The sequence below is a fragment of the Streptomyces sp. NPDC096048 genome, from assembly GCF_044763415.1.
Lineage (GTDB): Bacteria > Actinomycetota > Actinomycetes > Streptomycetales > Streptomycetaceae > Streptomyces.
Window position 1 is genome coordinate 1 of record NZ_JBIWGG010000006.1, and the last position, 226,952, is coordinate 226,952.

At 71.6% G+C, this 226,952-nt stretch carries 211 protein-coding genes, 3 tRNA genes and 1 riboswitch (1 of these 215 running past the window's edge); of the genes, 111 read left to right on the forward strand and 103 right to left on the reverse strand.

Going from position 1 to position 226,952, the window contains the following annotated elements:
* Positions 1-415: 415 nt before the first annotated feature.
* Positions 416-1,423 carry a stage II sporulation protein M gene (locus ACIQ6R_RS17185; RefSeq protein WP_404222207.1) on the reverse strand — a complete coding sequence of 336 codons (1,008 nt, stop codon included), beginning with the start codon at positions 1,421-1,423 and terminating at the stop codon, positions 416-418.
* Between the two features lie 126 nt (positions 1,424-1,549).
* Here ACIQ6R_RS17185 and ACIQ6R_RS17190 point away from each other — a divergent pair, with 126 nt between their 5' ends.
* A complete protein-coding gene (locus ACIQ6R_RS17190) occupies positions 1,550-2,515 on the forward strand; it encodes an RDD family protein (RefSeq protein WP_404222209.1) in 966 nt (321 codons plus the stop codon).
* A 52-nt stretch (positions 2,516-2,567) separates the two neighbouring features.
* Here the strand turns inward: ACIQ6R_RS17190 and ACIQ6R_RS17195 are convergent, their stop codons facing one another.
* The 9 genes from ACIQ6R_RS17195 to ACIQ6R_RS17235 all read right to left on the reverse strand — a co-directional run bounded on the left by ACIQ6R_RS17195 (position 2,568) and on the right by ACIQ6R_RS17235 (position 12,752).
* The gene (locus ACIQ6R_RS17195) at positions 2,568-3,182 is read right to left on the reverse strand and encodes a hypothetical protein (protein ID WP_404222211.1); all 615 of its coding nucleotides are present in this window, start codon (positions 3,180-3,182) and stop codon (positions 2,568-2,570) included.
* A gap of 159 nt (positions 3,183-3,341) precedes the next feature.
* Positions 3,342-4,799: an adenosylhomocysteinase gene (gene ahcY, locus ACIQ6R_RS17200; protein WP_404175250.1), complete on the reverse strand. Its 1,458-nt coding sequence runs from the start codon at positions 4,797-4,799 to the stop codon at positions 3,342-3,344.
* A 339-nt stretch (positions 4,800-5,138) separates the two neighbouring features.
* Positions 5,139-6,119, reverse strand: coding sequence for a cation diffusion facilitator family transporter (locus ACIQ6R_RS17205; RefSeq protein WP_404175253.1), 981 nt, complete (start codon positions 6,117-6,119; stop codon positions 5,139-5,141).
* Between the two features lie 165 nt (positions 6,120-6,284).
* Positions 6,285-7,436 (reverse strand): mannose-6-phosphate isomerase, class I, encoded by a 1,152-nt coding sequence (gene manA, locus ACIQ6R_RS17210; RefSeq protein ID WP_404222214.1) that lies wholly within the window; start codon positions 7,434-7,436, stop codon positions 6,285-6,287.
* A 90-nt stretch (positions 7,437-7,526) separates the two neighbouring features.
* Positions 7,527-8,654 (reverse strand): SIS domain-containing protein, encoded by a 1,128-nt coding sequence (locus tag ACIQ6R_RS17215; RefSeq protein ID WP_404175259.1) that lies wholly within the window; start codon positions 8,652-8,654, stop codon positions 7,527-7,529.
* Between the two features lie 98 nt (positions 8,655-8,752).
* Entirely contained in the window at positions 8,753-8,923 is a 171-nt protein-coding gene (locus ACIQ6R_RS17220; RefSeq protein ID WP_404175262.1) for a Trm112 family protein, read from the reverse strand.
* A 191-nt stretch (positions 8,924-9,114) separates the two neighbouring features.
* The gene (locus tag ACIQ6R_RS17225; RefSeq protein ID WP_404222216.1) at positions 9,115-10,479 is read right to left on the reverse strand and encodes a phosphomannomutase/phosphoglucomutase; all 1,365 of its coding nucleotides are present in this window, start codon (positions 10,477-10,479) and stop codon (positions 9,115-9,117) included.
* A 90-nt stretch (positions 10,480-10,569) separates the two neighbouring features.
* The gene (locus tag ACIQ6R_RS17230; RefSeq protein ID WP_404222668.1) at positions 10,570-12,186 is read right to left on the reverse strand and encodes an L-lactate permease; all 1,617 of its coding nucleotides are present in this window, start codon (positions 12,184-12,186) and stop codon (positions 10,570-10,572) included.
* Positions 12,187-12,329: 143 nt separating this feature from the next.
* Positions 12,330-12,752, reverse strand: a complete 423-nt coding sequence (locus tag ACIQ6R_RS17235) for a DUF3499 domain-containing protein (protein ID WP_404222218.1) — start codon at positions 12,750-12,752, stop codon at positions 12,330-12,332.
* Between the two features lie 294 nt (positions 12,753-13,046).
* Between ACIQ6R_RS17235 and ACIQ6R_RS17240 the strand changes: the two genes are divergently transcribed.
* Complete coding sequence (locus ACIQ6R_RS17240; protein WP_404175271.1) at positions 13,047-13,502, forward strand: metallopeptidase family protein; 456 nt, start codon at positions 13,047-13,049, stop codon at positions 13,500-13,502.
* 159 nt (positions 13,503-13,661) lie between these two features.
* Here the strand turns inward: ACIQ6R_RS17240 and ACIQ6R_RS17245 are convergent, their stop codons facing one another.
* The 3 genes from ACIQ6R_RS17245 to ACIQ6R_RS17255 form a co-directional block, all read right to left on the reverse strand.
* Positions 13,662-15,131, reverse strand: a complete 1,470-nt coding sequence (locus tag ACIQ6R_RS17245; RefSeq protein WP_404222221.1) for a DUF5719 family protein — start codon at positions 15,129-15,131, stop codon at positions 13,662-13,664.
* Complete coding sequence (locus tag ACIQ6R_RS17250) at positions 15,128-18,862, reverse strand: glycosyltransferase family 2 protein (RefSeq protein WP_404222223.1); 3,735 nt, start codon at positions 18,860-18,862, stop codon at positions 15,128-15,130. Before ACIQ6R_RS17250 ends, ACIQ6R_RS17245 begins: the two co-directional genes overlap by 4 nt.
* Before the next feature lie 221 nt (positions 18,863-19,083).
* Positions 19,084-19,347: a WhiB family transcriptional regulator gene (locus ACIQ6R_RS17255; RefSeq protein WP_003975777.1), complete on the reverse strand. Its 264-nt coding sequence runs from the start codon at positions 19,345-19,347 to the stop codon at positions 19,084-19,086.
* 685 nt (positions 19,348-20,032) lie between these two features.
* Between ACIQ6R_RS17255 and ACIQ6R_RS17260 the strand changes: the two genes are divergently transcribed.
* The 4 genes from ACIQ6R_RS17260 (at position 20,033) to ACIQ6R_RS17275 (ending at position 23,999) form a co-directional block, all read left to right on the forward strand.
* Positions 20,033-20,542, forward strand: a complete 510-nt coding sequence (locus ACIQ6R_RS17260) for a cysteine dioxygenase (protein WP_404175280.1) — start codon at positions 20,033-20,035, stop codon at positions 20,540-20,542.
* Between the two features lie 33 nt (positions 20,543-20,575).
* Positions 20,576-21,535 (forward strand): 2-phospho-L-lactate transferase, encoded by a 960-nt coding sequence (cofD, locus tag ACIQ6R_RS17265; protein WP_404175283.1) that lies wholly within the window; start codon positions 20,576-20,578, stop codon positions 21,533-21,535.
* Positions 21,536-21,543: 8 nt separating this feature from the next.
* The gene (locus ACIQ6R_RS17270) at positions 21,544-22,863 is read left to right on the forward strand and encodes a coenzyme F420-0:L-glutamate ligase (protein WP_404222669.1); all 1,320 of its coding nucleotides are present in this window, start codon (positions 21,544-21,546) and stop codon (positions 22,861-22,863) included.
* A 125-nt stretch (positions 22,864-22,988) separates the two neighbouring features.
* Positions 22,989-23,999, forward strand: coding sequence for a DNA-3-methyladenine glycosylase family protein (locus ACIQ6R_RS17275; protein ID WP_404175286.1), 1,011 nt, complete (start codon positions 22,989-22,991; stop codon positions 23,997-23,999).
* Between the two features lie 238 nt (positions 24,000-24,237).
* Here ACIQ6R_RS17275 and ACIQ6R_RS17280 read toward each other — a convergent pair whose 3' ends face one another.
* Positions 24,238-25,320 (reverse strand): sugar phosphate nucleotidyltransferase, encoded by a 1,083-nt coding sequence (locus ACIQ6R_RS17280; RefSeq protein ID WP_404175289.1) that lies wholly within the window; start codon positions 25,318-25,320, stop codon positions 24,238-24,240.
* Positions 25,321-25,433: 113 nt separating this feature from the next.
* A complete protein-coding gene (locus tag ACIQ6R_RS17285) occupies positions 25,434-26,816 on the reverse strand; it encodes a peptidoglycan recognition protein (protein WP_404222225.1) in 1,383 nt (460 codons plus the stop codon).
* A gap of 139 nt (positions 26,817-26,955) precedes the next feature.
* On the opposite strand from ACIQ6R_RS17285, the gene ACIQ6R_RS17290 reads away from it, so the two are divergent.
* The 6 genes from ACIQ6R_RS17290 to ACIQ6R_RS17315 all read left to right on the forward strand — a co-directional run bounded on the left by ACIQ6R_RS17290 (position 26,956) and on the right by ACIQ6R_RS17315 (position 37,074).
* Positions 26,956-27,720, forward strand: coding sequence for a TIGR03089 family protein (locus ACIQ6R_RS17290; RefSeq protein WP_404175295.1), 765 nt, complete (start codon positions 26,956-26,958; stop codon positions 27,718-27,720).
* Positions 27,721-28,237: 517 nt separating this feature from the next.
* A complete protein-coding gene (locus ACIQ6R_RS17295) occupies positions 28,238-29,491 on the forward strand; it encodes an LCP family protein (RefSeq protein WP_404222227.1) in 1,254 nt (417 codons plus the stop codon).
* A 271-nt stretch (positions 29,492-29,762) separates the two neighbouring features.
* The gene (locus ACIQ6R_RS17300) at positions 29,763-31,550 is read left to right on the forward strand and encodes an LCP family protein (protein ID WP_404222229.1); all 1,788 of its coding nucleotides are present in this window, start codon (positions 29,763-29,765) and stop codon (positions 31,548-31,550) included.
* Between the two features lie 196 nt (positions 31,551-31,746).
* Positions 31,747-33,423 carry an LCP family protein gene (locus ACIQ6R_RS17305; protein ID WP_404222231.1) on the forward strand — a complete coding sequence of 559 codons (1,677 nt, stop codon included), beginning with the start codon at positions 31,747-31,749 and terminating at the stop codon, positions 33,421-33,423.
* A 205-nt stretch (positions 33,424-33,628) separates the two neighbouring features.
* Complete coding sequence (locus ACIQ6R_RS17310; RefSeq protein WP_404222670.1) at positions 33,629-35,371, forward strand: LCP family protein; 1,743 nt, start codon at positions 33,629-33,631, stop codon at positions 35,369-35,371.
* Between the two features lie 77 nt (positions 35,372-35,448).
* Positions 35,449-37,074 carry an LCP family protein gene (locus ACIQ6R_RS17315; protein ID WP_404175310.1) on the forward strand — a complete coding sequence of 542 codons (1,626 nt, stop codon included), beginning with the start codon at positions 35,449-35,451 and terminating at the stop codon, positions 37,072-37,074.
* 24 nt (positions 37,075-37,098) lie between these two features.
* On the opposite strand, the gene ACIQ6R_RS17320 is transcribed toward ACIQ6R_RS17315, so the two are convergent.
* The gene (locus ACIQ6R_RS17320) at positions 37,099-38,151 is read right to left on the reverse strand and encodes a glycosyltransferase family 2 protein (RefSeq protein ID WP_404175314.1); all 1,053 of its coding nucleotides are present in this window, start codon (positions 38,149-38,151) and stop codon (positions 37,099-37,101) included.
* Between the two features lie 273 nt (positions 38,152-38,424).
* Between ACIQ6R_RS17320 and ACIQ6R_RS17325 the strand changes: the two genes are divergently transcribed.
* The gene (locus tag ACIQ6R_RS17325) at positions 38,425-39,801 is read left to right on the forward strand and encodes an LCP family protein (RefSeq protein ID WP_404222233.1); all 1,377 of its coding nucleotides are present in this window, start codon (positions 38,425-38,427) and stop codon (positions 39,799-39,801) included.
* A 55-nt stretch (positions 39,802-39,856) separates the two neighbouring features.
* Here the strand turns inward: ACIQ6R_RS17325 and ACIQ6R_RS17330 are convergent, their stop codons facing one another.
* Complete coding sequence (locus ACIQ6R_RS17330) at positions 39,857-41,140, reverse strand: LCP family protein (protein WP_404175320.1); 1,284 nt, start codon at positions 41,138-41,140, stop codon at positions 39,857-39,859.
* 119 nt (positions 41,141-41,259) lie between these two features.
* On the opposite strand from ACIQ6R_RS17330, the gene ACIQ6R_RS17335 reads away from it, so the two are divergent.
* A complete protein-coding gene (locus ACIQ6R_RS17335; RefSeq protein WP_404175323.1) occupies positions 41,260-41,826 on the forward strand; it encodes an acyl-CoA thioesterase in 567 nt (188 codons plus the stop codon).
* Positions 41,827-41,831: 5 nt separating this feature from the next.
* Here ACIQ6R_RS17335 and ACIQ6R_RS17340 read toward each other — a convergent pair whose 3' ends face one another.
* A complete protein-coding gene (locus tag ACIQ6R_RS17340) occupies positions 41,832-42,989 on the reverse strand; it encodes an acyl-CoA dehydrogenase (protein WP_404222235.1) in 1,158 nt (385 codons plus the stop codon).
* A gap of 180 nt (positions 42,990-43,169) precedes the next feature.
* Here ACIQ6R_RS17340 and ACIQ6R_RS17345 point away from each other — a divergent pair, with 180 nt between their 5' ends.
* Positions 43,170-44,513, forward strand: a complete 1,344-nt coding sequence (locus ACIQ6R_RS17345) for a UDP-glucose dehydrogenase family protein (protein ID WP_404222237.1) — start codon at positions 43,170-43,172, stop codon at positions 44,511-44,513.
* 112 nt (positions 44,514-44,625) lie between these two features.
* On the opposite strand, the gene ACIQ6R_RS17350 is transcribed toward ACIQ6R_RS17345, so the two are convergent.
* A complete protein-coding gene (locus ACIQ6R_RS17350) occupies positions 44,626-45,132 on the reverse strand; it encodes a CGNR zinc finger domain-containing protein (RefSeq protein WP_404175332.1) in 507 nt (168 codons plus the stop codon).
* A gap of 100 nt (positions 45,133-45,232) precedes the next feature.
* On the opposite strand from ACIQ6R_RS17350, the gene ACIQ6R_RS17355 reads away from it, so the two are divergent.
* The gene (locus ACIQ6R_RS17355) at positions 45,233-45,604 is read left to right on the forward strand and encodes a VOC family protein (RefSeq protein ID WP_404175334.1); all 372 of its coding nucleotides are present in this window, start codon (positions 45,233-45,235) and stop codon (positions 45,602-45,604) included.
* Between the two features lie 34 nt (positions 45,605-45,638).
* Entirely contained in the window at positions 45,639-46,031 is a 393-nt protein-coding gene (locus ACIQ6R_RS17360; RefSeq protein WP_404222239.1) for a VOC family protein, read from the forward strand.
* A gap of 16 nt (positions 46,032-46,047) precedes the next feature.
* Here ACIQ6R_RS17360 and ACIQ6R_RS17365 read toward each other — a convergent pair whose 3' ends face one another.
* Positions 46,048-47,178, reverse strand: coding sequence for a dipeptidase (locus tag ACIQ6R_RS17365; RefSeq protein WP_404222242.1), 1,131 nt, complete (start codon positions 47,176-47,178; stop codon positions 46,048-46,050).
* A gap of 92 nt (positions 47,179-47,270) precedes the next feature.
* Positions 47,271-47,630, reverse strand: coding sequence for a MerR family transcriptional regulator (locus ACIQ6R_RS17370; protein ID WP_404175342.1), 360 nt, complete (start codon positions 47,628-47,630; stop codon positions 47,271-47,273).
* A gap of 221 nt (positions 47,631-47,851) precedes the next feature.
* Between ACIQ6R_RS17370 and ACIQ6R_RS17375 the strand changes: the two genes are divergently transcribed.
* On the forward strand, positions 47,852-48,871 hold the full coding sequence (locus ACIQ6R_RS17375) for an alkene reductase (protein WP_404222245.1): 1,020 nt from the start codon (positions 47,852-47,854) through the stop codon (positions 48,869-48,871).
* On the opposite strand, the gene ACIQ6R_RS17380 is transcribed toward ACIQ6R_RS17375, so the two are convergent.
* From ACIQ6R_RS17380 to ACIQ6R_RS17390, 3 genes are read right to left on the reverse strand one after another with little or no spacing between them, the layout of a single operon-like run.
* Entirely contained in the window at positions 48,820-49,998 is a 1,179-nt protein-coding gene (locus tag ACIQ6R_RS17380; RefSeq protein ID WP_404175347.1) for a dipeptidase, read from the reverse strand. The genes ACIQ6R_RS17375 and ACIQ6R_RS17380 overlap by 52 nt on opposite strands.
* 5 nt (positions 49,999-50,003) lie before the next feature.
* The gene (gene purE, locus ACIQ6R_RS17385; protein WP_404222247.1) at positions 50,004-50,543 is read right to left on the reverse strand and encodes a 5-(carboxyamino)imidazole ribonucleotide mutase; all 540 of its coding nucleotides are present in this window, start codon (positions 50,541-50,543) and stop codon (positions 50,004-50,006) included.
* The gene (locus tag ACIQ6R_RS17390) at positions 50,540-51,679 is read right to left on the reverse strand and encodes a 5-(carboxyamino)imidazole ribonucleotide synthase (protein WP_404222249.1); all 1,140 of its coding nucleotides are present in this window, start codon (positions 51,677-51,679) and stop codon (positions 50,540-50,542) included. The genes purE and ACIQ6R_RS17390 overlap by 4 nt, the downstream gene beginning before the upstream one ends.
* A gap of 166 nt (positions 51,680-51,845) precedes the next feature.
* On the opposite strand from ACIQ6R_RS17390, the gene ACIQ6R_RS17395 reads away from it, so the two are divergent.
* Complete coding sequence (locus tag ACIQ6R_RS17395) at positions 51,846-52,427, forward strand: GtrA family protein (RefSeq protein ID WP_404222251.1); 582 nt, start codon at positions 51,846-51,848, stop codon at positions 52,425-52,427.
* Positions 52,428-52,456: 29 nt separating this feature from the next.
* On the opposite strand, the gene draK is transcribed toward ACIQ6R_RS17395, so the two are convergent.
* Entirely contained in the window at positions 52,457-53,731 is a 1,275-nt protein-coding gene (gene draK / locus ACIQ6R_RS17400) for a two-component system sensor histidine kinase DraK (RefSeq protein ID WP_404175359.1), read from the reverse strand.
* Positions 53,732-53,771: 40 nt separating this feature from the next.
* Complete coding sequence (locus ACIQ6R_RS17405; RefSeq protein ID WP_121747436.1) at positions 53,772-54,449, reverse strand: response regulator transcription factor; 678 nt, start codon at positions 54,447-54,449, stop codon at positions 53,772-53,774.
* A 552-nt stretch (positions 54,450-55,001) separates the two neighbouring features.
* Between ACIQ6R_RS17405 and ACIQ6R_RS17410 the strand changes: the two genes are divergently transcribed.
* Positions 55,002-56,498, forward strand: a complete 1,497-nt coding sequence (locus ACIQ6R_RS17410; protein WP_404222253.1) for an MFS transporter — start codon at positions 55,002-55,004, stop codon at positions 56,496-56,498.
* Between the two features lie 410 nt (positions 56,499-56,908).
* Here ACIQ6R_RS17410 and ACIQ6R_RS17415 read toward each other — a convergent pair whose 3' ends face one another.
* Positions 56,909-57,577 (reverse strand): ATP-binding protein, encoded by a 669-nt coding sequence (locus ACIQ6R_RS17415; RefSeq protein WP_404222255.1) that lies wholly within the window; start codon positions 57,575-57,577, stop codon positions 56,909-56,911.
* A 189-nt stretch (positions 57,578-57,766) separates the two neighbouring features.
* On the reverse strand, positions 57,767-58,144 hold the full coding sequence (locus ACIQ6R_RS17420; RefSeq protein WP_404175368.1) for an STAS domain-containing protein: 378 nt from the start codon (positions 58,142-58,144) through the stop codon (positions 57,767-57,769).
* A gap of 252 nt (positions 58,145-58,396) precedes the next feature.
* Between ACIQ6R_RS17420 and ACIQ6R_RS17425 the strand changes: the two genes are divergently transcribed.
* Both ACIQ6R_RS17425 and ACIQ6R_RS17430 read left to right on the forward strand, forming a co-directional pair.
* Positions 58,397-59,311 (forward strand): RNA polymerase sigma factor SigF, encoded by a 915-nt coding sequence (locus ACIQ6R_RS17425; protein ID WP_404222257.1) that lies wholly within the window; start codon positions 58,397-58,399, stop codon positions 59,309-59,311.
* A 247-nt stretch (positions 59,312-59,558) separates the two neighbouring features.
* Positions 59,559-61,115, forward strand: a complete 1,557-nt coding sequence (locus ACIQ6R_RS17430) for an RICIN domain-containing protein (protein ID WP_404222259.1) — start codon at positions 59,559-59,561, stop codon at positions 61,113-61,115.
* 28 nt (positions 61,116-61,143) lie between these two features.
* On the opposite strand, the gene hutI is transcribed toward ACIQ6R_RS17430, so the two are convergent.
* From hutI to hutU, 4 genes are read right to left on the reverse strand one after another with little or no spacing between them, the layout of a single operon-like run.
* Positions 61,144-62,319, reverse strand: coding sequence for an imidazolonepropionase (gene hutI / locus ACIQ6R_RS17435; RefSeq protein ID WP_404175377.1), 1,176 nt, complete (start codon positions 62,317-62,319; stop codon positions 61,144-61,146).
* Between the two features lie 50 nt (positions 62,320-62,369).
* A complete protein-coding gene (locus tag ACIQ6R_RS17440; protein WP_404222261.1) occupies positions 62,370-63,713 on the reverse strand; it encodes a formimidoylglutamate deiminase in 1,344 nt (447 codons plus the stop codon).
* A complete protein-coding gene (locus ACIQ6R_RS17445; protein WP_404222263.1) occupies positions 63,710-64,927 on the reverse strand; it encodes an allantoate amidohydrolase in 1,218 nt (405 codons plus the stop codon). The genes ACIQ6R_RS17440 and ACIQ6R_RS17445 overlap by 4 nt, the downstream gene beginning before the upstream one ends.
* Positions 64,924-66,678, reverse strand: a complete 1,755-nt coding sequence (gene hutU / locus ACIQ6R_RS17450) for a urocanate hydratase (protein ID WP_404222265.1) — start codon at positions 66,676-66,678, stop codon at positions 64,924-64,926. Before hutU ends, ACIQ6R_RS17445 begins: the two co-directional genes overlap by 4 nt.
* Before the next feature lie 199 nt (positions 66,679-66,877).
* On the opposite strand from hutU, the gene ACIQ6R_RS17455 reads away from it, so the two are divergent.
* A complete protein-coding gene (locus ACIQ6R_RS17455) occupies positions 66,878-68,272 on the forward strand; it encodes a diaminopimelate decarboxylase (protein WP_404222671.1) in 1,395 nt (464 codons plus the stop codon).
* 199 nt (positions 68,273-68,471) lie between these two features.
* On the opposite strand, the gene ACIQ6R_RS17460 is transcribed toward ACIQ6R_RS17455, so the two are convergent.
* Positions 68,472-69,056, reverse strand: a complete 585-nt coding sequence (locus tag ACIQ6R_RS17460) for a hypothetical protein (protein ID WP_404222267.1) — start codon at positions 69,054-69,056, stop codon at positions 68,472-68,474.
* Positions 69,057-69,174: 118 nt separating this feature from the next.
* Positions 69,175-70,026, reverse strand: coding sequence for a MurR/RpiR family transcriptional regulator (locus tag ACIQ6R_RS17465; RefSeq protein WP_404175392.1), 852 nt, complete (start codon positions 70,024-70,026; stop codon positions 69,175-69,177).
* A 166-nt stretch (positions 70,027-70,192) separates the two neighbouring features.
* Here ACIQ6R_RS17465 and ACIQ6R_RS17470 point away from each other — a divergent pair, with 166 nt between their 5' ends.
* Entirely contained in the window at positions 70,193-70,630 is a 438-nt protein-coding gene (locus tag ACIQ6R_RS17470) for a hypothetical protein (protein ID WP_404175395.1), read from the forward strand.
* A 378-nt stretch (positions 70,631-71,008) separates the two neighbouring features.
* On the opposite strand, the gene ACIQ6R_RS17475 is transcribed toward ACIQ6R_RS17470, so the two are convergent.
* Entirely contained in the window at positions 71,009-72,397 is a 1,389-nt protein-coding gene (locus ACIQ6R_RS17475; RefSeq protein ID WP_404175398.1) for a cystathionine beta-synthase, read from the reverse strand.
* A gap of 159 nt (positions 72,398-72,556) precedes the next feature.
* On the opposite strand from ACIQ6R_RS17475, the gene ACIQ6R_RS17480 reads away from it, so the two are divergent.
* The 3 genes from ACIQ6R_RS17480 to ACIQ6R_RS17490 all read left to right on the forward strand — a co-directional run bounded on the left by ACIQ6R_RS17480 (position 72,557) and on the right by ACIQ6R_RS17490 (position 76,189).
* Positions 72,557-73,582, forward strand: a complete 1,026-nt coding sequence (locus ACIQ6R_RS17480) for an SGNH/GDSL hydrolase family protein (RefSeq protein ID WP_404222269.1) — start codon at positions 72,557-72,559, stop codon at positions 73,580-73,582.
* Positions 73,583-73,875: 293 nt separating this feature from the next.
* Positions 73,876-75,096 carry an acetyl-CoA C-acetyltransferase gene (locus ACIQ6R_RS17485; RefSeq protein ID WP_310873012.1) on the forward strand — a complete coding sequence of 407 codons (1,221 nt, stop codon included), beginning with the start codon at positions 73,876-73,878 and terminating at the stop codon, positions 75,094-75,096.
* Between the two features lie 292 nt (positions 75,097-75,388).
* Positions 75,389-76,189, forward strand: a complete 801-nt coding sequence (locus ACIQ6R_RS17490) for a hypothetical protein (protein ID WP_404222271.1) — start codon at positions 75,389-75,391, stop codon at positions 76,187-76,189.
* Between the two features lie 117 nt (positions 76,190-76,306).
* Here ACIQ6R_RS17490 and ACIQ6R_RS17495 read toward each other — a convergent pair whose 3' ends face one another.
* Entirely contained in the window at positions 76,307-76,588 is a 282-nt protein-coding gene (locus ACIQ6R_RS17495) for a hypothetical protein (RefSeq protein ID WP_404176651.1), read from the reverse strand.
* Positions 76,589-76,721: 133 nt separating this feature from the next.
* On the opposite strand from ACIQ6R_RS17495, the gene ACIQ6R_RS17500 reads away from it, so the two are divergent.
* The gene (locus ACIQ6R_RS17500) at positions 76,722-76,952 is read left to right on the forward strand and encodes a DUF4287 domain-containing protein (RefSeq protein ID WP_404175409.1); all 231 of its coding nucleotides are present in this window, start codon (positions 76,722-76,724) and stop codon (positions 76,950-76,952) included.
* Positions 76,953-77,057: 105 nt separating this feature from the next.
* Here ACIQ6R_RS17500 and ACIQ6R_RS17505 read toward each other — a convergent pair whose 3' ends face one another.
* From ACIQ6R_RS17505 to ACIQ6R_RS17515, 3 genes are all read right to left on the reverse strand, one after another.
* Entirely contained in the window at positions 77,058-77,993 is a 936-nt protein-coding gene (locus tag ACIQ6R_RS17505; RefSeq protein WP_404175410.1) for a Bax inhibitor-1/YccA family protein, read from the reverse strand.
* 166 nt (positions 77,994-78,159) lie between these two features.
* Positions 78,160-79,335: a 4-hydroxybenzoate 3-monooxygenase gene (locus ACIQ6R_RS17510; protein ID WP_404222273.1), complete on the reverse strand. Its 1,176-nt coding sequence runs from the start codon at positions 79,333-79,335 to the stop codon at positions 78,160-78,162.
* A gap of 173 nt (positions 79,336-79,508) precedes the next feature.
* Positions 79,509-79,592 (reverse strand) — tRNA-Leu (locus ACIQ6R_RS17515).
* A gap of 405 nt (positions 79,593-79,997) precedes the next feature.
* On the opposite strand from ACIQ6R_RS17515, the gene ACIQ6R_RS17520 reads away from it, so the two are divergent.
* The gene (locus ACIQ6R_RS17520; protein WP_404175416.1) at positions 79,998-80,768 is read left to right on the forward strand and encodes an ABC transporter ATP-binding protein; all 771 of its coding nucleotides are present in this window, start codon (positions 79,998-80,000) and stop codon (positions 80,766-80,768) included.
* Positions 80,769-80,812: 44 nt separating this feature from the next.
* Complete coding sequence (locus ACIQ6R_RS17525; RefSeq protein WP_404222275.1) at positions 80,813-83,341, forward strand: ABC transporter permease; 2,529 nt, start codon at positions 80,813-80,815, stop codon at positions 83,339-83,341.
* A 63-nt stretch (positions 83,342-83,404) separates the two neighbouring features.
* Here the strand turns inward: ACIQ6R_RS17525 and ACIQ6R_RS17530 are convergent, their stop codons facing one another.
* The 14 genes from ACIQ6R_RS17530 to ACIQ6R_RS17595 form a co-directional block, all read right to left on the reverse strand.
* Positions 83,405-84,706, reverse strand: coding sequence for a class I SAM-dependent methyltransferase (locus tag ACIQ6R_RS17530; protein WP_404222277.1), 1,302 nt, complete (start codon positions 84,704-84,706; stop codon positions 83,405-83,407).
* Positions 84,707-84,918: 212 nt separating this feature from the next.
* Positions 84,919-86,337, reverse strand: coding sequence for an NAD(P)/FAD-dependent oxidoreductase (locus ACIQ6R_RS17535; RefSeq protein WP_404175424.1), 1,419 nt, complete (start codon positions 86,335-86,337; stop codon positions 84,919-84,921).
* 419 nt (positions 86,338-86,756) lie between these two features.
* Entirely contained in the window at positions 86,757-87,698 is a 942-nt protein-coding gene (locus ACIQ6R_RS17540; RefSeq protein ID WP_404222279.1) for an exopolyphosphatase, read from the reverse strand.
* The gene (locus tag ACIQ6R_RS17545; RefSeq protein ID WP_404222281.1) at positions 87,695-88,228 is read right to left on the reverse strand and encodes a DUF501 domain-containing protein; all 534 of its coding nucleotides are present in this window, start codon (positions 88,226-88,228) and stop codon (positions 87,695-87,697) included. The genes ACIQ6R_RS17540 and ACIQ6R_RS17545 overlap by 4 nt, the downstream gene beginning before the upstream one ends.
* A gap of 49 nt (positions 88,229-88,277) precedes the next feature.
* Positions 88,278-88,760, reverse strand: a complete 483-nt coding sequence (locus ACIQ6R_RS17550; protein ID WP_404175432.1) for a septum formation initiator family protein — start codon at positions 88,758-88,760, stop codon at positions 88,278-88,280.
* 213 nt (positions 88,761-88,973) lie between these two features.
* Positions 88,974-90,263, reverse strand: coding sequence for a phosphopyruvate hydratase (eno, locus tag ACIQ6R_RS17555; RefSeq protein WP_404175435.1), 1,290 nt, complete (start codon positions 90,261-90,263; stop codon positions 88,974-88,976).
* Positions 90,264-90,522: 259 nt separating this feature from the next.
* Positions 90,523-91,263: a transglycosylase family protein gene (locus ACIQ6R_RS17560; protein ID WP_404222283.1), complete on the reverse strand. Its 741-nt coding sequence runs from the start codon at positions 91,261-91,263 to the stop codon at positions 90,523-90,525.
* 3 nt (positions 91,264-91,266) lie between these two features.
* A riboswitch (cyclic di-AMP (ydaO/yuaA leader) is annotated at positions 91,267-91,433 on the reverse strand.
* Positions 91,434-91,615: 182 nt separating this feature from the next.
* Positions 91,616-92,641, reverse strand: coding sequence for a transglycosylase family protein (locus ACIQ6R_RS17565; RefSeq protein WP_404222285.1), 1,026 nt, complete (start codon positions 92,639-92,641; stop codon positions 91,616-91,618).
* A 143-nt stretch (positions 92,642-92,784) separates the two neighbouring features.
* Positions 92,785-94,116, reverse strand: a complete 1,332-nt coding sequence (locus tag ACIQ6R_RS17570) for a cytochrome P450 (RefSeq protein ID WP_404222287.1) — start codon at positions 94,114-94,116, stop codon at positions 92,785-92,787.
* Between the two features lie 170 nt (positions 94,117-94,286).
* Positions 94,287-95,282 (reverse strand): nucleoside triphosphate pyrophosphohydrolase, encoded by a 996-nt coding sequence (locus ACIQ6R_RS17575; protein WP_404222290.1) that lies wholly within the window; start codon positions 95,280-95,282, stop codon positions 94,287-94,289.
* 75 nt (positions 95,283-95,357) lie between these two features.
* On the reverse strand, positions 95,358-96,005 hold the full coding sequence (locus ACIQ6R_RS17580) for a SurA N-terminal domain-containing protein (protein WP_404175449.1): 648 nt from the start codon (positions 96,003-96,005) through the stop codon (positions 95,358-95,360).
* Positions 96,006-96,150: 145 nt separating this feature from the next.
* Positions 96,151-97,641: a serine/threonine protein kinase PkaE gene (gene pkaE / locus ACIQ6R_RS17585; RefSeq protein WP_404176654.1), complete on the reverse strand. Its 1,491-nt coding sequence runs from the start codon at positions 97,639-97,641 to the stop codon at positions 96,151-96,153.
* A gap of 38 nt (positions 97,642-97,679) precedes the next feature.
* A complete protein-coding gene (locus ACIQ6R_RS17590; RefSeq protein WP_404222292.1) occupies positions 97,680-98,369 on the reverse strand; it encodes a hypothetical protein in 690 nt (229 codons plus the stop codon).
* 224 nt (positions 98,370-98,593) lie between these two features.
* The gene (locus ACIQ6R_RS17595) at positions 98,594-99,364 is read right to left on the reverse strand and encodes an HNH endonuclease family protein (RefSeq protein WP_404222294.1); all 771 of its coding nucleotides are present in this window, start codon (positions 99,362-99,364) and stop codon (positions 98,594-98,596) included.
* A 135-nt stretch (positions 99,365-99,499) separates the two neighbouring features.
* On the opposite strand from ACIQ6R_RS17595, the gene ACIQ6R_RS17600 reads away from it, so the two are divergent.
* Positions 99,500-99,694, forward strand: coding sequence for an antitoxin (locus ACIQ6R_RS17600; RefSeq protein ID WP_404222296.1), 195 nt, complete (start codon positions 99,500-99,502; stop codon positions 99,692-99,694).
* Positions 99,695-99,829: 135 nt separating this feature from the next.
* Here the strand turns inward: ACIQ6R_RS17600 and mfd are convergent, their stop codons facing one another.
* The 3 genes from mfd to ACIQ6R_RS17615 all read right to left on the reverse strand — a co-directional run bounded on the left by mfd (position 99,830) and on the right by ACIQ6R_RS17615 (position 107,299).
* The gene (gene mfd, locus ACIQ6R_RS17605; protein WP_404222299.1) at positions 99,830-103,363 is read right to left on the reverse strand and encodes a transcription-repair coupling factor; all 3,534 of its coding nucleotides are present in this window, start codon (positions 103,361-103,363) and stop codon (positions 99,830-99,832) included.
* Positions 103,364-103,949: 586 nt separating this feature from the next.
* Positions 103,950-106,514, reverse strand: coding sequence for an ABC transporter permease (locus ACIQ6R_RS17610; RefSeq protein WP_404222301.1), 2,565 nt, complete (start codon positions 106,512-106,514; stop codon positions 103,950-103,952).
* The gene (locus ACIQ6R_RS17615; protein WP_404175466.1) at positions 106,511-107,299 is read right to left on the reverse strand and encodes an ABC transporter ATP-binding protein; all 789 of its coding nucleotides are present in this window, start codon (positions 107,297-107,299) and stop codon (positions 106,511-106,513) included. The genes ACIQ6R_RS17610 and ACIQ6R_RS17615 overlap by 4 nt, the downstream gene beginning before the upstream one ends.
* A 461-nt stretch (positions 107,300-107,760) precedes the next feature.
* Here ACIQ6R_RS17615 and ACIQ6R_RS17620 point away from each other — a divergent pair, with 461 nt between their 5' ends.
* The 3 genes from ACIQ6R_RS17620 to ACIQ6R_RS17630 all read left to right on the forward strand — a co-directional run bounded on the left by ACIQ6R_RS17620 (position 107,761) and on the right by ACIQ6R_RS17630 (position 111,688).
* Positions 107,761-109,272 carry an MFS transporter gene (locus ACIQ6R_RS17620; RefSeq protein ID WP_404222303.1) on the forward strand — a complete coding sequence of 504 codons (1,512 nt, stop codon included), beginning with the start codon at positions 107,761-107,763 and terminating at the stop codon, positions 109,270-109,272.
* Positions 109,273-109,469: 197 nt separating this feature from the next.
* Positions 109,470-109,991, forward strand: coding sequence for a DUF485 domain-containing protein (locus tag ACIQ6R_RS17625; protein WP_404222305.1), 522 nt, complete (start codon positions 109,470-109,472; stop codon positions 109,989-109,991).
* Between the two features lie 71 nt (positions 109,992-110,062).
* A complete protein-coding gene (locus tag ACIQ6R_RS17630) occupies positions 110,063-111,688 on the forward strand; it encodes a cation acetate symporter (protein WP_404222672.1) in 1,626 nt (541 codons plus the stop codon).
* Positions 111,689-111,728: 40 nt separating this feature from the next.
* Here the strand turns inward: ACIQ6R_RS17630 and ACIQ6R_RS17635 are convergent, their stop codons facing one another.
* The 3 genes from ACIQ6R_RS17635 to ACIQ6R_RS17645 all read right to left on the reverse strand — a co-directional run bounded on the left by ACIQ6R_RS17635 (position 111,729) and on the right by ACIQ6R_RS17645 (position 116,620).
* Complete coding sequence (locus ACIQ6R_RS17635; protein WP_404175474.1) at positions 111,729-112,619, reverse strand: cellulose-binding protein; 891 nt, start codon at positions 112,617-112,619, stop codon at positions 111,729-111,731.
* A 178-nt stretch (positions 112,620-112,797) separates the two neighbouring features.
* Positions 112,798-115,587: an SUKH-4 family immunity protein gene (locus ACIQ6R_RS17640; protein ID WP_404222308.1), complete on the reverse strand. Its 2,790-nt coding sequence runs from the start codon at positions 115,585-115,587 to the stop codon at positions 112,798-112,800.
* Positions 115,588-115,594: 7 nt separating this feature from the next.
* Entirely contained in the window at positions 115,595-116,620 is a 1,026-nt protein-coding gene (locus ACIQ6R_RS17645; protein ID WP_404175480.1) for an SMI1/KNR4 family protein, read from the reverse strand.
* A gap of 289 nt (positions 116,621-116,909) precedes the next feature.
* Here ACIQ6R_RS17645 and ACIQ6R_RS17650 point away from each other — a divergent pair, with 289 nt between their 5' ends.
* Positions 116,910-117,440 (forward strand): YwqJ-related putative deaminase, encoded by a 531-nt coding sequence (locus tag ACIQ6R_RS17650; RefSeq protein WP_404175483.1) that lies wholly within the window; start codon positions 116,910-116,912, stop codon positions 117,438-117,440.
* Positions 117,441-117,506: 66 nt separating this feature from the next.
* On the forward strand, positions 117,507-118,001 hold the full coding sequence (locus tag ACIQ6R_RS17655) for an SUKH-3 domain-containing protein (RefSeq protein ID WP_375909650.1): 495 nt from the start codon (positions 117,507-117,509) through the stop codon (positions 117,999-118,001).
* A 237-nt stretch (positions 118,002-118,238) separates the two neighbouring features.
* Here ACIQ6R_RS17655 and ACIQ6R_RS17660 read toward each other — a convergent pair whose 3' ends face one another.
* Positions 118,239-119,558, reverse strand: coding sequence for a sensor histidine kinase (locus ACIQ6R_RS17660; RefSeq protein ID WP_404176659.1), 1,320 nt, complete (start codon positions 119,556-119,558; stop codon positions 118,239-118,241).
* A 439-nt stretch (positions 119,559-119,997) separates the two neighbouring features.
* Between ACIQ6R_RS17660 and ACIQ6R_RS17665 the strand changes: the two genes are divergently transcribed.
* The 6 genes from ACIQ6R_RS17665 to ACIQ6R_RS17690 all read left to right on the forward strand — a co-directional run bounded on the left by ACIQ6R_RS17665 (position 119,998) and on the right by ACIQ6R_RS17690 (position 124,857).
* A tRNA-Gln gene (locus ACIQ6R_RS17665) sits at positions 119,998-120,068 on the forward strand.
* 125 nt (positions 120,069-120,193) lie between these two features.
* A complete protein-coding gene (gene glmU / locus ACIQ6R_RS17670) occupies positions 120,194-121,642 on the forward strand; it encodes a bifunctional UDP-N-acetylglucosamine diphosphorylase/glucosamine-1-phosphate N-acetyltransferase GlmU (RefSeq protein WP_404175489.1) in 1,449 nt (482 codons plus the stop codon).
* A 134-nt stretch (positions 121,643-121,776) separates the two neighbouring features.
* Entirely contained in the window at positions 121,777-122,751 is a 975-nt protein-coding gene (locus ACIQ6R_RS17675; RefSeq protein WP_125494724.1) for a ribose-phosphate diphosphokinase, read from the forward strand.
* A 215-nt stretch (positions 122,752-122,966) separates the two neighbouring features.
* Entirely contained in the window at positions 122,967-123,557 is a 591-nt protein-coding gene (locus tag ACIQ6R_RS17680; RefSeq protein WP_404175493.1) for a 50S ribosomal protein L25/general stress protein Ctc, read from the forward strand.
* 109 nt (positions 123,558-123,666) lie between these two features.
* Entirely contained in the window at positions 123,667-124,263 is a 597-nt protein-coding gene (gene pth, locus ACIQ6R_RS17685; protein WP_404175496.1) for an aminoacyl-tRNA hydrolase, read from the forward strand.
* An 81-nt stretch (positions 124,264-124,344) separates the two neighbouring features.
* A complete protein-coding gene (locus ACIQ6R_RS17690) occupies positions 124,345-124,857 on the forward strand; it encodes a hypothetical protein (protein WP_404175499.1) in 513 nt (170 codons plus the stop codon).
* A gap of 92 nt (positions 124,858-124,949) precedes the next feature.
* On the opposite strand, the gene ppc is transcribed toward ACIQ6R_RS17690, so the two are convergent.
* Positions 124,950-127,685 carry a phosphoenolpyruvate carboxylase gene (gene ppc, locus ACIQ6R_RS17695; protein WP_404222311.1) on the reverse strand — a complete coding sequence of 912 codons (2,736 nt, stop codon included), beginning with the start codon at positions 127,683-127,685 and terminating at the stop codon, positions 124,950-124,952.
* A gap of 288 nt (positions 127,686-127,973) precedes the next feature.
* Between ppc and ACIQ6R_RS17700 the strand changes: the two genes are divergently transcribed.
* From ACIQ6R_RS17700 to ACIQ6R_RS17710, 3 genes are all read left to right on the forward strand, one after another.
* Positions 127,974-128,984, forward strand: a complete 1,011-nt coding sequence (locus ACIQ6R_RS17700; RefSeq protein WP_404175505.1) for an acyl-CoA desaturase — start codon at positions 127,974-127,976, stop codon at positions 128,982-128,984.
* A complete protein-coding gene (locus tag ACIQ6R_RS17705) occupies positions 128,981-129,658 on the forward strand; it encodes a TetR family transcriptional regulator (RefSeq protein WP_404222313.1) in 678 nt (225 codons plus the stop codon). The genes ACIQ6R_RS17700 and ACIQ6R_RS17705 overlap by 4 nt, the downstream gene beginning before the upstream one ends.
* 78 nt (positions 129,659-129,736) lie before the next feature.
* Complete coding sequence (locus ACIQ6R_RS17710) at positions 129,737-130,912, forward strand: CaiB/BaiF CoA transferase family protein (protein WP_404222315.1); 1,176 nt, start codon at positions 129,737-129,739, stop codon at positions 130,910-130,912.
* A gap of 25 nt (positions 130,913-130,937) precedes the next feature.
* On the opposite strand, the gene ACIQ6R_RS17715 is transcribed toward ACIQ6R_RS17710, so the two are convergent.
* On the reverse strand, positions 130,938-131,759 hold the full coding sequence (locus ACIQ6R_RS17715; protein ID WP_404222317.1) for a trans-aconitate 2-methyltransferase: 822 nt from the start codon (positions 131,757-131,759) through the stop codon (positions 130,938-130,940).
* 148 nt (positions 131,760-131,907) lie between these two features.
* On the opposite strand from ACIQ6R_RS17715, the gene tamR reads away from it, so the two are divergent.
* Positions 131,908-132,405, forward strand: a complete 498-nt coding sequence (tamR, locus tag ACIQ6R_RS17720; protein WP_210963411.1) for a MarR family transcriptional regulator TamR — start codon at positions 131,908-131,910, stop codon at positions 132,403-132,405.
* Here the strand turns inward: tamR and ACIQ6R_RS17725 are convergent.
* On the reverse strand, positions 132,364-133,131 hold the full coding sequence (locus tag ACIQ6R_RS17725; RefSeq protein WP_310872962.1) for a response regulator transcription factor: 768 nt from the start codon (positions 133,129-133,131) through the stop codon (positions 132,364-132,366). The genes tamR and ACIQ6R_RS17725 overlap by 42 nt on opposite strands.
* 312 nt (positions 133,132-133,443) lie before the next feature.
* Between ACIQ6R_RS17725 and ACIQ6R_RS17730 the strand changes: the two genes are divergently transcribed.
* Positions 133,444-133,899, forward strand: a complete 456-nt coding sequence (locus ACIQ6R_RS17730; protein ID WP_404222319.1) for a GNAT family N-acetyltransferase — start codon at positions 133,444-133,446, stop codon at positions 133,897-133,899.
* 276 nt (positions 133,900-134,175) lie between these two features.
* Here the strand turns inward: ACIQ6R_RS17730 and ACIQ6R_RS17735 are convergent, their stop codons facing one another.
* The 9 genes from ACIQ6R_RS17735 to galT all read right to left on the reverse strand — a co-directional run bounded on the left by ACIQ6R_RS17735 (position 134,176) and on the right by galT (position 142,299).
* Positions 134,176-134,835 (reverse strand): hypothetical protein, encoded by a 660-nt coding sequence (locus ACIQ6R_RS17735; RefSeq protein WP_404222320.1) that lies wholly within the window; start codon positions 134,833-134,835, stop codon positions 134,176-134,178.
* Positions 134,832-135,494: a hypothetical protein gene (locus ACIQ6R_RS17740; protein WP_404222322.1), complete on the reverse strand. Its 663-nt coding sequence runs from the start codon at positions 135,492-135,494 to the stop codon at positions 134,832-134,834. Before ACIQ6R_RS17740 ends, ACIQ6R_RS17735 begins: the two co-directional genes overlap by 4 nt.
* Positions 135,491-136,759 (reverse strand): putative T7SS-secreted protein, encoded by a 1,269-nt coding sequence (locus ACIQ6R_RS17745; RefSeq protein WP_404222323.1) that lies wholly within the window; start codon positions 136,757-136,759, stop codon positions 135,491-135,493. Before ACIQ6R_RS17745 ends, ACIQ6R_RS17740 begins: the two co-directional genes overlap by 4 nt.
* Positions 136,756-137,058 (reverse strand): hypothetical protein, encoded by a 303-nt coding sequence (locus ACIQ6R_RS17750; protein ID WP_404175527.1) that lies wholly within the window; start codon positions 137,056-137,058, stop codon positions 136,756-136,758. The genes ACIQ6R_RS17745 and ACIQ6R_RS17750 overlap by 4 nt, the downstream gene beginning before the upstream one ends.
* A 19-nt stretch (positions 137,059-137,077) precedes the next feature.
* Positions 137,078-138,139: a hypothetical protein gene (locus ACIQ6R_RS17755; RefSeq protein ID WP_404222324.1), complete on the reverse strand. Its 1,062-nt coding sequence runs from the start codon at positions 138,137-138,139 to the stop codon at positions 137,078-137,080.
* Complete coding sequence (locus tag ACIQ6R_RS17760) at positions 138,127-138,783, reverse strand: hypothetical protein (RefSeq protein ID WP_404222325.1); 657 nt, start codon at positions 138,781-138,783, stop codon at positions 138,127-138,129. The genes ACIQ6R_RS17755 and ACIQ6R_RS17760 overlap by 13 nt, the downstream gene beginning before the upstream one ends.
* 277 nt (positions 138,784-139,060) lie before the next feature.
* Positions 139,061-140,236: a galactokinase gene (gene galK / locus ACIQ6R_RS17765; RefSeq protein WP_404222326.1), complete on the reverse strand. Its 1,176-nt coding sequence runs from the start codon at positions 140,234-140,236 to the stop codon at positions 139,061-139,063.
* 42 nt (positions 140,237-140,278) lie between these two features.
* Positions 140,279-141,241 (reverse strand): UDP-glucose 4-epimerase GalE, encoded by a 963-nt coding sequence (galE, locus tag ACIQ6R_RS17770; RefSeq protein WP_404175536.1) that lies wholly within the window; start codon positions 141,239-141,241, stop codon positions 140,279-140,281.
* Positions 141,241-142,299 carry a galactose-1-phosphate uridylyltransferase gene (gene galT, locus ACIQ6R_RS17775; protein ID WP_404222328.1) on the reverse strand — a complete coding sequence of 353 codons (1,059 nt, stop codon included), beginning with the start codon at positions 142,297-142,299 and terminating at the stop codon, positions 141,241-141,243. Before galT ends, galE begins: the two co-directional genes overlap by 1 nt.
* A 216-nt stretch (positions 142,300-142,515) precedes the next feature.
* On the opposite strand from galT, the gene ACIQ6R_RS17780 reads away from it, so the two are divergent.
* Both ACIQ6R_RS17780 and ACIQ6R_RS17785 read left to right on the forward strand, forming a co-directional pair.
* Entirely contained in the window at positions 142,516-144,195 is a 1,680-nt protein-coding gene (locus ACIQ6R_RS17780; protein WP_404222329.1) for a sodium:solute symporter family protein, read from the forward strand.
* Between the two features lie 21 nt (positions 144,196-144,216).
* Positions 144,217-144,528 (forward strand): hypothetical protein, encoded by a 312-nt coding sequence (locus ACIQ6R_RS17785; RefSeq protein WP_404175545.1) that lies wholly within the window; start codon positions 144,217-144,219, stop codon positions 144,526-144,528.
* Between the two features lie 358 nt (positions 144,529-144,886).
* Here ACIQ6R_RS17785 and ACIQ6R_RS17790 read toward each other — a convergent pair whose 3' ends face one another.
* From ACIQ6R_RS17790 to rsmI, 10 genes are all read right to left on the reverse strand, one after another.
* Positions 144,887-145,561: a LuxR C-terminal-related transcriptional regulator gene (locus ACIQ6R_RS17790; protein WP_404222331.1), complete on the reverse strand. Its 675-nt coding sequence runs from the start codon at positions 145,559-145,561 to the stop codon at positions 144,887-144,889.
* A gap of 219 nt (positions 145,562-145,780) precedes the next feature.
* Positions 145,781-147,691: a PQQ-binding-like beta-propeller repeat protein gene (locus tag ACIQ6R_RS17795; RefSeq protein WP_404222332.1), complete on the reverse strand. Its 1,911-nt coding sequence runs from the start codon at positions 147,689-147,691 to the stop codon at positions 145,781-145,783.
* Between the two features lie 97 nt (positions 147,692-147,788).
* Positions 147,789-149,561, reverse strand: a complete 1,773-nt coding sequence (locus tag ACIQ6R_RS17800) for a PQQ-binding-like beta-propeller repeat protein (RefSeq protein ID WP_404222333.1) — start codon at positions 149,559-149,561, stop codon at positions 147,789-147,791.
* Between the two features lie 248 nt (positions 149,562-149,809).
* A complete protein-coding gene (locus tag ACIQ6R_RS17805) occupies positions 149,810-151,624 on the reverse strand; it encodes an ABC-F family ATP-binding cassette domain-containing protein (protein ID WP_404175557.1) in 1,815 nt (604 codons plus the stop codon).
* 351 nt (positions 151,625-151,975) lie between these two features.
* A complete protein-coding gene (locus ACIQ6R_RS17810) occupies positions 151,976-152,872 on the reverse strand; it encodes a 4-(cytidine 5'-diphospho)-2-C-methyl-D-erythritol kinase (protein WP_404222334.1) in 897 nt (298 codons plus the stop codon).
* 7 nt (positions 152,873-152,879) lie between these two features.
* Positions 152,880-153,740 (reverse strand): 16S rRNA (adenine(1518)-N(6)/adenine(1519)-N(6))-dimethyltransferase RsmA, encoded by an 861-nt coding sequence (gene rsmA, locus ACIQ6R_RS17815; protein ID WP_404222335.1) that lies wholly within the window; start codon positions 153,738-153,740, stop codon positions 152,880-152,882.
* A 366-nt stretch (positions 153,741-154,106) separates the two neighbouring features.
* Positions 154,107-155,423 (reverse strand): ubiquitin-like domain-containing protein, encoded by a 1,317-nt coding sequence (locus tag ACIQ6R_RS17820; RefSeq protein ID WP_404222337.1) that lies wholly within the window; start codon positions 155,421-155,423, stop codon positions 154,107-154,109.
* 107 nt (positions 155,424-155,530) lie between these two features.
* Positions 155,531-156,451: a TatD family hydrolase gene (locus ACIQ6R_RS17825; protein ID WP_404175566.1), complete on the reverse strand. Its 921-nt coding sequence runs from the start codon at positions 156,449-156,451 to the stop codon at positions 155,531-155,533.
* A 42-nt stretch (positions 156,452-156,493) separates the two neighbouring features.
* Positions 156,494-156,931, reverse strand: coding sequence for a hypothetical protein (locus tag ACIQ6R_RS17830; RefSeq protein ID WP_404222338.1), 438 nt, complete (start codon positions 156,929-156,931; stop codon positions 156,494-156,496).
* Positions 156,932-157,245: 314 nt separating this feature from the next.
* On the reverse strand, positions 157,246-158,094 hold the full coding sequence (rsmI, locus tag ACIQ6R_RS17835; protein ID WP_404175572.1) for a 16S rRNA (cytidine(1402)-2'-O)-methyltransferase: 849 nt from the start codon (positions 158,092-158,094) through the stop codon (positions 157,246-157,248).
* A gap of 109 nt (positions 158,095-158,203) precedes the next feature.
* On the opposite strand from rsmI, the gene ACIQ6R_RS17840 reads away from it, so the two are divergent.
* The 3 genes from ACIQ6R_RS17840 to ACIQ6R_RS17850 all read left to right on the forward strand — a co-directional run bounded on the left by ACIQ6R_RS17840 (position 158,204) and on the right by ACIQ6R_RS17850 (position 163,539).
* Entirely contained in the window at positions 158,204-159,949 is a 1,746-nt protein-coding gene (locus ACIQ6R_RS17840; RefSeq protein ID WP_404222339.1) for a dolichyl-phosphate-mannose--protein mannosyltransferase, read from the forward strand.
* Positions 159,950-160,103: 154 nt separating this feature from the next.
* On the forward strand, positions 160,104-161,735 hold the full coding sequence (locus tag ACIQ6R_RS17845) for a penicillin-binding transpeptidase domain-containing protein (protein WP_404222340.1): 1,632 nt from the start codon (positions 160,104-160,106) through the stop codon (positions 161,733-161,735).
* Positions 161,736-161,865: 130 nt separating this feature from the next.
* Entirely contained in the window at positions 161,866-163,539 is a 1,674-nt protein-coding gene (locus tag ACIQ6R_RS17850; RefSeq protein WP_404222341.1) for a penicillin-binding transpeptidase domain-containing protein, read from the forward strand.
* Positions 163,540-163,581: 42 nt separating this feature from the next.
* On the opposite strand, the gene ACIQ6R_RS17855 is transcribed toward ACIQ6R_RS17850, so the two are convergent.
* A complete protein-coding gene (locus ACIQ6R_RS17855) occupies positions 163,582-163,965 on the reverse strand; it encodes an SsgA family sporulation/cell division regulator (protein ID WP_404175583.1) in 384 nt (127 codons plus the stop codon).
* A 165-nt stretch (positions 163,966-164,130) separates the two neighbouring features.
* Between ACIQ6R_RS17855 and ACIQ6R_RS17860 the strand changes: the two genes are divergently transcribed.
* The 4 genes from ACIQ6R_RS17860 to ACIQ6R_RS17875 all read left to right on the forward strand — a co-directional run bounded on the left by ACIQ6R_RS17860 (position 164,131) and on the right by ACIQ6R_RS17875 (position 168,044).
* Positions 164,131-165,198, forward strand: a complete 1,068-nt coding sequence (locus tag ACIQ6R_RS17860; RefSeq protein ID WP_404222342.1) for an energy-coupling factor ABC transporter permease — start codon at positions 164,131-164,133, stop codon at positions 165,196-165,198.
* A 1-nt stretch (position 165,199) separates the two neighbouring features.
* Positions 165,200-165,961: a cobalt ECF transporter T component CbiQ gene (gene cbiQ, locus ACIQ6R_RS17865; protein WP_404222343.1), complete on the forward strand. Its 762-nt coding sequence runs from the start codon at positions 165,200-165,202 to the stop codon at positions 165,959-165,961.
* Positions 165,961-166,743, forward strand: a complete 783-nt coding sequence (locus ACIQ6R_RS17870) for an energy-coupling factor ABC transporter ATP-binding protein (protein WP_404222344.1) — start codon at positions 165,961-165,963, stop codon at positions 166,741-166,743. The genes cbiQ and ACIQ6R_RS17870 overlap by 1 nt, the downstream gene beginning before the upstream one ends.
* 83 nt (positions 166,744-166,826) lie before the next feature.
* A complete protein-coding gene (locus tag ACIQ6R_RS17875; protein ID WP_404222673.1) occupies positions 166,827-168,044 on the forward strand; it encodes a serine hydrolase domain-containing protein in 1,218 nt (405 codons plus the stop codon).
* Here the strand turns inward: ACIQ6R_RS17875 and ACIQ6R_RS17880 are convergent.
* The 5 genes from ACIQ6R_RS17880 to ACIQ6R_RS17900 all read right to left on the reverse strand — a co-directional run bounded on the left by ACIQ6R_RS17880 (position 168,024) and on the right by ACIQ6R_RS17900 (position 173,042).
* On the reverse strand, positions 168,024-168,299 hold the full coding sequence (locus ACIQ6R_RS17880) for a DUF1876 domain-containing protein (protein WP_375909726.1): 276 nt from the start codon (positions 168,297-168,299) through the stop codon (positions 168,024-168,026). The genes ACIQ6R_RS17875 and ACIQ6R_RS17880 overlap by 21 nt on opposite strands.
* 106 nt (positions 168,300-168,405) lie before the next feature.
* A complete protein-coding gene (locus ACIQ6R_RS17885) occupies positions 168,406-169,251 on the reverse strand; it encodes an EamA family transporter (RefSeq protein WP_404222345.1) in 846 nt (281 codons plus the stop codon).
* Positions 169,248-169,766 carry a YbaK/EbsC family protein gene (locus ACIQ6R_RS17890; protein WP_404175598.1) on the reverse strand — a complete coding sequence of 173 codons (519 nt, stop codon included), beginning with the start codon at positions 169,764-169,766 and terminating at the stop codon, positions 169,248-169,250. The genes ACIQ6R_RS17885 and ACIQ6R_RS17890 overlap by 4 nt, the downstream gene beginning before the upstream one ends.
* A gap of 311 nt (positions 169,767-170,077) precedes the next feature.
* On the reverse strand, positions 170,078-172,333 hold the full coding sequence (locus tag ACIQ6R_RS17895; RefSeq protein ID WP_404222346.1) for an MMPL family transporter: 2,256 nt from the start codon (positions 172,331-172,333) through the stop codon (positions 170,078-170,080).
* A gap of 109 nt (positions 172,334-172,442) precedes the next feature.
* A complete protein-coding gene (locus ACIQ6R_RS17900; protein ID WP_404175604.1) occupies positions 172,443-173,042 on the reverse strand; it encodes a TetR/AcrR family transcriptional regulator in 600 nt (199 codons plus the stop codon).
* Between the two features lie 184 nt (positions 173,043-173,226).
* Here ACIQ6R_RS17900 and ACIQ6R_RS17905 point away from each other — a divergent pair, with 184 nt between their 5' ends.
* Entirely contained in the window at positions 173,227-176,634 is a 3,408-nt protein-coding gene (locus ACIQ6R_RS17905) for a S41 family peptidase (protein WP_404222347.1), read from the forward strand.
* A gap of 54 nt (positions 176,635-176,688) precedes the next feature.
* Here the strand turns inward: ACIQ6R_RS17905 and ACIQ6R_RS17910 are convergent, their stop codons facing one another.
* The 4 genes from ACIQ6R_RS17910 to ACIQ6R_RS17925 form a co-directional block, all read right to left on the reverse strand.
* Positions 176,689-176,904 carry a hypothetical protein gene (locus tag ACIQ6R_RS17910; RefSeq protein WP_404175610.1) on the reverse strand — a complete coding sequence of 72 codons (216 nt, stop codon included), beginning with the start codon at positions 176,902-176,904 and terminating at the stop codon, positions 176,689-176,691.
* An 88-nt stretch (positions 176,905-176,992) separates the two neighbouring features.
* Positions 176,993-177,886 (reverse strand): SDR family oxidoreductase, encoded by an 894-nt coding sequence (locus tag ACIQ6R_RS17915; RefSeq protein WP_404175613.1) that lies wholly within the window; start codon positions 177,884-177,886, stop codon positions 176,993-176,995.
* Positions 177,883-178,827, reverse strand: a complete 945-nt coding sequence (locus ACIQ6R_RS17920; RefSeq protein ID WP_404222348.1) for an alpha/beta fold hydrolase — start codon at positions 178,825-178,827, stop codon at positions 177,883-177,885. Before ACIQ6R_RS17920 ends, ACIQ6R_RS17915 begins: the two co-directional genes overlap by 4 nt.
* Positions 178,824-180,395, reverse strand: coding sequence for a flavin-containing monooxygenase (locus tag ACIQ6R_RS17925; protein WP_404222349.1), 1,572 nt, complete (start codon positions 180,393-180,395; stop codon positions 178,824-178,826). Before ACIQ6R_RS17925 ends, ACIQ6R_RS17920 begins: the two co-directional genes overlap by 4 nt.
* Before the next feature lie 134 nt (positions 180,396-180,529).
* On the opposite strand from ACIQ6R_RS17925, the gene ACIQ6R_RS17930 reads away from it, so the two are divergent.
* Positions 180,530-181,183 (forward strand): MerR family transcriptional regulator, encoded by a 654-nt coding sequence (locus ACIQ6R_RS17930; protein ID WP_404175621.1) that lies wholly within the window; start codon positions 180,530-180,532, stop codon positions 181,181-181,183.
* Positions 181,184-181,190: 7 nt separating this feature from the next.
* Here ACIQ6R_RS17930 and ACIQ6R_RS17935 read toward each other — a convergent pair whose 3' ends face one another.
* From ACIQ6R_RS17935 to ACIQ6R_RS17950, 4 genes are all read right to left on the reverse strand, one after another.
* Complete coding sequence (locus ACIQ6R_RS17935) at positions 181,191-181,994, reverse strand: exodeoxyribonuclease III (protein ID WP_404222674.1); 804 nt, start codon at positions 181,992-181,994, stop codon at positions 181,191-181,193.
* A gap of 30 nt (positions 181,995-182,024) precedes the next feature.
* Positions 182,025-183,650 carry a recombinase family protein gene (locus ACIQ6R_RS17940; RefSeq protein WP_404222350.1) on the reverse strand — a complete coding sequence of 542 codons (1,626 nt, stop codon included), beginning with the start codon at positions 183,648-183,650 and terminating at the stop codon, positions 182,025-182,027.
* A gap of 80 nt (positions 183,651-183,730) precedes the next feature.
* On the reverse strand, positions 183,731-184,027 hold the full coding sequence (locus ACIQ6R_RS17945; RefSeq protein WP_404222351.1) for a hypothetical protein: 297 nt from the start codon (positions 184,025-184,027) through the stop codon (positions 183,731-183,733).
* 18 nt (positions 184,028-184,045) lie between these two features.
* On the reverse strand, positions 184,046-184,456 hold the full coding sequence (locus ACIQ6R_RS17950) for a helix-turn-helix domain-containing protein (RefSeq protein ID WP_404222352.1): 411 nt from the start codon (positions 184,454-184,456) through the stop codon (positions 184,046-184,048).
* A 329-nt stretch (positions 184,457-184,785) separates the two neighbouring features.
* On the opposite strand from ACIQ6R_RS17950, the gene ACIQ6R_RS17955 reads away from it, so the two are divergent.
* The 7 genes from ACIQ6R_RS17955 to ACIQ6R_RS17985 all read left to right on the forward strand — a co-directional run bounded on the left by ACIQ6R_RS17955 (position 184,786) and on the right by ACIQ6R_RS17985 (position 188,409).
* Positions 184,786-185,028, forward strand: coding sequence for a hypothetical protein (locus ACIQ6R_RS17955; RefSeq protein ID WP_404222354.1), 243 nt, complete (start codon positions 184,786-184,788; stop codon positions 185,026-185,028).
* Positions 185,025-185,207, forward strand: a complete 183-nt coding sequence (locus ACIQ6R_RS17960; RefSeq protein ID WP_404222355.1) for a hypothetical protein — start codon at positions 185,025-185,027, stop codon at positions 185,205-185,207. Before ACIQ6R_RS17955 ends, ACIQ6R_RS17960 begins: the two co-directional genes overlap by 4 nt.
* 68 nt (positions 185,208-185,275) lie before the next feature.
* Positions 185,276-185,662, forward strand: a complete 387-nt coding sequence (locus tag ACIQ6R_RS17965; RefSeq protein WP_404222356.1) for a hypothetical protein — start codon at positions 185,276-185,278, stop codon at positions 185,660-185,662.
* Positions 185,659-186,036 (forward strand): hypothetical protein, encoded by a 378-nt coding sequence (locus ACIQ6R_RS17970; RefSeq protein ID WP_404222358.1) that lies wholly within the window; start codon positions 185,659-185,661, stop codon positions 186,034-186,036. Before ACIQ6R_RS17965 ends, ACIQ6R_RS17970 begins: the two co-directional genes overlap by 4 nt.
* Positions 186,033-187,154, forward strand: a complete 1,122-nt coding sequence (locus ACIQ6R_RS17975; RefSeq protein ID WP_404222359.1) for a hypothetical protein — start codon at positions 186,033-186,035, stop codon at positions 187,152-187,154. The genes ACIQ6R_RS17970 and ACIQ6R_RS17975 overlap by 4 nt, the downstream gene beginning before the upstream one ends.
* Before the next feature lie 38 nt (positions 187,155-187,192).
* The gene (locus tag ACIQ6R_RS17980; RefSeq protein WP_404222360.1) at positions 187,193-187,765 is read left to right on the forward strand and encodes a hypothetical protein; all 573 of its coding nucleotides are present in this window, start codon (positions 187,193-187,195) and stop codon (positions 187,763-187,765) included.
* A 62-nt stretch (positions 187,766-187,827) separates the two neighbouring features.
* Positions 187,828-188,409, forward strand: coding sequence for a hypothetical protein (locus ACIQ6R_RS17985; protein WP_404222361.1), 582 nt, complete (start codon positions 187,828-187,830; stop codon positions 188,407-188,409).
* Between the two features lie 253 nt (positions 188,410-188,662).
* Here the strand turns inward: ACIQ6R_RS17985 and ACIQ6R_RS17990 are convergent, their stop codons facing one another.
* Positions 188,663-188,836, reverse strand: a complete 174-nt coding sequence (locus tag ACIQ6R_RS17990; protein ID WP_404222362.1) for a hypothetical protein — start codon at positions 188,834-188,836, stop codon at positions 188,663-188,665.
* Positions 188,837-189,244: 408 nt separating this feature from the next.
* Here ACIQ6R_RS17990 and ACIQ6R_RS17995 point away from each other — a divergent pair, with 408 nt between their 5' ends.
* From ACIQ6R_RS17995 to ACIQ6R_RS18205, 43 genes are all read left to right on the forward strand, one after another.
* Positions 189,245-189,586 (forward strand): hypothetical protein, encoded by a 342-nt coding sequence (locus ACIQ6R_RS17995; protein WP_404222363.1) that lies wholly within the window; start codon positions 189,245-189,247, stop codon positions 189,584-189,586.
* Entirely contained in the window at positions 189,583-190,275 is a 693-nt protein-coding gene (locus tag ACIQ6R_RS18000; RefSeq protein ID WP_404222364.1) for a cell surface glycoprotein, read from the forward strand. Before ACIQ6R_RS17995 ends, ACIQ6R_RS18000 begins: the two co-directional genes overlap by 4 nt.
* Positions 190,272-190,763 (forward strand): hypothetical protein, encoded by a 492-nt coding sequence (locus tag ACIQ6R_RS18005; protein WP_404222365.1) that lies wholly within the window; start codon positions 190,272-190,274, stop codon positions 190,761-190,763. The genes ACIQ6R_RS18000 and ACIQ6R_RS18005 overlap by 4 nt, the downstream gene beginning before the upstream one ends.
* Positions 190,760-190,936, forward strand: a complete 177-nt coding sequence (locus ACIQ6R_RS18010) for a hypothetical protein (RefSeq protein ID WP_404222366.1) — start codon at positions 190,760-190,762, stop codon at positions 190,934-190,936. Before ACIQ6R_RS18005 ends, ACIQ6R_RS18010 begins: the two co-directional genes overlap by 4 nt.
* 167 nt (positions 190,937-191,103) lie before the next feature.
* Complete coding sequence (locus tag ACIQ6R_RS18015) at positions 191,104-191,601, forward strand: HNH endonuclease (RefSeq protein ID WP_404222367.1); 498 nt, start codon at positions 191,104-191,106, stop codon at positions 191,599-191,601.
* 3 nt (positions 191,602-191,604) lie between these two features.
* On the forward strand, positions 191,605-192,129 hold the full coding sequence (locus tag ACIQ6R_RS18020) for a single-stranded DNA-binding protein (protein ID WP_404222368.1): 525 nt from the start codon (positions 191,605-191,607) through the stop codon (positions 192,127-192,129).
* 77 nt (positions 192,130-192,206) lie between these two features.
* Positions 192,207-193,208, forward strand: coding sequence for a hypothetical protein (locus ACIQ6R_RS18025; RefSeq protein WP_404222369.1), 1,002 nt, complete (start codon positions 192,207-192,209; stop codon positions 193,206-193,208).
* On the forward strand, positions 193,205-193,504 hold the full coding sequence (locus ACIQ6R_RS18030; RefSeq protein ID WP_404222370.1) for a hypothetical protein: 300 nt from the start codon (positions 193,205-193,207) through the stop codon (positions 193,502-193,504). The genes ACIQ6R_RS18025 and ACIQ6R_RS18030 overlap by 4 nt, the downstream gene beginning before the upstream one ends.
* Positions 193,505-193,574: 70 nt before the next feature.
* The gene (locus tag ACIQ6R_RS18035; protein ID WP_404222371.1) at positions 193,575-193,748 is read left to right on the forward strand and encodes a hypothetical protein; all 174 of its coding nucleotides are present in this window, start codon (positions 193,575-193,577) and stop codon (positions 193,746-193,748) included.
* Positions 193,748-194,104: a hypothetical protein gene (locus ACIQ6R_RS18040; protein WP_404222372.1), complete on the forward strand. Its 357-nt coding sequence runs from the start codon at positions 193,748-193,750 to the stop codon at positions 194,102-194,104. The genes ACIQ6R_RS18035 and ACIQ6R_RS18040 overlap by 1 nt, the downstream gene beginning before the upstream one ends.
* A gap of 11 nt (positions 194,105-194,115) precedes the next feature.
* Entirely contained in the window at positions 194,116-195,144 is a 1,029-nt protein-coding gene (locus ACIQ6R_RS18045; RefSeq protein WP_404222373.1) for a hypothetical protein, read from the forward strand.
* Positions 195,141-195,434, forward strand: a complete 294-nt coding sequence (locus ACIQ6R_RS18050; RefSeq protein WP_404222374.1) for a hypothetical protein — start codon at positions 195,141-195,143, stop codon at positions 195,432-195,434. The genes ACIQ6R_RS18045 and ACIQ6R_RS18050 overlap by 4 nt, the downstream gene beginning before the upstream one ends.
* On the forward strand, positions 195,431-196,333 hold the full coding sequence (locus ACIQ6R_RS18055) for a hypothetical protein (protein WP_404222375.1): 903 nt from the start codon (positions 195,431-195,433) through the stop codon (positions 196,331-196,333). The genes ACIQ6R_RS18050 and ACIQ6R_RS18055 overlap by 4 nt, the downstream gene beginning before the upstream one ends.
* A gap of 125 nt (positions 196,334-196,458) precedes the next feature.
* On the forward strand, positions 196,459-197,253 hold the full coding sequence (locus ACIQ6R_RS18060; RefSeq protein WP_404222376.1) for a hypothetical protein: 795 nt from the start codon (positions 196,459-196,461) through the stop codon (positions 197,251-197,253).
* A 55-nt stretch (positions 197,254-197,308) separates the two neighbouring features.
* Positions 197,309-197,767, forward strand: a complete 459-nt coding sequence (locus ACIQ6R_RS18065; RefSeq protein ID WP_404222377.1) for a hypothetical protein — start codon at positions 197,309-197,311, stop codon at positions 197,765-197,767.
* 77 nt (positions 197,768-197,844) lie between these two features.
* The gene (locus tag ACIQ6R_RS18070) at positions 197,845-198,261 is read left to right on the forward strand and encodes a hypothetical protein (protein WP_404222378.1); all 417 of its coding nucleotides are present in this window, start codon (positions 197,845-197,847) and stop codon (positions 198,259-198,261) included.
* A gap of 220 nt (positions 198,262-198,481) precedes the next feature.
* Entirely contained in the window at positions 198,482-198,949 is a 468-nt protein-coding gene (locus ACIQ6R_RS18075; RefSeq protein WP_404222379.1) for a hypothetical protein, read from the forward strand.
* Positions 198,950-199,024: 75 nt separating this feature from the next.
* On the forward strand, positions 199,025-199,216 hold the full coding sequence (locus ACIQ6R_RS18080; protein WP_404222381.1) for a hypothetical protein: 192 nt from the start codon (positions 199,025-199,027) through the stop codon (positions 199,214-199,216).
* Positions 199,217-199,236: 20 nt separating this feature from the next.
* The gene (locus ACIQ6R_RS18085; RefSeq protein ID WP_404222382.1) at positions 199,237-199,791 is read left to right on the forward strand and encodes a helix-turn-helix domain-containing protein; all 555 of its coding nucleotides are present in this window, start codon (positions 199,237-199,239) and stop codon (positions 199,789-199,791) included.
* Positions 199,778-201,046 carry a PBSX family phage terminase large subunit gene (locus tag ACIQ6R_RS18090; protein ID WP_404222383.1) on the forward strand — a complete coding sequence of 423 codons (1,269 nt, stop codon included), beginning with the start codon at positions 199,778-199,780 and terminating at the stop codon, positions 201,044-201,046. Before ACIQ6R_RS18085 ends, ACIQ6R_RS18090 begins: the two co-directional genes overlap by 14 nt.
* A gap of 11 nt (positions 201,047-201,057) precedes the next feature.
* A complete protein-coding gene (locus ACIQ6R_RS18095; protein ID WP_404222384.1) occupies positions 201,058-201,258 on the forward strand; it encodes a hypothetical protein in 201 nt (66 codons plus the stop codon).
* The gene (locus tag ACIQ6R_RS18100; protein WP_404222385.1) at positions 201,245-202,741 is read left to right on the forward strand and encodes a phage capsid protein; all 1,497 of its coding nucleotides are present in this window, start codon (positions 201,245-201,247) and stop codon (positions 202,739-202,741) included. Before ACIQ6R_RS18095 ends, ACIQ6R_RS18100 begins: the two co-directional genes overlap by 14 nt.
* A gap of 13 nt (positions 202,742-202,754) precedes the next feature.
* Positions 202,755-204,998: a phage minor capsid protein gene (locus ACIQ6R_RS18105; protein WP_404222387.1), complete on the forward strand. Its 2,244-nt coding sequence runs from the start codon at positions 202,755-202,757 to the stop codon at positions 204,996-204,998.
* A 1-nt stretch (position 204,999) separates the two neighbouring features.
* Positions 205,000-205,167 carry an Rmf/CrpP fold protein gene (locus tag ACIQ6R_RS18110; RefSeq protein ID WP_404222388.1) on the forward strand — a complete coding sequence of 56 codons (168 nt, stop codon included), beginning with the start codon at positions 205,000-205,002 and terminating at the stop codon, positions 205,165-205,167.
* A 126-nt stretch (positions 205,168-205,293) separates the two neighbouring features.
* On the forward strand, positions 205,294-205,983 hold the full coding sequence (locus ACIQ6R_RS18115) for a hypothetical protein (RefSeq protein ID WP_404222390.1): 690 nt from the start codon (positions 205,294-205,296) through the stop codon (positions 205,981-205,983).
* Positions 205,984-206,031: 48 nt separating this feature from the next.
* The gene (locus tag ACIQ6R_RS18120) at positions 206,032-207,039 is read left to right on the forward strand and encodes a major capsid protein (protein WP_404222391.1); all 1,008 of its coding nucleotides are present in this window, start codon (positions 206,032-206,034) and stop codon (positions 207,037-207,039) included.
* A 2-nt stretch (positions 207,040-207,041) separates the two neighbouring features.
* A complete protein-coding gene (locus ACIQ6R_RS18125) occupies positions 207,042-207,236 on the forward strand; it encodes a hypothetical protein (protein ID WP_404222393.1) in 195 nt (64 codons plus the stop codon).
* Between the two features lie 3 nt (positions 207,237-207,239).
* Complete coding sequence (locus tag ACIQ6R_RS18130) at positions 207,240-207,629, forward strand: hypothetical protein (protein ID WP_404222394.1); 390 nt, start codon at positions 207,240-207,242, stop codon at positions 207,627-207,629.
* Positions 207,626-207,949, forward strand: a complete 324-nt coding sequence (locus tag ACIQ6R_RS18135; protein ID WP_404222395.1) for a hypothetical protein — start codon at positions 207,626-207,628, stop codon at positions 207,947-207,949. Before ACIQ6R_RS18130 ends, ACIQ6R_RS18135 begins: the two co-directional genes overlap by 4 nt.
* Entirely contained in the window at positions 207,946-208,296 is a 351-nt protein-coding gene (locus ACIQ6R_RS18140) for a hypothetical protein (RefSeq protein WP_404222396.1), read from the forward strand. Before ACIQ6R_RS18135 ends, ACIQ6R_RS18140 begins: the two co-directional genes overlap by 4 nt.
* Complete coding sequence (locus ACIQ6R_RS18145; RefSeq protein WP_404222397.1) at positions 208,289-208,702, forward strand: minor capsid protein; 414 nt, start codon at positions 208,289-208,291, stop codon at positions 208,700-208,702. The genes ACIQ6R_RS18140 and ACIQ6R_RS18145 overlap by 8 nt, the downstream gene beginning before the upstream one ends.
* 12 nt (positions 208,703-208,714) lie before the next feature.
* Positions 208,715-209,191: a phage tail tube protein gene (locus tag ACIQ6R_RS18150; RefSeq protein WP_404222398.1), complete on the forward strand. Its 477-nt coding sequence runs from the start codon at positions 208,715-208,717 to the stop codon at positions 209,189-209,191.
* Positions 209,188-209,670: a hypothetical protein gene (locus tag ACIQ6R_RS18155; RefSeq protein ID WP_404222399.1), complete on the forward strand. Its 483-nt coding sequence runs from the start codon at positions 209,188-209,190 to the stop codon at positions 209,668-209,670. Before ACIQ6R_RS18150 ends, ACIQ6R_RS18155 begins: the two co-directional genes overlap by 4 nt.
* Complete coding sequence (locus tag ACIQ6R_RS18160; protein WP_404222400.1) at positions 209,667-209,879, forward strand: hypothetical protein; 213 nt, start codon at positions 209,667-209,669, stop codon at positions 209,877-209,879. The genes ACIQ6R_RS18155 and ACIQ6R_RS18160 overlap by 4 nt, the downstream gene beginning before the upstream one ends.
* 40 nt (positions 209,880-209,919) lie before the next feature.
* Positions 209,920-212,331 (forward strand): phage tail tape measure protein, encoded by a 2,412-nt coding sequence (locus tag ACIQ6R_RS18165; protein ID WP_404222402.1) that lies wholly within the window; start codon positions 209,920-209,922, stop codon positions 212,329-212,331.
* A gap of 2 nt (positions 212,332-212,333) precedes the next feature.
* Positions 212,334-213,266, forward strand: a complete 933-nt coding sequence (locus ACIQ6R_RS18170) for a hypothetical protein (RefSeq protein WP_404222403.1) — start codon at positions 212,334-212,336, stop codon at positions 213,264-213,266.
* 131 nt (positions 213,267-213,397) lie between these two features.
* Positions 213,398-214,282 carry a hypothetical protein gene (locus ACIQ6R_RS18175; RefSeq protein WP_404222404.1) on the forward strand — a complete coding sequence of 295 codons (885 nt, stop codon included), beginning with the start codon at positions 213,398-213,400 and terminating at the stop codon, positions 214,280-214,282.
* 12 nt (positions 214,283-214,294) lie between these two features.
* Positions 214,295-215,398 carry a hypothetical protein gene (locus ACIQ6R_RS18180; RefSeq protein WP_404222405.1) on the forward strand — a complete coding sequence of 368 codons (1,104 nt, stop codon included), beginning with the start codon at positions 214,295-214,297 and terminating at the stop codon, positions 215,396-215,398.
* A gap of 53 nt (positions 215,399-215,451) precedes the next feature.
* Positions 215,452-216,186, forward strand: a complete 735-nt coding sequence (locus ACIQ6R_RS18185; RefSeq protein WP_404222406.1) for a hypothetical protein — start codon at positions 215,452-215,454, stop codon at positions 216,184-216,186.
* Positions 216,176-217,975, forward strand: a complete 1,800-nt coding sequence (locus ACIQ6R_RS18190; RefSeq protein ID WP_404222407.1) for a GDSL-type esterase/lipase family protein — start codon at positions 216,176-216,178, stop codon at positions 217,973-217,975. The genes ACIQ6R_RS18185 and ACIQ6R_RS18190 overlap by 11 nt, the downstream gene beginning before the upstream one ends.
* 66 nt (positions 217,976-218,041) lie before the next feature.
* On the forward strand, positions 218,042-219,112 hold the full coding sequence (locus ACIQ6R_RS18195; RefSeq protein ID WP_404222408.1) for a peptidoglycan-binding protein: 1,071 nt from the start codon (positions 218,042-218,044) through the stop codon (positions 219,110-219,112).
* Between the two features lie 63 nt (positions 219,113-219,175).
* Complete coding sequence (locus ACIQ6R_RS18200; RefSeq protein WP_404222409.1) at positions 219,176-219,412, forward strand: hypothetical protein; 237 nt, start codon at positions 219,176-219,178, stop codon at positions 219,410-219,412.
* Positions 219,409-219,675, forward strand: coding sequence for a hypothetical protein (locus ACIQ6R_RS18205; RefSeq protein ID WP_404222411.1), 267 nt, complete (start codon positions 219,409-219,411; stop codon positions 219,673-219,675). Before ACIQ6R_RS18200 ends, ACIQ6R_RS18205 begins: the two co-directional genes overlap by 4 nt.
* A gap of 59 nt (positions 219,676-219,734) precedes the next feature.
* On the opposite strand, the gene ACIQ6R_RS18210 is transcribed toward ACIQ6R_RS18205, so the two are convergent.
* Positions 219,735-219,944, reverse strand: a complete 210-nt coding sequence (locus tag ACIQ6R_RS18210) for a DUF397 domain-containing protein (protein WP_404222412.1) — start codon at positions 219,942-219,944, stop codon at positions 219,735-219,737.
* A complete protein-coding gene (locus ACIQ6R_RS18215) occupies positions 219,941-220,801 on the reverse strand; it encodes a helix-turn-helix domain-containing protein (protein ID WP_404222413.1) in 861 nt (286 codons plus the stop codon). Before ACIQ6R_RS18215 ends, ACIQ6R_RS18210 begins: the two co-directional genes overlap by 4 nt.
* Positions 220,802-221,154: 353 nt before the next feature.
* On the opposite strand from ACIQ6R_RS18215, the gene ACIQ6R_RS18220 reads away from it, so the two are divergent.
* Positions 221,155-221,478 (forward strand): ATP-binding protein, encoded by a 324-nt coding sequence (locus tag ACIQ6R_RS18220; RefSeq protein WP_404222414.1) that lies wholly within the window; start codon positions 221,155-221,157, stop codon positions 221,476-221,478.
* On the forward strand, positions 221,475-221,939 hold the full coding sequence (locus tag ACIQ6R_RS18225) for a hypothetical protein (RefSeq protein WP_404222415.1): 465 nt from the start codon (positions 221,475-221,477) through the stop codon (positions 221,937-221,939). The genes ACIQ6R_RS18220 and ACIQ6R_RS18225 overlap by 4 nt, the downstream gene beginning before the upstream one ends.
* Positions 221,940-222,500: 561 nt before the next feature.
* Here ACIQ6R_RS18225 and ACIQ6R_RS18230 read toward each other — a convergent pair.
* Positions 222,501-222,740 (reverse strand): helix-turn-helix domain-containing protein, encoded by a 240-nt coding sequence (locus ACIQ6R_RS18230; RefSeq protein ID WP_404222417.1) that lies wholly within the window; start codon positions 222,738-222,740, stop codon positions 222,501-222,503.
* A 300-nt stretch (positions 222,741-223,040) separates the two neighbouring features.
* Between ACIQ6R_RS18230 and ACIQ6R_RS18235 the strand changes: the two genes are divergently transcribed.
* Positions 223,041-223,526, forward strand: a complete 486-nt coding sequence (locus ACIQ6R_RS18235; protein ID WP_404175627.1) for a GNAT family N-acetyltransferase — start codon at positions 223,041-223,043, stop codon at positions 223,524-223,526.
* An 82-nt stretch (positions 223,527-223,608) separates the two neighbouring features.
* Here ACIQ6R_RS18235 and ACIQ6R_RS18240 read toward each other — a convergent pair whose 3' ends face one another.
* The 3 genes from ACIQ6R_RS18240 to glpR all read right to left on the reverse strand — a co-directional run.
* The gene (locus ACIQ6R_RS18240; RefSeq protein WP_404222418.1) at positions 223,609-225,282 is read right to left on the reverse strand and encodes a hypothetical protein; all 1,674 of its coding nucleotides are present in this window, start codon (positions 225,280-225,282) and stop codon (positions 223,609-223,611) included.
* Between the two features lie 291 nt (positions 225,283-225,573).
* A tRNA-Ala gene (locus tag ACIQ6R_RS18245) sits at positions 225,574-225,647 on the reverse strand.
* Positions 225,648-225,730: 83 nt separating this feature from the next.
* Positions 225,731-226,952 carry the 3' portion of a gephyrin-like molybdotransferase receptor GlpR gene (glpR, locus tag ACIQ6R_RS18250; protein WP_404222420.1) on the reverse strand. It continues 38 nt past the right edge of the window, so only the last 1,222 of its 1,260 coding nucleotides appear in the window; the start codon falls outside the window, past its right edge; the stop codon is at positions 225,731-225,733.

The following is a 226,952-nucleotide window of genomic DNA, read 5'->3' on the forward strand; positions in this document are numbered from 1 at the left end:
TGGCACGCTGTTGAGTTCTCAAGGAACGGACGCTTCCTTTGTACTCACCCGAGAGACTCTCTCAGGCTTTCCTCCGGGCGCTTCCCTTCGGTCTTACGTTTCCGACTCTATCAGATCTTTGCGATCCGATTTCCTCGGTGCTTTCCAGGTTCTCGCTTTCGCGTTTCCCTTTCCGGCGGTTCCGACTTTATCAGAAGTTCCGAGCCGGTCTGACCGGCCGTTCATTTCCGATTCATCGGGAGAGTGCTTCGCCGAATTCAATGATCCGGGAGGAAGCAAATAGATACTATCGGCTGCCCTCTGGGGTGAACCCATCTCCAGGCAACTGTTCGAATCTACCTCCCCGCTCGCTCCGTGTCAACGGCTCTTGCGGGAACGAAGAGGACACTAGCAGCTCACTGGGGGCGGACGCACATCAGGCGGCCGTCGGCACGGTGGCGCTGCGCTCGGCCGCTTCGACGTCGCCCGTGTCGCCGGCGCGCACGGCACGTCCGCCCAGGACATAGACGTAGGCGAGGAAGGCCAGCTCGGCGACGACTCCGATGGTGATGCGGGCCCAGGTGGGCAGGCCGGACGGGGTGACGAAGCCTTCGATGGCGCCGGAGACGAACAGGACCAGGGCGAGGCCGATCGCCATGCCGATGGCGGCTCGGCCCTCTTCGGCGAGGGCGATGCGCCGGGTGCGCGGGCCCGGGTCGATGAGGGTCCACCCGAGACGCAGGCCGGTGCCCGCGGCCACGAAGACGGCGGTCAGTTCGAGCAGGCCGTGAGGCAGGACGAGACCGAGGAAGGTGTCGAGGCGGCCGGCCGACGACATCAGGCCGAAGCCGACTCCCAGGTTGAGCATGTTCTGGAACAGGATCCAGATGACCGGCAGACCCAGGAAGACGCCCAGGATCAGGCAGAGCGCGGCGGCCCAGGCGTTGTTCGTCCAGACCTGTGCGGCGAAGGAGGCCGCGGGGTGGCTGGAGTAGTACGTCTCGTACTGGCCGCCGGGGCGGGTGAGCTCCCGCAGTTCGCTGGGTGCCGCGATGGTGGCCTGGACTTCCGGGTGGGTGCCGATCCACCAGCCCAGGAGCGCCGCGACGGCCGTCGACAGGAGTGCGGTGGGGACCCACCAGTGGCGGGCCCGGTACACGGCGGCGGGGAAGCCGTGTGTCAGGAAACGGGTGACGTCGCGCCACGAGGCCCGGCGGGTTCCTGTCACGGCACTGCGCGCGCGTGCCACCAGTTGGCTGAGCCGTCCGGTCAACTGCGGGTCCGGTGCGCTGGACTGGATCAGGGAGAGGTGGGTGGCCGTGCGCTGGTAGAGGGTGACGAGTTCGTCGGTCTCGGCGCCGGTCAGTCGGCGCTGGCACCGGAGCAGGTCGTCGAGGCGGTCCCACTCCGCTCGGTGGGCGGAGACGAAGACGTCGAGGTCCATCGGTGTGCCTGCTCCTCGGCTATCGTCGGCGGCTCGTCGTGGATCAGCTTGTCGTACTGCGGCGCGGTGCGTCCTCAGCTTGGCAGACTGGCGGGGACGGGGGCAGTCAGGGGAAGGGCGGCAGGCGTGAGTGAGCTGGTGACGGGCGAGGCGGTGGCGTTGGAGCTGCGCCCCGCGAGGCTGCCCAGCAGGGCGCTGGCCGTCCTGCTCGATCTGGCGGTGGCCGTGGCCGTCTATGTGGCGGTGACCGTCGCGCTGGTGGCTTCCACGGCCTCCCTGGACATGGCGGCGCAGACCGCGCTGTCGATCGCGGCCTTCGTTCTCGTCCTGGTGGGCGGTCCTATCGCGGTGGAGACGCTCAGTCATGGGCGGTCGCTGGGGAAGATGGCGTGCGGTCTGCGGGTGGTGCGGGACGACGGCGGGCCGATCCGGTTCCGGCACTCGCTGGTGCGGGGCTTGATCGGGGTGATCGAGATCCTCATGACGTTCGGCGTCGTCGCCTGCATCGCCTCGCTGGTGTCGGCGCGGGGGCGGCGGCTCGGTGATGTGTTCGCGGGGACTCTGGTCGTGCGGGAACGGGTGCCGGTCTCGCCGGCGGGCTTCGTGCCGCCGCCACCGCCGTGGCTGGCGGGGCGGTTCTCGGGGCTCGACCTGTCCGCGGTACCCGATGATCTGTGGCTCGCCGTGCGTCAGTACCTGACGCGGATGGGGCAGCTGGATCCCCGGGTCGGCTGGGCCATGGCGGAACGGCTCGCCGTCGATGTGGCGGCTCGCACGGGCGCTCCCCGGCCGCAGGAGGTTCCGCCGGCCGCCTATCTGGCGGCGGTGATGCAGGAGCGGCAGGCCCGGGAGGCCCGGCGGGCGTTCGGAGGAACGTACGCGGCCGGGGGGCCGTACGCGGTCGGGGGGTCCGCGGTGGAAGCGCCCATGACTCCTCCCGCGCCGGGATCCTCAGTGACACCGCCGGTGCGGCCGCCGGAGGCGCGTCCCGCGGTGCCGCCGACCGCGCCCTCCCGTGGCGTCCGGCCCGAGGTGTCGCGGGAGGCGCCCTCGGACGGCCGCACCGGCACCGGCTTCGTACCACCGGCGTAGGCCGGGCGGACTGCGCCCGGGCGGTCCCGCGGCGCGTGTCGCCCGATGTCGCTCACGGGAACACGGACGGCGGTGACTCCAGGTCCTCCAGCTCGATGCCGGGGGCCGCGAGCACGACGTCGCCGGCGATGTGCACGGCGTGCTGCTCCCCCGTGTCCAGGGCTGTGACCTGGTACTCGTCCACGGTGAGCGGGCCGTTGTCAGTGGCGTGTGTTTGTCTGTCGAGCAAGGCCCAGGACTGGTCCACGGTGAGCGGGGCGAGGACCGGGTCCGTGAGGGCGACAAGGCGTACGCGGGTGGCCGATCCGGAGGGGGTGAGGCGCAGGAGACGGGTGGCGGCGACGAGGAAGGCCGGGGACGTGCCGGTGAAGGCGTGGGCGCGCGCATTGCCTTCGGTGGCGTGGTTCCCGGTGGGGTCGGTGCGGACCCAGGTGACGCCGTCGATGGCCGCACCGCGCACTTGCCAGCTTGCGGCATGGAGTTCGAGGCGGATGGGGCGGCCGAGTTCGTCGAGGGCGAGGTCGACGGAGCCCAGGTGGTCTCCGGTGGACGTGGTCAGCCGGGAGACGTAGCGCCAGCCGGAGGGGCCGGGGGCGCACTGGAAGTGTTCTTCCGCGAGGGGGGTGTGGTCGTGCGGATCGTGGAGCGAATAACGGCCGCGGGGCATGGTGGTCCTGGGTGGTGACGGGCTGCTGGTCCGGCCGCTGAGGCGCCGACGGGGCAGGCCCCCGGCACGGGGGTGCGGGGGCCTGTCTCGGAGGAGCCGGCAGCAGGCGGGGGGCGTCTGTGCACGGACGCACCCCCGTCGGCTGCGACGCGGGCTTGCTCAGTAGCGGTAGTGGTCCGCCTTGTACGGGCCCTCGACCTTGACGCCGATGTAGTCGGCCTGCTCCTGGCGGAGCGTGGTCAGCTTGACGCCGAGGGCGTCGAGGTGGAGCCGGGCGACCTTCTCGTCCAGGTGCTTGGGCAGCACGTAGACGTCGGTCGGGTACTCGTCGGGCTTGGTGAACAGCTCGATCTGGGCCAGGGTCTGGTCCGCGAAGGAGTTGGACATCACGAACGACGGGTGACCGGTGGCGTTGCCCAGGTTCAGCAGGCGGCCCTCGGACAGCACGATGAGGACCTTGCCGTCGGGGAAGGTCCAGGTGTGGACCTGCGGCTTGACTTCGTCCTTGACGACGCCGGGGATCTTGGCGAGGCCGGCCATGTCGATCTCGTTGTCGAAGTGGCCGATGTTGCCGATAATCGCCTGGTGCTTCATCTTGGCCATGTCCGCGGCCATGATGATGTCCTTGTTGCCCGTCGTGGTGACGAAGATGTCGGCCTTGTCGACGACCTCGTCCAGCGTCGTGACCTGGTAGCCGTCCATCGCCGCTTGGAGGGCGCAGATCGGGTCGATCTCGGTGATGATCACCCGGGCGCCCTGACCGCGCAGGGACTCCGCGCAGCCCTTGCCCACGTCGCCGTAGCCGCAGACGACGGCGGTCTTGCCGCCGATGAGGACGTCGGTGGCGCGGTTGATGCCGTCGATCAGGGAGTGGCGGCAGCCGTACTTGTTGTCGAACTTCGACTTGGTCACCGCGTCGTTGACGTTGATCGCCGGGAACAGCAGGGTGCCGTCGCGGTGCATCTCGTACAGGCGGTGGACGCCGGTCGTCGTCTCCTCGGTCACGCCGCGGATCTCGGACGCCAGCTGGGTCCACTTCTGCGGGCTCTCGCTCACCGTGCGGGTGAGGAGTTCGAGGATGACGCGGTGCTCGTCGGACTCGGCGGTGTCGACCGAGGGGACCTTGCCGTCCTTCTCGTACTCGACGCCCTTGTGGACGAGGAGGGTGGCGTCACCACCGTCGTCCAGGATCATGTTCGGGCCGCCGGTGGGGGTGTTCGGCCAGGTCAGCGCCTGCTCCGTGCACCACCAGTACTCCTCCAGCGTCTCGCCCTTCCAGGCGAAGACCGGGACGCCCTGCGGGTTGTCGGGCGTGCCGTTCGGACCGACGGCGATGGCGGCGGCCGCGTGGTCCTGGGTGGAGAAGATGTTGCAGGAGGCCCAGCGGACCTCGGCGCCCAGGGCGACCAGGGTCTCGATGAGTACGGCGGTCTGCACCGTCATGTGCAGGGAGCCGGTGACGCGGGCGCCGGCGAGGGGCTGGGCCTCGGCGTACTCCTTGCGGATCGCCATCAGGCCCGGCATCTCGTGCTCGGCGAGGGTGATCTCCTTGCGGCCGAACGCGGCCAGGGAGAGGTCGGCGACCTTGAAGTCCTGTCGGTTGTCGACAGTCGTCATTGCGAGCTGCTCCTCGGGTTGGGTCGAGGTGGGTACGGCTGACATCTGCGCGGCGGCGGACACAGGGGTGCCCCGAAGAGGACACAGGCATGCCCGCGTGCGCGCAGCGCAGTCCGTCGGAGGCCCTCTCTCCCTCGGCCGGTCCGTACCGGACCGCCCGACCGCCATCAGCAGCGACGTCTGGCTCCGTCCCAAGCTACACCGGTGGCGCCCGCCGTCCCCAGTCCGCCTCCGAACACTTCCGGACGTTCACGAAGCGTTACGGCTTCGACGGGGGCGGAAGCCGACGGGGCCCGCCGAGTGGATCGGCGGGCCCCGTGGGTGTGGCGGGTGCGGGTGTCAGTGGGCGGCGGGCGGCGTGCTCGGGCCGCCGGGGGTCGCCTCGCGGTCGGGGCCCTTGGTCGCCTCGGACTCGCTGTAGATGTCCGGTTCCAGGTAGATGACGCGGGCGATCGGAACGGCCTCGCGGATACGGGCCTCGGCGGCGTCGATGGCGGAGGCGACCTCGGTGGCCGTGCCGTCGTGGCGGACGGCGATCTTGGCGGCGACGAGGAGCTCCTCGGGGCCGATGTGGAGCGTGCGCATGTGGATCACGCCGGTGACCGTGTCGCCGGCGACGATCGCGGACTCGATCCGCTGGACCGCCTCGGTGCCGGCGGCCTCGCCGAGCAGCAGGGACTTGGTCTCGACGGCCAGCACCAGCGCGATCACGATGAGCAGCACGCCGATGCACAGGGTGCCGATGCCGTCCCAGACGCCGTCACCGGTGAGCAGGGCCATGCCGACTCCGCCGAGCGCGAGGATCAGGCCGACCAGGGCACCGAGGTCCTCCAGGAGGACGACCGGCAGTTCGGGGGCCTTGGAGTGGCGGACGAACTCCTTCCAGGACTTCTTCCCGCGCAGGACGTTGGACTCCTTGATGGCGGTCCGGAAGGAGAAGGTCTCGGCGATGATCGCGAAGACCAGGACGCCCACCGGCCAGTACCAGTGCTCGATCTCGTGCGGGTGCTTGATCTTCTCGTAGCCCTCGTAGAGGGCGAACATGCCGCCGACCGAGAAGAGCACGATGGAGACGAGGAAGGCGTAGATGTAGCGCTCGCGGCCGTAGCCGAACGGGTGTTGGGGGGTGGCCTCGCGCTGGGCGCGCTTGCCGCCGAGGAGCAGAAGTCCCTGGTTGCCGGAGTCGGCGAGGGAGTGCACGGACTCCGCGAGCATCGACGACGACCCGCTGAAGAGGAACGCCACGAATTTCGCCACCGCGATCGAGAGGTTGGCGAGCAGTGCCGCCACGATCGCCTTGGTCCCGCCTGACGCGCTCATGTGTCGCGTTGTCCCTTCGCCTTCGTCTACGTCCGTACGCCGGTGCGGGCTCGGCCGGTTGCCGGCTTCGCCCCTCCTTCGCGGTGCGCCATTGTTGCAGCCCTAGCGGGCCCCGAGGTGCCGGATGCCCCGTCGTACGCCCGTCAGACCTGCCTCAGGCCTGTGTCAGACGAGGACGGTGGCCCTGAAGAGCGTGCCGGCGCCGGACACTCCGGCCTTTTCGCCTGCCGGGACGAAGACGGACCGGCCGGGGGCCAGTTCGTGTTCGCCCGCCCGTACGGTGCCCGCCGTGCAGAGCAGGATCTGCGGGGTGGGCAGGGTGAGGTCGTGGACGCCGGAGCCCTCCGGGAGGACGTACCGGGACAGGCGGAACTCGTCGATCGGGGTGTCGTAGACCTCCTCGCCGTCGGGGGACGCCTCCGGGCGGAGGATGCCGGGGTCGCCGGCCTCGAAGCGGACGATGCGCAGGAGTTCGGGGACGTCGACGTGCTTGGGGGTCAGGCCGCAGCGCAGGACGTTGTCGGAGTTGGCCATGATCTCGACGCCGAGGCCGTCGAGGTAGGCGTGCGGGATGCCGGCGCCGAGGAACAGGGCCTCGCCGGGCTGGAGCCGGACGTGGTTGAGGAGCAGGGCGGCGAGGACGCCGGGGTCGCCCGGGTAGTGGTGGGCGATGCCGGCGTAGGGCGCGTAGGCGCCGCCGAGGCGGTCGCAGGCGGCCGCGGTCTCGGTGACCGTGCGGGACATCTCCTCGGGGTCGGCGGTGAGGATCGCGGTGAGGACCTCGCGCAGGGCGGCGTCCTCGGGATGCGCGCGCAACAGGTCGACGTAGGGCTTGAGGGAGGCGATGCCGAGGCCGTCGAGCAGGTCGGCCGTCTCGGCGGGGGCGCGGAAGCCGCACAGGCCGTCGAACTCGGTGAGGGCGCAGATCAGTTCGGGCTTGTGGTTGGCGTCCTTGTAGTTGCGGTGCGGGGCGTCCAGGGGGACGCCCCGGCGCTCCTCGTCCTCGTAGCCGGCCTTGGCCTGGGCGAGGTCGGGGTGGACCTGGAGGGAGAGCGGGGCGCCGGCGGCGAGGAGTTTGAGGAGGAAGGGCAGCCGGGGGCCGAACTTGGCCGCGGAGGCGGTGCCCAGTTCCTTCTCGGGGTCGGCGTCGATGACCTCGGCGAGGGTGCCCCGGCCGGTGCGGGAGGGTGCGCCGGGGTGGGCTCCCATCCACATCTCCGCCTGCGGTTCGCCGGTCGGCTCGGTCCCGAGCAGGGTCGGGATCGCGGTGGTGGAACCCCAGGCGTAGGGGCGGACGGTGTTGTCGAGGAGGTCCATGGGCTCTCTCTGCCGGTGCGTGCGCGGTGCGTTTCCTGGTACGTGGCGCCGGTGGGTGGCGCTGGTACGTACGAGATGGTGCGTACGGGATCAGGCGCGCGAGGCGAGCGCCAGGTAAACGGCGGCGAAATCCGTGATGGCGATCAGTTCCGCGAGGGTCTCCAGTTCGCCGCCCTCTTCGGGTTCCAGTTCGCTGATCGGCGTGTCGTGGCCGAGGGCCAGGTCGCGGGCGCCGGGGGCGGCGGTGAGGCCGCCGCTGGGGCGGTCGCGGAGGAGCACCACGCGCGCGTGCAGGGCGGGTGCCTCCTCGACGCGGTCGCGGAAGAAGTCGTCGGGGTCGGCTCCGGCGGCGAGTCGGCCGGCGAGCAGGGCGCTGTGCGCGGCGAGCGCCTCGGGCAGTTCGGCGACGACGGCCGGGGTGCCGGCCAGCTCGGCGAGCGCGGCGGCGAAGCGGCGGCCCGCCGGTCCGGCCGAGGTGCCCTCGGTCCAGACGACCGGCAGGGTGTCGGCCAGCTCGGACGCCAGGGTCTTGGCCGGGTTGCTGTAGGTCACGGTGGCGGGTCCGCAGCGTTCGGCGATGCGGTCGAGGCGGTCGGCGACCTTCTCGATGGCCTCGGGCGGCGCTTCGAGCAGGGCGGTGCGGTCCAGCAGCGCGAGGAGCGGGGTGAGCAGCGCCCACAGGACGCCGGGGGCGGCACCGGCGAGGGGCTCGTCGTGGTCGTAGGGGGCGGTCGCCATCGGGATGAACAGGCCGTGGGAGGCGTTCACCGACTCGCTGAGCGGGGAACGGGCGGGGGCTACGGCTACGACGGTGCATCCCCGGCGGTAAGCCTGTTCGGCGAGCAGGGACAGGCCCGGTTCGGTTCCGTCGGGGGTGGCGATCAGCAGGAGGTCCACGGAGCCGGCCCAGCCGGGCAGTTCCCAGCGCAGGGCGCCCGCAGCGGGGGCGACGCCGGTGGGGGCGAGGCGGGTGACGGGGCTGCCGGCGCCTGCGAGGGTGCCGAGGAGGTCGGCGGCCTGGGTCGCGGCGGCGCCGGGGCCGGCGATCAGGACGGCGCGGGGGCGCCCGTCCGGCTTGAGGTTGCCGACTCCGGCCTCGGCGGCGTGCCGGGCGGCGGTGCGCACACGGGCACCTGCCTCGGCGGCGCCGCGGAGCAGGCCGCGGCGGTCGGCCTCGGTGAGTCGCTCCGGGGCGTCGAGCAGCGATTCGTCGAGCATGGCGGCAGTCTCCGATCGCCGGATGCGTTTGTTCGGGTGCGTGCGCGAGGTGGCCCGGCCGCGGGGCGGCCGTCGGTCACTCGGGCGGCGGGCCTCGGTTATCCGGGGCGGCGGGCCTCGTCGACGAGGAGGACGGGGATGTCGTCGCGGACCGGGTACGCCAGGCCGCAGTCCTGGCCGGTGCAGATCAGCTCGGCGTCCTGCTCCTTGAGGGGGGCGTGGCAGGCCGGGCAGGCGAGGATCTCCAGGAGGCCGGCTTCGAGCGGCATGGGAATTCCCTTCGGGGCGGATCGGCTTGTGCGGATGTGCTGGTCAGGGTACCGCCGGACGAGGACGTGTGTCGGGCCGTACGACGGGCGGGCACCCGGCGTCGGTGCCAGGGGGTGGGTCGCGCGGACCGGCGGTCGCGGGGTGCGCCGCGCCCACCCGTGCCTCCCCCCTGCGACACGACTGCCCGCGGCTACGAGCGGATGATCGCCAGCGCCTCGTCCCGGATCTTCGTCATCGTCGCCTCGTCGCGGGCCTCCGCGTTCAGGCGCAGCAGGGGCTCCGTGTTGGAGGGGCGGACGTTGAACCACCAGTCGGCCGTCGTGACGGTGAGGCCGTCCAGGTCGTCCAGGGTGACGTCGTCACGGCCCTCGTACGCGGCCCTGATCGCGGCGAGGCGGGCCGCCTGGTCGGTGACGGTGGAGTTGATCTCGCCGGAGCCGGCGTAGCGGTCGTACTGGGCGACGAGGTCGGACAGTGTGCCCTGCTGGCCGCCGAGGGCGGCGAGGACGTGGAGGGCGGCCAGCATGCCGGTGTCGGCGTTCCAGAAGTCGCGGAAGTAGTAGTGCGCGGAGTGCTCGCCGCCGAAGATGGCGCCGGTCCTGGCCATCTCGGCCTTGATGAAGGAGTGGCCCACGCGCGTGCGTTCCGGTGTGCCGCCGTTCTCCTTCACGACCTCCGGCACGGACCAGGAGGTGATCAGGTTGTGGATGACCGTGCCCGTGCCGCCGTTGCGGGCGAGTTCGCGGGCGGCCACGAGAGCGGTCACCGCGGACGGGGAGACCGGGTCGCCGTTCTGGTCGACGACGAAGCAGCGGTCGGCGTCGCCGTCGAAGGCGATGCCGAGGTCGGCGCCCTCCTCTCGGACCCGCTTCCGCAGGTCGACGAGGTTGGCCGGGTCGAGCGGGTTGGCCTCGTGGTTGGGGAACGTGCCGTCGAGTTCGAAGTACATCGGCACGAGTTCGACGGGCAGGCCGGCGAAGACCGAGGGGACCGTGTGGCCGCCCATGCCGTTGCCCGCGTCGACGACGACCTTGAGGGGGCGGATGGCCGTGAGGTCGACGAGGGAGCGCAGGTGGGCCGCGTAATCGGCGAGCGTGTCGCGCCGGGTGACGGTGCCGGGGCGGGACGCGGGCTCCGGGGCGCCGGAGTCGCTCCAGCGCTCCACGAGGGCGCGGATCTCGGCGAGGCCGGTGTCCTGGCCGACCGGGGCGGCGCCCGCGCGGCACAGCTTGATGCCGTTGTAGCGGGCCGGGTTGTGCGAGGCCGTGAACATGGCGCCCGGCAGGTTCAGCGCGCCGGAGGCGTAGTACAGCTGGTCGGTGGAGCACAGGCCGATCTCGGTGACGTCGGCGCCGCGGGCCGCCGCCCCGCGCGCGAAGGCGCCGGACAGCCCGGGGGACGAGGGCCGCATGTCGTGGCCGACCACGATGGCGCGCGCGCCGGTCAGCTCGACGAACGCCGCGCCGAACAGCTCGGCCAGCGACTCGTCCCACTGGTCCGGCACCACACCGCGTACGTCGTACGCCTTCACGATCTGCGACAGATCAGCAGCCACGGCCAACCTTCCTGGAAGTCCTGTCGGAGCCCACAAACTACCCGCAACCACCGACCGGGCGTCGGGCGGTTCCCGAAGGTCAGGGCAGGGTCAGGGCAGCATCCAGCCCAGGACCGGCGTGGACTGCCCGACCACGATCAGGCACATCACCAGCAGCAGCCCCAGGCTCCAGGGCAGCACCTTGCGCAGCAGGTCGCCCTCGCGGCCCGCGAGGCCGACGGCCGCGCAGGCGATGGTGAGGTTCTGCGGGGAGATCATCTTGCCGAGGACCCCGCCCGAACTGTTGGCGGCGGCGAGCAGCTCGGGGGACAGGCCGGACTCCCGCGCGGCGGTCACCTGGAGGGCGCCGAAGAGCGCGTTGGCCGAGGTGTCGGAGCCGGAGACGGCGACGCCGAACCAGCCGAGCACCGGGGAGAGGAAGGCGAGTCCGGCGCCGGCCGCCGCGACGAAGTGGCCGATGGTGGCGGCCTGGCCGGAGAGGTTCATGACGTAGGCGAGGGCCAGCACGGAGGTCACGGTGAGGATCGCGAACCGCAGTTCGTGCACGGTCGCGAGCCACTCCTTGACCGCCGCGCGCGCGTGCACGCCGAGGACGACGGCCGTGGCCAGGCCGGCGAACAGGACGAGCGTGCCGCCGGTGGAGACGATCGGCCAGGAGAAGACGTTGCCGCCCACCGGAACGCCCTCGGGGCCGGCCACGTCCAGGAACGGCCAGTCGTACGTCCGGGTCGCCTGCGCCAGCCGGTCCTTGACCGCGGGGATCTGCGCCACGGAGAAGATCGCGACGATCAGCGCGTACGGCGCGTACGCCCGCACGACCTCGCGCCGGGGGTCCCGCTCGTCCAGTTCCTCGCTGCGTACGCCGGTCAGGACGGACGCCCGTACGGGCTCGGCGGCGGGCCTGCGGGCCTGGGGTACGGCGACCAGGGCGGCCGCGCCCAGCAGGGCGGCGCCGATGTCGGCGAGCTGGGCCGAGACGTAGTTGGCGGCGGCGAACTGGGCGACGGCGAAGGCGGCACCGCAGGCCATCGCGGGCACCCAGGTCTCGCGCAGCCCGCGCCGCCCGTCGACCAGGGCGACCAGCAGCAGCGGGACGACGAGGGCCAGCAGGGGCGTCTGGCGGCCCACCACGGAGGCGACGTCGTCCAGCGGAAGTCCGGTGACCTGGGCCAGCGTCACCACGGGGGTGCCCATCGCGCCGAAGGCGACCGGCGCGGTGTTGGCGACCAGGGAGACGACCGCCGCGCGCACGGGGTCGAAGCCGAGGGCCACGAGCATGACCGAGCAGATCGCGACGGGCGCCCCGAACCCGGCGAGGGCCTCCAGCAGGGCGCCGAAGCAGAAGGCGACGACCAGGGCCTGGATGCGCGGGTCGTCGGAGAGCCGTCCGAAGGAACGGCGCAGGATGTCGAAGTGCCGGGTGCGGACGGTCATCCGGTAGACCCACAGGGCGTTCACGACGATCCACAGGATGGGGAAGATCCCGAACACGGCGCCCTGGACGGCGCTGGAAGCCGTCTGGTCCAGCGGCATGCCGTAGGCCAGCCAGGCGACGAGTACGGCCGCCAGGAGGCCCGTGAGACCCGCCAGATGCGCCTTCATGCGGACGCCGCCCAGCAGGACGAGGACGATCACCAGGGGCAGGGCCGCCACCAGGGCGGACAGGCCCAGCGAACCGGCGACTGGTTCCAGTTCCTGGACATACACGGGCGCCTCCCGGGATTCCGCCATGCGAAAGCGGTTTCTCGCTGCTTCCGGAATGGTCGTGTCCGCGACAAGGAGGCGTCAATGGGTGTGCGGCGACGGATGACGGCGGAAGTGACTGACGTGGCGGGGGCGGTTGAGGTGACTCAGTTGTCCGGCGAGCGCAGGACGCGCAGGTGGCCGCGGCGCGCGACCTCCATCGGGTCGGCCGTCCGGGGGCCGCCGCCGGACCCGGTCGCGCGGTCCTGGGGGCGGGCCGCCTCGCGGACCGCGTTGGCGAGCGCTTCCAGGTCGTCGCCGCTGGGGCGGGCCGGGGCCGAGCCGTCGAGCAGGCGGACGACCTCCCAGCCGCGCGGGGCGGTGAGGCGCTCGGAGTGCTCGGCACACAGGTCGTAGCAGTGGGGTTCGGCGTAGGTGGCGAGCGGGCCGAGGACCGCGGTCGAGTCGGCGTAGACGTACGTCAGCGTCGCGACGGCGGGACGGCCGCAGGCGGTGCGCGAACAGCGACGTACAGGGCTCACGATGTTGGACGGTACCGCACTCTTGAGCGGGCCGCGAAGACTCTCCACCGGGTCACACCACCGTGTCGTGGTGTGAAACGCCCCACAGGGCCCTCTGAACGCACCTCGTTGACCTGCACGGATGTCCGTTTCCGGGAGGCCGGACGGCTCCGGTGGCGGTCGCGAACCGATACGAACAGCGACATTTGGCTTGAGTTCGACGGTCGCGGAGAGATACGGAATCGAGCCCAACCTTGGCTGGAATGGTCATCCGGCGACATGCCGTACGAGGTGTCCCGGCGCTGTCCGGTGTGCGTGTGCGGTCCGGCGCGGGGCACCGGCGGGGACTACCCTTCACCAGTGATGGACAACCCCCTGACACCCCGTGACGCAGGCCGCCCGGGGCCCCGCCGTCGTGATCGCCACGGTCGGGGCATGCGCGGCCCGGTCGCACCGCCGCAGGTACCGCTCGCCGCGAGCCGCGGTGAGGTGTTCGCGGACCTGGTGCAGGACTCCGTGGAGCGCCTGGAGCGGCGTTGGCCGCAGCTCGCCGACATCGACTTCCTCGTCCTGGACGTGCCGAGGCCGGACGCCGCCACCGGCGATGCCTGGAACGACGAGACGGTTCCGCTCGGGGGGACGGTGCCCTCGCAGGACGGGCGGCGCGGGCGCGTGGTCGTGTACCGGCGGCCGGTCGAGATCCGGACCAAGAGCCGGGACGAGCGGGCGGCACTCGTGCACGAGGTCGTCGTCGAGCAGGTCGCGGAGTTGCTGGGGCTGACGCCGGAGACCGTGGATCCCCGGTACGGGGAGGACTGAGCGGGCCTGCGGGGGCGTGGCGCAGTGGTCCGGTCCCTGCCCTGTGCCCGGCGCCGGTGCAGGGCGGGGCGCACGGCCCGGCGCCGCGGGGTGCCGCCGCGCCCACCCGTGCCGCCCCGGGCGGCACGTATGCCCGCGCTCTGGACCTTGTGATCGCCGCTACTGCTGGAGTACGGACAGGTCCTCGTCCGCGTTCGGAACCGAGACCGTTCCCCGGTCGTCGGGGAGGGTCTGGACGGTGAAGGACGCCACGTCGTCGTCCTCGCCGGTCAGGGTGCGGGACGCGTACACCGGGCCGCCCGAGACGGTCTCGACCGTCAGCGCGTAGGCGCCCTTGAGGCCGGCGGGGACGGGTGCCTCGACGTTCTGGGTCGTGCCGCCCTTGATCGTGTACGTCTTGGTCGCCGCCGTACCGCCCTCGGTGCCCGCCGAGGCCGTGACCCTGACCTTCGCGGCCTCTCCGGTGGCGGCCAGGGACAGCGTCGTGCGCTCGGCGCGGTTGTCCGCGGACGTCGCGCGCGCACCGACCGGGTCGGCGGCCGGAATGAACGCCGATTCCTGTTCGCCGCCCTTGCCCCGCACGACCCGGACCGCCGCCACGACCGGCACGGACCCGCCGGTCGGCGTCAGCACCAGTGATCCCGCCTCGCCGCGCGTGACGTCGCCGAGGTCGACGCCCGTCGTCATGCCCGCCTTGACGTGCACCGTCTCGTGCCCGGCGGGCGTGATCGACCCGGACGGCGAGGCGAGCCGCACCTTCAGGTCGGCGTCGGTGCCACCGGGCGTGAACAGCACCAGGCGTACGGCTGTGGCGTCCTTGGGGATGCCCGGCAGTACGAGGTCGCCCGCCGGGTCCGCGGCCGCGGTCAGCCAGTCGCCGCCGGTCTTGTCGTCCAGGGCCTGCACCGCGGCCCCGACGCGCCCGCTGCGCACGCCGACGTGCACGGTGACGTCGGTCTGCTCCACGTCGCTGAGGGTGGACAGCAGGAGGGACTCGCTGGCGTGCGGCGGCACGGTGATGCCCTCCCCCACCGTGGACTTCAGGGCTCCGTCCTTGCCGTAGAGCTCGATGTCGACGACGGCCGCCGAGTCGTCGGGGTTCGTCAGGTGCACGTAGTCGGTGCGGTCGGTCGCCGTGCTGGCGCCCGGGAACCAGAACTCCGTGTCCGGGGCGGTGCAGTTGACGCCCTGCAGTCCCCGGCCCGTCCCGGCGGCGACCTCGGTGGTCTGCTGGACCGTCCAGCCGGGCGCGTAACCGCCCTCGGCGGTGCCGATCAGCGCGGGTGTGTCCGCGCCGGAGGTGCTGCCGGTGACCGGCGTGCCGGGCGCCTTGGGCTGTACGACGGGCTTCTCGGTCTTCTTCCCGCCCTCGGGGGTCCCGGCGACGAGTGCGGCCTCGCCCTTCTCTTCGGCGCCCTCCGTGACGGGCGTGAAGGACGTGTACGACGTCTCGGCGAGATCGGAGGTGCTGGGCGCCGGGCACAGCAGGCTGGTGCGCTCCACGGGCAGCCGGGCGGCCGGCCGGGCGGTGTCCGCACCGGTGGCGTCCGGTGTGGACACCGCCGCGAATCCGGTGATCGCGGCGAGCGCGGTCGCGCCGGCGAACAGGGACAGGGTGGTGCGCTTCACTGCTGGCTCCCGTCGGGACGCTCACTGCCCGTGCCGTGGGGGTCGTGGGGCTGGGAAGGGTCGTACGGCGTGTCGTAGCCGGCCTGGCCGTACGCCTGGTCGTAGGCGGGGTCGTACGTGCCGGCCCGGGTCGGGTCGCCGTAGGCGTACGGGTCGTACTGACCCGCCTCGTACTGACCGGCCTGGTCGCCCTGGTAGCCGTCCGCCTGGTGCTGCTGCCCGTACGCGCCCGGGTCGTACTGCTGGGCGCCCTGGTACTGCTCGCCGCCGTACGTGCCGTAGGAGTTGTACTCGGCACCGGCGTACCCGGCCGAGTCCCACTGGCCGTACGCCGGCTGCCGCGGAACCGGCGCGGGTGCCTCCGCGGGCGAGGCGGGTGTTCCGGAGGCGTCCGCGGCCTCGGTCGCCGGCTCGCTTCCCGCCTCGGCCTCCGCCTCGGCCTGGGCCCGCAGTCGCCTGGCCCGGCGGCCTTCGCCCTCGACGGCCACCGCGGGGACGAGCGGCTCGTCGGGCAGGTCGTCGTCGACATCGCGGCGCCTGCCGGGCAGGGCGAGGACGACCAGGACGACGGCGAGGATGCCCTGGGCCCACAGCCAGACGGTGTGGGTGAGCGGGGCGTCGTAGGTGACGTCCAGCTTTCCGCCGGCGGCGGGGAGTTCGAAGCCCTGGGCCCAGCCGTCGACCGTGGTGCGGGTGAGCGGTTCGCCGTCCAGGGTGGCCGTCCAGCCCTCGGCGGCGGTGTCGGCGAGGCGCAGTACGCGGCCGTCGGAGCCGGCCGGGATCTCGGTGTGGATCTCCACGGGTCCGGCCGCGACGGGCCGCGGCTCCTCGGCGCCTGAGTCGGCGCCCGAGTTCTCGCCGGACACGATGGTCGCGCGCGCGACCTCCTGGTCCACCCGCCACAGTCCACTGCCGTCCTGCTGGCTCAGCCGGCTCAGACCGGGCGTGGCGTCCAGGACGCGGGTGACCTCGCGGGGCGCTCCCTTGTGCACGAGGACGTAGCGCACGGCGAAGCCGCCGAGCTGGTCGGCCTGGTCGGCGCCGGAACCGGCCACGAGGTTGGCGACGGTCTTGTCGAGTCCGCTGTTCCCGCCGTCTCCGGCGGCCAGTTCGCCGTCGCCGAGGCGGGCTCCGGACCCGCGCACCAGCATGTAGTTCACGTGGGCCGGGGAGTCGCTGTCGAGGACGAGGGTGCGGGCCTGGTCGCGGGTGCGGCTCTCCTCGGCGACGAACGCGGGCACCTGGACGGGATCGCGTCGCTCCAGGGGACCGTCGGCGCCCCCGATCATCCAGCCGGCGGCGGCGATCAGCGGGCCGACGGCCGAGGCGAGGGCGATCAGGGCGGCGACGGGCTGGCGCCAGCCGAAGCTCTGCTCGGCCACGCGCGAGCGTGCCCCGTCGGCGCCGAGGGTCGCGGCGGACAGCAGGGCGATGCCGTAGACGAGGGTGGCGGGCCCGGCCCAGGCGGAGCGGTTGGAGAGGACCGCGAAGACCAGCGCGACCAGGGCGACGGCCCAGGCCGTGCGGACGCCCAACTGCCGCTCCGAGCGCAGCAGTGCGGCCAGGGCGGCCAGCACGATGCCGATGAGGATCAGCCCGCCGACCGTGCCGGGGCCGCCGGGGCTCGCTCCGAGCAGGTCGAGGGCGGAGGCAGCCGAGGAGCCGTACTCCAGTCCGGCCTCGTCGAGGAAGCCGAACGGGAGCAGCGTCAGCGACCAGGGGGCGAGGAGCAGCAGGGGGGTGCCCAGCTGGGCGAGGAAGCGCGGTCCGTACGCCGTGATGTCGCCCCTGCGCAGGGCCAGGACGCCGACGCCGAGGAGCAGCGCGATGGGCCACACGACGGGTGTGAAGGCGGTGGTGATGGTCAGCAGCAGCGCGTACGCCCAAGTGGCGCGCCAGCTGCCACGGGTGCCGGACGAGCGCGTCAGGCCTGCCGCCGCGGCGCCCGCGCGCGCGATGAGCGGCAGCAGCACGGCGAGGACGGCGGTGCCGATGCGGCCGCCGGCGAGCGCGCCGGTGGCGGCGGGCAGGAAGGCGTAGGCGACGGCCGCCCACGCGCGCAGCAGCCGGGAGGTGACGAGCGGCCGGGAGGCGAAGTACGCGGTGACGCCGGCCAGGGGCACCGAGCAGACCAGCAGCAGGGTGACGGCCAGTCCGGTGGAGCCCAGCAGTACGGAGGCGAGCGTGGCGACGATCGCGAGGTAGGGCGGTGCGGAGGCGATGCCGCCGGTGCCCACGGTGTGCCAGGCGTCCGCGTACCGCGACCACAGCTCGCCGGCGCCGGCCGGGGCGGGCAGCAGCGCGCCGCCCGCCAGGGCGCCGCCGCCGAGCAGCGCGCGGCAGGCGGCCAGCGAGACGAACAGCAGCACCAGGAAGAGCACCGGCCCGGGCTTGCGGGCGATGCGCTTGAGGCGGGCGAACTGCTCGATCTCCAGGAAGTCGGCGTCGTCGCCGCCGGGTCCGGACTCGATGCCGCCGCCGTGCCGCCCGGCGCCGGTGGCCGTCTCGGCGTCGGAGCTGCCGACGAGGTTGCCCGCGACCTGTTCGACGGTCACGCGGATGGTCGCGCCCGGGGGCGGGAACAGGGGGCGCAGTTCGTCCTTCTCGACCTGCGGACGGCCGCGTTCGCGCCGGCCGGCGAGGATGCGCTCGGGGCGCAGCAGGACCCCGAGCAGGCCGCGGATCTCGTCGACGGCCTGTCCGGGGACCTTGCCGACGAGGTAGGCGAGGGTGCGCAGCAGGGTGCCCACGACGATGCGCAGGAGCACCCAGGGCAGGGCGGCCGTACGGACGTTGACGAGGAGGGTGTGGACGGCGCCGGCCTTGTCCACCTTGTGCGGGGACGCGGTGGTGCGGCCCGCGCAGTCGACCGCGCGGCGTTCGCGGGAGGCGGCCTCCGCGTGGCGTACGACCGCCTCGGGAGCGACGAGGACGCGGAGTCCGGCGGCGTGCGCGCGCCAGCACAGGTCGACGTCGTCGCGCATCAGGGGCAGCCTGCGGTCGAACCCGCCGAGCCGCTCGAAGACGTCGCGCCGGATCAGCATGCCCGCGGTGGACACCGACAGGACGGACCGGACGTGGTCGTGCTGGCCCTGGTCCTGTTCGCGACGGTCCAGGCCGGTCCAGCGGCGGCCGGAGTTGGCGATGGAGACGCCGACCTCCAGCAGTTGCCGGCGGTCGTACCAGCCGCGGAGCTTGGGGCCCACCACGGCGACGTCGTCGCGGCCGAGTTCGTACTCGTTGTCCACGACGCGCAGCAGCTGGGCGAGGGCGTCGGGTTCGGGGGCGCAGTCGTCGTGCAGCAGCCACAGCCACTGCACCGGCTCTCCGTGGGGAAGCTCCGGCAGGTCGTAGGTGTCGTCGCGCCAGGTGCGCGTGACGGGGTCCCAGCCGCTGGGCCGCCTCAGGTACGCCAGGTCGTCCGGGGTGAGGACGGGGGCGGTGCGGGCGGCCTCCTCGACGGCCTGGCCGAAGCCGGTGCGCCGGGCGAGGTGGAGCACGCGGTCGTCGCCGAGGGCGTCGGTGACCAGCCGGGCGGAGTCGTCGGCGCTGCCGGTGTCGGCGGCCACGGCGTACTGGACGGGGCGCTCCTGGCCGAGCAGCCCGGCGAGCGCGTCGGGCAGCCAGCGGGCTCCGTCGTGGGCGACGAGGACCGCCGTCACCACATGACGCGGGAACTCAGGTGTGGCAGCGAGGTCTTGCTGGGCTGCCGTGTGGCTGTGCACGGACATCGAGGTACGGGCCCCGGTTCGGTGGACTGCGGTGGACGCCCGTGCCTGTTGGGGGTGGCGGGGCGTCTCGGACGAGCGCCCACACTATCGGCTGGCAGGGCGACGGCCCGCCGCCTGTGGACAACCCACCCGCGAGGGGCCGTTCCCGCCGTTGTGTACGCGGGGTGGTGCTGTACGTGCGGAGCACGCGCCGTCCGTCGGACGGCGGGTCGGGCGGCGGGTCAGACGGCGGCCTTCTTCAGGCGGCGGCGCTCCCGCTCGGACAGGCCGCCCCAGATGCCGAAACGCTCGTCGTTGGCAAGGGCGTACTCGAGGCACTCGGAGCGGACCTCGCAGGCGAGGCAGACCTTCTTGGCCTCCCTGGTGGAGCCGCCCTTCTCGGGAAAGAAGGACTCGGGGTCGGTCTGGGCGCACAGTGCGCGCTCCTGCCAGCCGAGTTCCTCGTCCGCGTCGTCGACCAGCAGTTGCTGCACCAGCTCGGTCATGTGCGCCCCTCGTCTGTCTTTCGCGTCCCCGTGATCTAGCCGTTACCGATTCCGGCTGAACGACACGAGTGAAATTACAAGTGTGCTGCTCCGGGCGAGTCAAGCCGAGATCTGCTATTGGGCCCCTTATTCACTCTGCGGAACCAAGGCCAAGCGGAAAGTGTTCAAATCGGCCTAAACCTCGACATACCAATGAGGGACCCAAGGACACCCGACCCGCGTGGAGCCCGCACCAGGAAGGACGCCCGAGCGTTCGATCCCGTTCCGATACACACGCCGAAGCGAACCTGATCACATTCGGATCACGGGATCGCAACGGGGGTTGTGCGCCCGGCTTGTGCGCCATGTGTCCCGGAAGCCCCCTGAGCAAACCTTTCCCCTGCGAGGTGAACCGGATGAGGTGAAACATGTCCCACATAACGGGCACCGAGTTGACAGTGCTGGTGTGAACCGCTGTCCTTGTGGGCATGCTCGCGAACTTGGCGCTCACCTCGACCCGCACCGCCGGGTCCCACGGTGCTGCCCGCGCTCGCTGTAGCTGTTGTTGCTGTTCCAGCTGTTGAGCCAACCGCGTTCCGGCTGTCCGAGTCCACGCGACTCGTGTCTTCACTGCCCGCCCCACCAGGGCGTTCTCCCTCTTCCTTCTTCGCCTCCCGCACTCTTCCGCCGAGGACCCACCGCACCCATGAACAGCGACAGCGACCTCCAGATCGCCGGCGACATCCTCGAAGTCCCCCACCTCCTGCAGGCACCGCGCGAGCACCCGGCCACCGTCGCCGAGTTCGCCGGCCTCGCCCGGTCCATCGCCGCCGACCGGTCCGAGTGGGAGCACCTCGTCCGGTACGACGCGACGACACGCTGGTACCACCGGCTGCGCACCGGCCCCGGCTACGAGGTCTGGCTGCTGTCCTGGCTGCCCGGCCAGGGCAGCGGACGCCATGACCACGGCCCCTCCTCCGGCGTGCTGACCGTCCTGGACGGCACCCTGACCGAGCACACGGAGCGCGGCACGCGCGTGTTGCGGGCGGGAGCCCAGAGGGTGTTCGCGCCGGGGTACGTGCACGAGGTGGTCAACGACGCGCTGGAGCCGGCGGTCAGCCTGCACGTCTACTACCCGGGGCTGACGGACATGCCGATGCACTCCGCACAGTGCTCGGGTGCCGGCGCCGATCCCCGAGCCGTGACGACTGCCTGACACGGTGTCGTACCCGCCTGCGAGACTGGGGCCATGCGCATTGTGGTTCTGGCAGGCGGCATCGGCGGTGCCCGGTTCCTGCGTGGTCTGAAGCAGGCCGCGCCGGACGCGGACATCACGGTCATCGGCAACACCGGGGACGACATCCACCTCTTCGGGCTGAAGGTCTGCCCGGACCTCGACACGGTGATGTACACGCTCGGCGGCGGCATCAACGAGGAGCAGGGCTGGGGACGGGCCGACGAGACCTTCCATCTCAAGGAGGAACTCGCGGCGTACGGCGTCGGACCCGAGTGGTTCGGCCTCGGCGACCGCGACTTCGCCACGCACATCGTGCGGACGCAGATGATCACCGCCGGTTTCCCGCTCAGCGCGGTGACGCAGGCGCTGTGCGACCGCTGGAAGCCCGGCGTGCACCTCATTCCGATGACCGACGACCGCGTGGAGACGCACGTCGCCGTCGAGCTGGACGGGGAGCGCAAGGCGGTCCACTTCCAGGAGTACTGGGTACGGCTGCGGGCCTCGGTCCCGGCCGAGGCGGTCGTGCCGGTCGGCGCCGAACAGTCGAAGCCGGCGCCCGGTGTCCTGGAGGCCATCGCGGAGGCGGACGTGATCCTCTTCCCGCCCTCCAACCCGGTCGTCTCGGTCGGCACGATCCTCGCCGTGCCCGGCATCCGGGAGGCGATCGCCGACGCCGGGGTGCCGGTGGTGGGCCTGTCCCCGATCGTCGGGGACGCGCCCGTGCGCGGGATGGCCGACAAGGTGCTCGCGGCGGTCGGCGTGGAGTCCACGGCGGCCGCGGTCGCCGAGCACTACGGCTCGGGACTGCTCGACGGCTGGCTGGTCGACACGGTCGACGCGGAGTCCGTCACGCGCGTCAAGGCGGCCGGCATCCTCTGCCGCGCCGTACCGCTGATGATGACCGACCTCGACGCGACGGCGCAGATGGCCCGTGAGGCGCTGACGCTGGCCGAGGAGGTGCGGGAGGCGTGAGTGACGGCGTGCGTGACGGCGGGTCCGGCCCCGGGGAGGGTTACCGGGTGTGGGCCGTTCCCGGTCTGCCGGAGGTGCGGCCGGGTGACGACCTGGCCAAGCTGATCGCGGCGGCCGAGCCCGCCCTCGCCGACGGGGACGTGCTGCTCGTCACGTCCAAGATCGTGTCCAAGGCCGAGGGCCGTGTCGTGGCGGCCACCGACCGGGAGGCCGCGATCGACGCGGAGACCGTGCGGGTGGTGGCCCGGCGCGGCGCGCTGCGCATCGTCGAGAACCGCCAGGGCCTGGTCATGGCGGCGGCCGGGGTCGACGCCTCCAACACGCCCTCCGGGACGGTGCTGCTGCTCCCCGAAGACCCGGACGCCTCCGCGCGCGGCATCCGCGCCGGACTGCGCGACGCGCTGGGCGTGGACATCGGCGTGGTCGTCACCGACACCTTCGGGCGGCCCTGGCGGGCCGGACTCACGGACGTGGCCATCGGCGCCGCCGGCGTCCGTGTCCTCGACGACCTGCGCGGGGGCACGGACGAGCACGGCAATCCGCTGGGCTCCACCGTCGTCGCCACCGCCGACGAACTCGCCGCCGCGGGCGACCTGGTCAAGGGGAAGGCCGCCGGGCTGCCCGTCGCCGTCGTGCGCGGACTGCCGCGGGTGGTGGCCGACGACGACGGCGAGGGCGCCCGGGCGATGGTGCGCGGCGCGCGCGACGACATGTTCCGGCTGGGCACGTCGGAGGCGGTCCGGCAGGCGGTCACCCAGCGCCGTACGGTACGGGCCTTCACGGACGAGCCGGTCGACCCCGGTGCCGTGCGCCGGGCGGTGGCGGCCGCCGTGACCGCACCGGCGCCGCACCACACCACGCCGTGGCGGTTCGTGCTGCTGGAGTCGGCCGGGTCCCGGACCCGGCTGCTGGACGCGATGCGGGACGCCTGGATCGCGGACCTGCGGCGGGACGGCAAGAGCGAGGAGTCGATCGCCAAGCGAGTCCGGCGCGGTGACGTCCTGCGGAACGCGCCGTATCTGGTCGTCCCCTGCCTCGTGACGGACGGCTCGCACACGTATGGGGACGCACGGCGCGACGGGGCCGAGCGGGAGATGTTCGTGGTCGCCACCGGCGCCGGCGTGCAGAACCTGCTCGTCGCGCTCGCCGGGGAGCGGCTGGGTTCGGCGTGGGTGTCCTCGACGATGTTCTGCCGGGAGGTCGTACGCGAGGTGCTCGGACTGCCGGCGGACTGGGACCCGATGGGCGCGGTCGCGGTCGGTCACCCTGCCGAGGAGCCCCGGGCACGGCCCGCGAGGGACGCGGAGAGCTTCATCGAGGTGCGGTGAGCCGGACGGGCGAGCCTCTACCCTCGTAGGGACTCCCCCTTTCCTCGCCGTCTCCCTTCTCCTCCCGCCTTCCTCCCGTCCCTCTCCGTCCCTCTCCGTCCCTCTCCGTCTCGAGGACCGCACCCGTGGCAGGACGTTTCGCTCCCCGGCCCTCGCGTACGACTGTGCGCGGCGGGGAGACCGTCGTACCCGCGCACGGTGTGCCTCTCGCCCGGCAGGCCGCCGCGCCGGGGAAGGTACGGGTGCACGTGCCGGACGGGCCGCTGGAGCTGGGGCTGGTCCTCGGGCCGCTGCGGCGGGGGCCGGGCGACCCGACGTTCCGCACGATGCCGGACGGTTCGGTGTGGCGGGCCAGCCGGACACCCGCCGGGCCGGGCACGCTGCGGGTCACCGCGCGCGGCGGTGAGGCGCGGGGCGAGGCCTGGGGGCCGGGCGCGGAGTGGCTGCTGGAGCAGCTGCCGCGGATGCTGGGCGCCGACGACGATCCGTCCGCGTTCGTGCCGCGGCACCGGTTGCTGGCGCTGACACGGCACCGGCGGCCGGGGTTGCGGCTGACGCGGACCGGGCTGGTGCTGGAGTCGCTGATCCCGTCGATCCTGGAGCAGAAGGTCACGACGCTGGAGGCGTACCAGGCGTGGCGCCTGCTCGTACGGAAGTACGGGGAACCGGCGCCGGGGCCCGCGCCCGGGCGGATGTGTGTCATGCCGTCGGCGCGGACGTGGGCGCTGATCCCGTCCTGGGAGTGGCACCTGGCCGGGGTGGACAACAAGCGGGCGTCGACGATCCTGCGGGCCGTGCGGGTCGCGGCGCGGCTGGAGGAGGCGGCCGGGATGGAGCCGGCGGCGGCGCGGGAGCGGCTGGAGGTCGTGCCCGGGATCGGGCCGTGGACGTCAGCGGAGACCGTGCAGCGCAGTCATGGGGCGCCGGACGCGGTGACGGTGGGGGATCTGCATCTGCCGGGGATCGTGGGGTTCGCGCTGGGCGGGGACCGGCATGCGGACGACGCCGTGATGCTGCGACTGCTGGAGCCGTATGCCGGGCAGCGGCATCGGGCGGCTCGGCTGGTGTTGCTGAGTGGGCGGGTGCCGGGGCGGCGGGCGCCGCGGATGGCTCCGCGGGGGATTGAGCGGCTCTGACGCCGGTGCGCCGGGTTGCTGGTCCCCCGGTTCGCTGGCCCGACGGTTCGCTGGCCCGACGGTTCGTTGGTCTGCCGGTTCGTTGGTCCGGTGTTCCCGGTTGCGCGGCGTGGGTGTGGAGCGGGGGTGGGTGGCGCGGCCCGGCGCTGCGGGGTGCCTCCCCCACTCTCGGCTTCGCTCGAGCGGGGGCCCCACCGCCCACCCGTGCCGCCCCAGCGGCACGACTGCCCGCAGCTCGCTATGCGTCGGGTGAGAAGCGTAGGGCTGCCGGGGGGATGTGGGCGTCGCACCAGATTCGGGCGCCGGAGCGGAGTTCGTTGTCGGCACCGATGACGGCGCCGTCGCCGATGACCGTGTCGGTGAGGACCGAGCGGGTGCCGACGCGGGCGCGGGTGCCGATGAGGGAGTCGGTGATCACGGCGCCCGGTTCGATGACGGCGCCGGGCAGGATCGTGCTGCCGAAGACGCGCGCGCCCTCCGCCACGAAGGCGCCCTCGCCGACCACCGTGCCGCCGGCCAGTTTGGCGTCGGGCGCGACCCGCGCCGTGGGGAGGACGAGGCGGTCGCCGCAGCGGCCCGGTATCGCCGGGGACGGGGCGCGGCCCAGGACCAGGTCGGCAGAGCCGCGTACGAAGGCCGCCGGGGTGCCGAGGTCCAGCCAGTACGTGGAGTCGACCATGCCCTGGAGGTGGGCTCCGGTGGCGAGGAGTTCCGGGAAGGTCTCGCGTTCGACCGAGACCGGGCGGCCCGCCGGGATCGTGTCGATGACCGAGCGGCGGAAGACGTACGCCCCCGCGTTGATCTGGTCGGTGACGATCTCCTCCGGCGTCTGGGGCTTCTCCAGGAAGGCGAGCACCCTGCCCGTGTCGTCCGTGGGGACCAGGCCGTACGCCCTCGGGTCGGTCACCTTCGTCAGGTGCAGGGAGACGTCCGCGCCCGTCGTCCCGTGGGTGCGGACCAGCGCTCCGATGTCCAGGCCCGTCAGGATGTCCCCGTTGAAGATGAGGACCGGGTCGTCGGGGCCCGAGTGCAGCCGGGACGCCACGTTGCGGATCGCACCGCCGGTGCCGAGCGGCTCCTCCTCCGTGACGTACTCGAGGTGGAGACCGAGGGCCGAGCCGTCGCCGAAGTACGGTTCGAAGACCTCCGCCAGGTAGCTCGTCGCGAGCACGATGTGGTCGACGCCCGCCGCCTTCGCCCGCGCCAGCTGATGCGTGAGGAACGGCACCCCCGCCGCCCTGACCATGGGCTTGGGCGTGTTGACCGTGAGCGGCCGCAGCCGCGTGCCCTTGCCGCCGACCAGGAGGATCGCTTCTGTCACCGTCGTCTCTGCTTCCTGCCGGGACCGGCCGAACTGTCTTTCGGCCGGCCAGTGTATGCAGACCGTTCCATGGCGCCTTCGGTGGTCGTGCGAGGGGGCGTGCGGTGTCGCCCTCAGCGGCCCTGGTACTTGGCCGCCGTCGAGCGGGTCGAGCCGAGCTTGCCGTAGAGCTTGTTGCCGGGGCAGCTGGTGACGAAGCCGTCGCGGTGACCGGAGATGACGTTCAGTCGTACGTTCTTACCTTTTCGGTAGAGATTCCCACCACCGGACTTCAGGTATGTCTTCCCGCGCGGATTCATGCCGTGGAGACCTAGCTTCCACGCGGTGAGCCGGGCGATCGCCTTGACGGCGGCCGCCGACGGCTTCTTGGAGCTGTACGTGCCGATCACGGCGATGCCCATGCTGTTGGAGTTGAACCCCAGGGTGTGGGCACCCAGTACCGACTTCGCCACGCCCCCGGCACGTCCCTCGTAGATCTTTCCGCACTTGTCGACGAGGAAGTTGTAGCCGAGGTCACGCCAGCCCATGCTGTTGACGTGGTAGCGGTAGATACTGCGAATGACTGACGGCGCCTGCTTGCAGCTGTAGTTGTTGCCGGTGGCCGAGTGGTGCACGAAGGCCGCCTTGACCTTCTTCGTGTACACGAACTTCTTCTCGCGCAGCTTCTCGTTGGCGCCCCAGCCCCGGCGCGTGGTGATGCCCGGGCGGGGGCCGACGTAGGGCTTGGCCTGCTGCTGGGTGCCGAGTCCGGCTTGGGTCTGCGCCCGGCTCAGGGCCGGGATCTCGGTGGCGCCGAGCGGGGCGAGGTCGGCGTTCACGGCGGAGGCGGCGACGGACTCGGTGGTCATGCCGGTGGTGCGGGGGCCCTCCTCCGGCCCGGGGGCCGCCGCGGGCGGGACGCCCTCGCCGGGGTCGATGAGTTCGAGGCGCATGCCGGTGGGGAGGGGGGAGGCGGCGGCCGGGGCGGCTGTGGTGGCGCCGGTGGCTCTCGTGGCCGGGCTGGTGGCGTCCGGGACGCTCTCCGCTCGCACCCGGACCTCCACGCCGTCGGACTCGCCCACCCACAGCGGGGCGGTGGCGCCACGGACGCGGCCCGAGGTGCTCTCGGGGGTGCCGGGGTCGGCGGCGTGGTCGGCGTTGTGGGTCTCCAACTGCTGCCAGCCGGACCAGGCACCGGTGGCGGTGGCGCGGGTGCGGACCTGCACGTGGCCGTGCAGTTCGGTGGCCGGGTTGTCCCAGACGAGACCGACCATCGAGAAGTGCCGTACGTCCCGGCGGGGTACCCCCTGTTCGGCGGCGCCGGGGGCTCGGTCGCGGGTGAGGGGGGCGAGGGGCAGCGACTGGGTGCCGCCGGGGACGTACGCCTCGGACCGCGCCGTCCTTCCGCTCGTGGGCGGAGCCGCGGAGGGGTCTGCCGCCGCCGCGGGCGGGGCGAGCGGAAGGGCCAGGGCGGCCGCGCACGTGACACCGATCGAGGAAGCAAGGAATCCACGCATGCCCCTGATCGTGGACATCGTCGTACAAATCTGTCCATCCGTGATCTGACGGGGCGTAGGGCGTATTCGTCCGATCCGGTGGCGGTGCGGTACGCCGTACGCTCGGTGCGCGCCCGTGGGCCCGCGTACGCTTGCGCGGGTGAACGCGACCGACCGCACCCCTGCCGACCTGCTGAGTTCCGCGCTCGCCGCGGACCCGGGACGCCCCCTGGTGACCTTCTACGACGACGCCACCGGCGAACGCGTCGAACTCTCCGTGGCCACCTTCGCCAATTGGGTGGCCAAGACCGCGAATCTGCTCCAGGACGAACTGTCCGTCGAACCCGGCGACCGGGTCGCGCTGCTGCTGCCCGCGCACTGGCAGACGGCGGTGTGGCTGCTGGCGTGCGCGTCGGTGGGTGTCGTCGCCGACATGGCGGGTGATCCGGCTGCCGCCGACGTCGTCGTGAGCGGGCCGGAGCCTGAGTCGCTGGAGGCGGCACGGGCGTGCTCGGGCGCGCGGATCGCGCTGGCACTGCGGCCGCTCGGGGGGCGGTTCGTACCGGCGGCACCGGAGGGCTTCGCCGACTACGCGGTGGAGGTGCCGGGGCAGGGGGACCGGTTCGTGCCGTACGTGCCGGTGGACCCGGAGGAGCCCGCGCTGATCGTGGCCGGGCGGGAGTTCAGCGGGGCCGAGGTCGTGGAACGGGCCCGTGCGGAGGCGTCGGGGCTCGGGCTCACGGGGCCGGGGGCGCGGATTCTGTCGGGGTTGCCGTACGACACCTGGGCGGGGTTGAGCGCGGGGTTGTACGGGCCGTTGGCCAGTGGAGGCTCGGTGGTCTTGTGCCGGCATCTGGAGCGGGCGGCGGCGGGGGTCGTGGACCAGCGGATCGAGGCGGAGAAGGTCTCGGCGACGGCGCGGTGAGGTGCGCGCCGGGGGTGACTCGGCGTTGGGTGGGTGTCTGCCGGGGGTGGTGGCTCGGCGTCGAGTGGGTGTCTGCCGCGGGGCGCTGACTCGGCACCGGGTGAGGCGGCGGCGGATGTTCCCTCGGGTGACGATCGTCCGGCGTGAGTGTCGGCCGGGGTCGGGCCGGGGCCGGGGCCGGGGCTGCAACCGGCGTTGACACGACACGGCGCCGCCCCTCCTCGGCGTCGGTGTCCGGCGTGGGTGCGCGGACGGGCGATCGCACGGCGTGAGTGCGCACGGCCGCGCGGCCTGAGTGCGCACGGCCGCACGGCCTGAGTGCGCACGGCCGCACGGCCTGAGTGCGCACGGCCGCACGGCCGGGCGACGCCCCGCGCCACGGATCGGCGTGACCCGGCGCAGCGCGCCGCCGGAGTGCCCGTAGGCGTCAGGGCGGGCGCGCGCCCCGTCCGGCCCGGAAGCGCACCCGTGCCCCGTTCGGCTCAGCCCCGTTCCGTCTTCGGTGCTCGTGCGGGTCATGGTCGTAGGAGCGCACGTGTGCGGGACGGAGGGAGACGTGAGCCATGACGACGCAGGCGCGCCCCTCGACGGGGGCCGTGGCGAGGGGGACCCGGCGTCCGGGGCGGGGGCGTCCGCGATCGGGGACGGGCTGAGGCGGCGGCGTCGTAGGCGGCGGCTGGGGCGTGCCGGGATCGTGGTCGCCGTACTGGCCGTCGGCGCAGTGGGGGCCGGATGGGCGGTGTACGCCAAGCTCGACGGCAACATCACGTCGGACGAGGCGGCGGCGGCCGAACTGGCCCGGTACGAGAAGGAGCGGCCCACCTCGCTGGTCCGCGGCGCCCAGAACGTGCTGCTGATCGGGTCGGACTCGCGGTCCGGTGACGGCAACGCGCGCTACGGCCGGGACAGCGGTACCGAGCGGTCGGACACCACGATCCTGCTGCACCTGGCCGCGGGCCGGGACAGCGCCACCGCCGTCTCCCTCCCCCGCGACCTGATGGTGGACGTGCCCGACTGCCGCCGCCCCGACGGTTCCCGCACCCGGCCCGCCTTCGCACAGTTCAACCACGCCTACGAGGTGGGTGGTTCGGCGTGCTCGATCCGGACGGTCGAGAAGCTGACCGGCGTTCGGATCGACCACCACGTGGTCGTGGACTTCCAGGGCTTCAAGAAGCTGGTCGACGCGCTCGACGGCGTCGAGGTGTGCCTGCGGAAACCGGTCGACGACAAGGACGCCAAGCTGAAACTGCCCGCGGGCCGGGTCACGCTCGACGGGGAGCAGGCGCTCGGCTACGTCCGCGCCCGCAAGTCCCTCGGTGACGGCAGCGACACCGACCGGATGGACCGGCAGCAGCGCTTCCTGGGGGCGCTCGTCAGCAAGGTGCAGAGCAATGACGTACTGCTGAATCCGGTGAAGCTGTATCCCGTTCTGGACGCGGCCACGTCGTCCCTCACGACGGATCCGGACCTGGCGAGTCTGCGTGGTCTGTACGACCTCGTACGGGGGCTGCGCGGCATTCCCACCGAGCGCGTGCAATTCCTGACCGTTCCCCGGGAGTCGTATGCGGGGGACGCCAATCGCGACCAACTCGTGGAGCCCGACGCCGAGAAGCTGTTCACCCGCCTGCGGACGGACGAACCCGTGGCGATCGCGGCTACGGCCGAGCCGGACCCGCCGGCCGGTTCCGGGAACCCCCGCGAACCCGAGGACGGCGAGTCCCCGGCACCGACGTTCAGCGGGAACACCGCCGCAGAGGACGTCTGCGGGTAAAGCGCATTCCAAGGCGCCGCAAGATGGGCGCGAGGCGGGCACACAGCCGACACAAAAGGCGGACAATTGTCCAATAAATGCGCCGGATTGCCCAGTTGTAAGGTTCGTGGAATGTGTCACTGCCATCGCCCCGCACCGAACCGGGCGGTTAATGTGAGCGCTCCGGTGTGCCCGGCCACGAGGTTCTGCCCGGGGCCGGGCAACGAGTGAGCGAGACCTGGCGCCTGGAGGGGATGGCGCCGCGTGGCCCCGACGGAGGATTCGGACAACCGTGGACGCGCAAGGCCGTGGACGGGCGGAAGACATCGACCCCGCAGACCAGTGGGTACTCAATCCGGACACCGGCGAATACGAACTGCGACTGCCCGCTTCCGCACCGCAGTCGACGGTCCCGGGCCCCCGAACCGCCGTACCCGACGTAACCCGCGGTTCCCGCGGCCGCGGCGCACCCGGCGGGTCACGCGGCCGTGGCGCACAGACGTCGGCGTCGGCCCCCGCGACCGCCCCGGGCCGCGAGGTCCCTCCGCCCCGCAGGCGCCGTACGGCACCCGAGGAGCCGCCGCCCGGACGGCGCGGTCGTCGGCGGCCGGCGAAGACGAAGTCGAAGGGCAAGAAGGTCCTGCTGTGGACCGGCGGCACCATGGCGTTCGTCGTCCTCGCCGCCGGCACGGCCGGTTACCTCTATCTGGAGCACCTCAACGACAACATCAAGTCCGTCTCCGACGACGGCGCGAGCACCGGTGGGTTCCAGAAGGACAAGGCGATCAACATCCTGCTGATCGGCACCGACAAGCGCACCGGCGACGGCAACGAGGGCTACGGCGACACGGGCAGCGCGGGCCACGCCGACACCACGATCCTGCTGCACGTCGCCAAGGACCGCTCCAACGCGACCGCGCTCAGCATCCCCCGCGACCTGATCGTCGACATCCCCGACTGCCCGACCACGCAGGAGGACGGGACCAAGAAGGTCATCCCCGGCTCCACCGGCGTCCGTTTCAACACGAGCCTCGGCCAGAGCGGCCGTACACCCAGCTGCACCATGCGGACCGTCACCGAACTGACCGGGATCACACCCGACAACTTCATGGTGGCCGACTTCAACGCCGTCAAGACGCTCACCACCGCGGTCGACGGAGTCGAGGTGTGCCTGGCGAAGGACATCGACGACCCGGACTCGCACCTGGACCTGCCGGCGGGCGAGCACACGATCGAGGGCGAGGACGCCCTCGCCTTCGTGCGCACCCGGCACTCCGTGGGCTTCGGCGGTGACCTGAGCCGCATCGAGATCCAACAGCAGTTCCTCGGCGCGCTGATGCGCAAACTCAAGTCCAACGACACGCTCACCAGCCCGTCGAAGATGGTGAAACTCGCCGAGGCGGCGACCGAGGCGCTGACCGTCGACTCCAAGCTGGACAGCATCGGCAAACTGAAGGACCTCGGACTGGAGCTGGGCAAGCTCAACACCAAGAACCTGACCTTCGCCACGGTGCCGGTGCGCGACAACCCCGCCGAGAAGGTCAAGGCGACCGTCGTCCTCCAGGAGGAACCCGCCCAGCAGGTCTTCGACATGATCAGAAGCGACGTCTCCTTCACCGAGGTCAAGAAGAAGGAGAAGGAGGAGGACAAGAAGGAGGCCGCCGCCGTCGCCGCCCGGCTCGAGGGCGAGAAGTCCGAGCCCTCCGAGATCCGCGTCCGTGTCCTCAACGGCGGCGCACCCGACGGCAGCGCCCAGCGGGAGCTTCTGTACCTGCAGACCGAGGCCGGGGTCGACAAGTCCGAGAACGCGGGCGACGCCCCCGAGGACATCGCGAAGACCACCCTCGAATACGCCCCCGACCAGGCCGCCCAGGCCCGTGCCCTCGCCGAGATCCTCGGCCTGTCCGGCGCGGCCATGAAGCCGGGCGAGAGCGTCACCAACGCCCAGGGCCTGCCCACCATGACCCTCACCCTCGGCAAGGACTTCAAGGGCGCCGGAGTCAAGCTCGACGCCACCTCCGCGAAGACCCCCGAAGAGGCCCGGCAGAAGACGGCGGACAAGGTCGAGTGCGCGAAGTGACCTGACGGGCTGCACGTGCGTCTGACAGTACGACAGTCCATTGGTGCGCCCGGGAGACGGCTGGGACGGGAGTAGCCCTCCGGGACGCGAGCAATCCGTCGGGACCGCCGTACAGCCAACGAGGGAGCCCGTACGTCCAACTGTGCGAACAGGCGGCGCGCAGAGGGGCGTTCGCGGGTCCGGGGGTGGGAGAGGCATGACGCAGAGCAGTGTGCACGGGGAGGGGACGCGACCGGGCGCCGTCCGGCCCGACCGGGGCGGGGGCGGCGCGGGCACGGGCGGCCGGGGAGCCCCGGGGGACGGGAACGGCAGACGGCCCGGGCGGCGGCGGGCCGGACGCCGGCATCGCGCGCTCCGCTGGTCCGCGACGACCCTCGCGGTACTGATACTCGGGACTGCCGGCGCCGGATACCTCTATTACGAGCACCTGAACGGCAACATCGAGAAGGGCGAGCGCAGCAGCGGCGACTCCAAGGCGCACAAGGCCGAGCCGAACGCGGCCGGACAGACCCCGGTGAACATCCTGCTGGTCGGCTCCGACAGCCGCGCCTCCGACGCCAACGTGTCGCTGGGCGGCGGCCGGAACAACCGCGACAGCCCGCCGCTGGGCGACGTGCAGATGCTCATCCACCTGGCCGCGGACCGCAGGAGCGCCGCGGTCGTGAGCATCCCCCGCGACACCCGGGTCGACATCCCCGAGTGCACCGACCCGGACAGCGGCGAGAAGTACCCGGCGACCAACACGATCATCAACGAGTCGCTGGGCCGCGGCGGCGCCGGCTGCACCCTGGCCACCTGGGAGAACCTCACCGGCGTCTACATCGACCACTGGATGACGATCGACTTCGCGGGCGTGGTGTCGATGGCGGACGCCGTCGGCGGCGTCGAGGTCTGTGTGAACCAGAACGTGTGGGACCGCCCGCTGCCCGGCGTGCCCGGCGGCTCGGGACTGAAGCTGGAGGCCGGCCGGAAGAAGGTGCAGGGCGAACAGGCGCTGCAGTGGCTGCGCACCCGGCACGCCTGGGGCAGCGACCTGCTGCGGGCCCGGGCCCAGCACATGTACATGAACTCGATGATCCGCACCCTGAAGGGGCAGAACGTCTTCACCGACACGGGCAGGCTGATGAACCTGGCCGAGGCGGCCACGAAGTCGCTGACGGTGTCCGAGGAGATCGGCACGGTCAAGAAGCTCTACGACCTGGGCATGCAGCTCAAGACGGTGCCGACGGACCGCATCACCATGACGACGATGCCCACCGTCCAGGACTCGCAGAACGCGAACCACCTGCTCCCGGCCGGTGACGACGCGGAGCGGATGTGGGCGATGCTCCGCGACGACGTGTCCTTCGACGACAAAGGCGCCAAGGGCGACGGCACCACAGAGGAGGCGGGAAGGGACAGCGGGAAGGACAGCGGGAAGGACTCCGGCGAGAAGCCCTCCGGCGACACCACCGCCCCCGACTCCGAGATCGGCGTCGTCGTCCAGAACGCCACCCGCTCCGCCACCCTCGGTCCGGTCGGCGGCCGTGCGGGCGCGGTCGCCCAGGCCCTCGTACGGAAGGGCTTCGGCAAGGCGACCAAGGACACCTCGGCCGCGCTGTCCGAGGAAAGGACCGTGGTCCGTTACCCGAGCGCCGAGTTGGCGGGCGACGCCCGGCGCGTCGCCGAGGCACTGGGAATTCCGGCGAGCGCGGTGCGGAAGTCGGCCGACGTGTCCGGGATCACGCTCGTCGTGGGAGCGGACTGGCGCTCCGGCGCGTCATACCCGGAACAGAAGACGCCCGAGGCCGGAGACCTGCCGGACAACAGCGACGCCATCAACGGCTCGGACACCGGCAAGTGCATGGACGTGTACAAGCCGTACCGATGGTAGGTGTTCCGGAAAATAGGAGGGATTGCCCTGTTGTAGGGGTGTCGAATGTGGCACCGGTGTCGTTCGACGCTGAACTGGGCGGCTAGTGTGAGCGCTCCGGTGCCCCCGCCGCGAGGTCCGCCCTGGCGTCGTGCACATGTTGACCCTTTATCGTGCGCCTTCCGGCAGAAGGTGCCGCGTGGCCCCGACGGAGGATTGGGAGACCGTGGACGCGCAAGGACCTGGGCGGGCAGACGACGTCGATCCCGCAGATCAGTGGGTACTGAATCCGCGCACCGGTGAATACGAACTGCGACTGCCCCCTTCCGCACCGCAGTCGTCGGTGCCGGGCCCCCGCACACCCGCCCCCCGTGGCACCGGCGCCTCCTCCACCGCCGACGGCGGCACCGCCCGTTCGGCACGGCGTACGGCCGCGCCGGGCCGTGACGTCCCCTCCCAGCGGCGGCGCCGTCCGGCGCCCGAGGAGACGGCGCCGGGGCGGCGCGGACGCCGGCCGGCGAAGAAGTCGAAGGGCAAGAAGGCCCTGCTGTGGGTCGGTGGCTCCACCGCGTTCGTCGTCCTCGTGGCCGGCGTCGGCGGCTACGTCTACCTCAAGCACCTCGAGGGCAACGTCTCGACGACGGACGTCGGCAACGCCGGAAGCAGCAGTTTCAGCAAGGACGAGGCCTTCAACATCCTCATCATCGGCACCGACAAGCGCACCGGAGCCGGCAACGAGGGCTACGGCGACGCCGGCAGCGTCGGCCACGCGGACACCACGATCCTGCTGCACGTCGCCGAGGACCGCTCCAACGCGACCGCGCTCAGCATCCCCCGCGACCTGATCGTCGACATCCCCGACTGCGAGACCACGCAGGAGGACGGAACGGAGACGATCGTTCCCGGGGAGCAGGGCGTCCGCTTCAACCGGAGCCTCGGCGAGGGCGGCCGGAACGCGGGCTGCACCATGCGCACGGTCACGGAGGCGACCGGCATCAAGCCGGACCACTTCATGATGGCCGACTTCAACGCGGTCAAGACATTGACCACCGCCGTCGACGGCGTCGACGTCTGCGTGGAGAAGGCCGTCGACGACCCGAAGTCCCACCTCAAGCTGCCCGCGGGCGAGTCCAAGGTCGAGGGCGAGCAGGCCCTCGCCTTCGTCCGCACCCGGCACGCCTTCGGCAACGAGGGCGACCTGGACCGCATCAAGGTGCAGCAGCAGTTCCTGGGCTCGCTCATGCGGAAGATGTCCTCCAGCGACACCCTCACCAGCCCCACCAAGCTGGTGAAGCTGGCCGAGGCCGCCACCAAGGCGCTGACCGTGGACGAGCCCATCGGCAACGTCGGCACCCTCAAGGACATCGCCCTGGAGCTGAAGAAGGTGCCGACGAAGAACATCACGTTCCTGACGGTGCCGGTGATCGACAACCCCGCCGAGAAGGTCAAGGCGACGGTCGTTCCCAGTCCGTCCGAGGCGCCCCAGATCTTCGACATGATCAAGAACGACATCTCCTTCACCGAGGTCAAGAAGAAGGAGAAGAAGGAGGCGGCCGCCGTCGCCGCCCGGCTCGAGGGCGAGCAGTCCGACCCGTCCGAGGTGCGCGTCCGCGTCATGAACGGCGGCGCCCCGGCCGGCAGCGCCCAGCAGGAGCTTCTGTACCTCCAGACCGACGCCGGCGTCACCAAGTCCGAGAACGCGGGCAACGCCGACGCGGAGGTCGCGAGGACCACCCTCGAATACGCCCCCGACCAGGCCGCCCAGGCCCGCGCCCTCGCCGAGATCCTCGGTCTGTCCGGCGCGGCCATGAAGCCCGGCGAGAGCGTCACCAACGCCCAGGGCCTGCCCACCATGACCCTCACCCTCGGCAAGGACTTCAAGGGCGCCGGAGTCAAGCTCGACGCCGCCTCCATCAAGACGCCGGACGTGGAGAAGTCCACGGCCGACCAGAAGCAGTGCGCCAGTTGACCTGACGGGCCTGCCGTACGTCTCACAGGGCGGCGACGGGCCCGCGCGGTGGCGCGGAGGCGGGGAGGGACGCGGAGATGACGCGGAGCAGTGTGCAGGGGGAGGACACGCGGCGGGGCGCGGCGGACGCCCCCGAGCGTGCGGAGGCGGCCGGGCCTGCGGAGAGCGGCGACGGCGACAGCGGTTCGGAGGCCGGCAGACGCCGGGACCGTCCGCGCGGGGGCCGCCGTGCGCTCCGCTGGACCGCGGTGGTGCTCGCCGCGCTCGTGGCCGGCACGGCGGGCGCCGGCTACCTCTACTACGAGCACCTCAACGACAACATCAGGAAGGACGCCCTGAACCTGGGCGACAACAAGGTCGCGGCGCCGACACCGAACGCGGCCGGTCAGACCCCGCTGAACATCCTCGTCATCGGCTCGGACGCGCGGGACAGCGAGGCGAACCAGCAACTCGGCGGCGCCCGCGAGACGTTCGGCTCCACGCCGCTGGCGGACGTGCAGATGCTGGTGCACCTGTCCGCCGACCGCAGCAACATGTCGGTCGTCAGCATGCCGCGCGACACCCTCGTGAAGATCCCCAAGTGCACCGACCCGGACGACGGGAAGGTCTACCCGGCGAGCGAGGGCCGGGTGATGACCAACCAGAGCCTCGGCCACGGCGGCCCCGGCTGCGCGGTGGCCACCTGGCAGGAGCTGACCGGCATCCACATCGACCACTTCGTGATGGTCGACTTCGCGGGCGTGGTGTCGATGGCGGACGCAGTCGGCGGCGTCCCGGTCTGCGTGGACGCCAACATCCACTCGCGCGACGGTCAGGGCCACGGCTCCGGCCTGAAGCTGGAGAAGGGCACGCACCCGGTCAAGGGCGAGCAGGCCCTGCAGTGGCTGCGCACCCGCTACGGCTTCGAGGACGGCAGCGACCTCGCGCGGGCCAAGGCCCAGCACATGTACCTGAACTCGATGGTCCGGACGCTGCGCGAGAACGCGACCCTGAGCAGCCCGAACAGACTGCGCAGGCTGGCCGAGGAGGCCACCCGGGCGCTCACGGTCGACCCGGGCCTCGACACCGTCAAGAAGCTGTACGACCTCAGCGACGAGCTGCGCAGGGTGAAGCCGGAGCGCATCACCATGACCACGATGCCCAACCGGTACGTGGGCGCCCGCGTGGAGCCGACCGAGGACGCGGAGCAGCTGTTCCGGCTGGTGCGGGAGGACATAGCGCTGGACGGCGAGGACGCCGGGAAGAAGCCGGCCGCCGAGGAGACGAAGGTCTCGGACGACCCGGCCGCCGCCGACGACGAGATCGCGGTCCAGATACGCAACGGCACCCGCACGGACAGCCTCGGCGCGGCCCGCGGACGCGCGAACACGGTCACCGGGCTACTGGTGGAGCAGGGCTTCGCCAAGGCCGTGGCGGACCCCTCGGTGCTGCCGAGCGAGGACCGTACGGTCGTCCGCTACCCGAGCGCCGACCTGGAGGGCGACGCCCAGCGGGTCGCCGAGTCCCTGGGGATTCCGTTGAGTTCGGTGCAGCGGTCGACCGACGTCTCGGGTGTCACGCTCGTCGTGGGCGCCGACTGGCGCGAGGGGACGACGTACGAGGCGCCCGTGTCCGACGACCGGACCCCGGAGTCGGCCGAGGCCCTCAACGGCGCGGACGAGAGCGCCTGCATGCACGTGAACCCGGCGTTCACCTGGTCCTGAGGGAGCCGTCGGTGCTGACGGACGTCACCGCGTCCCGGCGGCGTCGGCCTCGGCGTCCGGCTGGACCGCCGGGCGCCGCGACGCGATGACCCGCTTGGCCAGCGACCGCGGGCTGGTCAGAAAGCCCCAGCCCCAGGACATGTGCATGGTCGCCAGCGCCACCGGGATCCGCGCCCGCGCCTTCGGCCCCAGCCCCTTGCCCGCCGGGAGCGAGCCGGCGACGATCGCGGCCAGGTAGCCGCCGGGCACCACGAAGCCCCACGGGGTCAGCGCCGCGCCCACCACGACGCCGGCCGCGATGGCGCACACGGCCGTCGGTGGGGCGAGGTAGCGCAGGTTGATGGAGCCGGAGTGGTAGCGGGCGACGACGTGCCGCCAGCGGCCGTAGTCCTTGTACTGCTTGGCCAGCGCCCGCACGCTCGGACGCGGGCGGTAGGAGACCCGCAGCTCGGGCGAGAACCAGATCAGGCCGCCGGCCTCGCGGATGCGGAAGTTCAGCTCCCAGTCCTGGGCGCGGATGAACTCCTCGTTGTAGCCGCCCTGCCGCTCCAGCGCCTCGCGGCGGAACACCCCGAGGAACACCGTCTCGGCCGGACCCGCCTCGCCGCCCGTGTGGAAGGCGGCGTTGCCGACGCCGATCCTCGACGTCATCGCGGCGGCGACGGCGTCCTCCCAGGCGTTCTCGCCCTCGGCGTGCATGATGCCGCCGACGTTCTGCGCGCCGGTCTCCTCCAGCAGCCGTACGGCCGTGGCGATGTAGTTCGGCGAGAGCATGCCGTGGCCGTCGACGCGGACGACGACCGGATGGCGGGAGGCCTTGATCGCGGCGTTCAGCGCGGCGGGCGTACGGCCGGTGGGATTCGGCACGGTGTGCACGCGCGGATCCTCGGCCACGAGCTCGGCGGCGATCTCGTCCGTACGGTCCGCGGAGGGACCGAGGGCGATCACGACCTCCATCTCGCCGGCGTACTCCTGGGCCAGGATGGCGCGGACGGAACCGCGCAGATGCCGTTCCTCGTTGAGGACGGGCATGATCACGGAAACGGCGGGCAGCCGCACGTCGGACTTGGCGTTCATCGGTGCTCACGTTACCGCGAACGGGGGACACGGGTGCGCGCCGCGGGGGTCACAGCCCCGGGCAGCAGATCGTATGGGCCTACGGTGCTCACGGATCCCACGTCCGGCCGCTCGGCCCGTCCCCGCGGAGGTGTCACCTTGCCCACGCCGCCCCGCTCCCCCCGGGTCCCGGCCTCGTCCCCCCGTGGCGGCCCTCCACCGCAGCGCGGCGGCCCGCGGCCGTCCCGCCGGCCGCCGAGGCCCCCCGTACGACGGAAGAGACCGCGCTGGGCCATGCGGGCGGTGACCGCTCTGTCCGTGGTGGTGCTCGCCTCCGCCGGGATCGGGCACGCGGTGCTCTCCGGTCTGGACTCGGACATCTCGCGGGTCGACGCCTTCAAGGACATGAAGAACCGGCCGCGGGCGGGCGACGGCATGAACGTGCTGCTGGTCGGCACCGACGGCCGCGACCGGATCAGCGAGGAGGAACGGCAGAAGTACCGGCTCGGCGGCGCGCCCTGCCACTGCACCGACACGATCATGATCGTGCACATCTCGGAGGACCGGGAGCGCGCGAGCGTGGTCAGCCTCCCGCGCGACTCCTACGCCGAGACGCCCGACCACACCGACCGCACCACCGGCGAGCAGCACAAGGGGCACCCCCTCAAGCTGAACGCGGCCTACGCGGAGGGCGGCCCGCAGCTGACCATCCGCACCGTCGAGAACATGACCCGCGTGAAGATCGACCACTACCTGGAGGTCGACTTCACCAGCTTCATGAAGACGGTCGACGTCCTCGGCGGTGTGCGGATCTGCACCGTCCAGCCGCTCAAGGACAGCTACACCGGGCTCGACCTGCCGGCCGGCACCCACGAGCTGACGGGCGGACAGGCGCTGCAGTACGTCCGCGCCCGCCATCTCGACGGGGCCTCGGACCTGAGCCGGATGAAGCGTCAGCAACGCTTCCTGGCCGCCCTGATCGACCGGGCGACCTCCTCGGGGCTCCTGCTGAACCCGCTGAAGTTCCGCGACGTCACCCAGGCGGTGCTGGGCTCGGTGAGGGCCGACGAGGGCTTCGGCACCGACGAACTGCTGGCGCTCGGGCGGGCGATGCGGAACTTCTCGCCGTCGTCGTCCGAGTTCACCACCGTGCCGATCGGGCAGATGGGCTACGCCGTCAAGGGCGTCGGATCGACCCTGAAGTGGGACCCGGTCAAGTCCGAGCGGATCTTCGACGCCCTGCGCGAGGACGAGCCGCTGGCCGCACCCGAGCCGAAGCCGAAGGGTCCGGCACCGGTCCGGGTCCCGGTGGACCCGAAGCAGATCCGGGTCCAGGTGGAGAACGGCACGCACACGCGGGGGCTCGGCAAGCGGGTGGACGACGCTCTGGCCGCGACCGGGTTCCGCACCACCCGGGCGCCCAGGAACGCCACCGACCGCGCGGTCGAACGGACGGTCGTCGCCTTCGACCCCCGCTGGGACCGCTCGGCGAAGTCGCTGGCCGCCGCCCTGCCCGGCAGCGAGCTGCGGCCGGTCAAGGGCCAGGGCCCGACGCTGAAGGTGGTGGCGGGCGCCGACTTCAAGGAGGTCGTGAAGGTGAAGCCGGCGGACCCGCCGCAGGAGTCGGGCACGGTGGTGCGGGGCGACGAGGTGGTGTGCGGGGAGAAGTGACCCGCCCCGGGGCCCTGCCGGGGCCCAGGCGGGGCCCAAGCGGGGCTCTTCGGCCTCAGTTGCCGGAGACGGTGACCTTCTCGTCGTTCTTCAGCTGCTCGACGAGCTGCTTCACCTTGGCGTCGTCCCACTTGAGGTTCCCGCCGACGCTGCCCGAGACCGGCATGTTCATCGAGGTGCCGTCGCCGCCGCTGACGCTCTTCATCGCCCAGAACATGCTGGCCAGGTCGAACAGGCCCATGTCCTTGTCGACGATGAGGGAGTCCAGGCCGGCGCCCATGGTCGGGTACAGCTTGAACGGGTTGAGGACGGTCGACGGGGTGGCCACCTGGCTCGCCAGCGCCGACAGGAACTTCTGCTGGTTCTTGGTGCGGTCCAGGTCGGAGCCGGCCAGCGCGTAGCGGGTGCGGACGAAGGCGAGGGCCTCCTCGCCGTTCAGGGTCTGCTTGCCCTTCTTCAGGTCGGCGCCGGACTTCGAGTCCTTGATGTCCTGCGGGATGTCCATCTCGACGCCGCCGACCGCGTCCACGATGTTCGCGAAGCCGGCGAAGCCGATCTCCACGTAGTGGTCCAGGCGCAGCCCGGTGTTGTGCTCGATGGTGCGCACCAGCAGCTCGGGGCCGTCCTCCGCGTACGCGGCGTTCAGCTTCACGTGCCGCCCCGTGCCCTTGTACGTCTTGCCGGACTCGGAGCCGACGAAGCTCGGGATCTCCACGTCCGAGTCACGGGGCAGCGAGATCAGCGTCGAGCCGTTGTCCCCGGTGTGCAGGATCATCATCGAGTCGGTGCGCTTGCCCTCGGCGGAGCCGGTGTGCAGGTCCTTCTTCTGCTCGTCGGTCATGCCCTCGCGGCTGTCGGAGCCGACGATCAGGTAGTTCGTGCCCTCGCCCGCCCCGGGCCGCTCGATGACCTTGGACAGGTCGACCTCGCGGTTGAGCTTGGAGTCGGCCCAGAAGTACGTGCCGACGGTGGTGACGACCAGCGCGGTCACCACGGTGATCGCGGTCCACTTGATCCGGCGGCGCCAGTCGGGCGCGGGCCGGCCCGGGCCGGGACCGCCGGGGCCTGGGCCCCGGCCGCCGGGGCCGCCGTAGACCTGGCCGGTGTTGTAGCCGCTGTCGTAGCCGTCGCCGCCGTGGCCCCGGCCGTCGACGTACGACGGCTGCTGCGGCACCCCGGCGCCGTACGGCGGGGCCGACGGGCCCGGGCCGGGCGGCGGCGCCTGGCCGCGGCGGACCTGCCGCATCACGCGCGCGCTCTCGGGCCGTGCGCTCGCGCTGCCGCGTCCGTACCGGTCGGCGCGGTTGTCACCGGACCATCCCTCGGGCCAATCATTCATGCGCACCAGTGTGCAGGTCCGCGCCGTGGGCCATACAAGGGTCGTCGGAAAATCAGGTCAGTGCTGTTGCGAAGCTGACACAAATTACCCGGATGTCGTCCCGGCATAAGGTGGAGGCCATGACAGACCAGGCAGAACAGGCCTCGGCCGCGCAGTCGGCGGCTCCGGAGATCCCGGGCAAGCCGACCTCGGCGTCCCGTACCACCCTCAGCCACATCATGACCCACAGCGACACCAACCTCCTGGGCACGGTGCACGGCGGAGTGATCATGAAGCTCGTCGACGACGCCGCGGGAGCCGTGGCCGGACGGCACTCCGGCGGCCCCGCCGTCACCGCGTCGATGGACGAGATGGCGTTCCTCGAACCGGTCCGCGTCGGCGACCTCGTCCATGTGAAGGCCCAGGTCAACTGGACCGGCCGCAGTTCCATGGAGGTCGGCGTCCGGGTCCTGGCCGAACGCTGGAACGAGTCCACCCCGGCCACCCAGGTCGGCTCGGCGTACCTGGTCTTCGCCGCGGTCGACGCGGACGGCAAGCCGCGCACGGTCCCGCCGGTCCTCCCCGAGACCGAGAAGGACAAGCGCCGCTACCAGGAGGCCCAGATCCGCCGCACCCACCGCCTGGCCCGCCGCCGCGCGATCATGGAGCTGCGGGAGCGGCGGGTGGCGGAGGGGTTCGACGACTGAGCCGGTTACGGCAGGTTGCGGGCCATGACGATGCGCTGGACCTGGTTGGTGCCCTCGTAGATCTGCGTGATCTTCGCGTCGCGCATCATGCGCTCCACCGGGTAGTCACGGGTGTAGCCGTAGCCGCCGAGGAGCTGGACCGCGTCGGTGGTGACCTCCATCGCCACGTCGGAGGCGAAGCACTTGGCGGCGGCGCCCTGGAAGGTGAGGTCGCCGTCGCCGCGCTGGGACTTGGCCGCGGCGGCGTACGTCAGCTGGCGGGCGGCCTCGATCTTCATGGCCATGTCGGCGAGCATGAACTGGATGCCCTGGAAGTCGGCGATCGGCTTGCCGAACTGCTTGCGCTCCTTGACGTAGCCCTTGGCGTAGTCGAGGGCGCCCTGGGCGATGCCGAGGGCCTGGGCGGCGATGGTGATGCGGGTGTGGTCCAGCGTCTTCATCGCGGTGGCGAAGCCGGTGCCCTCCGCGCCGATCATGCGGTCGGCGGGGATGCGGACGTTGTCGAGGTAGACCTCGCGGGTCGGGGAGCCCTTGATGCCGAGCTTCTTCTCCGGGGCGCCGAAGGAGACGCCCTCGTCGGACTTCTCGACGACGAAGGCGGAGATGCCCTTGGAGCGCTTGGTGGGGTCGGTGACGGCCATCACCGTGTAGTACTCCGACTCGCCCGCGTTGGTGATCCAGCGCTTGACGCCGTTGAGGACCCAGAAGTCGCCGTCGCGGACGGCCTTGGTCTTCATGCCGGCCGCGTCGGAGCCCGCGTCCGGCTCGGAGAGGCAGTAGGAGAACATGCCGTCGCCCTTGGCGAGCGGGGTCATGTAGCGCTTCTTCAGCTCCTCGGAGCCGGAGAGGATCACCGGCAGGGAACCGAGCTTGTTGACCGCCGGGATGAGGGACGAGGACGCGCAGACGCGCGCGACCTCCTCGATGACGATCACCGTGGCGAGGGCGTCGGCGCCCGCGCCGCCGTACTCCTCGGGGACGTGCACCGCGTGCAGGTCGTTCGCGGTCAGGGCGTCGAGGGCCTCGCGCGGGAAGCGGGCCTCCTCGTCCACCGCCGCGGCGTGCGGCGCGATCTTCGCCTCGGCCAGGGAGCGGACGGCGTCCCGGAGCATGTCGTGCTCCTCGGACGGGCGGTACAGGTCGAAGTCAGCCGATCCGGCCAAGGTCTCTCACGCTCCAAAACGCTGTGATGCTGGGCACGCTAACTACCGTTAAGTAACCCAAATTTTAGAGCCCCCTCCGCGCCCTGGATAGGTGAGCTTGACGACAGCCGCCCGAAGGGCTTTCGCCGCGTCCCGGATATGCTCGGGCGCGCACCTCAGCCGTACACCCCTGGAGCACCCATGGCCCTCAAGATCACCGTGATCGGCACCGGCTATCTCGGCGCGACCCATGCGGCGGCGATGGCCGAGCTGGGGTTCGAGGTGCTGGGCCTGGACGTGGTGCCCGAGAAGATCGAGATGCTCCAGCGGGGCCAGGTCCCGATGTACGAGCCGGGGCTGGAGGAGCTGCTGGGCCAGCACGTCGCCGGGATCGAGGGGTCCAGCGGGCGGCTGCGCTTCACCACCGACTTCGCCGAGGCCGCCGCCTTCGGCGACGTGCACTTCCTGTGCGTGAACACGCCGCAGAAGCACGGTGAGTACGCCTGTGACATGTCGTACGTCGAGTCGGCGCTGGCCTCGCTCGCGCCGCATCTGACCGGCCCCGCGCTCGTCGTCGGCAAGTCGACCGTGCCCGTGGGCTCCGCCGACCGGCTGGCCCGCTACCTCGCCGAGCACGCGCCGGCCGGTGACGACGCCGAGCTGGCCTGGAACCCGGAGTTCCTGCGCGAGGGCTTCGCCGTGAAGGACACGCTGCACCCCGACCGGATCGTGGTCGGCGTGCGCAGCGAGCGGGCCGCGAAGCTGCTGCGCGAGGTGTACGCGACGCCGGTGTCGGAGGGCTCGCCCTTCGTCGTCACCGACTTCCCGACGGCCGAACTGGTGAAGACCTCCGCGAACTCCTTCCTCGCCACCAAGATCTCCTTCATCAACGCGATGGCGGAGGTGTGCGAGGCGGCCGACGGCGACGTCGCCAAGCTGGCCGAGGCGATCGGGTACGACGACCGGATCGGGAAGAAGTTCCTGCGGGCCGGGATCGGGTTCGGCGGCGGCTGTCTGCCGAAGGACATCCGGGCGTTCATGGCGCGCGCCGGTGAGCTGGGCGCCGACCAGGCGCTCACCTTCCTGCGCGAGATCGACTCGATCAACATGCGCCAGCGCGGCCAGATGGTGGAGCTGACCCGGCAGGCGCTGGGCGGCGGCCCCTTCCTCGGCAAGCGGGTCGCGGTGCTCGGCGCCACCTTCAAGCCCGATTCGGACGACGTACGGGACTCCCCCGCGCTGAACGTCGCCGGGCAGGTCCACCTCCAGGGCGCCCAGGTGACGGTGTACGACCCCAAGGGCATGGAGAACGCCCGGCGGCTGTTCCCGACGCTCGGTTACGCCGACTCCGCGCTGGAGGCGGTGCGGGGCGCCGACGTCGTCCTGCACCTGACGGAGTGGCGGGAGTTCCGCGAGCTGGACCCGGAGGCGCTGGGCGAGGCCGTGACCGCCCGGGTGATCCTCGACGGACGCAACGCCCTGGACCCGCAGGCCTGGCGGAAGGCCGGCTGGACGTACCGGGCGATGGGCCGTCCGACGGCGTGACACCGGCCGACCGACGGGTGACGCCGGTTCGGCCGAGGCTCAGTCGGCCGAACCGGCGTCACCCGCATTCTGCCCCACGGGGCGGCCCGGCGGCCGGTGAAGTCCCTGTGGATCACGCCCCCTTGGCCCGGTACCGGCGCATCTTGGCGCGGGCCCCGCACACCTGCATCGAGCACCAGCGTCCGCGTCCGGCCGGGCTGCGGTCGTAGTACGCCCAGTGGCAGTCGGCGGCCTCGCAGGCCTTCAGCCGGTTCCAGGTGCCCGCGACCAGCGCCTCGGCGACGGCGGCGGCGACACGGGCGGGCAGGGAGTCGCCCCCGGCCGGGGCGAGGGCGGCGGACCCGTCGGCCGCGTGGACCGTCACCACCAGCGGGGCCCCGGCCAGCAGCTCGCCGAGCGGGGTCACCGCGCGGTGCGGCGGGTGGCCCGCGTGGGCGAGCAGGGTCGCGCGCAGCGACTCGCGCAGCTCGCGTGCCCCCGGGACGTCGGCCTCCGTCAGGCCGAACCGCGCCCGGCCCTCCGGTGTGTCCAGCGAGTCGGCGCCCGTCTCGATGTCCAGCGTGTTCACCAGGGTCTCGACCAGGTCCAGTCCTCCCGGCGCGGGCGATCTCTCACTCATGCTTGCGACGTTACCGCCCATAGGGCAGCATGCAGTAACCGTTACTGGTTACCCGTACTTTGCCGGTAACCGAAGAAACGCGGACCTCAAGGAGGAAGTCATGGCTGTCGCCGAACTGGGCGTCGTCGTCCTGGACTGTCCCGACCCCCACGCACTGGCCCGCTTCTACGCCGACGTCCTCGGCGGCACCGTCGAGGACAAGAGCGACGACCAGTACGAGTGGGTCGACCTGAACCTGCCCGGCGGGCAGACGCTGGCCTTCCAGGGCTCCCCCGGCCACGTACCGCCGAAGTGGCCCGGGCCCGACGGCGCGCAGCAGTTCCACCTCGACCTCCAGGTGAAAGACCTGGACGCGGCGGAGAAGGCCGTGCTGGAGCTGGGCGCGAGGCCGCTGGACGCGGAGGACCGGGCCCGGACCTTCCGGGTTTACGCGGACCCGGCCGGGCACCCGTTCTGCCTCTGCGCCTGCTGAGCGAGACCCAGACCGACAACACCGGAAGGTTCCCATGGCACCCGTGGCACGTTTGCGTTCCGTCGTCGTCGACTGTCCCGACCCCAGCGAGCTGGCCCGCTTCTACGCGCAGGTCGGCGGCGGCACCCCCGAGGAGCAGGATCCCGACTGGGTGGTGCTCCAGGTACCCGGCGGGCCGAGGCTGTCCTTCCAGCGGGCGCCGGGTCTGACCCCGCCCGAGTGGCCGCGTGCCGACCGCAACGCCCAGCAGTTCCACCTCGACTTCGACGGCGGGGCGACCTGGGAGGAGATGGACGCGGCGCACGAGAAGGTGCTCGCGCTGGGCGCCCGGCCGCTGGACCTGGAGGACCGGGAGAAGAAGGACTTCATGGTGTACGCCGACCCGGCGGGGCATCCGTTCTGCCTGTGCCGGATCGAACACGCGTGACGGTCACCCGTGTCCGTTACCCGTCGAGTTCGGCGATCGTCGCCGTCGAAGGCTCCCGACGCACCTGTGCCGCGCGGGCGGTGAAGGCCGCTCCCCGCAGTACGCGCTGGACGTTGCCCCAGGTCAACAGAGCCACGTCCGACTCGGCCCAGCCGCGTCGCAGCAGCTCGGCGATGAGCCGGGGGTAGCAGGAGGCGTCCCCGAGCTCCAGCGGGTGGGCGGTGCCCGCGTCGTAGGTGCCGGACAGGCCGACGCTCTGCGGGCCGGCCACCGTGCGGACGTGGTCGAGGTGGTCGGCGACGTCCCGGACGGTCGGGCCGGTCTGCTCGGCGGTCAGCGGCACCATGCACAGGCCCCCGGCCGCGCCCAGCTCGACGAGCAGGTCGTCGGGGAGGTTGGCGGGGTGCGGACGCAGGGCGCGGGCGGCGGAGCGGGTGCACAGCGCCGGCGCCTTGGAGACGGCGAAGGTACGGCGGATGGTCTCGGCGGAGGCGCCGGAGAGGTCGGTGACGACGCCGAGCCGGTTCATCTCGCGGACGACCTCCTCCCCGAAGCGGGTCAGCCCCGTCTCGCTCGCCCAGGTCGCCCCGGTCAGCGTGACCACGCGCAGGCCGAGGGCGTGCAGGGAGCGCAGGATGCCGAGGCGGTCCCCGAGGGCGGCGGCGCCGGCGGGGCCGGGCAGCACGGCGACCCGGCCGCAGTTGCGGGCGTCGATGACCTGCCCGGCGTCGTACGCCAGGCGCAGCCCCTCCTGATGGGCCCGGACGACCATCTTGACCAGGTCCAGCTGCTCCAGGGTGGTACCGACGGCCCGGTCCCCGTCGACGGCGTCGGGCAGGTGCAGCGACCAGAACAACGCCCCCACATGGCCCTCGCGGAGCCGGGGCACGTCGGTGTCGACGGCGCTCTCGCCGAGCTCCAGGTCGTACCAGGGCAGGTGCTTGAGCGCCCAGGGCAGGCCGCTGTAACCGTCGGCGACGGGGTGCGCGGCCAGCACCGCGTGCGCCCGGGTGAGCGGCTCGTCGTCGGGGTCGGACACGGGCGCGTAGGGCTCCGGCGGGAAGGCCTCCGCGGCAGGCGGCACGGACAGGTCGACGAGCCCGCCGGCCTCGGTGCTGGTGTGCAGGTCGTCCTGGAGGTCTGCCATGGCGGGCTCCGTACGGTCGTCGTGCGTTACCGTCACCGTCGCACGGGGCGGAAAGGCCTTCCTGGTGGGTGGGGCGTTCGGGGGTACGCCGCTCAGTTCCGGGCCGCCGCCTCGATGACCTCGTCCAGGGTGTCCCGGGAGCGGAGCAGGTCGGCGATCATCCGGTCGATGCGGGCACGCTCGGCGGTGAGGTCGGCGACCAGCTTCGGCGAGGCGGCGGCCGAGGGGCCGCCGTCCCCGTCCCGCATGCAGGGCAGGAGCTGCGCGATCTTGGCGCTGCACAGGCCGGCCGCGTACAGCTCCTGGATCCGGACGACCCGGTCGACGGCCGCCTCCGCGTACTCGCGGTGCCCGCCGGGCGTGCGCTCGGCCGCGAGCAGGCCCTGCTTCTCGTAGTACCGCAGCGAGCGCTCACTGACGTTCGTGCGCCGGGCGAGTTCACCGATCCGCATGCGTACGTCTCCTCACCGGGTCTCCGGAGCTTGATTCTGACATCAGTGTCAGGTTCTACCGTACGGGCATGTCGCACACAACAGAGCTCTTCGCGTCCGCTCCGCTCGGCCCGCTCACCCTCCCCAACCGTCTGGTGATGGCCCCTCTAACCCTCCCCCAGCTCTGAACGAGCCGGGGGGACCCCCATCGCGCGGAGGCCGACGGCACCCCGACCCCGCTCATGGCCACCTACTACGCCCAGCGCGCCTCCGCCGGACTGATCGTCGCCGAGGCGGCGACGCCGAACGCGGTCGGGCAGACCTACCCGAACATCACCGCCGTCCACAGCGCGCGGCACATGGCGGGCTGGCGGCAGGTCACCGACGCGGTACGGGAGACGGGCGGGCGGATGTTCCTCCAGCTCCAGCACGGCGGCCGGGTCGGGCATCCCGCGACCAGCGGGCTGACGCCCGTCGCGCCCTCGCCGGTGCCGCTCCCCGGGACGGTCTTCACGCCGGAAGGGCACCGTCCGGCCGTCGTCCCGAGGGAGATGGGCGAGGAGGACATCCGCACCACCGTCGCCGACTTCGCGCGGGCCGCCCGCAACGCGCTCGACGCCGGGTTCGAGGGCGTGGAGGTGCACTCCGCCAACGGCCACCTCCTGCACCAGTTCCTGGCCGCCAACACCAACCGCCGCACCGACGGCTACGGCGGACCGGTCGCCGCGCGGATCCGGTTCACGGCCGAGGTGGTCGAGGCCGTCGCCGCCGGGATCGGCGCCGAGCGGGTGGGCCTGCGGGTCTCCCCCGGCAACACCGTCAACGGCATCGCGGAGGGCGGGACCGAGGAGATCTACCCGGCGCTCACCGAGCGGCTCGGCGGGCTCGGGCTCGCGGATCTGCACCTGGTGTACGCCGACCCGGACGCCCCGGTGTTCCGGAAGATCCGCGCCGGGTGGCCCGGGGTGCTGATCGCCAACCCGGTGCTGGGCGAGGAGCTCTCCACGGACGCCGTGCGCCGCGCCTCCGAGCGGCTGCTGGCCGCCGGGGCCGACCTGATCGCCCTGGGCCGGCCGTTCCTCGCCAACCCCGACCTGGTGGAGCGGCTGCGGCTCGGCGCGCCGCTGAACCCGGTACGGGACCGGTACTTCATGTACGTGGGCGGGGCGACCGGCTACACCGACTACCCCGCCCTCGGTGACGGGACCGCTCAGCCGTCCAGTGCTTCGAGTGTGGCGTTGGACGGTCCCCGCGTCTCCTGAAGCCCCCGGGCCACGTCCTCCGCGGCGCCCAGCACCCGTACCGCGTTCTTCCAGGTCAGCTTGGCCAGGTCGGCCTGGGACCAGCCGCGGTCGAGCAGCTCGGCGATCAGGTTCGGGTAGCCGGACACGTCGTCCAGGCCGTCGGGTGTGAAGGCGGTGCCGTCGTAGTCGCCGCCGATGCCGAGGTGGTCGACGCCGGCGACCTCGCGCATGTGGTCGAGGTGGTCGGCGACCGTGGACACCGTGGCGACCGGGCGCGGGGTGCCCTCCTCGAAGGCACGGTGGATCTTCATCGCCTCGGCGCTGGTGTCCAGGGGGTGGAAGCCGTGCGCCCGCATGTTGTCGTCCGCGGCGGCCGTCCAGTCCACGGCCGCCTGGAGCACGAACTTCGGCACGAACGTCACCATCGCCATGCCGCCGCCCGCGGCCATCCGCTCCAGCACGTCGTCCGGGATGTTGCGCGGGTGGTCGCAGACCGCCCGCGCGGAGGAGTGGGAGAAGATCACCGGCGCGGTGGAGGTGTCCAGCGCGTCGCGCATCGTCGTCGCCGCCACGTGCGAGAGGTCGACCAGCATGCCCTCGCGGTTCATCTCCCGCACGACCTCGCGGCCGAAGGCCGACAGGCCGCCGACGGCGGGCTCGTCGGTCGCCGAGTCCGCCCACGCCACGTTGTCGTTGTGGGTGAGGGTCATGTAGCGCACGCCGAGCGCGTACAGCGCGCGGAGCGTGGCGAGCGAGTCGTCGATGGAGTGGCCGCCCTCGGCGCCCATCAGCGAGGCGATGCGGCCCTCGGCGCGCGCGGCCTCCATGTCGGCGGCGGTCAGCGCGGCCCGCAGCTCCCCGGGGTGGCGGTCGATCAGCCGCCGTACGCAGTCGATCTGCTCCAGCGTCGCGGTCACCGCGCCCGGCAGGTCCGAGCGGACGTACACCGACCAGTACTGCGCGCCGACGCCGCCGGAGCGCAGCCGGGCGAGGTCGGTGTGCAGGTGGGCGGACTGGTCGGCGGCGATGTCACGGGCGTCGAGGTCGTAGCGGACCTGCTCGCGCAGCGCCCAGGGCAGGTCGTTGTGGCCGTCGACGACGGGGAACTCGCGCAGCAGCTCCCGGGCCCGGTCGAGGGAGGTCACCGGCCTCACTTCCCGAAGCCGAAGGCCGCGGAGCCCTCGACCTTGCTACGCAGCCGCTTGCCCTTCTCGGTGGCCTGGTCGTTCAGCTCCTGCTGGAACTCGCGCATCCGGCCCAGCAGCTCCTCGTCGTGGGCGGCGAGCATCCGCGCGGCCAGGAGACCCGCGTTGCGGGCGCCGCCGACCGAGACGGTGGCGACGGGGACACCGGCCGGCATCTGCACGATGGACAGGAGGCTGTCCATGCCGTCCAGGTACTTCAGCGGCACCGGCACGCCGATGACGGGCAGCGGGGTGACCGAGGCGAGCATGCCGGGCAGGTGGGCGGCGCCCCCGGCCCCGGCGATGATCGCCTTCAGCCCGCGTCCGGCCGCCTGCTCGCCGTAGGCGATCATCTCGTGCGGCATGCGGTGCGCGGAGACGACGTCGACCTCGTAGGGGATCTCGAACTCGTCGAGCGCCTTGGCGGCGGCCTCCATCACGGGCCAGTCGGAGTCCGACCCCATGACGATGCCGACGACTGGACCGACCGGGCTGGCCTGGCTCATTCGGTGATCGTCCCTCTCAGGTATCCGGCAGCGTGACGGGCGCGCTCCAGCACGTCGTCCAGGTCGTCGCCGTAGGTGTTGACGTGACCCACCTTGCGGCCGGGCTTCACGTCCTTGCCATACATGTGGATCTTCAGCTGGGGGTCGCGGGCCATGCAGTGCAGGTACGCGGAGTACATGTCCGGGTAGTCGCCGCCGAGGACGTTGACCATGACCGTCCACTCGGCGCGCGGGCGCGGGTCGCCGAGGGGCAGGTCGAGGACCGCGCGGACGTGGTTGGCGAACTGCGACGTGATCGCGCCGTCCATCGTCCAGTGGCCGGAGTTGTGCGGGCGCATCGCCAGTTCGTTGACGAGGATGCGGCCGTCGCGGGTCTGGAACAGCTCGACGGCGAGGTGGCCGACGACGTCCAGTTCCTTGGCGATGCTGAGCGCCATCTCCTCGGCCCTGAGCGCCAGCGTCCCGTCCAGGCCGGGGGCGGGCGCGATCACCGTGTCGCAGACGCCCTTGACCTGCCGGGACTCGACGACGGGATACGCCACCGCCTGGCCGTGCGGGGAGCGGACCACGTTGGCGGCCAGCTCGCGGACGAAGTCGACCTTCTCCTCCGCCAGCACGGGCACACCGGCGCGGAAGGGCTCGGCGGCCTCCGCCACGGAGTCCACGACCCACACGCCCTTGCCGTCGTACCCGCCGCGCACGGTCTTGAGGACGACGGGGAAACCGTCCCCCTCGTCCGCGAAGGCGGCCACGTCGGCCGGATCGCTCACGATCCGGTGCCGTGGGCAGGGCACGCCGATCGCGTCGAGCTTCGCGCGCATCACGCCCTTGTCCTGGGCGTGCACGAGCGCGTCGGGGCCCGGGCGCACGGGGATGCCGTCCGCCTCCAGGGCCCTGAGGTGCTCGGTCGGCACGTGCTCGTGATCGAAGGTGATCACGTCACAGCCGCGCGCGAACTCGCGCAGCGTGTCCAGATCGCGATAGTCGCCGATGACGACTTCGTTCACGACCTGCGCCGCGGAGTCCTGAGGGGTGTCACTGAGGAGCTTGAACCTGATGCCCAGCGGGATGCCCGACTCGTGTGTCATACGAGCGAGCTGGCCACCGCCGACCATACCGACTACGGGGAACGTCACACCCCTAGCGTATCGGCCGCGCGAGGCCCACCTGTTTACCGGCCGTTTCCCCGGGGACACGGCCCCCCTTTCCCGTCGCCCCGCGTCCGTCCGCAGGAAGATCGCACGTCCGGGTGGTTAGCATGAACGGATTGACGCCAACCGATGGACGGGGGCCTGCACGACCATGGGACATGGTTCCTCGGGTGCTCATACGGCTCCCCCCACACCCCCGGCATCCCCGGCGCCCCGCGGCGCGGTCCGGGAGCGGATCGGCCGGCTGGCCCGTGAGGTCGTGAAGTTCGGCGCGGTGGGCGGCGCGGGGGTCCTGGTCAACCTGCTCGTCTTCAACCTGATGCGGCACGCGACCGACCTCGCGGTGGTGCGGGCGAGCATCATCGCGACCGTCTTCGCGATCGTCTTCAACTACCTGGGCTTCCGCTACTTCACCTACCGGGACCGCGACAAGGGCCGCCGGACCCGCGAGATGTCACTGTTCCTGCTGTTCAGCGCGGTCGGACTGGTGATCGAGAACGGCGTGCTCTACACGGCGACGTACGGCTTCGGCTGGGACAGCCCGTTGCAGAGCAACATCTTCAAGTTCCTCGGCATCGGCATCGGCACGCTGTTCCGCTTCTGGTCGTACCGCACCTGGGTCTTCCGGGCGCTGCCGGCCCGCGAGCCGGTGACGCGGGCGGAGACCTTCCTGGAGCACGAGCAGCCGACGGCGGTGCGCACCGCGGACGGCACCCCGGCCGCCCACCGCTGACGGCGGCCGGGCCCTGCCCGCGCGGGCGCCTAGCGCACCGTCTGCCCCGAGTCCCCGGACGACTTCTTCGACGGCGGTGTGCGCGACAGGAACAGGCCGAACACCGGAGGACGGCCCTGGAGCAGCTCCAGCCGGCCGCCGTCCGCCTCGGCCAGGTCGCGGGCGACGGCCAGGCCGATGCCCGTCGAGTTCCGCCCGCTGATCGCGCGCTCGAAGATCCGCGCCCCCAGGTCGCCCGGGACGCCGGCCCCCTCGTCGGTGACCTCGACCACCGCCTGGTTGCCGGTCACCCGGGTCCGCAGGGCCACCGTGCCGCCCCCGTGCATCAGCGAGTTCTCGATCAGCGCGGCCAGCACCTGCGCCACCGCGCCCGGGGTGCCCACGGCCGTCAGATGCCGTTTGCCGGAACTGACGATCGCCCGCCCCTCGCTGCGGTAGGCGGGACGCCACTCCGCGATCTGCTGCTGGATGACGTCGTCCAGCTCGAAGGTGACGGCGGAGCCGCTGCGCGGGTCGCGGGAGTTCGTCAGCAGCCGGTCCACGACGTCCGTCAGCCGCTCCACCTGCGACAGCGCGATCGCCGCCTCGTCCTTCACCGTCTCCAGTTCCTCGGTGAGGGTGATCTCCTCCAGCCGCATGGACAGCGCGGTCAGCGGTGTACGCAGCTGGTGGGAGGCGTCGGCGGCCAGGCGGCGCTCGGCGGTGAGCATCCGGGCGATGCGCTCGGCGGAGGAGTCCAGCACGTCCGCGACCCGGTCCAGCTCGGGGACGCCGTAGCGCTTGTGCCTCGGGCGCGGGTCGCCGGAGCCGAGGCGTTCGGCGGTCTCGGCGAGGTCGGTGAGCGGGGAGGCGAGGCGGTTGGCCTGCCGGATCGCCAGCAGCACCGCGGCGATCACCGCGAGCAGCGCCACCAGACCGATGATCAGCAGGGTCCGGCCGACCTCGCGGGTCACCGAGGAACTCGGCTCCTCGACGAGGACCGTCTCGCCCTCCTCGCCGGTGGCCCTGCCCCGGATGACCTCACCGGTCGGCCGGCTGCCGACCTCGATGACCGGCTTGCCGGGGATGCGGATCTCGGCGTACCGGGCGTCCCGGACCTGCTCCCGGAGGAACTTCGCGTCGACGGACCCCGCCCCGAGCAGCCGGCTGTCCACGATGCTGGCCAGCCGCACCGCCTCCAGGTCGACCCGTTCCTGGGCGGAGTTACTGATCGTCCGGGTTTCGACGATCACGAGGGAGACGCCGAAAACGGCGATCACGACGAGCACCACGGCGAGCGTGGACTGGATCAGTCGACGGCGCATGTCCTCTTACCCGGGCAGGCCCCGAGAGCTTCTCGGTGGCTCAGTTCTTCTCGAAACGGAAACCCACGCCGCGCACGGTGGCGATGTAGCGGGGGTTGGCCGCGTCGTCCCCCAGCTTCTTGCGCAGCCAGGAGATGTGCATGTCGAGGGTCTTGGTCGACGACCACCAGGTGGTGTCCCAGACCTCGCGCATCAGCTGGTCGCGGGTGACGACCCGGCCGGCGTCGCGCACCAGCACCCGCAGCAGGTCGAACTCCTTGGCGGTGAGCTGGAGCTCCTCCTCGCCCATCCAGGCCCGGTGCGACTCGACGTCGATACGCACACCGTGCGTGGCGGCCGGCTGCGGGGGCTCGACGGCACCGCGCCGCAGCAGGGCGCGGACCCGGGCGAGCAGCTCGGCGAGGCGGAACGGCTTGGTGACGTAGTCGTCGGCGCCCGCGTCCAGACCGACGACGGTGTCCACCTCGTCGGCGCGCGCGGTCAGGATCAGGATCGGCACGGCGTGGCCCTCGGACCGCAGCCGGCGGGCGACCTCCAGCCCGTCCATGCCCGGCAGGCCCAGGTCCAGCACGACCAGGTCGATGGCGCCCTGCAGCCCGGCGTCGAGTGCGGTGGGTCCGTCCTCACGCACCTCGACCTCGTACCCTTCCCGGCGCAGTGCGCGGGCCAGCGGCTCCGAGATGGACGCGTCGTCCTCGGCGAGCAGTACACGGGTCATGAGCTGATGGTAGTCCGCCCGGAGCAGCGCCCGGGGCGTGGTGGCCCCGAGGCTCTCTTACCTATGGACAAGCCGGGCACCCGCCGCGCGACCTGCCCGTCCGACCCCCCGCCGACCCCTCACCGACCCGCTGTGCGAACCTGCGGCAGTGGGGTGTCATTGTGTGATGGACCTTCGAAAGATCGTTCGCGGTTCCTTTATTACCTGTGATCCGCGTCTCAAGTCCTTCCATACCGGGCGGTGTCCTGCCGTATGGTGAATCAGCGCCTGTAGCACCCAGGGGACCTTTGGCGACAGTTCGATGCTGAAGGTCTCTTTTGTGTGCGGGTCGGCCCCCACGGCCGGCCTTGAAAGGAATGACCTGTGGCCGGGCCTCACCGCGTGCAGTGACGCGCGCAGAGGCGTGGATCCCGGTGGTCGCCGTCCACCGCTTCGCAATCCGGAGCGGAATCCCTCGGGCGTGGGGTGGGCGGACGAAGGCCGCCGGTGCCGGCTGCCCCCCACCGGGCGCGCATCGCCTCGTGAGCGCGTCCCGACCAGCAAGGATCGACCATGGCGTCCAGCCTGACGAAGGACTCGGTCTCTCCGGGCACCCCCGGTTCCGAGAAGACCTTCTTCGGCCACCCCCGCGGACTGGCCACTCTCTTCATGACCGAGATGTGGGAGCGTTTCTCCTACTACGGCATGAGGGCTCTGCTCCCGCTGTACCTGGTGGCCCCCGGCGGTCTCGGCATGAACGCCGGCACCGCGACCGCGATCTACTCGGTGTACCTCTCGCTGGTGTACTTGCTCACGATGCCGGGCGGCTGGTTCGGCGACCGTGTCTGGGGACCCCGCAAGACCGTCGCCGTCGCCGGTGGCATCATCATGCTCGGCCACCTCACGCTGGCGCTGCCCTCCTCGGGCACGTTCTTCGCGGGCCTCGGCCTGGTCGCCATCGGTTCCGGCCTGCTGAAGGCCAACATCTCGACGATGGTCGGCCAGCTCTACGACGGCCCCGACGACCCGCGCCGCGACGGTGGCTTCACCGTCTTCTACATGGGCATCAACCTCGGTGCCTTCGCGGCGCCGCTGATCATCGGCACCATCGGTGAGAACGTCAACTGGCACCTGGGCTTCGCACTCGCCGCGGTCGGCATGGGCCTGGGCGTGATCCAGTTCCTGCTCGGCAGCCGCCACCTGGCCCCGCACTCCAGCGTGGTCCCGAAGCCCCTGTCGGTGGAGGAGAAGACCTCCACCCTGCGCAAGGCCGCGTTCTGGGCCGCGCTCGCCCTGGTCTTCTACGCGATCGTCGGCTTCTCCGGGAACTACACCCTGAACTGGATCCTGGTCCCGCTGACCCTGCTCGGCGTGATCATCCCGGTGCTGGTCCTGACCCGCATCAAGCGCGACAAGGCCCTGGACCGCGCCGAGCAGTCCAAGATGTCGGCGTACATCTGGTTCTTCGTCGCCGCGGCCGTCTTCTGGATGATCTACGACCAGGGCGGCTCGACCCTGGCGATCTTCGCCGACTCCTCCACCGACACCAGCGTCCTCGGCTGGGAGTTCCCGGTCTCCTGGTTCCAGTCGGTCAACCCGGTCATCATCATGGCCCTGGCCCCGGTCTTCGCCACGGTGTGGCTGGCGCTCGCCCGCCGCGGCAAGGAGCCGAGCACGATCGTGAAGTTCTCGTTCGGCCTGGTGCTGGTCGGCGCGTCCTTCTTCCTCTTCCTGGCCCCGCTGGCCATCGCGGACGGCGGTCACAAGGCGGCCGCGCTGTGGCTGGTGGCGATCTACTTCGTCCAGACCTGCGGTGAGCTGATGCTCTCCCCGGTGGGCCTGTCGGTCACCACGAAGATGGCGCCCGTGAAGTACGCCTCGCAGATGATGGGCGTCTGGTTCCTGGCCGTCACCGCCGGTGACGCCACGACCGGCCTGCTCTCCATCGCCGGCGTCGACCTCAACAAGACGGGCATCGTCGCCGCGGAGGCCGCCCTGGCCGTCCTCGCCGGTGTCGCGATCTGGATGTACCGCAAGCGCGTGAAGGAACTCATGGGCGACGTCCGCTGAGGCCTGCCGGCCTGGCGGTTCCTGCCTGCGGAGGGTCATCGCATCCCGAGGGATGCGGTGGCCCTCCGGGCGTTTCGGGGGCGCGGGGCGAGGGCTGGGGGGACAGGCGGGGCACAGGGCGACGGGCGCGGCCTGGGACGGCACAGAGCGCGACGCAGGGCGGTGCAAGGGGGTGCAGGGGGTGCCAGGGGGGGTGAGGGCTGCACGGGCGCAGGAGGTCGGAGTTGCCGCGCGGTGCAGGGCTCAGGGCGGTGCAGAAGCCTTGAGGCTGCGGGGACGGGACGGCGCAGGGCCCAGTTCTCGCAGGGGTGCAGGGGACGCGGTCCCCGCCGGGGTCCGGGGCGGAGCCCCGGGGACGTCGGCCTCCCGGCCCACCGAGTCGGACGGGCGGGTGGGAAAGACCGCGAAGACTACGCCGGTGCCCCCAGTTCCGCCCATACCCGCTTGCCCGCGACCCCGGGCGTACGCACCACGCCCCAGTCCAGGCACAGCCGCTGCACGATGAACATGCCGTGACCACCGGGACGCCCCGCCCGGTGCGGGGTCCGCGGCGTCGGCTGACCCGTACCGCGGTCGGAGACCTCCAGCCGGATCACCTTCTTCTCGCAGGTGATCCACAGCTCGTCCGGCCCCTCGGCGTGCAGGCACGCGTTGGTGACCAGCTCGGAGACCACGAGCAGTACGTCCTCGGCGGCGGCCCGCTGGTCCGCGGTGGCGGAGGGCAACCAGCCCCAGGCGTACAGCGCCTGGCGGGTGAAGTCACGAGCGAGCGGGACCACCCCGCTCTGGTCGTCGAAGCTCAGCCTGCGCCCCTGCCGCCCACCGTCACCGGCGGCCGCGGCCTCGGACGGAGACGAGGAAGGAGCCGGGGACGAGGAAGAGACCGGGGACGAGGAAGAGGCCGGGGACGAGGAAGGGGCCGGGGACGGCGGCACGGCCGCCCCGATCACGGCGGCCTGCCCCGCGGGCACGCCCCCCTCGGGCTCCCCGGTCCCGGGCACGCCCCCCTCGGACGCCCCGGAAGCGCCGCTGGGCTCCGGACCGCGGTCGCCCGGCGAGTAGGGCCGGGTGGTGCTCATCAGCGCTTCACCTCACCGATTCACCAGTTCACGTTTTCAAAGTCGTACGTCGTACACAGTCAGCTCTGGGTGTCTCCTGCCCGACCGACCCGTCCGAACACCCCTGTATTCGGCACGAAACACGGGACGGGGCGAAAACGCCTGTCCCAGGCAGCACACGAGACCCTCCGTCGGCCGGACAAGGACGGCTCAGTCGGTCTCGTCGGCCAAGGCGGCCTCAAGGGTGTCATGGAGGGTGAAGACCGCTTCGGCCCCCGTGATCTCGAACACGCGAGCCACCACGGGCTGCATGGCCACCAGATGCACACCGCCCCCCGCGGCCTCCGCCTTCAACCGCGCGCCGAGCAGGACGTTGAGTCCCGTGGAGTCGCAGAACTCCAGACGCGAACAGTCGACGACAAGCCGGTTGAATCCCTTGGCGAGACAGTCCTCCAGCGGCTCGCGCAACAGCTCGGCGGTGTGGTGATCCAACTCACCCGCCGGTGTCACGACGGCACTGGGGCCCTCTTCCCGCACTTCCACCAGAAGCCGGCCCGACTGGGCACTACCGACCGTCCCGCGGTCCATGCCGTTTCTCTCTCCCGAGGTCGTGACTGCCTGCTGACGCCCCCGAACACTACGCCTTCCCACCGCACTCCGACACCCGAACAACCGCACACAAACGGACATACCCGCTCAGAACACACTTGCGGTGGGCTCGGTAAACCCGGTAGGGCTAGTAGGACACGTAAACCGACACGGCCGGCTTTGGAGGCGCCGCACACCGCAGTGCACGTATTTGGCTTCGGCAGCCGTATGCCGAGAACGATGGAGGACATCATGTCACCCCGGCTCGACGGATCGCGTACCCAAGAAGCGACGTCGACACTCCCTCCGGAACATCTGGATCCCATCGAGCATCACGACGCGGTCGTCGACCACGACGGCGTACTCGCCGGGCTTCCGGACATCCCCGCTTACGACGAGGTTGCTCCGGCGGACGCCCGGGCCCTGTCCAAGACCCTCTTCGAGCGGCTTGAGTCGCTGGAGGAAGGCACCCACGAGCACGCGTACGTACGCAACACGCTCGTCGAGCTCAACCTCGCCCTGGTCAAGTTCGCGGCCTCCCGCTTCCGCTCCCGCAGCGAGCCGATGGAGGACATCATCCAGGTCGGCACGATCGGCCTGATCAAGGCGATCGACCGCTTCGAGATGTCCCGCGGTGTGGAGTTCCCCACATTCGCGATGCCGACCATCATCGGCGAGATCAAGCGCTTCTTCCGCGACACCTCGTGGTCCGTGCGCGTCCCGCGCCGCCTCCAGGAGCTGCGGCTCGACCTGGCCAAGGCCGGCGACGAGCTGGCCCAGCGGCTGGACCGCGCGCCCACGGTGAGCGAACTGGCCGAGCACCTCGGCCTGACCAAGGACGAGGTCGTCGAGGGCATGGCGGCGTCCAACGCCTACACCGCCTCCTCGCTGGACGCCCAGCCGGAGGAGGACGACGCGGAGGGCGCGCTGGCCGACCGCATCGGCTACGAGGACCACGGGCTCGAGGGCATCGAGTACGTCGAGTCGCTGAAGCCGCTGATCGCCGAACTTCCGTCCCGGGACCGCAAGATCCTCTCGCTCCGCTTCGTCGCCGGCATGACCCAGTCGGAGATCGGCGAGGAACTCGGCATCTCCCAGATGCACGTCTCGCGCCTGCTGTCGCGGACACTCGTACGGCTGCGCAAGGGGCTCACGGTCGAGGAGTAGTCCTCGCCGGGTGACGCTTGCCCTCCAGGGGGGCGGTCCGAAGTCGGGCCGCCCCCCTTCGGGTTGTGCGCGCCGCTTCCGGTACGGACCATCGCCCTCGCCCGGAACAGCCCCCGGAACAGCCGCCGGTTACCCACGGAAACCTCTTTCCTCGCGGGCCCCGTTCCACCACTATGAGGCACCCCGCAAACTGGCCGGTACGTCAGGACCGGCACCGTGGAGTCGCGGGGTGCGAGGAGGCGGACGGATGGCTCGGGGCGACGGGACCGACGGTGGCGCCCAGGCCGGCGAGGAGATGTACGCCGGCGCGTCCGACGCGCGGCTGTCCGAACTGCTGCGCGCCGACACACCCACCGCCTATCCGGCGCTCCAGGAACTCCGCGCACGGCATCAGCCCTCGGTGCTCGCCTACGCCCGCCTGTGCGCGGCCGGCGAGTCCACGGCACGGCAACTGGCCGCGCGCGCCTTCGCACTGGCGGCCCGTCAGGCCGCCCGCGGCACCGACGCCGGTGGGCCGTGGCGGCACCGACTCCTGCTCCTGACCGGTGAGACCGCGGCCGAGTGGGCGGCCGACGAACGCTCCGCCGGACTCGACGCCGGACTGCTCCTCGTGCTGAACACGGCGGGCACCGGCTGCCCGGTCCCGCCCATGCTCGCGGCCTTCCGTTCCCTGCCGCCCCGCGCCCAGGGCATGATCTGGTACGGAGTGGTGGACCGGGAGCCCGCCGACCGGACGGCCGCACTGCTCGGCCTCGGCCGCCAGGACGTCACGTACGGCACACAGCCCGCGCTCCAGGCACTGGCGCAGGCCTGTCTGCGGTCCCGGCTGGCCGCCTCCGAGGACCCGCGCTGTGTGGGCTTCCGGCGCCTCATCGAGGAGTCGGTACGGCCCGACACGCCCCGGGACAGCGCCGACCTGCGCGCCCACATGACGCACTGCCCGCACTGCACGGCGGCGCACGAGGAGCTGTGCACCCTGCGGGACGCCCCGCGCACGGCCCTGGCCGAGGGCCTGCTGCCGTGGGCGGGCACGGCGTACGCGGCGCGGGGAGCGGACGAGCCGGGCGGCGTCGCCCCGCCGGCGATGTCCGGGCCCTGGCCGCCGTCACGCCGCTTCGCGCTGGCCTCGGCGGCCCTGGGCGTGGCCCTGGCGCCGCTGCTCCTCCTGGTGCTGTCGCCGGACGACCCGCCGTCCCGGCCGGCGGCGAACGCGTCGTCACGTCCCCCCGCCGGGCCACCGCCGGTGACGGTGACGGCGACCGTCCCGGCTACGCCGTCCTCCCCCACGCCGTCGCCGTCGCCCTCCGCGTCGTCGAAGGCCCCCGCGCCGAAGCCGAGTCCGACGCCCTCGCGCACCGCGCGGCCGTCGCCGACGCCGTCCACGCCGTCGTACCGGGCGCCGGGCGGGACGTACGCCCAGGTGGTGAACGTCGCCTCGGGCCGGTGCCTGGACATCGACGGCGGCATGGAGAAGGGCACGGACGTCGTCACGGCGCCCTGCACCTCGTCCCACACCCAGCTGTGGCGGGTCGACGCCGGGCGCGGGGTGGTCCAGTCGTACGCCGACGAGGACTACTGCCTGGACAGCCGCGGCTCCGTGGAGAAGGGCGTCGGCGTCTGGGAGTGCGACTCGGTCGACGGACGCAACGGCCGGAACCTCCGCTTCTCGGTGGACGCGCGGGGGGTGATCCGCCCCGGCATCGCCCCGGACCGCGCGGTGACGCCGGGCGGGGGCGACGCGGTGGTCCTCGTCGGGACGGGGTCGGGGCGGACGGACCAGCGGTGGCGCGCCGGGGCCTCCTGAGCGGTTCGGGCGGGAGTCCGGGCGGCGGTCAGACCACGCGTACGCCGCGCCGCCAGACCTCGCTGACCAGCGGGACGCCGGGCCGGTAGGCCAGGTGGACGTGGCTCGGGGCGTCGAGGAGGGTCAGGTCGGCGTACGCGCCCGGGGTGAGGCGGCCGATGTCGTCGCGGCGCAGGGCGGCCGCGCCGCCCGCGGTGGCCGACCAGACCGCCTCGTCGGGGGTCATCCCCATGTCCCGTACGGCGAGCGCGACGCAGAACGGCACGGAGGACGTGAAGGACGAGCCGGGGTTGCAGTCGGTGGACAGCGCGACCGTGGCACCGGCGTCGATGAGGCGCCGGGCGTCCGGCCACTCGGCGCGGGTGGAGAACTCGGCGCCGGGGAGCAGGGTGGCGACCGTGCGGCTGCCGGCGAGGGCGTCCACGTCGGCGTCGGTGAGATGGGTGCAGTGGTCGGCGCTGGCGGCGTCGAGTTCGACCGCCAGCTGGACGCCGGGGCCGTAGGAGAGCTGGTTGGCGTGGATGCGCGGGTGCAGGCCCTTGGCCCGGCCGGCGGTGAGGATCGCGCGGGCCTGGTCGCCGTCGAAGGCGCCCTTCTCGCAGAACACGTCGATCCAGCGGGCGTGCGGGGCGCAGGCGTCGAGCATCTCGCCGGTGACGAGGGCGACGTAGGCGGCCGGGTCGTCGGCGAGTTCGGGGGCGACGATGTGGGCGCCGAGGAAGGTGACCTCGTCGGTGTGGCGGGCGGCGACGCGCAGGGCGCGGGACTCGTCGGCGGTGGTCAGGCCGTAGCCGGACTTGGTCTCGAAGGTGGTGGTGCCCTGGCGCAGGGCCTCTTCGAGGTAACGGGTGAGGCCCGCCTCCAGTTCCGCGTCGCTCGCGGCGCGGGTGGCGGCGACGGTGGTGCGGATGCCGCCGGCGCTGTAGGGGCGGCCGGACATGCGGGCGTTGAACTCCTCGGTGCGGTCGCCGCCGAAGAGGAGGTGGGAGTGGGAGTCGACGAAGCCGGGGAGGACCGCCCGGCCGCCGGCGTCGACCCGGTTGTCAGTGGCGGGTGCTTTGCTTGATTCACCGGTCCACGCGACGCGGTCGCCGTCGATGACGACGGCCGCGTCCCGGACCAGTCCGAGGGGGGAGTTGTCACCGAGGGAGGGGTCGTTGGTGACCAGCGCGGCGATGTTGGTGATGACGGTGCTGCTGCTCATGGTGTCCGTGACGTCCTCGTGGGAGCGGGGGCGGGGGCGGGTGTTCGTCGCTATGCGCGCAGGGCTTCGACGGCCCGCGCCAGGGTCTGCGGCACATCGGGTACGAGGGTGTGCGCCCCGTCGCGTACGACGTGCCGGCCGCCCACGATCGTGTGCCGTACGTCCGCTGCCGTCGCGGCGAATACGGCCGTCTCGGCGCCGAGCCTGGGCAGCGGCCCCGCTGTTCTGACCGAGTCGAGGGCGACCGTGGTGAGGTCGGCGCGGGCCCCGGCCTCGATGGTCCCGACGTCGCCCCAGCCGAGGGCGGCGTGGCCGTCGGCGGTGGCGGCGCGCAGCAGGGCGGCGGCCGTCCAGTGGCCGCGGGTGCGGGTGCGCAGGCGCTCGTTCAGCTCCATGGCGCGCGCCTCCTCCAGCAGGTCGACGACGGCGTGGCTGTCGGAGCCGAGGGAGAGCGGGGAGCCCGCCCGCTGGAGGGCGGCCGCGGGGCCGATGCCGTCGGCGAGGTCGCGTTCCGTGGTGGGGCACATGCAGGTGCCGGTGCGGCTGCCGCCGAGCAGGGCGACGTCCTCGTCGGTGAGGTGGGTGTTGTGAACGCCGGTGGTGCGGGGTCCGAGCACGCCGTGGTCGGCGAGGAGCCGGGTGGGTGTGCGGCCGTGGGCGTCGCGGCAGGCGTCGTTCTCGGCGGTCTGCTCGGACAGGTGCACATGCAGCGGGGCCCGCCTCTCCTCGGCCCAGCGCGCCACGGTCGCCAACTGGCCGGCGGGCACGGCCCGTACGGAGTGGATCGCCGCCCCGATCCGTGCGTGATCCCGTTCCTTGAGGACTGAACAGCGTTCCGCCCAGGCGTCCGCCGTCCCGTCGGAGAAGCGGCGCTGGTGGGTGTTCGGGGGCTGCCCGAAGCCGGCGGACAGGTAACAGGTGTCGAGGAGGGTGATGCGGATGCCGGCTTCGGAGGCGGCCTCGATGAGGGCCTCGCCCATCGCGTTGGGGTCGGCGTAGGGGGTGCCGCCGGGGGCGTGGTGGACGTAGTGGAACTCGCCGACGGCGGTGATGCCGGCGAGCGCCATCTCGGCGTACACCGCGCGGGCGAGGTCGTGGTACGTCTCGGGGGTCAGCCGGTCGGCGACGGAGTACATGACCTCGCGCCAGGTCCAGAAGGTGCCGGAGCCGACCTGGACGGTGCCGCGCAGGGCGCGGTGGAAGGCGTGCGAGTGGGCGTTCGCCAGTCCCGGGAGGGTCAGTCCGCGCAGGACCTCGGTGCCGGGCGGCGGGGCGGGGGTGTCCTGGCGGACGGCGGTGATGCGGCCGTCGTGCACGTCGAGGGCGACGCCCGGCTCGACGTGGGTGCCGAGCCAGGCGTGCTCCAGCCAGTACGTCCGCTTGGTGGGGGTCACGTGCGGGCCAGCCCTTCCAATACGTCGGCGAGTGCGCTCACCCCGGCCACGCAGTCGTCCTCGGCGGCGTACTCGGCCGGGGAGTGCGAGACGCCGGTGGGGTTGCGCACGAACAGCATGGCGGTCGGGATGCGTCCGGAGAGGATTCCGGCGTCGTGTCCGGCGCCGGTGCCGAGGACGGGGACCGCGAGTTCCGTGGTGCTGCCGAGGATGCGGGCGAGTTCGTCGCGCAGGGCGTGGTCGAACTCGACGACGGGGGTGAAGGACTCGCGTACGACGTCGAGGTCGACGCCGTGGGCGGCGGCGTACTCACGGGCGGCCTTCTCCACCCCGCCGACCACGGTGTCCAGGCTTTCCTGGTCGGCGGCGCGGGAGTCGAGCCAGCCGCGCACGAGGGACGGGATGGCGTTGACGCCGTTGGGCTCGACGGTGATCTTGCCGAAGGTGGCGACGGCACCGGCGAGTTCCGCCTCGCGGCGGGCGGCGAGCACGGTCTCGGCGTAGGAGAGCATGGGGTCGCGCCGGTCGGCGAGGCGGGTGGTGCCGGCGTGGTTGGCCTCGCCCCGGAAGTCGAAGCGCCAGCGTCCGTGCGGCCAGATGGCGGACGCGATGCCGATCCGGTCGCCGGACAGGTCGAGGGCGCGGCCCTGTTCGACGTGGAGTTCCACGAAGGCGCCGATGCGGGCCAGCCGCTCGGGGTCGGGGCCGATGGTGTCCGGGTCGAACCCGGCGGCCTCCATGGCCCGCGGGAGCGTGATGCCGTCGCCGTCGGTGAGGCGGTGGGCCTGCTCGGCGGTGAGCGCGCCCGCGGTGAGCCGGGAGCCGACGCAGGCGAGGCCGAAGCGGGCGCCCTCCTCGTCGCCGAAGTTGACGATGCCCAGCGGCCGGGTGAGCCGCGCTCCCCTCCCGCGCAGTTCGTCCAGGGCCGCGAAGGCGGAGACGACACCGAGGGGCCCGTCGAAGGCGCCGCCGTCGGGCACGGAGTCGAGGTGGGATCCGGTGACGACGGCGTTCCCGGCGGCGGGGTCGCCGAGCCAGGCCCACTGGTTGCCGTTGCGGTCGGTCTCGTAGGTCAGCCCGCGGGCCTCGGCCTGCTCCCGGAACCAGGCCCGGCAGTCGGTGTCGGCGCCGGTCCAGGCGTAGCGGCGGTAGCCGCCGGAGGCGGAGCCGCGGCCGACCGGCAGCAGCTCCGCCCACATGCTGTGGAAGCTCACGCGTCGTCACCCTCGCGGGTCTCGGCGCCCTCGCGTGTCCCGTCACCCTCGCGCATCGGCACCCGCACGTCCCGTTCGGCGGCCACCGATTCCGCGATGTCGTACCCGGCGTCGACGTGCCGGATGACGCCCATGCCGGGGTCGTTGGTGAGCACCCGGCGGATCTTCTCGCCGGCCAGTGCGGTGCCGTCGGCGACCGTGACCTGCCCGGCGTGGATGGAGCGGCCCATGCCGACGCCACCGCCGTGGTGGAGGGAGACCCAGGAGGCGCCGGAGGCCACGTTGACCATGGCGTTGAGCAGGGGCCAGTCGGCGATGGCGTCGGAGCCGTCGAGCATGGCCTCGGTCTCGCGGTACGGGGAGGCGACGGAGCCGCAGTCGAGGTGGTCGCGGCCGATGACGATCGGGGCGGACAGCTCACCGCTCGCGACCATGTCGTTGAACCGCTCACCCGCCTTGTCGCGCTCGCCGTAGCCGAGCCAGCAGATGCGGGCGGGCAGGCCCTGGAAGTGGACCCGCTCCCCCGCCATCTTGATCCAGCGGGCCAGGGACTCGTTCTCCGGGAAGAGGTCGAGGATCGCCTTGTCGGTCCGGGCGATGTCGGCGGGGTCGCCGGACAGGGCGGCCCAGCGGAAGGGGCCCTTGCCCTCGCAGAACAGCGGGCGGATGTAAGCGGGGACGAAGCCGGGGAAGGCGAAGGCCCGGTCGTATCCGGCGAGCTGGGCCTCGCCGCGGATGGAGTTGCCGTAGTCGAAGACCTCGGCGCCGGCGTCCTGGAAGCCGACCATGGCCTCGACGTGCCGGGCCATGGACTCGCGGGCCCGGGTGGTGAAGCCGGCCGGGTCCTTGGCGGCGGCGTCGGCCATGTCCTCGAAGGCGATGCCGGTGGGCAGGTAGGCCAGGGGGTCGTGGGCCGAGGTCTGGTCGGTGACGATGTCGATGGGGGCGCCCATGGCGAGCAGCCGCGGGACGAGGTCGGCGGCGTTGCCGAGGACGCCGATGGACAGCGGCTCGCGCCGGTCCCGGGCCTCGGTGGCCAACTGGAGGGCGTGGTCGGGGGAGTCGGCCTTGACGTCGAGGTAGCGGTGCTCGATGCGGCGGTCGATGGCGCGCGGGTCGCAGTCGATACAGATGGCGACGCCGTCGTTCATGGTGACCGCGAGGGGCTGGGCGCCGCCCATGCCGCCGAGGCCGGCGGTGAGGGTGATGGTCCCGGCGAGGGTGCCGCCGAACTGCTTCGCGGCGACGGCGGCGAAGGTCTCGTAGGTGCCCTGGAGGATGCCCTGGGTGCCGATGTAGATCCAGGAGCCGGCCGTCATCTGCCCGTACATGGTGAGGCCGAGCTGCTCCAGGCGGCGGAACTCCTCCCAGTTCGCCCAGTCGCCGACGAGGTTGGAGTTGGCGATGAGGACGCGCGGGGCCCACTCGTGGGTCTGCATGACGCCGACCGGGCGGCCCGACTGGACGAGCATCGTCTCGTCCTGCTTGAGGGTCCTCAGGGTGCGGACCATGGCGTCGAAGGAGCGCCAGTCGCGGGCGGCCTTGCCGGTGCCGCCGTAGACGACGAGCTTGTCGGGGTGCTCGGCGACCTCGGGGTCGAGGTTGTTCTGCAGCATCCGCAGGGCGGCCTCCTGCTGCCAGCCCAGGGCACTCGGCGTCGTACCGCGTGGCGCTCGGACAGGACGAGGGGGCGGACCGGAGGGCCTCGGTTGAGGGCTGTGGCGGGAGACGGGCGGGCGGGGTCCGGACATGGTCTGCCTCCTGGTGGCTTGCTCCCGGCGGATTGTTACTGCGGATATTCATATCCTCGTCTTGTGAATAGAACTAGTCAATACGTCCGTGTCCCGGCACGAACGCGTCGCGGGTGTTTGGCTGGATGTGCGGGGCAGGCAACGAGACAGGTCGGCGGGCGACGAGGGGTCGGAGGACCACGTGAGTGACGGCACGAGCATGAGCGGCGGCGGTCCCGGCGGCACGGGCACTGGCGGTGGCCGCGGCGGCTCCGACGCGGAGCGGGCGGCGCGGCGGGACGAGGCGGTGCGGGCGGCCGTGGAGCAGGGGCTGCTCGGGACGGACGCCCCGATCCTCGGACTGCTGGACGTGGCCGGGATACGGGAGTCGGCGGCGGCGCTGCGGGCCGCGTTCGAGGCGGTGACGGCACCCGGGACGCCCGTGCTGCACGCCTTCGCGGTGAAGGCGACCCCGCTGGTCCCGGTGCTGCGGCTGCTGCACGAGGAGGGCATCGGCGCGGAGGTCGCGAGCCCGGGTGAGGTGGCGCTGGCACGGGCGGCGGGGGTGCCGCCGGAGCGGACGGTGCTGGACTCGCCCGCCAAGACGCCGGCCGAGCTGCGGGAGGCGCTGGCGCTGGGCATCGCGGTGAACGCGGACAACCCGCAGGAGCTGGCGCGCCTCGACGGTCTGATGGCCGGGGGGACGAGCCGCTCTCCGCTCGGCATCCGGGTCAACCCGCAGGTCGGCGGGGGTTCCATCGAGGCGCTGTCGACGGCGACGGCGACCTCGAAGTTCGGGGTGGCGCTGCGCGACGAGGGGGCGCGCGAGTGGGTGGTGCGGGCGTATCTGGACCGGCCGTGGCTGACCCGGCTGCACGCGCACACCGGGTCGCAGGGCATCCCGTTGGCGCTGATGACCGAGGGCGTGGCCGAGACGTACGCGCTCGCCGAGGAGATCAACGAGCGGGCCGGGCGCCGGCAGGTCGACACGCTCGACATCGGCGGCGGGCTGCCGGTGAACTTCGCGTCGGACGAGACGACTCCGACGTACGCCGAGTACGCGCGTGTGCTGCGCGAGGCGGTGCCGGGGCTGTTCGACGGGCGGTACGGGCTGGTCACCGAGTTCGGGCGGTCGCTGCTGGCCAAGCACGGCACGGTGGTGGCGCGCGTGGAGTACGCCAAGAGCGCCGGGGGTCGGCCGGTCGCGGTGACGCACGCGGGCGTGCAGGTCGCCACGCGGACGGTGTACGCGCCGGGGGCGTGGCCGCTGCGGATCGCCGCGTACGACGGCAAGGGGCTGCCGAAGGAGGGGCCCGCCGTGGTGCAGGACGTGGCCGGACCGGCGTGCTTCGCGGGGGACCTGCTGGCGACGGGGCGGGCGCTGCCGCTGCTGGAGCAGGGGGACTACGCGGCGGCGCTGGACACGGGGGCGTACTACTTCGCGCATCACTACGCGTACAACTCGCTCGCGCGTCCGGGGGTGTACGGGTTCGGGACGGACGGTTCCGGGAGCGTCACCTTCGCGACCGTGCGGGAGGCCCAGTCGGTGGCGGAGATAGTGGCGGAGGCGGGCGGGGCGCACGCGGACGCGCTGACGTCACCGTCCGGGTCATGACGCGGCCGAGGTGACACCCTCCAGGGCACGGGAAACCGCGCGACCAGCCACGACACGCCGACACCCGACGGACACCCGCACCGGCGCCCCGCACCCGCTCCGACGCCGACACCCGCACCGGCACCCCGCACCCGCTCCGACGCCGATACCCGCACCGACACCGACACCGGCACCGGCACCGGCACCGGCAGCCTCCGCGTCACACAGGCGCCGCCGTCTTACGCCTCGCCCCGCCCGGCGCGGCGTCGCCCGCCGCGATGCCCGTGCTGCGGTAGGCGCGGACGGCCTTGCCCGCCGGGCGGCCGTTGCCGCCGGCGAGCCAGTCCACGCGGACCCACAGGAGGGCTTCGCCGTCCTGTTCGCGGCGGCCGATCCAGGCGGACTTCAGCCACAGGCCGACGCCGCAGCCGGCCATCAGCAGTCCGCCGGCGGCAGGGACGGCGAAGGCGCTGCCCAGGGCGGCGAGGAAGGCGAGGAGCAGCCACCAGCGGTGACCACGGCGCCAGTTGCGCAGTGTCACCGCGCGATCCTGGAGCACGTCGTGCTTGCCCGCGCGGTCCGCCGAGCGGGCCAGGGCGGTGTACCGCTTTCGGCGCACGGACGCGACGGCCGCCGCCGCGACGATGAACAGCGCGGCGCCCGCCAGGACGCCGATGCGGCGTCCGGTCAGCCCCGGCACCAGCACCCCGATGCCCGCCGCCAGTACGCCCAGCCACCACAGCGGTGCCGCCCCCGCCCGTACGACTACGGCGACCCGAGCCAGCCCCTGTCCTCCGCGCGCCACGTCCGGCCTCCTGTCCCGTTCTGCTTCCGCAATGCGTCTGAAGGGTGTGCGGCGAGGCAGGTTAGCGGGAGAAGGTGAGACGAATCTGAGAACGCGGCCGCCGGTGCCGGCGCCCGCGTCAGTCCACGAAGAGCCCCCGCACCGCCGCCTTCGTGTCGAACTCCTCCAGCCGGGCCTGGGCGTCCGGCAGGTCGTCGCACATGGCCTCCAGCAGCACCCGGCCGAGCAGCATCGGCGCGCAGGCGGTGTCGAAGGCGAGGCCGGTGCCGACGGCGGCGGGCAGCAGCAGGTCGGAGACCTTGGCGACCGGCGCGAAGGCGGAGTCGGCGACGGTCACCACCGTGAGCCCCGTCTCCTTGGCGTGGGCGAGCGTGTCGACGACCTCGCGCGGGTGACGGGGCAGGGCGAAGCAGAGCAGGGTGGTCGCGCCGGCCCGGACGGCGGCGTCGATGCGGTCGTGGACCATCGTGCCGCCCTCGTTCAGGAGCCGGACGTCCGGGTGGACCTTGGCGGCGAAGTAGGCGAAGCCGTGCGCCTGGGACGCGGCCGCCCGCAGTCCGAGGACGGGCAGGGGCCGGCTCCCGGCGAGGAGGCGGCCCGCCTCCCGCACCGGACCGGGGTCGGCGAGCGCCTCCGCCAGATGGCGCAGGTTCTCGATCTCGGCCTCCACGGCCTGCTGGTACTCGTTGCAGGAGCCGGTGTCCGCGGCCGGTTCCGCGGGAGCGACCTCGCGCAGGTGGCGGCGCAGCGCCGGGTACCCGTCGAAGCCGAGAGCGACGGCGAAGCGGGTCACGGACGGCTGGCTGACCCCGGCCAGCTCGGCGAGCTCCACGCTGGACAGGAAGGGCACCTCGGAGGCGCGCCGCACCATGCTGTGCGCGATGCGCCGCTGGGTCGGCGTCAGCCGATGCCCCTCGAAGAGCGCCTGCAACCGCACGGCCGGGCTGTCGGTCCCGCTGTTCCCGCTCATGACGTGCTCCCCCTCGCCGCTATTCACCGTCCCCGATTCCTGCATACCGTTATACAGCGAGGCGGCGCCCCGCACGACGCCGAGCGTCCCCCTGAGGGCCGCCCCAGCCACGAGACGGGGGCTAACCCCAGTGCCGCCGACGCCCCGGCTGCCTACCGTGGGAGCCATGACGGGAACGGACGGGCGGGACACCGACCTCAAGAAGGAACTCGACGCCACTCTGCAGACCCGCAGGGAACTCGGCGAGGAGTACGAGTCCGCGCTGGTCGAATCCTTCCTGGAGAAGGTCGACCAGCGCATCGACTCAACGGTCGAGCGCCGGGTGCGCCGGCAGCTCGCCGAGCAGCAGATGGCGGCGGCCCGGGACAGCCGGTCGCCGAGGCCCACGGACTCCTTCGGCGAGCGCTTCGGCTTCGGCATCGTCTCGCTGGTCCTCGCGGTCCCGCTGTCCGCGATCGGCGGCGGCGTCGCCGACCTCCCCGGACTGCTCGTCGCCTGGGCCGGCATCGTCGGGGTGAACGTCGTCCAGGCCGCCCGGACCAGCCCCGGCCTCTTCGGACGGCTCCGGCGCGCCGACAAGGACGACAACGCCTGGCAGGACTGAGAAAGAACTGCGCGGGGACCGCCGCACCCCCATCACTGGGGGGCGGGACGACGGCGGTCCCCGCGGGGACGCGCGCGGTGCCGGGCCTCACGGCCGGGGCGGCGCGTCCGTGGCGTCCATGGAGGTCCGGGAGCCGCTCCGGAAGGTCCTTGACGCCGTTCGTTGCCGCCGGGACGGGGAGCCGCTCCCGCCCTGCCGACAACCACCACTGTGCCGGGCCCGTGTTAAGCGTGTGCTGCGCGAACGTGACGTGCGCGTACCACTTCCACGAAGTCCGCGGAGATCATCGGGCGCCCCGGATCCGGCCGCACGGCCGCCCGTTCACCCGGCGTTCACCGCGGCTTCCCGCTACTTCCCACGGTCTGCTGCGGCTTCCCGCTACTTCCCGCTCTTCGCGAGGAAGGACAGCAGGTCCTGACGGCTCACCACGCCGGTCGGCTTGCCCTCGACGAGGACGATCGCCGCGTCCGCGACACCGAGCACCGACATCAGGTCCGCGACCGGCTCGCCGGAACCGACCTGCGGCAGCGGCGCGGACATGTGCTTCTCCAGCGGGTCCTCCAGCGAGGCGCGCTTGGCGAACAGGGCGTCCAGCAGCTCGCGTTCCACGACCGAGCCGACGACCTCGGCGGCCATCACGTCCGGGTGACCGGCGCCGGGCTTGACGATCGGCATCTGCGAGACGCCGTACTCGCGCAGCACGTCGATGGCCTGGCCGACCGTCTCGTCCGGGTGCATGTGGACGAGGGACGGGATGTGGCCGCCCTCCTTGTGGTTCAGGACGTCGGCGACGCGCGCGCTGGGGCCGGCGTCCTCCAGGAAGCCGTAGTCGGCCATCCACTCGTCGTTGAAGATCTTGCTGAGGTACCCGCGCCCGCTGTCCGGGAGGAGTACGACGACCACGTCGTCCTCGCCGAGCCGCGCGGCCACCTCCAGCGCCGCGACGACCGCCATGCCGCAGGAGCCGCCCACCAGCAGGCCCTCCTCCTTGGCGAGGCGGCGGGTCATCTGGAAGGAGTCCTTGTCGGAGACGGCGACGATTTCGTCGGCGACGTTCCGGTCGTAGGCCGTCGGCCAGAAGTCCTCACCGACGCCCTCGACGAGGTAGGGGCGCCCCGAGCCGCCGGAGTACACCGAGCCCTCGGGGTCGGCGCCGACCACCTTGACCGCGCCGTCGCTGGCCTCCTTGAGGTAGCGCCCGGTGCCGGAGATGGTGCCGCCGGTGCCGACGCCCGCGACGAAGTGGGTGATCTTCCCCTCCGTCTGCTCCCACAGCTCGGGGCCGGTCGAGTGGTAGTGGGAGAGCGGGTTGTGCGGGTTGGAGTACTGGTCCGGCTTCCAGGCGCCCGGCGTCTCGCGGACCAGGCGGTCGGAGACGTTGTAGTAGGAGTCCGGGTGCTCGGGGTCGACCGCCGTCGGGCAGACGACCACCTCGGCGCCGTACGCGCGCAGCACGTTGATCTTGTCGGTGGACACCTTGTCAGGGCAGACGAAGATGCACTTGTAGCCCTTCTGCTGGGCCACGATCGCGAGACCCACGCCCGTGTTGCCGCTGGTCGGCTCGACGATCGTGCCGCCCGGCCGCAGGGCACCGCTCTGCTCGGCGGCCTCGATCATGCGCAGGGCGATGCGGTCCTTCACCGAGCCGCCCGGGTTGAAGTACTCCACCTTGGCCAGGACGGTCGCCCTGATGCCCTTGGTCACGCTGTTGAGCCGCACCAGCGGGGTGTTGCCGACGAGGCTGATCATCGAGTCGTGGAAATGCACCGTGGTCTCCGGATGCCGCAAAGGATGTGTCGTTATCGGTCCGGCCAGCCTATGGCCTGCGGATGCCCCGTGACGGTCGTTCACTCCCCGTTGAGATTGGGCGACCGTCCGTACGGGGCAAGCAGTGGGTGTACGGGTTGGAGGAGATGGCGGCGACGTATGACGAGCATGTCGAGGGCGAGGGTGGCCCGGCGGATCGCGGCCGGCGCGGCGTACGGCGGCGGCGGCATCGGGCTGGCCGGTGCGGCCACGGTCGGTCTGCTGCTGGCGGAGGTGCAGCTGGCCAGGCGCCGGGTGGGCATCGGCACACCCGACCGGGTACCGAACGCGCAGGGGCTGTACGGCGGCATTCCGCCGACGGCGGGTGAACCGCCGCTGCGGCTGATGATGCTGGGCGATTCCACGGCCGCCGGGCAGGGCGTGCACCGGGCCGGGCAGACGCCGGGCGCGCTGCTGGCGTCGGGGCTCGCGGCGGTGGCGGAGCGGCCGGTGGAGCTGGGGTCGGTCGCGGCGCCGGGGGCCTGTTCGGACGACCTGGACCGGCAGGTGGCGCTGGTGCTCGCGGATCCGGGCCGGGTGCCCGACATCTGCGTCATCATGATCGGCGCGAACGACGTCACCCACCGGATGCCGGCGACCACCTCGGTCCGGCACCTGTCGGGTGCGGTACGGCGGCTGCGCACCGCCGGTGCGGAGGTGGTGGTCGGCACCTGCCCGGACCTGGGCACGATCGAGCGGGTGCGGCAGCCGCTGCGCTGGCTGGCCCGGCGGACCTCGCGGCAGTTGGCGGCGGCGCAGACCATCGGTGTGGTGGAGCAGGGCGGGCGCACGGTCTCGCTGGGCGATCTGCTGGGCCCGGAGTTCGCCGAGAACCCGCGGGAGCTGTTCGGCCCCGACAACTACCACCCCTCCGCCGAGGGGTACGCCACGGCCGCGATGGCGGTACTGCCGTCGGTGTGCGCCGCGCTCGGCCTGTGGCCGGCCGAGGAGGAGCGCCCCGACGCGCTGCGCCGCGAGGGCTTCCTGCCGGTGGCGCGGGCGGCCGCGGAGGCCGCGTCGGAGGCGGGCACGGAGGTCGCGGCGGCGATGCCCACGGGGCCGCGGGGGCCCTGGGCGCTGCTCAAGCGCCGGCGGCGGCGCCGGGTGGCGGAGGCGGAGCCGGCGACGTCGGCGCAGCCGAGGTAGAAGGGCGCGGCACTCACCGGCGCTCGCCGGGTGCGGCTGCGCCCACCCGTGCCGCCCTGGGGGCACCTCTCGGGCCGTTCGGGCACTGGGGGAGGCACGACTGCCCGCGACTACGACGGCGCCAAGCAAGCGCTTAGAAAGTTGCGGTCCATGTCACACACCCAGACCCGTGACCCAGGCCATACGTCCGGGTAACTTCCCCAGCAGCCGCCCAACCTCTCTCTCCCGCCCGCCGCCCGACCACCATCCCTCAACGAGGCGCTACGCGCCGCATCTTCTTCATTGGAGCCGTGATGCCCGAAGCCGTGATCGTCTCAGCCACCCGCTCCCCCATCGGCCGCGCCTTCAAGGGCTCCCTCAAGGACCTGCGCCCCGACGACCTCGCCGCCACGATCATCCAGGCCGCTCTCGCCAAGGTTCCCGAGCTGGACCCCCGGGACATCGACGACCTGATGCTCGGCTGCGGCCTGCCCGGCGGCGAGCAGGGCAACAACCTCGGCCGGATCGTCGCCGTCGAGATGGGCATGGACCACCTGCCCGGCTGCACCGTCACCCGGTACTGCTCCTCGTCCCTGCAGACCTCCCGGATGGCCCTGCACGCGATCAAGGCCGGCGAGGGCGACGTCTTCATCTCGGCCGGTGTCGAGATGGTCTCCCGGTTCGCCAAGGGCAACTCCGACAGCCTGCCGGACACCCGGAACCCGCTGTTCGCCGAGGCCGAGGCCCGTACCGCCGAGGTCGCCCAGCAGGAGGGCACCACCTGGCACGACCCGCGCGAGGACGGCCTGGTCCCCGACCCGTACATCGCGATGGGCCAGACCGCCGAGAACCTCGCCCGCGCCAAGGGCATCACCCGGCAGGACATGGACGAGTTCGGCGTCCGCTCGCAGAACCTCGCCGAGGAAGCCATCAAGAACGGCTTCTGGGAGCGCGAGATCACCCCGGTGACCCTCCCCGACGGCACGGTCGTCTCCAAGGACGACGGCCCCCGCGCCGGCGTCACCCTGGAGGGCGTCCAGGGCCTCAAGCCCGTCTTCCGCCCCGACGGCCTGGTCACCGCCGGCAACTGCTGCCCGCTCAACGACGGCGCCGCCGCCCTCGTCATCATGAGCGACACCAAGGCCCGGGAACTGGGCCTGACCCCGCTCGCCCGCATCGTCTCCACCGGCGTCTCCGGCCTCTCCCCCGAGATCATGGGCCTCGGTCCGGTCGAGGCGAGCAAGCAGGCGCTGTCCCGCGCCGGGCTGACCATCGACGACATCGACCTGGTCGAGATCAACGAGGCGTTCGCCGCGCAGGTCATCCCCTCCTACCGCGACCTCGGCATCCCGCTGGAGAAGCTCAACGTCAACGGCGGCGCCATCGCCGTCGGCCACCCCTTCGGCATGACCGGCGCCCGCATCACCGGCACGCTGATCAACTCCCTCCAGACGCACGACAAGCAGTTCGGCCTGGAGACCATGTGCGTCGGCGGCGGCCAGGGCATGGCCATGGTCATCGAGCGCCTGAGCTGACCGGAACCCCGCTGCCGGAAGACGGTCGGTAGCGCCTGGGAGACCCAGCGTGACAGCACGGCCCGGAACCCCGTACGCCCCAGGGTTCTGGGCCGTTTTGTGACCCAATCTCCCTCAGGATGTGACCTACCTCTCCCTCCCCCTTGATTTACGCAGGTCAGACCAGCCACACCCCTACCTTCCGGGCCCAAAGTCCTGTCCGTTTCGTGACGTTACGCACTGACAGGCGGATAGTCCTCCCTTCAAGCTGATGTAGGAAGTCGGGGGTCGACTTTGAACCGGGAGTACGTCAGTGAGCGCCATGCCGATCGCCCTGCTGCTCACCACGGCCGCCACCGGCGCCGTGGGCGTCGCCGTCCTGCGCAGCATTCTGGTGCTGCGCCGGCAGGTGGCGGCGCTGCGCACCGAGCTGGCCGAGAGCCGCGCCGCCGCCACGCGCGGCCGCGTGCCCGCAGCACGCACCACCGCCGACGCCGAGGAGATACGCGCCGCCGTCGCGGACGCGCTCGCCGAGGAGCGCGAGCGCGAGCTCGCCGAGGCGCGGGCCTTCTGGGCCGCCCAGGAGTCCCGGGACGCCTCCGACGCGCCCCTGCTGCTCGGCCTGTCCGACAGTGAGCTGTTCCTGCCCCGCCAGGCGGATTTCGCGGGTCTGGAGCCCGTGATCGAGCCGGGCGCGGACACCGACGAGCCGTCCGCGATGGACGCGGGCCCCAGGGAGTCCGCCGAGCTGGCCGCCGCCCGCCGCCGGCACCCCTCGCACCCGGACTTCGTGCCGAACCCGTCGCCGGCCGTGGGCGACCACGAGCGCACCGTCGCCACGCTCGAGGAGCTGGCCGAGTCGAGTGTCGCGCTGGCGGACGTCCGCCCGGGCCCGCTGGGCACCCTCGACGTGTACGTCTTCGCCGACGGCACCACGCTGTGCATGACCCCGGGTCACCGCGAGACCGCGGAGCGCCTGGCCGCCGCGCTGGGCGCGGGCCAGACGCCGTACCTCCTCGGCGGCTCGGGGATCTCCGGCGCCTACACGCTGACCTTCGCCTGCGGCGAGGAGAACGTGTACATCCTGGCGGACCGCGTCATCGCGTCCCTCTAAACACTTCCCTGACCAGGCACTTCCCGGTCAGGTGACTTCCCTGACCGGGTGTTTCCGGTCCGGCCACTTCCCTGACCGGGTGTTTCCGGTCCGGTCACTCCCCGGCTTTCCGGGGCGTCAGACCCCGGCCCGCTTGCGGGCCTCCTCCACGAGCCCCACCGCTTCCTCCACCTGGCCCTCGTCGCTCAGCACGAGGGCCAAGTCGTGTGCGGCGACGGCGATCTGGTCGGCGGCGGCGAACATCCCCGCGTCCGGCATCTCCCGCGGCTCGGTCCCCGGTTCCTCCACCAGCTGGGCGCGCCGGGACAGCTCCCTGGCCAGCTCCAGCGCCTCGGCGGCGGCCCCGCGTTGCAGTCTGCTCTGCGGGGCGGCCCGCAACCGGTCGGCGAAGTCGTCCACGGCACGGGTCAAAGGCGTCGTATCAACCACGGCGCGAGCGTACGCGCCCCTCCGGGACTGTTGCCAACGGGCGAACGCTCAGGCACGGTGACCTGAAGGACCGGCTTACATCCCCTTTCGCCCGGAGGCGCCGATGTCCCAAGTCTTCTCCGCGGAGACCCATCGCAACATGCTCGCCCGCATCCCCCACTGCACCGGTCGTGAGATCTCCGACTGGCTGCGCACCGTCGAGGACGGCCCCTCCCTCTTCCGCTTCGAGGAGAAGGTCAGCTGGCTTCGCCACGAACACGACCTCGCGTACGGCCACGCGAAGGCGATCATCCACGAGTACGACCTGAGAAGGGCCGCGCGCAAGCTGCGCTGAGCGCGCGCCTCGGCCACGACGACGAAGGGCCCCGGGCACAAGCCCGGGGCCCTTCGTCTCCGACACCGGCCGCGACTCGTCGAGTCGCCGCCGGGTCGGGTACCGCTAGTCGCTGCTGTTCAGGATCGCGATCAGCCGCAGGAACTCCAGGTACAGCCACACCAGCGTCAGCGTGAGGCCGAAGGCGGCGAACCAGGCCTCCTCGCGCGGGGCGCCGTAGGCCAGGCCGTCCTCGACCTGCTTGAAGTCCAGGGCCAGGAAGCAGGCGCCGAGGATGATGCCGACGATGCCGAAGACGATGCCGAGCGTGCCGCTGCGGAAGCCGAGGCCGTCACCGCCGCCGAAGACGGCGAACAGCAGGTTCACCATCATCAGGAAGACGAAGCCGAGCGCGGCCGCCATCACGAAGCCGTAGAAGCGGCGGTTGACGCGGATCCAGCCGGCCTTGTAGGCGATCAGCACACCGGCGAAGACCGCCATCGTGCCGATCACGGCCTGCATGGCCGCGCCGTCGGCGATGCGGTTGTCGACGACGCTGGAGACGACGCCGAGGAAGACACCCTCGAACGCCGCGTAGGACAGGATCAGCGCGGGCGTGGGCTTGCGCTTGAAGGACTGGACGAGCGCCAGGACCATGCCGATCACCGCGGCACCGATACCGATGCCGTAGGAGCGGCCGATGTTGGCGTCGTCCACGGGCAGCAGCGCCCACGCGAGTGCGGCCGTCACCACGAGTACGCCGAGCGTGCTCGCCGTACGGATGACGACGTCGTCCATCGTCATCCGGCCGGTGGTGGCCGGCGCCTGCGGCGGCGCGCCCTGCTGCAGGTCCTGCTGGGCGTACGGGTTCTGCGCGTACGGGTTCTGCGCGTACGGGTCGCCGGCGGGCTGGGCGTACGGGTTGCCCTGCGTGCCCTGCGCGTACGGGTTGCCCTGCGTGGCGACGGCGGGACCCCCGGCCTGCGGCGCGGCGTTGAAGCCCGCGTAGCCGTTGTCGCGGCTGAACCCCCGTCGCGAGAAGACCGGGTTTCTGCTCCTCATTTCACTCCTCCATGGCCACACGACGCAGCCTTGGGCTCAAGAGTAATGGAACGGCAAAGGAATGACCCTACTGCTTGGGGAGGATCTTTCCCTGCTCCTGCCGGACAACACGCTACGCGGAACCGTGATTCCCCTCACCGGCGGGGGCAGGCGGGCGGGTGTCCGTTCACCCGATCGGGAAACCGGTGTACGCCTCGGCGAGGTCGGTCTCGGCGGCGCGGGAGGAGACGATCCGGTCGAGGCGGGCCAGCTGGAGCCGGTTCTCGAAGGGGGTGGCGTCGGGGGCGGGGTGCAGGAGGGTCGTCATGTCGTACGAGAACCGCTCGGCCTGCCAGACCCGGCGCAGGCAGGTCGCGGAGTAGGCGTCGAGGAGTTCGTCGGAGCCGGTCCCGGTGCGGTGGGCCAGCGCCCGCGCGAAGGTGACGACGTCGCCGACGGCGAGGTTGAGGCCCTTGGCGCCGGTGGGCGGCACGATGTGCGCGGCGTCACCGGCCAGGAAGAGGCGGCCGTGCCGCATGGGCTCGTGGACGTAGGAGCGCATGGGGGTGACCGACTTCTGGGTGATCGGGCCCCGGTTCAGGACCCAGTCGTCGTCGGTCTCGAAGCGGCGTTCCAGCTCGGCCCAGATCTCCTCGTCGCTCCAGCTCTCGGCGTCCGTGTCCGCGGGCACCTGGAGGTAGAGGCGGGAGACGGACGGGGAGCGCATGGAGAGCAGGGCGAAGCCGCGGTCGTGGCGGGCGTAGACCAGCTCGTCGTGCGAGGGGGTGACGTCGGCGAGGACGCCGAGCCAGCCGAAGGGGTACGTCCGTTCGAAGGTGCGGCTCAGTCCGGCCGGGACCGCCGCCCGGGCCACGCCCCAGAAGCCGTCACAGCCGACGACGTAGTCGCACTCCAGGACATCCTCGGCGCCCCCCTGACGGAAGCGGACGCGTGGGCGGTCGGTCTCGGCGCCCTCCACGGCCAGCGCCTCGGCCTCGAACAGCAGCCGGCCGCCCTCCTCGAGCTGGAGGGCGATGAGGTCCTTGCAGACCTCTGTCTGGGCGTAGACCATGACGGACCTGCCGCCGGTGAGCGCGGGGAAGTCCACGCGGTGGCGTCGCCGGTCGAAGCGCAGCTCGATGCCGTCGTGGGGCAGCCCCTCCCGGTCCATCCGCTCCCCGGCCCCGGCCGCGCGCAGGACGTCCACGGTGCCCTGCTCCAGGATTCCGGCGCGCTGCCGCCGCTCGACGTAGGCGCGGTCGCGGCTCTCCAGGACGACCGAGTCGATCCCGGCGTTGTGCAGCAGCCGGGCGAGGAGGAGTCCGGCGGGGCCGGCCCCGATGATGCCGACGGTGGTGCGCATCGGTCGTTCCCTTCGATTGGCGTCGTTGCCGCGAGGAGGTTCGCTGGTGTTCGCACAGCGGTTGTTCGCGTAGTGAAAATTCCTTCACCGATTACCGGGAGGAGTTTCCGGCCGCGCGCACCCCGCTGTCAACGGTTCGAGGGGAAGTTCCGGAGGATCGACGACCTCGGAAGTGCCCGGAGCCGGACTTGAACCGGCACGCCCCCGAGGGGGCAGCGAGGTTTAAGCTCGCCGTGTCTGCATTCCACCATCCGGGCAGGCCATGGGCTCCGCGTCGAGTGCCCCGAGCCTATCGGGACGCCCCCCTCGAACAGCGGGCGGGCGGACCGATGTTGTCTTATTTTATTGGCGCCTGAGGGGGCATCAGCTCCGGGGACAGGCCATCCACACTCGCCAACACCCTCGCGTGCGTGGGTCGGCCACGCATGCGGAATGACGGAATTTCACCGTCTCTACAAGGGCGCCCGCCCCGTTCTCGCGCCGGCGGCTCCGCGGCGGGCCCGTCGGGGTCGCCCGTCATCCGCAGGTATGACACCGGCCCGCGCCGTCCGACCGAAGTCGCCCCTCGAAACCGGAACAGCGGCTGACTACACGCCGCCGTACGGCCGGAAGGATGGAGAACGTCCCCGAACACACGCCGTACCGACAGGAGCACCCTTCCCGTGACCACCGCACCCATCGCCGACCGGTCCACCACCGTGGCCGCACGCGCCACGGAGCTTTCCAAGATCTACGGCCAGGGCGAGACCCAGGTGGTCGCCCTGGACCGGGTCTCCGTCGACTTCCGGCAGGCCGAGTTCACCGCGATCATGGGCCCCTCCGGCTCCGGCAAGTCCACGCTGATGCACTGCGTCGCCGGGCTGGACACCTTCTCCTCCGGCTCGGTGCGCATCGGCGAGACGGAACTGGGCTCCCTGAAGGACAAGCAGCTGACCAAGCTGCGCCGGGACAAGATCGGCTTCATCTTCCAGGCGTTCAACCTGCTGCCGACGCTGACCGCGCTGGAGAACATCACCCTCCCGATGGACATCGCGGGCCGCAAGCCGGACAAGCAGTGGCTGGACTCAGTGATCCGCATGATCGGACTGTCCGACCGGCTCGGCCACCGTCCCTCCCAGCTCTCCGGCGGCCAGCAGCAGCGCGTGGCCGTGGCGCGGGCGCTGGCCTCCCGGCCGGAGATCATCTTCGGTGACGAGCCGACCGGAAACCTCGACTCCCGCTCGGGCGCCGAGGTGCTGGGCTTCCTGCGCAACTCGGTGCGGGAGCTGGGGCAGACCGTGGTGATGGTGACCCACGACCCGGTGGCCGCCGCCTACGCGGACCGGGTGGTCTTCCTCGCGGACGGGCGCGTCGTCGACGAGATGTACGGGCCGACGGCCGACTCGGTGCTGGACCGCATGAAGCAGTTCGACGCCAAGGGCCGCACCAGCTGACGTCCCGCCCGCCTCTCCCCCGTACGTCTGGACAGAGAAGACCCATGTTCCGTACCGCCTTGCGCAACGTATTCGCGCACAAGGCCAGGCTGTTGATGACCGTGCTCGCCGTGATGCTCGGCGTGGCGTTCGTGTCGGGCACCCTGGTCTTCACCAACACCATCTCCGACGCCCTGCAGAACAGCTCCGCCAAGGGCTTCGACCAGGTCGACGTCGCCGTGACCACCGAGTACCAGGAGGCGAAGGGCGACAAGGTCGGCGAGGCCCCCGAACTGACCGACGCCCTCCTCGACGACAGCGCGAAGGTGCCCGGCGCGGCCTCCGCCATCGGCGTGGTGACCGGGTTCACCGCCGTCGCCGACAAGGACGGCGACCTGATCGGCGACGGCTGGAGCACGCAGGGCGGCAACTACTGGGGCGCCGAGGACCCCCGGTACCCGCTGACCGACGGGCACGCCCCGAAGGGCGCCGGCGAGATCCTCATCGACTCCGAGACCGCCGAGCGCACCGGCTACGGCGTCGGTGACACCGTGCGGATGTCCGTGGACGGCCCGGTCATCACCCCGAAGGTCGTCGGCGTCTTCACCACCGAGGACGGCAACGTCGCGGCCGGCGGCAGCCTCACCCTGTTCGACACGGCGACCGCGCAGAAGCTGTTCGGCAAGGTGGGCACGTACGACGAGATCGACGTCAAGGCGAAGGCCGGTGTCACGCAGGCCGCGCTGAAGGCGCAGCTGGACGAGGCGCTGCCGAAGGACCTCGTCGAGACGACCACGGGCAAGGAACTGGCCGACGACCAGGCGGAGACGATCGCCTCGTCGATGAGCGGCATGAAGCAGGGACTGCTGGTCTTCGCCGGCATCGCGCTGTTCGTCGGCACGTTCATCATCGCCAACACCTTCACCATGCTGGTCGCCCAGCGCACCAAGGAGCTGGCCCTGATGCGGGCCGTCGGCGCCTCCCGCCGGCAGGTCACGCGGTCGGTGCTGATCGAGGCGTTCGTGGTCGGTGTCGTCGCCGCGGTGACCGGCCTGCTCGCGGGCATCGGCATCGGCGCCGGGATGCGCTCCCTGATGGACTCGATGGGGGCGGTCGTGCCCGACGGGCCGCTGGTGGTCTCGCCCGGCACGATCGTCACGGCCCTCGCGGTCGGCGTCCTGGTCACCATGCTGGCGGCGTGGCTGCCCGGCCGCCGGGCGGCGAAGATTCCGCCGGTCGCGGCGATGAGCAGCGTGCACGCCAAGGCCACGACGAAGTCGCTGGTGCTGCGCAACACGCTGGGCGCGCTGGTCTCGGCCGCCGGTGTCGCGGTCGTCCTCGCGGCCACGACGATGAGCGGCTCCGACGGGCAGGCCCCGATGGGCCTGGGCGCGGTGCTGCTGATCATCGGCGTGTTCATCCTGACGCCGCTGCTCTCCCGCCCGCTGATCGCCGCAGCGGCTCCGGTGCTGCGCGTGTTCGGCGTCTCGGGCAAGCTCGCCCGGCAGAACTCGGTGCGCAACCCGCGCCGCACCGCCGCCACCGCCTCCGCGCTGATGATCGGCCTCACCCTGATCACCGGCATGACGGTGATGGCGGGCAGCCTGCAGAAGTCGATCGACAAGATGGCGTCGGCGTCGATCGAGGCCGACTACGTGGTCTCCATGGCCAACGGCAACCACCTCGCCCCGGACGTCGCCGAGAAGCTCGGCAAGGCCGACGGGATCACCGCCATCAGCCCGCTGCGCAACGCGGAGTCCCGTATCAACGGGGAGACCGAGTACCTCACCGGCGTCAACGGCTCCACCATCGGCGAGCTGACCGACCTCAAGGTCGAGCAGGGCGCCTTCGAGGTCGGCGGCACCGACGTCGTCGTGGACGCCGACACCGCCGAGGACCACGGCTGGAAGGCCGGCTCCGCCTTCACCGCCTCCTACGAGGACGGCGAGAAGCAGCGGCTGACGGTCGCCGGTGTCTACGAGGGCAACGAGATGATCCGCGGCATCATGGTCGACCTTCCGACCGTCACCCCGCACCTGTCGGACCCGGTCGACATGCAGGTGATGGTGAAGATGTCCGACGGGGCCTCGGCGGCCGCGAAGGACAGTCTGACGCAGGCGCTGGACACCAACCCGGCGATCAAGATCCAGGACAAGAAGGACATCTCCAACGAGATCGCGAAGATGTTCACGCTGATGCTGAACATGCTCTACGGCCTGCTGGCCATGGCGGTGATCGTGGCCGTCCTCGGTGTCATCAACACCCTGGCCATGTCGGTCTTCGAGCGCTCCCAGGAGATCGGGATGCTGCGGGCGATCGGCCTGGACCGCAAGGGCATCAAGCGGATGGTCCGCCTGGAGTCCCTGGTGATCTCCCTGTTCGGCGGGGTGCTCGGCATCGGCCTGGGCGTGTTCTTCGGCTGGGCGGCCGGTGAGCTGATGGGCACCACGATGGCGACGTACGAACTGGTCCTGCCGTGGGGCCGGATGGGCGTCTTCCTGCTGCTGGCCGCCGTGGTGGGCGTCCTGGCGGCGCTGTGGCCGGCCCGCAGGGCGGCCCGCCTGAACATGCTCGACGCCATCAAGGCCGAGTAGCCGGTACGTGTGGACAGGGCCCCGTTCCGCAGGGAGCGGGGCCCTTCGCCGTGCGCTCGGAGGTCAGTTCCAGGTGCGGGCGCGCAGCGGCATCCCGGAGCCGCCCGGCTCGGGGGTCTTCACGGCGAGGACCTGGTTGACGCCGATGCGGTTGCGTTCGAAGGCGAGCGCCGAGGCGGCCATGTACAGCTGCCAGACACGGGCGCGGCCGGGGCTGACCAGCCGTGTGGCCGCCGCCCAGTGGGACTCCAGGTTGGCGACCCAGTGGCGCAGGGTGAGCGCGTAGTGCTCGCGGATCGACTCCACGTCACGCACCTCGAACCCGGCGCGCTCCAGCTGGGTGACCGTGGTGCCGACCGGGGCCAGTTCGCCGTCGGGGAAGACGTAGGCGTCGATGAACTCGTCCACGTGGTAGGCGGTCTCGTCCCGCCGGGGGCGGCGGGCGATCTGGTGGTTCAGCAGCCGCCCGCCCGGCTTGAGGAGCTTGAACAGGTCGACGGCGTACTCCAGGTACCGCTCGGCGCCGACGTGCTCGGCCATACCGATGGACGAGATGGCGTCGTACGGCCCGTCGGCGACGTCCCGGTAGTCCTGGACGCGGATCTCCACCCGGTCGGTGAGCCCCTCGTCGGCGACGCGCTTGCGGGCGAACGCGGCCTGCTCCTGGGACAGCGTGACGCCGACGACGTGCACGCCGTGCTCGCGGGCCGCGTGGATCGCCATGGAACCCCAGCCGCAGCCGACGTCGAGGAGGCGCTGACCGGGACTCAGGCCCAGCTTCCGGCTGACCAGTTCGAGCTTGTCGCGCTGGGCGTCCTCCAGGGTGCCGCCCTCGGCCGGGAGGGCCGGCCAGTAGGCGCAGGAGTACACCATGGACGGACCGAGGACCAGCTCGTAGAAGTCGTTGCCGACGTCGTAGTGGTGGCTGATGGCCCGTCTGTCGGTGCGCTTGGTGTGCAGGTGGCCGCGGGCCCGGCGGACCTCCTCCGGCGGCGGGGCGGGCGGCAGCGGCGGCCCGGCGAGCCTGACCAGGCCGCGTACGGCGGCCCGGACCTCGGGGTCGCGGAGCGCCTCGACGAGGCCGCGGGCGTCCTCGTCGCGCTCCCAGAGGAGACCGGAGAGGAGACCGAGGGCGGCGTAGAGGTCGCCGTCCACGTCGAGGTCACCGGCCACCCAGGCCCGGGCCAGGCCCAGTTCGCCCGGCTTGAACAGCAGGCGGCGCAGGGCCCTGCGGTTGCGGACGACGAGGGTCGGCGCGCCCGGCGGCCCCGCCTGCGAACCGTCCCAGGCGCGGATGCGCACCGGGAGTGGTGCTCCCAGCAACTGTTCGAAGAGGCTCTGCAGCCGCAGCGCGGCGTCAGCCATGGCGTACCTCCGTGACGAGCGATCCCGGAATGTCCAACACCACGTAAACACCTGGGAGCCCGCCGTACAGTCCCCGGCGCGCGTTACGACTGGGCAAAGTACCTGTACACACCACGAGGTTTTTCGCCCCGTCGGCGCAGCGCGAAGGGGCCGCCCGCACCACGGATGGCGGGCGGCCCCTTCGGGGGACTACTGCTGGAGGCGACCGGAGGTCAGGAGGCCTTGGCCTTCTCCTCGGACTTCTCCGACTTCGCGGCCTGCTCGCCCTTGTCGGCGGCCTTCGGCGCGGCGGCCGGCGCCGGCTTGGCGGCCTCGTAGAACTCCTCGCGCGGGGTCTCCATCGCGCCGAGGGAGACGACCTCGCGCTTGAGGAACATGCCGAGCGTCCAGTCCGCGAAGACGCGGATCTTCCGGTTGAAGGTCGGCATCGCCATGCCGTGGTAGCCGCGGTGCATGTACCAGGCGAGGCGGCCCTTGAGCTTGATCTTCATCTTGCCCATGACGATCATCGCGACGCCCTTGTGCAGGCCGAGGCCCGCCACCGCGCCCTTGTTGGCGTGGCTGTAGTCCTTCTGCGGGAAGCCCCGCATACCGGAGATCACGTTGTCGCCGAGGACCTTGGCCTGGCGCAGCGCGTGCTGGGCGTTCGGCGGGCACCAGGCGTTCTCGTTGCCCGCCTTGCGGCCGACGAGGTCCGGCACCTGGGCGTTGTCGCCCGCGGCCCAGATGTAGTCGGTGCCCTTGACCTGGAGGGTCGGCTCGCAGTCGACGTGGCCGCGGGGACCCAGCGGCAGGCCGAAGCGGGTCAGCGCCGGGTTCGGCTTGACGCCGGCCGTCCAGACGATGGTGCTGGAGTCGACCTCCAGGCCGTTCTTCAGCACCACGTGGCCGTCGACGCAGGAGTCCATGGAGGTGGACAGGTAGACCTCGACGCCGCGGCCCTCGAGGTGCTCCTTGCCGTACTGGCCGAGCTTGGGACCGACCTCGGGGAGGATCTTGTCGGCGGCGTCCACGAGGATGAAGCGCATGTCCTCGCGGGAGACGTTCTTGTAGTACTTGGCCGCGTCGCGGGCCATGTCCTCGACCTCACCGATGGTCTCCGCGCCGGCGAAGCCGCCGCCGATGAAGACGAAGGTGAGCGCTTTGCGGCGGATCTCCTCGTCGGTGGTGGAGTCGGCCTTGTCGAGCTGCTCCAGGACGTGGTTGCGCAGGCCGATGGACTCCTCGATGCCCTTCATGCCGATGCCCTGCTCGGCGAGGCCGGGGATCGGGAAGGTGCGGGAGACCGCGCCCATGGCGATGACCAGGTAGTCGAAGGGCAGCTCGTACGCCTCGCCCACCAGGGGGGAGATCGTGGCGACCTTGCGGTCCTGGTCGATGGTGGTGACCCGGCCGGTGAGGACCTCCGCCTTCGGAAGCACGCGCCGCAGGGGGACGACGACGTGCCGCGGGGAGATGTTGCCGGCGGCGGCTTCGGGGAGGAAGGGCTGGTAGGTCATGTACGACCGCGGGTCGACGACGGTGACGGTCGCCTCGCCGTAACGCATCTTCTTCTGGATGCGTCGAGCTGCGTACAGGCCTACGTACCCACCGCCTACTACGAGGATCCTGGGACGCTCCGTGGTGCTCATGCCATCGAGTATCCACCCGCTTGAGGGGGGTGGTTCGTGCGCCCCTTCACAAGCTTCGGTGGGGGCTGTGCTACCATCCGCGACCCACGTGACGGAGATCATGGCGGAGAGTGGAACCAGCGTGTAGTGCACCCCGTTGTCAATGCCGCGTGAGCTGCTCCTCCGCACTTCCGCGGACGGTGGACCACCCCCTCCGGATGCCTCCCGGAGACCCCTCCGAAGCACCGTCCTGAACATGTTCAAAGGGCAGTTGAAACCCCAAAAGGGTCAACCGGCGCGCTTTCGTCGTCCCACAGGGCCCAATTCCTTGTGAAGAACTTCACGAAGTTTCCCGACGGGATGTCACCGAGGGGCCCCGAAGGACCCCTCGACACCCGCTCAATCGTCGTACGTCCTGCTCAGACCGCGACCGCCGGCGCCTACGCCACCGACCACGCGATGCCGTCGAGGATGTCGTGCTCGCTCACGACGACCTCCTCCGCGCCCGTCCGCTCCATGATCGAGAGCAGGACGAGCGCGCCCGCTCCGATCACGTCGACGCGCCCCGGATGCATGGAGGGAACGGCCGCGCGCTCGGCGTGCGTGGAGCGCAGCAGCCAGTCGGTGATCTCCCGGACCCGGTCGCGGGAGACACGCGAGTGGTGGATGGCGGCCGAGTCGTACTCCGGCAGCTCCTGCGCGATCGCCGACACCGTCGTCACCGAGCCGGCCAGCCCGACCAGCGTGCGCGCCTCGCGCAGCGGCACCGTCTGCTCGGCGAGGTCCAGGGCCGCCTCGATGTCGGCCCGCATCGCCGCGACCTGCTCGGCGGTGGGCGGGTCGGTCACCGCACCGCCGTTCACCAGGTGCCGCTCGGTCATCCGCACACAGCCGACGTCCACGGAGCGGGCCGCGCGCACGTGGTCGCCGCCGACGACGAACTCGGTCGAGCCGCCGCCGATGTCGACGACCAGGTACGGCTTGTCGAGGTGGTCGCGGCCCGCCAGCTCCTTGGTGGCGCCGGTGAACGAGAACTCCGCCTCCTGGCCGCCCGAGATGACCTCCGGCTCCACGCCGAGGATGTCCAGCACCCCGCGTACGAAGTCGTCCCGGTTCTCCGCGTCGCGGGAGGCGGAGGTCGCCACGAAGCGCAGCCGTTCGGCGCCGTGCTCCTTGACGACCTCGGCGTACTCGCGGCAGGCCGCGAAGGTCCGCGCCAGCGCCTCGGGGGCCAGCCGGCCGGTCCGGTCGACGCCCTGACCGAGCCGCACGATGGTCATGCGGCGGTCCAGGTCGGTCAGCTCACCGGTCGCCGGGTCGGCGTCGGCGACCAGGAGCCGGATGGAGTTCGTACCGCAGTCGATGGCGGCGACACGGGTCACTGGGCGTCCCCCTGGTCGGTGGGCGCCACACACGGCCCCTTGCGCCACCACTCCGGCAGCATCGCGATCGCCTCGTCGCCCAGCGGGTTGACGCCGGGACCGGCCGCCAGCGAGTGGGCGACCAGGACGTGCAGGCACTTGACCCGGTCGGGCATGCCGCCCGCGCTCGGGAAGCCGGCCAGCTCCTCGATCTCGTCACGCCGCCGGATGTAGTCCTCGTGCGCGGCGCGGTAGGCGTCGGCCAGCTCCGGGTCGGCGGCGAGGCGCTCGGTCATCTCCTTCATCACGCCGTTCGCCTCCAGCGTGCCGATCGCGGAGGCCGCCTTCGGGCAGGTCAGGTAGTACAGCGTGGGGAAGGGCGTGCCGTCGGGCAGCCGCGGCGCCGTCTCCACGACGTCCGGCTGTCCGCACGGACAGCGGTGCGCGATGGCGCGCAGGCCGCGCGGAGGGCGCCCGAGCTGCTGCTTGAAGGCCTCGACGTCCGCGTCGGTGGGCTCGGTGCGCGGGGTGGTCGGCGGGGGAGTCTGCATGACTGTCTTCTGCTGGTCTTCCTGTTGAGTCACTGCCGGCGCGGTCGGTTCACGGCCGGCGGGCGGCGGCGTCGGCCTTGTCGACGCCGTCCCAGACGTTCCGGTACCAGGGGCGGTCGGCCCCGCCGGCCTCGGCACGGGCCTGCTTGGCGGCGTCCGGGTCGACGACGACGAATCCCGTCTCCCCCGGCATCACATAGTGCAGCCTCAGCCGGATCTGCTGCTCGGCGTAGGCGTCGTCCTGCCAGCGTGCCTTGAGGTCGCGCAGGTCCTCGACCCGGTCCCGGGTCTCCTGCCGCTCCCGCTGGAGATCGGCGATCTCGGCGCGCTGGGCGACGTACTGCCGTATCGGATAGGCGAGCGCCACGACGAGCGAGCAGAGCACCATCGCGAGCAGCGCGGCCCGGCCGGTCAGCCGGGAGCGGCGGGCCTGGCGCTTGGTCTGCGAGCGGTAGACCCGGGCCGCGGTCTGCTCCCCGATGATCCGGATCCTGGTCGCGGTGGAGAAACGGTCCCGGTCCTTCACCGCCATGTCTGTCCCCGCCTTCAGTCCACACGTGCGTACGTCCCCGCACACGGTACGGGACCGAGTACGGGGACGTACGTACGACGCTGCCTACCGGCGGGTGGCGCTCAGCCCTTGCCGCGCCTACTGGCTCGCGGAGCGCTGTGCCTACTGGTTCGCAGAGCGCTGTGCCTACTGGTTCGCAGTGCGCTGTGCCTACTGGTTCGCAGAGCGCTGTGCCTACTGGTTCGCAGAGCGAAACCGCGGGAACGCGCTGCGGCCGGCGTACACCGCGGCGTCGTCGAGGATCTCCTCGATGCGCAGCAGCTGGTTGTACTTGGCGACGCGCTCGGAGCGGGCCGGGGCGCCGGTCTTGATCTGGCCGCAGTTGGTGGCGACGGCCAGGTCGGCGATGGTGACGTCCTCGGTCTCGCCGGAGCGGTGGGACATCATGCACTTGAAGCCGTTGCGCTGGGCCAGCTCCACGGCGTCCAGGGTCTCGGTCAGCGAACCGATCTGGTTGACCTTGACGAGCAGGGCGTTGGCCGAGTTCTCCTCGATGCCGCGGGCCAGGCGCTCCGGGTTGGTGACGAAGAGGTCGTCGCCGACGAGCTGCACCTTGTCACCGAGCTTGGCGGTGATGGTGTTCCAGCCGTCCCAGTCGTCCTCGAACAGCGGGTCCTCGATGGAGACCAGCGGGTACGCCTCGACCAGCTCGGCGTAGTACTCGGTCATCTCGGCGGCAGTGCGGTTCTTGCCCTCGAAGGCGTAGGAGCCGTCCTTGTAGAACTCGGACGCGGCCACGTCGAGCGCGAGGGCGATCTGCTCGCCGGGGGTGTAGCCGGCCTCCTTGATCGCCTCGAGGATGAGGTCGAGGGCCTCGCGGTTGGAGCCGAGGTTCGGGGCGAAGCCGCCCTCGTCGCCGAGACCGGTGGCCAGGCCCTTGCTCTTCAGGACCTTCTTCAGGGTGTGGTAGACCTCGGCGCCCCAGCGCAGGGCCTCGGAGAAGGACTCCGCGCCGATCGGGGCGATCATGAACTCCTGGATGTCCACGTTCGAGTCGGCGTGCGACCCGCCGTTCAGGATGTTCATCATCGGCACCGGCAGCAGGTGCGCGTTCGGACCGCCCAGGTAGCGGAAGAGCGGCAGGTCGCTGGCCTCGGAGGCGGCGTGGGCGACGGCGAGCGAGACGCCGAGGATGGCGTTGGCGCCCAGCGAGCCCTTGTTGTCGGTGGCGTCCAGGTCGAACATGGCCTGGTCGATCAGGCGCTGCTCGGTGGCGTCGTAGCCGACGAGCTCCGGGCCGATCTGCTCGATGACGGCGAGGACGGCCTTCTCCACGCCCTTGCCCAGGTAACGGTTGGCATCGCCGTCACGGAGTTCGATGGCCTCGAAGGCACCGGTGGAGGCGCCGGACGGGACGGCGGCACGACCCGTGCTGCCGTCGTCGAGGCCGACCTCGACCTCGACCGTGGGGTTGCCTCGGGAGTCCAGGATTTCCCGGGCTACGACGACGTCGATGGACGGCACGAGCATCTCCTTCTTCAATGTGACGCTTCGGTGTGACGCGCGGGTCCCGCGGGACCGCAGCGGCTCTGCGGGACCGAGCCTAACCGGCTCCGGGCGATCGGCCAGCCGATCGCCCACCCGCTGGACAGAACCGAGAGTAAATTGTTTCCGAACGGAACAAAGACGTTTCCGGAAACCCGTTCGGGATGCGGGCGTAAAAATCCCGCCCCGGTGCGTACGGGGGAACACGCACCGGGGCGGGAGTCGCGGGAGCCGCCGCTTACTTCAGGTGCAGCTGCTGGCCCGGGTAGATCAGGTCGGCGTCGTCGACGATGTCGTCGTTCAGCTTGAACACCTTCGCCCAGCCGCCCTTGACGTCGTGCTCCTCGGCGATCGAGCTGAGGGTGTCGCCCTTGACGACCTTGTACTCGCCGTCGCCCTTCTCGACCTTCTTGCCGGTCGGGGTGGTGACGGTCTTCTTCTCGGCCTTCGGCTCGGCGGCCGGGCGCTCGTCGGAGCGGGAGGCCTTCTGCTCGGAGGAGCGGTCGGCGGTGGAGCCGCTGCTCTCGCTCTGCGAGCTCTCGGAGCTGCCGGAGCTCTGCGAGGAGCCGCTGTCCTGGCTCTCGCCGGAGCCGCCACCGGTGTACGCGGCGCTCGACAGGCCGGTGCCGCAGACCGGCCAGGCACCCTTGCCCTGACCCGCGAGCACCTTCTCGGCGATCTCGATCTGCTGCGCCTTGCTGGCCTGGTCGGCGGTGGCGGCGTACTGCGTGCCGCCGTAGCCGGCCCAGGTGGAGGCGGAGAACTGCAGACCGCCGTAGTAACCGTTGCCGGTGTTGATGGACCAGTTGCCGCCGGACTCGCACTGGGCGACGGCGTCCCACTCGGACGCGGTGGCGGCGGAGGCGTTGCCGGCCGCCATCAGCGGGGCGGCGACGGCGGCACCGGTGACGCCGGCGACGGCGATGACACGGGTGGCCTTGGACGGGCGGCGGTGCTTGCCCTTGCCGGAAAACAGCATGGTTGATCCCCTCACCGACGCCTGCGAGGTGAGCTGTCGGGTTCGGGCCGGTTGAGTTGCCCGGCCGGGTTCCTCGCGGAACTCGGCTCCACCCCTAGCCGCTCCGGCTCAACTGCCCGGTGCGGCACTTACCTTGGGTCCCCCGCTCCTGCCTTCGGCGCTTGCGCGACGACTGTTCCCGGACGGCCGCTGGCAGGATTCGGCGTTGCGGCAGCCGGGGCCCGCGATGGCGAGCGGTCACGACCGTAGACACGCACTCCGCGGATTTTCAAAGACGATCACGGCTTCTGAGACCTATCTCTCACGTGATCCAAAACGGACATACAGTCTCGAACCGTGACGCGAACTGCCCCTACTTTTCGCCCGATTCGCCCGTGACCGTGAGCGTCTGACCGGGCAGAATGTGGTCCGGGTCGATGCCGACGACCTCCTTGTTGCCGGCGTACAGCGAGCGCCACCCGCCGTCGACCTCAAGGGAGTCGGCGATGCCCCAGAGACTGTCGCCGGAACGGACGGTGTACGAGCCGTCCACGACCTCTCGCGACTCGCCCTCACCGCGGGAGGCGTGCCGCCCCGACGACTCGGCCGCGCGGCCGCCCGCCACACCCTCGTCGGCACTGTCGCCACGATGCCGGCCCGCGCCGGAGTCCTCGGGGTCGGTGAGCACCGAATTCCCGCCGCCCTGCCCTGCCTTGTCCGTTTCGTCGACCTCCGGAGAGGCCGTGGGTGAAGCGTCGGCGCCCTGAGAGCCGACACTCTCCGTGGACTGGGTGTCGGGGGACGTGTCGGACTTGGTCGAATCGTCCCCACTGTCCGACATGGAGTCAGACGTGGGAGCCGAAGAGGGCGAAGACGGCGAAGACGGCGAAGGGGACGAAGAGGGTGCGCCGGAGGTGGGCTCCGGCGACTCGGTCGTGCCGGACGACTCGGTCGTGCCCGACACCTCCGGCTCCGCCGACGCGCCGTCACCCGTCGAACCCGTTCCGTTGTCCGTGGACGCCGAGTCGTTGCCCATGCCCGCGAGCAGGGCGCAGGTCGGCCAGGCGGCGATGCCCTGGTCCGCGCGCAGCTTCTCGGCGATTCTTATCTGCTGGGAGCGACTGGCCTGATCGGCGCTCGGCGCGTACTCCAGACCGCCGTACCGCACCCAGGCGTCCTGGGAGAGCTGCAGGCCGCCGTAGTACCCGTTGCCGCTGTTCTGGCTCCAGGCACCGCCGGTCTCGCACTCGGCGACGCGGTCCCAGTTCGCCCCGTCCGCCGCGTGGGCGCCGGTGGCGCCGAGAAGCGGGATCGCGATGGCGGAGCCGGTCACTCCGGCTGCGACGACCAGGGCGGGAGCCTGGCGGGGGCGGCGGTGACGACCGTTCCCGGAGAGCATGCGACGACCTTTCACGAGACAACGGGGAACGCGCGGCGGACGATGCTCGGCGCCACGCTGGTTCGTGAACGTATAGGCAGATGATCGCTTGTCACAAGTTCATGCCGCGCAGATCACGTGAAGATCACAGAGCTGAGCGCGTGTCACTTTTGCGTCGGCGACGAACCGTTGTCGGACGACCGCGTGACCGATGACTCGGCCGACGACGGGGCCGGGGTGAACGACACGGGCAGGGTGCGCAGGCCGCGCATGATGAGCCCGCCGCGCCAGCGCAGTTCGGCCGGGTCCGCGGCGAGGCGCAGATCCGGGAGGCGGGTCAGGAGCGTGGCGAGCGCGGTCTGTCCCTCCAGCCGGGCGAGCGGGGCGCCCAGGCAGTAGTGGATACCGTGGCCGTACCCGAGGTGCTGGCTGTCCCGGCGGGAGAGGTCCAGGGTGTCCGGGTCAGTGAACCGCTCCGGGTCCCGGTCGGCGGCGGCGAGGACGACGAGGACGGGGTCGCCGGCCGCGATGTCCTGCCCGCCGATGGTGAGCGGCCGAGTGGCGAAGCGCCAGGTGGCCAGCTCCACCGGACCGTCGTAGCGCAGGAGTTCCTCCACTCCGGTTTCCAGCAGGGAGCGCTCGCCGGCGGCGAGGGACGTTTGCAGACGGGACCGCTGCTCGGGGTGGGTGAGCAGGGCGTACGTGCCGTTGCCGATGAGATTGACCGTGGTCTCGAAACCCGCGAAGAGCAGGATGAAGGCCATCGCCGCCGCCTCGTTCTCGGTGAGGTGCTCACCGTGGTCGGAGGCGCGGATGAGCGCGGAGATGAGGTCCTCACCGGGGCCGGGCTCGGGCGGCAGCGCCGCGCGCTTGCGGTGGATGAGGTCGGCGAGATAGCCCCGCATCTTCTTCACCGACCGCGCGACCCCGCCCCGCGGGCCGCCACCGTGGCGGATCATCATCCCCGCCCAGTCCCGGAAGTCGTCCTGGTCCTCACGGGGAACGCCGAGCAGGTCGCAGATGGCGTAGATGGGCAGCGGGAAGGCGAACTCGTGGATCAGGTCGGCGGACCCGGTGCCGGCGAACCGGTCGATGAGGTCGTCGGCGAGCTCCTGCACCCGGGGCGCGAACTCGGCGACCCGGCGGGGCGTGAACGCCTTGCTGACCAGCCGGCGCAGCCTGGTGTGGTCCGGCGGGTCGATGTTCAGCAGGTGGGTCATCAACTCGGCCTTCCGCTCCCCCGGAATGCCGGTCTTGCCCTTGGCGTGCGCGGGCTCGTCGTGGTGCGCCGGGTTCTTGGACAGCCTCGGGTCGGCGAGGGCCTGCTTGGCGTCGGCGTACCGGGTGACCAGCCAGGCCTCCACACCGCTGGGCAGCCGCGTCCGGTGCACCGGGGCGTGCTCGCGCAGCCAGGCGTAGGCGGGGTAGGGGTCGCTGGCGAACTCCCAGGTGAAGAGCTCGGGGGCGGGGCGGTCGGGCGTGGAGTGGTCGGTCACCCCTTGACCGTATCCGGGGCGCCGGAGACGACCGGAGCGGACGCCGGAGACGACCGGAGCGGGCACCGGGGACGACCGGAGCGGACGCCGGAGACGACCGGAGCGGACGCCGAAGATGACCGGAGCGGGCGCCGGTGGCCCATCCTCAGCGGACCCGGACGGCACCGGTCTCAGCCACCGGCGCGCTCCGTCTCCATGATCGCGTCCCGGTACGCCCGTGCCGCCGCTCTCAGTGCCGCCTCCGGGTCCGTGCCGTCGGCCTCGGCACGTGCCGCCAGGGCCAGCAGTTCGTAGCCGATGCCCTCGCCGGAGGGCAGCGGGACCGGGAGGCCCGCCGTGCGCACCCGGGAGGCGAGCTTGGCGGCGAGGGCGAGGCCGGGCTGGCCGAGGGGGACGCCTTCGGTGACCGAGGTGCGCTGCTTCTCGGCCGCCTTGGTGCGCAGCCAGTGCTCCCTGACCTCCTCGGGGGTGGTCGCCGTCTCGTCGCCGAAGACGTGCGGGTGGCGGTGGATCAGCTTGGCGACGATCGTGCCGGCCACGTCGTCGATGGAGAACGGCGCGTCGGGGTCCTCCTCCGCGATGCGGGCGTGGAAGGCGACTTGGAGGAGTACGTCGCCCAGTTCCTCGCGCAGTTCGTCGCGGTCGCCGTCCTCGATCGCCTCGACGAGCTCGTACGCCTCCTCGATGGCGTACTTGGCCAGGCCCTTGTGCGTGCGCTGCGAGGACCACGGGCATTCCACGCGGATGCGGTCCATGACCTGGACGAGGTCGAGCAGGCGGGCGCCCGGCAGGTCGTAGGAGGCGGGGAGCAACTCCAGGTCCGGCATCCGGACCCGGCCCGACCCGGCGAGACGGGCCAGTCCGTCGGTGAGGGCGGGGTCGCCCTCACCGGTCGCCACGACCACCACCGTGTGACCGCCGGCGCAGGCGGCGACCAGCTCCTCGGCGGTGGGGGCCGTCTCGTCGACCCGTAGGCCCGCCTCGCGCAGATACGGCAGCTGCGGGTGCGCGCCGTCGGCGCACAGCACGCGGTCGGCGGTGCGCAGGGCCTGCCAGGCGGGCCAGGACAGCAGGCCGGGCGCGACGCGGTGGCTGGTGGTGAGCAGGACGACGCGGCCGGGGTCGGGGGCGGTGCCGGGAGCGGTGTCGGCGGTGGTTGCGTTCACGATCAGAACGTAACGCACGCGGCGGACGGCCCCGTGAGTTGTCCACAGGGGCGGCGGAGCGCCCCCGCAGGACCGTTACGCCGTCTGCTGGGTCCGCGCGGCCGTGATCTCCCGCACCCACGGCACCTTGGTGTCGACGCGGCTGCTCTTCTGTACGTCCCAGGCGCCGTAGCGCGGGTTGAGGTCGACGTCGAGCTTCTTGGAGGCCTTGGACAGGGCCTGCCAGAACTCGGGGCGGCTGGTGTCGGTGCCGAGGCTCTCGGCGAGCTTCTGGGCCTCCAGCTGGAGGCGGAGGTTGTCGTCGAGGCGCTCGGGCGGGACGCCGTACTGCTGCAGCCAGACGGTCTCCAGCTCCTTGGCGCCGCCTGCCTGCTCCTCCAGGCCGCCGCGCATCTCCTGCACCTCCCTGCGGCTGACGCTCACGCCCGCGTCCTGGGCGGCGCGGTGCAGGACCCGGTCGAGGACCATGCCGTGCAGGGTGTCGCGGGTGAGGGTGCCGGTCCGGGCGACGACCTGCTGGTACTGGGCGTCGTCGGGGACGGCGGCCCGCTGTGCCTCGCGTACCTCGTCGACGCGGTTCTCCAGCTGGGCGACGGTGATCCGCTGGTCGCCGACGACGGCCGCCGCGCCCGGATGCGCGTCGTTGCCGCAGGCGGTGAGCAGGGGCGCCGCGGCGGCGATCGCCGCGGTGAGGAGGAGCGCGGTGCGACGGCGGCGGTGCAAGGAGACCTCCCGAGGAGATTGTGCGACGGTGCACAAAGTCTTGCGATGATCGATGGTAGGCAGTGGCCCGGCTCTGGCCAACCCATTCGACCAACGATTCACCAGGACTTCGGGCACCGCCGCGCCCCGGCCGGGGTGGTGGCCGTCAGCCGCGTACCTGGCCGAGCCACTGGAGGGTGCGCCGGATCTCGGCCGCCAGCGGGTGGCCGGGGCCGTGGACGCGCTCCACGTCGTGCAGCAGCCGGGCCAGCGTCTCGTGGGCGGCGGCGCGGTCGCCGAGGGCGAGGAGCAGGTGGCCGATGCGGCGGCGGACGTCGTGGGCGAGGTCGGGGTCGCCGGCGACGTACTGGTTCTCGTAGTAGGGCAGCAGCGTGCGGTACTCGGCGAGGGCGGCGGCCGGTTCGCCGAGCTGTTCCAGGCACTGGGCGGCGTCGTAGCGGTGGCGCAGGGACTGCGGGTCGGCCTGGCCCGCCTCGGCGGCGCGTTCGTCGGCGAGGCGACGCAGCTCGGGCAGGGCGCGCCGGTACTGGCCGTCGTCCATGAGGGTGGCGGCGTACTGCTTGCGCAGGGTGCGGACGACCGGGGAGCGTTCGCCGTGCTGTTCGGCGGCGGCGGGCAGGATGGCGCCGAGGATGTCGACGGCCTGGGTGATGCGGCCCTCGCCGAGGAGGCGCTTGACGTCGTCGACGGCGCGGGCGACGTCCGGCCTCTCGGCCTCGGCGACGGGCGGTACGGGGGCGGGCTGGGGCGCGGGGGTGCGGGCGCGGTCGGGCCAGGGGGCGTGCGGGCGGACGAAGGGGCGGGTGGGGTCGAGGGGCCCGCCGGTGGGCATGCCGCGCGCGGGCAGCAGCAGGGCCAGGTGTTCGTAGACCTCCTGGGCGGAGGCGGGGCGGTGCTGGGGGTCCTTGGCGAGCAGGCGCAGGACCAGGGCTTCGAGCGCCTCGGGGACCTCGGGGCGGATGCGGCGCACGGGCAGCGGCGGTTCGTACAGGTGCCGGTGGAGCACGCCGAGGGCGGTGGAGCCGGCGAACGGGACGTCTCCGCTGAGCAGTTCGTGCAGGAGTACGCCGAGTGCGTACAGGTCGGTGTACGGGCCGACCGCGCCGCCCATCGCCTGCTCGGGCGCCATGTAGGCAGGCGAGCCTATGGGGGTGCCGGTGTGGGTGAGGCGGGTGGTGTCGGCGTCCATGACGGAGGCGACGCCGAGGTCGAGGACGGTGACGGTGCCGTCCTGCTTGACCATCACGTTGCGCGGCTTGAGGTCGCGGTGGACGATCGGCACGGCGTGCACGGCGCTCAGTACGGCACACAGCTGGGCCGCCACCGCGACCGCCCACTGCCAGGGGTAAGGGTTGTGCTCGGCGAGGTGGTCGGAGAGGTCGGCGCCGTCGACGTACTGCATGACGAGGAAGAGTTCCTCGCCCTCGCTGCCCGCGTCGTGCACGGTGACGAGGCCGGGGTGGTCGACCTGCGCGGTCACCCGGCACTCGCGCACGAACCGGCGGCGCAGTTCGTCGGCCTCCTGGCCGGCCACCTTGTCGGGGCGCAGCAGCTTCACCGCCACGCGCCGGTCGAGCCGCCGGTCGTACGCCGTCCAGACCTGGCCCATGCCGCCCTGGCCGATGAGGGTGGACAGCTCGTACCGGTCGGCGACGACACGTCCGGTCGCCACGGTCACCGTCCGCCCTCGTGGCCGCCGTTGCCGTCGTGCTTGCGCAGGTAGTCGCTGAGCTCGTCGAGTTCGGCGCGGACCTGGTCGATGCGGGCGGGGGCGTGGTGCTGGGGCGGCGGGGTGGGGGCGGGGCCCTGGGGCACGGGCGTCTGGGGCACGGGCGTCTGGGCCACCGGTGCCTGGGAGACCGGCGCTCGGGGCGTCGGGGGCCGGGGCGTCTGGAAGCCGGGGTGGGCGGGGTGCGGGGCCGAGGTGTGCGGGGACTGCGGTACGAGCGTGGGCGCGTACGGTCCCGCGGGGTGCGTCGGGCCGTAGTGGGCGACCGGGGCCCCCGGCGGCGGGGGGAAGCCGGTGAACGGCCGCGGTACGGCGTGCAGGCGTATGTCGAACACCAGGAAGTACGCGCTGGCCGCCGCTCCGATCAGCAGCAGGGCGGCCATGGCGACGTCCGTCCGGCGGTCGCTCTCCGGCAGCGAACCGACCACGGCGAGGCAGCCGATGGACGCCGGCAGGCTCAGCCAGGCCACGGTCCAGTCGAGCCCGCGGCCGCGCAGCACGGCGATCCGGAACAGCGGGACGCAGGCGAGCAGACCGCACGTCAGGAACCCCGCGGCGGCGAACAGCACGCGCAGGATGATGACGGTGGCCGCCCCGCGGGAGGGCGGCGGCCCGGCAGCGCTGTTGCCGTACATGACTGCTCCTGGACGATGATGCCGACGTGCCGAACGGGCGAACGGGCCGTTCGGCGTGAAAGTCCGAGCGTATAGGCCGGGGCCGACAGTGGTCCCCGGTTGTACCGAACCGTTGCCGTACCGATCACCAGCAGGTCATCGACCGGGTGACACCGTGCCGTCCGTGAGCCCGTCGTACCTCCCCCTTCTGACCGCCGCCCTCACCCGGCGCCCCGGTGCCGGCTTCAGCCGCCGCACTGCCGCAACATCGTCTGCCGGTCCGGTGCGGTCACCGCCAGTTCGTACTTGGCGGCGACCTGCGCGAAGCGGACGGCGTACGCGCACCGGACCGGCTTGGCGGGCGGAAGCCAGGAGGCCGGCCCCGAATCGCCCTTGGCGGAGTTGGCGCGGCCCTGGACGGGGAGCAGGTTGAGCGGGTCGTTCGCGAGTTGTTCGCGCTTGTTCTCCGGCCACCGCGAGGAGCCCATCTGCCAGCTGTACGACAGCGGGACGACGTGGTCGATCTGGACCTCGCTCGCCTCCTGCTTGCGCCACTCGATGGTCGTGCCGGTGTACGGATCGTCCAGCGTCATGGCGACGACCACGCAGTCGGAGCCGGAGCGGAAGCGCAGGTCCTGGCCGTCGCGCCGCAGGAGGTCGTTGCGCGTGTCGCAGCCGTTCCGGGCGAGCGGCACGCCGTCGGCCGAGTCCATCCAGGCGTAGCCGAACTCGTCGCGGTCGTACCCCGTCCTGGGCCCGCGCCCCTTGGTCTTCAGGCCCTCGATGAGCCCCCGGGCCGTCGCCTCGTCCGTGTCGCCCGTGACCGGGGCGAGGCCGGGGCCGGTCCCGTCCGGGTTGCGCAGCGGACTGACGGCCTGTCCCGCGGCCGGTGCCTCGGCGCCGCCGCCCGAGGACGAGGTGCCGTCGCCCTCGGTGCCCTCGCATCCGGTGACCAGGGTCAGAGCGAGGACCGCGACCGCGGCCCGTCCGGTACGGATCCTGCTGTGCCGCCTCATGCGCGCCCCTCCCCTTGCCGTTCGCCGGTATCACCGTAGCGACGAAGAGGTCCAGACCATAGTGGTCCTTATTGGGCATGTGGGGCATATCTGTCGTACGGTCGACAGTGAGTCACGTCTCGGAAGGAGCTCTGCATGGGCATCCTCGACAAGATGAAGAGCATGGCCGGCAAGGACAAGGACAGGTCAAGGAAGGTGTCCGACGCCGCCGAGCAACAGGTCAACAAGAGGACCGGTGGCAAGCACGAGAAGCAGGTCGACGCCGCGCAGCAGCAGGTCGAGGGCAAACTCGGCTTCGGGCGCGAGCGGGGCGGCCCCGACCAGCAGTAACGCGCACTCCCGCACCTCGAACACCTCGAAGCCGCCCACGGGCCTGTCCCCGTGGGCGGCTTCTCGGACGGCTCTCGGACGGCTCCGCTCCTCGGACGGCTTCTCGGACGGCTTCTTCAGCGGGCGAGCCGGTGGCTACGCACCCGGGATCGAGGTCAGGAACTCCCCCACCCAGCCGAGCAACTCGCGCCCGACCAGCGGCTTGCCGCCCACCTTCGCGGTCTTCGGACGGGGTACGAGGACCTGGTGGGCGCCCGCCTTGATGAGGCTTCCGGGGTAGAGCCGCTTGAGCCTCAGCTCCTGGGACTCGCGCAACTCCACGGGCGCGAAGCGGATGTTGTTGCCCTGGAGCACGATCTCGCCGACGGCGCACGCCCGCGCGAGCATGCGCAGCCCCGCGACCAGTAGCAGGTTCTCCACCGGTTCCGGCAACTTGCCGTAGCGGTCGACGAGTTCCTCGCGTACGGCCTTGATGTCCTCCTCGCTGTTGGCGGAGGCGATGGACCGGTACGCCTGGAGCCGCAGCCGCTCGCCGGGGGCGTAGTCGTGCGGGACGTGCGCGTCGACGGGCAGCTCGATCTTGACCTCCAGCGGCGGCTCCTCCTCCACACCGCCCTCCAGGGAGGCCCGGTAGTCGGCGACGGCCTCGCCGACCATCCGCACGTACAGGTCGAAGCCGACGCCCGCGATGTGGCCGGACTGCTCGCCGCCGAGCAGGTTGCCCGCGCCGCGGATCTCCAGGTCCTTCATCGCCACGTACATGCCCGCGCCCATCTCGGTGTGCTGGGCGATGGTGGCGAGCCGCTCGTGCGCGGTCTCGGTCAGCGGCTTCTCCGGCGGGTAGAGGAAGTACGCGTAGCCGCGCTCCCGGCCTCGGCCGACCCGGCCGCGCAGCTGGTGGAGCTGGCTGAGGCCGAAGTTGTCGCCGCGCTCGACGATGAGGGTGTTGGCGTTGGAGATGTCGATGCCGGACTCGACGATGGTCGTGGAGACCAGCACGTCGAACTTCTTCTCCCAGAAGTCGACGACGACCTGCTCCAGGGCCTGTTCCGACATCTGGCCGTGGGCGGTGGCGATGCGCGCCTCGGGGACGATCTCGCGCAGCCGGGCCGCCGCGCGGTCGATGGACTCGACGCGGTTGTGGATGTAGAAGACCTGGCCCTCGCGCAGCAGCTCACGGCGGATCGCGGCGCCGATCTGCTTCTGCTCGTAGGGGCCGACGAAGGTCAGCACCGGGTGGCGTTCCTCGGGCGGGGTGGTGATCGTCGACATCTCGCGGATGCCGGTGACCGCCATCTCCAGGGTGCGCGGGATGGGTGTGGCGGACATGGTCAGGACGTCGACGTTGGCCCTGAGCTTCTTCAGCTGCTCCTTGTGCTCGACGCCGAAACGCTGCTCCTCGTCGACGATGACCAGGCCGAGGTCCTTGAACTTGGTCTCGGAGGAGAAGAGGCGGTGGGTGCCGATGACGATGTCCACCGAGCCCTCGCGCAGACCCTCCAGGGTCGCCTTCGACTCGGTGTCGGTCTGGAAGCGGGACAGCGCCCGCACGTTCACCGGGAACTGGGCGTACCGCTCGCTGAACGTCCCGAAGTGCTGCTGCACCAGCAGGGTCGTCGGCACGAGTACGGCCACCTGCTTGCCGTCCTGGACGGCCTTGAAGGCGGCGCGGACCGCGATCTCGGTCTTGCCGTAGCCGACGTCGCCGCAGATCAGGCGGTCCATGGGGACGGTCTTCTCCATGTCCTCCTTGACCTCGGCGATGGTGGTGAGCTGGTCCGGGGTCTCCGCGTAGGGGAAGGCGTCCTCCAGCTCGCGCTGCCAGGGGGTGTCCGCGCCGAACGCGTGCCCGGGCGCCGCCATCCGCGCGCTGTAGAGCTTGATCAGGTCGGCGGCGATCTCCTTGACCGCCTTCTTCGCCCGGGCCTTGGTCTTGGTCCAGTCGGCGCCGCCCAGGCGGTGCAGGGTGGGGGCCTCGCCGCCGACGTACTTGGTGATCTGCTCCAGCTGGTCGGTGGGGATGTAGAGCCGGTCGCCGGGCTGGCCGCGCTTGGCGGGGGCGTACTCCACGACCAGGTACTCGCGGGTGGCGCCCTGCACGGTGCGCTGGACCATCTCGATGTAGCGGCCCACGCCGTGCTGCTCGTGGACGATGTAGTCGCCCGCCTCCAGGGTGAGCGGGTCGATGGTCTTGCGGCGCCGGGCCGGCATCCGGGCGCCCTCGCGGCCGGCGGCCTTCTGCCCCGTCAGGTCCGTCTCGGTGAGCACGGCGAGCTTGAGCGCCTGGTCGACGAAGCCGTAGTCGATCGAGCCGCAGGAGACGTGCACGACGGAGGGGCTGAGGGTGCCGAGGTCGTTGTCGAGACGGGCCGCGATGCCCTCGCCACCGAGTACCTCCACGGTGCGGGCGGCCGGGCCGTGGCCCTCGGTGACGTAGACCGCGCGCCAGCCGTCGGCGAGCCAGCCCTTGGTGTCGGCCAGCGCCTTGGCGGTGTCGCCGCGGTAGGTCTCGGGGGCGTGCATGCCGAGCTTGAGGGTGTCGGCGTCGTCGAGCGCGTCGTCGGCGGCGAAGGGCGAGACCGACCACCACATCATGTCCAGCTCGCGGGCGCGCTCCCGGACGTCGGCGATGGACCACAGGGAGGCCGCGTCCACGTCGATCGGCGCCTCGCCGCCGCCCGCGGTGGCGGCCCAGGACGCCTGGAGGAACTCCTGGCTCGTGGCCACGAGGTCGGCAGCGCGCGTCCGCACCCGCTCCGGGTCGCACACGAGCGCCATGGAGCCCTTGGGCAGCACGTCCAGCAGCAGTTCCATGTCGTCCACGAGGACGGGGGCCAGGGACTCCATGCCCTCGACGGCGATACCCTCGGCGATCTTGCCGAGCAGTTCGCCCAGCTCGGGGTGGTCCTCGGCGAGGACCCGGGCGCGCTCCCGTACGTCGTCCGTGAGCAGCAGCTCGCGGCAGGGCGGGGCCCACAGGCCGTGTTCGGCGACCTCCAGGGAGCGCTGGTCGGCGACCTTGAAGTAGCGGATCTCCTCGACGTCGTCGCCCCAGAACTCGACGCGGAGGGGGTGCTCCTCGGTCGGCGGGAAGACGTCCAGGATGCCGCCGCGCACGGCGAACTCGCCGCGCTTCTCCACCAGCTCCACGCGCGCGTACGCGGCGGCTGCCAGGGCCTTGACGATTGCGTTCAGGTCGGTGCTCTGGCCGGAGCGCAGGGCGACCGGCTCCAGGTCGCCGAGGCCCTTGACCTGCGGCTGGAGCACGGAGCGTACGGGGGCGACGACGACGGAGACCGGGCCGGTCTCGGGGTCGTCGGGGCGGGGGTGGGCCAGGCGGCGCAGGACGGCCAGGCGGCGGCCGACGGTGTCGCTGCGGGGGCTGAGGCGCTCGTGCGGGAGGGTCTCCCAGGAGGGGTACTCCACGACGCCCTCCGGGGGCAGCAGGGAGCGCAGGGCGGCGGCCAGGTCCTCCGCCTCGCGTCCCGTCGCGGTCACCGCCAGCACGGGGCGGCCCGTCTCGCGGGCCAGCGCGGCGACCGAGAAGGCGCGGGCCGCGGGCGGGCCGACCAGGTCGACGTGCATGCGGTTGCCGTCTGCGGCCGCCGAGATCGCTTCCGCGAGGGCGGTGTCCTTGACTACGGCGTCGAGCAGACCGTGCAGGCTCATGGAGGGGGCGCTTCCGTCCTGGGGTGCGGGGTGAGGGGTGAGGGTGCGGGGTGGGGGTGCGGGGGGTCCGGGTGCTGGGAGGGACAACATGCTGGGGTGGACAACACGAGTAACCCGGCGGTGTGACGGCCGGGGGTGTCCAGCGTACGACGCCGCGCTCGCCTGCGCCGGGGGCTGTGGATGACGCCGGGTGCGTGGTGGCCGGCGTCATCGTGGCCGTACCAGGGGGCTCCGCCCCTGGACCCCCGGCCTGCGCCCACCCCACCACCCGAGTCGGTCGGCCGAAAGGGGACCCCTCAGGGCGTCGGCCGCCGGACGGCCGGTAAGGACCCGGCGCGGAGCGCCCGGACGGGCGGAAAGCGCAGACGCGGAGCCCCTGGCACGGGCGAAGAGGGCCCGGCATGGATCGAAGAGGCCGGTGCGGAGCCACCGGCACGAGCGAAAGGGACCCGGCACGAACCAAAAGGGCCGACGCGAAGCCCCCGGCGCGGATCGAAAAAGGGCCCGGCGCCGGAAGTCCCGAAGGGCTTCCGGCGCCGGGCCTTTCCCCCGCAACCCCCGTATGCGGTGGCTGTCGGGTCGGTCGCTACTCCGTCGCGATGGCGTTCAGGACGTTCATGCGGCCCGCCCGGAACGCCGGGACCAGGGCGGCGAACAGACCCACGAAGGCCGAGCCGATGAAGACGCCGATGATCGTCGGCCAGGGGATGTCGAGGACGTTCAGGCCCTCCAGGGCGAGCAGCTTCTGCGCCGTGGCGCCCCAGCCCATGCCCAGCCCCAGGCCGAGCAGGGCACCGAAGAGGGCGATGACGACGGACTCCATGCGGATCATGCGGCGCAGCTGGCGGCGGGAGAGACCGATCGCCCGCATCAGTCCGATCTCGCGGGTCCGCTCGACCACCGAAAGCGCCAGCGTGTTCACCACTCCGAGGATCGCGACGATGATCGCCAGGGCGAGCAGGCCGTAGACCATGTTCAGCAGCTGGCCGACCTGGTCCTTCAGCTCCTGCTTGTAGTCGGTCTGGTCGGCCACCTGGTACTGCGGGTAGGCGTCCAGCGACTTCTTCAGCGCCGCGTACGCCTGCTCCGACTGGCCGTCCTCGGCCTTGGCGAACATGATCGTGTTCGGCGGGACGCTGTCGGCCGGCAGGTACTTCCGCATCGTCTCGATGCTGATGTACCGCGCGCCCTGATCGATGGCCACGTCGTCGTCCGTGATCGCGGCGACCTTGAGCTCGGCGGTCTCGCCGCCCTTGAAGGCGACGGAGATCGTGTCGCCGACGTGCACGCCGTGCTTCTTCGCGTAGTCCGCGCCGACCGACATGGCGTCGGTGCCGTAGGCGGCGGAGAGCTTGCCCTCGGTCGTCGCGCGGTTCACGTCCTGGGCGTAGGTCGGGTCGGCGGCCGTGACACCGTCGTCGTCCGTCTTGCCGTCGGGCGAGGTCAGCGTGGCGTCGAGCATCTTGTAGCGGGTGACGTGCTCCAGGTGGGGCGTGTCCTGCATCGCCTTCTCGGCCTGCGGCACGATCCGCTGGTTGCCCTGGACGATGAAGTCGGCGCCGACGGTCTTGTCCAGCTCGCTGGTGGCCGAGGCCACCATGGAGGAGCCGACCACCGAGAGGCAGGCGACCAGCGCGAGGCCGATCATCAGGGCGGCGCCCGTGGCGCCGGTGCGGCGCGGGTTGCGCAGGGCGTTGCGCTCGGCCAGGTGGCCGACCGGGCCGAAGGCCCGCAGCAGGACCACACTGATCACCCGGACCACGAAGCCGGCGAGCAGCGGGCCGATGACGACGAAGCCGATGAGGGACAGCACGATGCCCGCGCCGAGCATCAACGAGCCCTCGCTCGCCTTGTCGGCGGCGGCCGCCGTGAACAGGGCGGCGGCACCGGCGCCGGTGAGGACCAGGCCGATCAGGCCGCGTATCCAGCCGGCCTTGCCGTCGGCCGGTGTCCCGGCGTCGCGCAGGGCGGCCATCGGGGAGATCTTGCCCGCGCGGCGGGCCGGCAGGTAGGCGGCCAGGACGGTGACCACGATGCCGAGGACCAGGCCGACCACGGGGGTCGCCGTCTTGACGGTCAGGTCGTCGGTGGAGAGGTTCATCCCCGCCGCCGACATCAGCTTCATCAGGCCGACGGCGATTCCGACACCGGCCGCGACGCCGAGGACCGAGCCGACGATGCCGAGGAGGAGGGCCTCGACCAGCACCGAGCGGTTGACCTGCCGGCGGGAGGAGCCGATGGCCCGCATGAGGCCGATCTCGCGGGTGCGCTGGGCGACCAGCATGGAGAAGGTGTTGATGATCAGGAAGATGCCGACCAGGAACGCGATCCCGGCGAAGCCGAGCATGGCGTACTTGATGACGTTCATGAACTCGCCGAGTTCCTTGCGGTTCTCGTCGGAGTTCTCCTTCGCCGTCTGCACCTTGTAGGTGCCGTCCATGACCTGGGTGACGCTCTGCTTGAGCCGCGCGTCCGAGACACCGTCCGCGGCGGCGACGTTGAGCTGCGTGAACTTGCCGGTTGCGCCGAGCAGTTCGCGCTGGGCGGTGGGCGTGTCGAAGTAGACGACGGCGGCACCGGGGTTGGTCACCGTGAAGGAGGCGATGCCGACGATCTCGGCCTTGAAGTCGCCGGTCTGCGAGATGGTGCGCAGCTCGTCTCCGAGCTTCAGGTCGTGCTTGTCGGCGGTGTCGGCGTCGACCATCAGCTCGGTGGGCCCGCGCGGGGCGTGCCCGGAGGTGATCTCCATCGACCGGAGGTCGTTCTTCGTCCAGTTGCCGGCGATCGTCGGGGCGCCGTTGGTGGCGCCCACGTTGTCGTTGTCACGGTCGACGACGGTCACGTTCATCGAACTGACCACGCCCTCGGCGGACTTGACGCCCTCGGCCGTCCGGACCCGCTCCAGCGCGGACGCCGGCAGCGACTCGGGCACGCCGTTCTGCGGGGCGTCGTCGCTCTTGGCCTCCTTCGGCATGACCGTCACGTCCGAGGAGGTGACCGCGAAGAGCTTGTCGAAGGTGGTGTTCATGGTGTCCGTGAACACCAGGGTGCCGCACACGAACGCCACCGACAGCAGCACCGCCACCGCCGAGAGCGCCATCCGGCCCTTGTGCGCGAGGAAGTTGCGCATCGAGGTCTTGACGACGGTCATGACGTGCGCCCCCGGGCGTCGAAGTCCTTCATGCGGTCGAGGACGGTCTCCGCGGTCGGCTTGTACATCTCGTCGACGATCCGGCCGTCGGCGAGGTACAGCACCCGGTCGGCGTAACTGGCGGCCACCGGGTCGTGGGTGACCATCACGATGGTCTGGCCCAGTTCGGTGACCGACCGGCGCAGGAAGCCCAGTACCTCCGCGCCGGCGCGCGAGTCGAGGTTTCCGGTCGGCTCGTCACCGAAGATGATCTCGGGCCGCGCGGCCAGCGCCCGCGCCACCGCGACCCGCTGCTGCTGGCCGCCGGAGAGCTGGGTCGGCCGGTGCTTCAGCCGCCCGGCGAGTCCCACGGTCTCCACGACCCGGTCCAGCCACGCGCGGTCGTACTTGCGCCCGGCGATGTCCATGGGCAGCGTGATGTTCTCGAGCGCGTTCAGCGTCGGGAGGAGGTTGAACGCCTGGAAGATGAAGCCGATCCGGTCCCGGCGCAGCTGGGTGAGCTTCTTGTCCTTCAGGCCGGTGATCTCGGTGTCGTCGAGGTATATCTGCCCGCCTGAGACGGTGTCCAGGCCGGCCAGGCAGTGCATCAGCGTGGACTTGCCGGACCCCGACGGCCCCATGATCGCGGTGAACTGGCCGCGGGCGATGTCCACGTCCACGTGGTCGAGGGCGACCACCCTGGTCTCGCCCGATCCGTACGCCTTCACGACCTGCCGCGCTCGCGCGGCAACGGCCGTACGCCCTCCAGTGCTCCCGTGCGTGGGAATACTTACGGCCGATGTCATGTCAAGTCTCCTATGTCGGTCATCAGATGAGCCACCGGTGCCGCCGGCGGGCACCGAGCGGTACCCGTGAACGGATGTACTCGGTGCCGTCCTGCTACGTCGAAGAGTCTGGCCGGAACCGGGGGTCGACCGCGCTGGTGTTCAGCGCACTCTTTTCCTGGGGAAAACCCCACCCCCGCGGGTCCGGTTCGCCGCCCCCCAGCGGCGTAAGGCCAGATTAAGGACCCCACCGGGCCCGCCTCGTCCTCCGTCGGTACGAACCCTCCCCAGGCCGTAGTACGGAGGTACCCCTAAGGGCTGTCCACCCTTCGGTGGAGCGGATCTCGGGGTTGTCCTCCACCCCAGGGCCCCCGGAACACGTCGAGCCTCCACCCTCCCGCGACGTCAGGGTCAAGTGCGAAGCTGACCCCGGCAGATGGATGCAAGGGGAACGCAAGGACGGAGGCACCCGGGTGGACGGCGTGGACAGCACCCGGCCCGCGGTATCCGAGGCCGGAGCGGGCGCGGGCCCGGACCGGCGCGGCGCCGTCGTGGCGGCCCTGATGCTCGCGATGGCGCTGTCGGCCCTCGACGCCACGATCGTCTCCACCGCCGTCCCGCAGATCGTCGGCGACCTCGGTGGCTTCTCCCTCTTCTCCTGGCTCTTCTCCGGCTACCTGCTGGCCGTCACCGTCACCCTCCCCGTGTACGGCAAACTCTCCGACTCCTTCGGCCGCAAACCGGTGCTGGTGGCCGGGACGGCGCTGTTCCTTCTCGGCTCCCTGCTGTGCGCGCTCGCCTGGAACATGGGCGCACTGATCGCCTTCCGGGTCCTGCAGGGCCTGGGCGGCGGCGCACTCCAGGGCACCGTGCAGACGCTCGCCGCCGACCTGTACCCGCTCAAGGACCGGCCCAGGATCCAGGCCAGGCTGTCCACGGTGTGGGCGGTGTCCGCGGTCGCGGGCCCCGGCCTGGGCGGGGTGCTGGCCACGTACGCCGACTGGCGCTGGATCTTCCTCGTCAACCTCCCGATCGGCGCTCTCGCCCTGTGGCTGATCGTCCGTCATCTGCACGAGCCCGCCCGGGAGGCGTCCGGCACGCGCGCGCGTGTCGACTGGGTCGGCGCGCTGGCCGTGTTCGCCTGCGGCGGCGCCCTGCTCACCGCACTGGTACAGGGCGGGGTGGCGTGGCCGTGGCTGTCGGCGCCCTCGCTCGCTCTGTTCGGGACGGGCCTCGCCCTGGTGGCGGCCGTGGTAGCGATCGAACGCCGGGCGGTGGAGCCGATCATCCCCGGCTGGGTGTGGCGTCGCCGCACGATCGCGGCGGTGAACCTCGCGCTCGGCGCACTGGGGCTGCTGATGGTGGCGCCGACCGTCTTCCTGCCCACCTACGCCCAGTCGGTGCTGGGCCTGGCACCGGTGGCCGCCGGTTTCGTGCTGTCCGTGTGGACGCTGAGCTGGCCGGTGTCCGCGGCCCTGAGCCAGCACGTGTACCGCAGGATCGGTTTCCGGAACACGGCCATGCTCGGCATCGGCGCCGCGTCCCTGATCCTGTTCGCCTTCCCGCTCCTGCCCTATCCCGGCGAGGCCTGGCAGCCGACGCTGCTGATGCTGCTGCTCGGCGCCGCGCTGGGCCTGTTCCAGTTGCCGCTCATCGTCGGCGTCCAGTCCACGGTCGGCTGGTCGGAGCGGGGCACGGCGACCGCGTCCGTCCTCTTCTGCCGCCAGACCGGGCAGACGATCGGCGCGGCGGTCTTCGGCGCGATCGCCAACGGGGTGCTGGCCGCGCGTCTCGGCGGGGCGGGCGACCTCGGTGCCGGCGGCCTCGACTCCGTGACCGGGGCACTGGGTTCGGGCACCGCGGACGAGTCCGTGCGGCGGGCGATCGCCGACGCCGTGCACGCCGTCTACCTGGGGGCGGCGAGTGCGGCGGCGCTGGCGTTCCTGGTGCTGCTGGTGGTGGCGCCGCGCCGGTTTCCGGTCCTCCCGGACTGAACACGCGGACGGGCGCGCCCCCGAAGCGCCTGGTTAACGCGGGTAACACCCGCCCTCGGAGCCGCACCTGCATACCGACCGATCAGTTTGGCCAAAACGCCGCGCATGGCCGAACCGGCGAGTAGCGTGCGTGGCTCGCCGCCCCCACCTCCCTGCGGTCCGCCACACCGGACCCGAGCCGCGCAAGGAGCACCGGGATGTCCTACGACCCGCCCCCGTCGTACCCTCACCGGCCCCCACCCCCGTACCCGCGCCCGCCGCACCACCCCGCGCCGTCCCCCTACGACGCCCACCCCTGGCAACCCGCGCGGCCTCCCCACTACGCCGACCTGCCCCCGGCACATCCTCCCCGCCCCCACGCGGACCCGGCCGCCCCCGGGCCCGCCACCCACCGCGCACCGCGCCGGGACGCGCTCGGGCACCACAGCGACCTGCGGGTCCTGCGCAGCGCGTACCGCTGGCAGCGGCGCACCGCCACGCTCACCGCGCTCGGCTACTTCACCCTGTTCCTGATCCTGTCCGCGTACGCCCCCGGGTTCATGACCGGCACCCTCGCCGACGGCCTGCCCACCGGACTGGCGCTCGCCCTGCTCCAGCTCCCCGTCACCTGGCTGGCGATCGCGCTGTACGAGCACACCGCGCGCCGCCGCGTCGACCCGCTCGCGGACCGCATCCGCAAGGAGGCCGAACTGGACGCCCGGCGGGGGGCGGGACGGTGACGGAGTTCCCGACGACCGAGTTCGCGACGACCGGGTCCCCGACGACCGAGTTCGCGACGACCGAGTCCCCGATGACCGAGTTCGCGACGACCGGGTTCAGCGGCGACGCCCAGACCATGTCCCTGGTCGGCTTCACCGCCGTCGCCACCGTCACGCTGCTGCTGTGCGTGATGACCGGCCCCGACCGGGACGACCTCGACGAGTTCTACACCGGGTACAGCTCCCTGTCCCCCATGCGCAACGGCCTCGCGATCGCCGGCGACTACATATCGGCGGCGACCGTGCTCGGCACGTGCGGCGTCATCGCCCTCTTCGGCTACGACGGCATCGTGCTGGCGCTCAGCACCGCCCTGTCGCTGATGCTGCTGATGTTCCTGCTGGCCGAACCCCTGCGCAACGCGGGCCGGTTCACCATGGGCGACGCGCTCGCCCGCCGGATGCCCGGACGCGGTGTCCGCGTCGCCACCTGCGTGGTGACCATCGCCGCGCTGCTGCCGCTGATGCTGGTGCAGCTCGCGGGCACCGGACAGCTGCTCGCCTTCGTCCTCGGCTTCTCCGGCGAGTCGCTGGAGACCGGCTGCATCGTCGGCCTGGGCGTGCTGATGATCAGCTACGCGGCGATCGGCGGCATGAAGGGCACCGCCCTCATCCAGATCCTCAAGATCGTGATGCTGCTCGGCTCGGGCGCCGTGGTCGCCGTACTGATCCTGCACCGCTTCGACTGGGACCCGGGCGCGCTGTTCGCCTCGGCCGCCGACCGCAGCGGCGCGGGTTCGGCCTTCCTGAACTCGGGACTCCAGTTCGCGGGCGGGCCCCACTCCGAGGCGGACATGATCACCTCGCAGCTGACGGTCGTCCTCGGCGGCGCCTGCCTCCCCCACGTCACCATGCGCATGTACACCGCGTCCTCCGCCCGCCAGGTGCGCCGCTCGATGTCCTGGGCGGTCTCCAGCGTGGCGCTGTTCGTCCTGGTCATCACGGTCGTCGGCTTCGGTGCCACCGCACTGGTGGGGCGGGCGGTGATCGCGGGGATCGACCCGCAGGGCAACACCGCCTTCCTGGTCGGCTCCCAGGCCGCGTTCGGCGCACAGGTGTCCACCGCGGAGACCTTCCTGTTCACGACCGTCACCACGGCCGTCTTCCTGACCCTGCTCGCGTCCGTCGGCGGCATGATCCTCGCCTGCGCCAACTCCCTCGCCCATGACGTGTTCGCCACCCGCGTGCAGGAGATGTCACCGCGCCGCGAGATGACCCTCGCCCGCGTCTGCGCCCTGGCCGTCGGCATCCCCGCGATCCTCCTCGCGACCCTCGTCCAGCACCGCAGCCTCCAGCCCTTGGTCACGCTGTCCTTCTGCCTGGGCGCGTCGGCCCTCGCACCCGCCCTGGTCTACGGCCTCTTCTGGCGCCGCTACACCCGCGCCGGGCTGCTCAGCACCCTCATCGGCGGCTCGCTGGCCGTGCTGCTGCTGATGCCGGGCACCAACCTGGTCTCCGGCTCGCCCGTCTCCGCCTTCCCCGACGCCGACTTCAACTGGTTCCCGTTCACCACGACGGGCCTGGTCTCCATTCCCCTGGGCTTCGCCTGCGGCTGGCTGGGCACGATGCTCTCCGGCCGGCGCAAGGCGGAGGAGCAACGCCGCCACTACGAGGCCGTGGAGGGCTCGATCCTGGCGGGGGCGGTGCGCAGGGGCGGCTGACGGCGACCGGCGTCGCGGTCGCGGACCGGCGCCCCCGAAGTCACTCCACGGCCCGCCCCGTCAGCGAACTGAGATTGCTGCGTACGGAGGCCATGTGGGCCTGGAGTTCGTCCCACCGCTCCCCGTGCTCGCGCAGCAACCGCTCGGTGTCGCGAGCGATCCGCTCCTGGCGCGCCCGGGCCTCGGCGACCACCTCGGCCGCCCGGTCCCGGGCCTCCTCCTGCATCCGTACGGCAGCCTTTTCGGCTTCGGCCAGAGCCTCCCCCGCCTCGCCCGCCTTCCGCTCGGCGCGGGCCACCAGCTCCGCGTGGTGCGCGTCCAGGGCGCGTGCCCGCTCGTCCTCCACCCGTTCCTCCGCGGCGCGCCGTTCGGCGAGCTCCCTGGCCTGCTCGGCAAGCAATCCGGTGGTTCGCTTCCGCATCTCGCGCAGCGCGGACAGTGCCTCTCCGCGTCCGGCCTTCACCTCGCGCCGGGCCTCGATCCGCGTCTCGTCGGCCTCCGCGCGCGCCGCCAGCAGCCGATGCCGGGCCCGTTCGTCGGCCTCGGCGCGTACGGCGTCGGCGTGCGCCTGCGCCGCCTCACGCACGCCGGCCGCGTGCGCCCGCGCGTCCGCCATCAGGGCCTCCGCCGCACCGCGCGCCCCCTGCCGTACGGCCTCGGCCTCCTCCTGGGCGAGCTGGAACAGGCGGCGGGCGCTCTCACCGAGCGCCTCGTAGTCCTGCGAGGTGAGCTGTGCGACCACATCCCGCAGGTCCTCCAGCTCCTCCTCCATCTCCCGGGCGAGCACGGTGAGCCGGGCGGCCCGTTCCCAGGCCGCGTCGCGCTCCTGGGAGAGTGCCTCGGCACACGCCTCCACCTGTTGGGGACGGTAGCCGCGCTCGCGCCCGCGTACGGTCACGAAGCCGTGGGGAGGTGCCGATGCGCTGCTCATGCTCATCACCCCTGTGGTGAACCTGCCGCACTAAATGGACTTACCCGACTTTATGGACCGTTCGTAAGCCCTCATAATGCGACACACCGCATGCAAACGGGCGGGGCCCGGTCGCCTCACAGGTCGACCGGGCCCCGCCCGTCGGGTACGTCAGGGGTACGTCAGCGGCGTGGGCGCCTCACAGCAACCCGTCCCACATCTGCTCCAGCAGCACCGACCACCAGCTCTCCGGCGAGCCGAGCGCCGCCGGGTCCAGCGCGGCCAGCTGCGCCTGGAAGTCCACCGTCCAGCGGCCCGCCTGCTCCTGGTTCAGACCGAACCTGAGCCGCCACATCCGGCCCAGCAGCGCCAGGCAGCGCGCGAACTCCGGCAGCCCCGAGTTCACGAACTGCGGCGGCACGGGCGCACCGCCCGGCCCCGCCTCCACCGGCACCGCCACGATGGCCGCCGTGCCGTACTGCACACAGATCGCCCGGCCGAAGTCACTGCCGACGACGAGGTACGAACCCGCGTCCGAGGCCGGCTGCACCCCTCGCTCGGCCGCCAGCTCCGCCAGCGTCGGCACCGGACGCCCGGGCTGGGCCTGGGCCCAGAAGAACGGGCCCATGTCCATCGGCAGACCCGCCGCCACCAGCGTGTGCGCCACGACCGGCGGCACACCCTGCCGGGAGACCGCGGCCTGCTCGAACCGGAAGACACCCGGCCCGAACGCGCCGCCCAGCTCCTGCCCGATGACCTCCGGCGGAACCGGCGGCACCGGCTGCACGTGCGGCAGCGGCGCGCGTACCGGCGCCGGACGGGCCGGCCCGTCGGCCACCTGGTGCAGCTCGCCCTGGTGCTCCAGCAGTTGCCGCATGCCCTGCTGCCGGCTCGCGTGGTCCGTGCCGTACGGCGCGATGGAGGTGATCCGCGCCTGCGGCCACTGCTCCCGGATCATCCGCGCGCAGTACGCGCCCGGCAGCTCGCACGACTCCAGCTCCGTGTGCAGCTCCAGCACCTGGTCCGGCGGCACGTTCATGGCACGCAACTCGTGGAAGATCTGCCACTCCGGGTGCGGCGTACCCGGCGCCGAACGCCGGATCAGCTGCTGCTCGGAACCGTCCTGCGCGCGATAGCGCAGCACGGCCTGGTAACCGGGACCGACGGTCGGCAGACCGGCGGGCTGCTGCGGATAGCCGTACGCCGGCGGCTGACCGGGGACGGGGCCGCCAGGCGGCGGCACGGCACCCGGCGCACCGGGGGCGCCGGGCGGCATGGGCTGCGCGGCACCCGGGCCACCGGGGACGCCAGGTCCGCCGGGACCACCGGCCGCACCGGGCACGCCCGGAGCACCCGGAGGCGGTGGAGGCGCGCCGGGGCCACTCACCGGGGGTGCGGCCAGCACGGTCTGCGCGTGGTGCACGGCACCACCCGCGCCAGCCGAGGAACCCTGCGGGCCGGGCCCGCCCGGAACTCCGGGCGCGCCAGGGGCGGCAGGGGGCGGCGGCGTACGCGGACCACCGGACGCGCCCGGTACGCCAGGAGGCGCGGGAGGCGCGGGAGGACCGGGCGGACCGGGTGGCTGGGACGCACCGCTACCCGTCCGGCCCGGGTCGGCCAGCATCGTGGCGGCATGGTGCATCCCGCCCGGGGGCGTCCCACCGGGGGCGCTCGGCGGAGGCGGCGTACCCGGCATGCCGGGGGCACCCTGACCGGCCGGAGGCTGCGGCGCGTTCGGCGGAGGCGGCGTACCCGGGCCGCCCGGACCACCCGGGCCGCCCGGACCACCCGGGCCGCCCGGGCCCTCGGGGCCGAGCGACGACACCATCTGCGTCGGCACGTAACCGCCCGCGGGCGCACCCGGCGTACCCGGCGTGTGGGGCGGGGGCGTACTCCCCGGTCGCGCGCCCGGCGCACCCGGGGCTCCCGGCGGAGGCGGCGTGGTCGAACCACCGCCACGGCGCGGCGGCGCCGCCTTGCTGGTCGCGGCGTCGGCGATCTCCCCGGCGTTCGGCGCGAGCGGCCGGGCCGGTGTGGCGGGCCCACCGGGACCGGCGGGCGGCTGCGGTGCGGCCGACGGCGCGGGCGGCGGTGTGCCCGCTTCCGCGGACGCGGCCGACGCGTTCGGGTCGTCGATCGCCGGCGAGAGCGCCGTAGGCGGAAGCCCGCTGCCGCCCGACATCAACGCCGTCTTGGCGTCCGGCGTCGCCGCGGGCGGCGGCGTGTCGTCGTCGGCACCGCTCAGCGGCGGCGCGAACACGGTCTCGGGCAGCGGTACGGAACGGTCCTCACCGACGTCCGCGTTGGTGTCCGTCCCCGCCCAGGGCGTCGCCCCGGCAGGCGCACCCGGCACCCCGGACGCACCCGCGCCCGTCCCGGAGCCACCGGCGCCACTCGCCCCGGCGGCCGGCCACGCCGCGCCACTCCCCTGCGCGGCCGCGGGAGCGGCAGGGGCCGACGGCACCCCGGCCTGCGTCTCGGGAAGCGCCCCGGCTCCAGCCCCGGCCGAAGCCCCATCCCCGCTACCGGCACCGGCACCGGCACCGGCCACGACACCAGCACCGGTCCCGCTGGACCCGCCGCCGGTGTCGTGGTCCCCCCGCCGACGGTCCGGGATACCCAGCTTGTCCGCCGCCTCCTGCAACCACTCCGGTGGACTCAGCAGGAACGACGTCTGGTTCAGGTCCACCCGCGCCGCGGGCGCCTGCGCCGGCTCCGCGGCCTCGTCGGGACGGCCGTACTCCTCCTCGTACCGGCGGATCACCTCACCCACCGGCAGCGCGGGCCACAACGTCGCCTCGCCGCTGTCCCGGGCGATCACCAGCCGCTGCGCGCCGCCGTCCGAACGCGGCCCGTCCGCACGGTCCTCGGCCCACACCACGAACCCGAGGTCGAACTCCCGCACCCGCACCTCACGGTGCTGGTACGCCGGCAGCTCGCCGTTGACCCACTCCTCCGCGCGCTCCTGCGCCTGCGCGAACGTCACCATCGTCAGCTCACTCCCCTACAGACGCCGACGTCACGGGCACCGCACGCGCGAAACCGCCGTCCACCATCAGGTTCGCCACCGTCTCCAGCTCCGGCGGGGACCCCGCCAGCCGCGACAGGAACGCGTCGAAGTCCTCACCGCACGGCAGCAGCAGCCGCGCCACCCGATCCGCCGGCGGCACCGAGGGGTCCACGTCCCGCACATCGTCATAGGCGCAGAACCACACGGAACCGAGCCGCTCGCCCTTCACCTTCACGGCGAGCAGACCGCCCTGGACGAACGCGACACCCAGATAGTCTTTGGTCAGGTGGTCCCGCAGACACTTGTTGACATAGACAAGGTCGTTGACCGCCGCCTCCTCACGCACCGTGAAGAACGGCTGGTCGACCAGCAGGCCCAACTCGGCGTCGAGCGCCGTGCCCACCGGCGCGCAGCCACCCGCCGCCTTCAGGAACGAGCGGTAAGGGCCCGGCAGCCGGTAGCCGAGGTCCTCCTCGACGCCCTGCACCTGCTGCTCCGACACGGCGACACCCGACTTCGGCAGACCGAAATGCGCCGGACGCGTCTCCTGGAGGGGCCGCGTCCCGCGCTTCCCCTGATCCACCGCCGCCGTCGCGATCCCGCCGTGGTGGCGCAGCAGCGCCTTCACCTCGACCGGGACCAGCTCCATCCGCCGCGACCCGGCCACGTGGTGCCACGTCCAGCCGTGCGGCGTCGCCACCGCCGGCACCGTGTCCCACAGCTCGTGCCCCGACGCCGACAGCGCGGCGTTCGCCGACACGTAGTCCGTCAGCCGCAGCTCGTCGACCCCGAAACCCTCCGGCGGGTCCGCGATCTCCGCCACCGCGCGGGCGTACGGCGAGAAGACGGGGTAACCGCCCTCGTCCACCCGTACCCCTCTCGGGTGACGTGCCGCCCGCACCGGATCCGGGAAATGTACGACCTGCCCGGCATAGGCCGCGTTCGGCGGCGCGGCGTGTCCCCCGTCCTGGCGGCCGGGAGGTGCCCCCAGCCCGAGCCGACCTGTCGTCATGGCGGTTGCCCCCTGCGGCGTCTGTCTGATCTGCGTCTGTCTGATCTGTCTGCACTGTCCGGTCACCGCACGCGATCGCGGTGCCGACAGCCTATGCGGTACGACGAGACCGGTCACCGGCACCGGACCCCGCACCCGACACCCGCCCCTCCGCTTCCGTGACCTGCCGTCACCCCTCTGTGACGGAACGCCCGTACCCGGGCGTGTCACCACGCCCCAGCTTCCGCAGCAGCCCCGGGATTTGGCACTCTGTGACCTTCGGGGGGATGCTCAGGAGGGGAAGACGATCATGAGTGCGACACAGACGGGACCGCACACCGGGCGGTCCGACGATCCCCGGGGCGGCGACCCCCGCATCGGCTGGAGCGCCGCCGAAGCCCTCCACGCCCCCACCCTCCAGCACCGCCGCGACGGCATACTCCCCACCGTCGCCGCCGCACTCTCCGTGCGCGGCACCACCCTCACGGGCACCGCCACCCGCGCCGACACGCCGCCCGCCCTGCACCACCTCGTACAGGACTTCCTCGACACCCTCACCAGTGGCCAACGCGACCGTTACACCGGCCGCTGCGCCGAGACCATCCTCATCTCCCGGCACCTGGCCACCGCGGACGCCGCCCGCAGCAAACGCGCGGCACGGAAGCCCATGACCAACGGCGAGGCCCGCAAGGCGCTCAAGCACGCCAAACTCACCACCCGCCGCATCCGCGAGGACGGCGACCCCCTGCACGGCAGCTTCGCCGCACCGTGCCGCGCCTGCACAGCCCTCAGCGCCCACTTCGGCGTCCGCATCGTCGACCCCACCGCGCACCACGACTGACCCGCCGACGCCGACGCCGACGACCGACCCGCGCCGCACCAGACGACCTAGACGAACCAAGGGCAGATGCAAGCCGACCGCACCTCCACCACCCGCTTCCCCGTCCCCGTCGACGCCGCCCTGCGCGACGCCGGCTGGCAACCAGGACGCTGGGACATCAAGCAGGCCGAGATCTGGGCCGACGCCCTGCGCGAGCACACCTCACCCGCCGGACACCGGCACACCGTCTTCCCCGCCGCGGTCGAGGCCTGGGCCGAATTCGGCGGCCTGCACATCGCCCCCACCGGGCCCGGCCGCCAGATCGCCCCCGCCACCCTGCACCTGGACCCCCTGCACGGCCTCCACATGGCCCGCACCCTCGGCGACCTCGGCCGCGCCCTCGACACCCAGACCTGCCCCCTCGGCACCGAGACCGACAGCCAGGCCCTCATCGCCATCGACACCGAAGGCCGCGTCTACGCCCTCGACCACACAGGCGACTGGTACCTCGGCCCCGACATCGACCAGGCCCTCGCCACCCTCGTCGCCGGCACCCAGCCGACCCGCCTCACCACGGGCTGACGGACCACCACGGGCCGACGGACCACCACCGGCCGACGGACCACTACGGGCCGACGGACCACCACCGGCCGACGGACCACCACCGGCCGACGGACCACTACGGGCCGACGGACCACCACCGGCCGACGGACCACCACGGGCCGACGGACCACTACGGGCCGACGGACCACCACCGGCCGACGGACCACCACGGGCCGGATCGCCACAGGCCGACAGGCGTCGCGGCCGGCCTCGCGGCTACGACGCCGGAATCACCGCCGACACCCGGAAACCCCCCGCGTCGGTCGGCCCCGACACGAACACGCCGCCCAGAGCGGCGACCCGCTCCTTCATCCCGACCAGCCCGTTGCCGCCCGACGGCAACCGCGCCGACGACGCCGACGACGCCTCCGGCGGCGGCTCGTTCTCCACCTGCATCGCGATCTCCGACACCCGATGCGCCAGCCGCACGTACGTCTTGGCACCCGCCGCGTGCTTGTGGACGTTCGTCAACGCCTCCTGCACCACCCGGAACGCCGTCGACTCCACCTCCGCCGCATACGACCGCCCCTTCCCCTCCACGGACAGGTCCACGACCATCCCGGCCGCCTCCGACTGCCCGATCAACTCGTCCAGCTCGGACAGAGTCGGCCCGTCGGCGGACCCCTCGCCGCCGTCCACGGCCCGTGAGGCCGCCGCCGCCGCGGCCACCCCCACCGCGGCCAACGGCACCGACGCCCGCTCGGCACGCCCGCCGTCCCCGCCGCTGCGCAGCACCCCGAGCATCTCCCGCAGCTCCGTCAGCGCCTGCCGCCCCATGTCCCCCACCAGCGCGGCGTTCTTCACCGCCTTCTCGGGATCCTTCCGCGCCACGGCCTGAAGCGCCGCCGCGTGCACCACCATCAGACTCACCCGGTGCGCGACCACGTCGTGCATCTCCCGCGCGATCCGCGTCCGCTCCTCGTTACGCGCCCACTGCGCGCGCTCCTCCGCACGCTCGGCGAGCAACTGAAGCTCCCGCTCCAGGCTGTCCGCCCGCTCCCGCAGGCTCTCCATCAACCGCCGCCGCGCGCCCACGTACATGCCCAGCAGCAGCGGCGGCGCGGTCATCCCCAGGGACGTCCCGATCGACGCGAACGGAAGGAACCAGTCCCCGAAATCGATGCCGTCCCGCGCCATGTCCTGCCGCAGGCGCACGAACGTCACGATCAACGTGCCCAGGAACGACATCCCGGCCAGCGACGCGATGATCCGCCGCGGCAACTCCGACGCCGCCAGCGTGTACAGGCCGACAACGCCCAGCAGGAAGCCCATCTCGGCCGGCGTGATGGCGATCCCCACCAGCACGACGGCGAGCGGCCACTTCCGCCGCACCACCAGCACCGAACCGGCCAGCAACCCGAAGACGACCCCCGCCGCCAACGGAATCCCGGCGTCCCGCGCGAACGGAACCCCTTCCACCGCGCACTCCAACGCGGACACGGCACCGAGGCTCACATCGAGCACCGCACCGCGCCGCCTGTCCCACCACCAAGGCCCACCCCGGGCCGGTCCGTGGTCTTCCCCCGTCGTGGTCATGCCCTCCAGCCTACGGGCGGGGGGCGGCACATTTCCGGTGACTTTCGACAAGCGATACGACGCGATATCCCTCGAACTGGTGAACCCCACGCCGTTCACCTCCGGAGGCGAAGATTCCGGCCGGACGGTATGCCCATGGCACATTCAGCGAACAAGTACGCGGACTTCGAGGGGCTGCGGGAGCGGGCGGTGGCGCTGCGGCGCGAAGGGCTCAGCCGACGCCAGATCCGCGACCGTCTGCACGTCGACACCGCGGGCGCGCACACGCGAGCGGCACAACCCCCGTACCAACCACAAGAACAGCAACGAGAACTACCGGGATTGCCTGCGCATCCACGTGCGCGGCGGAGCCGACTTGTACCGTCGCATCGAGGGCTGGTGGTACGGCATAGTAGGTCCTGCTCCCGCAGCCGATCTAATAAATCGGACATAGCGGTAATCCCGGGTCGTCTAAGGGCAAGACGTCAGATTTTGGTTCTGATCATGGGGGTTCGAGTCCTCCCCCGGGAGCATTTGCTTGGTTCGGGTCCTGACTGGCGCAAGCCGATGTCAGGGCCCGCACTCATGCCCCCCAAAAACCACCCCGGTATCCTGCGGATGTCCACCCCCACCCCCTCAAAGCCGAAGGGCATCCCGTGAGCGCCATTCGCCCGGCAGCCGTCGTCGTTCTCGCAGCGGGTGAGGGCACCCGTATGAAGTCGGCCACACCCAAGGTCCTGCACGAGCTGTGCGGCCGGTCCCTCGTCGGACACGTGCTCGCCGCCGCCGGTGAGCTGGACCCCGAGAACCTGGTCGCCGTCGTGGGACACGCCCGCGAGAAGGTCACCGCGCACCTCGCCGAGGTCGCCCCCGACGTACGCACCGCCGTGCAGGAGCAGCAGAACGGCACCGGGCACGCGGTGCGGATGGGCCTGGAGGCGCTGGGCGGCGCGGTCGACGGGACCGTGGTCGTGGTCTGCGGCGACACTCCGCTGCTCACCGGCGAGACGCTCCGGGCCCTCGCCGCCACCCACACCGCCGACGGGAACGCCGTGACCGTGCTGACGGCCGAGGTGCCGGACGCGACGGGGTACGGCCGGATCGTGCGGGACGGGGCCTCCGGTGCCGTCACCGCGATCGTGGAGCACAAGGACGCCTCCGAGTCGCAGCGGGCGATCCGTGAGATCAACTCGGGTGTCTTCGCCTTCGACGGGCAGCTGCTCGCCGACGCGCTCGGCAAGGTGCGGACGGACAACAGCCAGGGCGAGGAGTACCTCACCGACGTCCTCGGCATCCTGCGCGAGGCCGGTCACCGGGTCGGCGCGTCCGTGGCCGGTGACCACCGGGAGATCGCCGGGATCAACAACCGCGTGCAGCTCGCCGAGGCCCGCCGGGCCCTGAACGACCGGCTGCTGACGCGGGCCATGCTGGCCGGCGTGACCGTCGTCGACCCGGCGACGACGTGGGTCGACGTGACGGTGACCTTCGAGCAGGACGTCGTCGTCCACCCGGGTACGCAGCTGCACGGCTCGACGCACCTCTCCGAGGGCTGCGAGGTCGGGCCCAACTCCCGCCTCGAGGACACCCGTGTCGGTGCGGGCGCTCGCGTGGACAACACGGTCTCCCTGGGTGCCGTGGTCGGTCCGGAGGCGACGGTGGGTCCGTACGCGTACCTGCGGCCCGGCACCCGGCTCGGGTCGAAGGCCAAGATCGGTACGTACGTCGAGACGAAGAACTCCTCGATCGGCGAGGGCACCAAGGTCCCGCACCTCTCCTATGTGGGTGACGCGACGATCGGCGAGTACACGAACATCGGTGCGGCGAGCGTGTTCGTGAACTACGACGGGGAGAGCAAGCACCACACGACCGTCGGCTCGCACTGCAAGACGGGTTCGGACAACATGTTTGTGGCTCCTGTCACGGTCGGGGACGGTGCCTACACCGCCGCCGGCTCGGTGATCACGAAGGATGTGCCGCCCGGTTCGCTGGCCGTGGCCCGTGGCCAGCAGCGGAATATCGAGGGTTGGGTGGCTCGTAAGCGTCCGGGGAGCGCGGCGGCGAAGGCGGCCGAGGCGGTGTCCCGGGAGGCCGGCGGCGAAGGCTGACCGGAAACCGGCACGCCTGACACGGCGTACCGTGATAAGTGCACATCCGCACCCCACCAGCTGAGACGCCCCCCGCGGCCAGTCGGGAGAGCGCCCGTGACGCTCAGCTGCGAAACCTCTGAGGAGACAGTGCTGTGACCGGGATCAAGACGACCGGCGAGAAGAAGCTGATGTTCTTCTCCGGCCGCGCCCACCCCGAGCTTGCCGAGGAGATCGCCCACCAGCTGGGTATCGGGGTCGTCCCGACGAAGGCCTTCGACTTCGCCAACGGCGAGATCTACGTGCGTTATCAGGAGTCGGCGCGTGGTGCGGACTGTTTCCTGATCCAGAGCCACACGGCCCCGATCAACAAGTGGGTCATGGAGCAGCTGATCATGATCGACGCGCTGAAGCGCGCGTCGGCCCGCTCCATCACCGTCATCGTGCCGTTCTACGGTTACGCGCGGCAGGACAAGAAGCACCGGGGGCGTGAACCGATCTCGGCGCGTCTGATCGCGGACCTGATGAAGACCGCGGGTGCGGACCGGATCCTGGCCGTGGATCTGCACACGGACCAGATCCAGGGCTTCTTCGACGGTCCGGTGGACCACCTGTTCGCGCTGCCGCTGCTGGCGGACTACGTGGGCGCGAAGGTGGACCGCTCGAAGCTGACGGTGGTCTCGCCGGACGCCGGCCGGGTGCGGGTGGCCGACCGCTGGTGCGACCGGCTGGGCGCGCCGCTGGCGATCGTGCACAAGCGCCGCGACAAGGACGTGGCGAACCAGGTCACGGTGCACGAGGTCGTCGGTGACGTGAAGGGCCGGATCTGCGTCCTGGTCGACGACATGATCGACACCGGTGGCACGATCTGCGCCGCGGCGGACGCGCTGTTCGCGCACGGTGCGGAGGACGTCATCGTGACGGCGACGCACGGTGTGCTGTCGGGTCCGGCCGCGGACCGGCTGAAGAACTCGAAGGTGAGCGAGTTCGTGTTCACCGACACGCTGCCGACGCCGAACGAGCTGGAGCTGGACAAGATCACGGTGCTCTCGATCGCGCCGACGATCGCGCGTGCGGTGCGTGAGGTGTTCGAGGACGGTTCGGTGACGAGCCTGTTCGACGAGCAGTGAGCGTCGTGCAGTAACCGTCGTGCAGTAACCGTTCTGCAGGGCATCGCCCCTGATCGTTTTGGGTACGGCCTTCCTCTCCGAGTAGACTGCTGAAGTTGCTCGGCGAGGGAGGCCGTACGCGTTCGTGTACGGCGGTCCGTTATCGACGCGCTCTTCGTAGCAGGCCGTTCGTGGCCGGGTGACCACGTCCGTTTCTACCTCTACGAGGAGTGACCATGTCCGAGGTGAAGATCTCCGCCACGACGCGCAGCGAGTTCGGCAAGGGTGCCGCCCGCCGTATCCGTCGTGACAACAAGGTTCCCGGTGTTCTGTACGGCCACGGCTCCGACCCGCTGCACCTGACGCTGCCGGGCCACGACCTGCTGCTGGCGCTGCGTACGCCGAACGTCCTGATCGCGCTGGACATCGACGGCAAGAGCAACGAGCTGGCCATCCCGAAGTCCGTGCAGCGTGACCCGATCAAGGGCTTCCTGGAGCACGTCGACCTGCAGCTCGTGCAGCGCGGCGAGACGGTCAGCGTCGAGATCTACGTGCAGACCGAGGGCGAGCTGGCGCCGGGCGGCAACCTGCTGGAGCACGTTCTGAACGCGCTGCCGGTCGAGGCCGAGGCCACGCACATCCCGGAGTCGGTCACCGTCTCCGTCGAGGGCCTGGAGGCCGGTGCCTCCATCCTGGCCAAGGACATCCCGCTCCCGGCCGGCACCAAGCTGGCCGTCGAGGAGGACACGGTCGTCCTCCAGGTGCTGGCCGCGCAGGCCGAGGAGGCCCCCGCCGAGGGTGAGGGCGACGAGGCCGCCGAGGCCTGATCCTCGCTACGGTCTTCTTTCGTCGGCCGCTGTTCCCGTGCGGGGCAGCGGCCGACGCGCATGTGTGGACGGGTATGCAGGACACGAAGGATACGAAGGAGACACCGACGTGACGACGGACGCGGGTGCGCCCTGGCTGGTGGCCGGTCTCGGCAATCCGGGCCCTGAGTACGCCTCGAACCGGCACAACGTCGGTTTCATGGTGGCGGATCTGCTGGCGGAGCGGATCGGGGCACGGTTCAAGCGGCACGGCAAGGCGCAGGCGCAGGTGGTCGAGGGGCGGATCGGGCCGCCGGGGCCGGCCAACCGGCGGGTGATCCTGGCGAAGCCGATGTCGTTCATGAACGTGTCGGGCGGGCCGGTGACGGCGTTGCGGGACTTCTACAAGGTGCCGGTCGGCAACATCGTGGCGGTCCACGACGAGCTGGACATCGACTACGGCGTCCTGCGGCTGAAGCTGGGCGGCGGGGACAACGGGCACAACGGACTGAAGTCGATCACGAAGGCGCTGGGTCCGGAGTACCACCGGGTGCGGTTCGGGATCGGGCGGCCGCCGGGGCGGATGCAGGTGGCGGACTTCGTGCTGCGCGACTTCTCGTCCACGGAGCGCAAGGAGCTGGACTACTTCGTGGACCGGGCGGCGGACGCGGTCGAGGCTCTGGTGATCGAGGGGCTGGAGCGGGCGCAGAGCGCGTACAACTCCTGACGGTGCTGTTTCCGACGGGTGACTCCGGACTTGTCCGTCGATGGTGCGCGGGCGAGTTGACCGAGCGCACAGGTATGGCCAATGATCCCGGCCATGCCTGCCTCAGCCGCCACCGCTGCCCGCCCCCGTCAGGCCTCGCGCGCCGTGCTGCGGTTCGGCCGGTTCGCCGCGATGGGCACGGTCACGGCGTTGATCCTGATCGCGGGTGTGTGGGCGTCCTGGGGTACGGCGCAGCACGTGCTGCTGACCAAGGGGCGGGAGCAGGGCACGGTCGAGGTGACGCGGTGCGGCGGGGGCTCGTGCAGTGGGCCGTACTCGCCGGTGTCGGCGGGGTCGCAGGCGCGGGAGCGGGTCGTCATCGAGGATTCGGTCGCCGTGGCGAAGGGGCGGACGTACTCCGTGGTGATGAAGCCCGGCGGTGACGACGTGGTGCGCTCGGGTCCGGCGGGGGTGCTGTACGCGTGGGTGCCGTTGGGCGGTGCGCTGCTGCTGGCGTCGGTGGTGGTGGCGGGCGGCCTGCGGCGGACCCGGGCGGGGTGGGTGCTGGCCGGGGCGGGCGTGGCCTTGCTGACGGCGGCGTTCGTGGCGGTGTGAGGCCCCCGCGCGGACTTACGTGCCGACGTACGTGACGGTGCCCCCGTGCTCCAGGTGAGCGCGGGGGCACCGTCGTGCGTGCGGGGTGCGGGTCAGCCGGTGTTGCGCAGGCCCGCGGCGACGCCGTTGACCGTGAGGAGCAGGGCCCGGGCGAGGAGCGGGTCGGCTTCCTCGCCCGCGGCGGCGGCTTCGCGCTGACGGCCGAGGAGGGCGACCTGGAGGTAGGAGATGGGGTCGAGGTAGGCGTCGCGGATGGTGAACGTCTGCTTGAGCACCGGGTCGGCGTCCAGCAGTTCGTCCTCGCCGGTGACGCGCAGGACCTCGGCGACGGTGAGCTCGTGCTCGGCCTTGATCCGGTCGAAGACGTGCTTGAGCTCGTCCGGGACCAGGGTGTCGACGTAGTGCTGGGCGATGCGCAGGTCGGTCTTGGCGAGGGTCATCTCGACGTTGGAGACGAAGTTGCGGAAGAAGTGCCACTGCTGGTGCATCTCGTCCAGGACGGTGTCCAGGCCGGCCTCGCGCAGGGCCTTGAGGCCGGAGCCGACGCCGTACCAGCCGGGGACGATCTGCCGGGACTGGGTCCAGCCGAACACCCACGGGATGGCGCGCAGTCCGTCGAGCGAGACGCCCGAGCCGGGGCGGCGGGAGGGCCGCGAGCCCAGGTGCAGGTCGGCCAGCTGGTCGACCGGTGTGGACGCCAGGAAGTAGGTGGGCAGGTCGGGGTCCTCGACGAGTTCGCGGTAGGCGGCGTGGGCGGCGTCGGAGACCACGTCCATCGCGGCGTCCCAGCGGGCCAGGGCCTCGTCGGACTGGCGGGGGGCGGTGTGCAGGGCGGACGCCTGGAGCGTGGCGGCGACCGTCAGCTCCAGGTTCTCCCTGGCCAGAGAGGGGATGAGGTACTTGTCGGAGATGACCTCGCCCTGCTCGGTGACCTTGATCTCGCCCTCCAGGGTGCCCCAGGGCTGGGCGAGGATGGCGTCGTGCGAGGGGCCGCCGCCGCGGCCGACGGTGCCGCCGCGGCCGTGGAAGAGACGCAGGCGGACGCCGTAGCGGTGGGCGACGTCGCGCAGGCGGCGCTGGGCGCGGTGGATCTCCCACTGCGAGGTGGTGATGCCGCCGAACTTGGAGGAGTCGGAGTAGCCGAGCATGACCTCCTGGACGTCGCCGCGCAGGGCGACCAGACGCCGGTAGGAGGGGTCGGCGAGCAGGTCCTCCAGGATGGTGTCGGCGGCCTTCAGCTCGTCCGTGGTCTCCAGGAGCGGCACGATGCCGATCTTGGCCCAGCCGGCGTGCAGGTCGATGAGACCGGCCTCCCGCGCCAGCACCGCCGCCGCGAAGACGTCGTCGGCGCCCTGGCACATGGAGATGATGTAGGACTCGATGACCTCGGGGCCGAAGACCTCCAGGGCGCGCTTGACGGTCTGGAAGACGCCGAGGGTCTTCTCGCCGGCGGCGTCGACGGGCGCCGGGCTGGGCGCCAGCGGACGCCGGGACCGCAGCTCCTTGGCGAGGAGCTTGGCGCGGTACTCGCGGGGCATGTCGGCGTAGCGCCAGGACTCCTCGCCGAGCCGGTCGAAGAGCTGGCCGAGGGCGTGGTGGTGGGCGTCGGCGTGCTCGCGGACGTCCATGGTGGCGAGCTGGAGGCCGAAGGCGGCCAGCGTGCGGATGGTGCGGGCGAGGCGGCCGTCGGCGAAGAGGCTGCCGCGGTGCTCGCGCAGGGAGGTCTGGACGAGCCGCAGGTCGTCCAGGAGCTGTGCGGTGCCGAGGTAGTCGCGGCCCTCCTCGTGGGGGGTGCCCTTGGCGAGGCGCTGCTTGGTGTTCTCCAGCTTCTGCCGGATGCAGGTGGCCTTGAGCCGGTAGGGCTCCTCGGCGTTGAGGCGCTTGTAGCGGGGGCTGATCTCGGGCAGCCGCTCCAGGTCGGCGTGGAGGGACTCCAGGAGCTCCTCGGTGGCGCCGGCGTAGCGGATGGAGTTGGAGAGGAAGCCGCGCAGCTCGTCGATCATCTCCAGGGCGTCGTTGATGCCGTGTTCGTGCTGGAGGATGAGGACGTCCCAGGTGACCTGGGGGGTGACGTTGGGGTTGCCGTCGCGGTCGCCGCCGATCCAGGTGCCGAAGGTGAGCGGGCGGGTGTCGTCGGGGAGCTTGACGCCGGCCCGCTCCAGCTCCGCCGTCAGGTCCTCCAGGACGTCGCCGACGGCGCCCGCGTGCAGCTCGTCCAGGTAGTAGATGGCGTTGCGGGCCTCGTCGGCGGGCTCCGGACGGACCACGCGCAGCTCGTCGGTCTGCCACACCAGGTCGATGTTCTCGGCGAGGCGGATGTCGAGGCGGCGCCGGTCGGACTCGATGACCGGGGTGTCCAGGAGGGCGGCGATGCGGCGCAGCTTGTTGAGGACGGAGCGGCGGGCGGCCTCGGTGGGGTGCGCGGTGAAGACCGGCCGGACGTTGAGGTTGCGGACGGTGTCGCGCAGGTGCTCGGGGTCGGCATCCTTCAGGCGGTCGGCCGTACGGGCGAGCAGTCCGCCCTCGGCGGCGCGCTTGGCGCCCAGCTCGCGGCCTCGGTGCACCTGCTCGGTGACGTTGGCGAGGTGGAAGTAGGTGGAGAAGGCGCGGACCAGCTTGGCGGCGGTCTCCAGTTCGGTGCCGCGCAGCAGCTCGGCGGCGGCCTCGCCGTCCTCTCGGGTGAGTCGGCGTACCTTCTCGACGAGTTCCAGCAGCTCGGGGCCTTCCTGCCGGACGAGGGTCTCTCCGAGGAGATCACCCAACCGGCGGATGTCGGCGCGCAACTCGCTGCTGGTCGTCGTGGTGGTCTGGTCGTCGGCACTGCTCACAGGTGCGGCTCCTTGCAGTGTTGAAGCTCGTCTGGGAGGGAACCCGAACGGCGTCTCGCGCGGCGGGCGCCGCTTACGGGCCGGACGTCCGGGAAGAATTCAGAGCGGACCGCGCTGTCCGACCGACTCCAGGATAGGTGTCGACCAGGACGCGCAGGCTCTCGGGCTCTTGCCGCGGGACGACGCGCTGCCATACTTACGTCGCCGTAGGTTACGGGACCGTAGGAAACGTGCATGGTTCCCGAGGCCCGGCACCGGACACAACCCTCGACCCCACAGGGGACGCGCATGACCACGAGTTCCGATGTGATCCCAGACGCTCCGCAGCCCTCCGACGACACCGCCGCCCCCTCCGCGACGCTGGGCGGTGAGCAGAAGCGGTCCCTCGAACAGATCACGCTGCTGCTGTTCATCACCGTCCCGTTCCTCGCGCTGGTGGCGGCGGTGCCGCTGGCGTGGGGGTGGGGCGTGAGCTGGCTGGACCTGGGCCTGCTGGTCTTCTTCTACTTCCTGGGCTGCCACGGCATCACCATCGGCTTCCACCGCCACTTCACCCATGGTTCCTTCAAGGCCAAGCGGCCGCTGAAGATCGCGTTGGCGATCGCCGGCTCGATGGCGGTCGAGGGGCCGCTGGTCCGCTGGGTGGCCGATCACCGCAAGCACCACAAGTTCTCCGACGACGAGGGCGACCCGCATTCGCCGTGGCGCTACGGCGAGACGGTGCCGGCCCTGATGAAGGGCCTGTGGTGGGCCCACATCGCATGGATGTTCGACGAGGAGCAGACGTCGCAGGAGAAGTACGCCCCGGACCTGATCAAGGACCCGGCGCTCCGCGCGATCTCGCGCCAGTTCGTCCTGTGGACGCTGCTGTCCCTGGCCCTTCCGGCGCTGATCGGCGGGCTGGTCACGATGTCCTGGTGGGGCGCGTTCACCGGGTTCTTCTGGGGTTCACTCGTCCGGGTGGCGTTGCTGCACCACGTGACGTGGTCGATCAACTCGATCTGCCACGCGGTCGGCAAGCGCCCGTTCAAGTCCCGGGACCGTTCGGGCAACGTGTGGTGGCTGGCGATCCTGTCCTGCGGTGAGTCCTGGCACAACCTGCACCACGCCGACCCGACCTCGGCGCGGCACGGGGTGATGCGCGGGCAGCTGGACTCTTCCGCCCGGCTGATCCGCTGGTTCGAGCAGTTCGGGTGGGCGTACGACGTGCGGTGGCCGTCACGCTCACGTATCGATTCCCGCCGGAACACGGACGAAGGCGGCTCCCGCCGCCGGAAGGAAACCGTCGAAGCGGCATGATGGGCGCCGTGGCGACCGACTCCAGCAGCACCCCGAGCAATGAGAACCCCCGGCGCGCACGTCGCACCCGGATGACAGGTGCCGAGCGCCGCCAGCAGTTGCTGGAGATCGGTCGCACCCTCTTCGCGGCGAAGGGATTCGAGGGCACGTCGGTGGAGGAGATCGCGGCGAAGGCCGGAGTGTCCAAACCGGTGGTGTACGAGCACTTCGGCGGCAAGGAGGGGCTGTACGCGGTGGTGGTGGACCGTGAGATGCGGCGGCTGCTGGACATGGTGACCAGCTCCCTGACCGCCGGCCACCCGCGCGAGCTGTGCGAGCAGGCCGCCTTCGCCCTCCTGGACTACATCGAGGAGTACACGGACGGCTTCCGCATCCTGGTCCGGGACTCCCCCATCCCGCAGTCCACGGGTTCCTTCGCCTCCCTCATCTCGGACATCGCCACCCAGGTGGAGGACATCCTGGGCCGCGAGTTCAAGAACCGCGGCTTCGACGCCAAGCTGGCCCCGCTGTACGCGCAGGCGCTGGTCGGCATGGTCGCGCTGACCGGGCAGTGGTGGCTGGACGTGCGCAAGCCGAAGAAGGCGGAGGTGGCGGCGCATCTGGTGAACCTGGCGTGGCACGGGCTGGACGGCCTGGAGCCGAAGCCGCGGCTGATAGGGCACCGCAAGAACTGAGCGCCGGCCGGCGGGGCGGCACGTCTCGTCGTCCGACGTCCGTCACCGCTCACCGCTCACGCACCGGAGAGAACCCTGATGCAGCCGCTGCGCGGAGTCACCGTCGTCTCGCTCGAACAGGCGGTCGCCGCTCCCTACGCCAGCCGCCAGCTCGCCGACCTGGGCGCGCGGGTGATCAAGGTGGAGCGCCCCGGGACGGGGGACTTCGCCCGCGCCTACGACACCCGCGTACGCGGCCTGAGCTCGCACTTCGTGTGGGTCAACCGCAACAAGGAGTCCCTCACCCTGGATTTCAAGGACCCGCGCGGCATGGACGTACTGCACCGCCTGATCGCGAAGGCCGACGTCTTCCTGCAGAACCTGGCGCCGGGGGCGGCGGCCCGGGCCGGGCTCGGTGCGGAGGAACTCCGGGCACGGCATCCGCGCCTGATCGTCTGCGACATCTCCGGCTACGGGGCCCCCGGCCCGTACGAGGGCCGCAAGGCATACGACCTCATGGTGCAGTCCGAGTCGGGACTGCTGTCCGTCACCGGCTCGCCGGACGACATGGCCAAGGTGGGCATCTCCGTGTCGGACATCGCCGCCGGGATGTACGCGTACAGCTCGATCCTGGGCGCGCTGCTGGAGCGCGGGCGGACGGGGCGGGGCACGCACCTGGACGTGTCGATGCTGGAGGCCACCGTGGAGTGGATGGGCTTTCCCCTCTACTACGCCTTCGACGGCGCCGAACCGCCACCGCGGGCGGGCGCCGCGCACGCGACGATCTACCCGTACGGGCCCTTCACGGCGGGCGACGGCCGGGTCGTCATGATGGCGATCCAGAACGACCGCGAGTGGCGCGGTTTCTGCGCGGGCTTCCTGGACCGTCCGGAGCTGGCCGAGCATCCCGACTACGCCACCAACGCGGACCGCAACGCGCGCCGGGAGGCGCTGGGCGCGCTGATCGCGGCCCGTTTCGCGGAGCTGACCAGCGCCGAGGCGATCGAACGGCTCAGTGCGGTGCCGGTCGCCAACGCCCGGGTGAACACACTCGCCGAGGTGTGGGACCACCCCCAGCTGGCGGCGCGCGGACGCTGGCACCAGGTGCCCACGCCGGCCGGACCCGTACCGGCGCTCGCCCCGCCGGGCCCGACCGGCGACGCGCCCCGCATGGACGCGGTACCGGCGCCGGGCGAGCACACCCGCGCCGTACTCGGCGAGCTGGGCCTGTCCGAGGAGGCCGTGGACGCGCTCGTCGCGGACGGGGTGGCGTGAGGGGCGCCCTGACCGGCCGCGCCGATCAGCGAGTGCCCTCCTTGCGGGCGACGGCGAAGACGCGGCGGAAGGGGAACGGGGTGCCGTGCGCCCCGGCGGGGTAGGCGGCGCGCAGGACGGTCCGGTACTCCTCGACGAACGCGTCGCGGGCCTCCGGGTCGTCGTCGAGCGCGGTGAGCACGGGCCGCAGCCCCGTCCCCTTCACCCAGTCCAGTACGGCGTCCTCGCCGGGCAGCAGATGGACGTACGTCGTCTCCCAGACGTCGGCGGCGCACCCGGCGGCGGTGAGGTGGGCGAGGTAGGCCTCGGGCGTGAGGACGGCACCGTCGTGGCGCAGGGTGCCGGCGAGGCGGTCCCGCCAGCGGCGGGAGTGGGCGAGTTCGCGCATCAGGCGGTGGCTGGGGGCGTCGAAGTTGCCGGGTACCTGGAAGGCGAGGACGCCGCCCGGGGCGAGCCGGTCGATCCAGTCGGCGAAGCGCTCGACGTGGCCGGGGACCCACTGGAGGGTGGCGTTGCTGATGAGGAGGTCGTACGGCTCGGCGGGGGTCCAGGTGCGGGCGTCGGCGGGGGCGAAGTCGAGGCGGCCGCCCTGTGACGTGGGTCCGGCGTGTTCCCGGGCCCGTTCGAGCATCCGGGGTGAGTTGTCGTAGCCGGTGATGCGGGCGGTGGGCCAGCGGTCGGCGAGCAGGACGGTGACGTTGCCGGGGCCGCAGCCGAGGTCGGCGATGCGGGGCGGGGTGCCGGGCAGGTCCGGGACGCGGGCGAGGAGGTCGGTGAACGGACGGGCGCGGGGCCCGGCGTGCCGCAGGTACTGGGCGGGGTCCCAGGCGGGGGCGGTGGCGGGCATGGAACCTCCAGAGGCTGGACCGGGCCGGGGGGCTGTCCGGGCCGGGGCTGTCCGGGCCGGGTACCCAGCGTCACCCGCAAACTATCTCGACGTCAAGACAGTCAACATCAAGAGACTTCACGTCGACACAACCACTACACTGATCGTCATGGAGGACGAGGTCGATCGGCTGGTCGCAGCATGGCGCCGGGAGCGCCCGGACCTCGACGTGGAACCGCTCGAGGTGCTGAGCCGGGTCAGCAGGCTCGCCCGGCACCTGGACCGCGCACGCCGGCTGGCCTTCTCGGAACACGAACTGGAGCCGTGGGAGTTCGACGTCCTGACGGCACTGCGCCGCGCGGGCACCCCGTACCAGCTCTCGCCGGGACAGCTCCTCACCCAGACCCTGGTCACCTCGGGCACGATGACCAACCGCATCGACCGCCTGGCCAAGAAGGGCCTGGTGGAACGCCTGCCCGACCCCAGCGACCGCCGCGGCGTGCTGGTCCGGCTCACGGACGAGGGCCGGGACCGCGCCGACCAGTCACTCGCCGGCCTCCTGGCGCAGGAGCGCGCCATCCTGGCCGAACTCTCCCGGGCCCAGCGCAGCGAACTGGCGGCGCTGCTACGCCAGCTGACCGCCCCGTTCGACAACATCCCCGGTTAGGTCGGCCGGCCCCACCCCGGCCCGCCTGGCCAGTGCCACGGCGGCGAGGGTGGAGTGGACGCCCAGCTTGCCCAGCACGTTCTGCATGTGCGTCCGCACGGTGTGCGGGGACAGGTACAGCCGCTCGGCGACCGCCTTGCGCCCCAGCCCGGCCACCATGCAGCGCAGCACCTCCCGCTCCCGCGGGGTCAGCGACTCCACCAGCCGTTCGCTCTCGGTGCGGTGCTTGCGGGCGGCGGTCAGCTCGCGCAGGACGCCGGTGAGCAGTGCGGGCGGCAGATGCGTCTCGTCGCGCAGTACGCCCCGTATGACGCTGAGCAGCCGCGACAGCGAGCAGTCCTTCGCCACCCACCCGGAGGCCCCGGCCCCCAGCGCGAGGGCCGCCCGACGGGGGTCGTCCTTCTCGGCGAGGACCACGATCCGTACGCCCGGCTGCCCCGACCGCACCCCGGCGACCAGCGAGATCCCGTCCACCAGCCCGTCCTCGTTGCCGTCCCGCACGGGCACGGCCGGGCGCGCGCCGGGGACGTGACCCCCCAGGTCGGCGTCGACGAGCAGCACGTCGAAACGCCGCCCCTCGGACGCGGCCCGCTCCAGGCAGCGCAGTGCGGCCGGGCCGCTGCCGGCCGCGGAGACGTCGACGTCCGGCTCGGCGGCCAGGGCGGCGGCGAGCGACTCGGCGAAGATGCGATGGTCGTCGACGACCAGGACTCGGATACGAACCACGAAACCCCCTCCCCCGAGCTCCTGGAGGAGCAGGGGATACCCATCGTCTGTCCATCCACGGAACACGGAAGACGACACCGGCACGGGTACGACGCCCGAAGCCCCGTATCCAACTGTGCGCTCGGCACTCCGGGACAGGTCGCCGCAGCCGCACGGCCGCCGCCGTGCAGTAACCGCTACCCCCGCCCCGGGCGCCGTACCCGGCTGTCTCGCCCCCTGAACGACACCGGCCCCCACCGGTGCTGCTCATCAGAGTACGGGCGGGCGCCGGGAGCGGAAGGTTATTTGCAGAACTGACAGCCCGGCACGTTTATGGTGAGCCGCATGTTCCGTCTAGTGACAGAAGTGGACAGGGAACGACGCGATCTGCTGCGCACCCGCCTGCGGGAGACGAACACGACGGCCTCCTCCGTCCTGCGTTCCCTGCGCGGAACCCCTCACGAACGCGAATTCCCCCTGCATGTCTGGGTGCTGGACGAGACGGGCGGCCTGGCGGGCGGCCTCGTCGGCCACACCTGGGCGACCTGGCTCCACGTGACGTACTTGTGGGTGGACGACCGGTGCCGGGGGGCGGGGCTGGGCTCGGCCCTGTTGACGGAAGCGGAACGAACGGCCCACGACGAACGCCGCTGCGCGGCGTCCCGCGTGGAGACCTGGGACTTCCAGGCCCCGGACTTCTACACGCGGCACGGCTACGACGTGATGTGCGTGATCCCCGACTATCCGCCGGGGGTCACGGAGTACACGTTGGTGAAGCGGTTGGGATGAGGAGCTCGCACCGCTCCACGACTCCTCCCGCTACCAACGGTCCGTGGCGAACCCCATGCCCTTCGTGCTGTAACGAGGAAGATCGGTCGTTTCGGCGATCCCGACGCCTCGGTGCTCATAATTTCCGAGAACGACTGCCCGGCCTTAGTTGGCGACGTCGCCCAGGGCCAGCACCGTCTTCTACTGCCGCAAAACAGGTCGTTCCCAGACGGGAGACGGTGGCCCCCGCTGCCCGAGCCGAGAACTGCGGAACCGCCGCCCTCGGAGTCGGCGTGATCAGGCACCCTCCATCAACGGGCCAGGCGAGCCCTGGCCGTCCTCCGTGAAACGGAGGCTTCGTAGGAGGGCTGCCATAACCGGGGCGTAGCACTGCTCCCAGTGGCCAACGTTCGGGGTGGAGAAGGCGATCAGACACACTCGCCGCCCCTCTCCACCTGCCATTTCTGGGATCGGGACCATGGCATGGAACTGGGCGGTGAGCACATCAACAGCCTCACCGTTCGGGGAGAACTCCGGCGACACCGTATAGCCCTGGCCACCTGTGAATACGGCTGCCGGACCACACGAAGTGTGGATGAGAGAACCAGCCCACTCCGGCCCTCTTGACTCCAGGACACCCTGCAGAGCTCCACGAGCCGCTGTGGCTGCGTCACCGCCATACGGAAAGTCGACAACGGCGACTGCCAGAGAGCCCAAAGACGGCTCACCCTGGAACAAATGAAGGCAGTCAGCCGCGTACACGACACCGACCTCCTTAAGGAAGCAGGAGACCTGGTGCAACGCCCGGGCCATCTGGCCCAGCTTCTCCTGGTCGAGGTCACCAGTCATCGACGGTCGCGCGTAGCGTCTGTTCAGCTCGGTCCACGTCGTCTCGAAGTCGGCGCCGATGGGGATGGCCTCAAAATCGACCGGGACGGAGAAGTCGACACGGATCAAGAGCCGTTCCTTCCAGGGTCACCCCACCCGTTGCCTCCGACCGGAGGGGGAGGGGCGGGGGGCGGCGGCGGGCCTGACCGCTGGGACCGCTGCTGGTCGTAACGGGTCACCTTTCGCCGGTTGTACTCGTACCAACTCCTCATCCAGCGAGGAATCAGAGCCGCGACGACGCCCAGAAGCACTGCCACCACAAGCAGGGCGATCGCGCCGCCAAGCGCCTCACGTGCCACCCACGCCAGCACAAGGCTGGCGATGCCGAGGAGGGCCGCGATGATGACCAGCCCTCTCGAGCCATGCGTTTCGTAGGCAGTCATGTTCCGCCGAGCCGAAGCGGCCTCCATTGGAGCGATCTGCCTGCCGGGGACGGGCGGCATTCCCGCAGGGGCCCACACCTGGGGAAACAGGGGACCACCAGCACGCAGTCGGTCCACCGTGTGCTGGGCGCGCCGGCGAACGTCCGGGGAGTCGTCACGCAGATAGATCATGCGCCATTGACCTCGGGTGACGATGTCCGTGTCGTGAAGCTCGTAGCCCAGCTCGAAAGCCACCGCCGCGATTCGGTTGCTCTGCGCCACCTCTCTGCCCCTCAGCGTGATTTCCGCGGTGCCTCGCCCGTCGAAGTAGTTGAGGATCTGTTCATCCTTCATGAGGGCCTTCATTTCTCCTGTTGCGCGGCACGGTCTCTCTCCCTCCCGGCCTTCCAGGCGTTCTCGAATCCCACAAGAAGGAGTCCGCCTGCGCCAGGCATAGCAAGCTCGAACTTCTGACGGTCGTTCTGCGGGGCAAAGTAGCCCAGTGCCGCCGGATCAGCGATAAAGGATGCGACAGTGTCCACCAGACCGAAGTTGGCAGAGGCGTCAGCGGCACGACTTCCGGCGACCACCGCCGACACGCCCTTGAACGCGAGCCCGAACGGGAGAGCGCCCAGAGCATCCTGCGCGAGGGTTCGGTTGGAGACTACGTCCTCGCCCCCTACTGCCCGTGCCGTGCCGTGCAGGGCAAGGGCTCCACCGGCGAAGCCGCCCGCCACCGTGCCCACCGTCACCGAGGCCAGGGCGAGAGGCGGGAAGAACACGCTAAGGCCAAGCATCACGAGCGAGATTGCACCCAGTGCGGCACTCACAGTCGCCAGCACGTCGCCGAGAGCAGCGATCGTATAGGCGTGTTCCGCAAGCCACTTGACCGCGTCGGCCACGGCCGCGCTGACGACCTCGTCCACGATGTCGTCGAGTTTTCCGAGGGCTTTCCCGATGTCGACGATGGTGTCGCCCAGGCTGTCCAGCAAGCCTGGCTCGTTCGGCGCGATGTTCATCGCCTTGTCGAGGCGCCGCGCGACCGTTCGGCCTTCCAGGTCGTAGTCGGTGGCCAGCTTGCGGGCCTGTGCGCGTATTCGGTCGAGGTCGGATTCAGCCGTGCTTGCTGCCAACTGTGCCGCGGAGCGATCCTTCTCGGCCTTCTCCTGCTTGCTTGCCTCGGCGTCGTCCCTCGGCGGCAGGTCGAGCAGCGGTTTGGGCGGCAGGCCGGACAGCGTGTCCTTCGCCGCGCGGAGCGCGTCCTTCGCGTCCTGCGCCTTGCTCTCCAGGGCCTCGGCCTTGCGCTGCCAGGCCGGCATCTCGTCGGCCCAGCCAGTCAGTGCCGTCGCGGCTTTGCCGAAGGATCGTTTCGCCTTGTCGACCTTGGGCCGGAAGTCGTCGTCGAACTGCTCACGGAACGCGTCGGCGTGACGCCCTTTCCAGTCGGCGTCGTCCGTGCCGTGCAGGGCGTCGGATATCTCGTCCAGCGCTTTGGCGGTGCGCTGGACAATGTTCGCGACGTGCTTCGCGGTGTGCGGGTCCCCGGGGCAGGGGACGAACTCGAGGGCCGGAAACCGGTCCTTCAAAGGAGAGGTCTGCGTGGGTGACAACCAGGAGAACGGATCACTCACGCCCGCTGCTCCCTTGCTTTACGCAGCTCCTTGGCCAGCGTGTCGTCGATGTCCTCGAACGCCTTCTTCATCTTGTCGAGCGTCTTGACCGCGGCACCCGAGTACTTCCTGATCTGCTCGATGCCGTAGGACCACTCGTCACCGAAGTCGTTCATGCGCGAGGCGAGCGTGCTCACGCCCATGGACGCGCCGTCGACCTCGTCCATCTCCTTGCCGGGTCGCTCCATGATCTCGCCGATGTGCTCGATGTTGCTCCGCACGCGGTTCAGCACCCCGAAGTCGATGTATATGTCGCTCATCATTCCCCGTTTTCGTGGTCTAGCGGTTCACGGCCTGAATCTCCTGAACCACGACCTCCTGGTCAGCTCCGAACTCGCCGTCGGGAAGGCCACCACCCGCACCGGTCGTGCTCGTCCAGCTGATCTTCCAGGTGACGGTGGCTTGGAGCTTGTACGAGCCGTCGCCGGAGGAGCGCAGGTACTTCACCCCGCACGGCGGGCTCTCGTCGGCCTTGCCCTTGGCAAAGGGCTCACCGATCTGCCCGTCGCGGATCTCACACTGGCCGGAGGCGGGATACGTGATCGCGTCGTCCGTCCCCGGGGTGATCTTCAAGGAGACGGGCTCGGCCGTGGTCGTGGCGCTGAGACCGAGCAGCGGGACGGACGCGGTGACGGAGACCGGCTTGAACTCGGCGGTGTCCAGCCACGCCCACGTCGGAAGGTTCACCTTCGTGGTGTTCGCCGGGGCGAGTTCGACCTCAGTGGAGGGAACGCGGATCTCGGCATACGCGAGCTGGGCGAGCATGTCGGGCGTGATGGCCTGCGGGACATCGGCCGGCGGAGCGTCGCCCTCGTCAACCCAGAAGGGCAGCTCGTCGCAGTCCTGGGCCCCCGGGTCCGACTCCCGCCCTTCGGTGACGTACGCGTCCCACCAGTAGCCCTCGCCCTCCTTGTCCTTGTTGAAGTCCTTGTAGGGCTTGCCGTTGACGAAGTGGTTCTGCGTCTTCAGGGACCACTCGGGGCTGGGGGCACTGCTTTCCCATACCTGGCGCATCTGCGCCTCGATTTCCTCGGGCGTGTACTTCGGCGCGTAATAGCAGGCCGGAGGCGTCCAGGACGTGGTCGACGTGACGACACCGGCTGACTCTCCGCTGCCGTTCTGTGAGCGGTCGTAGACGATTGCACCGCTGACCCCTGACTTGAGGGTGTCACCGGCACGTCCTCCCGAGGCGCTCGCGTCCACCTCCGGACCGGACCCGCCGAAGGAGCCTTCTCCAGGATTGGTCTTGTCCGCGAAAGCGCTGGGCATCGAACACAGCCACATCGAACCTACGGCGACAGCGACAGCGGCAAGGCGGATCAGCCGAGTCACGGCTGACACCCAGCAGCACCGCGAGTCGATGCGATCTTCACGAGCTCCCAGATTCCCTGCTTGTTCTTGGAGACCTCAACGTTGTAAGCCACGTAGCTGTCCTTGGTCACCTTCGTACCCGTGAGCTCACCGGTCTTGATGACCTTGCTGTAGGCCTTGCTCTCGTCAGCGCAGTAGCCGATCGCTGCACTGGTTTCGGACTTCACCTTCACGGCACGGTCGAAGTACCGAGTTGTGCCCGTCACCGTCCAGCCCGCATCCTTGAACCCCTGGACCCACTTCTCAGCGGCAGCAGCACCCTCTCCCTCCGTATAGAACTCCAGGGCTGGGAGGCGCGGATTCTGGGCGACGATCGCCGCGTCGAGCGCGCGGACGAGTTCCGCGTTGTCCCGCAGAATCGCGTCCTCAACGGGCCTTCCGGTCTCTTCGGGCGTGAAGACGTCCTTGACGTCCGACGGCAACTTGATCGTCGGGCGCTCAGCGGCGTCCGACGCACTCGGCGAAGCCGAGGTCGACGAGTCGGCCTCCGTGTCGGCGCCCGCGATCTTGTCGTTGTCCTTGGAGTTGTCCTCACCGCTCCCGCAGGCGGACAGTGACAGGGCCGCAACAGCAGCCAGCGCGACGACTGCAAGCGGGGTGGGACGGCGGTTCACGGATGGCTCCCGGTGGGGCGAGGGTTCTCACGAGTGTGCCAACGCTATCGGCCGGGACTTGAGTGACAACAGCCGCCTTTACGTCACCCCGACTGCCTGAGCAGGTAGGCCCTGGCAGAAGCGGCCGTGACGACAGGGCTTCGGATGTGCTGTTCCGTAACGCAAGCCGCGAACAGCGTGAGTGCCCCGCGCCTTCCGGGTGCCTCGACGGCCTCGGAAGGACGCACGAATTCCAAGCCCCGCAGAGGGTGGAATCCGACCACGGTGGCCTCTCGCCTCACCCCACCCGCCGGGCCCCCGCCGCGGGTACCGCCTCGAACACGCGTGGGGCCGTGTGGCCCGCCGCCGCGAAGGACTCCTCCACCGCCTTGGTGATGGCGTCGACGTCGGATTCCTCCGCCAGGACGATCGCCGAGCCGCCGAAGCCGCCGCCGGTCATGCGGGCGCCCAGGGCGCCGGAGGCGAGGGCCGTGTCGACGACCAGGTCGAGTTCCGGGCAGGAGACGCGGAAGTCGTCGCGCAGGGAGGTGTGGCCCTCGACCAGGACGGGGCCGATGGCGCGGGTGTCGCCGGACTCCAGGAGGGAGACGACGCGTTCGACGCGCTCGTCCTCCGTGACGACGTGCCGGACCAGGCGGAGTACCTCCTCGTCGTCGGCCAGGCGTTCCAGTGCCGCGTCCAGGTCGGCGTACGGCACGTCCCGCAGGGCGTCCACGCCCAGCAGTGCGGCGCCCTTCTCGCAGCCCGCGCGGCGTTTGCCGTACTCGCCCTCGCTGTGGGAGTGCTTGACCTGCGTGTCGACGACGAGCAGGCGCATGCCCTCGGCGGCGAGGTCGAAGGGGATCTGGCGCTGGGAGAGGTCGCGGGTGTCGAGGAAGAGGGCGTGGCCCGCCTCGCAGCAGGCGGAGGCGGTCTGGTCCATGATGCCGACCGGGGCGCCCACGTAGACGTTCTCCGCGCGCTGGCACAGGCGGGCCAGTTGCCAGCCGCGCAGGCCGAGGGCGTGGAGGTCGTTCAGCGCGAGGGCGACCACGACCTCCAGGGCCGCCGAGGAGGAGAGGCCCGCGCCGGAGGGGACCGTCGAGGCCAGGTGGATGTCGGCGCCGGTCAGCTCGTGGCCGGCCTCGCGCAGCGCCCAGACGACGCCCGAGGGGTACGCCGTCCAGGACCTGTCCGACTCGGGGGTCAGGTCCGCGACGCGCAGCTCGACGGGGTCGGCCCCGATGTCCGCCGAGTGCAGGCGCAGGATGCCGTCGTCGCGCCGGGAGACCGCCGCGACCGCGGTGTGCGGCAGGGCGAACGGCATGACGAAGCCGTCGTTGTAGTCGGTGTGTTCGCCGATGAGGTTCACCCGGCCCGGCGCCGCCCACACCCCCTCGGGGTCCGCCCCGTACAGCTCCCGGAACCGCTCGCCGACGGTGCCCGCGACATCCCCTGCGACAGCCTCGCTCATGCCCTGACCCCTCGCCCTTCCCTATGTCCTGGCCCGTAAGTCCTAGCCCGCGCGCCGCTGCGCGAACTCCCACGCGTCCGCCACGATCCCCGCGAGGTCCGCGCGCGACGGGTTCCAGCCCAGTTTCTCGCGGGCCGTGCCGGCCGAGGCCACCAGGACCGCCGGGTCGCCGCCCCGTCGGGGGGCCAGGACCTCGGGGATCGGGTGGCCCGTCACCCGGCGGACGGTCTCGACGACCTCGCGGACGGAGAAGCCGTTGCCGTTGCCCAGGTTGCAGATGAGGTGCTCGCCGGGGGCGGCCGCGTCCAGGGCCAGCAGGTGGGCCTCGGCCAGGTCGGCGACGTGGATGTAGTCGCGGACGCAGGTGCCGTCCGGCGTCGGGTAGTCGTCGCCGAAGACGGAGATGGCGTCGCGCCTGCCCTGTGCCACCTGGAGGACCAGCGGGATGAGGTGCGACTCGGGGGCGTGGCGCTCGCCGTACGCGCCGTACGCGCCGGCGACGTTGAAGTAGCGGAGCGAGACCGCGCCCAGGCCGTGGGCCGCCGCCTCGCCGGTGATCATGTGGTCCACGGCCAGCTTCGAGGCGCCGTAGGGGTTCGTGGGCCTCGTCGGCGCGGACTCGACGATCGGGACCTCGGCCGGCTCGCCGTAGGTGGCGGCGGTGGAGGAGAAGACCAGGCGGCGCACGCCCGCGCCCCGCATGGCCTCCAGCAGGGCCATGGTGCCGCCGACGTTGTTGTCCCAGTACTTCTCGGGCTTCACGACCGACTCGCCGACCTGGGAGAAGGCGGCGAAGTGCAGCACGCCGTCGTACGACGCGTCCAGCCACTTGGCGGCGTCGCGGATGTCGCCCTCGATGAAGGAGGCACCGCTCGGCACGCCCTCGCGAAAGCCCGTCGAGAGGTTGTCGAGGACGACCACCTCGTGGCCGGCCTCCAGCAGGTGCTGGGCGACCACGCTGCCGACATAACCGGCCCCGCCCGTGACCAGGTACTTCCCGCTCATCAACTCGCTACCTCTCGCAGTCGCTCGGCCGCGCGCTCCGGGGGCACGTCGTTGATGAACACGTTCATGCCGGACTCGGAGCCCGCGAGGAACTTCAGCTTGCCGGATGTCCGGCGGATGGTGAAAAGCTCGAGGTGCAGCGCGAAGTCGTCCCGCGCCACGCCCTCGAAGTCCTCCAACTGGCCGAAGGGGGCCTGGTGCCAGGCCGCGATGTACGGCGTCGGGGGCTCACCGATCCCGAAGATCCGGTCGAAGCGCCTCAAGAGTTCCAGATACACCTGGGGGAATTCTGTGCGCGCCGCCTCGTCGAGCCCGAGCAGGTCGGGCACCCGCCGCTTGGGGTAGAGGTGCACCTCGTACGGCCAGTGCGCGGCGTACGGCACGAAGGCCGCCCAGTGTTCACCCTCCAGGACTACCCGCTCACCGGCCAGTTCCTCCTCCAGCACCGCGTCGAACAGGTTCTCCCCGCCCGTCGCCTCCTTGTGGGCGGCCACCTGGCGCAGCATCAGGGCGGTGCGGGGGGTGGTGAAGGGGTAGGCGTAGATCTGCCCGTGCGGGTGACCGAGCGTCACTCCGATCTCGGCGCCCCGGTTCTCGAAGCAGAAGACCTGTTCGACGGAGGGCAGATGGGACAGCTCGGAGGTGCGGTCGGTCCAGGCGTCGAGCACGAGCCGGGCCTGCTCCTCGCTCAGATCGGCGAAGGAGGCGTTGTGGTCGGAGGTGAAGCAGACGACCTCGCAGCGGCCGGAGTCGCCGGCCAGCGAGGGGAAGCGGTTCTCGAAGACCACCACGTCGTACGACGAGTCCGGGATCTCGCTCAGCCGCTCGCCCTGCGAGGGGCACAGGGGGCACTCGTCGGCCGGCGGATGGTAGATGCGGCCCTGGCGGTGCGAGGCGACGGCGACCGAGTCGCCGAGCAGCGGGTCACGGCGGACCTCGGACGTGGTGACGGTCCGGTCCAGCGGACGGCGGTCGACGGCGTCCCGGACGGTGTCGTCGCGCAGGTCGTAGTGGACGAGCTCGCGACCGTCGGCCAGCCGGGTCGAGGTCTTCTTCACTGCCGGACTCCTCTACACCTGCATCCGCACCCAATCACCCAACACAATCAAACATAACACTTCACAACCGACCAGCAACCAACCGGCGACCCGTCAATAGCCCACCACCCCACCGATCATCACAATCAAACAAAGAACATCACCGGACGTGTTCAATTACTGAACGCGGAGGCGTAGGTTCCGCTCGGATCAGTTCGCGCAACGAAGCGAGTTCGTATGCATACCCCCACACATCTAGCCGCGGAGCTTCGACTCCCCACCAACTGGCTCGACTACTCGATCCTCGGGATCTACTTCGTCGTCGTGCTCGGCATCGGCTTCGCCGCCCGCCGATCGGTCAAGACCAGCCTGGACTTCTTCCTGTCCGGCCGCTCACTGCCCGCCTGGGTCACCGGCCTCGCCTTCGTCGCGGCCAACCTGGGCGCCACCGAGATCCTCGGCATGGCCGCCAACAGCGCCCAGTACGGCGTCTACACGACCCACTGGTACTGGATCGGCGCCATCCCGGCGATGGTCTTCCTCGGCCTGGTGATGATGCCGTTCTACTACGGCTCGAAGGTCCGCTCGGTCCCCGAGTTCCTGCTGCTGCGCTTCGACAAGGCATCGCACCTGCTGAGTTCGATCCTGTTCGCCGTGGCCGCCATCCTGATCGCCGGGGTGAACCTCTACGCCCTCGCGATCGTCGTCGAGGCCCTCCTCGGCTGGCCCCAGTGGGTGGCCATCGTGGTCGCCGGCTTCTTCGTCCTGGCGTACATCACCCTGGGCGGCCTGTCCTCGGCGATCTACAACGAGGTCCTGCAGTTCTTCGTGATCCTGGCCGGCCTCATCCCGATCACCGTCCTGGGCCTGAAGAGGGTCGGCGGCTGGGGCGGCCTGTCCGACTCCCTCACCCAGTCCCGCGGCGGCGACTTCATGACGGCATGGGGCGGCACGGGGATCGGCAGCGACAACCCGCTGGGCGCCAACTGGCTGACCATCGTCCTCGGCCTCGGCTTCGTGCTCTCCTTCGGCTACTGGACGACGAACTTCGCCGAGGTGCAGCGCGCCCTGTCCGCGAAGAACCTCTCGGCGGCCCAGCGCACCCCCCTCATCGCCGCCTTCCCGAAGATCTTCATCGTCTTCGTGGTGATGATCCCGGGCCTGGTCGCCGCCGTCCTCGTCCCGCAGATCGGCACGCCCGGCTCGGACCTCCAGTACAACGACGCGATCCCGTACCTGATGCAGCAGCTGCTGCCCAACGGCGTCCTCGGCATCGCGGTCACCGGCCTGCTGGCCGCCTTCATGGCGGGCATGGCGGCGAACATCTCCTCCTTCAACACGGTCTTCACCAACGACGTCTGGGCGAGGTACGTCGTGAAGGGCCGCGAGGACGACTACTACGTCCGCTTCGGCCGTCTGATCACCGTGATCGGCGTCCTGGCCTCGATCGGCACGGCCTTCCTGGCGTCGTCCTTCTCCAACATCATGAGCTACCTCCAGACCCTCTTCTCCTTCTTCAACGTGCCGATGTTCGTGGTCTTCATCATCGGCATGTTCTGGAAGCGCGCGTCCGTGAAGTCCGGTTTCTGGGGCCTGATCGCGGGCACCACGGCGGCGATGGTGAACTACTTCGTCATCTACAAGCAGGGCATCGTCGACATTCCCACCGACCAGGGCGCCAACTTCGTCTCCGCGATCGCGGGCTTCGTGGCCGGTGCGGTCGTCATGGTCGCCGTGTCCCTGTTCACCGCACCGAAGCCCGCCGCCGAGCTCCAGGGCCTGGTCTACGGCACCACCTCCCCCGGCATGTCCGAGGCGCCCGCCAAGGGCGACGACGCGTGGTACCGCAAGCCGGCGCTCCTGGGCTGGGGCGCGGTCGTACTGGCCGCCGCCTGCTACATCCCGTTCTCGTTCTGATCGCGGGAGGATTGAGAGAGCATGTCTGATTCCTACTCCGAGAAGAACGTCCAGGACGAGGTCTCCGAGCTGGAGACCAAGTCCGTCACCGCCGCGCGGCTGTTCGACATCCGGCGGATCATCGGCGGGCTGTTCGTGATCTACGGCGTCATCGTGACGATCGCGGGCCTCGTGGCGTCCGACGACGAGATCGACAAGGCGCAGGGGGTGAACATCAACCTGTGGACCGGGCTGGGGATGCTGCTGCTGGGGCTGTTCTTCCTGGCATGGCTGAAGCTGAGGCCGATGGCTCCGCCGCCGCCGGTCTCTGAGGAGGAACCTCCACGGGAGTGACGCGGGGGCGGTGCGGGTGCGCTGCGTTCGCGGAGGCACCCGGTGCCGGTGCGGGCCGGGGGCGGGTGACGCGGCCCGGCGCTGCGGGGTGCCGCCGCGCCCACCCGTGCCGCCCCAGCGGCACGACTGCCCGCAGCTGGGGGGGGGGCGGAGAGCCGCGTACGGCGAGAAGGGACGTGTCGGGGGGTGTCCGCCCGCAGCGGTTGGCGCGTCAACGCCCCGCACCACTGTGGCCGACCGATTCCGCGCCGTTCCGAGGACGGACACCCCCCGGCGCGGCCCGACCCACCACGCGACAAACCGCGCTACGCGCATCACCACCAAAGCCGCACAGGCCGCCGCAGGCATCGCGCGGTGCTCAACCGCCGACGGTGCCCGCTCGGTCCAGTAGCCCCGTGCGTGCGGCCAGGGCCGCCGCCTCCAGTCGTGATCCGACGCCCAGCTTCATCAGCACCCGCTGGACATGCGTACGCGCCGTGGACGGAGCGATTCCCATGCCCGCCGCGATGAGGCGGGTGTCCTCGCCGTCGGCGACCCGGACCAGGACCTCCACCTCCCTCGGCGTGAGCATCTGCAACAACCGCTGCCCCTCGTCGTCGGGCTGGGCCACCGGATTCAGCAGCTCACCGAACGCCCCCTGCAACAGCGACGGCGCCACCGCCGCCTCCCCGGCCCGCGCCTTCATGATCGCCCGCTCGACGCCCTCTATCCGCTCGTCGTGCCGGACGTACCCCGACGCCCCCGCCGCGAACGCCGCCGCGATCCCGCGAGGGCTCGGCACCGGCCCCAGCACCAGCACCGCCACCTGCGGACGCTCCCGCTTGATCCGCAGCACCGGATCGAAGATGCCCGGCTCGGCCGGTGTCGCCGTCCCCAGCAGGCACACCTCCGGCGCCCGGCTGATCACCAGCTCCGCCGCACCCGCGGCCGGCGCCGCCGCGGCGAGCACCCGGTGCCCGCGCAGCTTCAGCGCCGAAGCCAGCGCCTCGGCGAGCAATCGGTGATCGTCGACCACCATGAGCCGTACTCCCATGGAGCAACCCCCCAGTCACCCGGTCCCCCGGCACGGACGGCAAGGCCCCCACCCCGCCCTTCATGCCCCGGAAGCTACACGCTGGCTCGACGTCGCGCTGCCCCTACCGGCGAGAACCGCCCCGGTACGCCGAAATCCCCCGCAACACGGCCCCGCCCCTGAACAGGGACGGGGCCGCAAACGGGAGCCGGGGAGTCGCCGGCGGGACGTCGAGCGGCGTCAGCCGCCGGCACCGAACCCGATCGCCAGGTACTCCTTCTCGTCCGCGCTGGACGGCTCGCTGGCGTACACCTGCGACATGTACAGGCGCCCCTGCGAGTAGAGGATCTCGGAGTACTCCGGCAGCATGCTCGACTCGACGTCCCGCACCGCCTCCGTCGCCGGGTTCTCCAGCAGCGTGGTCTGCTTGAACGACCCGCCGTCGATGCTCACGATCTGGCCGCCCTTGTCGTACGGCGGGCGCTTGTAGGCGATCACGTTGCCGCCGTCCATGCGCAGCGGGGTGATCGTGTAGCCGTCACCGGCGTCGGCGCGCTGACCGGTCTGCTTCCCGGTGGCCAGGTCGAAGGCGACGACCTCGTTGGTCCGGCTGTACGACTCGCCGCTGCCCTCGTGCTCCTCGGTCGGGATGTAGAGCCGGTCGTTGCCGACGGCGAGCCCCGAGCAGTGCTCGATCTTGGTGATGGTGTCGCAGCGGGCCGCGAACTCCTCGCCCGGCGCGGAGATGCGGGTGAGCAGCTTGCCGGTCTTGTTGTCGATGGAGAAGAAGTCCGAGATGCCGCTGCCGTCACCGGCGGAGTCGCCGACGTCGGCGGCCACCACCAGCGGGTTCGTCGACACGATGCCCGCGTACTCGATGCCCTTGGCCATCTTGTACTCGGAGATCACCTTCCCGCTCTTCGGGTCGATGGTCTGGATGTTCAGCTGCCGTGCGTCGTAGCTGCCGCACTTGCGCACCGCGACCAGCTTCTCGCCGCCGCCGTAGCCGGCGTCGTAGCAGGTGTCGGTGGTCTTCGGGGACCAGAGGATGTCGCCCTTGGCGATGTCGAAGGCGACCCCGCCGTCGGTGCTGCCGGCCGCGACGGTGTCGCCGCTGATGGTGACGTTGTCGAAGGACATCGGCCGGTCACCGGCGGTCTTCGTCCACAGCTTCTTGCCCGCGTCCAGGTCGAGGACCGCTACCTGGGTGCAGCCGTGCGAGGGCTCCGCCTTGGTGGGCATGGCGGGCTGGTGGACGATGACCGTCTTGTTGTCGTCGGTGACGTGCTTGCTGGCCGTGCAGACCGGGCCGGCCAGCTTGATCGTCCACTTCTTGCTGCCCTTGGCGGGGTCGTAGCCGACGATCTCGGCGATGCCGCTCTTGGCGTACACCTTGTCGGTGAGCCACGAGCCGGAGACGACGACGCTGTTGTCCTCCTTGCTCACCGCGGGCGCGGGAACCTGGAAGAGCACCTTGGAGGCGGGGTCGGACGGCACCTTCTCCTCGCTGCCGGAGGGCTTGCCGCCCTCACCGCCCTTCTCGTCCGTGCCGCCCTTGCCACCGGTGCCCCCGCTGGAGGTCGCGGTGTCGTCCTTGCCGCCGTCGTCGGCGGAACCGGCGTACCAGACACCACCGCCGATGATCAGCGCGATCGCGACGACGGCCGACACGATGATCGCCATCTGCGCGTTGATCTTCCGCCCGCCACCCGGCCCGCCGGCCTGGGCCTGCATCGGCACGGTCGCCTGCGGATAGCCGTAGCCGGGCTGACCGGGGTAGCCGGGGTAGCCGGGCTGACCGGGCTGACCGGGCTGGCCGGGCTGGCCGTACGGCGGCGTCGGCTGCCCGTACGGCCCCGGCTGCTGGCCCGGTTGCTGGCCGGGGTAGCCGTACCCGGGCTGGGGCTGGGGCTGCGGCGGGGTCTGCGGATACCCGTACCCCGGCTGCGGCGAACCCGTCGGCGGGGTGGGCGGAGCCGCGGGCGCCTGCGGCGGCGTCTGCGGGTAGCCGTACCCCGGCTCGGGGGCCTTGCCGAGGTTCGGCCCACCGCCCGACGGCGGGGTGGGCGGCTGCGGCGGCCGGCCCTGCGGCGGGCCGAAGCCTCCCCCCTGCGGGGGCTGGTTGGGCGGCGGGGGCGGCGGCTGGGTCATGGCGTGAGTACCTCGGGGAGCGGAGACGACGGGGACGGCCGGGACGGCCGGGCGAACCGGCCTGGGCGGCCGGATCGCACGGGACGGGCGAAGAAGGTCACTTGCCGAAGGCGAGCATCAACTTCTCCTTCGACTCGTCGTTGCCGGTCAGGCGGGTGGTGGAGATGTAGAACCGCCCGTCGACCCAGTCGATGTCCTTGGAGTAGAAGCTGTTCTCGATGTCCGCGACACCCTGCGGGTTCTGCATCAGCTTGACCGGCTTGTGGCCGCTGCCGCCGGTCGCGATCGACACGACCTGGCCGCCGGCGTCGTAGGACGGCTGCACGTACGCGATGAGCTGGCCGCCCTCGACCCGCAGCGGCATCATCGACTCGTCCGCGGGGGACTTCGCGCGCCACTTCTCCTTGCCGGTGGTGAGGTTGATCGCGACGATCTCGTTGGCGCCGCTGGTCGCCTCGGTCGGCAGGTAGAGCGTGTTGTCGGCGACGGCGACGCCCGCACAGCCCTGGAGGTCGCGGTCGAGGATGGCCCAGCCGCACTCGGGGGCGAAGTCCTCGTCGACGCCGACCTGTTCGAGGACCTTGCCCTTGGAGGTGAAGGTGGAGATGTTCCAGACCTTCTTGTCCTCGTTGGTAGCGTAGACGACGAGCGGGTCGACGGAGTAGGCGCGCTCGACCCGCCAGCCCTTCTCGTACTTGTAGGTCCACAGGACCTTGCCGGTCTTGGGGTCGAGCCCCTGGACCTCGTCGTGCTCGTTGTTGCCGCCGGCGCCGCAGGAGGCGACCTGGATGATCGTCTTCGGTCCGCCGGCGAAGCCGGCGGGGAAGCAGGCGTCGCCGTACCGCTTCTTGTCGTACAGCTTCTTGCCGCTGCGGACGTCGTAGGCGGTGCCGGACTGGGAGCGGCCGACCATCAGGATGTCGCCGCTGACGTTCAGTTCGACGGAGAGGGTGGTGTCGAAGAGCTCGCCGTCCTCGACCTCCTCCTTCCAGCCCTTCGCACCGGTGGCGAGGTCGATCTCCTGCATCTGGTTGCACTTGGCACGGTCGCTGGAGCCGCTCATGTAGGCGACGACGATCTTGTCGCCGGCCGTCTTCTCCGGGGTGACCGCGCAGATCTTCTCCGGGAAGGCGATCGGGTCCCAGCTGGGCTTGCCGTCGCCGACGTCGTAGGCGAAGACCTGCTTGTACGCCGCCTTCACCGCGGTCTCGCCGGTGATCCACATGCCGGGGGCGTCGGCGCCGGAACCGGGGGCGTCGGGCGCCTCCTTGTACCAGAGCACCTTGGACTCCCCGGCCTGGCGGCCCTCGTTGAGGTCCTCGGGGTCCTCGCCGCCGTCGCCGCTGCCGTCTCCGGGGTTGACCGGGGCGCCACCGGAACCGGAGGGCTTGGGGTCGTCGCTCTTGCCGGCGACGGGCTTCTTGTCCTTCTCCTCGTCACCGCCGGTCGCGGTGACCGCCCACACGCTGCCGCCGATGACGAGCAGGGCCGCGACGGCAGCGCCGACCACCAGGGCGGGCTTGCCCTTGAAGGGGTTGCGGGACCCGGGGCCGCCGGGCGGCGGGGTGCCGGGCGCGCCCGGGTACTGCGGCGGCGGATAGCCGTAGCCGGGCTGCTGGCCGTACGGGCCCGGCTGCTGGGGCTGGGCGTACGGGCCGGAGTTGTACGGCCCCGGCTGCCCGTAGGGGCCCGGCTGCCCCGGCTGACCCGGCTGCTGCTGCGGGTAGCCGTACCCCGGCTGCGGCTGCTGCGGCGGACCGGACGGCGGGCCCTGCGGGGGCGGCGGGGTCGGCGCCCCGAAGCCTCCCGGTGGTGGATCCTGCGGTGCTCCGAAGCCACCCTGCGGCGGCTGATTGGGCGGCTGGCTCATCAGCGCGTTCCCCCTTATTACTCACTGATTTCTAGCCACGTCCCGAGGTACGCGCTGGCCTCGGAGTCGTTTGACGGCAGTCACTCAGACAGTTCTCGGACGGCCTTTCTATCACCCGGGCCGGACAGCACACCGGGCCGCGTCCGCCCCTGTACCCAAGGGAGAACCGGCCCGTGATGCCTCTGTTACGCGCCTTCACGACGCCTTCACGCCGTGCGCGCCCCGCGCGCAGGGGTCACGCGCAGGGGTCAGGCGTCCTCCGCCAGTTCCAGCCAGCGCATTTCCAGCTCCTCGCGCTGACCGGCCAGTTCCCGCAGCTCGGCGTCCAGTTCGGCCACCTTCGCGAAGTCCGTGGCGTTCTCGGCGATCCGCGCGTGCAGCTTGGTCTCCTTCTCGGAGACCTTGTCCAGCTGCCGTTCGATCTTCTGGAGCTCCTTCTTGGCGGCGCGCACGTCGGCGGCGCTCTTCTCGGGCACGGCCGCGGACGGCTTCGCGGCCGCCGCGAGTACGTTGGCCGCGGCCGCCTCCTCCATGCGCCGGCGCCGCTCCAGGTACTCGTCGATGCCGCGCGGCAGCATCCTCAGCGCGCCGTCGCCGAGCAGGGCGAAGACCCGGTCGGTGGTGCGCTCCACGAAGAACCGGTCGTGGGAGATGACGATCATCGAGCCGGGCCAGCCGTCGAGCACGTCCTCCAGCTGGGTCAGGGTCTCGATGTCGAGGTCGTTGGTGGGCTCGTCGAGGAAGAGGACGTTGGGCTCGTCCATGAGGAGCCGGAGCAGCTGGAGACGGCGCCGCTCCCCGCCGGACAGGTCACCGACCGGAGTCCACTGCTTCTCCTTGCCGAAGCCGAACGTCTCGCACAGCTGCCCGGCGGTCATCTCGCGGCCCTTGCCGAGGTCGACGCGCTCACGGACGCGCTGCACGGCCTCCAGCACCCGCCAGGTGGGGTCGAGTTCGGCGACCTCCTGGGACAGGTACGCGAGCTTGACGGTCCTGCCGACCTTGACGCGCCCGCCCGCGGGCTGCTGCTCCCCGTCGCTGTACGCGGCGTTCGCGAGGTCCCGCAGCAGGGAGGTCTTGCCGGCGCCGTTGACGCCGACCAGGCCGATGCGGTCGCCGGGGCCGAGCTGCCAGGTGACGTGCTTGAGCAGCACCTTGGGACCGGCCTGGACGGTCACGTCCTCCAGGTCGAACACGGTCTTGCCGAGCCGCGACGACGCGAACTTCATCAGCTCGCTGCTGTCGCGGGGCGGCGGCACGTCGGCGATCAGCTCGTTGGCGGCCTCGACGCGGAAGCGCGGCTTGGACGTCCGAGCGGGGGCGCCGCGCCGCAGCCAGGCCAGCTCCTTGCGGACGAGGTTCTGCCGCTTGGTCTCCTCGGTGGCGGCGATGCGCTCGCGCTCGGCGCGGGCGAAGACGTAGTCGGAGTAGCCGCCCTCGTACTCGAAGACGTCGCCGCGCTGCACGTCCCACATGCGGGTGCAGACCTGGTCGAGGAACCAGCGGTCGTGGGTGACGCAGACGAGCGCGGAGCGCCGCTCGCGCAGGTGCCTCGCGAGCCAGGCGATGCCCTCGACGTCGAGGTGGTTGGTGGGCTCGTCGAGGACGACGAGGTCCTGTTCGTCGATGAGCAGCTTGGCGAGCGCGATACGGCGCCGCTCACCACCGGAGAGCGGCCCGATGACGGTGTCCAGCCCCTGCGGGAAGCCCGGCATGTCCAGCCCGCCGAACAGCCCGGTCAGCACGTCCCGGATCTTGGCGTTGCCGGCCCACTCGTGGTCGGCCATGTCGCCGATGACCTCGTGGCGGACGGTGGCGGCGGGGTCGAGCGAGTCGTGCTGCGTGAGCACGCCCAGTCGCAGCCCTCCGGAGTGGGTGACCCGGCCGGTGTCGGGCTCCTCCAGCTTGGCGAGCATCCGGATCATGGTCGTCTTGCCGTCGCCGTTACGGCCGACGACACCGACGCGGTCCCCCTCGGAGACGCCGAGGGACACGCCGTCGAGAAGCGCACGGGTGCCGTACACCTTGCTGACGTTCTCGACATTGACCAGATTGACGGCCATTTCTCTCCTGACTGGGGGATCCACCAGCCTTCAAGCGTAGGCCCTCCGGGGGTGGGGTGACGCGGACGGGGGCGCCACTTGTCTCTCGCGAGAAGGCTTCGGCGTTCACGCGGGAGGAAGCGCATCCGGGTGTCGCGACGCGGCGCGCCGACGCATCCGGTTCCGGGCGCGGAGCGCCCGTACCGCTGCCGCCAACGCCGAGATTACGCGAACGCGTGTGCCCGTGATCGCCGGCCGGGGTGATGGCCGCGAGATCGTGGGGTGTTGGTGCGGCTGCCGTATCAAGGTCGACAGGCCGCATGCCATCGACATCGATCCGGGCGGAATCAGCCAGCACTGACCCAAGCCCCCTCAGACCACCGACGCCCCCGCCACCGCCCCCACCGCCGTACGCACGTCACGGCACGTCCCCGACGCCCGCAGCACCCCGGCGATGTCGGAGGCCGACTTGGCGTCCGTGGCGAGGAAGGCCGTCGTCGGCCCCGAGCCCGAGACCAGGGCCGCCAGTGCCCCCGCCGCGCGCCCCGCCGCGAGGGTGTCGGACAGCTCGGGGAAGAGGGAGAGCGCCGCGGGCTGGAGGTCGTTGGTGGCGGCCACGGCGAGCGCGGCGACGTCGCCCTTGGCGAGGGCGTCGAGCACGGGCTGGGCGGCGACCGGCTCGGGAATGTCCAGGCCCTCCCCCAGCCGGTCGAACTCGCGGAAGACGGCCGGCGTGGACAGCCCCCGCGCGGCCAGCGCGAAGACCCAGTGGAAGTCGCCGCCGACCTCCAGCTCCGTCAGCTTCTCGCCGCGCCCGGTGCCGAGCGCCGCCCCGCCGACCAGGCTGAACGGCACGTCGCTGCCCAGCTCGGCGCAGATCTCCAGCAGCTCGGCCCGTGAGGCGCCGGTACCCCACAGGGCGTCGCAGGCGACCAGTGCGCCGGCGCCGTCCGCGCTGCCGCCCGCCATGCCGCCGGCGACCGGGATGTCCTTGGCGATGTGGAGATGGACGTCGGGTTCGCGGCCGTAGCGCTCGGCGAGGGCGAGGGCGGCGCGGGCCGCGAGATTGCCGCGGTCCAGCGGGACCTGGTCGGCGTCCGGGCCCTCGCAGGTGACGCGGAGTCCGTCGGCGTCCGGGGTCGCGGTGATCTCGTCGTACAGGGAGACGGCGAGGAAGACGTTGGCCAGGTCGTGGAAGCCGTCGGGGCGGGCGGCGCCGACGGCGAGCTGGACGTTGACCTTGGCGGGGACGCGGACCGTCACGCTCACTTGCTCGTCACTCCTTGTGTTCGGCGATACGCGCGAACTCTTCCACGGTCAGCGCCTCTCCGCGCGCCTGCGGCGACACGCCCGCGGCGACGAGGGCGGCCTCGGCGGCGGCGGCGGACCCGGCCCATCCGGCGAGGGCGGCTCGCAGGGTCTTGCGGCGCTGGGCGAAGGCGGCGTCGACGACGGCGAAGACCTCGCGCTTGGAGGCGGTGGTCTTCAGCGGCTCGGTCCGCCGGACGAGTGACACGAGCCCGCTGTCGACGTTGGGCGCGGGCCAGAAGACGTTGCGGCCGATGGAACCCGCGCGGCGGACCTCGGCGTACCAGTTGGCCTTCACGGACGGCACGCCGTACACCTTGTTGCCGGGTCCGGCGGCGAGCCGGTCGGCGACCTCGGCCTGCACCATGACGAGGGTGCGCTCGATGCTCGGGAAGGTGTCGAGCATGTGGAGGAGGACGGGTACGGCCACGTTGTACGGCAGGTTGGCGACCAGCGCGGTCGGGGCGGGGCCCGGCAGCTCGGTCACGTGCATCGCGTCGGAGTGGACCAGGTCGAAGCGGTCGGCGCGCTCGGGCATGCGGGCGGCGACGGTGGCGGGGAGGGCGCCGGCGAGTACGTCGTCGATCTCGACGGCGGTGACCCGGTCGGCGGCCTCCAGCAGGGCCAGGGTGAGCGAGCCGAGACCCGGTCCCACCTCGACCACCACGTCGTCGGGGCGTACCTCGGCGGTGCGGACGATACGGCGGACCGTGTTGGCGTCGATGACGAAGTTCTGGCCGCGCTGCTTGGTGGGGCGTACGCCGAGGGCTGCCGCGAGTTCACGGACGTCGGCGGGACCCAGGAGGGCGTCGGGGGTGGGGCTGCTCACCCCGCAAGGGTAGCCGGGGGCGGCAGCGGACCGTCCGGGGTCGCGCGCGAGGCGCCGAAGCCCCGGATGCCGTGGCCGTCCGGCGTCCGGCGCGGACACCAGGCCCCTGTCCGCCAGGGCCCCGCCCGCCAAGGCTCCGCCCGCCAGGACCCGCCCGCCAGGACCCGCCCGCCAGGACCCCATCCGCAAAGGCTCCGTCCGCCAGGATCTCGTCCATCGAGGCCCCGCCCGCCAAGGTCTCGCCCGCCCGAACCCCGCCCACCAGGACCCCGCGTCAGGCCCCGTACCCGCTGGAGAACGCGAGGTCCCCTGAGCCCGAGGTCCCCGGAGCGCGAGGTCCCCGGTGCCCCGTGTCGGAGGCGCCGGTCAGCCCTGTAGTCGTGCGCCGCAGTGTGGCCAGGCGTCGGCGCCGTTGCGTACGTACAGCTTCTTCGCGCGGTACGTCTGCTCCGATGCCGACGCGTCCTGGGGGCGGCCCTCGCCGCCGAGGCCCTGCCAGGTGCGGGTGTCGAACTGGTAGAGGCCCCCGTACGTCCCCGAGGGGTCGACGGCGTCCGGGCGGCCGCCCGACTCGCACGCGGCCAGGCCCTGCCAGTTCAGGTGGTCGGCGCCCCGCACGGATGCCGGCCGGGCGCGGGTGCCGACCCGCACGATCTGCGGGCTGGGCTCGCGCACCACCTCGGTGTGCAGCCGGCGCGGCTTCTCGCGGACGCCGTTGACGGTGCGCAGCGCGTACGTGGTGCGCCGCAGGCCGGGCCGGCCGGCCTGTTCGACGACCTCGGTGCCCCGGTAGAGGGCGGAGTCCTCGACCCGCCGCACGTCGAACGGGATCGGGTCCTCGTGGACCTCCTCGGAGCCGGTGATCCGCAGCACCGTGACGGTCTGCCCGTCGCGGGGGAAGCCGGTCACCGGGACGGAGGTGGTGTCCTGGCCGCGCAGGGTAATCCCGGCCTCCTCGACGGCCTCGCGCACGGTCGCGGCGTTGGTGCGGACGGTGCGGGCCCGGCCGTCCGCCATGACCGTCACCACCCGCTCGGTCCGTACGTTCAGGGCGAGGCCCTCGCGTCCGATGCGCCGGGAGCCCTCGGTCGACAGGTACGCGCCCTCCGTCCGCACGCCGAGTTGCCGCAGCGCCCCCTCCACCGTCTCCGCGGTCGTCCACACCTGGCGGCGGTGGCCGTCGAGGGTGAGCAGGACGGGCCGTCCGTAGCGGACGGCGACCTCCTCGCCGCTGGTGAGGGGGGTGCCGGGCGCGGGCACGATCACGTCGTGGGCGCCCACCTCGACGCCTTCCTGCGCGAGCAGTTCGGTCACGTCGTCGGCGAAGGTGTGCAGCGTGCGCGGGGTGCCGTCGACGGTCAGCTCGACCGCCTTGTCCTTCGCGACGAAGGCGGTGGTGCCGCCCGCGAGGAACGCCACGACCAGCGCACGCGGCAGCAGCCGGCGCAGGGAGCCGTCCGCGCGCCCGGCGCACCGTTCCCGTCGCCTGCGCGCGGCCCGGCCGTCGCCCGGCACGGGGGCCGGGACCCGCGGAGCGCCCTGCCGGGGCAGCGCGGGCCCGGTCACCCCGTGGGCGGGCCGGTAGGTGTCGCCGTACGCCAGGGTGGGTGCGCTGTGCACGTCGTACGGTGCGTGCGTCTCGTAGGCCGCGAAGGTTTCGAACTCGAACTGCGTTCTGCTCACGCCGACAGCTCCAGGGGTCCGGATCGGGCCCCCAGAACCTAGCGGAGTGCTCGTCACTCTCCAAAGCGCCGCGACTACGCAGCGTGGCGTGTCCGATCGGTGCCCTGTCAGTAGCCGAAGGCGCGGGCCGTGTTCGCGGCCAGGGCAGTCGCCAGCGTGTCCTCGTCGACGCCCCGTACGTCCGCCATGGCACGCACCGTGACCGGCACCAGGTACGGCGCGTTGGGCCTGCCCCGGTAGGGCACCGGTGTCAGGAACGGCGCGTCGGTCTCCACCAGGACCAGCTCCGGCGGGGCGACCGCGAGCGCGTCGCGCAGGTTCTGGGCGTTCTTGAAGGTGACGTTGCCGGCGAAGGACATGTAGTACCCGGCGCTCGCGCAGATCCCGGCCATCTCCGCGTCGCCGGAGTAGCAGTGGAAGACGGTGCGCTCGGGGGCGCCCTCCTCCTTGAGGACGCGCAGCACGTCGGCGTGGGCGTCGCGGTCGTGGATGACCAGGGCCTTGCCGTGCCGCTTGGCGATCTCGATGTGGGCGCGGAAGGACCGCTCCTGGGCCGCCTTGCCCTCGGGGCCGGTGCGGAAGTAGTCGAGGCCCGTCTCGCCGACCCCCTTGACCTGGGGCAGCGCGGCCAGCCGGTCGATCTCGGCCAGGGCCTCGTCGAGCGCCGCGTCCCCGCCGGGCGCGCGCGCCCCCTGCCTCGACCAGCCTCCCCCAGCCCCAGGGGGCTGGGAGGTGCCCCCAGGGTCCCCGTGCACGATGCGCGGCGCCTCGTTGGGGTGCAGGGCGACGGTGGCGTGGACGGCGTCGTGCGCCGCCGCCGTCTCGGCCGCCCAGCGGGAGCCGGCGAGGTCGCAGCCGACCTGGACGACCGTGGTGACCCCGACCGACGCGGCCTTGGCGAGAGCCTCCTCCACCGTGCCCGACTGCATGTCGAGGTGGGTGTGCGAGTCGGCGACCGGCACCCGGAGGGGTTCTGGGAGCGGGGGCGCGTCGTTCTTGTCGGACCGGCCGGAGGCGTTCGAAGGCATGCCTCAGATCCTACGAAAGGTCCCCGGGCCCGGGGACGGCCGTCAGCTCGCCCTGCGATGAAGGTGGAGGGCGGTCAGGAGATCGGCCAGGTGCCGGTGCCGGCGCTGGGGGGCGAGCCCCGGTGCCCCGGTTCCCGGCGCCTCGGGCACCTGCGGCACCTCCAGGGGGCCGGCCGGCGGCACCCGGTGGAGGCCGTGCGAGGCGCCGCGGGCGGAGGCGACCCGCCCCGGCCGCATGATCCGTACGAGGTGGTTGTCGCAGTTGCCGCAGGTCGGCCGGGTGAGCGGGGAGGGCACGACGCGGCCGTCCGCGACGTAGCGCACGAAGTCGTTGCCGTCGGCGCCCTTGTGGTGCTCGATCTCGAACGACTGCTCCCAGCCGTGCCCGCAGCGCATGCAGGCGAAGGAGTACGACTCGTGGACGACGGAGATGGCTCCGGCGCGCGGTCCGGTCCGCGCCGCACTCTCACTCGTGTTCATCCCGGCTCCTTCGGTTCGCTGGGCGATCCGTCTCTCGCCCCTTCCCTCAGTGGACTCCTCCACCAGCGGGAAAGCACCGGATCTGCCGAGTGTTTGAGCCGATTTGGGCCGCCCTTGGCGCAAGGGACCGAATGGTCAGGAACGGGTCAAGCGCGGCCGGATCAGGACCGTCGGAACCCCAGGATCGCCACGACCCGGCGGACCCTCAGGATCGCCGCGCCCCGGCGGAACCCTCAGGAGGCCACGACCCGGCGGAACCCTCAGGAGGCCACGACCCGTCAGGCCCCTCCGGAGGCCACGCCCCGTCAGGCCCCTCAGGCCCCCGCGTTCTTCGCCGCCACCACCGCGTCGAACACTTCCCGCTTGGGCACGCCCACCTGTGCGGCCACCGCGGCGATCGCCTCCTTGCGCCGCTCCCCGGCCTCCTCGCGCACCCGCACCCGGCGCACCAGTTCCTCCGCGCCGACCTCCTCGGCCCCCTGTTCCGGCGCGCCCTCGACCACGACGGTGATCTCACCGCGCACCCCCTCGGCGGCCCACGCGGCCAGCTCGCCCAGCCCGCCGCGCCTGACCTCCTCGTAGGTCTTGGTCAGTTCCCGGCAGACGGCGGCCCGCCGGTCGGCGCCGAAGACCTCGGCCATGGCGGCGAGGGTGTCGTCGACGCGGTGCGGGGACTCGAAGTAGACGAGGGTGCGGCGCTCCCCGGCCACCTCGCGCAGCCGGGTCAGCCGCTCGCCGGCCTTGCGCGGCAGGAAGCCCTCGAAGCAGAACCGGTCGACCGGCAGCCCGGACAGGGCGAGCGCGGTGAGCACGGCGGACGGGCCGGGCACGGCGGTGACCCGCACGTCCCGCTCGACGGCGGCGGCGACCAGCCGGTAGCCGGGGTCGGACACGGACGGCATCCCGGCGTCGGTCACCAGCAGCACGCGCGCGCCGCCCGCCAGCTCCTCGACCAGCTCGGGCGTACGGGCGGACTCGTTGCCCTCGAAGTACGACACGACACGCCCCTTGGGCGTGACGCCGAGCGCCTGGGTGAGCCGGCGCAGCCGCCGGGTGTCCTCGGCGGCGACGACGTCCGCGCCGGCCAGTTCCTCGGCGAGCCGCGGCGGGGCGTCCCGGACGTCGCCGATGGGGGTGCCCGCGAGTACAAGGGTTCCAGTCACGCCCCCATCCTCCCAGGGACGGGCCGGCGCCCTGCCGCGAGGACGCGTTCGGACCACCGGTGAGGGCCATGCGCGGGACGCGCACAGCACGGTTCCCTACGATGGCGCGGTGACCAGTACCGCGTCCTCCACGGACACCCGGCAGGACCAGGCTCCGCACGACCGGCGGCCCCCCTGGCAGCAGCGGCTGCGCCGCTTCGGCTACACGGCGGGGCCCGCGGCCGGCGACGTCCGCGACCGGCTGGTGCCGCCGTACACGAGCCCCGGTCCGCGCCTGTGGGCCTTCCTGGGCCTGGCCAAGGCGCCGGCCGACCGGATCGTGCGCTGGTCGGCGTGGGGCGGGCCGCTGCTGGTGGCGCTGCTGGCGGGCGTGCTGCGGTTCTGGAACCTGGGCAGCCCGAAGGCGGTGATATTCGACGAGACGTACTACGCCAAGGACGCCTGGGCGCTGATCCACCGCGGTTTCGAGGTCAACTGGGACAAGAACGCCAATGACCTGATCCTGAACTCCGGCGGCGACGTCCCGATCCCGACGGACGCGGCGTACGTCGTGCATCCGCCGGTCGGCAAGTACGTCATCGGTCTGGGCGAGCTGCTGTTCGGGTTCGACCCGTTCGGCTGGCGGTTCATGACGGCGCTGCTCGGCACGCTGTCGGTGCTGCTGCTGTGCCGGATCGGGCGCCGGCTGTTCCGCTCCACGTTCCTGGGGTGCCTGGCGGGCGCGCTGATGGCGGTGGACGGGCTGCACTTCGTGATGAGCCGCACCGCGCTGCTGGACAGCGTGCTGATGTTCTTCGTGCTGGCGGCCTTCGGCTGCCTGGTCGCCGACCGCGACTGGGCCCGCGGGAAACTCGCCGCCGCGCTGCCGGTGGACGACGACGGCCGGGTCCGGCCGGACGCGCGCCTCGCCGAGACGTTCCGCTTCGGGTGGCGTCCGTGGCGGCTGGCGGCGGGGCTGATGCTGGGCCTGGCCGCGGCCACCAAGTGGAACGGCCTGTACATCATGGCGGCCTTCTGTGTGATGGCCGTGCTGTGGGACGTCGGCACCCGCCGGGTCGCGGGCGCCCACCGGCCGCATCTGGCGGTGCTGAAATACGACCTGGGCTGGGCGTTCCTGTCGACGGTGCCGGTCGCGCTCGGCACGTACCTCCTGTCCTGGCTGGGCTGGATCCTCTCCCCCGCCGACGGCAGCGGCGGCTACTACCGCGACTGGGCGGCGAACGACGGCAGGAACAGCTCCTGGTCCTGGCTCTTCCCGGACTGGTGGCGCAGCCTGTGGCACTACGAGACGCAGGTGCTGGAGTTCCACACCAACCTCACCTCGCCGCACACCTACCAGTCGAACCCCTGGAGCTGGATCGTCCTGGGCCGTCCGGTCTCCTACTTCTACGAGTCGCCGGCGGCCGGTTCGGACGGCTGCCCGGCCGACGCGGGCGAGAAGTGCGCCCGCGAGGTCCTGGCACTCGGCACCCCGCTGCTGTGGTGGGTGGGCTGCTTCGCGCTGCTGTACGTCCTGTGGCGCTGGGCCTTCCGCCGGGACTGGCGGGCGGGCGCCATCGCCTGCGGCATCGCGGCCGGCTACCTGCCCTGGTTCATGTACCAGGAGCGCACGATCTTCCTCTTCTACGCCGTCGTCTTCCTGCCGTTCCTGTGCCTGGCGGTGGCGATGCTGCTGGGGGCGATCGTGGGCCGGCCGGGCTGCGGCGACGCCCGGCGGGTCGCGGGGGCGACGGGCGCGGGCGTACTGGTGCTGCTGATCGCGTGGAACTTCATCTACTTCTGGCCCCTCTACACCGGCACGGCGATCCCGATGGAGGACTGGCGGTCACGTATGTGGCTCGACACCTGGGTCTGACGACGCCGCGTCTCCATTCGGCCAACAAACGGAAACATCCGTCCCGCCGGTCACGTCCCGCACATTAGAGTGCAACCCACAACTGCTTCTGAACGCGTTCAAGAGGGCGGGCGGAAGTTCTGAACGGGGATCCTGGGACGGGGAGGGACTGCCGATGGGCAGGGGGGTGAAGGTCGCCGTCATAGGCGGCGTGTTCGCCGTGATGGTGGGCGGGGCCGGGTACGGCGCCTACAACGTCGTGTCGGCGCTGGACGGCGGCGGGGGCTCGGGAGCCGCGGGGACGGCGAAGAAGAGCGGACCGCCGAGCGGCGACGAGGTCGGGGAGACGACGGAGAAGTTCTTCACGGCCTGGGAGAAAGGCGACGCGACCACGGCGGCGTCGTACACGAACAACGCCACGGTCGCCGGGACGCTGCTCACCGCCTACGGCGAGGCGGCGCACATCACCGACGTCGAGATCACGCCCGGCACGGCGACCGGCACCGCCGTGCCGTTCACCGTGAAGGCGAAGGTGTCGTACGAGGGCGCTACCAAGCCGCTGACCTACAAGAGCAAGCTGACGGTGGTGCGCGGTGAGACCAGCGGACGCGCGCTGGTGGACTGGGCGCCGTCCGTCGTCCATCCGCGGCTGAAGGACGGCGACACCCTGGTCACCGAGGAGTCGGCGACGCCCCAGATCCAGGCGGTCGGCCGTAACGGCACCGTGCTCACGAAGGAGAAGTACCCCTCCCTCGGCCCGGTCCTGGACACGCTGCGCCAGAAGTACGGCGACAAGGCGGGCGGCACCCCCGGTGTCGAGCTGATGGTCCGGCACACGGCCGCCGAGGCCGCCGACACGTCGCTCCTGACGCTGACCGAGGGCGAGCCCGGAAAGCTGGAGACGACACTCAGCGCGAACGTCCAGGCGGCGGCCGAGAAGGCGGTGAAGCGGTACGACGAGTCCTCGGTGGTGGCGGTCAAGCCGAGCACCGGCGAGGTGCTGGCCGTGGCGAACAACCGCGCGGACGGCTTCAACGCGGCCTTCCAGGGGCGCGTCGCCCCCGGCTCCACCATGAAGATCATCACCGCGGCGATGCTCATCGACAACGGCGTGACCTCGATGAACGGCCCGGCACCCTGCCCGGACACGGCGACCTGGCAGAGCCAGACCTTCAAGAACCTCACCGGCATGAAGGCCAACGAGGGCGCGACGCTCGCCAACACCTTCATGCGCTCCTGCAACACGGGCTTCATCAAGCTCGTCGACGAGGATCCGCTCACGGACGCCTCGCTGACGGCGGAGGCCGAGGAGCGCTTCGGGCTGAAGGGGGACAACTGGCAGACCGGCATCGTCTCCTTCGACGGCAGGGTGCCCGCGTCCGGCGGCCCGGACCGCGCGGCCAACGCCATCGGCCAGGGACAGGTCCAGATGAACCCGCTGAACATGGCGTCCGTGACGGCGACCGCCGTCACCGGCGAGTTCCGCCAGCCCTACCTGGTCCCGCCCGACCTGGACGGCCGTCAGCTCGCCACCGCCAAGGGCCTGCCGCAGAGCACCGCCGCCCAGCTCAAGCAGATGATGCGGCTCACCGCCACGCAGGGCACCGGCGCCGCGGCCATGTCCGGGCTCGGCGGCGACATCGGCGCCAAGACCGGGTCGGCCGAGGTCGACGGGGAGTCCACGTCCGACAGCTGGTTCACCGGCTTCCGGAACGACGTCGCGGCGGCGGCCATGGTCGAGCAGGGCGGCCACGGCGGCGACGCGGCCGGTCCGATCGTGGCGGACGTGCTGCGGGCGGGGGGCTAGGCTCTGTCGCCGCTCTGTGACAGGGCGGACGCGACGGTGCCCCTACTGTGGTGGCCGTCGTTGGAGGCGTGAGGCAACGAGGGCACCGAGGGACCCCGGGAATCCGGGCGCCGCGGAGGAACGGGACGCAGTGAGCAGCAGAAGGGCCGCCGGCGAGCGGCGGAGGACGAAACCCGCCGTGATCGGCAGTGTGGCCGCCGTGGTCGTGGCCGGCGCCGGATTCGGCGCCTACGCGATGTACGGCGGCGGGGCCGGCACCGAGGACGGCGCGCGGACGACGTCCGCGGCGGCCGGGGAGAAGGCGAAGTCGGGTCCCCTGGAGGCGGCCGAGGTCACCACGACGGCCCAGCGGTTCCTGACCGCCTGGCAGAAGGGCGACGTCGCCGGGGCGGCCGCCGCGACCGACGACGCCGAGGCCGCGACGGCCCTGCTCACCGGCTACGCCAAGGAGGCCCGCGTCACGGACGTCACGCTCACCGCGGGCACCCCGGCCGGCGACAAGGTCCCGTTCTCCGTGAAGGCCACCGTCACCCACAAGGAGACGGCGAAGCCGCTGGCGTACGACAGCGCGCTGACCGTCGTACGCCGGGCCGGCGACGGCGAACCGCGCGTCGACTGGCACGCCGCCGTCGTCCATCCGGAGCTGAGGGACGGCGACAAGCTGGTCACCGGGGAGGCCGGGGTCCCGCCGGTCGAGGCACTGGACCGGGACGGCGCGGAGATCACCGCCGCGAAGTACCCGTCCCTCGGCACGGTCCTGGACGGCCTGCGCGAGAAGTACGGCGAGCAGGCCGGCGGCACTCCGGGCATCGAGCTGCGCGTGGTCCGCGGCAAGGAGTCGAAGGCGGCGAAGGCCTCCGACAAGACGCTGCTGGAGCTGAGCGAGGGCACGCCCGGCACCGTGAAGACGACACTGGACCCCGCCCTCCAGGCCGCCGCCGAGAAGCAGGTGGCCGGCAAGGCGCGGGCGTCGGTGGTCCTGCTGCGCGCCTCCACGGGCGAGGTCCTCGCGGTCGCCAACGGCGGCCACGGCTTCAACACCGCCTTCCAGGGCTCGCTGGCCCCCGGCTCCACGATGAAGGTCATCACCGCCTCGATGCTGATCGAGAAGGACCTGGCATCGATGGACAAGAAGCACCCGTGCCCGAAGTACTTCAGCTACGGCGGCTGGAAGTTCCAGAACGACGACAAGTTCGAGATCAAGGACGGCACCTTCAAGGCGAGTTTCGCCCGTTCCTGCAACACCGCCTTCATCAGCCAGGCCCCCGAGCTGGCGGACGACGACCTGACCCAGCAGGCGAAGGAGGTGTTCGGCCTCTCGATGAACAACTGGTCGGTCGGCGTACCCACCTTCGACGGCTCGGTGCCGGTGCAGAGCGCGGCCCCGATGGCCGCCTCCCTCATCGGCCAGGGCGGGGTGCGGATGAACCCGCTGAACATGGCGTCCGTGTCGGCGACCGTGAAGTCGGGCAGCTTCCACCAGCCGTACCTGGTCGCCCCGTCGGTCGACGGGCGCAAGCTCGCCACGGCCTCCCGCACGATGTCGTCGTCCACGCTGGCACAGTTGCGCGAGCTGATGTCCTACACGGCGGCGGCGGGCACGGCCGCGGAGGCGATGGCCGGGGTCGGCGGTGACGCGGGCGCGAAGACCGGCTCGGCGGAGGTCGACGGCCAGGAGAAGCCCAACGGCTGGTTCACCGCGTACAAGGGCGACGTGGCCGCGGCGGGCGTGGTCCAGCAGGGCGGCCACGGCAGCGAGTCGGCGGGCCCGATCGTCGCGGCGCTGCTGAAGAACGCGGGCTGAGACGGCGGCAGGCCTTGGCCGCGAGCCGGTGCGGCCGGTGGCTCAGTGGGCCACCGGCTCGGCCACCGCCGTGTAGGTCCGGCGCAGGAACCGGATGAGCGCCTTGGTCTCGAACTGGACCACGGAACAGCCCTGCGGGGTGTGGAACTCGACGACGGCCTGCACCCGGCCGCACGGCCACACCCGCACCTCGCCGCTGCCGGCGGGGGCGCGCAGGCCCTGTTCCAGCAGCGCCCGGTCGAAGGTCCACTCACGGAAGCCGCGACCGGGACCGCGTCCTCGCGCGGGCAGTCCGACGCGCACCGACCGCGGATCGTGGTCGGGGTCGTAGCGCAGCACGACGGGTATCGCTCCGCCGTCGTCCTCGTCCGGAAGATCCGCGTCCGTCAGGACATGGGCTCGTGCGTACTGTTCGACAACGGACATCGGATCGCCCCTTGCGCTGTGCCACCTGTGCGTATGCTCTGCGTCCACCCCTTCTCCAATGTCCCATATTTCCCGGACCACGCCCTTCGGGGCGTACATCACATGTGAGATCAGCCTTTACCTCGCTCTTGCGAAGGGATTGCAACTGGTCCCTATCATCGAGTCGTGCACGTACCTGACGGCTTCATCAACGCCCCGACCTCCGCCGTGACCGGAGTCGTCGCCGCGGGCGCCATCGCGGTCAGCCTGCGCGGCGCGCGCCGCGAGCTGGACGAGCGGACGGCGCCCCTCGCGGGACTGGTCGCGGCGTTCATCTTCGCGGTGCAGATGCTGAACTTCCCCGTCGCCGCGGGCACCAGCGGGCATCTGCTCGGCGGCGCCCTCGCCGCGATCCTGGTGGGCCCCTGCACGGGGGTGCTCTGCGTCTCCGTCGTCCTGCTCATGCAGGGCATCCTCTTCGCCGACGGCGGCCTGACCGCGCTCGGCGTCAACATCACCGACATGGCGATCGTCACCACGGTCGTCGCCTACGCCCTCTTCCGGGGCCTGGTGAAGGTCCTGCCGCGCACCCGCCGCTCGGTCACCGTCGCCTCCTTCGTCGCCGCCCTCGTCTCCGTCCCGGCCGCCGCCCTCGCCTTCACGTTCCTGTACTGGATCGGCGGCACCACCGATGTCGCCATCGGCAAGGTCGCCACCGCGATGATCGGCGTGCACGTGCTGATCGGCATCGGCGAGGCCGCGATCACCGCGCTGACCGTCGGCGCCGTCATCGCCGTACGCCCGGACCTCGTGTACGGGGCGCGCGGCCTCACGCGGAAGCTCAAGCTGCGCGTGAACGGCGAACTCGTCGACGTCCCCGAGGCGGAGCCGGCCGCCGCGCCCACCGCCGCCCGCTCCCACCGCAAGCTGTGGATCACGGGCCTGGTCACCTCGCTGGTCCTCGCCGGCTTCGTCAGCTTCTACGCCTCCGCCGACCCCGACGGCCTGGAGAAGGTCGCCGCCGACAAGGGCATCGACGAGAAGACCGAGGAGCACGCGAGCGCCGGCTCCCCGCTCGCCGACTACGGCGTCGAGGACATCACCGACGCCCGCGTCTCCGGCGGTCTCGCGGGCGTGATCGGCGTCGGCGTCACGGTCGTCGCGGGCAGCGCGGTGTTCTGGTCGGTGCGCAGGCGGCGCGGCGACGACGCCCCGCCGACGAGCGTCCCGGACCGCACGGACACGAGCGCCTGACGTGGGCGCAGGCCACGCGCACCGGCTCTACCGGCGCGGGGACTCCCCCGTGCACGGTCTGCCGCCGCACACCAAGCTCGCCGCGGCCTTCGCCTTCGTGATCGTCGTAGTGTCGACGCCCCGCGAGGCCATGTGGGCCTTCGGCCTCTACGCGCTGCTGCTCGCGACGGTGGCGTACGCCGCCCGGGTCCCGGCCGGCTTCCTGCTCAGGCGGCTGCTGATCGAGGTGCCGTTCGTCGCGTTCGCGGTGCTGATGCCGTTCGTGGCCGAGGGCGAACGGGTCGAGGTGTTCGGCATGTCGCTGAGCGTGAACGGCCTGTGGGGCGCCTGGAACGTACTGGCCAAGGGCACCCTGGGCGTCGCCGCCTCCGTCCTCCTCGCCTCCACCACCGAGCTGCGCGAACTGCTGCTCGGCCTCCAGCGCCTGAAGCTGCCGCCGCTGCTGGTGCAGATCGCGTCCTTCATGATCCGGTACGGGGACGTCATCGCGGACGAGATGCGCCGGATGCGGATCGCGCGGGAGTCGCGCGGCTTCAAGGCGAGGGGCGTCCGGCACTGGGGCGTGCTCGCCAAGTCCGCGGGAGCCCTCTTCATCCGCTCCTACGAGCGCGGCGAGCGCGTCCATCTGGCCATGGTCAGCCGCGGGTACGCCGGTTCGATGCCGGTGATCGACGAGGTGACCGCGTCCCGGACGCAGTGGTCGTACGCGCTGGCCCTCCCGTGTGCGGCGCTCGTCGTCTGTCTGCTGGGATGGGTGCTGTGATGAGTACGGAGACGGGTGCTGGGACGGGTGCTGTGACCGCTTCTCTGGACGTCTCCGGCCTCGCCTACGCCTACCCCGACGGGCACCAGGCCCTCTTCGGCGTGGACTTCTCCGTCGCCCGCGGCGAGCGGGTCGCGCTGCTCGGCCCGAACGGCGCGGGCAAGACGACGCTCGTCCTCCACCTTAACGGCATCCTGACCGGCGGCACCGGCACCGTCACGGTCGCCGGACTGCCCGTGGACAAGCGGAACATGGCGGAGGTCCGGCGCCGGGTCGGCATCGTCTTCCAGGACCCCGACGACCAGCTCTTCATGCCGACCGTGCGCGAGGACGTGGCGTTCGGACCGGCGGCGGCCGGGCTGAAGGGGGCGGAGCTGGAGCGCTGCGTGGACCGGGCGCTCGCCCTGGTCGGCATGGCGGAGTTCAAGGACCGTCCCCCGCACCACCTCTCCTTCGGCCAGCGACGCCGGGTGGCGGTGGCGACGGTGCTCGCCATGGAGCCGGAGATCCTGGTCCTGGACGAGCCCTCGTCCAACCTCGACCCGGCCTCCCGCCGCGAACTCGCCGACATCCTGCGCTCCCTGGACGTCACGGTCCTGATGGTCACCCACGACCTGCCCTACGCCCTGGAGCTGTGCCCCCGCGCCCTGATCCTCAGCGACGGCGTGATCGCGGCGGACGGCCCGACCGCCGGCCTGCTCTCCGACGACGAGCTGATGCGCGCCCACCGCCTGGAACTGCCCTTCGGCTTCGACCCGCGGTCGGTGTCGGCGAGCGGGTGAGGAATCGCAGGGGGCCGGCGAGGGTTGCACCCACTGTCGCAGGCGATCGGAAGGGACCCGGAAACGTGGACGCGGACGCGGACATGGACGTGCACGGCACAGTGGCCGAGGGCTTCGAGCCGGTCAGGGACGCGTTCGCACGGAACTTCACGGCGCTCGGCGAGCGGGGCGCGGCGGTCGCCGTCTACCGGGACGGGCGCAAGGTCGTCGACCTGTGGGGCGGCACCAGGGACGTCGACGACAGGGCCGGCGCCGAGCCGTGGCGCCGGGGCACCGCCCAGGTCGTGCGCTCGGCCACGAAGGGCGTCGCCGCCGCCGTACCGCTGCTGCTGCACCAGCGCGGGGAACTGGACCTGGACGCGCCGGTGGGCGAGTACTGGCCCGGGTTCAAGGCGCACGGCAAGGAGCGGGTGCTGGTCCGGCACGTGCTGAACCACCGGGCCGGGCTGCCGGTCCTCGACCGCCCGCTCACCCCGGAGGAAGCGCTCGACCCGTCGCGCGGACCGCAGGCCGTCGCCGCCCAGGCACCCGTCTGGGAACCCGGCACCGACCACGGCTACCACGCGCTGACGTACGGCTGGCTGCTCGACGAACTGGTCCGCGGGGCGACGGGCGGACGGAGCACCGGCGAGTGGATCGCGGCCGAGATCGCGCGGCCGCTGGGCCTGGACCTGTGGCTCGGGCTGCCCGCCGCGGAGGAGGCGGCGGGCCGGGTCGGGCGGGCCGGGCGCGTCGAGGACCCCGAGCCGTCGGGGAGCGGCCCGCGGCTGCGCCCCAAGCGGGCGGTCACCGAGGCCTACCAGGACCCGGACTCCCTCACCCGCCGCGCCTTCGCCGCGATCACCCCGTTCCCCGACCAGAACGACCCGGCGTACCGGGCGGCGGCCCTCCCCGCGACCAACGGCATCGCGACGGCCGACGGGCTGGCACGCTTCTACGCCGCGCTGATCGGCGAGGTCGACGGCGTGACGCGGCACCCCCGGCTCTTCGATCCGGCGACGCTGGAGCGCGCCCGCGCCGAGGAGTCGGCCGGGCCGGACCGGATCCTCGTCGTGGGCACCCGCTTCGGCCTCGGCTACATGCTGCACGGCAGCGCGTCCCCGTTCCTGTCCCCCGGCTCCTTCGGCCACCCGGGCCGCGGCGGCGCGCTCGGCTTCGCCGACCCGGAGGCGGGCATCGCCTTCGGCTACGTCACCAACGGCTTCCGCAAGACCGTGACGGCGGACCAGCGGGCGCAGGCACTGGTGCGTGCGGTGCGGGCGTCGCTCCGGCAGACCGGCTCAGACGTGGATGGGGTGTGAGGTCCTCCCCGACGCCGCGTCGATCTCGTCGTGCGCCTTGGTGAGCAGTTGCATCGCGAGCTCGTTCAGAGCGCGCGCCCCCGCGACCTCCTCGCCGACCCTCGGCTGATGCGAGTCGACGCGGTGCCGGCTGGCGTGGCCGTGCGCGCGGACCTCGCTGCCGTCGGGGAGCCGCACCATCGCGACCGCCCGCGTGTGCTGGTCGTCCTCCATGAACTCCAGCTCGACGTGCCATCCCACTGCGGTGTGCATCATGACGATCACCTCCGGAGTACCTGCTTCCAGGGTGCTCCTCGCAGCCGCCGGGCGCACTGTCCCGTGGCGGTCCGTCCGGCGGGCGGCGGTCTGTCCGGCGGCCGGTCTATCCGGTGTGCAGCATCAGCCCGATCCCGACGACGAGGAGGCCGGCCGCCGCGATCCGGGGAGCGCCGAACCGCTCCTTGAAGAAGAGGGCCCCTATCGCCGCGCCGACCAGGATCGAGGACTCGCGCAGGGCGGCGATCGGCGCGAGTGCGGCGCGGGTCTGCGCCCACAGGACCAGCGCGTACGCGGTGACGGACAGGACCGCGCCGAGCAGCCCGAGCCCGGCGTGCGGCCGCAGCAGGGCCCAGGCACCGGCGCGGTGGCGGTATAGGAAGTACGCCGGCAGGACCGTCCCCTGGACCGCCATCAGCCAGGCGATGTACCCGAGGGAGGACCCGGAGGCGCGTACGCCCAGTCCGTCGACGACCGTGTACGCCGCGGTGGTCACCCCGGTCGCCAGGGCCGCGCCGATCGCCGCCCAGTCGGGCCGGCGCCCGCGCAGCCCCCACAGGGCGACGCCGGTCAGCCCCGCGCAGGACACCAGGATGCCCCCGGTCGCCCAGCCGTCCGGCACCTCGTGCGCGAAGACGGCGGCGAGGACGGTGACCAGCAGCGGCGCGCTGCCGCGTGCGATCGGGTACGCCTGCCCGAAGTCGCCCAGCCGGAAGGACCGCATCAGCAGGGCGTAGTAGGCGATGTGGACGGCCGCCGAGACGAGCAGGTACGGCCACGCGGCGGCCGCCGGGAACGCCGTGAACGGCAGCAGCGCGAGCCCGATGAGCATCCCGCCGCCGGAGATCAGCGCGAAGCCGGTCAGCTTGTCCGTGATCCGGTGGGCGATGGCGTTCCAGCCGGCGTGCGTGACCGCGGCGAGCAGGACCGCGCCGGTGACCAGGGGGGTCACTCGGAGCGCTCGCGCACGTCCACGAGGGTGGCGCCGGCGGTGGCGACGAGCTCCTTGGGTTCCATCGGGAAGACGGCGTACGGGGTGCCGGCGGCGGCCCAGACGACCTCGTGCGTGAGCAGGGACCGGTCGGCGAGCACCCGGGTCCTGCTCCGGTGCCCGAAGGGCGGCACGCCACCGATGGCGTACCCGGTGGTCTCCCGTACGACGTCGGCCTTGGCCCGCGTGACCTTCTCGGCGCCGAGCTCCTCCCGGACCCGCTCCAGGTCGACGCGTGAGGCGCCGTCCATGAGGACCAGCACGGGCACGCCGTCGGCGGCGAAGATGAGCGACTTGCAGATCTGGCTCAGCTCGCACCCGATCGCGGCCGCGGCCTCGGCGGCGGTGCGGGTGGCCTCGGGAAAACGCCGGGCCCGCCCGGCCAGGTCACCGAGACCGAGCCCGCGCAGGGCGTCGGCGAAGCGGGGGTGGGCGGCGGAGGGCTCGGCGTGGGAGGTGTCGTCGGTCGTAGTCATGAGCGGCACGGTAGCGGTGGGTGTACGGAGCAGGCGACCGGGATCGCCCCTCGGAAACCGTCGCGGTCGGAGCGGGAGACCGGGCGGCGCCGCCGAGACCGCCGGTCGCCCGCCGGCCCTCGCACGGTCGGACCCGGGGTGACCGCAATGAGCGATGGCATCCGGGCCCAACGGCTGCCGGACCCGTCGGTCACCCGTCGCTCCGGGCCGCTCCGACGGTCACTTCGGGACAGAGGAAGCCGGTGAGGGCAGCCCCGTCCCCACGGAGCCCTCACCGGCTGGTCTGTCGTCCTCCTGTCAGAGGTGGCGCGTCAGGTGCGTGCCAGCTCCCGGTCCTCGTCGGGACCCGAGCCCCGCTCCTCGGCCGTGCGCAGGCCCTCGCCCTCGACGTCCACGTTGGGCAGCGCGCGGTCCAGCCACTTCGGCAGCCACCAGGCCTTCCTGCCGAGCAGGGCGAGTACCGCCGGGACGATGGCCATGCGGACGACGAACGCGTCGAAGAAGACGGCGATCGCCAGGCCGAAGCCGATCATCTTGACCATCGACTCGCTGGAGCCGATGAAGCCCGCGAAGACCGCCATCATGATGACCGCCGCGGCGGTGACGACCCTCGCTCCGTGCCGGAAGCCGGTGACGACCGCCTGGTGGGGCTTCTCGCCGTGGACGTAGGCCTCCCGCATGCGGGTGACCAGGAAGACCTCGTAGTCCATCGCCAGGCCGAAGACCACGCCGACCATGAAGATCGGCATCATCGACATGACCGGGCCGGTCTCCTCCACGCCCATCAGGCCGGACAGCCAGCCCCACTGGAAGACCGCGACGACCGCGCCGAGCGCCGCCATGACGGAGAGCAGGAAGCCGAGGGCCGCCTTCAGCGGGACCAGGATCGAGCGGAAGACCACGATCAGGAGGAGGAAGGCCAGGCCGACGACCAGGACCAGGTACGGCACCAGCGCGTCGTTCAGTTTCTGGCTGACGTCGATGTTCATCGCCGTCGCGCCGGTGACCAGGGTCTCCGCGCCGGTGTCGGCCTTGACGGCGCCGCCCGCGTCGCGGATGGCGTGCACCAGGTCCTCGGTCTGGACGGAGGACGGCTTGGAGTCCGGGATCACGGTGATCGTCGCGGTGTCGCCGCCCTTGTTGGGGGCGGGCGGGGTGACCGCCACGACGTCGTCGAGGCCCTTGATCTCGTTGGAGACGTCGGTGAAGACCTGCTTCGGGGCGTCGCTGCCCTTCGCGTCGACGACGACCATCAGCGGGCCGTTGAAGCCCGGTCCGAAGCCCTCCGACAGGAGGTCGTACGCCCGGCGCTGGGTCGTGGACGTCGGCTGGGAGCCGTCGTCGGGCAGGCCCAGTTCCAGGGAGGTGGCGGGGATCGCGGCGGCTCCGAGGCCGATGACGCCCAGGAGCAGGACGGCCAGCGGGCGGCGGACGACGAAGCTCGCCCAGCGGGTGCCGAGATTGGCCTTCGGCTGCCGCTCCGTCCTCTGCGGGCCCTCGGGCCGGTCCGCGTCCTTGCGGTCGCGGCCCAGGAGCTTGCTCTGCTTGCTCTTCGCGCCGGCCGGCTTCACCCTGCGGCCGGCGTAGCCGAGCAGTGCGGGGACCATCGTGAGGGCGATCAGGACCGCGATGGCGACGGTGCCGGCCGCCGCGACGCCCATCTTGGTCAGCATCGGGATGTTGACGACCGCGAGGCCGACCAGGGCGATGACGACCGTGAGACCGGCGAAGACGACCGCCGATCCGGCGGTGCCGGCCGCCCGGCCCGCGGCCTCCTCGCGCTCACGTCCCTCGGCGAGTTCGGCGCGGTAGCGGGAGACGATGAACAGGGCGTAGTCGATGCCGACCGCCAGGCCGATCATCATCGCCAGGATGGAGGTGGTGGAGCCCAGTTCCAGCGCGCTGGCGAGGGCCGTGATCGAGGAGACGCCGATGCCGACGCCGATCAGGGCCGTGAGCAGGGGCAGTCCGGCAGCGACCAGCGAGCCGAAGGTGATGACGAGGACGACGGCGGCGACCGCGATGCCGATGACCTCGGTGGCGCCGGTGTGCGGGACGGCCTGGAGCGCGTCACCGCCGACCTCGACGGTCAGCCCGGCGTCGCGCGCCTGCTGGGCGGCGTCCTCCAGGGCGTCCTTGGTCGAGTCCGCCAGCTCCATGCCGGAGACGTCGTACCTCACCGACGCGTAGGCGATCGTGCCGTCCTTGCTGACGGCGTTGCCCGTGTACGGGTCGGCGACCGAGGCGACCTCGGAGCCGTCGGCCAGGTCGGAGACCGTCTTCTCGACGGTCGCCTTGTTCCCGGCGTCCGTCATCGTCTCGCCGGACGGTGCCTTGAAGACGACGCGTGCGGTCGCCCCGTCGGCGCTGGTGCCGGGGAAGCGCTCCTCCAGCAGGTCGAAGGCCTTCTGGGCCTCGGTGCCGGGGATGGAGAAGGAGGTGGTGCCGGCGGGCGGGGCACTGGCCGCGCCGACGCCCGCGAGCGTCAGCAGCGCCACCCATATCAGGGCGACGAAGTGCCGTCGGCGGAAGGCGAGCCGGCCGAGTTTGTAGAGGAACGTGGCCACGAGGGCGTACTCCCGGTCAGGTCGTGGGTCTTCAGGGCAGGGGTGATCGGCCCGGCGACGTGAGCGGTGACGTCTAAGGGGGCTCAGGGGACTCGCGCTGGGGGACGCGTCAGGTGGTGGGGGCGCCGAGGGCGGGGAGGATCACGGCGTCGATGTAGGAGGTGAGGAAGGCCCGGGTCGGGGGCTGGTCCTCGAGCAGCGTGCGGGTGGCGAACGCGCCGACCAGCATGGGCACGAGGAAGTCGAGCGCCGGGCAGTCCGCTCTGATCTCGCCCCGGTCGATGGCGCGTTGCAGCAGGCGCTGGAACTCCGCCGTCTCGGGTTCGACGAGCTGTTCCCGGAACGCCTGACGCAGGTCGGGGTTCTGGTGGATCGCCATGGCCACTCCCCGCATCAGCGCGGAGTTCTGTTCCATGGTGCAGTCGTCCTCGTGGGCCATCAGGGCGTGCAGGTCGCCACGGAGGGAGCCGGTGTCGATGTCGCCGATCTTCTCGGGCTTGTTGTGCCGGATGGCCTTGACGACCAGCTCGGGCTTGCCGCCCCACTGGCGGTAGAGCGTCGCCTTGCTGGACCGGGTGCGGGCCGCCACGGCGTCCATGGTGAGGGCGTCGTAGCCGACTTCCCGGAGCAGGTCGAGCACGGCCTCGTACAGCTCGGCCTCGCGCTCGGGAGTGATCCGACTGCGGCGCACGGTGGCTGCCTCGGTCATCTCGCTCATCCCTCTCCGCCCCACTCGATCTGAACGACACCGTTTCGTACATGACGAAGGTACCCCACCCCCTAGCGAAACGAAACTGTTTCGTTCGTGTTCTGGGTCACGGTTGTCGGTTACCCATAAACGCGGGGCCGAGTCGCCGCGGGCCGAGTTGCCGGGGTCCGGCCCCGGGCAAAGCATGGGGTGGGTGAGTTATCTGCGCCTTCCACACCTCAGTGGCGACCAGCTGTGCTTCGTGGCCGAGGACGACATCTGGCTCGCGAACCTCGACGGTCCGGGCCGTGCCTGGCGGCTCACCGTCGACCGCACCAAGGCCGGCCACCCGCGCTTCTCGCCCGACGGCCGCCACATCGCCTACACCAGCTGGCGCAGTCTGTCGCCGGAGGTCCACCTCGTGCCGGTGGACGGCGGTCCCGGACGGCAGCTCACCCACTGGGGCGGCTTCGACACCCGGGTCTGCGGCTGGTCGCCCCCCGAACCCGACGGCCACGCCGCCATCCTCGCCGTCGCCTCGCACGGCGAGCCCTTCTCCCACCTGACCTGGGCCTACAAGGTCACCCCCGACGGCGACCCCGGCCGCAAACTCCCCTGGGGACCGGTCACCGACATCCAGGCCGCCGACCTCGACGGGGAACGCAGGACGCTCCTGCTCACCGGCACCCCGCCGCACGAACCCGCCGCCTGGAAGCGCTACCGGGGCGGCGCCACCGGCCGGCTCTGGCTGCACGGGCAACGGCTCCTGCCCGACCTCCGGGGCCATCTGCACTCCCCCATGTTCGTCGGCGGCCGGATCGCCTTCCTCTCCGACCACGAGGGCGTCGGCAACCTCTACTCGTGCGCCCGCGACGGCTCCGACCTGCGCCGCCACACCGACCACGACGCCTGCTACGCCCGGCACGCCGCGAGCGACGGCGACCGCGTGGTGTACCAGTGCGCGGGCGACCTGTGGATCGTCGACGACCTGGCGCCCGGCTCGGTGCCGCGCCGGCTGGACGTCCGGCTGAGCGGGCCCCGCGCGGGACGGCGTACGTACCAGGTGCCCGCCGCGCAGCACGTGGGCGGCGTCTCCGTCGACGAGACGGGCCGCGCGAGCGCCGTCGTCGTACGCGGCAGCCTGTACTGGCTCACCCACCGCGACGGCCCGGCCCGCACCCTCGCCGACACGCCGGGGGTGCGGGTGCGGCTGCCGGAGATGCTCGGGGAGAGCGGGCGGATCGCGTACGTGACGGACGCGGAGGGCGAGGACGCCGTCGAGATCGCCCACCTGCCGCGCGCGACCGGGGGCCGTGCACCCAGGCGGCTCGCCTCCGGGAGGCTGGGCCGGGTCCTGGAGCTGGTCTCGGACCCGGCGGGCGAGCGACTCGCCATCGCCTCGCACGACGGCCGGCTCCTGCTGCTGGACGTCTCGGAGGAGGACGCGGAGGTCACCCAGGCGCTGGACGCGGCGGACGCGGTGGACGCGGCGGACGCGGCGAGTCCGGCGGAGGCGGCGGACACGGTGCCCGACACCGGCACCGACACCGACGCCGACGCGGACGCCGCCGGAGGCCCCGTCACCGAGTTGATCCGGTCCGTCAACGGTCCCGTGAGCGACCTCGCCTTCTCCCCGGACGGGGCCTGGCTCACCTGGTCGCACCCGGGCATCGGACGCTCGCTGCGGCAGATCAAGATGGCCCGGATCAACGGGCACAGCGGACAGCACGGCAAGCACAGCCCGCTCGTCGTCGACGTCACCGACGGGCGCTTCGAGGACGAGAACCCGGTGTTCACCCGGGACGGCCGCTACCTCGCCTTCCTGTCCTGGCGCGGCTTCGACCCGGTGTACGACGTGCACACCGGCGACCTGTCCTTCCCACTGGGCTGCCGCCCCTACCTGGTGCCGCTCTCCTCCGCGACCCCCTCCCCCTTCGCGCTGAACCCGGAGGGCCGTCCCGCCGCCGGGGGCCTGGACCCGCTGGAGGACGACGCCGGCGAGGGCGGCGCGGTGACCGTCGAGGTGGAGGGACTGGAGAGCCGGGTGACCCCGTTCCCGGTCACCGCGTCCAAGTACTCGACGCTGCACCCGGTCGCGGGCGGCGGCCTGGTCTGGCTGCGCTGGCCGATCTCCGGCGCGCTCGGCGAGACCTTCGCCAACCCGGCGGACCCCAGCGAGCGGCCGACCCTGGAGCACTTCAACCTCGCCAAGGCGAAGAAGTCCGAACTGGTCGACCACCTCGACTGGTTCCGGGTCAGCGGCGACGGCACCCGCCTGGTCGTCCTCGACGAGGGCGACCTGCGCGCCGTCCCGGCGACGGAGGCGGGCGACGGTGACTCGACCACCTGGATCGACCTGCGCCGCATCCTGCACGAGGTCGACCCGGCCGCCGAGTGGCGCCAGGCGTACGACGAGGCGGGCCGGCTGATCCGCGCCTACTTCTGGGACCCCGGCATGTGCGGTATCGACTGGGACGCGGTGCTGGACCAGTACCGGCCGCTGCTCGAACGGGTCGCCTCCCCGGACGAGTTCGCCGACCTGCTCCGCGAGGTGCTCGGCGAACTCGGCACCTCGCACGCGTACGTCGCCGCCGCCCGGCGCAACGAGGGTCCGGCCCACTACCAGCGCCGGCAGGGCCTGCTCGGCGCCAACTTCGTGTGCCGGGACGGCCACTGGGTGGTCAAGCGCATCCTGCCCGGCGACTCCTCCGACTCCAAGGCCCGCTCCCCGCTGGCCGGCACCGGCATCCGCGAGGGGGCCGTACTGACCCACGTGGACGGCCGCCCGGTGGATCCGGTGGCGGGTCCCTACCCGCTGCTGGCGGGAGCGGGCGGTACGACGGTGGAGCTGACCTTCGCCCCGGGCGAGGGCGGCACGGGACCGGCCCGCCGGGTCGCCGTCGTGCCGCTCGTCGACGAACGGCCGCTGCGCTACCAGGACTGGGTGGCCAAGCGCCGTGAGGTGGTACGGGAGTTGAGCGGCGGGCGGTGCGGCTACCTGCACATCCCCGACATGGGCGGCTCCGGCTGGGCGCAGTTCAACCGCGACCTGCGCATGGAGGTGTCCCGGCCCGCGCTGATCGTGGACGTGCGCGGCAACGCGGGCGGGCACATCAGCGAACTCGTCATCGAGAAGCTGACCCGCACCATCCTGGGCTGGGACCTGACGCGCGACGCGCAGCCGGTGTCGTACACCTCCAACGCCCCGCGCGGGCCGGTCGTGGCGGTCGCGGACGAGGCGACGTCCTCCGACGGCGACATGATCACGGCCGCGTTCAAGCTGCTGCGCCTCGGCCCGGTGGTCGGGCAGCGCACCTGGGGCGGGGTGGTCGGCATGACCGGCCGGCACCGCCTCGGCGACGGCACGGTGATCACGGTGCCGATGAACGCGGCCTGGTTCGACGCGTACGGCTGGTCCGTGGAGAACCACGGCGTCGCCCCCGACGTCGAGGCGCTGCGCACGCCGCTGGACTGGGCCGAGGGCCGCTACCCGGTGCTGGACGAGGCGGTCCGCCTGGCACTGGAGCTGCTGGCGGCCAACCCGCCCGCTTCGCCGCCCGGTTACGACGACGTACCCGACCGGTCACGGCCGCCGCTGCCGCCCCGGGCATGAGGAAGGGCGCCCTCCGTGAGAACGGGGGCGCCCCTTCAACTCGGCGACGGCGCGTCAGGCGTCGTAGCTCTCCTCGAACCGCTCGTCCGCGTCGCGGCGGCGCGAGGAGGGGTCACGCTCCTCCGCGTCCCGGCGGCGCGACGGGTCCATCTCGTCCTCGTCACGACGGCGGTCGCGGTTCTGGAACTGCTCCCTGGCCTGGTCGGCCCGCTGCTTGCCCTGCTGCTGCATGCGCTCGGCCTTGTCCTGGAACTGGTCCTTCATACCCATGTGGGTTCACTCCTGTGATGTGTTCGGGCCCGGCCGGATCGGCCTGGCTCGATCAGATTCACATGGGCCGTGACCGTGCGCATGTCGATCACTTACGGACCGTAGCCGTGCTGGTCGGACGCTGTTCGTCGGCCGCTCCGCCCGCGCCGACCAGGCCGACGCGCACGTTGTCCAGACGGTCCCCGAAGCGCCGCATCTCGCGCTGTCCGACGGTGCCGATGACGGCCGGCAGGTAGCCGCGCACCCCCTGCATGCCGCGCAGCCACCACTGCCCGTAGACATGGGCCGAGCGGCGCTCGATGCCCTCCACGAGCCGGTCGACCGCCGGGCCCAGCGGGTACGTCTTGTTCGACGGCCAGGGCAGCCGCTGGCGCAGTTCGCGCATGACGTCGTCCTGGTCCGCGCCGCGCACCATGTCCGTGTCGGTCCAGGACAGATAGCCGACGCCGACCTTCACGCCCCGGTGCCCGACCTCGCCGCGCAGGCTGTGCGCGTACGCCTCGACACCGGACTTGGAGGCGCAGTAGGCGCTCATCATCGGCGCGGGGGTGAGGGCGGCGAGGGACGCGATCTGGAGCAGGTAGCCGCGGCTCTCCAGCAGCGCCGGCAGGAAGGCGCGGGCCGTCACCGCCGAGCCGATCAGGTTGACCTCGATGACCCGCCGCCAGGACTCCGGGTCGGAGTCGACGAAGGGCCCGCCGGTGGCGACACCCGCGTTGGCGACGACGATGTCGATCCTGCCGAAGCGTTCCTTGACCTCGCCCGCGACCCGGGCCATCACCTCGTGGTCGGTGACGTCCGCGTGCCAGTGCTCGCTCTCGCTGTGCAGCCGGGCGGAGACCTGCTTGAGCGCGTCCGGCTCCAGACCGACCAGCGCCACCTTGACCCCGCGCGCGGACAGCTTGCGGGCCAGCAACTCCCCCACGCCCCGCGCGGCTCCGGTGACGACCGCGACCCGCCCTTCCAGGCTCACCCTGCTCATGCGCTCTCCTCGGCGTGTACGGCACGCTCGCTGCGTGCGTCGGATATGTAGGTGGCGGCCAGGGCGCGTATCTTCCCGGTGACCAGATCCGGCGCCTCCACCGGCGTCATGTGGCCGACCCCCCGGAGCTCCGTCAGGCCCACGCAGTGCGGCAGCGCGGCCGCCAGCGAGCGGGCGTGCACGGGCGGGGTCAGCCGGTCCGCGGTGCCGACGACGACCTCCACCGGCATCGTCAACTCCCTTATGTTGTGGTCGAGGTCGAGCAGGCCCAGCACCTCCGACCAGGCGTGGCGCACCCTGCGCGGACAGGCGTGCACGATCCGGGCGCAGGCGTCGACCATGTGCGGGGCCGAACCGGGGCCCATCGTCCCGTACTTGAGGATTTTGCGCGCCAGCGGCGTGACCGGCCCGAGCGGCGCCCGGGAGCCGAGGATCCGCCGGGTCAGCCAGGTCCGTACCCGGCCCTCCCCGAGCGGCACCACGGTCGAGGAGGCCACCAGCCGCGAACTGCCCGTACTGCACAGCAGGACGGCCGCCGCGTGTTCGCGCACCGCCGGCCGGGTCGCGGCGGCCATCACCGTCATCCCGCCCATGGAGTGCCCGGCGATCACCGCCCGCTCGCCCGGCGTGAGCGTGGCCGTGAGGACGGCTTCGAGGTCGTCGGCGAGGGCCTCGGTGCCGCACGCCGGGTTCGCCGGACTGCGGCCGTGCCCGCGCTGGTCGTACACGACGACCCGGTGGTCGGCGGCCAGCGCGCGGACCTGCGCCGCCCAGAAGGCGGTCGAGCAGGCCCAGCCGTGCGCGAGGACGACCGCGGGGGCGTGCTCGGGGCCGTGCACCTGGACGTGTATCCGGGCGCCGTCGGCGGCGGTGACGGTCAGCTCGCGGGCGGGGACGGGCGGCGCGTAGGGCCCGGCGGCGACGTGCAGCAGGCGGCTCACGCGCCCACCTCCGCGGCCGCGTCCGCGCCGCCGGGGGCCGCCTGGGCGTTCACGTCGGCGCCGGAGGCCGGTGCCGGCCCGGCGACGGCGGGACGCAGCACCTCGTACTCCGCGAGGTCCACGCGCCGCGTCGCGCGCCGGAACTCCGCGGTCGTGCCGGGCCAGACGGTGGTGTTGCGGCCGCTCGCGTCCAGGTACCAGCTGGTGCAGCCGCCGGTGTTCCACACCGTGCGCTTCATGCGCTCCTGCACCCGGTGGTTCCAGTTCCGCACGGCGGCGGGGCGGGCGTCGAGGGCGGTCCGGCCGCCGAGGACGTTGATCTGGCGCAGGTAGTCGGCCATGTAGTTGAGCTGCGACTCGATCATCAGGATCATCGACGAGTTCCCGAGGCCGGTGTTGGGCCCGATGACCGTCATGAAGTTGGGGAAGCCGGCCGCCGAGGCGCCGCGCAGCGCCTCCATGCCGCCCTTCCAGGTCTCGGCGAGGGTCCGCCCGTCCGCGCCCACCACCCGCTCGGCGATGGGCATGTCGGTGACGTGGAAACCGGTGCCGAAGATGATCGCGTCCACCTCGGCCTCGGTGCCGTCGGCGCCGACGAGGGTCGAGCCGCGCACCTCGCTGAGCCCGCTCGCGACGACGTCCACGTTGGGCTTGGCGAGCGCCGGATAGTACGTACTCGACAGCAGGATGCGCTTGCAGCCGATGCGGTAGTCCGGGGTGAGCTTGGCGCGCAGGGCCGGGTCCTTGATGGCGGCGCCCATGTTGCGCTTGGCGATCTGCTCGACGAAGCCCAGCTCGTTGGGGTGCTTGGTGAAGGCCTGCACCTGGAGTTCCCGGATGCCCCACAGCAGCCCGCGGCGCAGCTTGGTGGTGGCGGGCAGCGCCCGGTGCAGGGCGCGCTCGGCGCCGCTGATCGGCCGGTCCATGCGGGGCATCACCCAGGCCGGGGTGCGCTGGAAGAGGGTGAGGCGGCCGACCTTCGGCTGGATGGACGGCACGATCTGGATCGCGGAGGCACCGGTGCCGATCATGGCGACGCGCTTGCCGGTGAGGTCGTAGTCGTGGTCCCAGCGGGCGGAGTGGAAGACCTTGCCGGGGAAGGAGTTCAGCCCCGGGATGTCCGGCGTCTTGGGGTCGGACAGCGGCCCGGTGGCGGAGACGACGACGTCGGCGGTGAGATTCCCGCTCGCGGTCTCGATCTTCCACCGCAGCCGCTCGCCGTCCCACGCCATCCGCTTCACCTCCGAGTCGAAGCGGAGGTGGGGGCGCAGCCCGAAGGTGTCGGTCACGTGCTCCAGGTAGGCCCGGATGTGCTCCTGCCCGGAGAAGGTGCGCGGCCACTCCGGGTTGGGGGCGAAGGAGAAGGAGTACAGGTGGGACGGCACGTCACAGGCGCACCCGGGGTAACTGTTGTCCCGCCACGTGCCGCCGACGCTCGAAGCCCGCTCCAGCACCACGAAGTCCGTGATCCCCTCGCGCCGCAGCCGCACGGCGGCCCCCAGCCCGCCGAAGCCGGACCCGATCACCGCCACCCGCACGTGTTCTTGAACCTGCTCGTGCTCGGCCATCCCGAAGCCTCCACGCGTCGCCTAGAACTCTGCCAGTGAACACTGGCGCAATGGGGAGAGTAGAACAGCTCCGTACTCATGGGTAGGGGTCGGGCGGAGGAAAGTTACCGCCGGTACGACTTAAAGTCGGGGGCGTGACCGAGAAGCGCGAATACCGCATGGAGGACCTGGCCCGGCTGGCCGGCATCACGGTGCGCACGGTGCGCTTCTACCGCGAACGCAAACTGATCCCGCCGCCCCGCCGCGAGGGCCGCATCGCCTGGTACGACGACCACCACCTGGCCCGCCTGCGCACCATCGCGGCCCTCCTGGAACGCGGCCACACCCTCAACGGCATCGCGGAACTCGCCGACGCCTTCGACCACGGCCGCGACGTCGGCGACCTGCTCGGCCTCGGCGAACCCACCGAGGAGACCCCGGTCCGCCTCACCCCCGAGGAACTCGCCGCCCGCTTCGAGGGCGAGGTCACCCCCGAGAACCTGGCCGCCGCGATGGACCTCGGCTACCTCGGCACCGACGGCGACGAACTCGTCCACATCAGCCACCGCCTGCTGGAGGTCTCCTCGGCCCTGGTCCGCGAGGGCATCCCCCTCGGCGAGGTCCTCCAGGCCGGCGCCCGCGTCCGCGAACACGCCGACGCCCTCGCCGACCTCTTCACCGACCTGATCCTGCGCCACGCCCCCGAAGAGGAACTCCACCGCCTGCGCCCGCTCGCCCGCAGCGTGATCGAGGCGGAACTGTCTCTGGCGCTGGACCGGCGGATACGGAAGCAGGCCAGAGACGACTGACGGAGGTCTAGCGGTCGTAGACGACCGTCACCGGCGCGTGGTCGGACCAGCGCTCGGCGTGTGTGGCGGCCCGCTCGACGTGGCCCTTGACGGCCTTCGCGGCCAGCCCCGCGGTGGCCAGGTGGTAGTCGATGCGCCATCCCGAATCGTTGTCGAAGGCCCGCCCCCGGTACGACCACCACGAGTACGGCCCCTCGACGTCCGGGTGCAGGGCGCGCACGACGTCGACGTAGCCGCCCTCGGCCGGATCGAGGACGCGGCTCAGCCACTCCCGCTCCTCCGGCAGGAAACCGGAGTTCTTCTTGTTGGCGCGCCAGTTCTTGAGGTCGGCCTCGCGGTGGGCGATGTTCCAGTCGCCGCAGACGACGACCTCGCGGCCGTCGGCGGCGGCGCGCTCGCGCAGTTCCTTGAGGTAGGCGAGGAACTCGCCCATGAAGCGGACCTTCTCGTCCTGGCGTTCGGTGCCGACCTCGCCGGAGGGAAGGTAGAGGGAGGCGACCGTCACACCGGGCAGGTCGGCTTCGACGTACCGGCCACTGGCGTCGAACTCCGTCGAGCCGAAGCCGACCCGGACGCGGTCGGGCTCGCGGCGGGTGTAGAGGGAGACGCCGGCGCGGCCCTTGGCGGCGGCGGGGGCGTGCGTCACGTGCCAGCCGTCGGGCGTGCGGACGTGTTCGGGCAGCTGCTGGGGCTCCGCCCGCACCTCCTGGAGGCACAGCACGTCGGCGGAGGTGTCGGCGAGCCACTCCACGAAGCCCTTCTTCGCGGCGGCGCGCAGACCATTCACGTTCACGGAGGTCACGGTGTACAAAACACTCTCCACGTTCGGCAGGCTCGTAGGCTACGCGAGCTGCTCCTCGACCGTGACCGGCGCCCACGGGTCCGGCTCCCATACCGGGTGAGGCTCGACGCGCACAGCGCTGCCCTCCTTGGACACGACGACTCGCCGCAACAGTTGCTTGTACAGGTTGTTGCGTTCGCGCTCGTTGAACGACTTCCACTCCGGTACGACGCCGACGAGTACGGACTTGTAGTCGTCACGGTGGGGCGTTGACTCGACTTCGGCGACGCGTTCCATTGCTGAGGTGTTGGCCTGCTGCTGTGCGCGGATGCGGTCGCGGGCGGCTTCATACTCGCCGGGTCCGTAGTCGTCCGGGTCCGCGGCGCGGGCTACGCGGAGGTTCACCAGGGCGGCGGCGAGCTTGTCGGCCTCGGTCTGGAGCCGGATTCGTTCGCGGGCGGCGGCGGCGCGGTGGTCCTGGAGGGGCGTCCGCTGCTGCGGTACGGCTGGCGTCGCGTCTATGGCTTCCGCTCGTTTGTCGGCCAGCCAATCGCGCATCGCCTTCTCGACGTCGTCCCGGATGGCCCATGTGCCGGGGCATCCGAGGGCGCCTTGCACTGATCGGCGGGAGCAGCGATAGGAGTAGCCGCGGATGCGAACAGTCTCACCGTCACGGATGCGTTCGGAGTTGTTCGGAGTGAGACTGCCTCGGCAGGTGCCACAGCGCAGTAGGCCCGTGAGTTCGTAGGTGGCGCGGCGGGCACGGGGCGGTGTCCGTCGGATGGCTTCTCGGCGCTCTTGGTACATCTGCCACAGTTCGGCGCTCGCTAGTTCCTCTTGGGCGCCGGGGATGAACACAGTGTTCGGGCAGTGTCCGCGCTTCTCGGGAGCACACTTGCGGCACTTCGGATCGTGGACGCGGAGTAGGCCGGCGGGGAAGCCGCTGTCCATGTAGCGGATGAGGGTCTGTTCCGACCACATGCCGCCGCGGGTGGTGCGGTGGCCGGCGCTGTTGAGTTCGCCGACCAGGTGGTAAAAGGCGTCGCCCTCGACGAACTGTCGGTAGCGGTCGGCCATGACCGGTCCCAGTTCGGGGTGGGCTACGTACTTCTCCTCCTGGAGGATGAACTGTCCGGGGTGGGCGGGGTCGGGGAGTCGTCGGGGGTGCCAGATGTAGCCGAAACGGGGTCGGCCAGTGGCGGGAAGGTTGAGTTTGTAGCGGCGGTGGTCGTGGGTCTCGCGCCACTGTTCGCCGCGGACGTCGGACTCGTAGGCCGCGAATTCGAAGAGGATGCCGCGTTGGAGTCGGCCCGTTGCTGTGCGGGCGTCGCCCTCTTCGGTGGCTGACTCCAGTTGCCCGCCGGCGTCCTCAAGCCGTTTGAGGTTGAGGGCTACGCCGTCGCGGGTGCGACCGAAGCGCGAGTACTTCCATACAGCGATGCCGCGGGCCTCGCCGTCCTCGACGCGCTTGATACCGCCCATGATGCGGCGTTTGAAGTTCCGGCCCGTGGCGTCGAGGTCGATGATGAGCGGTTCGAGGAGTTGGCGGCCGGTGCGTTTGGCCCATGCCCGGAGCGCAGTCTCTTGCAGCTCGGGGCTGATCTTCTCTTCCTTCCAGGTCGACACTCTGATGTAGCCGAGCCAGAGTTCGGGGTCGTCGGGTGCGGTGGCTGGTCGTGGTAGCACTGGTGCCCCTTTCTGTGGGTACAGGTAGGCCCCGGCGCGGTGGTGCTGCTGCCGGGGCCTGCGGTGCGGTGGGGAGTGGGTCAAGGGTGGGTTGCCCGATTGAGCGGGACAACCGGGGTGGCAGGCAGTTCGGCGTCCTGGGCCTGGTGTTCGCGGTAGAGGACGTATCCGCGGTCGCGGGCCCATATGTAGAGGGCGCGGCAGGCGGGCGGTGCGGCGGCAAGGGTGATGAGAAAGCCAAGGGTGGTGAGGGTGAGGCCGGTTGTGCTGGCAATGCCCGGGTCGCCGGTGGCGCGGGTGGTGAGCATGACCGTTACGCCGATGAGCTGGGTAAGTACGGCGGCGATGGTGGTCAGGATGGCGGCGAGCTTGGGCACGGGCGGGCCTCTCTGGTGCTAGGGCTCCCTTCGTGAGGTGAGAGCCCGGATGAGCGCGAGGACTGCGGCGCGGTCCTCTTCGGTGTGGACGCCGAGCGCGGCGAGGGCGTCGCGTTGGCTGATGGCTGCGGGTGTGGCGCTGGTGGGTAGTTCGTCGGCGGGGAGGTGGCCGGCGCGGACGAGTACGGGGCCGGTTTTGATGCCGAGCGCTCGTGCGATGCGTCCGCATGACTTGATGTCGGGGACTGCGGTGTCACGTAGGGCGCGGGAGAGGATGGCGGGTCCGATACCGGCCTTGTCAGCGAAGGCGCGGCGGCCTCCGCCGCGTTCGCGTAGGTCGTAGCCGCGGGCGGTCAGTTCCCGGGAGAGCCATTCGCCGAAGGTGGCATTCCCTTCGGCGTCGGTAGGTCGGTGCGAGCCGTTGTTCATGTCGGCACTGTATCGCGCACGGGATACGTTCCATCAGAGGAACGTTCGTCTTTGACATAACTTCACCCCCTACCCACACCCCCCGTGGGTGACGGTTCAACGACCCTAGCCCGTAGTCGTTCGAACACGCAATGCATGGCCAACGCATCCAGGCTGGCGTTTACCGGGTTGAAGAATCGAACACGGTCGAACCGGAACGGGCCCCACCGGAAAGCCCCACGTCACAGCACCTTCACAAGTGAAGTGCATTCCGAGCCAGATCGATACGTGTTATGTTCCTACCGCGATCGATACAGACCGATCGAGATCGAGGAAGCGAGCAACCACGCATGCAGTACGACCGCACCCTCCTGCACCGCGCCGCCATCGCTGCGCGCGATGTCAAGCGCGACGGAACCATCAACGCCCACGCCGTCGCCCGCCGTTTGGGAGTGGGCCCCATGGCCGCCTGGCGCCTGATCCAGGGCATCGGCAGGCCCAGCTACAACACCGCCCGCGCCGTCGAGCTTGCCTACGGCCTCCCCGCTACCGCGCTCGACAAGCCCCTCGCCCCCGTCGAGGTCCCGGCATGAGCGCCGTTATCCCGTACGAGCAGGCCATCGCAAACGCCCGCGCCGTCCTCGACCGGGCCCGCGCCCGCCGCGACGCCGACCGCGCCGCCGGCCGTCTCGCCCCCGACGTCGAACTACTCCTGCGGCGCCTTGAACGCGAGCAGCGCCAGCAGACCCCCGCGCACCGCGCCGCCGCCTGAACACGACGAAGGGCCGCCCGGATGCACCCGGACGGCCCCTCGAAACCGACCCCCCGAAGGGAACCGATGTGAACACCGCACAGCGTACCCGCACCCTCCGCGCCGCCCAGGCCATCGAGGGCGGCCGGAACGCCCGCAAGGACGTTGCCCGTACCGCCGCGATCGACAGCCAGCTTCACCGGATCGCGCCCGGCACCGCGGAGATCCGCACCGTGCCCGCCACCCTCGACGACCAGCAGTGCACCCGCGTACTGCTGCTCAACGACCTCGCGCAGCAGCTCATCCCCACCCCGGACGCTCGCGCCGCCGCGCTCCGCATCCTGCGTCACTTCTTCCCGGGCGCCGACTGGACCGTCCCGCAGCGGTACGACGTCCGCGCCGGCCACCTCACCGCCGACGAGCCGACCGCGCCCGTCGAGCTGGGCATCGACACCGCCGAGGGGGCCCGCCAGTGATCCGCCCGACCCTCACCGCCGACGGCCGCGCCGTGCGCCTGCCGATCCGCGACGCCATCACCGCACCCCTGCTCGACGCCCTCGCCGTCGCGTACATCGACGACGCCGACGTCCTCGGCCAGCTGCTCACCGCCCACGGCACCGCCGTCATCGCCAAGGACATGGCCGAGGTCGACCAGGACGCCGCCGATTACGAGCGCGCCATCCGCGCCGCCGAGGCCGACGGCACCCGCGACGACCTGTACGACGAGCTGCCCATCGAGCACCAGCTCGACCCCCAGTACGGGCCGGATGCCGCGATCGCCCTCGCAACCCGCATCACCCGCCACGCCGCACATATCCGCCACATGAGCACGAAGGAACCGCGCCAGTGACCGTCACCGCCATAGCCACCCGCAACCCCGCGCCCGCACCGACCGCGCCTGGCGGCGCCCTGTCCCTCTCCCACATGTCCCCCTACGAGGCGTGGCAGTTCTGCGAGTCCCTCGCGAACACGCCCCTCCTGCCCGACGTCTACCGCAAGCAGCCCGCCTCCGTGCTGTGGGCGATGGAGTACGGCCGCGCGCTCGGCCTTGACGTCGTGACCACCATCACGACCATCCACGTCATCAAGGGCAAGCCCACCCAGTCCGCAGACCTGATGCTGGGCCGCGCCCGGTCGGCCGGCCACCGCGTCCGCATCAAGTCGGACCGGGAACGGTGCGTCGTCCGCGTTCAGCGCGCCGACGACCCGGACGACGAGTCGGAAGTTGAGTGGACGCTTGACGACGCCGTGACCGCCGGACTCTGCACGCTGCGGGATGGCCGCCCGTTCGCCCGCGACGACAAGAACCGTCCCCAGGCGTGGGAGAAGTACCCGCGCGCCATGCTGCGGGCCCGCGCCATCGCCGAGGCCGTACGCATCGCGTGCCCCGAAGTGCTGCACGGCGCCATCTACACGCCCGAGGAACTCGGCGCCGTCGTCGACCAGGAAGGCCAGCCGGTACACGTCGTCGAGCGGACTGACGTCCCGCAGATGACGGAGGCGACCGTCGTGCAGTCGACGCCGAACACGCCGCCGCCCGCACCGCAGCCGGAGCGCCGCGACTACCTCGCCGAGGCGCAGGCCGCCGAGACCGCCGACGCGGTTCGCGCACTGTGGAAGGAAGCGCAGGCCGCGGGCGCCCCAGCCGACTACCTCGACCAGCTCGCCGCGATCGGCCACGAGCGCGCCGCCGAGGCCGAGCCCGCCCACGTGGACGCCGCCGCCGAGGCCGCCTACGACGGTCCCCGCAACGGCCCGGCGCCGGAAGCCGCCTCGCCCGACTCGCCCGCGCTCGCCGCCGACGCCGAGCAGGCGCTCCGCATCGCCGCTAGCCGCGCCAACCTCCCCGAACTCGACGCCGCGTTCGAGCGCGCCTACGGCCTGCCCATCGAGCAGGCCCCCGCCGCCCAGCTCCACCAGTTCCGGCAGCAGATCGAGGCCGCCGCCGCGAAGGGCGGCCAGCAGTGACCGAACAGCCCACTACCGCGCCTACCGTCCGCGACGCCGTGACCAAGCTCGCCGCCCTCGGCGCATTGCTCGACGAGGTCAAGGCCGCGTACGCGGAGGCCCGCACCGACGTACAGCACCACCTCAACCAGCAGCACAAGACGAGCGGCACGAGCAAGCTCGATGCGATGCTGCCCGGCGGGGTGAAGGTCGGTTCCGTCTCCCGGACCGGCGGAGAGAAGGCCGCGCAGATCACCGACCCGGACGCGTTCACCGCGTGGGTCCGCGACCACTTTCCGTCCGAGCACGTCGTCGAGATCGTGCCCATGCAGGTACGGACGTCGGTTCGGCCCGCATGGGCCGCGCAGGCCCTCGCCGCCATGACCGCCGCCGGCGTCCCGCGCTACGTCGACGAGGCCACGGGCGAGATGCATGACGTGCCCGGCGTCGAGATCCGCCCGAGCAAGGCCGCCGGGCTCCGGATGACATACACGCGGAAGTCGAAGACCAGCGCGTACGACGGCCGCGAGCTGGTCGCCGAGGCGTGGCGGTCCGGCGACCTCGCCGCACACGTTCTGCCCGCCCTCGCCTCGCCCGCGCCGCCCGTCGAGGACGACGCCCCCGCCGCATAGCCCTCAGCCGTACGGCCCGCCCCACGACACGGGGCGGGCCCGCTCAACCCGGAGACACCCGCATGCAGATCGCTCCCGCCACCGTGCAGGCCCTCGCCGACCTCTTCGCCCAGGGCGCCACCAACAAGGCCGCCGTCCGCGCACTCGGTATCGACAAGGACACCGCCGCCCGCTACCGCGCCCGCCTCGGATTCGGCCCCGCCAAGCAGCCCACCCCCGCCAACCGGTCGACGCTCACCCTCGCCGAGAAGTGGCAGACGTACGTCCGGCCCGTCGAGGGCGACCACATGGAGTGGACCGGCCGCCGCCGGAACAACGGCGGCACGATGGTGTTCACGCACCACAGCCGCGAATACACCGCCCGCTCCGTTGCCTTCTACGTCCGCACCGGACGGAAGCCCGTCGGCAAGGTCACCGCCGAGTGTGAGTACCCCGGATGCGTTGCCCCGCAGTGCGTCGAGGACGACCCGGGCCGCACCCGTTCCCGCGGGCAGTACGCCGCCGTCGTCGGTCTGGCGACGCCACTCACTGAGTGCACCAACGGGCACTCGACGGCCGAGCACCGCCGCTACGACCGCGACGGACGCCCTTACTGCGCCGCCTGCCACGCAGCCACCGATGCGCGCAGAAAGGCCGCCGCGTGAGCCGACGGCCGGCCGAGGACGGACCACCGTCGTGCGAGCACGGCAACCCCCGATGCCACGCCCGACCCGCCCGCCTCTACCCGTGCGGCTGGAAGTGCGACGACCACCAGCCCGCTCGCACCCACCGCCGCACCCCCTGAGACGCCCCGGGACGAGGACGAGCCCCGCGCCCCTCGCCCCGGGCGCACCACCCCGTAAGGAGCGCACCCCCGTGACACTCGACGCGTACGACTGGGCATGGCGTCACGCCCGCTCACGCGGTAACGCCCGGCTGGTCGTCCTCGCCGTCGCGGACAAGATCACCGGCCCCGACGCCACCGCGCGGCTCGGCCTCACCGAGGCACGGCAGCGGCTCGGCGGAGTCGGCAAGGGAGTTGCCGTCAAGGCCATCGCGGACGCCCTCGCCGCCGGCGATCTGGAGATCCACGAGCCCGCCAAGGGGTCCCGGCCAGCCCTCTACCGCATCCCCGGGGCCGTCAACCACACCGCTGTTAGTGGTCCGGATCACGGACCGGTATCCGTCGCTACTGGTCCGGATCACGGACCACTAACCGCCCCTAGTGGTCTGGAATCCGGACCACTAGCCACCCCGGACAACACCTACCGGTCCGGAATCCGGACCACTAGCGATTTGCGGTCCGGATCACGGACCACTAACCCGACCGCTACCGGTCCGGAATCCGGACCACAAACGCTCTGGGACGAGCACCCCGAAACGTGTGCTACGCGCGCGCAGGCTTCCTTTAAAGCACTTGATAGAGAGAGTGAAGGAGTGGGTGAGGGACCGACCGCACCCGCGTCGCCGTCCGACCCCATCCCCCCGTTCGCTCGCCCGTTGGTCGACCGGATCACCGCCGCGAAGGTCTACGTGGGGTGGGACCTCACCGCGAATGAGTGGCTGCGCCTCGACGCGATGCTCAAGCGGTCCGGCGCCGACATGCTCGCCGAGCACGCCGTCACCATCGCCGCCCGCCAGCGCGTCAGCTCCGCCCGCTACTTCCTGCGGGCGTGGACCAGCCTCCCCCCGGCCCCGACCGCTGGCACCGTCCCCGCCGCCCCCACCGGGCCCGGCGCCGACGTGATCCCCCTCAACCCCAGCGCGCCCCGCAAGAGCCGCGCCGCCCAGTCCGCCGACCACCTCGCCGCCGCCCTCGCCCGCATGGAGGCCCAGCAGTGAACCCCCGTGAAGTTGCCGCCCTGCTCGCCTACGTCGTCCGCCTCGACCCCCGGATGAACGTTGAAGACCAGGGCGCCGCCGAAGACCGCCTCGCCCAGTGGTGCGACCTACTCTCCGACGTTCCCGCCCAGGCCCACGGATGGGACGCGGCCCACATCGCCCGCGACTACATCGCCCGCAACCCCTACCGCATCCAGCCCAGCGACATATCCCGCCCGTGGCACGCCCACAAGGCCGACGTCCTCAACCGCCGCCACGTCGGCACGTTCGAGCCCACCGCCCACCCGGAGATCAACCCGGACGACGAGACCGGCGACGCCTACGTGGCCGCCCTACGCGCCGAACGCCGCGCCATCGCCACCGGCCAGCAGGCCCCCGTAACCCACCGCGCCCTCACCGCCGGCCCCATGGCCGCCCAGGTAAAACGCCGCCTCGCCGAACTGGGCACCTACATGCCGCCCAGCGTCGCCGAGACCCTCGCCGACTACCGCCCCCACCGCGCCCAGCGCGAGCAGCTCGCCCGCGCCGGCGCCCCCGACCCCCTCAACATCCCGTGCCCGTACGAGCACTGCCGCGCCGACCGCAACACCCCGTGCCGCGACCACCGCGGCAACGCCCGCAGCAAGCCCCACCCCACCCGCAAAGACGACGCCACCGCCGCCCACTACGCCCAGGAGCCCGCAGCATGAGCCCCAAGCCGCAGAACACCCGCACGTTCCACCGCAAGAACCGCGGCCACGACAGCACCCGGAACAACACCCTGTACCGCGTCGAGGCCACGTGGAACGACCGCCCCGACCGGCCCGCCATCCGCACCACGTCCGACCGCGCCAAGGCCCGCCGCATCGTCGAGGAGTTCGCCGACCAGGGCGCCTACGTGTTCCTGCAGCGTTCCCGTGGCTTCCAGTGGCGCACCGTCGACGAGGTTGACGGCCCCGCCCGCATCGACGCCGCCGAAGCCATCCGTAGGCAGCAGCGCGCCGCCCAGGCCGAAGCCGACCGCCTCGCCCGCCTCGACGCCGAGATAGCCGCCCAGGCCGACCAGCGCGACCGCGCCCGCACAGCCGAGGAGGACGCCGAACACGGCCGCCTCGCCCGCCTCATGGCCCGCCCACCCGTCGCCCGCGACGCCACCGGCCGAGTCACCGCCCGCCACACCGCCGGCGCCCGCCCATGACCACACCACCCGCCGCCGTCGCCGTCATCCGCGCCGCCATCGAGGACGCCCACCTGACCGAGATCCTCCAACGCCCCGGCATGACCGCCACACGCGCCGTCAAGGCCCTCGAACAAGCCGGGTGGACGATCACCCCCACCGGCACCACCAGCGCCCCCCAACGGGCCGCGTAGCCCCACACGGTGGGGGTCTCACAGAACCCCAATGGGCACTCCCACCGTGCTACGTTCCTACCGCGATCGATCCTTACCGACCCCGATCGAGATTTACGGCAGCCGAGTCCGCATCGGCGCCACGAACCGGGAGCGCCAGCCGCTCAGCCTCGAAGGGAACCGCGCCGATGCCGCCCACCGCCGCCGAACGGTTCGCCGCCAAAGTCGACCGCAACGGCCCCGTGAGCCTCTACCGCGAAGCCCCCGGCCCCTGCCACCTCTGGACCGGCGGAGCGCGCAGCAAACGCCCCCACGACCGCGGGCAATTCGGCGAGTACTACGGCGCATTCCACGTCGACGGCCGCACCATCCGCGCCCACCAGTACGCCTACGAACTGGAACACGGCCCGCTTCCCGAGCCTGCCGACGACGAGCAGCGCCCCGAGGTCGACCACAAGTGCCGCCGCCGCAACTGCGTCAACGTCGCCCACCTCGAACAGACCGACCACCGCACCAACACACTGCGCAGCACCGGCCCCACCGCGATCAACGCGCGCAAGACGCACTGCGCCCACGGCCACCCCTACGACCAGGCCAACACCCGCAGACGCCCCGACAACTCCCGCGCATGCCGCACCTGCGAACGCACCCGCACCCGCACCAACCCCGAAAGGCAGGCCGCCTAACCCATGGCAGGCGAAACGATCATCACCCTTCAGGGCAACCTCACCGCCGACCCCGAGATGCGATTCACCCCCGCCGGACACGGCGTCGCCTCCTTCACCGTCGCCAGCACCCCGAGGACGTTCGACAAGTCCACCAACGAGTGGAAAGACGGAGACACCGTCTTCATGCGTTGCTCCGCATGGCGCGGCCTCGCCGAAAACGTCGCCGAATCCCTCACCCGCGGCAACGCCGTCATCGTCGTCGGACGCCTCAAGCAGCGGTCCTACGAGGACAAGGAAGGCGTCAAGCGCACCGTCTACGAGGTCGAGGCCGAGAACGTCGCCCCCTCCCTCGCCCGCGCCATCGCACGCCCCGAAAAGGCCGGCCAGAACCGCCAGCAGAACAGCGGAGGCTACGCCGCCCAGCAGAACGGCTACGCCCAGCAGCAGGGCGACCCGTGGGCCAACGGCAACAGCGCAGCAGGCCAGTACGGCGCCCCCGTCAACGGCCAGCCCCAGCGCGGCTACAGCGACGAACCCCCCTTCTGACCTCACGCCCGCGACCGGACGCCGCTCCGGTCGCGCGCGGGATCACCTCGACGACACCGAGACAGGAGCAACCCCTGATGACCGACCAGCCCACCCCCGAAACCCGCCGGTACTGGATCGCCGTTGGCGTCCCCGCCGCCGACGTCGACGACCACCTCGGCGACGCCCTCGCGCACGCCGCGGACCGCGTCGAGGCCGTGTTGCAGGAGGAGCGCGGCTACAAGGCCGCGGCATGGCAGACCGGCCGCCCGGACGCCGAGCAGCCGTTCGTGCCGCGTACTGAGCGCGAGTACTGGCAGGCCATCGCCGACGCCCTCAACGACGCCAACCGCGCCGGCATGCCCGTCGGCATCGATCTCGACGGCACCCTCACCGACCACAACGCGCACTCCGTCGTGTGGAACTTCAAGACCGAACGGTGGGACGTCGCCGGGTACGAGGACGACGACCAGGCCCCCGCCGAGCGCGAGCCATCCGCGGTCGTGACGCTGCGCCCCGCCGCCGACCCCGACGAGGTCACCGTCACGGCCGAGAGCCACGGCATGAACCCCGCCCGCGTCGCGTACGGTCTGCGCTTGGCCGCCGACGAGTTCGACCGCCGCGCCCGTGCCGAGGGTGGCGAGCCGATCCCGTACCCGTTCTCACCGTCCGCCGCACTGCTCAGCGCCGCCCGTGAAGCCGTCCCCGCGTTCACCCGCGCCCTCGACGGACAGCCGACCGCGCCGGGATGGACGCTCACCCCCGACACCCTCGACACGTTCCTCCGCGCCCTGGTCAACGAGCTGGACTACGACCTGCACAAGGCGTGGGAGTCCAACGAAGAGACCGGCGAGGACGACTACCCCAAGTTGGTCACCGAGGCCGGGAAGATGCTCGACGCCATCACCGCGCCCACCGTCGAGGACACCAGCGAGGCGCAGTCGGGCAGCGCCTACGCCGCCGGACTGATCGAGGCCGCCCGACTCGCCGAACAGGACCGCGTGCCGAACCCCATGGGTGAGGCCGAGGAGCACGTCAACGACTGCTTCACCACCTTCGCCGCCACGCTGCGCCGCAAGGCCGCCGAGGCGCAGCAGTGACCCCGCTCGAAGGCACCGCCGTCGTGGTCGGCGTCCTCGCGGCCGGCATGCCGTTCGCCCTCGCCGCCTGCCACGCCGCCGCCCGCGCCATCCCCCATCGCACGCCCGCATGGCGCACCGCCCGCCGCCGCGCCCAGGACGACCGCGACCTACTGCGCCTCGCCCGCAACCGCACCAGGAGACACCGCACCATGCAGCCCGAGCACCTCGCCGCGACCGCCATCGACGAGCGGTCCCCCGACTGGTGCCACCGCCACGGATGCCCCCTCTCCCAGTGCGACCCCCGCGGCCACTGACCACCGACCGCACCGGGGCCGCCGACCACCACGGCGGCCCCGCCCCCGCCACCGAGGAGCAGCGCCACCGATGAGCGCCCACACCCGCGCCCCACGCAACGCCCGCCAGGCCGCCGCCGAGCTGCTCGCCGAAGGCCACCACGTCCACTACGCCGCCCACGCCGAACAGGTCTGCCTCAACCGCGTGTGCCGCATCGTCCCCACCGTCCTCGACGGCATCGCCCCCACCAAGGAGCGCCCCTAATGGGCATGTACCACTCCACCTACTTCGCGTACGGCGTGCACGTTCCCGTGCCCAACGGCGTACACCCGTGGGCCGAGAACGACCGCGTCAACGAGCAGCTCATCGCGGTGAAGGAGCAGTGCCCAGACGTTGGGTGGCTCTCCGCCGGCAACTACGACGCCGACGAGCTGTTCCTCACGACGCAGTGCGACGAGGTCAGTCTCGGCACCTTCAAGCACGTCACCCCCGAGACGGTCACGGCCGAGCAGCTCGCCGACTGGAACCGGCAACTGGCGATCGCCGTCGACGCGCTCGCCTACAGCACCCTTCCCGATCTCGGCGCGCCCGGATGGCTGTGCGTCCCCGACCTCAGCTAGGAGCCCAGCCGATGAAGCCGACCGCCCAGCGTCGCCGCGACCGCCGCGACCTCCTCGACAACCTTCTCAGCCGCGCACTCCGAGGCCGCCTCACCACTGCCGAGGCCGCCCTACTGGCCGAGCAGGTACGCGAGGAGCAACGCGCCTACGACCAGACCCGCCGCAGTCTCGGCGAGACCGGCACCGCCTACAGCAAGCACCGCGAGGCCGCCGACGACGCCATACGCGAGCTGGAGCACCGCGCCAAGACCGCCGAGGCCACCCTCAACGAGCAGCGCCAGGCCCTCGCCACCGCCCTGCACGCCCGCGGGGACCACGAGTGGCCGGCACTCATCGACTGGGCCGCACAGGCGCACGACTGGGCAACCCGCGCCGCCGTGAAGGCCGACCGCAAGCGCGTCGAGGAGCTGGAGCACGAACGCGCCGTGATCGCCGCCGAGCTGCACGCCGCCCGCAGCAGTGCCGACCGGTTCGAGGCCGCATGGCAGTCCGCCCGGCAGCGCGCCACCGAACAGCGCACCCTCGCCGAGGCCCGACAGCGCCGCCTCAACATCCGCCGCGCCCGTATCCGCGAGCTGGAGCACGCTCTCGCCAGCATGGCCGACAACCGCACCGGATGGATGCAGCGCGCCCAAGCCGAGAGCCGCGCCGCTGACGTCCTCGCCCAGGAACGCCACCGGTACCGTCTCGCGTGGATAGCGTGCCGCCGCGACCGCAAGGCCGACCGCGCCGCCATGGCCGCCGACCTCCCCGCCGTGCAGGCCGTCGACCGCATCCGTGAGTACATCGATGCCGCGTACGAGGGCGACGTGTGCGAGGGCGTACGCCGCGACGTGCGTCGCCTGTGCGCGGGTGAGGAGCCCACCTACAACCCGCCCACCGAAGCCCCGCTCATCGCCGTGGGACCGGCCCGCGGGTCCGCAGTGATCACGGACCGGGCCACCATCCGCAACACCCTCGACGAGGCCGAGCCCAAGCCGTCCGCCCCGTGCCCCGCCGACTGCCCATGCCGCGCCGTCTGTATCGCCATCCGTCCGTGACCACCCGGCGCCCCGCCACCACCGCGGGGCGCCCGCCCGCCCAGGAGCAGCCGCCCGTGCAGACCCCCGCCCGCATCGAGATCCGCGAAGTCGGATTCCTCAACGCGTTCGAGACCAAGATCCTCGGTAGCCGCTGGACATGGCGCGCGTCGTGCCCCAGCGGCTCACGTAGCGGTTTCGCCCGCACCGAGGCCCGCGCCCGCCGCCGCGCCGAGCGCGCCGCCCGCAGCCTCGCCACCCGCCCCACCCTCCGCAGCACCGTCTACACCATCTCCGAGGAGACGTCGTGAACACCCCCTCCCGTATCCGCGGCTTCCAGCCTGCCGGCGCCTACCTCGACGAGACCCGCGCCTTCGTCCGTGCCGACTTCCACCGCACCATGCAGGCCGCCGAGGATCTGCGCGCCATCCGCGAGCAGTGGGGCGACCTCCTGTATGCCATCGAGGTACAGCCCGCCGACGAGTGGCCGCCCCGCGACTCCCGCGCCTACATCAACGACCACGGCCTGAAGCCCGACCCTGAGCCCGTCATCGGACGCATGCCGCTCATCCTGCGCGAGCACCCCGCGCCCGTGAACCTCGACGCGCTCGACGCCGCGATGGACGTCGAGCGGGCCCTGTTCGAACTGGCCGACCGTATCGCCGAGCAGGCGCAGCGCCCCGTGCGCCGACGTCACGTCCTCGACACCCTCGACGGAGCCGGAAGCGTCGGCCGGTTCGAGGACGACCAGGCCGACCGCGACGACCCCGCCCGCTGGCACCTCCCCACCCACAACGCCAGCGTCACCGCCCGCGCCGCCTCGCCCGGTAGCCGCGCCTACGGCCTGCACTGGGCCGCAGTGTGGATCGAGGGCCGGATACTCGGCGAGCAGCACGGCGACCTATTCACGGCCCTGCCGCTCCGCACCCTCGACGAGGCCGCCGCCACCGTGCGCCGCGCCCGCGCCACCGTCGAGCGCGCCCTGAACCGCGACGGCCGAACGATCACCCTCGACGCCCCGTGCCCCTGGTGCCGGGGCACGCTCACCGGCCGGACCGTGCCCGGCGGCGAGCCGTACGTCACGTGCGACCGCGGCGAAGCCTGCCCCGCCCCCGTCATCCTCGACAGCCGCCGGCGCACGTGGCGGGGCGCCGATCTGGTCGGGCTGTGGGCCGCGCTGAGCGCCGCCCGGGACCGGGCCGCCGCGTAACTCCGGGGGCGCGCCGCAAAGTTGGGTGCGCCCCTTTTCCTCGACCCGCTTGTGTACCGAGTACAGAACTCAGTACAGTATGCATCGCCGGACGTCACCCGGCACCACCGAAGGGAGCAACCCCCATGGACACCTACGTCGTTGGACGCGGCCACACCAGCCACTACAAGCAGCCCGGCAGCCACCTCACCTACTGCGGCCGGACCACCGGAACGCCCGGCGTCGGCACCCGCATGTGTGCCCCGTGCGTCAAGGCCGAGGCCCGCGAACGCGCGGAGGCCGAGGCCGTCGCCAACGACCACCGCGAGGGCGCCGCCGAGCAGGCCCTCGCCCAGTCCCTCACACCGAAGATGCGCAAGGTTCTGCCCGCCGTCGTGGCCGCCGGCGACTTCCGAGATGCCGGCCTCGCCAACCTGCCCAAGGGCGTGACGGACCCCAGCTTGCAAGGGCTCATCCGTCGCGGCCTCGCCGAGAAGTACGACACGGGCGAGACGTTCGTCGGTTTCGAGGGGCGCGTCTTCAGGGTGATGCACTACCGCGCAACCGACCGCGGCCGTGCCGTCGCCGCCGCCCTCGCCGTCGAGCAGGCCGACACCCAACGCGCCGCCCGAACGGCCGAGGCCCGCGAACGCGCCGAGGCCCAGGCCGCCCGTGAGCGCAGCCACCGCGCCGCAGAACGCGTGCGCACGAACCCCGACCCGACCGACCCGGAATGGCGCGCCGCCCTCACCGAACTGAGCGCCGCCCTCGACCACGAACGAGAGGTCAACCCGATCGCCCGCGAGGCCATCGACGCCGCCGAGGCCGAGTTCCAGGCTGGCACGTGGCGCGCCGAGTGGATCGGCGCCCACGTCACCAGCCCCGAGCCCACCCTGTTCGACGTCGAGCCCGACACGGAACAGGGCGCCCTGTTCGCCTGACCACCCCACCCGCCCTCGCCCGAGGGCGGGCCCAACGCACGATGGAGATTGCACGATGAGCACACAGGGGCCGACCGTCGCCCAGCTCCGCGCCGACCTCGCCGCACAACTCGACGCGGCCCCAGAGGGAATCACCGCTGCCATGCTGCGACAGATGATCATCTTCCTGGACGACTACACCGAGCAGCAGACCCCGCAGCAGCCCGCCGCGCCGACCATCCGCGAACGACTCAACGAAGCCGGACGCATCCGCCGCGCGTGGAAGGGCATCGAGCCGGAGTTGCCCGCCCTGTTCGACGAGGCCGAAGCCACCGGCAGGTGCGGGCCCGAGAGCATCGCCGGCATCGTCGGCGTGACGCCGTCCTACGTCTACAGGAAGTTGCGCGAGCAGCGCGCCGCCGACACGAGCGGGCACGACTGGCACCATCCGACGCCCAGCGCTGGCCTGCGGTGCCGACGCTGCGACCTCGCACACAAGAACTGGTCGGGCGAGGACTGCCCGACCGCCGAGTAGCCCACCAACGGACGCGGGCCCGGACACGGTGACGTCACCACCGGCCGGACCCGACTAACCACCGGGAGCAACCCCCAATGGCCAGCACGCACCTTACCCCCGCGGAGCGCACCGCCCGCAACGCCCGCATACGTCAGCTCGCCACCGACGGAGCATCCGCCCGCACCATCGCGCGCCAGGAAGGCATCCACCACACCACCGTCGTCCGCATCCTCCGCACCACCCCGGAGCAGACGGAGCGCACCACCCCCGCGACCAGCGGAGCAGCGCCCGCACCGCGCTTGCTCCAGCCCCTCGACCCGCGCACCGTCCAAGACCTCAACTGCCTCATGGACCCCCGCACCGGTGCGCTTCCCGAGCCGATCCGGCGCATCATCCGCGCCGCCGCCGACGCACGCCGCACCAGCATGCGCACCACCGCGCACCACCTCACCACCGAGGACGCACCGCCGACGACCGGACGCGCACCGGTTCGCGCGCAGGTTGCGCCGTGACCTTTCCGTGACCTAAAGTCGGGGGCGACCCCGGCATGCCCGGACACGGACGGTCGCCTGTCGTGGGAAACCTCGACCCCGCCCCGAGCGGCTCAAGCCGACCGACGTACCGAACGCCCCCGCCGCCCACCGCGCCGGGGGCGTTCGCATGCCCCGTGCAACCATCCCCACCCCCACCGTGTCTCACCCCAGACACACCAGCAATCCCGTGGGGGGACCCGTGCACCACCAGCCTTACGACCCTGCCGCCGTCGCCGCCGCCAAACGCCGCCGAGGACGCCGCATTCTCCTCGCCGTCGTCATCCCGTTCGGTGGCCTGATCGTCCTCGCCACCCTCGCGAACATCGGCGCACCCGACGACGACAAGGCCGACGACCCGCCCGCCGCCACAGTGCCGGCGTACGAGATCACGAAGCAGGAGACGACCGGCAACACCCGTAACGTCACGGTCGAGGTCGACTCCACCAAGGGCTTGGAAGCCGTCTTCAACGACGTCGCCAGGAAGCTCACCGACGAAGCCGGCTACTTCGTGCAGATCGATTGCGCCACCGTCGGCGCCGACAAGTCCGCGGCACGCCTCGCCAACGGCAAGGTCGCTGTAGGCAACATGGGCGCAGCCGCGACCGGCCTCGACGAAGGGGAGACGGAGTTCGCCGCCCTCGACGGACGGTCCTGCCCCGCGACGTAGCACCACCCCAGACCACGCCCCGCCGCGCCCGTGCGCCGCGGGGCGTTCTCACGTCCACCGACCGGAAGGCCGCCCGTGCTGTACAAGGTCCGCCCCGCCACCGACCGCCTCGCCCAGGACGCCTACGAGGCGTACGCCAAGAGCACCGACAACAAGAACGTCCGCGGCGAGCAGCTCCCCACGTGGGGCGAGCTGGGGACGCCTGTACAGAACGCGTGGCGCCTCGCTGCCGAGGCCGTACGCCACCGCGTGGAGCTGAACGCCTGACCGCGCCGAGGGGGTGAGCCATGGTCGCCCGCCCCCTCACCGCGAAGGACCGCGCCGCCGTCAAGCGACTGCACGCCGACGGGAAGTCCCGCAACGACATCGCTCGCGCCATCAAGCGCAGCCCCTCGACCGTTTCGAAGATCGCCGCCGCGTTCGATCCCCCGCTGAAGTTCGACCGCGCCCCGCAGGTCGAGGCTGCCACCGCCGTACGCAAGGCCGACCTCGCCGCGCGCCGAGCAGCGTTCGCCGAGCGTCTCCAGGACGCCGCGGAACGCGAGCTGGGGAAGATGCAGGCGCCCACCCTGTATTGGGAGTGGGGCGGCAAGGATCACGAGTACGCCGAGAAGCTCGCCGACGAGCCGACCCCCGCCGACCGGCGGTCGATCATGTCGATCATCGCGACCGCCGTCGACCGGTCCCTCAAGTTGGTGCCGCCGAAGGACGACGCCGGCGCCGAGTCCCGCAGCGTCATCGGGGAACTCATGGCCGGGCTCGCACGGAACTACGCCGAGCGGCACGGCGGGCCGCCCCCGGAGCACGAGGAGCCGGAGGCCCCCGCCGATGACGACTCCTAACCTCGCGCTCTCCCCGAAGCAGATCGATTCGATCATGGAGGCCCGCGCGTTTCAGAACGTGTGGGAAGGGTCCGTGCGATCCGGCAAGACGATCGCATCCCTGATCGCATGGCTTGACTTCGTGACCAACCGGCCCGCCGGGGGCGAGTTGGTCATGGTCGGGCGTACGCGCGACAGCCTCGCCCGCAACGTCTTCGGCCCGCTCATGGACCCCACGATCTTTGGTTCGCTCACGCGGGATATCCACTACACGAACGGCGCCCCGACCGCGAACGTGCTGGGGCGCACCGTGCACACCTTGGGCGCCAACGATGCCCAGGCCGAGCCGAAGGTAAGAGGGCTCACCTGTGCGGGCGGGTACGTCGACGAGCTGACCACGCTCCCCAAGAGCTTCTACGACCAGCTCAACGCCCGGTGCAGCGTCGAGGGTTCGAGGATCTACGCGACGACCAACCCCGACAATCCGAACCACTGGGCGAAGCAGGAGTACCTACTTCGTCCGCGCGAGACCCGGCTCAGGTCGTGGCACTTCGTCATGGACGACAACCCGGGCCTCTCCGACGCGTACAAGGCGCGCACCAAGGCGTCATACCGGGGCCTGTTCTACAAGCGCAACGTCATGGGCCTGTGGGTCATGGCCGAGGGCGCCATCTACGAGGCGTGGGACGAAGCCGAGCACGTCGTCGACGAGCTGCCCGAGATGCGCCGCTACTGGCTCGGCATGGACTACGGCACCGTCAACGCCACCAGCGTGATCCTGCTGGGCGAGGGCGTCGACGGCCGCCTGTACGCGTGCGCCGAGTGGCGCCACGACTCCCGCCAGGCGCAACGGCAGATGACCGACGCGCAGTACTCCGCAGCGATCCGGGCATGGCTGGCCGACTACCGGCCGCCGGGCGCCCCGGCCACCGCGCCGAAGGGCGTCACCCCCGAGTGGTCGTTCGTCGACCCAAGCGCCGCATCGTTCATCACGCAGGCATACGAGGATGGATTCCCCAACCTTGCCAAGGCCGCGAACGAAGTAGCCAACGGTATCCGCGACGTCGCGTCGCTACTCGCCGCCGGCCTACTCCGCGTGCACCGATCCTGCACCGGCCTGATCACCGAAATGCCGGGCTACGTCTGGGACGAGAAAGCCGCCGAGAAGGGCGAGGACAAGCCCGTCAAGATCAACGACCACTCCGTGGACGCGCTCAGATACGCGATCCACTCGACCGCCCACGAGTGGCGGCACCTACTCACCCTCGCCGCCTAGGAGGTGGACCCATGGCCATCACGCCGCCGCTCCCGCCCACGGTCACGCTGCCCGTGGCGCTCACCGTGGGCGGCCACACGAGCCAGGTGGGGACGCTCACCCTCGACCCCGGCGAGACCGTACAGGCCAATCTCGCCGAGCTGTTCCGGGCCGCCGCCGACGCCCTCGACCGCGCCGACGACCAGGAGGTGAGCCCCGATGCCGCTGCCTGAGAACGGGGCCGCATGGCCGCCGCCGAACATGGCGGAGGCGTACCGGCACATGCGCCGCGACGACATGTGGTATCGCGGCGACCCCGACGAGCTGATGCGCGCGCACGAGTGGGGCGAGCAGCACCCGCAGATGCGCGGCGACAACCGCCGCCGCAGGTTCGGCCGGCGGGATGAGCCGCTCTACCCGTCGAAGCGGGAGAAGCGGCTACACGTCCCCCTCGCTGGGGACATCGCCTCCACCTCCGCCGACCTGTTGTTCGGCGACATGCCCGCGATCCGGTGCAAGACCACGGCCACGCAAGACCGCCTCGACACCATCCTCAATGAGGCCCGCGTGCAGCACATGCTGTTGTCCGCGGCCGAGCAGTCCGCGGCGATCTCCGGTGTCTACCTCCGCGCCACGTGGGACCGCGACACGATCCCAGACCGGCCCATCCCCGACGTCGTACAGGCTGACCAGGCCGTACCCACGTTCCGCTGGGGCATGCTCCGCAGCGTGATCTTCTGGCGTGCCCTGCCGGGGGACGGGTCGCAGACCGTACACCGGCACCTGGAGTTGCACGAGCCGGGCCGCATCCTGCACGCCCTGTACGAAGGCACCCCCGACAATCTCGGCCGCGCCGTCCCGCTCACCGAGCACGCCGACACGGCCGCCCTGGTGCCTTCGCTCGGCCCGGACGGGGTGAGCATCAAAACCGGCACACAGCGGCTCACCGCCGTCTACGTGCCGAACATGCTGCCCAACCGGCTGCACCGCGGTTCGTCGATGGGGCGCAGCGACTACGCGGCCCCGATCTACGACCTGTTCGGCGCCCTCGATGACACGTGGACGTCGTGGCTCCGTGACCTCGACCTCGCCCGTGCCCGCCTGGTGGTGCCCGAGGCGTACCTACAGAACATGGGACCAGGCCAGGGCGCCGCGTTCGACGACGACCGCCGCGTCTACGCCGGACTGAAGATCCCACCCACCGACAACAGCGCGGCAGGCATCACCCTCGCCCAGTTCGCGATCAGGGTTGCCGAGCACTCGGCGACCGCAGACGGCATCGTCAGGCAGGCCGCCCGGTCCGCCGGCTACTCGGCACGGTCGTTCGGTCTCGCCACCGACGGGGCCGCCGTCACCGCGACCGAGGTCGACAGCGAAGCCGAGCGAACGAAGACGACGACGAAGAAGAAGGCCGGATACTGGCGCTACGGGTTGAGCGACTTCTGTGAGGTACTGCTCGACCTCGACCGCGCCCAGTTCACGCGAGGGTTGAAGGTCGAGCGGCCGACAGTCACGTTCCAGCCCGTTGCGGAGTCGCCCCTGGCGAAGGCCACCACGATTGAGATGTTGACCCGCGCCCAGGCCGCCAGCACCGAATTCAAGGTGCGCATGCGGTCGCCCGAGCTGGACGACACCGCGGTGAAGGCCGAGGTTGCGCGCATCCTCGACGAGACGGGGCAGGCCGCGCCCGATCCGGGCGGCACGTTCCCGATGTGACAGGGGGTGTCCCGTGGCGATCCATCCCGGCATGGTCGAGGATCTCGCCGCGGGCACTCGGGACCTGTACGCGGGAGCCGAGGAGCGGCTACTCACCATCATCGCCCGCCAGCTCGCCCAGGGGCTTGACGCTCCCGGGTGGGCCGAGAAGAAGCTCGCCGCCGTACAGGCCCTACGCCGTGCGTCTCAGGGCATCGTCGACGAGTTGGGCCGCGCCGTCGAGCTGGAAATCTTCGACGTCGTAGCCGAGGCGTACAACACCGGCGCGCGTGCGGGCGTGGCCGAGCTGGGTGCCCTGTCCGACGACGCGCGCCGCCTGGTCGACGACGTCACCCCGAACGCCCAATCGGTCGACCGGTTGGCGCAACACGCCGTCGACATCGTCACCGACCGCCACCGCAGCATCCTGCGCACGATCGTCGATCGCTTCCGGTCAGTCGTCGCGCAGGTCACCGCCACGCCTCTGCTCGGTACCGGCACCCGCCGCCAGGCCACGCAGGACGCCATGCGGAAGTGGGCCGATGAGGGCATCACGTCGTTCGTCGACCGGTCCGGCCGCCGTTGGTCGCTGCCCGCTTACGCCGAGATGGCCGTTCGTACCTCTGTGGGCCGCGCCGCGACCGAAGCCCACATGCACACGCTTGCCGACGCCGGGATTGACCTGGTCATCGTGTCCGACGCGCCGCGAGAGTGCCCCCTGTGCCGACGGTGGGAGAGGAAGGTACTTACGATCGGCGGGCCCGCAGGCGCGCGCACGGTCGAGGTAGAGCACGGCATCGAGGACGGCCGCATGGTCCGTGTCCGCGTCGCCGGAAGCCTCGACCAAGCCCGTGCCGCCGGTTTGCAGCACCCGAACTGCCGCCACTCCGTCTCCGCTTACACGCCCGGCATTACGCGGCTCGACGAGGCCCGCAGCGACCCGGACGGGTACGAGGCCGGGCAGCGTCAGCGCGAGATTGAGCGCACGATCCGGAAGTGGAAACGCCGCGCGGCAGCGTCCACCGACCCCGTGGCGCAGCGCGTAGCCCGCGCCAAAATACGGCAGTGGCAGGGCGCCATGCGGTCGCACCTCGCCGCGAACCCCGACCTACGCCGCTTGCGTCACCGTGAGCAGCTCGACCCATCGCAGCTTCCCGCGAACCGCCGGCCGCCGAGGAACGACCCGACGCCCGAGCAGGTCGAGGCCGCCCGCGTATGGTCCGGCGACGATCGGTCCGTACGCGCCATGTCTGACGACGACCTCGCCGCCGCCATGCGCTCGAACCTCCTCGACCCCCGGGCCCGCTCCCGGATCGAGGCCGAGGCCGACCGCCGCGACACTGAGCAGCTCCTCGACCGCGCCGCCCCGGGCGGTTCTCTCGCCGGCGACCTGACCGCGTTCAGTGACGCCGAGCTGGGCCGCATCGTCAGCCTGGTCGACGACCGCGCCGCGATCCGGATCGCGGCCGAGCTGGACCGCCGCGACGTCGCCGCCCGGCTCCCGGACGTCCGCGCCGATCTGGTCGGCCTGTCTGACGACGACCTCGCCGCGCGCGTCCGCAACGCCCTCGCGCACGGCACGGACGACGTCGCCGAGCTTGCAGCCGAGGCGCACCGCCGCGACTTGCTCGCCTCGACGTTCCCGGGCGGGCGTCTCGCCGCCGACCTCACCGACGTTGGAGACGACACGCTTGCCTGGGCGATGCAGTACGCCGACGGTGACGAGATCCTGCGGATTGCTGCGGAGATGGACCGGCGTGACGCCATCGAGCTACCGGCACCGGCCGCCACGGGTGACGCCGTGGCCGACCTGCTCGCCGACCGCGACGCTCTCGCCGAAGCCATGCACCCGGCGCCCGACCCGGACGGATGGGGTGCCCTCGCCGACGACGTCGCAGCACTCGCCGCGGTGAAGGAAGCCGCCGCCAAGCTGCACCGCGGCGACGACGACGACCAGGACGAGCGGCACCTCATCACCCGCCGCGAAGCCCGCGCCCTGTACGACGAGTACGTGTGGAGGCAGTACGCCGACGCCGAAGACGCGTCGAATGGCTACCTGCTCAACGCCAAGGGCAGGAAGAAGGGCATCGACCCTGGCAGCTTGTTCCGGGGGCCCGCCCGTATCGCCTACGCCTACGCGTCCGATGAGCTGAAAGACTGGTGGGCCGAACATGGCAGGCTCACTCAGGCCGAGTTCGTCGAGATGGTGACCGGCAAGACCCAGCGATGGGCCGCCGGAGCCCGTGACAACAAGTGGGCCGAGGAGCAGAAGAGGTGACATGGGAACGCGTGAAGACATCGCCCGCGCCATGCAGGAGGGGGCCGAGGCCGGACGCCGAGGCGACCCGCCGGCCGTCTGCCCGCACCGCGATCTACTGCGCACTGCATGGATCAAGGGCTACGCCCGCACCGCGCCGATACCCGCCGACGTTGACGACGATGCGTAACACACGCCACTGACAGCACCACCCGAGACGGCCCCCAGCCAGGCGCAGGGGGCCGTTTCTGTTTGCCCCGAACACGCAGGCCGCCAGGCGCGCGCCTGCCCCGACTACGGCCCAGGAGGCCCCGTCATGTCCACCCCGACCCCCGCCGCGCCCGCGGCCCCGGCCGCCCCGTCGACTCCCGCAGCGCCCGCCGTTCCGGCCGTGCCGAGTGCCCCGGCGGCACCGGCCACGCCCCCGGCCCCGACCGCGCCGCCGTCGGTCCCGGCCGCGCCTACCACCCCACCCGCGGCCCCGGCCGCGCAGGGCGAACCGGGCAGCCTTGACCACCTCGACCAGGCGACCCGCGACTACATCACGAGCCTCCGCGCCGAGGCCGCATCATGGCGCGTCAAGGCGCAGGGCACCACGCCGCAGAACCCCACCGCACCGGCCGCACCGCAGGCCCCGACCGACGCGCCCGAGGGTGACGTCAGTCGACTGCCGAAGTGGGCTCAGGCCGCCGTCACGCAGGCGCAGACCGCAGCACGACAGGCCGCCGTGCAGTCCGCCGTCTACACCACCGCCGCCGCAGCGGGCGCCGATCCGGCCGCCCTGCTCGACAGCCAGACCGCCATGACCGCGCTCGCCGCGGTCGACCCCGCCGACCAGGCCGCCGTCACTGCGGCGATCACCGCCGCTGTACAGGCGAACCCCCGGCTGGCCGCCCAGGTGACCGGACCCGCCCGCGGCGGCGCCGAGTTCGGTGGACAGCCGCCCGCCGAAGCCCGCCCCAAGAACCTCAACGACGCCATCGCCGCGCGCCTCGCGGCGAACTGATCTCCGCCGCCCGGACCACGGGCGGCCCCATGAACAGGAGTACCGCCCGTGCCCGCTATCTCTCTGGCCGAGGCCAAGAACAACACGACCGACGACCTCGACCTTCAGGTCATCGACGAGTTCCGGAAGGCGTCCGTCGTCCTCGACTCGCTCACCTTCGACCAGGCCGTGAACCCGGCCGGCGGGGGCGCGACCCTCACCTACGGCTACCGGCGCCTGATCACCCAGCCGACCGCCAGCTTCCGCGCGCTCAACTCCGAGTACGTCGACAGCAACGTCACGACCGAGCGGTACACCGTCGACCTCGCCGTACTCGGCGGATCGTTCTCCGTGGACCGCGTCATCGCCCGGATCGGCCCGGCCGCGTCCGGCTCCGTGGCGCTCAACATGGCGCAGAAGATCAAGGCAACCAGCACGCAATTCCAGGACGCCGTGATCAACGGTGACGTGACCGTCGACGCGAACGGCTTCGACGGCCTCGACAAGGCCCTGACCGGTTCCAGCACCGAGTTCCGGCTCGGCGAGGTCACCAACTGGTCCGACTTCGACACCAACGCCCGCGCCGAACACAAGGCCCTCGACGCCATCGACGAGTTCCTGTCTCTGCTCGACGGAGAGCCGTCCATCATCCTCGGCAACGCCAAGGCGCTCGCGCGGGTGCGCGCCGCCGCCCGCCGTGCGGGCATGTACACCAAGAACCCCATCGAGGGGCTGCTCGGCGCCAACGGCCGGCCGATCGAGCGGGAGATGTACGGCAACGTCACGTTCGCCGACCCGGGCACCAAGGCGGGCACGAACGACCCGATCATCCCCGTGGAGACGCGCACCGTCGCCACGGTGTCCACTGACAACCTGACGGACCTGTACGCCTACCGCGCCGGACTCGACGGTTTCCACGGTGTGGCCACCGCCGGGGGCCAGCTGGTGTCGAGCTACCTGCCCGACTTCAGCAACGCGGGTGCCGTCAAGCGCGGCGAGGTGGAGATGGGCCCGGTCGGTGTCGCGCTCAAGGCGACCAAGGCCGCCGCAGTTTTCCGCAACATCCAGGTGGCCTGATCGTGGCAGTGATCATCACGCCCGTGCCCGGCTTCACCGGTCCGGGCGTGGCCGGCCTCCATTTCGAGGACGGCCGCACCGAGACCATCGATCCGGCCGCCATCGCCTACGCGAGACGGCACGGCTACACCGTCGAGGACGACGCCCCGCCCAAGTCGGCGGGGCGTTCGCGTTCCAAGGCACCGAAGGAGGGGTGACCGATGGGCCGCGTCTACGCCACCCCGGAGCAGCTCACGGCGTGGACCGGCCAACCCGCGCCGGCCGACGCTGAGCGCCTGCTCGCCCGCGCGTCCGAGGACGTCGACAGCGCGCTACTGACCGCGCTGTACGCGACGAACGCCGCGGGCATGCCAACCGATCCGGCCGTTGTGCAGGCCCTCGCCGACGCCACATGCGCGACGGTCGAGTATCGCGAGGAGTCCGGCGACGACGGCAGCGGGGCCGCGGGCCGGTGGGGTTCCGTCTCACTCGGCCCGGTGTCGCTCGGCGACCGCCGGGACGCCGCGGGCGACCCTAACGAGGTCGACCTAGGGCCGCGCGCGCACCGCGCCCTACGTCGGGCCGGGCTGCTGCCGGGGGTGATCTGGTGAGACTCCCCCGATGGCTGCTGCGGCACCGGGTGACGGTCGAGCCGTACGCGGGTGACAGCGGGTACGGCAAGACGTACGGCCAGCCCATCACCGATGTGCGCGCCCTGGTCGACGCCCGTATCCGCGTCGTCCGCAACAGGGAAGGCCGCGAGGTCACCAGCACAGCCACGGTCTACGCCGAGCCGGACCTCGCCGCCCAGTGTCCGCCCGAGTCCCGCATCACCCTGCCCGACGGACGCGTCACCACCGTGATCGCGGTCGCCCCGCACACCGCGCCCGGCATGGGCTTGCCCGAATGTACGGAGGTGGCTTGCGAGTGAGCCGCACACGCGTCAGATGGAACGGCCAGGCCGCCAACCGCAAGGCCCGCGCGGGCGCGCTGCGGGGGCTCCGGATCGGCGGCGAGCACCTGCTTGAGGTGTCCAACCAGCGCGTACCGATCGAGGAGGCCACCCTCGAACGCTCCGGGACCGTGACCGTCGACGAGGCCAACCTCGACACCGTCGTCAGCTACGACACCCCGTACGCCGTCCGGCAACACGAGGAGCTGGAATATCGGCACGACGAGGGCCGCGAGGCGAAGTTCCTGGAGAACGCCCTCGCCGAGGAAGAGGGCGTGATCCTCGACCTGATCGCCGCGCAGGTACGGCGGTCGCTCCGTGGCTGATCTGACGGACGGCATCGCCCGCTACCTCGACAGTCTCGGCCTGCTCACCTTCGACCCGACCGGCGTCACGGGGGACACGTTCGTCGGCACGATGCCGGCCAAGCCCGACCGGGCCGTGTCTTTCACCCTGTACGGCCCGAGCACGACCGAGGCCCGCGACGACGCCGACGTGGCCCGGCTGCAAATCCGGGTCCGCGGCGACAACGACCCGCGTACGTCGGAGCGTCGCTGCCTGGCCCTCCGCGACGCCCTGCACGGCCTGGCGGGCGTCGAGCTGCCGGACGGGTCATGGCTGGTGCTGGCCACCGCGCCGCGCCCGTCACCGCTCGGCCCGGATGCCAACGGCCGTCACGAGCACGTCACCAACGCCGCGATCGACTACGCGGCCCCCACACCTACCCCGTAAGGAGGCCCGCCCATGGCAGGCACCACCCGCCCGATCGATGCCCGCGGCTGGATATTCGAAGTCGAGGACGCCGACGCCGCCACGGAGACGTGGCTCCCCGTGGCCGGTATCAACACGTTCACCCACAACCCCGGGGAAAACGAGGAGGTCGCCGACATCACGGCCTTCGAGGATGAGGGCATGTACGGCCAGGACGTCATGCAGCGCGGCGCCACCCTCGCCATCACCGGCCAGTACCGCATCGACAAGACGACCAAGGCCCAGGACCCCGGCCAGGCGTACATCGACACCGTGTGGACCAACCTCCTCGGTGTCGAATCGCAGGGCCGCGTCCGGTGGCGTCACAAGTCCCAGACCAAGTGGGCCATCTGGACCGCGACCGTCACCCCGGGCGAGCAGGGCGGCGGCAACAACGAGAAGACGACGTGGGCGGCGACGTTCACGCGCTGCGGTGCTCCGACCGTCGCTGACGTGGTCGTGGTCCCGTGACCGACTACAGCGACGACTACGACGACGACCAGGCCGGTACCGGCGCCGACATGGCCGCAGACTTTGACGCGTTCTTCGGCGAGGAAGTCGGCAAGGGCAACCGCGAGCGCCAGACGCTCACCCTGCACGGCCGTACGTACACGCTCCCCGACAGCTTGCCGCTGATGTTCACGGTCGGCATGGAGCGCGTGCAGAACAGCGAGGACGTCGCCGACATCCGCAAGGTCCTCACCCCGATCTTCGGCGCCGCAGCTCTCGACGAGTGGGCCGAACAGGGGATGACCGACCGGCAGTTCTCGATCGTGCTGATCTACGCGGGCGCCAACATGCGCTCCGCGGGCAGCCTCAGCATGCAGGGCGCCGCCGACCTGTACGACCGCCAGGCCGCCGCCAAGGCCGCGGGAAAAGCGCCGGCGCCGAACCGGGCGGCGAGGCGGAAGAAGAAGACCGGGAAGCGCGGGAGTTCTGGCAAGCGGTGATCCGCGAATGGCGGGCGGTCGAAGGCGACCTCTCCCGTGAGCACCAGGTGACCGGGCCCGAGCTGGCCGCCATGTCAACGCGCCGGTTCCTGACCCTGATCAGCACCCTTTCGGGCGAGGCCCGGTTCCCCCGCGCGTGGCAGAGCACGCCGCGCCGCGTCGACTCCCCCGACGAAATCGCCCGCATCACGGGCATCCCCGCTCAGTAGCACCCGGCCACGCGCCGGACACCCGAGGAGGTGATCCGGCGTGGCACTCACGGTTGGCGAGCTGCTCGCCGTACTCGACGTCGACGACAGCGCAATGCGGTCCGGGCTGGCCGCCGCCGAGAGCGACGCCCGCAGGTCGGGGGAGAACATCGGCGATGGCGTCGTACGCGGCGCGGATGGCCGTCTGCGGGACCTGCGGGGCCGGTTCGTCACCGCAGGCCGCGACGCGGGTGAGGGGCTCGCAAGCAGCGTTGAGGACTCGGCAGGCGCGGGCGCGGAAGCCGCGGGCGGCGGCATCGCTACCCGCATCGGCGACAGTCTGAAAGCCGGGTTGGCGGCGGTCGGCCTCGCGGCCGGCGCCCTGCTCGCCGCGAGCTTCGGGGAGGCCCTCAGCCAAGGGAAGATCGTAGGCAAGCTGGGCGCGCAGTTGGGCGCGACACCGGCTGAGGCAGAGCGGTACGGAAAGCTTGCGGGCAAGCTGTACGCGAACGCGGTCACTGACGATTTCCAGGGCGCGGCTGACGCCATCAGTGCGGTAATGCGCGCGGGTATCGCCCCGCCGGATGCGACCGAGGCGCAACTCGAAAGACTTGCCACGGGCGTTTCCGACCTTGCCTCTACTTTCGAGTTGGACCTCGGTCAGACCGCAAATGCTGTCGGGCAGATGATCAAGACCGGACTCGCGAAGAATGGCACGGAAGCCCTTGACGCGCTTACCGCCGGACTGCAAAAGATGGGTCCGCGCGCCGACGACATAGCCGACAGCTTCAATGAGTACTCGGTCATTTTCCAGCGTCTTGGCATTGACGCGACGACCGCGACCGGGCTTCTGTCACAGGGTCTCAAGGCGGGTGCGCGCGACACGGACACGGTGTCGGACGCGTTGAAGGAATTCACGATTGAGGGCGTGCAGGGGTCCGAGAAAATCGCGTCCGGTTTCAAGAACGTCGGGCTGAATTCCGACGAGATGATCAAGAAGATCGGCAAGGGCGGCCCGGAGGCCACCGAAGCGCTTCAGATGACGCTCGACGCGCTACGGAAGATGGAAGACCCGATCAAGCGCGATGCGGCTGCTACCGAGCTTTTCGGCACCAAGTCCGAGGACATGCAGAAGGCGCTACTCGCCCTCGATCCGTCGAAGGCCGTAGACGCGCTGGGGCAGGTCGGTGGCAAGGCCGACGAAATGGGCAATGCCCTGCGAGACAACGCGGGCACACGGATCGAGCAATTCAAGCGGGGAATGCAACAGAATGTTGTCGACTTTCTCGGCGGCACAGTCATTCCCGGCATGGAGGATTTCAGGTCCTACGTCACCGGCACCTTCGGCGGCATCTGGTCGGAGGCCGCAGAGGGCGCCAATGGAGGCGTAGACCAGTTCGTCAACGCGTTCGGCATTCTCGGCGAACGCCTCGTCGAGAAGGTCAAGGAGCTTGGCCCGATCGTCATCGAGTCGCTTATCGGTTTCGGCCAGACGATCGCCGATTACGTCACCTCGAACCCGACGCAGGTATTCAAGGTCGCAGCGATCGCGGGCGCGATCCTGATCGCGCTGTCCATGCTTCCGCTGCTCATCGCGGGCGGGCTCGCCGCGACGGCCGGGCTGATCGTCTTCGGATTCGTCGAAGATCTGATCAGTTCACTCGGCGAGAGCATTCCGCGATGGTGGTCGTCTCTCACGGGCTGGATTGAGGCAAAGGCCGGTGAAGCCGGAACCGTGTTCTCCGTGCTCGGCGCGGCGATATCGACGTGGTTCTCCGGGCTGTGGTCCAAGTACGTATCCGGGCCCGTGAGCCGGGCGTGGGCGTCGTTCATCTCAGGCGTGCAGGGGCTTCCGGGCCGCGCGGTGGGCGCACTGGGCGGGCTCGGCGGTCAACTGTCGGGTGCTGCCCGCGCGCACTGGGACCGCTTCAAGCAGGCGTCCGTGGAGCGGGCCTTGTCGATGGTGTCGTGGGTGCGTGGACTGCCACGCATGATCGCCTCGGCCGTTGGCACGCTGGGCAACTTGCTCTACGGCCAAGGTCAGGACGTCGTCCGCGGTCTGCTCAGCGGTATCCAGGGCATGGGCGGCTGGCTCAAGTCGCAGCTGATCAGCTTCGCGAAGAACATGATCCCCGGGCCGATCGCCAAGGCACTCGGCATCGCTTCGCCCTCGCGGCTGATGCGGGACAAGATCGGTCGCTGGATTCCCGCCGGCATCGTCGACGGCATCAAGAGCGGGGCCGGCGCGGTCGCACGCACCATGCGTGACCTCGTCCCGATGCCGTCCCTTCCGTCGCTGTCACCTGCGGGTGCGGGCGGCGCGGTAGGCACGGCGAGCACGGGCGGCAACCCGTTCGCCGGATCTTCAGCCGGTGGCCCGGTGCTGCACGTCGAGCACTGGCACGCCGCCGAGAACGGCTCACCTGACGACAACGCGAAGGCGCTTCAGTGGCTCGCGAAGGCAAGGGGGTGACCGTGGCTGCTGGTGACCGTGTGACCCGTCCGGGACACATCCAATACGGCGCACTGCTGATCGGCCCTGGCACCCCGTACCGGTGGAAGAACCTCACCGGCTGGGAGGAGTTGCCCGCCCTCGACTCCGGCACCGTTGCCCGCAGCGACGCGCACGGGGCGTTCCCGGGCCGCCTGCTTGCTCAGGCCCGCACGATCGGCCTTGACGGGCTGATGGTGCGGGCGCCCCGCGACCGTATCGGCGCGGTGGTCGGCGCCCTCAACGCTGGGACGGCCATCGTCGAGGACGAACAGCCCCTCGCGGTGTGGCTCGACGAACGCGGGCCGCTGCTCGCCTACGCCCGCGCGGTACGCCGCATCGTGCCTACGGGCATTGGCTACAGGGTGGGCTCGATTCAGGACGGCGCGGTGCAGTGGGAAGCCACCGATGCCCGCCGGTACGCGTTGACGGAGCAGTCGGCTACGGCGCGGCTGCCGGCGCCTGAGCCGGGCCTCGACTGGAACATAGCCTCCGGGCCCGAGGCGCTCGGCTGGCCGCTGGAATTCGGGACGCCGGGAAGCACGGGCGCCCTGTCTGCGACGAACGCGGGGGACGCCCCCGCACACCCCGTGATCGAGTTCCGGGGGCCGGTGGTCCGTCCGTCGCTCACGAAGGTGGGCACGGGCGAGGTGCTCGAATATGACCTCCCCCTGGCGGCTGATGACGTGCTGACGGTCGATACCGGCGCGGGCACGGTGATGCTCAACGGGACCGCGTCGCGGATCGGCACGGTGACGAACCGCTCGGTGCCCGAGCAGACGTTCACGCTCGCCGGTGGCGAGTTGGTCGGTGACGTTCTCGTTCCGGCGACAACCCCTCTCATCTTCCGGGCCGCTCCCGGCTCGACCGACCCCGCCGCGTCCGTGACGGTCCGGTGGCGGTCGGCCTACTGGTAAAGGAGTGATCGACCGTGCGTAGTGCATGGCTGCTGCCCGGCGGCTCCGAGCCGGGACAGACCCGCGCGGACAGTCGACTGTCCCCGCTGGGCACGTACGCCCCGCAGTCCGAACTACGGAGCCGGGATGGTGTGATCGCGGGCGGCAATCCGTTCGCGGCGACGGGCGCCGGCGCGATGAAGCTTCAGATCGGTGTGGGCCGCGCGATCGCGCAGGGCACGGACGCCCAGGGCGCCTACCCGGTCTGCCTCGATGCCCCCGTGACCATCGATTTCCCGGACGGTGACGCGCAGTTCGCCCGCATCGACTCGGTGGCCGTGCGCGTCTACGACGGCCTGTACAACGTCGAGGGGCAGACCATCGCGGTCATCGAACGGGTGCCCGGCGAGGCTCGCTCGGACCCGCAGGCGCCGGACATGCCGTCGGGCGCGGTCCGGCTGTGGGATGTGATCATTCCCGCGGGCACGTCGGCGGGCGTGGGCGGTATCGACTGGGGCGTGGCGCTCGCCGACCGGCGACGGTTCACGTCGTCGTATGGCGGCATCATCCCGCGCGGTTGGGGCCTCGGCTTCGACGGTGCGTACGACGGTCAGTACCGCGACAACGGCGGCGAGCTGGAACGCTGGAACGCGACCGCGGGCGTGTGGGAGCTGTACCGGCCGCCGCCCGCGCCGCGCACAGTGATCACTACAGGGTTCGCGGTGACGTCCGGGTGGTCGCTGGTCACGTTCGACGCGCGCCGCTCCGGTGACGGTCAGACGGTCAGCGTCTCGATCGAGATCCGGCGGACAGGTGCGGCGCTGCCCTCCGATCCGAACCTGGGCGACGTCGTGGTGGGAACGCTGCCGAGCGGCTGGGCCCCGTCGTGGGGGTTCGAAGCGCAGGCGTCCGACGGCTACGGCTTCGGTGCTGCCTACCTCAGTCCGAACCGGTCGGTCACGCTGCGGTCCTGGTCGCCCGGCGTCTCCATCGGCACGGGCGCCAACCTGCGTATCAGCCAGACCTACGTGCAGTGAGAGGGGGCCCGAATGCTGGCGCCCCCGTATCGCATCCTGCTCTGTGACCTACGCTCCGACCAGCTGCTCGACGCGCTGCCCGTACAAGGCGTGACCCTGGATGACTACATCGGCAAGACGGGCTCATTCCGTGGCACCGTGCCAATCGCGAACCGCGCCCTGGCCGACCGCGCGCGCCGCGCCCTGGTTCCCGGACGTACCGGGGTGTGGGTGGAGCGCGGGCGGGATATCTGGTGGGGCGGAATCCTCTGGACACTGTCGCTCGCCAGTGACCAGCGCGGTTTCCTCGGCGCGCAGATTCAGGCCGGCGGGTGGGAGTCGTACTTGTACCGCCGGCTCCTGTACGACACGCAGGTAGCCGAGCAGGTCGACCAACTCGACATCGCCCGCGGCCTGGTCGACTACGTGCAGAACACCGACGGTGGCGATATCGGCATCACGTACGACACGCACACGTCCGGCGTGCTCCGCGACCGTACGTACCTCCGGTACGACCTACCGGCCGTGGGCGACCTCCTCGACGACCTCGCCGCCGTCGAGGGCGGCTTCGAGTGGCGCATAGCGAGCTACCGGGACACCGACGGGAGGCGCGTCAAGCGGCTTCGTCTCGGCTACCCCAAGCTCCTCACAGGTGCCGCCGATATCGTCCTTGACCACCCGGGCCCGGTGCTGTCCTACACCTGGCCAACCGACGCCACACAGAAGGCGAACGCCTGGCAGTCGCGCGGCGCAACGATCAACCAAAACCAAGCCGAAGACTCGTACCCGCTCATGTCTGAGCTGCTCGTCGACGCCGACGACGTGACGGCCGGTTGGCCACGCCTCGACGGCACAAGCGATTACACGACGGTTGAGCTACAGCCGACCCTCGACGCGCACGCCCGCGCCGACTCAACGACCGCGCGGAACCCCGTAGTGATTCCGGAAGTCGAAGTGCTGCTCGGCGGGCAGATCACGCCCGCCCTGATAGGCGCCACGATCCGACTCCGCATCAGTGACCTGTGGCACTCCGACGCCGACCGGCTCGACGCCCGATACCGCGTCGTCGGCATGTCCCTCACCCCACCCGAACGCGGCCGACCCGAAACCGCGCGCCTATACCTGGAGGTCCCGTAGTGCCACACGTCCCGCAAGACGTCCTCGATCGGCTGGCCAAGCTCGAACGCCGAGTGAGGCAACTGGAGGGCCGCGCGCAGATGCGCCCCGCCCTCAACCAGGTACTCAACGGTGACGTGGTGATCGGCGAGGGCGGACAGCTCATCACGCGGGCCCCCAGTGGAACCGAAACGTTCGTCGTCGGCCAGACCGCAGAGGGGGACTGGGGTGTCACGCTCCGACGAGAACAGGGCGCCAACGCTCTGACTGTCGGAGACGACGCTCTCACTGGCGCTCAGATGGTCCGGATGCGGTCCCGTAGCGGCGAGGTCATCGTCATGGACGACGCATGGTCAGACGAGTTCCTGGGCCGCCCGTGGCTGCCGTTGCAGATGCACCCGACCAACAACCGGGGCCGGTACACCAGCGACAGTTACGCCGCCGCCTGGGCGGGACGGTCCCCGATACACAACGCGGTCGCCTTCTTCACCTTCCAGACGTACGCCGGTACCGGCGGCGCTCAGTGCCGTCTCACGATCAACCATGACGGCAACGTGACCACCATCGACGAATGGGACTGCGGTGCCGACCAGTGGACAACTCGCAGCATCGACTATCCGCTCGATGGTGTGGGGTTCCTGAACAGCATCACGATCACCCTTGACCACCGGGCCAAGACAGCGGGACAGCAAGTCGAAACCCGTCTCCTGACCGCCTACACCCACAACACGGCCAGCGAGGACCAGGCACCGAACCCGCCTGTCACGCTCGCCGCTACGACCACAGAGGGGGCCGCCGATGCTGCCTGACGGCATTCCCACAGTCCGCGTCACCGGCCGGTATCTGTCCCTCGACGACGAAGGACAGCCCCTTTCCGGGCAGGTCATCTTTCGCGCGCCGAGCCTGATCACGTTCCCCGACTATGACGTCATCCTCGGCGGACCCGTCACCGCGCCGCTCGACGCAACCGGCGCCTTCGAGGTCGACCTCCCGGCCACGGACGCGCCCGGTATGAACCCGTCCGGCTGGTCGTATCAGGTGGCCGAGCAGCTCGCGGGCGTCAGCAACCGGCCCCCCTTTCAGGTTCTCTTGCCCGCGGAAACGCCGACGGTCGATATCGCCGACATCGCGCCGACCGATCCGACCACGCCGACGTACGTTGCCGTACGCGGCGACAGCGCGTACGAGGTAGCCGTCGAGAACGGTTTCGCCGGCACGGAGTCCGAGTGGCTCGCGTCGCTGGTCGGCCCGCAGGGCACCGAGGGCGACCCGGGCAGCAAGATTTACAAGGGGCCCGTCGGCCCTGGTACGGGCCTCGATGGTGACGTGTCCATCAACACGTCCACCGGGTTCCTCTACTGGCGTGAGAACGGCGCCTGGGTCAACCAGGGCAGCATCAGGGGACCACAGGGCATCCAGGGCGCGACGGGGCCGAAGGGCGACCCCGGGAACACGCTCGGCGTCTACGTGCCGGACGCGTGGGGCGAGTACTGGCGGACGAAACGCGCCGCCGCCGCCGCTGGTACCGGCCTTGCCCGCGTGATCGCCGTGGGCGGCTCGTCCACGGCCGGGTGGCACGCCTCGGACCTGATCAACACGTCATGGGTGGGCCGCCTCAAGAACGCGCTACAGAGCCAGTACGGCGACGGGGGCAGCGGCTTCTTCCCTGTGTCCCGGAGCGCCACCATCATCAGCGCCACGGCCGCCATCCCTGCATGGCAGGCCGCCGGATGCCTGGTCGAGCAGGCCGGTACGTGGCGAGCAGGCAGCAGCCTCCCCGGACCCGGAATCACCTACGTCTACACCGAAACCGCGGATTCGACGATCACATTCCGGGTCACCGGAGAGACCGTGCGCATCTACACGGTGGCCGGGCCGCCGCCCGCGGGCACGCGCGCGGCCTGGGCGTACACGATCGATGGCGGCGCCCCGGTCACCGTGCAGGACGCCGGCGGCGCTGAGGCGTCGATTCAGGTGACCACGGTGAGCGGTCTCAGCGCGGCAGAGCACACGGTGACGCTCGCATGGGCAGGCACGGTAACCGACACCGACCAGTTCTTTTCGGTGTGCGGAGTCGAGGGCGAGCGCGCAACCGGCGTCGTGGTCGACAACCTCGCCCGACCGGGCGCCGCCTCCAACCGCTACGCCGCGCAGAGCGCCACGGTCGGCGCCATCTGGAACGGCGGCGCCAACTTCCATGGAGACCTGGCCATCTACAGCGCGGCCCCGAACGACGCCGCAGCGACACCGCCGGTAACCGGCGCCCAGTGGGAGACGAACCTCGTGTCGTGGCTCCGCGCCGTACGCGAAGCGAACTACGACACAGACGTCATGATCGTCATCCCGCACATCGGCCGGTATGAGTCGGCGCCGATCTATCACGAGTACTCGGCACGGGCGCGCACCATCGCCGAGGCGTACGGCGCCGCACTGGTCAACACGTGGACGCTCGGCAAGAACTCATGGGACTACTGGAACAGCCTCGGCTACTGGGGGACGCAGACCAACCCCGGCGGACCCGGTACTGACGGAGTCCACCCGTCCGACGCCGGCCACGCGTACATCGCCGATCAGGTGCTCCCCCTTCTCACCCGCTGACCCCCTCTTCCCTCACACGCCCGAGCGCACCGCGCCGGGCGTTTTCTCATGTCTGGAGACCCGCCCATGTCCGTCAAGATCGTCAGCCGCGCCGCGTGGGGCGCCAAGCCGTGGAACGGCGACCCGAAGAGCAAGGGGCCCGCGCGCGTCGCCCTCAAGCGGCGAACCGAGTGGTTCGTCCACTACGACGGAGCGCACCACATCACCGCGACCGGCACTGCGGTACCGCGCGCCATCGACCGGCAGCACCAGGCGAAGGGATGGGCCGGTATCGGCTATTCGTTCGTCGTGGACCAGGACGGCACCGCCTACGAAGGCCGCGGATGGGGCCGTCAGGGTGCGCACTGCCCCGGCCACAACATCAGCGGCCTGTCTGTACAGATCGCCGTCGGTGGGGACCAGGAGCCGAGCGAGGCCGCCCTCGCGACCGCCCGCGCCCTGTACGACGAGGCGTGCAAGCGGACTGGCAGGAAGCTCGCCCAGCGCGGGCACCGCGACGGCATCGCAACCGAGTGCCCCGGCGACAAGCTGTACGCGTGGGTGCAGGCTGGCATGCCCGCGAAGGGCTACAAGCCGCCGAAGGGTGGCACCGCGCCGGCCGACGACCGGCCGAGCGTCGCCCGCTACCGCGTCACCATCCGCGGACTGGAGTACGGCTACGGGGCGCACGGCAACCACGTGACGGACGTCGGGAAGGCCCTGGTCCGCGCCGGATTCGGCAAGCACTACAAGGAGGGTCCCGGGCCCCGCTGGAGCGACGCCGACACCGAGAACTTCAGCGACTTTCAGGTGTGGCTCGGTTTCAAGGGCACCGCGCCGGGCGGCGACGCCGACGGAGTCCCGGGCGAGACGTCGCTCCGTCGACTGCTCGGCACCATTCCGAGCAAGACCACCGCGCCGCCGCCGTTCCCGGGCCGCGACAAGTTCGGCCCCGGCAAGAACAACGCGTACGTCGAGCAGCTCGGCCGCCAGCTGGTGAAGAAGGGCTACGGCGATCACTACCGCGTCGGCCCCGGGCCGAAGTGGTCGGAGGCCGACCGCGAGAACGTCGAGGACTTCCAGCGCGCGCAGAACTGGCGAGGCTCCGACGCGGACGGCTACCCGGGCCCGGAGACGTGGCGCCGCCTGTTCGCCTGACCCCCCTCACCCGCCCGGCACCGCGCCGGGCGGCCCGCACCCCGAGAAACGGAGCACCCCCTCATGTCCCCCGAGAACAAGCGGACCATCCGCACCGTCCTTCAGACCGCCGTCGGCGGTGCCGTTGCCCTCCCCGGCATCGTCGACGCGTCCGGCATCCCCGACACCGCGCCGTGGGTCGCGGCTGGCCTCGCCGCCGCGGGTGGCTTCGCCCGCGTCATGGCGCTCCCGTCCGTAGAGCGGCTCCTCGACCGGTTCGGCCTCGGCCTGGTCGACGGCACCGACGGGGGCGGCCGGTGACGATCCCCACCCCATCCGATCCGGCCGCGGTCGCCGTCGAACTGGAGAAGCTCAGAGGCACGATGGAGACCGGTTTCGCCCGCGTGGACGGCAGCCTCGCCCTACTCGTGCAGCGTGGCGACCAGACTGACCGCGCCGTGGCAGACCATGAGGCCCGACTCGACGCCCTCGAACGCGCACGGTGGCCGCTTCCGTCGCTGGCCGCCCTGGTCGCGGTCTGCGGCCTCATCTTCAGCGTGTGGCAGTACGCCACCCGCGCATGACCAACGCCCCCCGTACGGCCACACGGCCGCGCGGGGGGCGTACTTTGCGTTGCGGTGGTCTACAGGGCGCCGCCCTTGATACCGGCCACCAGACCGGCCAGGCTCGACCGCGACAGGAGCAGTGCCGGACCGGACGGGTTCTTACTGTCCCGTACCGCGAGCTGCTCAGGAGCGATGATGGCGCACTCGACACAGTCGGACTGTGCGCCGGACGCCGACGACTTCCACCAGGTGACGGGGAGCGTCGAGGCGTCAGCAACGTGGTTCATGTGGTGTGTTCCCTTATCTGTGCGATGCGGTCGGCGGACTGTTCGGGCGACAGTGCAGCAGCGCGCAACCGCTCGAACGCGTCCCGGTAGACGTTGACGTCGTCCGGGTCCTCGACGTACAGAGCGGACGTCAGAGACTCGACGTGTACGACGTCAAGGTCTGCGCCCTCCTCGAACGACAGGAGCGAGTAACTGCCCATCTGGCCGACGTGCGGGGGCGAGTCCGAGGGCAGGACTTGAATGGTGACGTGCGGGCGCCGGCCGCGGTCGAGGAGCCGCCCGAGCTGGTCGCGCATGACGCCCACTCCGATGCACTGCGTTCGGAGCGCGCCCTCAGCGATGATCGCCCACAGGTTCACGGGTTCCTCGCGGGTGAGGACGGACTGACGGGCGAGCCTGACTTCCACGAGTGGATCGATGCGCCCCTCAACGGCCGCAGACATGGCAGTCGTTGTGATGACCTCTCGGGCGTACTCGCCGGTTTGCAGCAGTCCCGGAATCAAGCCCATCTGCCACGTTCGGACTGTGGCCGCCTCATGCTCAAGGCTGATCAGGTCCTCATAGACGGGCGATAGTACGCCGCGGTAGCTGTGCCACCATCCGCGCTGTGCACCTTCGCGGGCGAGAGACAGCAGGGCGCCGCGTAGTTCTTCGTCGTCGGCGCCGTAGAGGCTGAGCAGCGCCTCGACGTCGGTCGGTTTGGCTGCGCTCTTGGCCAGCTCCAGCCGGGACAGCTTGGCCACGGTGAACGCGCCGTTGGACTTATCGGCGACGTCTTCGAGGGTGAGGTGTTGGGCGTCGCGCAGAGCGCGGAGCTTCTTGCCGAGTCTGCGCCGGCGCACGGTCGGACCGCTCAATGTCGCCTCCCCTCCGGTTGTCCATCCCACAGTCTGCCGTCTGTTCTCCGGAGATGTCACCTCACCCGCCCCTTCATGAGCTGCCACTCTCGGCGGCATATGCGAATTCTCATTTCACCTCTGTGAGGGTTGCACAGTGGGCGCGTGAAGGAGCACTCTGGAGCGACGAAACGTGATCGTGCCACTACTGGCGTTACGAAACACCGCGTCGACTGGCACCAAGGGCGTAGGGAGTTTGCATGGTGCACATGCGGGCGGACGCATTACCGGACTGCTGCGAACCACCGACCGGGCCCCCGTCTCAGGCGGTGTTCCCGTCCAATCCGGAGGCGCCCCGGGCGGCGCGTACATACGTGCGGGCCGTACTGCGCAGGGAGACTCCGCCACTGAGCAGCGAGCGACTCGACGATGTCTGTCTGATCGTCTCGGAGCTGGTCACGAACGCCTACAGGTACGGGGGCGAGCCGGAAGACTCACTACTCGTCGCCGTACTCCCGGCACTCGACCACATTCGCGTCGAGGTGCACGACACCCGGCGTAAGCGGCCCCACCTACGGACAGAGTCCGACGAACGGGCCCGCGGTCGCGGCCTCCACATCGTCGAGCTGCTCGCCACGCGATGGGACGTGACCGAGCGACCGTTCGGCAAGGCCGTATGGGCGGAGGTAGCACGGTGAAGGACAGCGCAGTGCAGACCGTTCCGGGGCCGACGTTCGCGGCCGGCATCCAGCTCGCGACCGGCGTACACCGGGGCGACGGATTCGCGGTGGCGCAGGTGCTCGCGTACCACGTGCCGCCCTCCCTCGCAGGACAGACCGTCGGGGACATCAGCCGCGGCATGGAAGCCATCGCGAGGGCCATGCACTTGGGGCCCTGCGAGACGCACCCGCCGTACATCGGGCACCGGATCCGCATGCGGAGCGGTACACCGTTCCTCGACTACGGCCGAGACGACTACCTCTTGGCGTTACCCGTCGGGGAGGAGTGGCGGACGCTGGTCGAGGCCGGCGGGCCCGTGCGCATCCTGGTCATGCTCGACCCCCGGCCTGCCGGGTTGCGTCAGCCGGACCTGAGCGAGTTCGTACGCGACGCGTTCACGCGCCGCGCGATGCGCTGGGGGACTACCTACCATGTCTGAGCCCCTCGCGTGGCCGACGCCTCCACAGTTCATGGAGGAATGCTGCGTGTGCCGGCAAATGCTCTGCTGCCTGATGAGCGCGGTCGAAGCGCCTGCGGGCTGCTGGTCTGAGCTGCTGGGCATATCCCGGCACATCGCCCGTGACCACCAGGACGAGGTGCCGGCCCCGCACACCGACGGGTGCCCCCAATGCCCAAGCTACGTCAGGGACAAGGACGGAAGCAGCAAAGATCTGTGGGCGGAGCACCGGGCCCGCAGCCTCTTTCTCCCTGTCGACCTTGCGCAGCTCCTCTGATGCCTTGCCAGCCTGCTACCGGCGCGCTCCACGCCGGCCGTGCCGGTAGCTTCCCTGCGGCCCGTCCTCGTCCCCCGTCGGGGGCGGGCCGCCCTCTCTCCTTGCTGCTGTTGGTCGCCTTTCCCAGCGGCGGCAAGGTCGGCGGTGCGCTCACTGTGGCAGGCGTGAGCCCCGCCAAGGACGCGAGCAGGTCAGCGCTCGCGTGGCATGGCGATGCCCGGCGGGGGTGGTTGATGCACCCTCCACCCCCGCCGCCACTCCTTCGGCTACGTCCCGTCGGCGGCGGTCAACTCGGCGACGGACATGCCCAGGGCGCTCGCGAGGTGCCAGAGGGTGTCGAGGCGGGGGGATTGGTGTGCGTTCTCGATGAGCGAGACGGCTTGCTTGTCGATGCCGGCGCGTTCGGCGAGCGTCTGCTGGGTGAGTCCGGCGCGGTGGCGTAAGAGGCGTAGCCGGTCGCCGAAGCGTCGCCGGTAGGCGAGCAGGTCGGCTGGCTGGTCGTGCACCGCACCACGTTTGCGCAAGGCATGATCGTTTGTCGTTACGGGAGACCGTATATTGAACGATCTTGCTTATGCATGGCACACTCACGGAGTGCGGGCGTCCGGTTGCGAGCCGTAAGCGCCCGCACGCGTAGGGCCCCGTAGCCTCATGGCTACGGGGCCCGCGTCATACCTGGTGAAGGGCCGAACAGAGAGAGAGTGCTTTACACACAATGACCGAGGTCACGGTGAGCACCAGGGCACGATACCGGCACACTGGACGATGTCCCGCTCCGGATGACGCATTAATATACGGTAGGTAGCATGAAGATACGCCGGGTCCCCTTCGACCACCCCGACGCCGTGAAGCTCAACGACGAGGTCCAGGCGGAGTACGACGTCCGTTACGGCGACGGCGGCGACGCCACACACCTGGACCCGTCGGACTTCGCGCCGCCGAACGGCCTCTACCTGATCGCGTACGACGAGGACGACGTCCCGGTCGCCTCGGGCGGCTGGCGCAGCCAGGAGACCAACGACGAGGGTTACCTCGACGGGGACGCCGAGCTCAAGCGGATGTTCGTGATCGAGCAGATGCGCGGCCGCGGGCTGGCCCGCCGCATCCTGGCCGCCCTGGAGGAGGACGCCCGTGCGGCGGGCCGGACCCGCATGGTGCTGGAGACCGGCACCAAGCAGCCGGAGGCCGTGGCCCTGTACACCTCCAGCGGCTACGAACCGTGCGGGAAGTTCGGCTTCTACCGCTTCCACGAGGACAGCCTCTGCTACGCGAAGGCTCTCCAGGTTCCGTAGCGCCTGATCATCAGGCCCTCGTCGGGCCTGATGATCAGACCTGTCGTCACACCTGTCGCCCGGCCTGACGACGGACCTCTCGTCAGACCGTGTCTACTGCCCCGCGGCGGCGGGAGACGGCGAACAGCACGCCGCCCGCGGCGAGCGCCAGCACCGCGCCGGCCGAGACGAGCAGAGCCGTGGAGCCGGTGGCGGCCAGCAGGCCGCCCTGGCCGTCCTGACCGCCCTGCGGCGACTGGCCGCCGGTCGTGCCACCGGTGGCACCGCCCGTGCCGGCGCCACCGGTGCCGCCGGTGGCGCCCCCGGTGGAGGCCGAGCCGCCGGTCGTGCCGGAGCCGCCCGTGGCGCCGCCGTCGGTACCGCCCGTGGCCCCGCCGGTGTCGCCCGGCGTCTCCTCGTCGCCGGTGCCGTTCAGCACGATCCATCCGGCGTCGTTGGACGGGTCGCCCTCCCACGGGTTGTCCCACTCCGGAAGGGCGATCTTGCCCTTGGCGCCCTCGACGACCTCGTCGATGCGCAGCTGGAAGGCGAAGGTGCGCCGGTCGTCCTCCAGGAAGGGGGTGTCGGCGAAGCAGAGGTACTCGGAGGTGGCCTCGCCGTTCATGGGACGGCAGGGGCTGTCCACGACGCTCGCGCCCTCGGGGATCCGCACGCTGAAGCCCAGCGGCTCACCGCCCGAACGCAGCGCTCCGATCCAGGCGGGTCCGTGGTTGCTCAGGGCGATGTCGACCGTGACGGTCTCGCCCTGCTCGCCGTCGACGCGCGCACCGGTGAGGTCGAGGTCGTAGCTGTTCCGCGTGGGCAGGTCGATCTCGGCGTACTTCGTGTAGTCGCCGTTCTGGCCGCCCTTGACCGGCTTCAGGGTGAGCGTCTCGCCGGATCCCTGCCGGTAGTCGGCGCCGTCCCGCAGCGCACCGGCCTCCTCGGCGCCGACCGCGTCGAAGCCGTAGTGGAAGATGTCGCCGAGCGCGAAGTCCGCGGTCCTCACCCGGACCGGCTCGCTCAGTTCGTAGGCCGCGCCCGGCAGGAACTCGCCCTCGAAGGTGCACAGGGCGACCTTCTGATAGCGGATCAGGTCGTCCTTGTTCTCCTCGGCGTACGAGCAGTTGTCGTACGAGTCGGGGAAGGACAGGCCGCGCGAGCCGCCGAAGCGCAGCACCACGCCGTCGGCCGGCATGCTGCCGACGTTGCGGAAGCCGAGGGGGGCGCGGTAGGTGTCACCGGCCTCGAAGTCGCCGGGTTCGGCCGGGAGCTTCTTCTTCAGCAGTTCCGGTCCGCCGACCAGGACGTCGACGGTGTGCTCGTTGAACTCCAGGCCCTCGCCCTCGCCCGTCACCTCGATTCGGCCGAAGTCCCCGGCCTCGGCGCCGTCCTTCAGGTCGAGGCGGATGCTCCAGCTCGGGTTGTAGGAGTCGCCGGGGTACAGGCTGCTCGCGTCGCAGACGGCCGTCAGTCCGTCCACGTCGCAGGACGAGGGCAGGCCGACCTCGGCGAAGCCCTTGAGCGCGGTGGCGTCGATGGTGACGCTGTAGCCGTTGTTCGGGACCGGCTCCGGATCCGTGTCGCTGTCCGGGTCGTACGCTCCGGGCCCGGTGATTCCCAGCCGGACCTGCGGCTCGCCCGGCTCGCCCTCGGCCCCGTCCAGCGCCAGGTCCACCTTGTCCGGACCGGTGATGGTGACGGGCAGCGGCGCCTGGCCGTCCTCCGCCTGCGCGACTCCGGCCAGGCCCAGCGCGGCGAGTCCCGCAGCGGCCACTGCGGCCACTGCCGCGCGAGCCCACGGCGCGCGCGGGGAGCTACGTCTCATGTTCTCTTCCGTTCCCCAGACGACAAGACGGCGCCACTGCGGTGACGCCGCTCACAGGTGACCCACTGGTAACGGTGAAGGTTGCACGATGCCCGATCACGGATCTGTCTCGGCCTTACGGGCCACGGGCCACGGGCCACGGACCGCCAGGGCCGTAGGGGAGCGGCTACGGGTGCGCCCCGGAAACGACGAAGGTCCCGTCCGATCGTGATGATCGGACGGGACCTTCGCCAATGTGCGTGGACCTGTGGGGATTTGAACCCCAGACCCCCTCGATGCGAACGAGGTGCGCTACCAGACTGCGCCACAGGCCCTTGCAACGAGTGAAACTTTAGCACCCCGACCGGCCTGCTCAAAAATCGCTTCCGCCCGACGAGCAGGCGGTCCGGGCGGGAGGCTACTCGTTGGCCGCGCGGGGGCGGTCCCCGTCCTCGTACTGGTCGAAGAGCGGGGTCCGGCCCCGTTCCCTGGACCGGCGGGCGGACGCGGCGCGGCGGGCGTCACTGCGGCCCGGGGTCTCCGACCGGTCCTCGGTGTCGGCCGCCGGGTGGTCCGGCCCGGGGTCGGCCGCCACGTCCTCCTGGTCGGCGACGGCGCTGGAGCGGGCCGAGCTCCAGGCGTCCGGCGCCGCGAGGTCCACGTCGGGCGTGGCACGGGGGGCGACCGGCGCGGTCACGTAGGTGGGCAGCGGTACGGGCACCGGGTCCCAGCTGTCGCCGTGCGGTCGCCGCTGCCGTTCGCGCTGCTGGTCGACCCACTCGGCGTGGTCGGTCTGCTCCACCAGCGCGCGCCGGTCCGCGGCGAGCGCCGACAGGCCGGAGTCGGGCTCCTCCTCGGGTCCGTCGTCCGGCTCCTCGGAGTCGGGGTCACCGACGGGGCCGGCCGGGTCGGCGGACATGCGCCGGCGCGGCCGACGGTCGCCGTCGCGCAGCCGCTGCGCGGCGACCTCCGCCTGGCGGCGGTCCATGTGGAAGGCGAACCGGTGGCGTTCCTGCGAACGCAGATAGGCGATATAGGCGCTGAGCAGCACGGCGGGCACCCCGGGTGCCCACAGGAAGGCGAGCCCGCCGACGGCCGCGACGACCGAGCCGAGCGTGAAGGCCAGGAACAGCATCACCGTCGTACGCCGGCGGCGCGCGAGCACCTTGGTGCGCCGGGCGCGGGCCGCGGCCGCCGGTGAGACGGGGGCGCGCCGGGCCTGCGGCACACGCTTGCGCGCCGCTGCCGCACCGGTTCCTGCTCCAGCTCCGGCTCCGGCTCCGGAGGACTGTCCGGGTCTGGGGCCGTGCGGGCGTCCGCCGGTCTCCTGGCGCGCCGGTTCGGGCTGCTCCGCGGGCTGGACCGCGGGCTGCTGCCGTGCGTCGGGCCGTGGGTGCCGCTGCGTTCTGGACACGGCGAAGGCCCGGACGTCCACCGAGTCGGTGGCGGCGTCCGGGGCGTCGGCGTCGGGCTCCGCTTCGTCGGCGGAGCGCGACCGCAGGTCCTTGGCGTACCGGCGCTCCATGCCCGCCCGTCCGGACAGCAGCCGGATGGCGGTGCTGAAGCGTTCCGTCGGACGGGCCTCGTTCAGCTCGTCCTGCCTACGGAGCCACATCGGCACCAAGTAGGCGGCCCAGGCC

What these genes read in the sequence shown, in the direction of transcription:
- ACIQ6R_RS18070 (WP_404222378.1), top strand. Translation starts at nt 197,845, where the DNA reads ATGGCCAGCACGCACCTTACCCCCGCGGAGCGCACCGCCCGCAACGCC.
- ACIQ6R_RS17185 (WP_404222207.1), bottom strand. Translation starts at nt 1,423, where the DNA reads ATGGACCTCGACGTCTTCGTCTCCGCCCACCGAGCGGAGTGGGACCGC.
- ACIQ6R_RS18010 (WP_404222366.1), top strand. Translation starts at nt 190,760, where the DNA reads ATGACCACACCACCCGCCGCCGTCGCCGTCATCCGCGCCGCCATCGAG.
- ACIQ6R_RS18150 (WP_404222398.1), top strand. Translation starts at nt 208,715, where the DNA reads ATGGCAGGCACCACCCGCCCGATCGATGCCCGCGGCTGGATATTCGAA.
- ACIQ6R_RS17795 (WP_404222332.1), bottom strand. Translation starts at nt 147,691, where the DNA reads ATGACCCAGCCGCCGCCCCCGCCGCCCAACCAGCCCCCGCAGGGGGGA.
- ACIQ6R_RS17950 (WP_404222352.1), bottom strand. Translation starts at nt 184,456, where the DNA reads ATGAACAACGGCTCGCACCGACCTACCGACGCCGAAGGGAATGCCACC.
- ACIQ6R_RS17845 (WP_404222340.1), top strand. Translation starts at nt 160,104, where the DNA reads ATGGGCAGGGGGGTGAAGGTCGCCGTCATAGGCGGCGTGTTCGCCGTG.
- ACIQ6R_RS17330 (WP_404175320.1), bottom strand. Translation starts at nt 41,140, where the DNA reads ATGAATGATTGGCCCGAGGGATGGTCCGGTGACAACCGCGCCGACCGG.
- ACIQ6R_RS17805 (WP_404175557.1), bottom strand. Translation starts at nt 151,624, where the DNA reads ATGGCCGTCAATCTGGTCAATGTCGAGAACGTCAGCAAGGTGTACGGC.
- ACIQ6R_RS17800 (WP_404222333.1), bottom strand. Translation starts at nt 149,561, where the DNA reads ATGAGCCAGCCGCCCAATCAGCCGCCGCAGGGTGGCTTCGGAGCACCG.
- ACIQ6R_RS17955 (WP_404222354.1), top strand. Translation starts at nt 184,786, where the DNA reads ATGCAGTACGACCGCACCCTCCTGCACCGCGCCGCCATCGCTGCGCGC.
- ACIQ6R_RS17205 (WP_404175253.1), bottom strand. Translation starts at nt 6,119, where the DNA reads ATGAGCGCGTCAGGCGGGACCAAGGCGATCGTGGCGGCACTGCTCGCC.
- ACIQ6R_RS17420 (WP_404175368.1), bottom strand. Translation starts at nt 58,144, where the DNA reads ATGGACCGCGGGACGGTCGGTAGTGCCCAGTCGGGCCGGCTTCTGGTG.
- ACIQ6R_RS18100 (WP_404222385.1), top strand. Translation starts at nt 201,245, where the DNA reads ATGCCGCTGCCTGAGAACGGGGCCGCATGGCCGCCGCCGAACATGGCG.
- ACIQ6R_RS18060 (WP_404222376.1), top strand. Translation starts at nt 196,459, where the DNA reads ATGGACACCTACGTCGTTGGACGCGGCCACACCAGCCACTACAAGCAG.
- ACIQ6R_RS17875 (WP_404222673.1), top strand. Translation starts at nt 166,827, where the DNA reads ATGGACGTGCACGGCACAGTGGCCGAGGGCTTCGAGCCGGTCAGGGAC.
- ACIQ6R_RS18020 (WP_404222368.1), top strand. Translation starts at nt 191,605, where the DNA reads ATGGCAGGCGAAACGATCATCACCCTTCAGGGCAACCTCACCGCCGAC.
- ACIQ6R_RS17565 (WP_404222285.1), bottom strand. Translation starts at nt 92,641, where the DNA reads ATGCTCTCCGGGAACGGTCGTCACCGCCGCCCCCGCCAGGCTCCCGCC.
- ACIQ6R_RS17525 (WP_404222275.1), top strand. Translation starts at nt 80,813, where the DNA reads ATGTTCCGTACCGCCTTGCGCAACGTATTCGCGCACAAGGCCAGGCTG.
- ACIQ6R_RS17615 (WP_404175466.1), bottom strand. Translation starts at nt 107,299, where the DNA reads ATGACATCGGCCGTAAGTATTCCCACGCACGGGAGCACTGGAGGGCGT.
- ACIQ6R_RS17780 (WP_404222329.1), top strand. Translation starts at nt 142,516, where the DNA reads ATGCATACCCCCACACATCTAGCCGCGGAGCTTCGACTCCCCACCAAC.
- ACIQ6R_RS17375 (WP_404222245.1), top strand. Translation starts at nt 47,852, where the DNA reads ATGGCCACCTACTACGCCCAGCGCGCCTCCGCCGGACTGATCGTCGCC.
- ACIQ6R_RS18110 (WP_404222388.1), top strand. Translation starts at nt 205,000, where the DNA reads ATGGGAACGCGTGAAGACATCGCCCGCGCCATGCAGGAGGGGGCCGAG.
- ACIQ6R_RS17650 (WP_404175483.1), top strand. Translation starts at nt 116,910, where the DNA reads ATGAGTGCGACACAGACGGGACCGCACACCGGGCGGTCCGACGATCCC.
- ACIQ6R_RS17335 (WP_404175323.1), top strand. Translation starts at nt 41,260, where the DNA reads ATGACAGACCAGGCAGAACAGGCCTCGGCCGCGCAGTCGGCGGCTCCG.
- ACIQ6R_RS18200 (WP_404222409.1), top strand. Translation starts at nt 219,176, where the DNA reads ATGTCCCCCGAGAACAAGCGGACCATCCGCACCGTCCTTCAGACCGCC.
- ACIQ6R_RS17715 (WP_404222317.1), bottom strand. Translation starts at nt 131,759, where the DNA reads ATGCCCGCCACCGCCCCCGCCTGGGACCCCGCCCAGTACCTGCGGCAC.
- ACIQ6R_RS17915 (WP_404175613.1), bottom strand. Translation starts at nt 177,886, where the DNA reads ATGAGCAGGGTGAGCCTGGAAGGGCGGGTCGCGGTCGTCACCGGAGCC.
- ACIQ6R_RS17825 (WP_404175566.1), bottom strand. Translation starts at nt 156,451, where the DNA reads ATGCCTTCGAACGCCTCCGGCCGGTCCGACAAGAACGACGCGCCCCCG.
- draK (WP_404175359.1), bottom strand. Translation starts at nt 53,731, where the DNA reads ATGCGCCGTCGACTGATCCAGTCCACGCTCGCCGTGGTGCTCGTCGTG.
- ACIQ6R_RS17750 (WP_404175527.1), bottom strand. Translation starts at nt 137,058, where the DNA reads ATGAGCGACATATACATCGACTTCGGGGTGCTGAACCGCGTGCGGAGC.
- mfd (WP_404222299.1), bottom strand. Translation starts at nt 103,363, where the DNA reads ATGAGCCTGCACGGTCTGCTCGACGCCGTAGTCAAGGACACCGCCCTC.
- ACIQ6R_RS17535 (WP_404175424.1), bottom strand. Translation starts at nt 86,337, where the DNA reads ATGAGCACCACGGAGCGTCCCAGGATCCTCGTAGTAGGCGGTGGGTAC.
- ACIQ6R_RS17960 (WP_404222355.1), top strand. Translation starts at nt 185,025, where the DNA reads ATGAGCGCCGTTATCCCGTACGAGCAGGCCATCGCAAACGCCCGCGCC.
- ACIQ6R_RS17195 (WP_404222211.1), bottom strand. Translation starts at nt 3,182, where the DNA reads ATGCCCCGCGGCCGTTATTCGCTCCACGATCCGCACGACCACACCCCC.
- ACIQ6R_RS17645 (WP_404175480.1), bottom strand. Translation starts at nt 116,620, where the DNA reads ATGACGACAGGTCGGCTCGGGCTGGGGGCACCTCCCGGCCGCCAGGAC.
- ACIQ6R_RS17320 (WP_404175314.1), bottom strand. Translation starts at nt 38,151, where the DNA reads ATGAACGCCAAGTCCGACGTGCGGCTGCCCGCCGTTTCCGTGATCATG.
- ACIQ6R_RS18045 (WP_404222373.1), top strand. Translation starts at nt 194,116, where the DNA reads ATGAAGCCGACCGCCCAGCGTCGCCGCGACCGCCGCGACCTCCTCGAC.
- ACIQ6R_RS17370 (WP_404175342.1), bottom strand. Translation starts at nt 47,630, where the DNA reads ATGCGGATCGGTGAACTCGCCCGGCGCACGAACGTCAGTGAGCGCTCG.
- ACIQ6R_RS17350 (WP_404175332.1), bottom strand. Translation starts at nt 45,132, where the DNA reads ATGAGTGAGAGATCGCCCGCGCCGGGAGGACTGGACCTGGTCGAGACC.
- ACIQ6R_RS17785 (WP_404175545.1), top strand. Translation starts at nt 144,217, where the DNA reads ATGTCTGATTCCTACTCCGAGAAGAACGTCCAGGACGAGGTCTCCGAG.
- ACIQ6R_RS17355 (WP_404175334.1), top strand. Translation starts at nt 45,233, where the DNA reads ATGGCTGTCGCCGAACTGGGCGTCGTCGTCCTGGACTGTCCCGACCCC.
- ACIQ6R_RS17425 (WP_404222257.1), top strand. Translation starts at nt 58,397, where the DNA reads ATGTCACCCCGGCTCGACGGATCGCGTACCCAAGAAGCGACGTCGACA.
- ACIQ6R_RS17295 (WP_404222227.1), top strand. Translation starts at nt 28,238, where the DNA reads ATGGTCGTAGGAGCGCACGTGTGCGGGACGGAGGGAGACGTGAGCCAT.
- ACIQ6R_RS17545 (WP_404222281.1), bottom strand. Translation starts at nt 88,228, where the DNA reads ATGCAGACTCCCCCGCCGACCACCCCGCGCACCGAGCCCACCGACGCG.
- ACIQ6R_RS17485 (WP_310873012.1), top strand. Translation starts at nt 73,876, where the DNA reads ATGCCCGAAGCCGTGATCGTCTCAGCCACCCGCTCCCCCATCGGCCGC.
- ACIQ6R_RS17985 (WP_404222361.1), top strand. Translation starts at nt 187,828, where the DNA reads ATGCAGATCGCTCCCGCCACCGTGCAGGCCCTCGCCGACCTCTTCGCC.
- ACIQ6R_RS18040 (WP_404222372.1), top strand. Translation starts at nt 193,748, where the DNA reads ATGGGCATGTACCACTCCACCTACTTCGCGTACGGCGTGCACGTTCCC.
- ACIQ6R_RS17560 (WP_404222283.1), bottom strand. Translation starts at nt 91,263, where the DNA reads ATGCTGTTTTCCGGCAAGGGCAAGCACCGCCGCCCGTCCAAGGCCACC.
- ACIQ6R_RS17325 (WP_404222233.1), top strand. Translation starts at nt 38,425, where the DNA reads ATGCGGGCGGTGACCGCTCTGTCCGTGGTGGTGCTCGCCTCCGCCGGG.
- ahcY (WP_404175250.1), bottom strand. Translation starts at nt 4,799, where the DNA reads ATGACGACTGTCGACAACCGACAGGACTTCAAGGTCGCCGACCTCTCC.
- ACIQ6R_RS18210 (WP_404222412.1), bottom strand. Translation starts at nt 219,944, where the DNA reads ATGAACCACGTTGCTGACGCCTCGACGCTCCCCGTCACCTGGTGGAAG.
- galE (WP_404175536.1), bottom strand. Translation starts at nt 141,241, where the DNA reads ATGAGCGGGAAGTACCTGGTCACGGGCGGGGCCGGTTATGTCGGCAGC.
- ACIQ6R_RS17530 (WP_404222277.1), bottom strand. Translation starts at nt 84,706, where the DNA reads ATGGCTGACGCCGCGCTGCGGCTGCAGAGCCTCTTCGAACAGTTGCTG.
- ACIQ6R_RS18095 (WP_404222384.1), top strand. Translation starts at nt 201,058, where the DNA reads ATGGCCATCACGCCGCCGCTCCCGCCCACGGTCACGCTGCCCGTGGCG.
- ACIQ6R_RS18005 (WP_404222365.1), top strand. Translation starts at nt 190,272, where the DNA reads ATGAGCCCCAAGCCGCAGAACACCCGCACGTTCCACCGCAAGAACCGC.
- ACIQ6R_RS17415 (WP_404222255.1), bottom strand. Translation starts at nt 57,577, where the DNA reads ATGAGCACCACCCGGCCCTACTCGCCGGGCGACCGCGGTCCGGAGCCC.
- ACIQ6R_RS17595 (WP_404222294.1), bottom strand. Translation starts at nt 99,364, where the DNA reads ATGAGGCGGCACAGCAGGATCCGTACCGGACGGGCCGCGGTCGCGGTC.
- ACIQ6R_RS17890 (WP_404175598.1), bottom strand. Translation starts at nt 169,766, where the DNA reads ATGACTACGACCGACGACACCTCCCACGCCGAGCCCTCCGCCGCCCAC.
- purE (WP_404222247.1), bottom strand. Translation starts at nt 50,543, where the DNA reads ATGAGCCAGGCCAGCCCGGTCGGTCCAGTCGTCGGCATCGTCATGGGG.
- ACIQ6R_RS17905 (WP_404222347.1), top strand. Translation starts at nt 173,227, where the DNA reads ATGGGGTGGGTGAGTTATCTGCGCCTTCCACACCTCAGTGGCGACCAG.
- ACIQ6R_RS17405 (WP_121747436.1), bottom strand. Translation starts at nt 54,449, where the DNA reads ATGACCCGTGTACTGCTCGCCGAGGACGACGCGTCCATCTCGGAGCCG.
- ACIQ6R_RS18130 (WP_404222394.1), top strand. Translation starts at nt 207,240, where the DNA reads ATGGGCCGCGTCTACGCCACCCCGGAGCAGCTCACGGCGTGGACCGGC.
- ACIQ6R_RS17315 (WP_404175310.1), top strand. Translation starts at nt 35,449, where the DNA reads ATGACGCGGAGCAGTGTGCAGGGGGAGGACACGCGGCGGGGCGCGGCG.
- ACIQ6R_RS17640 (WP_404222308.1), bottom strand. Translation starts at nt 115,587, where the DNA reads ATGGTGACGTTCGCGCAGGCGCAGGAGCGCGCGGAGGAGTGGGTCAAC.
- ACIQ6R_RS18115 (WP_404222390.1), top strand. Translation starts at nt 205,294, where the DNA reads ATGTCCACCCCGACCCCCGCCGCGCCCGCGGCCCCGGCCGCCCCGTCG.
- ACIQ6R_RS17630 (WP_404222672.1), top strand. Translation starts at nt 110,063, where the DNA reads ATGACCGAGTTCGCGACGACCGGGTTCAGCGGCGACGCCCAGACCATG.
- ACIQ6R_RS17790 (WP_404222331.1), bottom strand. Translation starts at nt 145,561, where the DNA reads ATGGGAGTACGGCTCATGGTGGTCGACGATCACCGATTGCTCGCCGAG.
- ACIQ6R_RS17635 (WP_404175474.1), bottom strand. Translation starts at nt 112,619, where the DNA reads ATGAGCAGCGCATCGGCACCTCCCCACGGCTTCGTGACCGTACGCGGG.
- ACIQ6R_RS17710 (WP_404222315.1), top strand. Translation starts at nt 129,737, where the DNA reads ATGCAGCCGCTGCGCGGAGTCACCGTCGTCTCGCTCGAACAGGCGGTC.
- ACIQ6R_RS17660 (WP_404176659.1), bottom strand. Translation starts at nt 119,558, where the DNA reads ATGACCACGACGGGGGAAGACCACGGACCGGCCCGGGGTGGGCCTTGG.
- ACIQ6R_RS17255 (WP_003975777.1), bottom strand. Translation starts at nt 19,347, where the DNA reads ATGACCGAGCTGGTGCAGCAACTGCTGGTCGACGACGCGGACGAGGAA.
- ACIQ6R_RS17700 (WP_404175505.1), top strand. Translation starts at nt 127,974, where the DNA reads ATGACCACGAGTTCCGATGTGATCCCAGACGCTCCGCAGCCCTCCGAC.
- ACIQ6R_RS18085 (WP_404222382.1), top strand. Translation starts at nt 199,237, where the DNA reads ATGGTCGCCCGCCCCCTCACCGCGAAGGACCGCGCCGCCGTCAAGCGA.
- ACIQ6R_RS17730 (WP_404222319.1), top strand. Translation starts at nt 133,444, where the DNA reads ATGGTGAGCCGCATGTTCCGTCTAGTGACAGAAGTGGACAGGGAACGA.
- galK (WP_404222326.1), bottom strand. Translation starts at nt 140,236, where the DNA reads ATGAGCGAGGCTGTCGCAGGGGATGTCGCGGGCACCGTCGGCGAGCGG.
- ACIQ6R_RS18180 (WP_404222405.1), top strand. Translation starts at nt 214,295, where the DNA reads ATGCTGGCGCCCCCGTATCGCATCCTGCTCTGTGACCTACGCTCCGAC.
- ACIQ6R_RS17240 (WP_404175271.1), top strand. Translation starts at nt 13,047, where the DNA reads ATGGACAACCCCCTGACACCCCGTGACGCAGGCCGCCCGGGGCCCCGC.
- ACIQ6R_RS17690 (WP_404175499.1), top strand. Translation starts at nt 124,345, where the DNA reads ATGATCCCGGCCATGCCTGCCTCAGCCGCCACCGCTGCCCGCCCCCGT.
- ACIQ6R_RS17625 (WP_404222305.1), top strand. Translation starts at nt 109,470, where the DNA reads ATGTCCTACGACCCGCCCCCGTCGTACCCTCACCGGCCCCCACCCCCG.
- ACIQ6R_RS17910 (WP_404175610.1), bottom strand. Translation starts at nt 176,904, where the DNA reads ATGGGTATGAAGGACCAGTTCCAGGACAAGGCCGAGCGCATGCAGCAG.
- ACIQ6R_RS17465 (WP_404175392.1), bottom strand. Translation starts at nt 70,026, where the DNA reads ATGAGCGGGAACAGCGGGACCGACAGCCCGGCCGTGCGGTTGCAGGCG.
- ACIQ6R_RS17470 (WP_404175395.1), top strand. Translation starts at nt 70,193, where the DNA reads ATGACGGGAACGGACGGGCGGGACACCGACCTCAAGAAGGAACTCGAC.
- ACIQ6R_RS17610 (WP_404222301.1), bottom strand. Translation starts at nt 106,514, where the DNA reads ATGACCGTCGTCAAGACCTCGATGCGCAACTTCCTCGCGCACAAGGGC.
- ACIQ6R_RS17410 (WP_404222253.1), top strand. Translation starts at nt 55,002, where the DNA reads ATGGCGTCCAGCCTGACGAAGGACTCGGTCTCTCCGGGCACCCCCGGT.
- ACIQ6R_RS18035 (WP_404222371.1), top strand. Translation starts at nt 193,575, where the DNA reads ATGAGCGCCCACACCCGCGCCCCACGCAACGCCCGCCAGGCCGCCGCC.
- manA (WP_404222214.1), bottom strand. Translation starts at nt 7,436, where the DNA reads ATGGACCTCCTCGACAACACCGTCCGCCCCTACGCCTGGGGTTCCACC.
- ACIQ6R_RS17500 (WP_404175409.1), top strand. Translation starts at nt 76,722, where the DNA reads ATGTCCCAAGTCTTCTCCGCGGAGACCCATCGCAACATGCTCGCCCGC.
- ACIQ6R_RS17855 (WP_404175583.1), bottom strand. Translation starts at nt 163,965, where the DNA reads ATGTCCGTTGTCGAACAGTACGCACGAGCCCATGTCCTGACGGACGCG.
- ACIQ6R_RS18190 (WP_404222407.1), top strand. Translation starts at nt 216,176, where the DNA reads ATGCTGCCTGACGGCATTCCCACAGTCCGCGTCACCGGCCGGTATCTG.
- ACIQ6R_RS17395 (WP_404222251.1), top strand. Translation starts at nt 51,846, where the DNA reads ATGGGACATGGTTCCTCGGGTGCTCATACGGCTCCCCCCACACCCCCG.
- ACIQ6R_RS17830 (WP_404222338.1), bottom strand. Translation starts at nt 156,931, where the DNA reads ATGAACACGAGTGAGAGTGCGGCGCGGACCGGACCGCGCGCCGGAGCC.
- ACIQ6R_RS17705 (WP_404222313.1), top strand. Translation starts at nt 128,981, where the DNA reads ATGATGGGCGCCGTGGCGACCGACTCCAGCAGCACCCCGAGCAATGAG.
- ACIQ6R_RS17925 (WP_404222349.1), bottom strand. Translation starts at nt 180,395, where the DNA reads ATGGCCGAGCACGAGCAGGTTCAAGAACACGTGCGGGTGGCGGTGATC.
- ACIQ6R_RS17285 (WP_404222225.1), bottom strand. Translation starts at nt 26,816, where the DNA reads ATGCGTGGATTCCTTGCTTCCTCGATCGGTGTCACGTGCGCGGCCGCC.
- ACIQ6R_RS17880 (WP_375909726.1), bottom strand. Translation starts at nt 168,299, where the DNA reads ATGATGCACACCGCAGTGGGATGGCACGTCGAGCTGGAGTTCATGGAG.
- ACIQ6R_RS17345 (WP_404222237.1), top strand. Translation starts at nt 43,170, where the DNA reads ATGGCCCTCAAGATCACCGTGATCGGCACCGGCTATCTCGGCGCGACC.
- ACIQ6R_RS17655 (WP_375909650.1), top strand. Translation starts at nt 117,507, where the DNA reads ATGCAAGCCGACCGCACCTCCACCACCCGCTTCCCCGTCCCCGTCGAC.
- ACIQ6R_RS18015 (WP_404222367.1), top strand. Translation starts at nt 191,104, where the DNA reads ATGCCGCCCACCGCCGCCGAACGGTTCGCCGCCAAAGTCGACCGCAAC.
- hutI (WP_404175377.1), bottom strand. Translation starts at nt 62,319, where the DNA reads ATGAGCAGCAGCACCGTCATCACCAACATCGCCGCGCTGGTCACCAAC.
- ACIQ6R_RS17510 (WP_404222273.1), bottom strand. Translation starts at nt 79,335, where the DNA reads ATGCGCACCACCGTCGGCATCATCGGGGCCGGCCCCGCCGGACTCCTC.
- ACIQ6R_RS17305 (WP_404222231.1), top strand. Translation starts at nt 31,747, where the DNA reads ATGACGCAGAGCAGTGTGCACGGGGAGGGGACGCGACCGGGCGCCGTC.
- ACIQ6R_RS17680 (WP_404175493.1), top strand. Translation starts at nt 122,967, where the DNA reads ATGTCCGAGGTGAAGATCTCCGCCACGACGCGCAGCGAGTTCGGCAAG.
- ACIQ6R_RS17870 (WP_404222344.1), top strand. Translation starts at nt 165,961, where the DNA reads ATGAGTACGGAGACGGGTGCTGGGACGGGTGCTGTGACCGCTTCTCTG.
- ACIQ6R_RS18065 (WP_404222377.1), top strand. Translation starts at nt 197,309, where the DNA reads ATGAGCACACAGGGGCCGACCGTCGCCCAGCTCCGCGCCGACCTCGCC.
- ACIQ6R_RS17600 (WP_404222296.1), top strand. Translation starts at nt 99,500, where the DNA reads ATGGGCATCCTCGACAAGATGAAGAGCATGGCCGGCAAGGACAAGGAC.
- ACIQ6R_RS18195 (WP_404222408.1), top strand. Translation starts at nt 218,042, where the DNA reads ATGTCCGTCAAGATCGTCAGCCGCGCCGCGTGGGGCGCCAAGCCGTGG.
- ACIQ6R_RS18025 (WP_404222369.1), top strand. Translation starts at nt 192,207, where the DNA reads ATGACCGACCAGCCCACCCCCGAAACCCGCCGGTACTGGATCGCCGTT.
- ACIQ6R_RS17250 (WP_404222223.1), bottom strand. Translation starts at nt 18,862, where the DNA reads ATGTCCGTGCACAGCCACACGGCAGCCCAGCAAGACCTCGCTGCCACA.
- ACIQ6R_RS17550 (WP_404175432.1), bottom strand. Translation starts at nt 88,760, where the DNA reads ATGGCGGTGAAGGACCGGGACCGTTTCTCCACCGCGACCAGGATCCGG.
- ACIQ6R_RS17365 (WP_404222242.1), bottom strand. Translation starts at nt 47,178, where the DNA reads ATGGCAGACCTCCAGGACGACCTGCACACCAGCACCGAGGCCGGCGGG.
- ACIQ6R_RS17900 (WP_404175604.1), bottom strand. Translation starts at nt 173,042, where the DNA reads ATGACCGAGGCAGCCACCGTGCGCCGCAGTCGGATCACTCCCGAGCGC.
- ACIQ6R_RS17360 (WP_404222239.1), top strand. Translation starts at nt 45,639, where the DNA reads ATGGCACCCGTGGCACGTTTGCGTTCCGTCGTCGTCGACTGTCCCGAC.
- ACIQ6R_RS17220 (WP_404175262.1), bottom strand. Translation starts at nt 8,923, where the DNA reads ATGCCGCTCGAAGCCGGCCTCCTGGAGATCCTCGCCTGCCCGGCCTGC.
- hutU (WP_404222265.1), bottom strand. Translation starts at nt 66,678, where the DNA reads ATGTCCGGACCCCGCCCGCCCGTCTCCCGCCACAGCCCTCAACCGAGG.
- ACIQ6R_RS17740 (WP_404222322.1), bottom strand. Translation starts at nt 135,494, where the DNA reads ATGAAGGCCCTCATGAAGGATGAACAGATCCTCAACTACTTCGACGGG.
- ACIQ6R_RS18235 (WP_404175627.1), top strand. Translation starts at nt 223,041, where the DNA reads ATGAAGATACGCCGGGTCCCCTTCGACCACCCCGACGCCGTGAAGCTC.
- ACIQ6R_RS17215 (WP_404175259.1), bottom strand. Translation starts at nt 8,654, where the DNA reads ATGCTCGACGAATCGCTGCTCGACGCCCCGGAGCGACTCACCGAGGCC.
- ACIQ6R_RS17480 (WP_404222269.1), top strand. Translation starts at nt 72,557, where the DNA reads ATGACGAGCATGTCGAGGGCGAGGGTGGCCCGGCGGATCGCGGCCGGC.
- ACIQ6R_RS17505 (WP_404175410.1), bottom strand. Translation starts at nt 77,993, where the DNA reads ATGAGGAGCAGAAACCCGGTCTTCTCGCGACGGGGGTTCAGCCGCGAC.
- ACIQ6R_RS17590 (WP_404222292.1), bottom strand. Translation starts at nt 98,369, where the DNA reads ATGTACGGCAACAGCGCTGCCGGGCCGCCGCCCTCCCGCGGGGCGGCC.
- cofD (WP_404175283.1), top strand. Translation starts at nt 20,576, where the DNA reads ATGCGCATTGTGGTTCTGGCAGGCGGCATCGGCGGTGCCCGGTTCCTG.
- ACIQ6R_RS17455 (WP_404222671.1), top strand. Translation starts at nt 66,878, where the DNA reads ATGAGCGGCGGCGGTCCCGGCGGCACGGGCACTGGCGGTGGCCGCGGC.
- ACIQ6R_RS17430 (WP_404222259.1), top strand. Translation starts at nt 59,559, where the DNA reads ATGGCTCGGGGCGACGGGACCGACGGTGGCGCCCAGGCCGGCGAGGAG.
- ACIQ6R_RS17260 (WP_404175280.1), top strand. Translation starts at nt 20,033, where the DNA reads ATGAACAGCGACAGCGACCTCCAGATCGCCGGCGACATCCTCGAAGTC.
- ACIQ6R_RS18090 (WP_404222383.1), top strand. Translation starts at nt 199,778, where the DNA reads ATGACGACTCCTAACCTCGCGCTCTCCCCGAAGCAGATCGATTCGATC.
- tamR (WP_210963411.1), top strand. Translation starts at nt 131,908, where the DNA reads ATGGAGGACGAGGTCGATCGGCTGGTCGCAGCATGGCGCCGGGAGCGC.